Genomic DNA, 220,963 nt, shown 5'->3' with positions numbered 1-220,963 from the left:
CATCAACGACCTCGCATCGCTCCCCGACGGCCCCGTGAAGGTGGCGGGATGGGTGGAGACGGTGCGCGATCAGAAGCGCGTGCAGTTCGTGATCCTGCGCGACGAGTCGGGCTCTGCCCAGCTCGTGAACCCTGTCAACGACGAGACGGCCGAGACGGCGGGGAAGATCTCCGCGCTCATGCACGGCTCGTTCATCAGCGTCGAGGGCGACCTCAAGGCCGACGAGCGCGTCAAGCTCGGCGGGCTCGAGGTGAAGGTGCGCTCGCTCACGGTCGAGTCCGTCGCGAAGGATTCGCCCATCGCCGACGACTCGTCGATCGACAAGCGCCTCGACTGGCGCTTCCTCGACCTGCGCCGTCCCGAGGCGCAGCTCATCTTCCGGGTGCAGACCACCATCGAGCACGCGCTGCGCCAGCACTGGGTCGACGAGGGGTTCATCGAGCTCCACACCCCGAAGCTCATGGCGACCGCCTCCGAGTCGCGCGCCGAGCTGTTCGAGGTGCCCTACTTCGACACCACCGCCTACCTCGCGCAGTCGCCGCAGCTGTTCAAGCAGATGGCGCAGTCGGCGGGCTTCGGCAAGATCTTCGAGATCGCCCCCGCGTTCCGCGCCGACCCCTCCTTCACGAGCCGCCACTCCACCGAGTTCACCTCGGTCGACAGCGAGATCTCGTGGATCGACTCGCACGAGCAGGTCATGCAGTTGCACGAGACGCTGCTGACCAAGGCGGTCGCGGCGGTTGTGGAGAAGCACGGCGCTGCCATCAAGGAGCACTTCGACATCGACCTGCAGGTGCCGACGATGCCGTTCCCGCGCATCACGCACGCCGAGGTGAAGTCCATCGTCGAGGCCCGCGGCCACACGATCGAGCGCACCGACGGCGACCTCGACCCTGAGGCGGAGCGGCAGATCTCGCAGCACGTGAAGGAGGAGATGGGTCACGACTTCGTGTTCGTGACCGAGTACCCCTCGAGCGTGCGCCCCTTCTACCATCTGCGCCCTGAGGGTGACGGTTCGGTCACGAACTCCTATGACCTGATCTACAACGGCGTCGAGATCTCCACCGGCGCGCAGCGCGAGCACCGCGTCGACGTGCTCGAGGCGCAGATCCTCGAGAAGGGCATGGACCCGTCGGAGCTCGAGGAGTACCTCGACTTCTTCCGCTACGGCGTGCCGCCGCACGGCGGCTTCGGCATGGGCCTGGCCCGCGTGGTGATGCTCATGCTGGGCCTCGGCTCGATCCGTGAGTCGACGTTCCTCTTCCGCGGTCCGACGCGTCTCACGCCCTGACGGCTCTCGCCCTCTGGCGCGCGGTGCTCAGCCGGCGGGGGCGTCCAGGCGCGCGCGGATGCGGTCGGTCAGCTTCTCGGGGTCGACGCGCCACGAGGAGTGCGGCCGTCCGTCGATGAGCACGACGGGGATGTCGTCGGCCCAGCGCTCCTCGAGCGCCGCATCGTCGAGGATCGAGACCTCGGCCATGGTCACACCGTCGAACTCGGCGACGACGCGCTCGACGATCGGTCGCGCCTCGTCGCAGAGGTGGCATCCGGGCTTGCCGATCAGCGTGATCTCGACCATCCCCTCAGCCTAGACATGCGAAAGCCGGGAGCCTGCAGCTGCAGGTCCCGGCTGACGATGCGAAGCCAGGGGCCCTAGGCGGGCCCCTGCGCTGGGGTCGCGGTGAAGGCCTGCACAGGCCTCCACCCCCAGCTCCACCGCGCTACTTGCGGTTGCGTCGCTGGTGGCGCGTCTTGCGAAGCAGCTTGCGGTGCTTCTTCTTCGACATGCGCTTGCGGCGCTTCTTGACCACAGAACCCATTGAGGTTCCTCACTTCCGTTAGAGATTGCTCGTCGACGCTGCACGATCGCCAACGCCAGGAGGCGAATCGACATCAGCGCAGGGAAAACGCTCCCGACAGCGTACCGGAATCCGGCTGACCGCCGCATATCGGTGCGAAAGGCCTCAATCGAGCTTGGCGTCGTCACCGGTTCGCGCGGGTGGGCCGTCGTCTCCGAGCTCATCGCCGTCGACGTCGTCCTGGCCGCGCGCCCGGCCGCGTACGCCGTCGATCCGCTGCGCGGCGCGCGACTGCATCTCGTGCAGGCGGTCCTGCACCTCGGTGATGCGGTCGCGAGCCTCCTGCACACGATCCTGCAGATCGTGCACGCCCTCCGCCGCCCTGCGGCCGAGGGAGTTGCCCACGGGTGCGGGGTGCTCGACGCGGTCGCTCATCCGCGCGAGCGCAGCCTCGGTGGCGACCCTCGCCTGCTCGGCCGCCTGGCGTGCCTGATCCGCAGCAGCCCGCAGCGGGGCCTGCACGTTGACCCCTGCCCAGGCGGCGAAGGCCGCAGCCCCGAGGTTCGCCTCCTCCTGGTCGCTGTCGGCGAAGATGAACGGCATCAGCCAGTCGTCGAGCGCGTCGAACGGCGCGAGCTCGATGGCGTAGAAGCGGTGCTGGCCATCCTCACGCACGGTGACGAGACCTGCATCGCGGAGCGTGCGCAGATGCTTCGAGACCGTCGGCTGCGGCACGCCCAGCGTGTCGACGATCTGACTCACGCTGGCTTCCCCGGTGGAGCCACGGCGATCGAGCAGCACACTGAGGATGTCCCGTCGCGTGCTGTCCGCGATCACGCTGAAGATGTCGGCCATGCGGAAAGCATGCCAGCGCCGCGCGGGTGCGACAAACCACCGTGGCGCGGCGAGGCGACCGCAACGGGTTACGCTGGGCGCGTTCTGCGCCGAGATGCGGCGCTCGGATCTGCGGAAGGCGCGGCACGTGGCAGAGCGAGGAGCCCTCGAAGTGGGGTCGATCCTCGCGCGCTTCCGCGAACGCCTCGAGTCGTTCACCACGTCCTACCCCGCACGCTTCGCGATCTTCGTGTTCGCGACGCTGAACATCGTCTTCATGCTGCTGTTCATGACCCCGCTCGCCTCCGCGGATGGTCAGCCCACGCCGGCGGTCGACGCGTTCTTCCAGGCTGTGAGCGTCGTCTGCGTCACGGGCCTGTCGGTCGTCGACATGGCCACGCACTGGAGCCCGTTCGGCAACGCGGTCGTGCTGGTCGGCGTCGAGGTCGGCGGCATCGGCGTGCTGACGCTCGCCTCGCTGCTCGGCATGACCGTCGCCAGGCGGCTGGGCCTGCGCCAGCGACTCATGGCCGCGAGCGACTCCAACCCCTCCCGGGTGCGCAAGGGCGTCGTCAAGGAGGGCCAGGCGATCCGTCTGGGCGAGGTCGGCGGGCTGCTGCGCACCGTCGCGCTCTCCGTGCTCGTGTTCGAGGCGATGCTGATCATCCTGCTGTTCCCGCGACTGCTGCTGGCTGGCAAGGAGCCGCTGGCTGCGCTCTACGAGGCGACCTACTGGGCGTTCATGGCGTTCACGAACTCGGGCTTCGTGGGAACGGTCGAGGGCCTGGAGCCCTACGCCACCGACCCCTGGTTCCTCATCGTGCTGATGCTCGGGGTGTTCATCGGCTCGCTCGGCTTCCCCGTCTACTTCGTGCTGCTGCGACACCTCGGCACGCCGCGGCACTGGTCGCTGCACGTGAAGATGACGATCTCGGTCTCGATCATGCTGTTCCTCGCCGGCGGCCTGGTCTACCTGGTGCTCGAGTGGGGCAATCCCGACTCGTGGGGCACCAGGGAGTTCGGGCAGCAGATCCTGCACGCGTTCTTCCTCTCGTCGATGGCGCGCTCCGGTGGCTTCGCTGTCGACGACCTCGGCCTGCTGCACAATTCGAGCCTGCTCGTGACCGACATGCTGATGTTCGTCGGCGGCGGCTCGGCGTCGACCGCGGGCGGCATCAAGGTCACGACGCTCGCGATCCTCTTCCTGGCCGCTGTGGCCGAGGCTCGCGGCCGCAAGTCCATGGAGGCGTTCCAGCGCCGCGTCCCGTCCGATGTGCTGCGCCTGGCCGTCTCGGTCACGCTCTGGAGCGCGACGATCATCGCCTCGGTGACGGTCGTGCTGCTCGAGATCACGGGCGCGCCCTTATCGTTCGTGCTGTTCGACGTCATCAGCGCGTTCGGCACGGTCGGGCTGTCGACGGGCTTCACCCACTCCGGCCTCGAGGACAGCGCGAAGGTGATCCTGGCGCTGACGATGTTCGCCGGGCGCATCGGCAGCGTCACGCTCGCCGCCGCCCTGGCAGCGAGCCAGAGCACGCGGCTGTTCACGCGCCCCGAGGAGCGGCCGATCGTCGGCTGACCGCGCGAATCTTCGGGTTGGTCCGATGGGACGTACCCTGTAGCCCATGGTTGACAGGATTCCGCACGACGCCCCCGTGCTCGTGATCGGGCTGGGGCGCTTCGGCGCCGCCACCGCCGGCCAGCTGGCGCGCCTCGACCGCGAGGTGCTCGCGATCGACGACGACATCAATCTGGTGCAGAAGTGGTCGGAGCGCCTGACCCACACCGTGCAGGCGGATGCCCGCTCGATCGACGCGCTGAAGCAGCTGGGCGCGCGAGATTTCTCGATCGCCGTCTGCGCCGTCGGCTCCTCCATCGAGGCCTCCGTGCTGATCGTGGCGAACCTTGTCGACCTCGGCATCCCGCAGATCTGGGCCAAGGCGATCAGCCAGTCGCACGGCAAGATCCTCAGCCGCATCGGCGCGAACCACGTCATCTACCCCGAGGCGGAGGCCGGCGAGCGCGTCGCGCACCTGGTCTCGGGTCGGATGCTCGACTACATCCAGTTCGACGATCACTTCGCGATCGTGAAGATGTACCCGCCGAAGCACATCCGCGGCGTCACGCTCGCGGAGTCGAAGATCCGCTCGAAGTACCACCTGACCGTGGTCGGCGTGAAGAGCCCCGGTGGCGAGTTCACCTACGCGACGCCCGAGACGATCGTCTCGAACCACGACCTGATCATCATCTCCGGCAATCAGCGGGACATCGAGCGCTTCGCCGGCCTCGGCTCGTGATCGACGACGCCCGCCGCTGCCCCTGCGGCACCGGCCTCCCCTTCGGCGAGTGCTGCGGGCCGATCCTGCTCGGCGAGCGCGAGGCCGCGACAGCGGAGGCGCTCATGCGCTCGCGCTTCACCGCGTTCGCGGTCGGGGATGTCGCCTGGCTGCTCCGCTCGTGGCACACGTCCACCAGGCCGCGCTCGCTCGAGCTCGACCCCGGCATCCGCTGGTTGCGGCTCGACGTGCTGGGCACGACCGGCGGCGGTCCGTTCGACCGCGACGGCACCGTGTCGTTCGAGTCGCACTGGGTCGCCGACGGCACGCGCGGCTCGATGCGGGAGCTCAGCCGGTTCCGCCGCGACAGCGGCTGGCAGTACGTCGACGGCGACCGGATCTAGCACGTGGCGGTCACCGCAGACGGGGCGATCGAGGAGCTCGAGCGCACCGGGCGGGTCGTGGTCCGTGCGGCGGTCGGCGGTATCGCAGCAGCGATCCTGGGCGCTCTGGGCTTCGCGGCGATCGGGGCGCTCCTGATCTGGCCGTGGCTGAGCGAGCCCAACTGGGAAGCAACACCGGCCGCGGTGATCGGCAGTGCCGCGCTGATCTTCTTCGGTGTGATCGGCGTGCCCACGCTCGTCTGGCGGTGGGCGACCGCGTCACGCTCGATCGTCCTGACCTCGGAGGGTGCTGTGCTCGCCGGCGGATCGCGAGTGCGGTGGTCGCACGTGCGATTCGCACGACTGATGACGATCCTGGGGCAGCGCTTCACGGTGCTGCTGCCGCGGGCGGAGCGAGCGGCAGACCAGCTTCGCGGGCTGCCACCGATCGCGAGGCTCGGCGCGGTGCTCAACGGGTGGCTGGTGCGCGAGCGGGCCCCGGTCGCGCTGCCGACGCAGCTGGAGCTGCCAGCAGCCGAGCTGCTGCGCCTCGTGCAGCATGCGCGACGGCTCGGCGGCCATCTGCGCTGACCGTCGCGCTCAGCCTGCAGCGAGCTCCCGAGCCCGCGCCAGCGCCGCTGCGGTCGCGCGGTCGAAGATCTCGCCGAGGTCGGCATCCTGCAGCACGCCGATCGCCTGTTCGGTGGTGCCCTTCGGGCTCGTCACGCGCCGACGCAGCTCTGCCGGCGCGGCCGCGGTGCCGGCTGCGTCGTCCGCGGCGAGCAGCTCGCTCGCGCCGCGGAACGTGCCCTGCGCCATCGTGGCTGCCTGCTCGGGTGTGAAGCCCATCCGCTCAGCCGCCTTCGTCAACTCCTCGATGAGGAGGAACACGTAGGCGGGACCGGAGCCGGAGATGGTGGAGAGCGCGTCGATCTGCGACTCGTCGAGCACGATCACCTCGCCGACCGCCTCGAACATGCGCGCCACCAGTGCGACGTCGTCGTCGCTCGCCCGGCTGCCACCCGCGACGCCGGTCACGCCCAGCCCGACGGTCGAGGGGGTGTTCGGCATCGCTCGAACAACCGCGACGGACTCGGGCACCGCGGCCTCGATGGCTGCGGTCGTCGTGCCGGCTGCGATCGAGACGACGACCGATCCCGGGGCCAGGTGCGGCGCGATCTCACCGGCCAGGTCGACGATGCCGACCGGCTTGACGCCGAGCACCACGAGCTTTGCGCCATCGACCGCACGGGCGTTGCCATCCGGCTCGTCGGCGAGCGCGATCGACTCCACGCCGTCGAGCTGGATCGCGGCCGCCTTCTCCGGCGTCCTGTTGGTGACGGTGATGCGCTCTGCGCCGTGCCGCACGAGCCCATGCAGGATCGCGCCGCCCATGGATCCGACACCGAGCATGGCAATGGGTGGGAGGAGATCGCTCATGGCGGCAAGGCTACCGGCGCCCCCAGAGAGCCCGACGCTCGCTCGCGTAGACTCCCGGGCGTGAGCGCATCCCACGGAACGAAGGCAGTGGTCGCGGCATTCTTCGCCAACACGGGCATTGCCGTGACCAAGTTCGTCGCATGGTTCTTCTCCGGCTCGGCATCCATGCTGGCAGAGGCCATCCACTCGGTCGCCGACGCCGGCAACCAGTTGCTGCTGCTGCTCGGCGGCAGGCTGGCGAAGCGGAACGCCGATCGCGAGCACCCCTTCGGCTACGGCCGCGAGCGCTACGTCTGGGCCTTCGTCGTGGCGCTCGTGCTCTTCTCAGTGGGCGGGCTGTTCTCGATCTCGGAGGGCATCAGCAAGATCCAGGACCCGCACGAGCTGACGATGTGGTGGCTGCCGCTGCTCGTGCTGGCGATCGCCATCGGGCTCGAGACCTTGTCGTTCCGCACCGCGATCAAGGAGGCCAACCAGGTTCGCGGCAAGGCGGGATGGTGGGAGTTCATCCGCAAGGCGAAGAGCCCCGAGCTGCCGGTCATCCTGCTGGAGGACCTCGCTGCCCTGGTCGGCCTCGTGTTCGCGTTCGCGGCGGTCGGCCTCACGGTGCTCACCGACAACCCGCTCTTCGACGCGATCGGCACGCTCGCCATCGGCGCGCTGCTCATCGCCGTGGCCGCGATCCTCGCCGTGGAGATGAAGTCGCTGCTCATCGGCGAGGGTGCGACGAAGGAGGATCACGCGAAGATCGCGCGGGTGCTGAACGGCAACCCCGGTGTCGAGTCCGTCATCCACATGAAGACGCTGTACCTCGGGCCCGAAGAGCTCATGGTCGCGGCGAAGATCGCCTTCCCGCCGCAGACCGATATCGAGCACATCGCCACGACCATCGATGATCTGGAGAAGACGCTGCGAGCCGAGGTGCCGCACGCCCGCGTCATCTATATCGAGCCGGACCTGTACATCGAGCAGCCCGAGATCGCACCCTCCACCGACCACATCGTCATCCAGTCCGGCAACTGACGCCCAGCGGATGCTTGTGTAGGCTGGCTACATGGAATTCCTGCATTCTCTCCTGGTGGCGACCCACCTCATCGGTGCCTCGCTGCTGGTCGGCACGTTCTTCCTGCAGATGCGCGCGAAGGGCGGCTTCAACTTCACGATCCTGCTCGCGGGCGCATCGCTGCAGCTCGTCTCGGGGATCGCGCTCTACGGCCTGGCGATGGCCGGCGACGGCGATGTCAACCACATGAAGCTCGGCATCAAGGGGCTCGTGGCGGTGATCGTGTTCATCACCGCGCTCATCGGCTTCCTGCGCCAGAAGGCGATCCGCAAGGAGAAGGCCGGCCTGACCGCTGGCGGGGCAGTCTCGGTCGGCAACCTCGAGCTCGAGCGCAAGCTGCTGCCCTTCTTCCACGCCACCGGTGGCCTGGCGCTCGTCAACCTGCTCATCGCGGTGTTCTGGAACTGAGCAGCGACGCCGGTCGCCGCTGCGCGTCAGCGGCGACCGGCGAAGAAGTCGCGCAGCTGCGCCTTTGCCTCGGCGGCGAGCACACCGGCGACCACCTCGACGCGGTGGGGCAGCCGCCGCTCGCGCAGCACGTCCACGACGCTGCCAGCGGCACCGGCCTTCTCGTCCCATGCGCCGAAGACCACGCGCTCGACGCGGCTCGCGAGGATTGCACCCGCGCACATGACGCACGGCTCCAGCGTCACGACCAGCGCGCAGCCATCGAGGCGCCACGAGCCGACGCGCGTGGCGGCCTCGCGCAGCGCCACGATCTCCGCGTGCCCCGTCGGGTCGTGCCGAGCTTCTCGCTCGTTCCGCCCCGTGCCGATCACGACGCCGGACGCGTCCACGACGAGCGCGCCCACCGGCACGTCTTCCGTGCCCGCAGCCGCGGCAGCCTCCGCGAGCGCCGCTCGCATGAGCGTCTCGTCGCGGGCACCCGACCGCATCCGCACTCCTCGCGCCGCTGTTCTCGCGCGGACGCACTGCCGCGCCCACTACCCTGAACCCTATGCGAGTCCACGTCGCCGACCACCCGCTCGTCACGCACAAGCTGACGGTGCTGCGGGATGCGGCCACCCCCTCCCCCACCTTCCGCGCCCTCGTGGGCGAGCTGATGACGCTGCTCGCCTACGAGGCGACCCGCAACGTGCGCGTCGCGCCCAAGGAGATCCAGACCCCGGTCACCACGACCACCGGAGTCTCGATCGCAGAGCCGCGCCCGCTGGTCGTGCCGATCCTGCGCGCCGGACTGGGCATGCTCGAGGGCATGACGGCGCTCGTGCCCACGGCCGAGGTCGGCTTCCTGGGGATGGCGCGCAATGAGGAGACGCTCGAGCCGTACACCTACGCGGAGCGGCTGCCGGACGACCTCTCCGACCGCCAGTGCTTCGTGCTCGACCCCATGCTCGCCACCGGCGGCTCGCTCTCGGCCGCGATGCAGTTCCTGTTCGACCGCGGCGCCGTCGACGTCACCGCGATCTGCCTGCTCGGCACGCCGGAGGGGCTCGAGCGCGTGGAACGCGACATGGACGGCCAGGATGTGACGATCGTGCTCGGCGCGCTCGACGAGGGGCTGGATGAGCGAGGCTTCATCGTGCCGGGACTGGGCGACGCCGGCGATCGCCTCTACGGCACGGTCGGCGACTGACCGGTCCTCAGCCCGCGGGCACGACCGCCGCATCGTGACCGCAGCGTCGTGACCGCGACGTCATGACCGCGACCTGCGCTCCACTCGGCGCCGGGCTCGTCGACGCGGACGCAAGACTTCGTCACAGTTCGTCATATTGTTGCGACGTTTGACAACGCGCGCGGGAAACGACGATACTTGCCAGCATGACGACCACCATCCGCCCACTGTCCGTCCTTGCGACGAACGGGCTGAACGGCATGATGATGCCGATGGTCGCCATGCGTCGAATGTGTGCTTGAGCGCAGCTCGCACGCCTGATCGCTCCTGAGGAGACGCTGACTCGCGTCGTCCTCCCGGGCCCGCACAGCCCACGAGCGATCCCCGAACCGTCCTCGGTTCGCGCACCAGACATCGACACCTCGCGTCGACGGCACGAGCGTCCGCCCGTTTCCGGGCTCGCACGCCGCCGCCGATCGCATGCCGGAAGGCCCGCCATGACCATTCTCACCGCTCCGCAGCCCACCCGCCCCCGCCGCTCGACCTCCCCGTTCGCGACCGTGCACGGCTCGGTTGCGGTCACCCCGCGCTCCACCGCCACCCGGGCGCCGTCGCCTCGCCCGGCAGCGCCGAGCCCGATCCGTGCCGTGCCCGACGGCGCCGAGGTGCGCGGCTTCGCGCTCTACGTCGGACTGGGCGATGGTGCCACGACCGCAGATCAGGCTGCGCTGACTCGGCTCGTCGGCGAGCTGCGCGCGCTCACCTCTCGACTCGCGCCCAGCGCGCAGACGCACGCAGCTGTCGCGCTCGCGCCAGCCGGCTCCGGCGGGCGCGACGTCGACGTCGTGCGGCGCGCGCTCGGCGACCCCGCCGTGCAGCAGCCGGCACCAGCGGCGGACGACGGGATCGTCATCGATCTGACGCGCAAGCGCGTCGCGATCGGGGACGAGATCGCACCGCTCACCTATCGGGAGTTCGAGCTGCTGCAGCACATCGTGCTGCGCGAGGGCTCGACGGTCGGCCGCTGCGCCATCATCGACGCGCTCTGGCACGCTGACGCCGACGATCGTCCCAACGAGCGCACGATCGACGTGCACGTGCGCCGGCTGCGCTCGAAGCTCGGTGCCTTTGCTGCGGTCATCCGCACGGTGCGCGGCGAGGGCTACCGCTTTGACCGTCACGCCGACGTGACCGTGCTCGCGGGCGGCCCGAGCCCCGACCGCTTCTGAAGCACAGGGAAATCACAGCGAGATCTAGGCCCACGCGTGCCCGGTGCGTACTACGTTCGAATCACGTTGATCGTTGTGCTGTGGCGGTCGGCGGAAGCGACGGCCAACCGCCTCGCTTGGTGCAAGGGACTGGGGCCGACTGAGAGAACTCAGTCGGCCCTGCACCTTGTCGGCGTCCTTTCGGTCGGCGCAGGCGGCGGACGCGGATCGCCTGCGCGCGCTGCTATCGCGCCTGTTCTGCCAGGAATGCGGAGGCCGCCCGACGGAAGTGCCCAGAGGTGGGCGCATTGACGTGGTTACGGCCCGGGATCGTCTCGAACCGGCCGCGCGGCAGCAGCGGCAGCAGCGTCTCGGTGTCGCGAGCTCGGCGATCCTGCTCGCCGGTCATCAGCAGCGTCGGCACCTGCGGCGGTGTCTCCCGCGGGTCGAAGAGCGTGCGGGAGACCTCGCCTGCCAGCGTCACCAGCGTCGCCGGATCGTGCTCGGGAAAGACCTGCGCCAGCTCGACGATGAACGACTCCATCGGCCCTGGCTCCTCGTGGCCCGCGAGCGCACGGAGCGCGACATCCACGTCGAACTGCTGGAACGGGTCGCCCGCCGGCAGCCCACCGAGCACGAGCGAGCGGAACGCGAACGGGCGCGTGCCCGCGTGCCGCCACAGGAGGCGTGCGCCCATCGAGTAGCCGATCGCGCCGGGCGCCTCACCGAGCGCCAGCTGCAGCAGCACAGCATCGACGTCATCGACGAAGCGCTGCACGCCGTACCCGGTGCTGGGCCTGTCGCTGTCACCGTGCCCGCGCAGGTCCATGGCGATGCCGCGCAGTCCCGCGGCTGCCAGCGGCTCGCCCCAGCCACTGTCGATCCAGTTGCGTCGTGCATTCGAGGAGAAGCCGTGGATCAGCAGCACCGGTCGCCCATCCGGGTCGCCCAGCTCGTGCAGCGCAATCCGCACGCCGTCGGGCGCCATCGCGAAGACGGTCACGTTGCATCTCTCAGCGGCAGGACTCGGGCAGATCGCACACGCCATAGGCTAGCTCGCAGAGAGAGAGGTCGCCGTTGCCGCGTTCCGTCCTGTTCATCAAGCACATCGAGTACGAGACGGGCGGGCACGCCACGACGCTGCTGTCGCATCTGCCCACTCGCGAGGCCGTCTTCCCCACCGCCCTGCCGTCGCTCGACGAGCTCGCGGGCGTCGTCATCCTCGGCGGCCAGATGAGCGCGGCAGAGGTCGACCGGTATCCCTCGCTCGAGCTCACCGCCGGCCTGGCGCTGCGAGCCATCGATGCCGAGATCCCGGTGCTGGGCATCTGCCTCGGGCACCAGATCGTCGGGCGCGCGCTCGGCGGCGTGCACCGGGAGGGCGCGGTCGACGCCGTCGGGATCCTCGACATCGACCTCATCGAGCCCGACCCTTGGCTCGGCGATTACGTCGGCACCGTCGGCGCCATGCGCTGGAACAGCGACGTCGTCTCGCTGCCCCCTGGTGCGACCCTGCTGGCTCGCAGCGCGACGGTCGACAACGATGCGTTCCGCTATGGCTCGGCGCTGGGCATGCAGTTCCACCTCGAGGCGGACGACCGCGTGATGCGGCTGTGGGATTCGGTGACCAGCCCCACGCTGTCGGAGCTCAGGAACGCGGGCGCGGTCGCCGACTGGCGTGAGCACCTCGCGACCGATCCGACGCTGCTGCGCGTCGTGGAGCGCGGCTTCGGCGCCTTCGCGGAGGCGTGCGCCACGAGGCTTTGAGCCGGGCGTCAGATCGTGACGCGGAGGCGGCCGACAGGCTCGTCCGCACTCATCTGCAGCAGGCCCAGTGCTTCCGCGAGCCCTTCGAGGGTGCCGGCAGGGATTGCGCCCGCGCGCTCGAGCATCGCCAGCGCAACGGGCGAGCCGGCGCGACGGGCACCATCGGCCGACTTGACCACCGCGGTGGTGCCGTCAGGGGCGACCATCGCCTGCGTGCCCTCGGCCCCGAACTTGGTGGCGCATCCGGTCGCCGCGATGACGACCGCATCGGGACGGCCCGTGCCATCGACCAGGGTCGGATGCGAGCGCATCGCCTCGCCGATCATCCGGTGGGCTCCCGTGCCGTCCGGCGCCAGCCGCCGGAACGCCCGGGCGAGGCCCACCGCCGTGGTGGGGAACACCAGGGCTCCGCAGCCGTCGTGCGCGAACTGCCGGATGGGCTCATCCGCCGCAGCGGCGAGTCCATCACGCAGCACGCCGGCGAGCGGATGGTCATCGGCCCAGTAGTCGGCGCTCGCGCCCATCGTGCGAGCAGCTGCCGCGAGCGCGATGTGCTTGCCGACGCACATGTGCGCGAAGCGGCGCTTCGAGCCGTCGGGCGCGGTCATCGGCAGGCATCGCAGCGCCTCCTCGTCAACGCGGTGCAGCGCCGCCATGGCAGCGGCCGTGTCGACGTGCTGCTGCTCGGCGAAGTGGCTGGCGCTGGCGAGCGCCGCGTGATCAGGCTCGAGCGCGATCAGCCCCGCGTCGATGAGTGCGGCGGCGTAGAGCGGCTTCAGGCTGCTGCGCGAGAGGAACGCCTTGGTGCTGTCGCCGTGCGATTCGATGACGGCTCCATCGGGATCGATGACGACGGCAACGCCGCGGTGCTCGGACTCGACGAACCCGTCGCGCTCGATGACGGCCAGGAGCTCAGTGGAAGGCATGCCCTCCACGCTAGTCGCGAGCGGGGCGGGCGGTTGCCGTCACGCAGCCACTCCCTACGACACGGCCGCCTCCATGTCGAGCAGCACACGCTTCGCGTCGACGCCGCCCGCGTACTGCCCCAGCTGGCCGTCGCTGCGCACCACCCGGTGGCAGGGGATGACGATCGGGAGCGGATTCCTGCGGCACGCGGTGCCGACGGCACGCACCGCCCGAGGCGAACCCACGGCCTGCGCGACATCGGCGTAACTGCGCGTCTGGCCGAACGGGATCCGCCGCAGCTCCTCGACCACCTGGCGACCGAACCCGCGCGCGAGCGTCAGATCGAGCACCCCGGCGAAGCTGCGGCTGCGGCCGGTGATGAGCTGGTCGAGCCCGCGAGCGGCGTCGTCGAGCTGGGCAGGTGCCTCCAGCACGCGCGGGCTGAGCGCGACCGCCAGCCGCTCGAGCGTGGCAGCGGGGTGATCGCCATCGAACGTCACGGAGACCAGACCGGTGGGCGTAGCAGCGAGGAGCAGTGCCCCCAGTTCGGTGTCGAGTCGGCGGTAGGCCACGTCGAGCAGCCCGCTCGCCGCGGCTCGCTCGGCCAGCCGCGCGCGCAGGTTCGCGAGCGGCACCTCCGGCATGCCCTGCAGCAGCTCAGCCACCGGCGCCCCCCATCAGTTCGCGCAGTCGGCGCACGCCGTCGGCAGAGGCGCGCCTGGCGGCGGCCGACGAACTGCCCACCGCGGCCGCGACCTCGTTGAACGGCAGACCGCCGAGGTGATGCAGCACGACCGTCTCGCGCTGTCGCTGCGGCAGCTGCGCCAGTGCGCGAGCCAGATCGAGGTCGCGACCGCGCTCGGGCGCCAGGCGGTCCGGCACGTCGCCCACGACGAGCTTCGTGCGCCTCCGGAGCACGTCGATGGACTTGCGGTGCGCGATGGTCACGAGCCAGCCCTTGATGCTGGCGTCATGCGCGAGCCGCGGGTAGGCCTCGAGCGCGGCGAGGAACGTCTCGCTCCAGGCATCGTCGGCGTCGGGCTCGTCGAGGAGCGCTCGGCACACTCGCCAGACCCGCGCGCCGTGCTGCGCCACGATCGAGTCGAAGGGCGCACGGGTCACGCGACCGAATCTAGACCGCTGGCACCGTCGAGCGCCGCGCCTGCCTCGTGGTCGAGCAGGAAGCGCTTGCGCTCGACCCCGCCCGCGTAGCCGGTCAGCGCACCGGATCGCCCGACCACCCGATGGCACGGCACCACGATCGAGAGCGGATTGCGGCCGTTCGCGAGGCCGACCGCGCGCACCGCGGTCGGCTGTCCGATCTGTTCGGCGATCCAGCCATACGTGCGGGTCTCGCCATACGGGATCGTCTGCAGCGCCTGCCACACCCGCAGCTGGAAGGCCGTGCCCGTCGGCGAGAGCGGCAGGTCGAACGCCGTGCGCTCCCCCGCCCAGTACTCGCCCAGCTGCTGCACCGCATCCCCGAACGCCTCGTCGTCCCGCGCCCCGAACGTCGCCGGCTTCGGCGCCGGCTGATGGTCTGGCATGAACAGACCCGTGATTCCCCGGGCATCGCGAACCAGCGTGAGCGAGCCGATGGGGCTGTCGATGATCGTGTACGTCATGGTCGTATTCCTCTCATACTCTGCCAACGCGCGACGGCAGTCGAATGTGAGCCTGTGGACGAGCGGATGCTGCCCGGCCATAGGCTCGACCCATGGAGATCGCCCTCGTCCGCCACGGCCAGACCGACTACAACCGTGACAGTCGCCTGCAGGGCAGCAGCGACATCGCCCTGAACGCGACCGGCCTGGAGCAGGCACGCACCGCCGCCAGGCTGCTCGCGGACGACCGGTGGAACGCGGTGGTCTCCTCGCCGCTGCAGCGCGCGGCGGTCACCGCCGACATCATCGCCGAGGCGCTCGGCGTGGAGGTCGTCGGCCGCTACGCAGGGCTCGTGGAGCGTGCCTACGGCGCTGCCGAGGGCCTGACGAAGGAGCAGGCGATCGAGCGATTCGGACAGACCTGGCCCGGTCAGGAGACGTTCGAGGATCTGCAGCGTCGCGCCGTCGCCGCGATCGAGGACATCACGGACGCGCACCCGGTCGCCGGGCTCGTGATCGTCGCGCACGGCACCCTCATCCGCGCGTTCACCGATCACGTCACCGGCATCGCGACCGACACCCCGGACAACGCGCACTCGGTCCGCCTGACGGGCGGGCGCGGCGCCTGGGAGGTCGTCGACGGGCTGCTGCTGCGATGAGCCTCGACACGCTGCGCGCCGCGCTCCCCGCGCACGTCGTGGTCATCGACGCCGCGGCGCTCGATGCGACGCGGGCCGACAAGTCGGGGCATCGCTCCGGCGCCGCCCCGCTCGCGATCGTCGAGGCGGAGTCGGTGGAGCACGTGCAGGCCGCCATGCGCTGGGCGCACGAGCACGACGTCCCGGTGGTGCCGCGGGCGGCGGGCACCGGTCTCGCGGGCGGCGCGATTGCCGGAGAGGGCGAACTGGTGCTGTCGGTGGATTCCATGCGCCGAGTGCTCGACATCTCGGTCATCGACCAGTCGTGCGTGGTCGAGCCCGGCATCCGCAACGCAGCGCTCAACGAGATCCTTGCGACGCACGGCCTGTGGTGGCCGCCGGACCCCGCCAGCCGCGCGATCTCGACCGTCGGCGGCAACATCGCCACGAACGCGGGTGGCCTGCTGTGCGCGAAGTACGGCGTGACCCGGGAGTGGGTGCTGGCGCTCGACGTCGTGCTCGCCGACGGCAGCCTCATCTCGACCGGTCACCGCACCGTGAAGGGCGTGACGGGGCTCGACCTCACGGCGCTCCTGATCGGCTCCGAGGGCACGCTCGGGGTCATCGTCGGCGCGACGCTCAAGCTTCGGCCGCTCGTCGAGGGGGCCGTCTGGACGGTGGGCGCGTTCTTCGACGATGAGGCCGCCGCAGCAGCCGCCTGCACCGCCGTGACTGCCGCGCGCATCCGGCCGGCGATCATGGAGCTCGTCGGCCGCGACGCCGTCACGATGCTCGCCGCCTACACGGGTCGCGCGATGTCGGGCGCGTTCGTGCTCGTGCAGACCGACGATCTCGGGGCCGACGCCACCTCGGAGACGGTCGCGCAGATCCTCGCCGCCCACGGCGGCCGTGTCGAGCGCACAGACGACCTCACGGAGTCGGATGCCCTCGTGCAGGTGCGCCGGCAGGTGCACTTCGCGCTCGAGTCCTTCGGCACGGTGCTGGTCGAGGATGTCGCGGTGCCCCGCTCGCGGCTGGCGGAGATGTTCCGCGCCTGCCATGACGCCGCCGCGCGGCACGGGGTGCGGCTGGCCACGACGGCACACGCGGGCGACGGCAACCTGCATCCGACCTTCATCTTCGACGGCCCGGAGCCGAGCGCGGCGATCTGGGCCTGCGCGAACGACGTCTTCGCCGCCGGCATCGCGCTCGGGGGCACGCTCACGGGAGAGCACGGTGTGGGCATCCTCAAGCGCCGCTGGCTGGTCGACGAGCTGGGCGAGCGGCAGCTCGCGCTGCAGCACGCCGTGAAGGCCGCGTTCGACCCCACGGGCATCCTGAACCCCGGCAAGGCGCTGTAGCGCCTCCCCTCCCTCACCGTCCTCTACCGCCGAACCGACCCTGTGGTCTGGCCGCACGATTATCGTGCCGCCAGACCACAGGGTCGGTTGAAAAACGGCTGTTGCTACTTGACGGCGACCAGGTCGCAGACGAAGATCAGCGTCTCGTTCGGCCCGATCACGCCGCCCGCGCCGCGCTCACCGTAGGCCAGGTGCGGCGGGATCACGAGCTTGCGGCGTCCACCCACGCGCATGCCCTCGATGCCCTGCTCCCAGCCCTTGATGACCATGCCGACGCCGAGCGGGAACTCGAGCGGTGCCCCGCGGCCGTAGGAGGCATCGAACTCCTCGCCGCCGGAATGGGTCACGCCGACGTAGTGCACGCTGACCTGCTTGCCGGTCACCGCCTCCTCGCCGTCGCCGACCGTGATGTCGGTGATCTCCAGGTCGGTGGGTGCGGGACCCTCGGGTGCGTCGATCTCAGGCTTCTCAGTCATGCGTCAATCCTCGCACGGCGCACATCGTGGCCGTTTCCCTGTCCTTTCAGATTCGACCGCTCTAGCCTGAGAAGGTCGAGCCGATCCGGGCCTCGACGCGACTCAAGGAGGAACCATGGCCATCACGTCGAACGGCAGCGCAACCTGGAGCGGCGACCTTGCCACGGGCAGCGGAACCGCCACGCTTGGCGGCGGTTCCAGCTTCGACATGTCGTGGAAGGCGCGTGCGGAATCCCAGGGCGGCACCACGCCGGAGGAGCTCATCGCGGCCGCACACGCATCGTGCTTCTCGATGGCGCTCTCGAACATCCTGGGTGAGGCGGGCCACGCGCCCGAGTCGCTCTCGACGAGCGCCAAGGTGACATTTGTCGCGGGAACCGGCATCACGACGAGCGCGCTCAGCGTGTCGGGGCGAGTGCCCGGCATCGACCAGGCGCAGTTCAGCGAGTTCGCTGGACAGGCAGAGCAGGGATGCCCCGTGTCGCAGGCCCTGGCAGGGGTGGAGATCTCGCTGGAATCGGCGACCCTGGAAGACTAACTGCGCATCTCGCAAAGTTTCTCCTAGACGTACCCGTCTGAACCGACTATAAACAGATATGACGGGGTCACCTGGAAAGCGACTGGAGAGCAATGAAGCGATACGAGCAACTTCCCACCCACCTGCTGGTCACGCTCGGCGGCGACGACGACATCATCATGTCGATCATCACCGGCGATGACGACATCATCATGTAACGACCAGCACGAACCCGCAGCCGCGGTGTCGACTCTCGAGTCGGCATCGCGGCTTCGGCTTTCTCCGACGATGCGCGCACCGTCGAATGTCACGCGGAAGTGCGAGAAGATCGTAGAAGGAGGGAGCTCTCGATGAATGACGACGACAGCCCAGACAGCGATAGCGCGATCGCGGTCCTCGAGCGGTACGTGCAGCGCGCCGAGCGCATCGGCCGACTCGCGGCCAGCGAGCAGACGTCGCACGACGACGCGCACCGCATCGCGGCCGCCACCGCGGTGCTCGCCTCGACCGACTTCGGTCGAGCAGCAGCGAGAGCGCGGCTGCGCCGGTCGCCGCTCATCCACCTGATGCTCGCACTGGTCATCCTGCTCCAGCTCACCGCCGTGCTGAACCCCGAGGGGCAGGGCTTCACCCTCTTCTCGCTCCTCACGCTGCTCTACGTCGGCGTGCACGCGGCCGAGCTCACCGTCGGCAATCCGCTGCATCGCCTCGCCGCTCGACTGCCCGGGCCCGTGCAGCGCGTGATCTCCCCGCACTTCTTCGTGTTCGAGCACGCGATGCTGAGCGCCTACTCCGAGGAGTGCAGGAGCATCGGGCACCCCGGCTGCGAGTGCGTCGCATCCACCGAAGGCGCCTGAGCCCGATCGGCGCTGCCCGCTGACGCCGTGCGATCAGCGTCGTTGATCCGGAACGTACCGCCAGATGCTGTCGATCGCGAACGTCACCGTCTCACCGGAGATCGGATGCGTCACGACGTCACCGTCGTAGACCTGCGCTGCCGTCGACCATTCGTCGCTGCGCAGCAACACGACGCAAGCCTGGCACGCCCGCGAGATTCGAGCCAGCGCGCCAAGGCGGAAACCAAGAAGGCCACCTGCTCTCGCAAGTGGCCTTCTTCACTGTCTCAACACAGTGCGCGCCCGGAGGGATTCGAACCCCCAACCTTCTGATCTCGAATAGGCCATTACTGAGCATCGGCTTCCGCCAAACGCAGCGGGTTTTCGGCGACGGTGAGCCCATCACGACCCTGCGCGTCCCCCTGTGCCACCGCGTTCTTGGACGCATTCCTGGACGTCGTATCAGCGGCATGCGCTGCGAAGCGCAACGCCGCAGCATACGCGGGGTCGGACGCTCTACCATCGGGGCATCCGGTCGGTCTGCATCGCGAGTCCCACGATCTCCGCGTCGACGTGACTCAATCGTCGAGGACATGGTGACGATGATCGCGGGCCCCCGGGTCGGCAAGTCGACGTCGCTCGTCATCCCGGCGCTGCTCGAGGCGCCGGGCTTCGCACTGGTGACGTCCAACAAGCGCGACGTGCTAGACGCGACGCGCGGCATCCGCGGAGAGCGCGGCCGCGCCTGGGTGTTCGACCCGCAGGGCGTCGCTGGCGAGGCACCCACCTGGTACTGGAACCCGCTGAGCTACGTGACCGACGACGAGAAGGCAGCGGAGCTCGCCGAGCACTTCGCCTCAGGCTCGAGGAAGGCGGGAGCGAAGACGGATGCGTACTTCGACCCGGCCGGCCAGGATCTCCTCGCCGGCATGCTCCTGGCAGCCTCGATCGACGGCCGCGACATCACAGACGTCTACCGGTGGCTCGCCGACGACGGCAATCGGGAGGCCTCGACGATCCTGCGCGAGAGCAGCTACCCGCTCGTTGCTGACGCCGTGCTCGGCGTCATGGGCCTGGAAGCGAAGCAGCGCGGCGGCATCTACGGCACGGCGGTGCAGATGGCGTCATCGCTGAAAAGCTCGCGGATTGCCGCCTGGGTCACGCCCGGCCTGGGTCGCGAGGAGTTCCGCCCCGACTTCGCTGTGCGGTCCACAGACACGCTCTACAGCCTCTCCAAGGAGGGCGCCGGCTCGGCCGGTCCTCTCGTGCTCGCACTGACGGCCGCGGTCGTCGAGGCGGCCGAGGAGTACGCCGTCACGCAGCCGGGCAGCCGGCTGCAGGTGCCTATCCTGGGCGTCCTTGACGAGGCGGCCAACGTGTGCCGGTGGGCTTCGCTGCCAGATCTCTACTCGCACTACGGCTCGCGCGGCATCAACCTCATCACCATCCTGCAGTCGTGGTCGCAGAGTGTCGACGTGTGGTCGCAATCCGGCATGCGCAAGCTGTGGAGCGCATCGAACGTGAAGATCTACGCTGGCGGCGTCGACGAGGTCGACTTCCTCAGGCAGCTCTCCGACAATGTCGGCGACTACCGCTACGAGCAGCGGACCGTTTCGCGCGGCCGCGGCGGCGGCGCCAACGTCTCGCGTTCGATCACCAAGGAGCGCAAGCTCGAGGTCTCGGACCTGGCCGCGCTGCCCCGCGGCCGCGCCGTCGTCTTCGGCTCCGGTTCGGTGCCCACGATGATGCGCACCGTGCCCTGGATGGAGGGCAAGCACGCCGAGCAGGTGCGGGCCTCGATCGCGCAGGCTGGGGCCCGCGCGTGAGCGCCGTCGACGCACTCGAGTACGACGCCGGCGGCGCCGTCGACGCTCCTGCATCAGTGCTCGACCAGGAGGCGACCGAACCGACCCTGTTCTACGGCTCGGTGGATGAGTTCGTGCGGCTCAAGCTCTGCTTCCAGTACCGCCGATCGACCGGCAAGCGCAGCGGCGAGCGTCACTGGGTACGCAACTGGTGGGACTACCCCGAGGCGGTCAGCCGCCTCGAGGCCGTGTGGCGCGCCTGGGAGGCTCTCAGGCACGATCCCGCGTTCGGCATGAGCACTTGGTGGCGCGACCACTGCGACTACCACATGCGCATCATCCAGGACGCGGACGGTCCCTTCGCCGGCGCCCACAACGACCTGGTCACCGTCGCGCCGGGCGAACCACTGCCCGTCGACGAGGCGCCCGCCGGCTGGTTCCCGGACATGCGCCACCAGTAGCGCACGACAAGCGGTGCCCCGGCCGGCTGGTCGGGGCACCGCTTGCTCTGGTGTGGGTGGATCGCTTGCGCTACAGTCGATCTCGGATCAGCCTATAAGCTCCGCCGATAACCAACCTTATGTCTGAAAGAACACGTGATACCACACTAGTTCGGCTCCCCGACCCTCTCCTGTGTGCCAGCGCGCCGAGCGGCGTGAGCGTAATCTTGCACCCATGATCGACCAGCCCTCTTCTCCGGCGGTTGCCTGCTCGCTCGGTGCCGGCATGCAAGGCCAGGTGGATCGCTGGCGCTCGCTGCTCGAGGGCGCCGAGCCCGAAGTGGTCGACGGCGGCCTGCAGTATCTGCTCCCGATCGCGGTCATCGAGTCGGCGGCACGTGTGGCCGCGGATGAGCAGGCGTGCTGTCCGTTCTTCGCGTTCGATCTCGCGCTGCGCGGCGAGATGTTTGTGCTCGCGATGCGCACGCCTCCCGAAGGTGCGTCGATGCTCGCGGAGATCACCGGACAGCTCCCCCACACCAGATGACGCCGCGTCTGGTGCAGGCCTGGGACCAACACCAGGTTCCGATCTACCTCGCCGCGATCGCCGTCGGCGCAGCGGTCGGACTCATCTCCCCCTCGGTCGCACCCACGCTGGAGCACGCGATCGAGCCAGTGCTGATGCTGCTGCTCTTCGCGACCTTCCTCGGCGTACCGCTCGTCGAGGTGGGGCGATCGTTCCGCGACGCCCGATTCCTCGTGACGATTCTCGGCGCGAACTTCGTCGTGGTTCCTGTGCTCGCGTGGAGTTTATCGAGATTTGTCGCCGACGACCGCGGCCTACTGCTCGGCGTGCTGCTGGTGCTGCTGACGCCGTGCATCGACTACGTGATCGTCTTCACCGGCCTCGCCGGCGGCGCACGCGCACGCCTGCTCGCGGCCGCTCCCCTGCTGATGCTGGTGCAGATCCTCCTCCTGCCGCTCTACCTGCTGCTGTTCGTCGGAACCGAAGTGCTCGATGTCATCGACGTCGGCCCCTTCGCAGAGGCCTTCCTGCTGCTCATCGTCATCCCGCTCGCCGCGGCCGCGATCGTCCAGGCCTTCGCGAAGCGACACCGCTTCGGCCGAGTCGTCGAGACGGTCATGGCCGCCGCCATGGTGCCGCTCATGATGCTCACGCTCGCGACCGTCGTCGGGTCGCAGATCGGCGCCGTTGGCTCGCAGATCGGCGCCCTCATCCGCGTCGTGCCGCTCTACGTGGCGTTCGTCGTCGTCGCGGTGATGCTCGGCCTGCTCGCGGGCCGCATGGCCCGGCTCGACGTCCCTGGAACGCGGGCGGTCGCCTTCTCGCTTGCGACCAGGAACTCGCTCGTCGTCCTCCCGCTCGCACTGGCATTGCCCGCGACACTCGGCATCGCCCCGCTCGCCGTCGTCACCCAAACCCTCGTCGAGCTGGTGGCCATGATGGTGCTCGTGCGGCTGGTGCCACGCTTCATCCCAGAGCGTGTCAATCGTGGGCGCGGCTCATCGTCGCGTGGAGCTCACGACGTACGTTGATATCCCCGGTATCCAGTCAAAGTGGGTACGAAGCCCTCCCGCCCGTCTGGTATCCCCTGCACGCTCCGGCGATCCTCGCTCCAATATGGTCGCTGACCGGTGCTTTCCCAGCGCGAACCGGCTCGTGACGGCCGAGAGCCGCTCCGATTGGTGCAAATTCTGCATCACCATGGATGCAAGTCTTCCAGCGCCTCGGGCCTCGCAGGTCAGCATCTGCTGTATAGTCAGTGCGTGCTGACTATTGCGAATCGATTGGACGTGATGCATCGGCTGGGCAGGGCGATGGCAGACCCGACACGCTCACGCATCTTGCTGAACCTGCTACAGGGGCCGAACTACCCCGCTGTGCTTGCTCGCGAGCTCGAGCTGACACGCTCGAACGTGTCGAACCATCTCGCCTGCCTGCGTGATTGCGGCATCGCCGTGGCCGAGCCTGAGGGCCGCCAGACGCGGTACGAGATCGCCGACCCGCACCTCGCGCGGGCGCTCACTGCACTGGTCGAGGTGACGTTGGCCGTCGACGAGCAAGCGCCATGCCTCGATCCGGAGTGCCCGGTCCCCGGCTGCTGCGAGTCGGCCCGATGAGCGCGGCGGCACTGACCGAGGCACGACGAACCACCCTGCATCGCCGAGTGCGGTTCATCGTCGGCTTCACGATCACCTACAACGTCATTGAGGCGATCGTCGCGATCTGGGCGGGCTCGATGGCCTCCTCGGCCGCACTGATCGGGTTCGGGCTCGATTCGATCGTCGAGGTGCTCTCCGCGGCCGCAGTCGCATGGCAGTTCACGCGCAAGGATCCGGAACGGTGGGAGAAGGCGACGGTCCGCGCGATCGGCATTGCGTTCTTCGCTCTCGCCGCGTACGTCATCATCGACGCGGTGCTCACGCTGACCGGGGTGGAAGAGGTCGATCACAGCCCGCTCGGCATCGGCATCGCCACCCTCAGCCTGCTCGTCATGCCGGCTCTGGCCTGGTTCGAGTTCCGCACCGGTCGCCAGCTCGGTTCGCGCAGCGTGCAGGCGGACGCCAAGCAATTGCTTCTGTGCATCTACCTGTCCGGCACGGTGCTCATCGGCCTCTTGCTCAACCTGCTCTTCGGCTGGATGTGGGCAGATTCCGTGGCTGCACTCATCGTCGCCGGGCTCGCGATCCGCGAAGGCATTGAGGCGTGGCGCGGCGACGTCGAATCGCCCTTCGAAGTCCTGGGCGAGCTCGAGACGAAGGACATCTAGATGCTCGCGACCATTGCCTCCGCGATCGGCATGTTCGCGGCAACCAACATCGACGACATCGTCATACTCACCGTGCTCTTCCTCGCATCGTCCCGCGGCGGGCCTCGGCCCTGGCAGATCGTCCTCGGCCAGTACCTGGGATTCGCGACGCTCGTTGCGATCAGCGTTGTCGCGGCACTCGGGCTCACGATCATCCCGGACGAGTGGGTCGGCTTCCTCGGCCTCATCCCCCTGCTGATCGGTGTCATCGGACTCATCCGGGGACTGCGCGAGCGCGACGACGCAGATCCAGACGAGTCGGCGATGAAGAACCTCGGCCTGCTCGGCATCGCCGGAATCACCATCGCGAACGGGGCGGACAACATCAGCCTCTACACGCCCGTGTTCCGAACCATCTCGCCCGCGGACACCGCGATCACCATCGTCGTGTTCCTCGCTCTGGTGAGCGTCTGGTGCCTCTTCGGCAAGCTCATCGGCACGCACAAGGCCGTCACCGAGACGCTCGAGCGGATCGAGCACTGGCTGGTCCCCGCCGTGTTCATCGGCCTCGGCCTGTTCATCCTGATCGAATCCGGCGTCATCCCCCGCCTATTCGAGGCACTGGCCTGATGTCGACGACTGACAACAGCTCGCCACGTCCCGCGGCAGCACAGGCAGTCGACGCGGGGGGCGCTATCTCGCCACACACGAGACCTCGACTGTGGAAAGTGACCCTGCTCGGCTACCTCGCCGCGCTCGCCGCCGTCGCGATCGATCAACTCAGCAAGGTCTGGGCAGAGGCGAACCTCGCTGTCGGCGAGCGTCACCCGCTGCTGGGCGACATGCTCGCGCTGCAGCTCACCTACAACCCGGGCGCAGCATTCTCGCTCGGCGCCAGCGCAACGCCGCTCATCACCGTCCTCGCCGCTGCGGGCACGATGTTCGCGGCTTGGCTCGCCTGGAGAACCACATCGCTGCCGTGGGCGCTGAGCCTTGGCCTCATCCTCGGAGGCGCCCTCGGGAACGTCATCGACCGCCTGGCACGACACCCCGGCCCTGGCCGTGGCCACGTCGTGGACTTCATCGCCTACGCCGACTGGTTCATCGGAAATCTCGCAGACGTGTTCGTGTTCGGCGGTCTGGCGCTCTGCATCGCCTTCGCCTTCATGGGTAAACCCATGCGGCCCTAGGGCTCACCAGGTGGCTGTGGTGCGCTCGGGTCCGAATCCAGTCATGAGGAGAGACTGCGGCGATCACGACGGTGCCCAGTCCCGCCCGATCGGGCTGCGGTGAACACATCGATCACCGAACAGCGCGCGATCGTTGACATCAGTCCAGCGAATCGACGCGCGGCACGACCCTCGCGCACGGCCCCGAACCCTACCGCCTCGCCCACGACCGCCAGCTGACGTTCCGGAGCCGCTCACACGTAGCGGCAGACTTCTTCGTCGCTGCACTCTCCGGGGGCGGGATCGGTGGCGCGATCGCGGAGGAGAGAGATGGTGTCGCGGAGCGCCGTCAGCCGGGCGATCTGCTGCTGGATGTCCCCGAGCCGTGCGTCGAGGAGGTCGCGCACGTGCTCGCAGGGCGCGGTGCCGCCGTCGCGGATGTCGAGGATCAGGCGGATCTGGGCGAGTGTGAGGCCCGCGGCCTGGCCGCGGTGGACGAAGTCGATCCGGGCGAAGGCGTCGGGCGTGTAGTCGCGGTACCCGGACGGCGTGCGGTCGGCCGGCAGGAGGAGGCCGCGCTCCTCATAGAAGCGGAGCGTCTTCGCTGTGGTGCCTGCCTTTTCGGCGAGTTCTCCGATACGCATGTGGCCTCTCGATCAGCAGCGGCGCGCTTGACCTTCCCCTGCACTGGAAGGTCCAGTATGGCTGAACCAGAGCAGAAATCCAAGCGTTGACAGGAGCAGCGATGCCTACGAAGCACGACCTCGCCATCATCGGATCGGGCGGCGGCGCGTTCGCCGCGGCAATCCGCGCCGCCACGCTCGGCAAGTCGGTGTTGATGATCGAGCGCGGCACGCTCGGCGGCACCTGCGTGAACACCGGCTGCGTGCCGTCGAAGGCGCTCATCGCCGCCGCCGATGCGCGGCACGTCGCCGCCGATGCTTCGGACCGGTTCCCGGGGATCGCGACGACGGCGGACCTCGTCGACATGCCCGCGCTGATCGGCGGGAAGCAAGCGCTGGTCGAGTCGCTGCGCGGCGAGAAGTACGCCGACGTCGCCGAGTCCTACGGGTGGCAGGTCCGCCGCGGAGACGCGGCGTTCGCGGGCACCTCCGACGCACCGACCCTCGAGGTCACGGGGGCCGATGGGAGCGTCGCGACCATCGAAGCGGTGCACTACCTGGTGGCGACCGGGGCCAGCCCGTGGGCACCTCCGATCGACGGCCTCGAGGAGGCCGGCTTCCTGACCTCGACCACCGCGATGGAGCTGCGCGAGGTCCCCGCGTCGCTGCTGGTGCTCGGCGGCGGCTACGTCGCCCTGGAACAGGCGCAGTTATTCGCCCGGCTCGGTTCGCAGGTCACCGTGCTGGTGCGGTCGCGGCTGGCCTCCAACGAAGAGCCGGAGGTCTCCAAGGCGCTCCAGGAGGTCTTCGCCGACGAGGGCATCCGCGTCGTCCGTCGCGCGGTGCCCATCCGGGTGGCCCGGGACAGGGAGACCCGTCAGAGGGTCGTGACCGCGGACGTGTCCGGCGAAGCGAAGGAGTTCCGCGCCGACCAGATCCTCGTCGCCCTCGGACGCCGACCGGTCACCGACGGACTGAACCTCAACGCCGTCGGAGTCAGGACCGACGACGACGGGGCGATCGCCGTCACAGAACAACTGCGGACATCCAACCCGCGGATCTGGGCCGCGGGCGACGTGACCAGGCACCCCGAGTTCGTCTACGTGGCCGCCCACCACGGCACCCTGGTCGCAGAGAACGCCTTCGCCGACGCCGAGAGGTCGGTGGACTACGCGCGGCTGCCGCGGGTAACGTTCACCAGCCCCGCCATCGGCGCGGTCGGGATGACCGAGAAGCAGGTCATCGCCGCCGGGATCCGCTGCGACTGCCGAGTGCTGCCGCTGCATTACGTGCCCCGCGCATTGGTGAACCGAGACACCCGCGGGTTCATCAAGATCGTCGTGAACGCCGACACTGGCGAGATCCTAGGCCTGACCGCCGTCGCGAAGGACGCCGGGGAGCTCGCCGCCGCCGGAGTCCACCTGCTCGGCAAGACCATCGCAGAGGTCGCCGACACGTGGGCCCCCTACCTGACCATGGCCGAGGGTATCCGGATCGCAGCCAAGGCATTCACCACCGACATCGACAGATTGTCCTGCTGTGCCTAACAGCCTCACACCCGTTTGGAGCGACAAGGCCCCCGATTCAATTTCCCGGAGAAGTCCTCGAGAACCATTTGCAATTCATCGAGCCCCACATCAGCGGGCCGCTCCAGCTCCCCGCCATTCGGCTGCGCGATCAGGTGATGTCGATGAACACCGGCGCCGAGCCGCCGATGTCGACGCCGGCAATCACGGTGTTGAAGCCGGACCAGCCACCGTGCACCGCACGGCCACCCCCGATGTAGATGCCGATGTGCGCGCGCCCGACGCCACCGTCCGCGTAGTAGATGACATCACCGGGCGAGGCGGCCGACATCGGAATCGTCGGGCCGAGGTTGAACAGCGAGTTCATCCCGGAGTACGGCAGTCCCGCTGCGGCGATCGCGCGGCGCACCATGGCCACGCAATCCTGCGAGATGCCGACCTGTGCGAGCGCAGCCTCCGCGATAGCGCTGCCGGAAGCTCCGGCAACTGCCTCAGGCTGCGCGGGCTGGGACTGCGCCCCGCTCGACGCTGCAGCGTCGCTACCCGCGGTACCCGTAGTAGCGGTGGCCGCTGCCTGCCGGGCCTGCTCCTCCCGTTCCATCTCCGCTTCGAGTTCCGCGCGGATCTGGGAGAGCTCTTCGGCCGTGGTGGCCCGCACTGCAAGACGTTCGTCGCTGAGGCCGTTGCCTCCGGCAGTGACAACGCCCGCAACCGTCTGCGCGTTCGCACTGAGGTTCGACAGCGGCTGTGCCGCGCCGGTGTCAGCGGCGAAAGCGGGCAACGCGAGGGGTGTTGCAAAGGCGGCGGCGATGGCGATGACACCAACGCGCCGAGCCCCGCGAACGACGGCGGCGCGGGTCATGCGCGCATCTTCGCGCGGGCTGGTGGTGTTCGTAGAGGTCGTCACAGGCAGCTTCTCCATAGGTTTGAGTGCTGGCGGCACAGAAGTCGACGTTACCAATCCGTTACCTGCTTGTCACCTGACACGCAGATTCGGATGGATAGACCGCGATGACGCCTGATCACGACATCCATAGGAACGATGGATAGGCTCCTCAGTGATGCCCATCCGGCGCTGCCGGGTTTCCCTGTGCCGCGCGGGCATCATGTCACGCCCAGCACTCGGCCGAACCTCGCTCCCGGGTTCTCGCGACGCCTCAGACGGCCGACGACGGAACCCTACGGCGGGGTTCGATTGTCGGAACGGATTCCTGGAGGATTAATGAGAGACACCGTCCGTCGTCTCTTGACCGTGTCGGCGGCGGTGAGCGCGCTCGTGCTGACCGCCTGCGCCAGCACAGCCGGTGTCGCCGGGCAGGTCGGTGATGCGGGCTACCTCGCCGGCGACGGCATCGTGACGGAGATCGCGCCGGAGGACCGGACCGCGCCCGGCGCGTTCACGGGCCCCCTGGCCAGCGGTGGCGAGTTCGACTCCGCGACGCTCGACGGCGTCGCGCTCGTGAACTTCTGGTACGCCGCGTGCCCGCCCTGCCGGGTCGAGGCGCCCGTGCTGGCAGAGCTGCATGGCGAGTTCGGTGATCGGGTGGACTTCATCGGCGTGAACGTGCGTGACGGGGCCGCGCAGGCCATGGCCTTCGAGGAGGAGTTCGGCATCGAGTACCCCTCGGTCCTCGACGACCAATCCGCGCAGGGTCAACTCGCCTTCACCGGCATCATCGCCCCCAACGCGGTGCCCTCGACAATCATCCTCGACGCTGATGGCCGGGTGGCTGCTCGCGTCTCCGGCGCCGTCACCGACACCAGCATCCTCTCGACCCTGCTGCAGGAGGAACTGGAGCGATGAGCCTGACGGTATTCCAGAGCGTCGCCCTGGATCCCGGAGGGGCCGTGCTCAGCGGGCAGCTGCTGATCTCCGTGCCGATCGCGCTGCTGGCCGGCATCGTGTCTTTTGCGAGCCCCTGCATCCTTCCCCTGGTCCCGGGCTACCTGGGCCTGATGGGCTCGCTCGTCGGCGAGGAGGGCGGCCGAGCGAGGCTCATCACCGGCGTCGCGCTCTTCGTCGGCGGTTTCACCGCCGTGTTCGTGCTCGGCACCGCGCTTGTCGGCGTCGTCAGCTCGTTCCTGCTCGCATGGTCGGCGTTGCTCGTGCGCATCCTCGGTGTACTGCTGATCCTGCTGGGGCTGGTGTTCATCGGACAGCTCCGGATCCTCCAGCGCGTCTGGAAGCCACAACAGCTCAAATCCGGCGGCATGTGGGCGGCACCGGTCGTGGGCGTCATCTTCGCCCTCGGCTGGACCCCCTGCTCGGGCCCAACGCTCGCCGCGATTAGCGCCCTCACCGTCACCACCGGCAGCGCCTGGCAAGGCGCTCTCCTCGGCTTCGCCTACGCCCTGGGCCTGGGCATCCCGTTCCTGCTGCTCGCGGTGGGGCTCGGATGGATGGGAACGGCGATGGCATGGATGCGCCGACATGTCCGCGCCATCAACATCGGCGGAGGGGTCACGCTGATGATCATCGGCCTGCTCATGGTCACCGGCGCGTGGGACGCCATCATGAACGAGATGCAGGGGTGGATCGCCTCCTATGTCACGATCATCTAGCTCCGACCCGCTGCGCCCGGGCGACCACGTCGACTCGCCCGAGCCCGCAGAGAGCGCGCCCGGCAGCGGGCCGAAGCTCGGCGTCGTCGGCTGGCTGCGCTTCCTGTGGCGGCAGCTCACGTCGATGCGCACGGCGATCGTGCTGCTGCTGCTGCTCGCGGTCGGCGCGATCCCCGGCAGCCTCGTGCCGCAGCGCTCGAGCGACCCGAACGGCGTCATCCAGGTGCGCGCCGACAACCCCGATCTGGTGTGGTTCTACGACGCGCTCTCGCTCCACGACGTCTACTCGAGCCCGTGGTTCTCGGCCATCTACATCCTGCTGTTCACCTCCCTGGTCGGCTGCGTCATCCCGCGGCTCATGCACCACTGGAAGGCCATGCGCGCGCTGCCCCCGCGCACCCCCGCCCGCCTGTCTCGCCTCGTGGGCTTCCAGACCGTGGCGGGCGACGCATCCGACCTCGACCGTGCGGATGGGGTGCTCAAGAAGCTCGGGTACCGCACGACGCGCTACGGCGACTCGGTCTCTGCCGAGCGCGGCTACCTGCGCGAGACGGGCAACCTGCTGTTCCACATCTCGCTGCTGGCGATGATCCTGGTGGTGGGGCTCGGCTCGGGCTTCGGCTACAACGGGCAGCGGCTCGTGGTCGAGGGGCGCGGCTTCGCGAACACGCTGTCGAGCTACGACACGTTCACGGCGGGGCAGTGGTTCGACGACGCGACGCTCGAGCCGTTCTCGGTGCAGCTCGATGATCTCGACGTGGTCTACGAGACCGAGAACCCGAACGCCGTCGGCGCGCCGCTCGACTTCACCGCGCACGTGTCGGTCACCGAGGACGGCGCGGAGCACGACGCGCAGATCAAGGTGAACGAGCCGCTCAACGTCGCGGGCGCCGACCTCTACCTGATCTCAAACGGCTACGCGCCGCGCATCTCGGTGCGCGACGCCGAGGGCGAGCTCGTCTACGACGAGTACACGCCGTTCCTCGCCCAGGACGACCAGATGACGAGCCTGGGCGTGATGAAGCTGCCAGATGGGCTCGAGCAGCAGCTGGGCCTGCGCGGCTTCTTCTACCCGACGGCCGTGCCGCTCGACACCGGCGCCCTCGCATCCGCCTACCCCGACCTCGCGAACCCCGTGCTGTCGCTGCAGGCATTCACGGGCGACCTGGGGCTCGACGCCGGGGTGCCGCGCTCGGTGTACGCGCTCGAGACCGACGAGATGACGCAGATCGCCGGCGGGGAATCGGGCACCGATGCGCTGACGATCACGCCGGGGCAGACAGTCGACATCCCGGGCGGGCTCGGCACCATCACGTTCGAGGACGTCGTGCGCTACGGGGTCATCGAAGTGCACGTCGACCACACCCAGACGCCCGTGTTCTGGATCGCGATGCTGCTCGTGGCATCGCTGCTCGGCTCGCTCCTCATCCCACGCCGCCGACTGTGGGTCAAGGCAGCACCAAGCGGACTCGAACTCGCGGGGCTCGCCCGTGGTGAAGACCCCACGCTCGAACGAGCAGTCGACGACCTCGCACGACGACTCCGACCACGAGAAGCGCAAGCCGACGACTCGCTCCCCCGAGGGACGAGCCAAGACTGATCACCGATTTGTGGGATGCCGCCGCGCTCCTTGCCGGCTACGCCGCGTCGAGTCGACATCGCGCGACGCTCGGCCGGCAAGACCGTTCGAACTGCCCTGGAAGGCGGTGCGGGTTCGGGATGACCGAGACCGGCTTCCATGCCACGGTGTTGACCGCATCAGCTGCAGCGAGTGTCGTGCAGCGCGGCACAGTGCACGCGTCGCGTCACTCACGACGTAGGTCGAGATCCCCGATACCCAGCCCCTTGATCACGTACCGGGATCTCTACCCTGCCAGTGCCGCCTGAATCGCCGTCTCGATGTCGCTCTCCTGCGACAGCTCGAGCCGCTCCCCGTCGACGAAGATCGTCGGCGTTCGGTCGACGCCGAGTGCGACGCCGGCCTGGAAGTCCTGCTCGACGCGAGCCAACGTGGCGGGGTCGGCGATACCGGCGTCATAAACGGCCATATCGAGGCCGAGCTCCTGCGCGTAGCCGCGGAAACGGTCGGCCTCGGACTCCCGCCCCTCTCCCCACTCCGATTGCGTCTCGAACATACGCTGATACATCGCCTCGAACGCTCCCTGCTGAGCGGCCGCCTCCACGGCGACCGCGGCGTTGCCGGAGTTAAAATGACCCGGCAGCGGGAAGTACCGGACAGCGAACGTTACCTCGCCGTCGTACTCCTCACGCAGCTCTTCCATGATGGGGTACACGGCGCCGCACGCTTCACACTCAAAGTCGAGGAATTCGACCACCACCGGGGCGTCTGGGCCGGCGTCGTTCAGGACGTGCGTCGATTCGTCTACGAGAGGCGGCGCCGCAGTCGGGGACACGAGGGAGTCGGTCGATTCGTCACTCGTGAGTGGCGGATTGCTGCTCTCCCAGGGCCGGACGACGAGCAGCAGTGCAGCGATGAGGATCGCTGCGGCTACGGCGATGATCGAGATCGTGACGAGGGGGCGGGTACGCACTCTGCCTACTTTAGCGGCGACTCGTGCTTGCAGGACGCGCAGCACGCCTCCGTGTCCTCTTCGCCGTCGTCGACGCCAAGGGTCGGCGCGCAGCAAAGCTTCCCCCGCCACGCCTCGATGCCCTCCCGCACGGCCAGGCCGGCGACGACGAGGGCCGCGATCGAATCGGCCCACCACCAGCCGAACAGCGAGTTCGCCAACAGGCCCACCAGCACAGCGGCCGAGAGATAGGTGCACACAAGCAGCTGCTTCGCGTCAGCCTGCACACTGCGTGAGCCGAGCTCCTTCCCGGTGCGCAGCTCGAACCAGGCCAGCGCCGGCATGACGACCACGCTGAGCGCGGCGATCGCGATACCGACCGGGCTGTGCTCCACCTCGCCGACACCCGCGAGTGAGAGCAAGGCGTCGATGGACACGTAGGCGGCGAGCGCGAAGAAGGCGATCGCGACGATCTTCACCGTCACCGCCTCCCACCGTTCCGGGTCCTTGCGCGTGAACTGCCATGCGACCGCGGCCGCCGACATCACCTCGACCACCGAGTCGAGACCGAAGCCGATGAGCGCTGCGGACGAGGCCACCGACCCCGCCCAGATCGCGATGATCGCCTCGATGAGGTTGTAAGTGATCGTGAAACCGACGATCCAGCGCACGCGCCGGCGCAAGCGCGAACGGCGCTCGTCGGTCAGCGTGGCGGTCATGCCGACACCTCGCAGCAGCCCTCGACCGGGCATGCAGTGTTCAGGCACGGTGCACCCTCGTCGACCGCGAGGGTGACCGCCAGCAGCGATTCGAAAGCCACTTTCAGGTGGAGGTCGGAAATCTCGTAGCGTGTCTGCCGTCCTTCAGGTTCGGCGACGACGATGCCGCAGTCGCGCAGGCACGCCAGGTGGTTCGAGACGTTCGTGCGCGAAAGCTCGAGCTCGCGGGCGAGGGCGGCCGGATATCCGGGCCGTTCGAGCAGTTGCAACAGGATGCGGGCGCGGTTCGAATCCGCCATCGCTCGACCGAGCCGATGCATCACGTCGAGACGACTGGAAATAGTCAGCATCTGATGACTATACATCCTAGACTGACCCTTGACAGGTTGGCATAGCCGCCCCGGCGGGGTCGGCAGCACCCGCGGGGTTTTGGGGTGCTTAGAGCCCGCTGTAGGCGTGGAGGCCGGTGAAGAACTGATTGACGATCGTGAAGTTGAAGATGATCGCGGCGAAGCCGATGATCTGCAGCCAAGCAGACCGTGAGCCACGCCAGCCGCGGGTCGCGCGGGCATGGATGTAGCCGGCGTAGATGACCCAGATCACGAAGGTCCAGACCTCCTTCGTGTCCCAGCCCCAGTAGCGGCCCCAGGCGTGCTCGGCCCAGATGGCGCCGGCGATGAGCGTGAAGGTCCAGAAGATGAAGCCGATGACGCCCACACGGTACGCAAGATCCTCGAGCTGCACCGCCGAGGGCAGCGACCGCAGGAAGCCGTTGTCGCGCTTCTCCTTGATCAGCTGCAGGATGCTCAGCCCCGTGCCGAGCCCCATGAATCCGGTTGCGAGCGCCGCCACGAACACGTGGATCACGAGCCAGTACGTTTGCAGTGCTGGTGGCAGCGGCGTCACCGCCACGTAGTAGTTGACGGTGGCGATGCCGAGGAACACGGTTGCGAGCCCCGTGAAGAACACGCCGAGGAAGTTCAGGTCCTTCCACAGCCGCGACAGCACGAACACGCCCACGATCACGGCAATGCCGGTGAGAGCGAACTCGTACATGTTCGCCCACGGCACTCGGCCGGCAGCCAGGCCGCGCAGCAGCGCGCCGCCGAGGTGCAGGGCCCACGCAAACACCGTCAGAGTGAAGCCGATGCGAGCGGCGCGCCCCGCTGCCGCAACGGACGGCGTGGCGGCGGCGCTCGATGCAGCCGGCAGTGATCGATACGAGCCGGCACCGACAGGCTCGCGCACATCCGCGGGCACGGGCTTCGTCGCTGATCTGCGGGCGACGTCGACCGCATAGGCGATGAACGCCAGCGTGTACACCGCCATCGCCGAATAGACGAGCAACAATGAGTAGGCGTCAAGATCAGCCGTGGGCATGGGGCAATCGTATCGTTCAGCGTCAACCGGCTGGAGTGTGCTGACTAGGCTCAGGAGCGCCCACATCGGTCGGCCACGAGTACATCGGCGGTGGCGGAGAGATCGCGGGCGATTGGTGCGTGCATGAGCGCGTACAGAGGCGCCTCGGGGCCAACGTGTACCCCTCGGACCAGGAGCAGAACTATTGCCACAGCCATGGCGGGTGTCGTGAGTCGACCACGATCACCCCTGCACCAGCATCCGATCGCCTGCGATCGTCCGGTCGATCGTTCTCAGCAGCGCGAGCTCAGGCGATGAGCGCCGCCGGGATCATCGGTCGATTGCTGCCCCCGAGTTTCGACCAGTTTCTGCTCCCTGTGTCTCCGACCGTGCCCGTGCTGCCGGCGGCCGCGGCGATCCTCGCCATCGCGTATCTGACGGGTGTTGTGCGATTGCGACGGCACGGGCACCGTTGGCCGTGGCTGCGCACCGCTTGCTTCCTGCTCGGCTGTGTGCTGCTGGCCATCGTCGCCGGCGCAGGAATCGACGCCTACGGCCAGCTGATGTTCTCCATCTTCATGTTCCAGCAGCTCGCGCTGATGATGGTGATCGCCCCGCTGCTTGTTCTGGGATCTCCGGGAAGCCTGCTCCTGCGCGCCACGCCGCATCGTGGCGTTGGCAACACGGTGCTTCGAGTCGCTCTTTGTGGGTTGCGCTCGAGAGCGGCCAGGTTCGCGTTGCATCCGGCGCTGGTTATTCCCTTGATGCTGCTGTCCTTCTTCGGGTTGTACGTCGGTGGGGTCGCGGACGTGGTGCTGCGGTCTTGGATAGGACACGTCGTCCTTGAAGTGGGATTCCTCATCGTGGGCGTCCTGATCACTGCACCGCTGGTGTCGTCGGACCCGCTGCCTCGCCGAACCTCGTACCCGGGCCGGATGTTCGACATCTTCGTCGAGATGCAGGTCCATGCCGCTTTCGGCCTCGTGATGCTGTTCTCCAGTACACCGTTCGTCCCCTACTTCGCCACCGCCACTCCAGAGTCGTGGGATATCGATCCCGTTCGTGACCAGGGCATAGCCGGAATTCTGGCGTGGACGTTCGGGGAACTGCCACTGCTCGCGATGCTGATCGTGACGCTCGCGCGCTGGCAGCGCGGCGACAGGCGACGAGCACAGCGGGCCCAGGGGCGCGCCGATGAAGAGGCGGATGCTTACAACGAGTACCTGCAGCGGCTGCAGCAGCGCGAACATGACAACGACCGCGACGAGCGCAAATGAACGTGCCGTGCGCCGCGGGAGCGCCGCGGCAGCTCCTGAAGAGTGGTCCTCGATGGGGTCGATGCTCACCTTGAACGGCGTACGCGACGCGTCCGCCGTTCCGGGCGGGCCGCGGGTGGCTGACGGAAGAATGCGGCTGTCATCGATGCTTACCGGCGCGACGCCGCAGCGGACAACTGCCGGTGCCACCCTCGGCGCCGTGGCCTCATCGAGCCTCCGCTCGGTGTCCTCGTTCACGACCGCCGTGGCCGCCAGTGTGCTCGGCGGTCTCTGCCTGGCCGCAGCCGCTGCGCCCTGGGATGCATGGCCTCTCGCGATTGTCGGGGTCGCGCTCTGCCTGCTTGCACTGCGCGGCCGCTCACCGCTCTTGGCCGCCGCAGTCGGGAGTGCTGGCGGTGCGGCGTTGTACGCAGTACAGATCTCTTGGATTGCGGTCTATCTCGGTCCCGTTCCTCTCGTCGGCCTCACGGCACTGATGGCATCGTGGTACGGACTGGGCGGCATCGCCGCGGCGTGGACCTGGCGCCTGATGATTCGGCTGCCCCGGACCGTGGCGGCGCCCGCTACGAGCACGGCGCTCGCCGCCGTCTGGAGTGCGCGAGAGTCGCTCTCTTCGGCCTTCCCATGGGGTGGCTTCCCGTGGGGCAGGCTCGCCCATACCCAAGCGGGCAGCCCGCTGGGCGAACCGATCGCCTGGGTCGGCATGCCCGGGCTGACCTTTCTGATCGCCGCGATAGGCGCTGCCTCTGCTGTCGCGTTGGCCCACCGGAACGTGGCGCTGCTGCGGGCATCGACCTGGCCGGTAGCGGCGGCTGTGATCGCATTGCTCGTTCCAAGCGTGCCCATTGCGCCGCTCGGCGAGCTGCGCGTCGGGGCGGTGCAAGGAGCCTCGGAGGCCGGTTTGCTCGCCCCGTACGTCCCAGGTCAGATCCTCGCGCAGCACGCCGAAGCCTCGGAGCGGCTCGCGGGCGAAGAGATGGATGTCCTCGTCTGGCCCGAGAACGCCGGCGAGACCGACCCTCAACGCGACGCCGATGCGGTCGCGGCGATCGATCGCGTGCAAGAGATGGTCGACGCGCCCATCGTCCTGGGCGCCATCCAGACGACATCGGGGGCGACGTACAACTCATTGCTGCTGTGGGACGACGGGGTGCGTGCGGAGTACCGCAAGCGTCGGCCAGTTCCCTTCGCCGAGTACCTGCCGGCTCGGCCGATCCTGGCTCCGGTACTCGACTGGCTGGGTTTTCTGGACTTCATTCCCGGCGATTACAGCATCGACCCGACGAGCGTCAACGCGTTCGATGTCGCGGGCACGACCGCCGGACTCTTCATCTGCTTCGACATCGTCGACGATGGACTTTTTCGGGAATCGATCCTCGAGGCAGGCGCCACGATCCTCTTCTCGCCATCGAACAATGCCGATTTCGGTGAGGGTAGCCCGCAAAGTTTGCAGCAACTCGCCATCGCTCGGCTCCGAGCCATGGAGTCAGGCCGCGCACTCGTTCTCGCGTCGACCGTCGGCACCAGCGCCGTCATCCTCCCCGACGGAAGCATCATCGATCGACTTACGGCCTACGAGCCTGGCGTCATGCTCGAAACGCTACCGCTCAGCGACACCGTGACACCGGGCATTGCCCTCGGTGGCGCCATCGAGATCGCGGTAATCAGCCTCGCGGTGTTCTCGACCGCAACTGCGCTCCTGTTACCCCCGAGGGGTTCAGCGACGGCGCTGCGGTTCGGGAGGACGCGCGTGGACTCAGCTGGGCGCATCGCTGAAGGCGGCTAGGTGAGTATTCGTCTTTCTGGGGGCCACTGCTCGCGCGCGTGAGCGCCACTTCGGTCATGCACGATTCGCGTGCTTGAGCGCCGGTGTCGGGCTGGGTGAGCGCCACCTGGTTGGCTCCTTCCACCAAGCCAACGACATCCAGCCCAACCGCAGCTACTGGCGGAACACGCAGAAAGCCCCCGGCCGATGGCCAGGGGCTCCCAACTCGTGACCTATGTCGCGACTCAGGTGAGACCTATGTCGCGACTCATCACAGTGCGCGCCCGGAGGGATTCGAACCCCCAACCTTCTGATCCGTAGTCAGATGCTCTATCCGTTGAGCTACGGGCGCCCGGCCAAACGGCCAGCGATCAGATTACATGAACGCTGGCCGTGAGGCGAATCGAGTCACGCCGCATGCGGCGCGACGAGACTCACAGGGGGCGGATGTCCGCTGCCTGCGGGCCCTTGGTGCCCTCGACGATCTCGAACTCGACTGCCTGAGCCTCTTCGAGGGTCTTGAAGCCGTTGGACTGGATCTGGCTGTAGTGAGCGAACAGATCCTTGCCGCCGTCGTCCGGAGCGATGAAGCCGAAGCCCTTGCCGGAGTCGAACCACTTGACGGTGCCGGTTGCCATATTTCCTTCAATCAATGCAATGCAGCCGAAGCTGCGTTCAAAAGCGCAGAACAAGATCCGTCCTGCACACCGATAACCCTAGCGGTAGTTGGGTGCACTCCGCTGGGAAACTTCTGCCGGGTTGGTCGCGACGACCGCGCGAAGCGCCGGAGAGCGCTCAGGCACGAGGTGGTTCGGCGGTCGATCCACGGACGATGAGCTCCGGCACGAGCACGGCGCTGGGTACCGGCGTGCGCTGCTCGATCAGGTCGATCACGCGCGTCGCGGTGGCGCGTCCGACCTGCTCGAAGGGCTGGCGAACGGTGGTCAGGGCGGGTGAGGCATAGGCGGCGAGCGCGATGTCGTCGACGCTCACGACCGAGACGTCGCCGGGCACGGCGCGCCCTGCTTCGTGCAGCGCGCGGATCACGCCGAACGCCATCTCGTCGCTGGAGACGAACACCGCCGTGCAGTCGGGGATCGCCGCGATCGTGCGGCCAGCGCGATAACCGGACTCCGGCGACCAATCCCCGGGGATCACCGGCGGCGGCTCGATGCCGCGCTCACGGAGCACCGCTTCCCACTCCTCGCGCCGGGCCCTGGACTCCTGCCAGTACTCGTCGCCGGAGACGTGCCAGACCGTGCGGTGGCCCAGGTCGAGCAGGTGCTCGGTCGCCGTCCTCGCGACCGCCCGCTGGTCGATGAGCCCGTGTGCGCCGGCGCCGGACTCGAGCCGGTGGCCGACCGTCGGCGTACGCTCGGCATGCGAGCCGAGCGTCTCAGCGAGGAAGCCCACCGGCGCGAGGATCACGATGCCCTCGGCACCCTGCCCCTCGAGGCGGACGAACGCGTCGAGGAACGCCGCTGGTGCCGCATGCTGCGCCACGCTCGCCGTCGTCACCGCGTATCCCGTCTCCGCGGCAACGGATTCGATGCCCAGCAGCGTGGCGCTCGCCGAGTACCTGGCGGTCGACACCAGGATGACGCCGATCATGCGCGTCCGCCCGGATGCCAGCGACGCGGCTGCCGCGTGCAGCCGGTACCCGGTCGCCTCTACCGCCGCCAGCACGCGCTCGGCGGTCTCCGGGCGCACATTCCGGTGACCCAGCATGACGCGCGACACCGTCTGCGTGGAGACCCCGGCCAGGCGTGCGACATCGACCTGCTTCGGCGCACGCTCCTGCGGGGATCTGGTGGACATGGAGTCAGCATAGTGAGCGCTTCACGCGCGAGTCATCCGGCATCCACCAGAGCAGGATCTGCGTCATCATGATAGCGCTAACATGCTTCCTCGTCTCGAGGATTCATACGGAGATCAAGGGGGAAAACCCGGTGACGAGCACGAACGCGCAGGTCGCAGGAGCGAAGACGTCCGCGCTCACCTACGACGACAGTCGCCTGCATCGGAACGGCGTTCCGCACCGCATGCTTGCCGGCGCTGTGCACTACTTCCGGGTGCACCCGCAGCAGTGGGAGGATCGGCTGCGCCGACTCGCGGCGATGGGCGCGAACACGGTCGACACCTACGTCGCTTGGAACTTCCACGAGGAGGTCGAAGGCGCGCCGCGCTTCGACGGGTGGCGCGATCTCGAGCGCTTCATCCGCCTCGCGGGTGAGGTCGGGCTCGACGTCTACCTGCGACCCAGCCCGTACATCTGTGCGGAGTGGTCGAACGGCGGGCTGCCGAGCTGGCTCACCGCTCGCACCCGGAGCGTCCGCAGCAGCGACCCGGTCTACCGCGAGGCTGTGGAGCGCTGGTACGGCGAACTGCTGCCGCGCATCGCTCCTCTGCAGGCTGCCCATGGCGGCCCCATCGTGGCGGTGCAGGTCGAGAACGAGTACGGATCCTTCGGCTCGGATCGGGAGCACCTGCATCACCAGCGTGATCTGCTGCGGCAGCACGGCATCGTCGAGTTGCTGACGACCGCAGACGGCATCACGGCGGGGATGCTCGCGCACGGCTCCGTCGAGGGCGCGCTGCCGAGCTTCACGTTCGGTACCGGCGTGCAGACGGCCGTCGACCTGCTGCCCGCCGCGACCCCGCTCCTGTGCAGCGAGCTCTGGGGTGGCTGGTTCGACCATTGGGGCGAGCAGCACCACGTGCGCAGTCCCGAGAGCGTGATGCAGACCGTCGACGAGCTGCTCGCGGCCGACGGGTCGCTGAGCCTCTACATGGCGCACGGCGGCACGAATTTCGGGCTCTGGAACGGCGCGAACTGGGATGGCGTCATCCAGCCGACGATCACCAGCTACGACTCGGATGCGCCGATCGCCGAAGACGGACGAGTGGGCGCGAAGTTCGAGGCGCTGCGCGCCGCCTTCGCTCCGTTCCACGACGGACCGCTGCCCGCGCTGCCCGCGCCCCTGCGGTTCCAGCCGACGAGGACCGCGCGGCTCGAGCCGGAGTCGTCGCTCCTCGAGACGCTCCGGGCGCTGCCCGAGGGCAAGCAGCTCGCCCGCCCAGCGACGTTCGAGGAGCTGGGGCTCGCCGATGGCATCGTCGTCTACGAGACCACCGCGGTCGTGCAGGCCGGCGACGATGTGCTGTCGCTGCCGGTGCTCCACGACCGCGCCACCGTGTTCGTCGACGGCCACAGGATCGGCACGCTCGATCGCGATGGTGAGACACGTCTGCCGCTGCCCGTCTCGGACGCACCCGCGGTGATCACCCTGGTCGTCGAGAGCGTCGGGCGGATCAACTACGGACCGCTCATCGGCGAGCACAAGGGCATCCTGGCCGGTGTGCTCATCGGTCGGCGCTTCGCGCACGGGTGGACGCACCGCATCGTGCCGATGGCCGACCCGCAGCCGATGGGTGCCGTCGGCGACGACGGCTTCGCGAGCGCTGAGCTGCAGGTGGATGAGCTCGCCGACGCGTGGCTCGCGTTCCCCGGAGGCGGCAAGGGCTTCGTCTGGCTGAACGGTTTCCTGCTCGGCCGCTACTGGAGCGTGGGGCCGCAGGTGACGCTGTACGCGCCCGCGCCGCTCTGGCGCGTCGGCAGCAACACGGTGCGGGTGCTGGACCTCGAGCGCCTCGGCGGCACGGTGGAGGTGCGCGACGAGCCCGAGTTCGGAGACGTCGAGGAGTTCATCGGCTCCTGATCGACGCCCGCGATGCTCCCGCCCGACACCGTTGAGCGGGAGCATCGTCGTCTCAGCCCTTGACCGCTCCGGCCGAGAGGCCCGAGCGCCAGAAGCGCTGCAGCCCGAAGAAGAGCACGATGAGGGGCAGCACCCCGAGGAGCGCACCGAGCATCACGGCACCCTTCGCGGGCGCGAAGTAGGTCATCATGCCGTACAGGCCCAGCGTCACGGGCTTCAGCTCGGCGGAGGAGAGCATCATCAGCGGCAGCAGGAAGTTGTTCCAGGTCGCCACGAAGACGAACAGGAAGATCGTCACCATCGCTGGCGCCAGCAGCCGCACGACGATGGTGAAGAAGATGCGCATCTCACCCGCGCCATCGATCCGCGCCGCCTCCAGGAGCTCGGTCGGCACGGCATCCCGGGCGTAGACGATGCCGAGGAAGACGCCGAACGGCGAGACCGCCGACGGGATGATGATCGCCCAGGGGGTGTCGACCAGGCCGAATGCCTGGAACTCGATGTACAGGGGCACCGTCAGCAGCGCGACGGGGAGGAGCAGCCTTCCCATGATTGCTCCGACCGCCAGTCGCTTGCCGGGGAAGTCGAACTTGGCGATGGCGTAGCCCGCCATGACCGCGAACAGCGTGCCGATCACGCCGGCCGAGACGGAGTAGAAGATCGAGTTGCCGACCCACTGCCAGAACAGCCCCTGCGTCCAGACCAGCAGGCTCTCGTAGTTCGCGGCCAGGTTCCATTCCGAGAACCAGAAGCCGAACGAGGTGGTGAGATCGCGGTTGCTCTTCGTCGAGGCGATCATCACCCACACGACGGGCGCGAGGAAGTAGATGGTCGCGACGGCGAGCACCGCGACGCCTGCGAACTTGGCGATCGGGCCGGGTCGCTCCGCGAGCGGCGGCAGTGCTGCTGCCTTCGCGAGCGTCCGACGCTGCCGGAGGCTGATCGCGGTCATGCGTCTCCCTTCCTGCGCTGCAGGAACGCGTAGACGATCGCGAGCACGCCCGCGATCACCGCCATCAGCACGGAGTAGGCGGATGCTGGGCCCGTGCCGGACGGCGAGACCGCACCCAGCAGCGAGTTGTAGGTGAGCATCATGGGCGTGAACGACTTGCCCATCCAGGGGTTCGCGCTCTCCATGACCATCGGCTCGTTGAACAGCTGCACGGTGCCGATGATGGATAGGAGCACCGCGAGCAGCGCCGCTCCTCGCACCATCGGGACCTTGATCCGCGCGGCGATCTGCCAGCCGGTCGCACCGTCGAGCCGGGCTGCCTCGTACAGGTCCCGCGGGATCGATTGCAGCGCCGCGAGGAAGATCAGCATGTTGTAGCCGGTGTACGTCCAGGTCGTCATGTTCGCCATCGATGCCAGGATCGTGCCGGGCGCCATGAAGCTCGTGCCCTCCGGCAGGTACGGCAGCAGCGGCGAGACCCCGGGTGTGTAGAGGTACAGCCAGATCATCGCGGCGATGACGCCCGGGATGGCGAACGGCAGGAAGAACGCCAGCCGGAACAGGCCCGGCCGACGCACGATGAACGCATCCAGCAGCAGCGCGAGGCCGAGCGCGGCAGCGATCATGATCGGAATCTGGAAGAGCGCGTACACGAGCACGCGCCCCATCCCCACCCAGAACGGACCGCTGCTGATCGCGAGCGCGAAGTTGTCGAACCCGATGAACGTGTCGACGATGCCGCCGCCGCCATAGAGGTCGTCGCCGGCCGGCATCTGCGCGAACATCGCCGATCGCACCGACACCGCGATCGGCACGAGGAACACGATCAGGAAGAGCACGGAGAACGGTGCCATGAACATCCACCCGGTCAGCGCCTGGTGCCGACTGCCGCTGCTGCGGCGCGCTCGGGTCACGCTCGGGGCACTGACCGGGGGGGATTGCACTCATCGTCCGATTCCTCTGCTCTCTACGGATGCTCCGGACCTCAGGTCGCGGACGACCCGGTCACTCGGCGACGGGCAGCCCGAGATCCTGCAGCGTGCTCACGGCCGAGGTCTGCGCGTTGCCGAAGACATCCGCAACCGTGGCGCTGCCGTCGGCCACGCCGGCCGCAGTCTCGCTCATGACGGTGAGCGACGCGAAGCCCGGCGCGTAGACGAAGTCGGGGTTCATGTTGCCGGACGCCGTGGCGAGCTCTTCGAGCACGTCCTGACCGCCGAACTGGCGCAGCATCTTGTCACTGGTGGCCGGGGTGCCGTTCGCCGCGACGACCAGGCCCTGCGACGCGAGATCATCGATCTGCGTGTTGAACCAGGCGTTGAACTCCATTGCCTCGACGGGGTGCTCGCACCCTGCCATCACCGCGACACCGGAGCCTCCATCGGCACCCGTCGTGGCACCGGCACCGAAGTCGGGGAGCTGCGCAACGCGCCACTGGCCCTCGGCGTCCGTGCCGTCGAGCGAGTCGAGCATGAAGCCGGCCTCCCACGCTGCGCCGACGTGGCCGATGAGGCTGCCGTCGTTGAGCGCCTGCGTGAAGCCCTCGCCCCAGCGCTCGGTGACGAGCGTCTCGTCGTTGTCGATCCGGTCCTGCCAGAACGCCGCAACACGCTCGCTGCCCTCGCCCTCGATGTCGACACTCCAGCCGCCCTCACCGGCGCCGAACCACTCGTCGCCCGCGGCCGCGGACTGCGCCGACAGCCAGTTGAGCGCCTCGTCCGGCGTGAAGGACGTCACGAACGCGCCGTCCGCGGCAGCGGTCTCGGATGCGGCCGCCAGATCCTCGAGGGTCTCCGGCACGGCGATCCCGAGGCGCTCGAACTCCGCCTCGTTGTAGAAGTAGACCAGGGGGCCCGTGTCCTGCGGCAGCCCGACGGTCGCGTCGCCCACGGTCACCAGCGAGTAGGCACCGGCCGAGAACTCGCTCTCGTAGGCGGCGGCCTCCTCGGCGACATCCTCCAGCAGGCCCTTGACGAACAGCTGGGGGATCTCGGCGTATCCAAGCTGCGCGAGGCAGGGGGCGTTGCCGGCGCCGACATCGGTCTCGAGCTTGAGGATCATGTCGGGGGCGGCGCCGTCGAACTTGGTGGCGGTGACCTGGATGTTGGGGTGCTCGGCGTTCCAGCGGTCGACGATCTCGGCGACCGGGGTCATGCCCTCACCGTCGGGAAGCCGGTGGAGGTAGCTGAGCTCGATCGGCTCGCCACCGCCCGCGGGAGCCGCACTGGGGTCGGCCTCGCCGGCGGTGCTGCTGCGCGCCGCAACGAGCAGTGCGGTGGCGGCCGCTGCAGCGACGGCGCGCGGGACACGAGTCCTGGATGTCATGGAATTCTCCTCGTTGAGCGTCGTTCCGCCCGTTCGGCCGTGAGCGCTCCCTCGCGGTTTCGAGGAGGCAATGCGGCGTTCCCTGAGTGGAATGTTTGCGCTCACAATACTACGGACAGCGGTCTGCGCCAACCTTTTCGGTCAGCTTTCGCCGCGCTTGAGCAACGCGAACATTCGGTGCTGCTTGCGGCGCAGCCGGGCGATCCCGCGGGCGAACGTGCGGCACGCACGACGAAGGCCCCGCATCCGTGGATGGCGGGGCCTCGGGCCTGGTGGAGACGGAGGGATTTGAACCCTCGGTCCCCTATTGGGGACTCCACCTTAGCAGGGTGGTGCACTAGGCCGGACTATGCGACGTCTCCTCGGCCCACCTGACGGCAGGCCAGCGGCCACTCTACCAAAGAGATGGAGGGTGGATGCGCGGCGGGGCGATGGGTGCCGTTCCGGTCTCGTGACGCGTGCGGCTGCGCCGCCCGCTCCTCGACCTACGGGACACCACCCGTGCGGCTGCGCCGCCCGCTCCTCGACCTACGGGACACCACCCGGGCGGCTGCGCCGCCCGCTCCTCGACCTACGGGACACCACCCGTGCGGCTGCGCCGCGCGCTCCTCGAGCTGCGAGGCGGCGATGGATCGTCAGCCGCCGAAGGGGACGACGCAGGACTCCTGCGCGGCGTCCTGGCCGACCACGCCCTCGAGGTCGCCGGTCGGCGTCGGCGTCGGATCGGCGCCCGGCGTCTCGACCGGCTCCGGGGGCTCGGTCGCCGCCGGTGTCTCCGCTCCCGGAGCGCCCGGCGTCGGGGTCGGCGTCGGCGTCTCGGAGGTCGATCCGATGCCGAGCGAGTCCTCGCCGAGCTCTATCGGCAGATCGAGGCGGATGCGTCGCATCAGCTCGTTCGCCGCCTGCTCGTCGGGATAGACCCGATTGCCCTCGAGCACGTTCGGGTAGAGCACGAACTGCATCGTCTCCAGCGGGATGTCCGCGAGCACGCGCGCCATCGACACCATGGTGCCCACGTTTGCCAGGCCGGAGGAGAGCGTCATGTTGTCGAGCGCGACCTGCGAGATCGCGTACAGGCGCGTGAGGTCGGTGAGCACCGCATCCGACTGCAGGGTGCGCACGAGCGACGAGAGGAACACCTGCTGCGAGGAGATGCGCGCGAGGTCGGATCCGTCGCCGACGCCGTGGCGCGAGCGCAGGAACTGCAGCGCCTGCTCGCCCTCCAGCTCGTACGTTCCCGCCTCCGGGATCTGCAGTCCCGTGTAGCTGTCGTCGATCGGGCCGGCGAAGCACACGGGCACACCGCCGACCGCCGTCGACATGCTGATGACCCCCTGGAACGTGATCATCGCCGCGTATGGCACGTCGATGCCGGTCAGGTCGGTGACCATCTCGGCCACGCACGACAGGCCGCCGCGCTCGAGCCCCTGGTTGAACTGGACATTGGAGGCCGCGGGCGTGGTCTCGCCGGTCTCCGGATCCTCACAAGCCGGGTAGTCGACGACCAGGTCCCGCGGGAAGGAGACGACGCGGGCCCGTTCGTGGTCGTCGCTGACATGCAGGAGCATCGTCACGTCGTTGAGACGGCCCTCGCCGTAGGCGTCCTCGCCGAAGTCGGAGCCCTGGCCCATCCGCTGATCCGAGCCCACGAGCAAGATGGTGAACCCACCCGCGTACGGGGCGAAGCCGGCCTGGGCCGGCGGCACGTCGCTGCCCAGGTCGACCGTGGCGATGCCGGTCGAGAGGCGCAGCACCGAAACACCCACGACGCCGACCGCCGCCACGAGCACCACGGAGAGCCCGAGCGCAAGCCAGCGGAAGAAGTGCCCAGCACCGGAGAGGCGGTGCAGTCGACCGTGACGAGGCACCATCGACGAGGTGTCCACGACGCTCGACGCGCGCTCAGCGCTCATCCGCGGCCCTCCCCTGCTGCTCGGCTGTGCTGCGGAGGGCGTGGGATTCGAACCCACGAGGCATCGCTGCCCACCGGTTTTCAAGACCGGCTCCATCGGCCGCTCGGACAGCCCTCCAGTGGCCGCCCGCGCGTGGCACGAAGCGACCTCCGCAAGATCCTACGGTGCGCGCGGGCGTCCCGCGCACGGCCATTGCGATCGAGGCGCCGCAGCGGGACCTCAGCGCGCTCAGCTGCGGACGAGCAGACCCTCCAGCAGCACGGCGAGGCCGTCGTCCTCGACCGTGGCGGTCACCTCGTTCGCGGCCGCCTTCACCTCGGGCGGCGCCTGACCCATCGCAACCGCGCGGCCGTTGCCCGCCACCACCCACTGGAACATGTCGATGTCGTTGCGGCCATCCCCGACCACGATCATGCGATCGCGTGTGAACCCCAGCAGCTTCGCCACCCGCTCGAGCCCTGTGGCCTTGTTGACACCGTCGGGCGCGATGTCGAGCCAGGACGAGTAGCCGATCGCGTAGGAGACCTTGTGCAGGCCCATCGACTCGACGATCTGGAGGAAATCGTCGACGTGGTGGTCGGGGCTCATGACGACGACGCGCATGGCTGGGATGCCCAGCAACTCCTCGAACTCGACCTGCTCCGCGTTGTCGAGGTCCCAGTCGAGCATGCCGTTCGTGAAGCGGCGGTGGCCGGCCGCATCCTCGACCATGAAGGACCCTGTCGGCAGCCCCTGGGCGATCGTGCGCAGCGCGGGCCCGGGGTCGAAGGTCTCCACGTGGATGGTCGCGTAGTGCTCGCCGCGCAGCTCGAGCACCTGCGCGCCGTTGGCGGCCACCAGGTGGGTGGGCTCGATCTGGAGGCGCTCGGCGGTCGACACGGTCGAGGGCTTCGAGCGGCCCGTGGCCAGCACGACCGAGTGGCCGGCGTCGACGACCGCTCGCACAGCATCCGCGACCCGCTGGGAGAGGGAGTCGTCCTCGAGCACGATCGTGCCGTCGATGTCGAGGCCGATCAGCAGGCGCTCCATCAGGCCACCGGCTCGATCGTCTGCATGCCGCCCAGGTAGGGCCGCAGCGCCTCCGGCACCCGCACCGAGCCGTCAGCCTGCTGATGCGTCTCGAGCAGCGCGACGATCCACCGGGTGGTCGCGGCGGTGCCGTTCAGCGTCGCGGCGGGGGCGGTCTTCCCGCTCTCGGTGCGGTAGCGCGTGGCGAGGCGACGCGCCTGGAAGGTCGTGCAGTTCGAGGTGGAGGTGAGCTCGCGGTACGTCTGCTGCGAGGGGATCCACGCCTCGATGTCGAACTTGCGCGCGGCGCTCGAGCCCAGGTCGCCTGCCGCGACGTCGATCACGCGATAGTCGAGCTCGCAGGCCTGCAGCATCCGCTCCTGCAGAGCCCGCATGCGGTCGTGCTCCTCCTCCGCAGCCTCCGGCTGCACGTACGAGAACATCTCGAGCTTGTTGAACTGGTGCACGCGCAGGATGCCGCGGGTGTCGCGGCCCGCAGAGCCCGCCTCGCGTCGGTAGCAGGTCGACCAGCCGGCATAGCGCTTGGGCTCGGCGAGGTCGACGATCTCATCGGCGTGGAAGCCCGCGAGCGCCACCTCGCTGGTGCCGGTGAGGTACAGATCGTCGGCCGGCAGGTGGTAGACCTCGGCCGCGTGCTCGCCCAGGAAGCCGGTGCCCTGCATGATCTCGGGGCGCACGAGGGTCGGGGTCATGAGCGGGGTGAAGCCGTCGGCCATCACCTGGTCGAGGCCCATGAGCATGAGCGCCAGCTCGAGCCGCATGCCGATGCCGGTGAGGTAGTAGAAGCGGGTGCCCGCGACCTTCGCGCCACGAGCGATGTCGAACGCATGCAGGCGCTCGCCGAGCTCCACGTGATCGCGCGCGTCGAAGTCGAGCGTGCGCTCGGAGCCGTGCGTCGAGAGTGTGACGAAGTTCTCCTCGGCCCCCGCCGGCACATCCGGGTGCACGATGTTGCCGATCCTCGAGACCGCTGTCTGGAAGGCGGCCTCCGCCTCGCTGACGCGCCCCTGCGCATCCTTCACGCCGGCCGCGAGCGACTTGCCCTGCTCGATGAGCGCCGGGCGCTCCTCCTTGCTGGCCGTGCCGACGAGCTTGGCGTGCGCGTTCTGCTCGGCCCGCAGGCCCTCGTACTCGGTGATCGCAGCCCGGCGAGCACTCTCTGCGAGCAGCGCTGCATCGACGTGCGCCACGGGGTCGCCGCGGCGCTCCTGGCTTTCCCTGACGAGGTCTGGCTGGTCGCGCAGCAGCTGAAGATCGATCACCCCTCCAGTCTAGGAGCGGCCCGGTGTGCGGTCGCCGCATCCCGCAGGAGGCGCGACGGGGCCCGAGGTACGCTTCGACCATGCGCGCAGGAATCGTGTACAACCCGGTGAAGATGGGCCGCGATCGGCTCGCCGCTGCGGTCGAGTCGGCGCAGCCGATCGAGTGGTCGGAGCCCGTGTGGTTCGAGACGGATGCCGATGACGCCGGCAGGGCCGCCGTGGACTCGGCGCTCGAGTCCGACATCGATCTGCTGCTCGTCGCCGGGGGCGACGGCACCGTGCGGGTGGCGGCCGATGCGATCACCGGCACGGATGTCGTCCTGGCGATCATCCCCGCCGGCACCGGCAACCTGCTCGCCCGGAACCTCGGCATCGACGTCACGAACCTGCGCAACGCCGTGCGCACGGCGTTCCAGGGTGAGGAGCGCGAGATCGATCTGGGCGAGCTCGAGGTCGAGGCTCCGGACGGCACGCGCTCCCGGCACGCCTTCGCCGTGATGGTCGGCTTCGGGCTCGACGCCGAGATGATCGACAAGACCGATGAGGAGCTGAAGAAGCGTGTCGGCTGGCTCGCGTACGTCGACGCCGCCGGCCGCGTGATCTCGGGCCTCGACAAGGTGCGCGTGCAGGTGCGCATGGACGGTGGTCGCACGGTGCGCTCGACCGTGAACACGATGCTGATCGGCAACTGCGGCACGGTCACGAACGGCATCGTGGTGCTGCCGGACGCCGTGATCGACGACGGCAAGCTCGACATCGCCCTCATCCGTCCTCAGGGGGTTCGCGGCTGGATGCAGGTGGTCGGCTACCTCACGCGCAACAACCTGCTCGTGACCAAGCTGCTGCGGCGCAGCGGTCGCCTGGGCCGCCAGCGCACCGGAGCCGCGCTCGGCTACGGCCAGGCGAAGGAGACGACAGCTCGACTCGAGGAGCCGCGTGCCGTGCAGGTCGACGGGGATGTCGTGGGCGAGGCGATCGCCCTGCGCGCCGTCGTCCGAGACGAATCGCTCGTCGTGCGCGTGCCGCACCGCCGCGCGCAGCAGGGCGTCGCGGTCTGACGCGTGCGCTGTGGCCGAGGCGCGACGCGCTCGGCTGTGACGGAGCGGCCGATCAGGCGTCGGGCTCCCCCGCGAGCAGGCCCCGCAGCCAATCGCGCGCGTCCTCGAACGAGCGGTCCGTGAAGCGGCGCTCGACGTGCGTCCGATCGCCGTCCGCTCGCGCGTAGGAGCCCAGGAACGTCACGTGCGGTGAGAAGCGCTTGAGGCCGAGCAGCGCGTCCGCGACCCGCTCGTCGCGGATGTGCCCATCGGCGTCCATGACGAAGCGGTAGCGGCCGAGGCGATCGCCGATGGGGCGCGACTGGATGAGCGACAGGTTCACCCCGCGGGTCGCGAACTGCTCGAGCATGTCGAGCAGCACGCCCGGCTCGTCGCTCGGCAGCTCGACCACGAGGCTCGTCTTGTCCGCGCCGGTCGGCTCCCCCGGAACCGCCGCGCGCCCGACGAACAGGAACCGCGTCACGGCATCCGGGTTGTCACCGATGCGATCGGCGAGCACCTCCAGCCCGTCGACCCAGCGGCCGACGGTCGGGGTCGACAGCGCCGCCTGCGCGGGACCCGATCCGAGCTCTGCAGCTGCGGTGACGTTCGACGCGGCCGGCAGGTGCGCGCGGCCGGGCAGCTCTCGCTGCAGCCACGCGGTGCACTGCGCCCAGGCGACCGGGTGCGCGGCGATCACGCGGATCTCGTCCAGGCTCGTGCCGGCGGGCGCGACCAGCGAGAAGTTCACGCTCACGACGTGCTCCGAGATGATGCGCAGGCCCAGGGTCGCCGCGAGCGCATCCTGCGCAGCCGTGACACCGCCCTCGATGGAGTTCTCGATCGCGATCATCGCGGCATCCGAGCGCCCGTCCGCCACCGCCGCGAGCGCCTCGCCGACGTTCGCGACCGGCATCCGCTCGGCACCCTCGAGCCCTTTCACCTGCTCGAGTGCGGCTTCGGTGAAGGTGCCGCGGGGGCCGAGGAACGTGACGACGCGCGGCTGGCTCATGCTCGCCAGCCTACGACCGCCGCACCGCCCCGACCGCGCCGCCGCTCACGACCCCAACCGCGCCGCCCAATCACCGCCCGCGCCGCCCCGCTCGCCGCCCGGGCCGCTGCACGACGCAAGCCCCGCCCGGGCCTCCCCCAACCACGCCCACCAATCCACGGTCCCCGTGGAAGCCCTCCACGCCAAGCTCGTGAACAGGCTCACAAGCACTAAGACCGACCGGCGTCGACCGCAGCACACCCAGCATGGCCCGCCACCAGACCCAGCCATAGCCCACTTTCGCCCATCCAAAGCGGCGCCCGCAGGGCGCCCCGCCAAGCTCGTGACGCGCGCGGCTGCGCCGCCCGCTCCTCGACCTGCGGGGGCGCCTCGACCCGCGGGCGTGCCTCGACCTGCGGGGGTGCTGCTCGTCGGTCGAGGAGCGCTGCGGCGCAGCCGAAGCACGTCACGAGACCAGAGCCAGCGAAGGGCCCCCGCCGATCGGCGAGGGCCCTGCACACATGGTCGGGGTGACAGGATTTGAACCTGCGACCTCGTCGTCCCGAACGACGCGCGCTACCAAGCTGCGCCACACCCCGGTGCTGCTTCGCCGAATGTGAGAACCGGCAGAGCAACCGCACCAGTCTACCCGATGTCGCGAGGCTGCAGCGACACGACGACAGCCTCCGGGGGAGTCCCGAGTCGGAACGGCGCGTAGATCGATGCGCCGATGCCCTGCGAGACGTTCAGCGGCACCGAGCGGCCCTCGTGGCGCCACCTGCTGAGCCCCGAGGCCTGGTCGCGCGGGATGTCGCAGTTGGTGACGAGCGCGTGCCCGCCCGGGATGCGGACCTGGCCGCCGTGCGTGTGCCCCGCGAGGATCGCGTCGGCACCGAGGTCGACGAACGCGTTCAGGATCCGCTGGTACGGCGCGTGCGTGACGCCGAGCGTGACGCGCGGGCCGTCGCCGACGGCCTTGCGCATCCGGGAGATGGCTGTCTCGGTCTGGTCGAGCCGATCCCAGTGCCGGTGCGCGTCCGCGACGCCGAACGCGGCGACGGTCGTGCCGCGCACCTCGATGGCTCGCGCCGTGTTGTTGAGGTTCAGCCATCCGAGGTCTTCGAAGGCCCGCTCGAGACCCGCTGTGTCGAGGCGCTTGGGAGGACTGCCGCTGGGCTTCGACGGCCCGCCGAAGTACCGCAGCGGATTCTTGTACTCCGGCCCGTACACGTCGTTCGAGCCATGCACGAAGAACCCCGGCACACCCTGGAACACTCGCAGAGCGTCGGCCAGTGCGGGCAGCGCAGCCGCGTGACCCAGGCTGTCGCCAGTGTTGACGATCAGATCCGGTTCGGTCGTCGTCAGCCCGGCGAGCCAATCGAGCTTGTCGGTCTGCCACGGCGCCAGGTGGATGTCGGCCAGATGCAGCACCGTGATCGGTCGCGCGCCGCGGGGCAGCACATGCAGCGTCTCCGTGCGCACGCGGAAGGCCCGCGGCTCGACGGCGGTCGCGTAGGCCGCAGCGGCGGCGCCAGCGGCGAGCACGCCACCGATCGCCGCGCCGAGCGCTCTCGGGCTAGCAGCCAGGGTTGCCTCCTGCGGCATTCGTGCCGACGACCACCGAGATCGGATCGCCCGGTGCGCCCGGCGATTCGGCTTCGGGGTTCTGCGCGAGCACCGTGCAGACGTTCGCCTCGCCGTGGTCCTGCCAGGTGATCTGCATCAGATCGGCGTTGAACCCGGCGCCAGACACGGTCGACCTGGCGTCGGCCAGCGTCTGGCCGACGAGGTTCGGCCAGGTGGCGGCCCCCGGCGCCTCGGTCGCCTCCGGCTCTGCGTCGGGCGAGAGCCCGCCGTTGGACGGGTAGATGATGATCGGCGTCTGCGTGGTCACGAGCGAGCCGGCGCCCGGCGCGGTGTACTCCACGATCCCCTCAGCCTGCAGACCCTCGATCGGGTCCGCCACCTGCACCGTGAAGCCAGCGGCCGTCAGGGTCGCCTCCGCGTCCGCGACGCTCTGGCCGGCCACGTTCGGCAGCTCGCTGGCGTTGCCCCGCAGCGTGTCCTGGTCGGGGGAGAGGAACTCGCCGCCGGGGTAACGGTTGATCGCCTCACCCATCGCCGCGGTGAAGATCGACGATCGCACGTTCCAGCGAGCCTCCAGCGAGTACTGGTTCTTGATGTTGCCGACCCACACCGAGGTGGCGACCGTCGGGCTCGCGCCGTTCACCCAGGTCTGGATCACGTTGTTCGTGGTGCCCGTCTTCGAGATGACCGGCGTCTCTCCCGGCGGGTTGTTGATCGGGTTGCGCTGCGTGACCTCTTCGAGCACCAGCTGCATGACCGACGCGACCTCCGGCGTGATGGCCTGGTTGCAGTCCTGGCCGGGAGGGGCCACCTCGGTGCCGTCGCGGGCGACGATGCGGTCGATGGCGATCGGCTTGCACGCGACACCGCCGTTGGCGACGGTCGCGAATGCGCTGGCCATGCCCATGGGCGTCACGGTGGAGCCGGAGCCGATCACGGCGGGAGCGAAGATGTCCCACTCGCCATTGGCCGGGTAGGTGCCCATCCGCTCCGCCGTGTCGTGGATGTCGCATAGGTCGAGCTCGCTCGCCATGCGCGCGATCCCGGTGTTCACCGAGTTCACCATGATCTCGGTCGGCGTCATCCGGGCATATTCATTGCCCTCGTTGTTCTGCGGGTCCCACGGTTCCGAGACCAGGCCGGTGCACTCGGCCTTGAACGCGCCCTGCGGCCATTCTTGTCGGGTGGCGTCGAGCTGCTCGTTGACCGAGTGGCCGTCGATGATCCACTGCGCGAGCGTGAAGATCTTGAACCCTGAGCCCGGCTGGAAGCCGGTCGACGTGCCATGCGCAGCATCGGCGTTGAAGTTCACGCTCGTTGCGGTCGGCGGCGCATCAGTCGTGGGGTAGAAGTCCTTGTTCTGCACCATTGCGAGGATGCGGCCCGTGCCCACCTCGAGCTGCGTCACCGCAGCACCGGAATCCCAGCGGGTCTCGTCGTTGGGCACCAGCTGGTCGACGGTGCTCTGGACGGAGTCGTTGAGTCCGAGGTCGATCGACGTGTAGATGCGGTACCCGCCCTGGAAGAGCGCTGCCGCGTTGTCCTCCTGCGAGGCACCGAGGATGTAGTGGCCGTCGACCTGGTCGCGCTGCAGCACACGGGTGACGTAGTCGCAGAAGAAGCGCGCAGACTCGTAGCCGGTGATGCAGCCGTTGTCGGCCGGCTGGATGTCGACGAAGTTCTCATCCACCGGGATGGCGAGCGCCTCGTCGCGCTGCTCTGCGGTGATGAGGCCCTCGCTAGCCATGTTGCGGATGATGAAGTCGCGTCGCTCCTGGTTGCGCGGCCAGTTCTCGGCGTTGAACAGGTTGCGGATCGACGGGTTCTGCACCGTGGCGATGAGCGCGGCCGACTCGGCGATCGTCAGCTGCGAGGCGGGCTTGTTGAAGATGCGCTGCGAGCCCGACTCGATACCGTAGATGTTGCCGCCGAAGTTGGCGATGTTCAGGTAGGCGAGGACGATCTCGTTCTTCGTGTACTCCTGCTCGAGGCCGATTGCGAGACGCATCTCGGCGAGCTTGCGCTGGTAGCTCTCCTGATACTGCTGCGCGTAGGTCTCCTCGTCACCGCGGACGAAGGCGTCCATGGCGATCTGCTGGCGCACGAGCTGCATGGTGAGGGTCGAGGCACCGGAGTCGCCGCCGAAGCCGAGCTGCGACATCCCCGCTCGGATCACCGACGGGGCGTCGACGCCGCCGTGCTGGTAGTAGCGGCGATCCTCGCCGGCCACGAGCGCGTTGACCGCGGTCGACGGCACATCGCTCCACTGCAGCACCTGGCGATCCTGGGCGTAGAACTGCGCGATCTCGACCGGCTGGCCGTCGCGCACGCCGTAGATGCGGTTGCGCGCCGCCTGCTGGTTGATCTGGGCGTAGGAGGGCAGGCTCTCGAAGAGGTCGAGGCCGCTGTTCGCCGCGCTCGAAGCGACCGCGAGAGCAGGGGTCAGCGTCGCCGAGATGAGGATTCCGGCGATTGCGGAGAACCCGATGAGCCCGAGCAGGGAGCCCAGCAGGCTTCCTGGCTTGTGTCGTGATGCAGCCATAGCATGTCAGGGTACGGGAACAACCTATGAGGGCAGGGGACGACAGACCATGTCGAAGACCATCTGGGAGTATGCGACCACGCCGCTCCTCATCCACCGCGAGACCGCCATCCTGAACACCTGGGGCGGCGACGGATGGGAGCTCGTGCACGTCGCGAACGGGCCAGAGGGCGGCATGGTCGCGTTCCTCAAGCGCCCCGTGGAGTCGGGTGGCGAGGCGTGAGCGTTGCGCAGCGACTCGCGGAGCTCGGACTGACGCTGCCCGCGGTGGTGCCGCCGGTCGCCTCCTACGTGCCCGCGGTCTCGGCAAACGGCTTCGCCTACACGTCGGGGCAGCTGCCGATGGTGGACGGCGCGATGGCGCATGTCGGCAAGGTCGGCGCAGAGGTGTCGCCGGAGGATGCGCAGCGGGACGCGCGCCAGTGCGCACTGAATGCGCTCGCGGCGATCGAGGCCGAGATCGGCTCGCTCGATCGCGTGACCCGCATCGTCAAGGTGGTCGGATTCGTCGCGTCGGCTGAGGGCTTCCGAGGCCAGCCCGGAGTCGTCAACGGTGCCAGCGATGTGCTGGGTGAGATCTTCGGTGACGACGGGCGTCACGCGCGCAGCGCCGTCGGCGTGGCCGAGCTGCCGCTCGGCGCACCCGTTGAGGTCGAGCTGATCGTCGCCTACGCCTGAGCGACGCTTCGTAGGTCGAGGAGCGGAGCGCGCCGCGTGACGAGACCTTTGGCCGTTCGGTCTCGTGACGCGCAGGGCCTGCGGCCCGGCGCTCCTCGACCTACGGGGGCGTGCTCGGTCTCGTGACGCGCAGGGCCTGCGGCCCCGCGCTCCTCGACCTGCGAGGGGGATGGCTGCGGGAGGGCCGACGCCCCCCGTAGGTCGAGGAGCGGCGCGCGCAGCGCGCCGCGTCACGAGACCGGGTGCACGCGGTGGCTCAGCGCATCTGCGACTGGATCGCGTCGACGACCGACTGATCGGCGAGCGTGGTGGTGTCGCCCAGCGTGCGACCCTCCGCAAGGTCGCGCAGCAGTCGCCGCATGATCTTGCCGGAGCGCGTCTTCGGCAGGTCGGGCACGATGAACACCTGGCGCGGCCGGGCGATCGCTCCGATGTCCTTCGACACGTGCTGCCGCAGGATCTGCTCGGCCTCCTCGACGGAGTGCTCGCGCGACGCCGACTCCTTCAGGATCACGAAGGCCACGACCGCCTGGCCCGTGGTCGCATCCGTCGCGCCGACGACCGCCGCCTCCGCGACGCCGTCGTGCCCGACCAGCGATGACTCGATCTCTGCCGTCGACAGGCGGTGGCCCGACACGTTCATGACGTCGTCGACGCGCCCGAGCAGCCAGACCTCGCCGTCGTCGTCCTTGCGCGCACCGTCGCCGGCGAAGTACTTGTCGCCGAACTTCTCCCAGTAGGTCTCGCGGAATCGCTCGTCGTCGCCCCAGATGGTGCGGAGCATCGCCGGCCACGGCTCGGTCGCGACCAGCAGCCCGCCGTCGCCGTTGCCGACCGAGTTGCCGCTCTCGTCGAGCACGTCGACCGCGATGCCGGGGATCGGCACCTGCGCGCTGCCGGGCTTCAGCGTCGTCACCGAGGCGAGCGCCGAGATCATGATCGCGCCGGTCTCGGTCTGCCACCACGTGTCGACCACGGGCGTGTGCCCGCCGCCGACGACGTCGCGGTACCACATCCACGCCTCCGGGTTGATGGGTTCGCCGACCGTGCCGAGCACGCGCAGGCTCGACAGGTCGCTCGTCTGCGTGTGCTGGCGCCCCAGCTTCATGAACGTGCGGATGGCCGTCGGCGCCGTGTAGAAGATGGTCACGCCGTAGCGCTCGATGATCTGCCACGGGCGCTCCGGCGTCGGGGTGTCGAAGGTGCCCTCGTGCATCACCTGCATGGTGCCGTTGGCCATCGGTCCGTAGACGACGTAGCTGTGGCCGGTGACCCAGCCGATGTCGGCGGTGCACCAGAAGACATCCGACTCGGGCTTCAGGTCGAACACGTGCCGGTGCGTGAACGAGGTCTGGGTCAGGTAGCCGGCGCTGGTGTGCAGGATGCCCTTCGGCCGCCCCGTCGTGCCGGAGGTGTAGAGGATGAAGAGCGGATGCTCGGCGGGGAACGCCTGGGCGACGTGCTCGGCCTCGGCATCCGCCATCGCCTCGTGGTACCAGACGTCGCGGCCGGGGGTCCAGTCGATCTCGTTCTCGCCGCGCTTGACGACGAGCACGTTCGTGACGCCGTGGCCGGGCTCGCGCAGCGCCTCGTCGACCGTGGGCTTGAGCGCGAAGACCTTGCCCTTTCGCCAGGCACCATCGGTGGTGATGACGAGCGTCGCGCCGGCGTCGTCGATGCGACCGCGCAGGTTCGAGGGGCTGAAGCCGCCGAAGACAGCGGTGTGGATGGCGCCGATGCGGGCGCATGCGAGCATCGCGGCGACCGCCTCCGGCAGCATCGGCAGGTAGATCGCGACGCGGTCGCCTGCCTTGACGCCCAGCGACGTGAGCACGTTCGCGAGCCGTTTCACCTCAGCGGTCATATCGGCGTAGGTGATCGTGCGGCGGTCGCCGGGCTCGCCCTCCCAGTGCAGTGCGACGCGGTCGCCGTTGCCCGCCTCGACGTGCCGATCGAGGCAGTTGACCGCCACGTTGAGCGTGCCGTCGGCGAACCACTTCGCGTGCGGCGGCTGCCAGTCGAGCACCTCGGTGAACGGCGTCTCCCACTGCAGCTCGCGCGCCTGCTCGGCCCAGAACGCCAGTCGGTCCTCGTCGGCGCGCTCGTACAGCGCGGCGGACGTGGCCGAGTCGCCCGCGAGCGCCTCGGGGGGCGCGAAGCGGCGGGTCTCGTTCATGAGATGGTCGATGCGGTCAGACACAGGGGCTCCTCCAGACGTCGTCGTCGGGGCGAGCCTACCCGGGGGCTCGTGGCTCATTGCGCCGTGGTGCGCACGACCCGGGTCGCAGCGTCACGCGCGCCGACGTCGGGCGAGCCGTCGCTGCAGCGCCGCGCGTGCGCCTTCTGCCACGGCCCGCGCGATCGCGGTGACATCGTCGACCGAGAATCGAGCCGCCGTGAGTGCGCGAGGAGCGCCGGCGTAGTAGTGCGCGCGCGTCAGGTACGGCCTGCCGAACATCCGCGACACCGCGATCTGGTGCACGGAGGCGGCGTGCACCAGGTGCAGCCGGTCGCCGACGTAGAGCGTGGTGAGGGCCACCATGTGCTGCGCGGACTCGAAGGTCATGCGCGAGCAGAGCACGCGACCGATCGAGAACGAGAGCAGCAGCGCGAGCGCGACGCCCACGATGCCGAGCCAGAGCGGCAGGTCCTGGTCGGCCACCAGCCATGCCAGTCCGGCTGCTGGCGCGATGCTGACCAGCAGGAGCGCGGCTCCGCGGAGCGCCCCGGCCCGCCCGGTGAGCGGTGAGGCCGGCGCTCGCTCGTGCAGCAGCTCCTCCACGACCCTGTCGACGACCCGCGAGGGGAGAGACGGCAGGAGCAGATTCGTGCCGAGCTGCGCTGCGCTGTCGGTGGTGAGCAGACCGAGCCGGACGCGGCCGAGGATCATCTCGATCAGATTGCGCTTGAGCGTCGCCCCGGCGATCGCGGACGCATCGATGGTGCGGTGGCGGCGCTCGATCGCGCCGTAGGCGATGGCGACGTCGCCGCCCTCGGTGACGCGCACCTCGAACCCCCAGAAGCGGAGCGCGGTCATCGCCGCGCCCGCGAGCACGATGACCAGTGCGACAACCGCGGCGGCGACCACGGCCCCGTCGCCCGCGAGCCGCAGGGCCGCCTGGTCGAGACCGAAGGTCTCGAGCATCTCCCAGAGCGCATACGCGGCTGCTGCGCCTGCGATCGCGAACTGGCCGAACACCAGGCTCGCGATCAGCAGGTCGGCGATCGTGGCGTGGTAGAGCGATCTGCCGCGGTCGGGGCGTGCGTGCCCCCCGGCCGCCGCGGCGGCCAACCCCGCGGATGGCTCGACCGTGGCGGTGCGCGCGTCCGGCGCGTCCGCGTGCCTCGCCGTCGCCTCCTCGCCGCTGCGATGGGAGTCCGCGAGCTGCCGGATCCGTGCGAGCGTTGGCTGGTCGACGGCCGGGATGACGACGCGCGCCGCCTCGCCGCCCGCCTGGGCGATGGTGACGTGCGCCAGGCCGAGCAGTCGGTGACCCCATGGCTCGGCGACATCGACCGCTCGCACGTCTCGCCAGGCGACAGTCTGGGTGCGGCGCTCGAGAAGACCGCTCACGTGCACGATCGCGCTGTCGCGCACGGCGACGCGCGTGGTCCACCACACGTACCAGGGATCGGTCAGCCGGATCGCGAGGAACGGGCCGATGAGCAGCCAGGCGATCGGACCCGGCCAGAGGTCTTCCTGCACGGTGTACAAGACGCCCGCGACGGTGAGCCCGATGATGCTGGTCAGATGCCCGAGGTAGGAGGCGCGCACCGAGCCTCGAGGCAGCCGCTGACCGTCAGGCGTCGGCATCATCACGCTGCGCACCGAGCACGACGCTCTGCAGCTCGCTGGCGGCCGCCGGTGTGAGCGGCGAGATCGCCTCTTCGTCGGCGATGCGGGTGAGGGTGACCTTGACCAGTCCGAGGCTGCGCAGGAGCGGACCCTGGGCGATCTCGACATTGAGGATCTGCGTCGTCGCGACGACGGTGGTGCGTCGGAACCAGCGGCCCCGCGCGACGTAGACGAAGTCGGGCGTCGCCGTGTAAGAGGTGGAGCGCACCTCGATGCGATTGAGCACCAGCAGATCGGTGACGGCGGAGAGCACGACGAAGACGGCCACCGCGATCAGGACCCCGAGCCTCCATCCGGGCTCATGGACGAGCAGCAGCGTCAGCGCGGTCGCGATCGCACCGACGGCAAGGATCGCGACGGCGCCGAGGATGGTGCGATAGCGCAGGGCCCCCGGTGCAAGCGAGTGCTCGCCAGGCGCGCCGTCGCGCGGCGGCTCGGTCGAAGCGCTGATGCGAACCGCCTCTCTCCTGGACACACCGTCGTCCGGGGCCAGAGCATTCACTGCTGGCGGAGTCATTGTAGGCATGGTGCCTCCACAGATGAGGTCGGAGCGCGGCCGGCGCCGATCGGTGCCGGCCGCGCTCGCTCGACTCAGAACAGGATGTTGAAGATCAGCCCCGCGATGGTGGCGTACGACAGGCCGGCAGCGAGCCAGCGCGACACCCGCGCGCGGTTCGCCCACATCCATCGGAGCATCGCGGGCAGACGGCGCCCGTACTTGAAGACCTGCCGGGCGAGCCAGCGAGCGAAGGGGCCGATGTCGATCATCAGGTGACGGCCCGGTAGATGAGCTCAGCGATCGTCGCGAAGGTCAGACCGCGCTCCAGCCAACGGATGACCGTGGGGCGTCGCGAGTAGGCGTACTTGATCATGCTGGCGAGCTTCTTGCCGTACTTCCAGCCCTGCTTGCCCAGCCAGGCCACGAACTTCAAGAACTTCCATGCTGCACCCATCGTCGGGTCCTTTCTCGGTGGGCTCCGCGCCAGTGCGGAACCTCGGGATCGACGCTATGGAGCGGGCTGCTGGAGCGGGTCCACCGACCGTCCACGAGCCGCCCCACCTTTTGCTCACTCCTGCGGCGACCTTCGGCCAGGCTCGGTGCAACAGACGTCTGCACCCGGGCGATGCGCCATTCCCGGCACTGCCGCAGCGCCCGTGCCGGACGCAGTCGAGCCCGTCCACCGCCGGCGGCGACCGGCAGGAGACGGGCTCGAGCAGCGCGGTGCCGCGCGCTAGCCGAAGATGGCGCGGTAGATGAGCTCGGCGATCGTGTAGAACGTGAGGCCCCGCTCGAGCCAGCGCATCACCGTGCTGCGGTGGCTCCACGCCCAGCGCACCATCGCCGGCACCTTCTTGCCGTACTTCCAAGCCTGCTTGCCCAGCCAGGCTACGAACTTCGCGAACTTCCAAGCAGCACCCATCGTCGGGTCCTCTCTCTCGACGGATCCCGCGCCAGTGCGGAACCTCGTCGTCACGGTAGAAAGCCCGACGCGGTCGGCGGATCCACCGGCTGTCGCTGCGTCGTTCCCCCATCCGGTGCGGTGGTTCGCGACGATTGGGCACGCGGTCTGCGACGAAGGTCAGGTGCGGCGCGGAATGCCGGGCATTACGTTCGGGGCATGACAGAACGAACGATGCGAACCGACCCCCGCTCGACGATCGCGATGCTCGTGGTGATCGTCGTGGTCACCGTGGCGCTGGGAGCGTTCGCGCAGCTCCCGTTCCTGATGAGTGGCCTCATCGCGGTCCCTGCTGGCCTCGTGGCGGCCGGGATCACGCATCTGATCCTCAACCGCAATCGTGGTGGCAGCAGCCGTTAGTGGAAGCTGACGATGTCCGCTCGTGCGGCACGGATGAGCGTCTGCACCCTGTCGCGCACGCCCCACTTCGCCATGACGCGACCCAGGTGCGTCTTGACCGTCGCCTCCGAGATGTGCAGCTCGCCGGCGATCTCGGAATTGGATCGTCCCTTCGCGAGCAGGCGCACGATGGCGAGCTCGCGCTCCGAGAGTGCCTCCGCAGAGGTCAGAGGCACCGGCTGAGCAGGCAGCGGGCTCCGCGAGATGGATTCGACGAGCTCTCTGGTCACCTGGGGCGAGACCACGTACGAACCGCTCAGCACATCCCGGATGGCCGCGACGAGCGCATCCGGTTCCGTGTCCTTCACCAAGTAGGCGGTGGCGCCCGCGCGCAGGGCCGGCACCAGGAAGCGCTCTGACGTGAAGGTCGTCAGCGCGATGACCCTGGTCATCGGCTGGGCGGCCAGCACGGCTCGCGTCGCCTCGACCCCGTTCATGACCGGCATCTGCATGTCCATGAGCACGACGTCGGGGCGCAGCGCCCGCGTCATCTGCACGGCAGCCGCACCGTCCGCGGCTTCGCCGACGACCGTCATGTCCTGAGCGCCTCGCACGAAGACGCTGAGCGCGTGACGCATGAGCGCTTCATCATCGACGATGAGGACGCGGATCGGTGACATGACCTTCAGTGTATGGACGTCACGCTCCGAACGTCGCGGATATTCGCGACCATTGGGTGGTGCGGCCGGTCAGCGGGGCCGCAAGACTCATGGCATTGCCCAAGGAGAGGTGCTTCAATGTCGAAGAGTCGTATGAGTGGCGCAGCCGCCGCATTCGTGTTCGTGATCGTGGTCTCGACCGGTGGCGCCCTGCCGTCGTCAGCGACGCCGGTGCACGAGGTGAGCAGCATCACCCAGGTCGTCGGCGCCGCTCCCATCACGCAGGCGCAGCCCGTGCAGGAGATCTTCTGGGAGCGTCTCTGCCGGATGCTGAAGCTCTGTGGCTGAAGCCTCGCCGGCCTAGCGGCAGAGTGGACCCATGCGGACTGGAGCAGCCGAGCGGCGACCGACACGACGTCATGCGCGAAGTGCGGGCGAGATCCGGTTGCTGAGCCGCCGAGCCCGCATCGCGCTGCTGGCGCTGGTCGGTGCCATCGCGGCCTTTGAGACCGCATGGCTGCTCACCGGTGCTTCCACCGCCCCGCTCATCAGCGACGTCGCCCAGGTTGTGCTGACGCTGAGCTTCGCGGTCTTCGCCTGGCGTCCCGCGGCGGCAGCGATGCTCTTGGTCGCCGGAGCCAGCGCGGCGCTGCTGCTCGACGTCGGCATCGTCTCGGTGCTGGTGCTGTCCGTGGCTGCAGGACTGGTGGTGGCAACCTGCAGCCGCGGGGTCGCGGTGGGCTACACGATCGCGCTCGCTGTGCTCGCGCTCATCGCGCCGGCGCGAGTCGAGGGCAGCGAGCCCGCTGACGTCGTGACTCTGCTCATCGTGGGCGCGCTGTCCTCGGCCGCAGGGCTCTACCTGCGACTGATGCGCGGCCGCGAGCGGAGGCTCTCTCGGGCGCTCGTCGAGCAGGACGCAGCGCGCGATGCCGCGACGCAGATCGAGCGGGACCGCATCGCCGACGAGCTGCACGACCTCATCGCGCACGAGCTCACCATCATCGCCATGCACGCGCAGGTGCTTCGACGCACCGACGAGCGCGAGCCTCGAGCGGTCGCCGAGCAGGCGATATCGGACGCTGCGCGCAAGGCGCTCGCCGATATCCGGCGCGTGCTCCACGTCGCGCAGGTGTCGCGCGATGAGCCGTACTTCGATGTGGACAGCGTGCGCAATCAGCTCCGGATCAGCCTGGACGACATCCGCGCGCAGATCGAGGCCACGGGAGGTTCGGTGGTGCTGCCGGCCGACGCAGCCGCGACCGTGGATGGGCTGTCTCCCAGCCTCGACACGACGCTCGGTCGGATCGCGAGAGAGGCGGCGACCAACGTGCTCAAGCACGCGGGTGCAGGGGCGACGGTGTCGATCGGCCTTGAGCGCACGGAGCACGAGGTTCGGCTGACCGTGCACGATCGCCCGGGTGTCGAGGCGAGCGAGCTGGACATCCCCAGCGGCGGCTACGGTCTCGCCAGGATGCGAGCGCGAGCCGAGGCGCTCGGCGGCTCGTTCGCGGCGGGCCAGTCCAATGGCGGTTGGCTCGTCGACGTGCGACTGCCGCTGGGCTGAGCGCGTCTCCGGCACGGCGTGGGCCGAGCGCCTACGATGGCTTCGTCGGCTTGTCCGACGTGAGCAGGTGCACGGCGGATCCCCCATTCGCCCTTCCTCTTCCTGCGGCGGCGCCCCCTCCCCCCAGGTGGGCGCCGCCTTCTCGCGCGGTCGTGCGCTTCTCCACAGGCGGCCCTCGCGCCGCCATCGGTGCGCGCTCGCCGCAGTACCGTCCGAGCCATGACTGCACTGACCGGGCCGGCGCTCGGGCGGGGGACGGGCATCCCGTTCGTCGCCGGGGGTGCGCGGCCGGCTGTGCTCGCGGTTGAGGCCGCGCGAACGGGGCTGGACGGAGGTGCCCTGCACGAGTTCGGGGAGCTCGCGCCGCTCGTCGCCGAGCCCGAGGTCACCGACGTGTTCGTCGCGGCGGGGACGGTCTGGGTGGACCGCGGCGTCGGACCCGAGCGCGTGCCGCTCGTGCTGGATGCGGCACGGGCCCGATCGCTCGCTGTCGCGCTGGTCGCTGCTGGCGGCCGTCACGTCGACGAGGCAACGCCGTGCGTGGATGTGCGGCTGCACGACGGCATCCGCGTGCACGCCGTGCTGCCGCCGGTGGCGGTGGCCGGCACGCAGCTCTCGATCCGGCTGCCGCGAGTCGCGGCGCTGTCGCTCGACGAGCTCGAACGAGGCGGGACGTTCTCGCTCGTATCGCTGGATCGCGTGCGCGCGCTCGTCGCGGGACGGGCCAACGTGCTGGTCGCGGGCGGCGGCGGCACCGGCAAGACGACGCTGCTGAGCGCGATGCTCTCCGAAGCTGCCTCGACCGAGCGCATCGTGACGATCGAGGATGTCGCCGAGCTGCGCATCCGCCACCCGCACGTGGTAGCGCTCGAGGCGCGGCAGGCGAACGCAGAGGGTGCGGGCGCGATCGGGCTGGAGCAGCTCGTGCGCGAGGCCCTGCGGATGCGACCGGATCGGCTGGTGCTGGGCGAGTGCCGCGGCTCGGAGGTGCGCGAGCTGCTCTCGGCGCTGAACACCGGACACGACGGCGGCGCCGGCACGCTGCATGCGAACTCGCTCGACGATGTGCCCGCGAGGCTCGAAGCGCTCGGGGCGCTCGCGAAGCTGACTCCTGCAGCCCTCGCACGTCAGGCGGTCAGCGCGATCGACGCGGTGCTGCACCTCGAGCGGAGCGCCGAGGGGCGCCGCGTCGCGGCGATCGGCGAGCTCGCCCTCGACGAGGAGCGGCTGGTGGTGCGAGCCACGTGAGCGGCAGGCAGGACGACACCGCGGCCGTCGTGCATCGCCTCGCCGCGCTGGTCGCGGGCGGTCTGCCGATCGAGCGAGCCTGGTCTGTGCTGGGCACGGATGCGGCGACGCTCGGCGCGCAGGAGGGCGGCAGTCTGGTCACGGCGGTGCTGGCGGTCGCTCAGGAGACGGGTGCACCGATGGCCCCGACGCTCGAGCGGCTCGCGGCGCTGCTGCGCGAGCAGGGAGCGCAGCAGCGATCGCTCGATGCGGCGCTCGCCGGGCCGCGCGCGACGGCGAAGCTCGTCATGGTGCTGCCGATCGTCGGCCTGGTGTTCGGGCTGGCGCTGGGGCTCGACGTGCTCGGCGCCGCTGTCAGCGGCGGGCTCGCGACCTGGTCGATGCTCGCGGGAGCGGGGCTGCTGGTCGCGGCGACGGCGTGGTCGCGCGCGATCGTGCGACGGGCGGCGTGCGGAGACCCCGCCCCGGGCCTCGCGCTCGACCTGGTCGCGGTGGCGCTCGCGGGCGGGGGAGCGGCGACTCGGGCTCGAGAGGTGACGGTCGCCGCGCTGGGGGCGGCAGGCGTGGAAGCGGGCGGATGGCGCGATGTCGACGCCGCGCTGGAGCTCGCGCGCCGGGCCGGGGTGCCGGTCCGCGGACTGCTGGTCGCCGAGGCCACCGCGACGCGCACCCGTGCTCGTCTCGACGGCGAGGCGCGAGCCGAGCGGGCAGCGGTGCAGCTCGCGCTGCCGCTCGGCGCGTGCGTGCTGCCCGCCTTCTCGCTGCTCGTGATCGTGCCGCTGGTGCTCTCGATGCTCGAGGGCGCGCTCGCCCCGCTCGCGTAGCGCCGCGGCGCTGCGCCGCCGGCATCCTCGCCGCCCGCGCCCGCGCCCGCCCCCGCGCCGCCCGCATCCGCCCAGACGCGTGTCAGCTTGTTGCACTCCGAGCGCCGAGAAACAGCAGCAACCTGACACGCGTCACCGGCGATGAGCACGGGGGCGGCGCGATTGCGGGGGAGGGGCGGGCGCGCGTGCGCGGCGCGGCGCCGCTGTCTGGGCGTCTCATCCACAGGTCGCACCGAGCGCCGCACCCGCGGGCGTCTCGCTCCTCCACCCTTGGGGCTCCAACAGAGAGGAGGCGAGCATGAGGATGCTCGAGAGACTGGTGCACGAGGAAGACGGCGCAGCGACGGCCGAGTACGTCATCGCGACGATGGCGGCCGTCGGGTTCGCGGGACTGCTGGTGGTGATCCTGCGCAGCGATGAGGTGCGCGGGATGCTCACCGACATGGTTCAGCGTGCGCTCACCGTGCAGTAGCAGCCACAACGGCGAGCTCGGCGCTGTGGCGGCCGAACTCGCCGCGGCGCTGCCGGCCGTGGTGCTGGCGCTCGGCGTCGCGGTCGGGGCAGTCGCCGCCGCCGCGACACAGGTGAGCCTGGAGCAGTCAGCAGGCGCCGCCGCACGAGCGGCAGGACGCGGCGACGCCCCGGGCGACTACGGCGAGGGAGCGGCGGTGCGCATCGAGCAGCAGGGTGAGCTCGTCTGCGCGGTGCTCAGCCGGCAGGTGCTCGCAGGAGCGCTGGAGCTGACGGCGCGCAGCTGCGCCCATGGCGGCGGCCGGTAGCGGTGGCGTCTCGTGACGGGAGCGGCCTTGCCGGCCGCTTCCTCCTCGACGAGCGGCGCGAGGACGGGCGGTGGGCGATGGCGTCTCGTGACGGCTGCGACCCTGCGGGTCGCGGCCCCAGCGACCGGCGTGCGCGGGGACGGGTGCAGCGCAAGCCGTGGGACTCGGGCGGAGATCGGGGCGCTGGCGTCGCCCTCGCGCTCGCGATCATCACGGCCGCGCTGCTGCTGGCGATGCTGATCGTCGGCACCGGCACGGCGGCGATCGCCCAGGCGCGTGCGGCGTCGGCGGCCGACGCCGCAGCCCTCGCGGCCGCGGATGCCCTCTCGGGATTTGCCGACGGCAGCCCGTGCGGCCTCGCACAGGCCGTCGCGACCGGCAGCGGAGCGCAGCTCAACGGATGCCGGATCGACGGCCTCGACGCGACCGTGACGGCGAGCGTGCCGGTGGGACCGTGGCGCGCATCGGTCATCGCACGAGCGGGGCCGCCTCGGTGACGCGGCCGACGGGCCGTGCGTCTGCGCCGCGAGCGAACGGCGGCGACTCGGCGGTGAGCGCAGGATGACACCGTGTGTATTGTGGCGACTCGTGACCCAGTCGGGTCCGTGACCCCAAGAAGCAGTGAGCGTGAGCATGGGCAAGAAGCTCGTCATCGTCGAGTCCCCGGCGAAGGGCAAGACGATCGAGCGGTACCTGGGCGATGGCTACCAGGTGCTGGCATCGGTCGGGCACATCCGCGACCTCGTGAGCCCGCGCGATCTCCCTGCCGAACTCAAGAAGGGACCGTACGGCAAGTTCGCGGTCGACGTCGAGAACGGATTCGCACCGTATTACGTCGTCAGCGACGAGAAGAAGAAGACCGTCGCCGAGCTGAAGAAGGCCCTCAAGGATGCCGACGAGCTCATCCTCGCAACGGATGAGGACCGCGAAGGCGAGGCCATCGCGTGGCACCTGCTCGAGGTGCTGAAGCCCAAGGTGCCGGTCAAGCGCATGGTGTTCCACGAGATCACCGAAGAGGCGATCCAGCAGGCCAAGGACGAGATGCGCGAGCTGAACATGCCCCTCGTCGATGCGCAGGAGACCCGCCGCATCCTCGACCGGCTGTACGGCTACGAAGTGAGCCCGGTGCTGTGGCGCAAGGTGCGGCAGGGGCTGTCAGCCGGCCGCGTGCAGTCGCCGACGGCCCGTCTGATCGTCGACCGCGAGCGCGAGCGCATGGCGTTCATCCATGCCGACTACTCGAGCCTGACCGCGCAGTTCGAGGCGGACGGCAGCAGGTTCGGCGCCCGGCTCGTGCGCCTGGACGGCGCGAAGGTCGCGACCGGCAGCGACTTCGACGACCGCGGTCAGATCAAGGGCGTCCGTACGATCCTCGACCCCTCCGCGGCCGAATCGCTCGCGACCGAGCTCGAGCAGAGTGCCTTCACCGTGGCCAGCGTCGAGTCGAAGCCCTACCGCCGCCGCCCGTCCGCGCCGTTCACCACCTCGACGCTGCAGCAGGAGGCCGGCCGCAAGCTGAAGCTGTCGGCGAAGCAGGCGATGTCGGTCGCGCAGTCGCTCTATGAGCAGGGCTACATCACCTATATGCGCACCGACTCGCCGTCGCTGTCGAAGCAGGCGATCCAGGCGGCGCGCTCGCAGGCCACAGCGCTCTACGGAGCCGGCTCGATCCCGCAGACCCCGCGCCACTACGCCGGCAAGTCGAAGTCGGCGCAGGAGGCGCACGAGGCGATCCGTCCGTCGGGCGAGCAGTTCCGCACTCCCGCAGAGGTGCGCAGCGCGCTCACGCCGAACGAGCAGCGCCTGTACGAGCTGATCTGGAAGCGCACGGTCGCGAGCCAGATGATCGACGCCACCGGTCAGACGGCGACCATCACGATCGCGAGCGACAAGACGAGCCGCGGCACGGCCGAGTTCACCGCATCCGGCACCGTCATCACCGAGCCAGGCTTCCTGCAGGCGTACGAGGAGTCGAAGGATGTCGCGCGCTACGCCGATGAGGCGGATGCATCCTCCGGCGAGTCCCGGCTGCCCGACGTCAAGGAGGGCAACCGGGTCGATCTCGCGGAGCTCGAGCAGAAGGCGCACGCCACGACGCCGCCCCCGCGATACACGGAGGCGAGCCTGGTGAAGGCGCTGGAGGAGCTGGAGATCGGGCGGCCCTCGACCTACGCCTCCATCATCGACACGATCGTTCGGCGCGGCTTCGTCACGCAGCGCGGCGGCGCGCTGGTGCCGAACTGGATCGCGTTCTCGACCATCAAGCTGCTCGAGGACAACCTGGGCGACTACGTCGACTACGACTTCACTGCCGAGGTGCTTGCTGACCTCGACCGCATCGCCGACGGCGAGCTCGACCGCAACGAGTGGCTGCAGCGCTTCTACTTCGGCGGCGACGCGCGCCCCGGGCTGAAGTCGACGGTCGAGAATCTCGGCGACATCGATGCGCGCGCGGTGAACTCGATCCCGGTCGCGGAGGGCGTGACGCTGCGCGTCGGCCAGTACGGGCCGTACCTCGAGGGCACGGGCCCCGACGGTGAGGTGAAGCGGGCGAACATCCCCGAGGACCTCACCCCCGATCAGCTCACGCCCGAGAAAGCGCAGGAGCTCTTCGCGGCCGAGCCGGTGCAGGATCGCGTGCTCGGCCAGCATCCCGAGTCCGGGCTCGACGTGGTCGTGAAGAACGGCCGGTTCGGTCCGTACATCGAGGAGGCGCTGCCGGTCGAGCTCGACGACGAGGGCAAGCCGGTCAAGCCCGCGAAGGGCAAGGCCGCGCCGAAGCCGCGCCGTGCATCGCTGTTCAAGTCGATGGAGCCAGACACGGTCGACTTCGAGACCGCACTCAAGCTGCTCGCGCTGCCGCGCGTGGTCGGCATCGACCCCGAGTCCGGCACCGAGATCAGCGCGCGGCCCGGCCGCTATGGGCCGTTCCTGTCGAAGGGCGACGACACCCGCTCGCTCGACGACGAGGAGCAGATCTTCTCGATCACGCTCGAGGGTGCGCTCGAGAAGTTCGCGCAGCCGAAGTACGGAGCGCGCAAGGCCGCGAGCGCGCTGAAGGAGTTCGACGCAGATCCCACCAGCGGCAAGCCCATCAAGCTGCGCGACGGGCGCTTCGGCCCGTACATCACCGACGGTGAGACGAACGCCACGATCCCGCGCGGCGAGGATGTCGAGGCCGTCACGTTCGAGCGGGCGGTCGAGCTGCTGCAGATCAAGCGCGAGAAGGGCCCGGCGAAGAAGCCTGCGAAAAAGCCCGCCGCGAAGAAGCCGGCTGCCAAGACGGCCGCGGCCAAGAAGCCGGCTGCGAAGACGGCCGCGGCCAAGAAGCCGGCTGCGAAGACGGCCGCGGCCAAAAAGCCGGCTGCCAAGACGACCGCTGCGAAGAAGCCGGCTGCGAAGACGGCGGCTGCGAAAAAGCCGGCTGCGAAGAAGACGCCGCCAGCCGACGCATGACCGGCGCGTTCATCACCCTCGAAGGCGGCGACGGCTCCGGCAAGTCGACGCAGGCGGCTCTGCTCCAGACCTGGCTCGAGGAGCAGGGCCGCTCGGTCGTGCGCACGCGCGAGCCCGGCGGCACCGAGTTGGGCGTCGAGATCCGGCGGCTCGTGCAGCACACCGAGGGCCACATCGCGCCGCGCGCGGAAGCACTGCTCTACGCCGCGGATCGCGCACAGCACGTGGCGACACTGGTGCGTCCTGCGCTCGAGCGCGGCGAGGTGGTGCTGCAGGATCGCTATCTCGACTCCTCGGTCGCATACCAGGGGGCCGGGCGCGAGCTCGATGGCCGGCAGATCCGTGACCTGTCGCTGTGGGCAACGGACGGCCTGCTGCCGCAGCTGACGATCCTGCTCGACATCGATCCGGCCCAGGGTCGCGAGCGGATGGCGGGGCGCGCGAACGCCCCCTACGACCGGCTCGAGGACATCGGGCTCGACTTCGCCCAGCGCGTTCGCGCCGCCTACCTGGAACTCGCCGACGCCGAGCCGACCCGGTTCGCGGTCGTGGACGCATCCGGCACGCCTGCGGCAGTGCACGCGGCGGTCGTGTCGCACGTGCGTGCCATGCTCGACGCGCGGCGCTGATCCGCGGAACCGAGGGAGTGCGCATGTCGGGCGGGTGGAGCGAGATCGTCGGCCAGGCCGAGGCGGTCGCGACGCTGCAGCGTGCCGCCGCCGACCAGAGCGGCCCTGACTCCTCGGGCGCGATGACGCATGCCTGGCTGCTCACCGGCCCGCCGGGATCCGGTCGCTCCAACCTCGCCTACGCGTTCGCAGCAGCGCTGCTGTCACGACCCGGCGGTATCGAGCCCGAGGTGGAGACGCTGGTCACCGCGCGCACGCATCCCGATCTCGTCACGCTCGCGACCGAGGGCGTGCTGATCACGATCGCGCAGGCACGTCAGGTGGTCCAGCGAGCATCGCTCGCGCCCTCGTCGTCGCGCTACCGCGTGGTCGTGGTCGAGGACGCCGACCGCATGGCCGAGCGCACCTCGAATGCGCTGCTCAAGGCGCTGGAGGAGCCGCCGCCGGAGACCGTCTGGATCCTCTGCGCGCCGAGCGAGGCCGATCTGCTGCCCACGATCCGCTCCCGCGTGCGGACGCTGACGCTGCAGGTGCCCGACCCCGTCGAGGTCGCGCGACTGCTGGTCGAGCGCGACGGCGTGGAACCCGCCATTGCGGAGCGCGCCGCGCGGGAGGCGCAGAGCCACATCGGTATGGCGCGCCGGCTGGCGACGAGCGAGGAGGCGCGCGCGCGGCGTGCGGAGACGCTGGAGATCGCGATGCGCGTCTCGACCGCCGCCTCCGCCGTGCTCGCCGCCGCCCGGTTCGTCGAGATCGCCACGGCCGACGCGGTCGCGCTGTCCGCCGAGCGCGACGACGCGGAGCGAGCGCAGGCGATGCACCAGCTGGGCATCGAGCCGGGCGGCACGGTGCCGCCGCAGCTCCGTCGGCAGCTGAAGGAGCTGGAGGAGGCGCAGAAGCAGCGCGCGAAGCGCGGCATGCGGGACGGCGTCGATCGGATCCTGGTGGATCTGCTCTCGCTCTACCGCGACATCCTCATGAGCCAGCTGGGTGTTGGGCGCGAGCTCGTGAACCACGCTATGCGGCCGACCGTGGAGGCCGCCGCCGGCTACCTCGCGCGGGCCGCCGTCATCGATGTGCTCGACGCGATCCGTCTCGCCCGCGAGCGCATCGGCGCGAACGTGCCGCCGCTGCTCGCACTCGAGGCGATGCTCGTCGTGGCGGCTCGCGCGGCGCAGCGCCGCTGAGCGCAGCCGACCGCAGCACGCGCTGCGCCCGACCCGTTCGCCGCGAAGCGAGAGGTTCCGAGACCTGCGGCGCGCGCTCCAGCCATAGCGGCGACCCCTAGCCTGGAAGCATGCATCGCATCCGCCGCGGCCTCGCCGCGCTCGCCGTCGTCGCCGCGTCCGCACTCGGGCTCACAGCGTGCATCCTTCCGCCCTCGCTCCCCGAGGGGCTCGGAGCTCCGCAGTGGGCGCCGACGGGGGAGCAGGTCGCGCCCGAACTGCAGCGCTTCTACGGTCAGGATGTCGCGTGGGACGACTGCGGTGGTGTGTGGTGCGGCACGGTGAGCGCACCCATGGACTGGAACAACCCATCCGCTGACGCCATCGAGCTCGCCGTGACGGTCGCGCCCGCGACCGGAGAGCGTCGGGGTGCGATCCTGTACAACCCCGGTGGCCCCGGCGCATCCGGCGCCGACTACGTCCGCAGCTACGGCGACCAGCTCCTGCACCCGGATGTGCGAGAGCACTACGACCTGGTCGGGTTCGACCCCCGCGGCGTCGGCAGCTCGACGCCCATCTCCTGCTATGACGACCCGCAGGAGTTCTACGACTGGCTCTGGGAGATCCCCGAGGGCCCCGCACCGGAGCCGCTCAGCGACGAGGACCTCGAGGAGCAGCTCGAATCGGCGCAGTGGTTCGCCGACGCGTGCCTCGAGCACACCGGGCCGTTCCTCGAGTTCGTCGGCACCGAGCAGGTGGCGAGCGACATGGATCTCCTGCGGGCGCTGTTCGGCGAGGAGCAGCTCAACTACCTCGGCGTCTCCTACGGCACCCTGATCGGGTCGACGTACGCCGACCTCTTCTCCGAGCGGGTCGGCCGCATGGTGCTGGACGCGGCCGTCGCGCCCGACACGAGCGACTTCGAGGGCACGCTCTTCCAAGCAGCAGGGTTCGAGCTCGCGTACGGCAACTTCGTCGAGGACTGCCTCACGACCGAGGAATGCCCGTTCTCTGGTTCGAAGGCGGATGCGCTGGCGCAGACCCGCGCGCTCCTGGACCAGTTGGCAGACGATCCGATCGCGGTGGCCGACGGGCGCCAGCTAGGATCGAGTGCGCTCTTCATCGCCATCGCTGCCAACCTCTACGCCGAGTGGCAGTGGGGCGGGCTGCAGGAGATCCTGGCAGACGTGCAGGCCGGCAGGGGCGAGACCGCATTCGCCGCCGCAGACGAGTACTACGGCATCAACCCCGACGGCTCGTTCGCGGACAACTCGCTCGAGGCGCTCATCTCGGTGAACTGCCTCGACGCCCCGGCCGTCACCGACTTCGATGAGGTCCGCGCGAACGCCGAGGCGATCATGGCTGCGGCTCCGACCCTCGGGCCGGACTTCGTCGGCGTCGGCAGCTGCGCTGTATGGCCGTTCGAGCCCACGCGCGTGCCGCACGAAATTACCGCGCCCGGCGCCGAGCCGATCATCGTCATCGGGGGGTTGAACGACCCGGCGACCTCCTACCAGCAGTCCGTCGAGCTCGCGGCGATGCTCGAGTCCGGCGTGCTCATCACGGTGGACGCCGAGGGCCACAGCCAGTACAACAACGGCAACCGCTGCGTCGATGCGCCCGTGAACGAGTACTTCCTGACGGGTTCGGCTCCTCCTGCCGATCTGACCTGCTGAGCGATCCGTCGACGCGGCGCACCGGACCGCACCGATCCGCGGTGGGCTACCGGAGTGACGGCGAGAAGTCAACGCTTCCGCACGCACTGCACCGCGCCTAGGCTGACGACTACCTCGCCGTCGCGTGACAGGCAGGGCGCCTCCGCATTCGAAGGACGGCGCACGGCCAGCCGGTGGGGCTGTTCTCTCGTTGCACCCGAGGTCGTGACTTCACGACCTCTGAACTGACTGGGAAGTGAGCAAGCAGTATGTCCGGAAACAAGGCAGTTGCCTACAAGAGCCCCGGCGTCGTGGAAGTCATCGACATCGACTATCCAACGTTCGAGCTGAAGGACGGGCCGGGGGTGAACCCTGACAACGTCGGTCGCAAGGTTCCCCACGGCGTCATCCTCAAGACCGTGGCGACCAACATCTGCGGATCCGACCAGCACATGGTGCGGGGCCGCACCACAGCGCCGGCAGATCTGGTCCTTGGCCATGAGATCACCGGCGAGGTGGTCGAGGTCGGTTCGGATGTCGAGTTCATCAAGGTGGGGGACATCTGCTCCGTGCCGTTCAACATCGCCTGCGGGCGCTGTCGCAACTGCAAGGAGCGCAAGACCGGCATCTGCTTGAACGTGAACCCGGATCGCCCGGGGAGCGCGTACGGCTATGTCGACATGGGCGGCTGGGTCGGGGGCCAGGCAGAGTACGTGCTGGTCCCGTACGCCGACTGGAACCTGCTGAAGTTCCCGGACCGCGATCAGGCCCTGGAGAAGATCATGGATCTGACCATGCTCTCCGACATCTTCCCCACCGGCTTCCACGGAGTCGCGACCGCTGGGGTCACCGTGGGGTCGACGGTCTACATCGCGGGAGCGGGGCCCGTGGGGCTGGCAGCCGCCACCTCTGCGCATCTGCTGGGTGCAGCCGTGGTGATCGTCGGCGACATGAACGCTGATCGGCTGGCAGCGGCGCGAGCATTCGGCTGCGAGACGGTCGATCTCTCCGAGGGCGACCCGGGTGCGCAGATCGAGCAGCTGCTCGGTGTGCCGGAGGTGGACTGCGCCGTCGACGCCGTGGGATTCGAGGCGAAGGGCCACGGCCAGGGCGCCGGGGAAGCCCCGGCGACCGTGCTCAACTCGCTGATGGACATCACCGCCGCCGGCGGCTCCCTGGGCATTCCGGGGCTGTACGTCACGGGTGACCCGGGCGGCACCGATGAGGCGGCGAAGAAGGGATCGCTGTCGCTCAGCCTCGGAACGGGCTGGGCGAAGTCGCTGGCCTTCACCACCGGTCAGTGCCCGGTGATGAAGTACAACCGCGGCTTGATGATGGCGATCCTGCACGACAAGGTCTCCATCGCCAAGAACGTGAACGCGAAGGCGATCTCGCTCGAGGATGCGCCGCGCGGATACGCCGAGTTCGATGCCGGTGCCGCCACGAAGTACGTGCTGAACCCCAACGGCTACCTGGACTGAGCGCTGCGATCGCCGTGTCGCTGTGCTCTGATGTGGCAGCGACACGGCGGCCGGCATCCCGGGTGATCGGCCTGTGGCACCTGCCGCGAGCGGGGCGCGCCTCTCGAGGGTTCGGTTCGGGTCGCACGGTGCGCATGCGCTATGCTCGTTGATCGTGCCTCGGCACGCCGCCTTAGCTCAGTCGGCAGAGCGATTCACTCGTAATGAATAGGTCCGGAGTTCGATTCTCCGAGGCGGCACCACGCAGAACGGCCCCTGATCGGGACTTCCAAGAGGAAGCCGATCCGGGGCCGTTGCGCGTCACTGGCCGCTGCCTCGTCGAGGTTTGCCGGCAATCGGACCGCCGGGGCCTCAGCCGAGCGTCGCGAGCAGACGCTCGCACGCCTGCTCGCAGCGGCGACAGGCCTCCGCGCAGATGCGGCAGTGCTCGTGCATGTCGGCGTGCTGCTCGCATTCCTCGGCGCATGCGCGGCACGCCGCGAGGCACGCCTCGAGCACGGCCCGCATGACCGTCGCGCTGTCGCCGGTGCGTCGCGACAGGATCCGGCCGGTCGCGTCGCAGATGTCGGCGCAGTCGAGGTTCGTGCTGATGCACGCGCGCAGGTCGGGGACCATGTCCTTGGCGAGGCAGGCGTCCGCGCACGCCGTGCACGTCTGTGCGCACGCGAAGCACGCCGCGATGCACTCGGCGAGCGCATTGCGGTCGATGCCTCCCAGGTCCTTCGGATAGGTGTCGAGCATGGCGCTGATGTTGTGGCTCATCGCGTTCTCCTTCCGCTGGACGGCGACGGTGCCGTCGGCGGCCATGGAACCCCCGTGACCTGGGCAGCCCCTGAACGCTGAGCGCGGTACTCGGCGACGGTGAAGGCGGCTGCGGTACCGAATGGTCGTCCTACGGCGGTGTTCGCGACAGCTTGGTACCAGTGCGGAGATGTAGCGGTGGAAGCGCCCGGCACGGCGCCAGTTGCGGTACGAGAAGGGCGCGTCGCCCCAGTGGTCGCGACGACTTGGTGCCGGAGGCTCGGATGGCGCGCTCGGCCGTACGCTGGGGGCATGACTCGCGGCATCCTGATCGTTGACGTGCAGAACGACTTCACCGAGGGCGGCGCGCTCGGCACCGACGGCGGCGCCGCGGTGGCCGCCGCCATCACCGAGCATCTGCGCTCCCACGACTACGCCGTGGTGGCTGCGAGTCGCGACTGGCACGACCCGGACAACGACAACGGGGGGCACTTCGCCGCGGGCGAGCCCGACTTCATCGACACCTGGCCGGTGCACTGCGTCGCCGGCACGGATGGCGCGGAGTACCACCCGGCGCTCGACGTGCTCGCGATCGATGTGCACGTGAAGAAGGGGCAGGGCGAACCGGCGTACTCGGCGTTCGAGGGCACGACCGACGAGGGGGAGACGCTCGCGGAGGTGCTGGAGGAGCAGGACATCGACGAGCTCGATGTGGTCGGCATCGCGACCGACCACTGCGTGAAGGCCTCCGCTCTCGATGCGGCGCTCGCGGGCCTGCGCGTCCGCGTCATCGATCCCCTCACCTCGGCGGTGTCGCCGGCGACGCGCGCGAGCGCGCTCGACGCGATGCGGGATGCGGGCGTCGAGGTCGTGCCGGAGCGCTGACCCCGGTCGCCGGCCCGCCGCCGTCTTTCCACAGGACAGGACGAGGCGAGATGGCGCGATCGAGCGCGGCCCGGCGACGCCTCGTGTTGTTCGGATAGCCATCGACAAGTAGTTTGTCTACATGACGTCGACTCCGACAGCTCCCGCCCGCGATCGTCGGAGCGTGCCCACGTGGCTGCGCGTGCTGATCCCCGTGGTGCTCATCCTGGGCTGGCTCGCCGCGGCTGGCTTCGGCGGCCCGACCTTCGGCAAGCTCTCGACGGTCGTCTCGAACGACCAGACGAGCTTCCTGCCCACCACCGCGGACTCCACCGAGGTGCAGGCGCTGCTGCCTGCGTTCCTGGGCGCCGACGAGGTGCCGGCCATCGTGGTGATCGCGGGCGAGGAAGACCTGGATGCACGCGCGCTCGACAGCATCGCCGCGCTGCAGGAGACGATCACCGGGCTCGACGACGTGGTCGAGACCTCGCCGGTGGTGCCGAGCGACGACGGCGAAGCCGCGCAGATCGTCGCGTTGCTCGACGGCTCGGGGTCGTCGGAGGAGCTCTCCAGTGCGACGGAGGCGCTGCGGGCCGAGGTCGCGGCTGCTGACTTGGGTGAGGGCGTGCAGGCAGCGGTCACGGGCCCTGCCGGGTTCAGCGCCGACATCGGTGCGGCCTTCGCGGGGATCGACGGGATCCTGCTGCTCGTGGCGCTCGGCGCCGTGTTCGTGATCCTCGTGCTCGTCTACCGCTCGCCGCTCCTGCCGGTGCTCGTGCTGTTCACATCGGTGGCCGCGCTCAGCCTCGCGATCCTGATCATCTTCACGCTCGCGCAGGCCGACATCCTGACGCTCAGCGGGCAGACGCAGGGCATCCTCTTCATCCTGGTGGTCGGCGCGGCGACCGACTACGCGCTGCTGTACACCGCGCGCTTCCGCGAGGCGCTCGGCCAGACGCAGTCACGCTGGCAGGCGACGCTCATCGCACTGCGCGGCTCCACCGAGCCCATCGTCGCCTCCGGCGGCACCGTGATCGCGGGCCTGCTCTGCCTGCTGCTGAGCGACCTGGTCTCCAACCAGCAGCTCGGCCCGGTGGCCGCGATCGGCATCGCCACCTCGATCCTTGCGGGGCTGACCCTGCTGCCCGCGCTGCTGCTCGCATTCGGCCGCGTCGCCTTCTGGCCGCTCGCCCCGACGCCCGCGAAGCCGCGCGTCAAGTCCGACGACAAGGGACTCTGGGGCGCCGTCGCGAAGCTCGTGGACCGCCGCAGCCGCACCGTCTGGATCGTCACGGCGCTGGTGCTCGGCGCCGGCGCGCTCGGGCTCACGCAGCTGCAGGCGAACGGCGTGCCCGCGAGCGACTTCGTGGTCGGGGAGTCGGAGGCCCGCGACGGCCAGGAGCTGCTGTCTGCGCACTTCCCGGGCGGCTCCGGCAGCCCCACGCAGATCGTCGTGCCAGAGGCCGAGCAGGACGCGGTCGCCGATGCTGTCGCCGGGGTCGACGGCGTCGAGGGCGTGGCGGTGGCAAGCGAGGACTCGCCGTCCGGCTCCATCCCGCTGCCGGTCGATCCGAGGTCGCCCTTCGCCGCCGCCACGCCCACCGTGGTCGACGGGCAGGTGCTGCTGCAGGCGACGCTCGCGGATGCGCCGGATTCGGATGCCGCGCAAGCGGTCGTGCGCGAGATGCGCGACGCGGTGCGGGGCGAGTCCGCGGCCGCCGTGGTGGGTGGCCCGACGGCCACCGCGATCGACACGAACGACGCGTCGCAGCGCGACCGTGCGCTCATCATCCCGATCGTGCTCGTGGTGATCTCGCTCATCCTCATGCTGCTGCTGCGCTCCGTGATCGCCGCGGTGCTGCTGCTGGCGACGACGGTGCTGTCGTACGGCACCGCGCTCGGCGTTGGCGCGCTCATCCTCACCGCCCTCGGCATCCCGGCGATGGACCCGTCCGTGCCGCTGTTCGCGTTCGTGTTCCTGGTCGCGCTCGGCGTCGACTACAACATCTTCCTCATGACGCGCGTGCGCGAGGAGGTGCTCTCGCTCGGCCACCGGCACGGTGTGCTGCGTGGGCTCCGGGTGACGGGCGGCGTCATCACCTCCGCGGGCGTGGTGCTGGCCGCCACCTTCGCCGCGCTCGGCGTGATCCCGGTGCTCTTCCTGCTGCAGCTCGCGATCATCGTGGCGCTCGGCGTGCTCATCGACACGACGCTCGTGCGCTCCCTGCTCGTGCCGGCGCTCGCCCTCGAGATCGGCCCGAAGACATGGTGGCCGTCGAAGCTCGCCCGTGAGCGGAGCGGGCCGAAGCACGCCGCGGACCGCGAGCCGGATCGCGACCCCGAGGCCGCGAAGGCGTAGCGCCGCCCCCACGCGACCGGCCGAGGGATTCGGCCGCTGGCGAACGACCGGGATGCGCGCCGATCCTTCGTGCTTCCGGCATCCGTCGGCGGATACCCTGGAGCGTGCGATCTGGCGGATCTGCTCGCGATCGGGCCGGATGGACGCACGCAGTGCCCACTTCACCATGCAAGGAGTCCTCATGAGCGCCACCACCGAGACGCAGGTCCTCGACGCGGTCCACGGTCAGCTGTTCGTCGGCGGCGAGTGGATCGACGGCGAGCAGGGCACGATCGACGTGCGCGACCCGGCGACCGGCGACGTGATCAAGCAGATCGCGGATGGCTCGGTCGAGGACGGCGTGCGCGCGCTGGACGCCGCGGTCGAGGCGCAGGAGTCGTGGGGCCGCACGCCCGCCCGCGTCCGCGGCGAGATCCTGCGCAAGGCCTTCGACCTGCTGCAGGAGCGCAAGGAGGAGTTCGCGCTGCTGATGACGCTGGAGATGGGCAAGCCGCTCGCCGAGGCGCGCGGCGAGGTCGCCTACGGCGGCGAGTTCCTGCGCTGGTTCTCCGAGGAGGCGGTCCGCATCGACGGCCGCTACACGATGACGCCAGAGGGCACCGGCCAGATGATCGTCACGCACCGACCGGTCGGCCCGTGCTTCCTCATCACCCCCTGGAACTTCCCGCTCGCGATGGCAACCCGGAAGCTCGCTCCCGCGCTCGCCGCGGGCTGCACCGCCGTCGTCAAGCCCGCAACGCTCACGCCGCTCACCACGCTCGCGCTCGTCGCGCTACTCGAGGAGGCGGGCCTGCCCAAGGGTGTCGTCAACGTCATCACCACGAAGTCGACCGGCGCGCTCTCCGAGCGGCTGCTCGCCGACCATCGCCTGCGGAAGGTCTCGTTCACCGGCTCCACGCCCGTGGGTGTGCAGCTGCTCAAGCAGGCGGCCGACAACGTGCTGAAGTCGTCGATGGAGCTGGGCGGCAACGCACCCTTCGTGGTCTTCGACGACGCCGACCTGGACAAGGCCGTTGAGGGCGCGCTGCTGGCGAAGTTCCGCAACATCGGGCAGGCCTGCACGGCGGCCAACCGCTTCATCGTGCACGAGTCGGTCGCCGACGAGTTCGCGCAGCGGATCGCGGATGCCGTGAAGGCGATGAAGGTCGGCCGCGGCACCGAGGAGGGTGTCACGATCGGACCGCTCGTCGAGGACAAGGCGGTCAAGAACGCCGTGCGGCTCGTCGACGCGGCAGTCAGCGACGGCGCCACGCTCGTCACCGGCGGCAAGGCGATCGAGGGTCCCGGCTCGTTCTTCGAGCCGACGGTGCTCGACGGCGTCGACGCCAGCATGGCCGTTTCGATCGAGGAGATCTTCGGCCCGGTCGTTGCGATCCAGCGCTTCGCCACCGAGGACGACGCCGTGCGCCTGGCCAACGCCACCGAGTACGGCCTGGTCGGTTACGTCTTCACCGAGGACACCAAGCGCGGCCAGCGCATGATCGAGCGCATCGACACCGGCATGATGGGCCTCAACGTGGGCGTCGTCTCGAACGCGGCCGGTCCGTTCGGCGGCGTGAAGCAGTCGGGCCTGGGCCGCGAGGGCGGCGCCGAGGGCATCCACGAGTACCTCGAGACGAAGTACACGCTGATGCCGAACCCCTTCGCCTGAGGGCGGTCCACGCTACGGGGCGGCGCGCCCGCCCCGTAGCGTGATGGCATGTGGTTCGACACCTGGTCAGACATCGCCCGCACGCTGCTGGTCGGGGGTGCTGCGTACGCCGCGCTCATCCTCGTGCTGCGCGTTTCCGGCAAGCGCACGCTCAGCCAGCTGAATGCGTTCGACTTCGTCGTGACGGTCGCGCTCGGCTCGACGCTCGCGACCGTGCTGCTCAGCAGCGAGGTGTCGTGGGCTGAGGGCGTGGTCGCGCTCGCGCTGCTCGCCGGCCTGCAGTTCGTGATCGCCTGGCTGACGACGCGATGGCAGCCGCTGCGCAGGGCCATCACGTCGTCGCCGCAGGTGCTGCTGCGAGACGGGGCGATCGACGGCGATGCGCTCCGAGCTGCGCGGCTGACCGAGGCGGAGGTGCGTCAGGCCGTGCGCTCGAGCGGTGTCGGCGACCTCTCCGACGTCGGGCTCGTGGTGCTCGAGACGAACGGGTCGATCTCGGTCATCGCGGCATCGCGGATGGGGAACGGGTCAGCGCTGCACGATCTGGAGCGCTGAGCTCGCTGGCGCAGGCGTGTCACGCCGCGGGTGCGAGCAGCTGGTGCGCCGCGAGCTCTCGGTAGAGCGGCGACGCGTCGAGCAGCTCTGCGTGCGTGCCGGTGGCGAGCACGCGGCCGCCGTCGAGCACCACGATCTGATCGGCGTCGACGACGGTCGCGAGGCGATGCGCGATGACGAGCGTCGTGCGTCCCTCGCTCGCGACCTCGAGCGCCGTCTTGAGCGATGCCTCGTTGCGCGCATCCAGATTGGCTGTCGACTCGTCGAGCAGCAGGATCGGCGTCGACGCCAGCAGCGCACGGGCGATCGCCAGCCGCTGGCGTTCGCCGCCGGAGAGCAGCACGCCGCCGTCGCCGACCTCCGCGCCGAGCCCCTTCGCCGCCCGCGACACGAGATCGCCGAGGTTCACCGAGTCGAGCGCAGCGAGCAGCTGCTCGTCGGTCGCGTCCGGCGCCCCGAGCAGCAGGTTGTCGCGCAGCGTGCCGGCCAGCACGGGTGCATCCTGCTCGACGTAGCCGATGCGCGCGCGCAGGCTGTCGCGGTCGACGTCCCTGACGTCGACGCCGCCGATGAGCACGCGGCCGTCGGTCGCGTCGTAGAACCGCTCGATGAGGGCGAATGTCGTCGACTTCCCTGCGCCGGATGGGCCCACGAGCGCCGTCCGCGATCCGGCGGGCACCGAGAAGGAGACGTCGGCGAGCACCACTCGCTCATCGTCGGCCGCGGGGTAGGCGAACGTGACGCGGTCGAACGCGACCATGGCCGCACCCTCCTGCGGCACGAGCGCGAGCTCTGCATCCGTCTCCGACTCGGCGGGCAGACGAACGATCTCCTGGATGCGCCCGAGCGCGCCGAGCGCCACGCTCACGGCCGCGATGGCACCCGCGAGCTGCCCGAGCGGCATCACCATGAGGAACAGGAAGAGCAGGAAGCCGACCAGCTGCGAGATCTCGATCTCGCCGGTCGCGACGCGCAGGCCGCCGACACCCAGCACGACGAGGAAGGCGAGCTGCACGGCGACCCCGAGGATGGGGACCACGAACGCCGAGATGCGCGCAACGCGCACACCGGCGTGGAAGGCGTCGCCGGAGCGCGCGCCGACCTCGCGCACCTCGCGCTCGGTGGCACCGGCCGCGCGCACGGTGCGCACTGCGCTGATCGCACGCTCGAGCGCACTGGTGAGATGCCCCACCTGCTCCTGCGCCTTGCCGGAGGCGCGGCTCAGCAGCGGCATGACCACGAGCATCGCAACGATCGCGACCGCCAGCACCAGCACCGACAGCCCGAGCAGCAGCGGATCGATGATGAGCATCGCGATGATCGCGCCGACGAGCGTGAGCACGCCGCCGACCGACTCGACGAGGCCCTGCGTGAGCACCGCACGCAACAGGGTGGTGTCGCTGCCGACGCGGCTCACGAGGTCGCCGACGCGCCGCTGGTCGAACTCGGCGATCGGCAGGTGCAGCATGCGCGCGACGAGCGTGCGCCGGGTGCGCAGCACCACGTGCTCGCCGAGCACCTGCAGCAGGAAGTGCTGGAAGCCGTCGGTGACGGCGCCGACGATCACCACCGCGACGAGCACCCACGGCAGCCACGCCAGCGGCTCTGATTGCTCCACTCGGGCGATCAGCGCCTGTGCCAGCGCCGGCTGCGCGAGCGCGAACGCCGCACCGACCACCGACAGCGCGATCGCACCGGCCAGCAGCCCCTTCTTCGGGAACAGATAGGGGAGCAGCTCGCGCACGCTCGCGCGCGGGCCATCATCCTGTCGCCGCCTGCCGAACATCCCTCGTCGCTCGCTCATCGCATCCATTCTCTCGCGTCTGGGCGGGTGCCGGTGACGACGGCAGTAGCATCGATGATCGTGCCAGCACCTGTCATCGAGGCCAAGGGCCTCACCAAGCGCTACGGCGACTTCACCGCGGTCGACGGCATCGACTTCGCGATCCAGCCGGGCGAGGCCTTCGGCTTTCTGGGGCCGAACGGCGCAGGCAAGTCGACGACCATGCGCATGATCGCGGCCACCTCGACGCGCACGGCGGGCGAGCTCAGCGTGCTGGGCTTCGACCCGGCCGACCACGGCCCCGAGATCCGAGCGCAGCTCGGCATCGTGCCGCAGGCCGACCAGCTCGACGAAGAGCTGCGCGTGATCGACAACCTCATCATCTACGGCCGCTACTTCGGCCTGCCGCTGCCGTACGTGAAGCGTCGCGCCGAGGAGCTGCTGGAGTTCGCGCAGCTCACCGAGAAGCGCAAGGCGCGCGTCGACGGCCTCTCCGGCGGCATGAAGCGGCGCCTGACCATCGCGCGCGGCCTCATCAACAGCCCGAAGGCCATGCTGCTCGACGAGCCCACCACGGGCCTCGACCCGCAGGCCAGGCACGTGCTGTGGGATCGCCTCTTCCGGCTGAAGGAGGAGGGGACGACGCTCGTGCTCACCACCCACTACATGGATGAGGCCGAGCAGCTGTGCGACCGGCTGGTGGTCGTCGACAAGGGCACGATCGTCGCCGAGGGCAGCCCCGCGTCGCTGATCCGTCAGTACTCGACGCGAGAGGTGCTGGAAGTGCGCTTCGGCTCCGCGCACAATGAGGCGGCGGCAGAGACGATCCGGGGGATCGGGAGTCGCATCGAGGTGCTGCCCGACCGGGTGCTGGTCTACGACGACGACGGGGAGGCGGCGATGGGCGCCGTGCACGAGCGCGGTCTCAATCCCATCACCTCGCTCGTGCGCCGCTCGAGCCTCGAGGATGTCTTCCTCAGGCTCACGGGAAGGTCGCTGATCGAATGAGCGGCAGCACGACCGGGCGCGCGACCGCGGCGACCGGCACGATGGACGCGGAGGGCGTCGACCACGCGCTCGTCGCCCGTCGCTCGCGCACCTGGGGCTGGTGGTTCGTCGCCGAGCACCGGATTCGGGCGATGCGCTCCTACGTGGCGTCGTGGATCGCGATCAGCGTCGGCTCCCCGTTCCTGTTCCTGCTGGGGCTGGGCCTCGGCCTCGGCCTCCTGGTCGACGCGAACCAGGGCGACCAGGGTGTCGACGGCGTGCCCTACCTCGTCTTCATCGCTCCGGCGCTGTCGATGGCGACGGCCATGCAGACGGCCGCGCAGGAGAACACCTACGGCGTCTTCGGCGGCTTCAAGTGGTTCCCGATGTTCTTCGCCATGAACGGCACGCCCATCGGCGCCGCGCAGATCGTGCTCGGGTTCCAGGTCTCGGTGCTCGTGCGGGTGCTGCTGCCGCTCGCGGCGTTCTCGACCGTGATGGTGATCTTCGGGATCGGTGACGCGCTCGGTGCGCTGCTGCTCATGCCCATCGGCCTGCTGCTGGGCGCCGCCGTCGGCTTCGCGGTGATGGCGTGGGTGTCGACGCAGACGGAGGACCGCGGGCAGCTCTCGTTCGTCGAGCGCTTCGTCGTCGTGCCGCTGACGCTCTTCTCCGGCACCTACTTCCCGCTCGAGACGCTGCCGTGGTTCCTGCACTGGATCGGCTGGATCTCGCCGCTCTGGCATGCAGCAGAGCTCGGCAGGGCCGCGCTCTACGGCGCACAGCTGGCGCCCGCGATGGCGCTCGTGCACGTCGGCTACCTCGCGCTGCTGGCGGCGCTCACGTGCTGGCTCTCCATCCGCACCTTCCGCAGGAGGCTCGACAAGTGACCGAGCTGCTGCAGGCCCCCGCGCCCACGATCCGCGGCCCGTTGCGCGGCATCTACGCCGGCAACACCCGCTCGGTCGTCATGCGCGGACTCCAGGTGATGGCGCGCACCAACTGGGTGGTCGTGCTCACCGGCTTCTTCGAGCCGGTGTTCTACCTGCTCTCCATGGGCGTGGGGCTCGGCGCGCTCATCGGCAGCGTCGAGTTCTACGGGGTGGATGTCGAGTACGCCGCCTACATCGCACCGGCGCTGATGGCCGTGAGCGCCATGAACGGTGCCGTCTACGACTCGACGATGAACGTCTTCTTCAAGATGAACTTCGCCAAGCTCTACCAGCAGATGCTCTCGACGTCGCTCGGCCCGCTCGATGTGGCGCTCGGGGAGATCCTGCTGGCGCTGTTCCGCGGCCTGCTCTATGCCAGCGGCTTCATGGTCGTCACGACGCTCATGGGGCTGAACCTGTCGTGGACCGCAGTGCTGGCGATCCCGGCGGCGCTCATCATCGCGTTCGGCTTCGCCTCGTTCGGCATGGCCATCACGAGCTACATGAAGACCTTCCAGCACCTGGACTACGTCTACTTCCTGATGATGCCGATGTTCCTGCTCTCGGCGACCTTCTTCCCGATCGAGGTGTACCCGCAGGGACTGCAGTGGGTGATCCAGGCGATGCCGCTGTGGCACGGCGTCGACATGATCCGGCAGCTGACGACGGGCCTCATCCAGCCGTCGATCTGGCTCCACCTGCTCTACTTCGCGGTGATGATCGTCGCGGGCCTGTGGTTCACGACGGTGCGGCTGCGAGCGCTCTTCCTGCGCTGACGGGGGCTGGCTCAGATCGCTCGGACGCTGTTGTTCCGGGCCTCATGCGTCAGCTCGACGAGGCCGAGCGCTTCCAGCAGCGGGGGCAGGTAGACGCCGAATCGGCCGCGGTAGCCGTTCCGCAGGCCGTACCAGCCGCCGCGAGGGTTGGTCTCTGCGCGGCCCCATGCCTCGACGGAGCCCTCGGGCGGCGCCTTCTTCTCGTCGGTGCCGCCGAGCGGCATCCAGTCGCCGTGCGCCTGCAGCGTCGCGTGCAGCTCGTCGATGGCGCGCGCGTCGTAGGTCAGTCGCGTCGAGCCGACCTGGCAGACGAGCTGCGGGGGATCCGACGTCTCGTCGCGGTACATCGTGTACTCCGATGTGCCCGGAGCCGTGCGGAGCGGCCACGGATCATCCTTCGTTCCGCTTCCAGCGGCCATGACCCACCTCCTCATCGAGTCGTCGGATCGTCACCGTAGCCGATCGTGCGACGCCTCGCCATGCGGCATCTGCACCACCGCAGTGTCCGCCTCAGCGCGCGTGCGAGCGCAGGCTCCTGAGTGCCAGCGCGGCCTCCACGACGGCCTCGGCCGCCTCGCGGCCCTTGTCCTCCTTCGACCCGGGCAGGCCCGCTCGGTCGAGTCCCTGCTGCTCGTCATCGAGCGTGAGCACGCCGAAGCCGACCGGCTTGCCGGTGCGCACCGCGACCTCCGTGAGGCCCATCGTGGCCGCCTCCGACACGTACTCGAAGTGCGGCGTTCCCCCGCGGATGATGACGCCGAGCGCGACCGCGCCATCGAAGTCTGCCTCGAGCGCCGCCTGCACGACGACCGGCAGCTCGAACGAGCCGGGCACGGGCAGCTCGGTCACCTCCGCCCCCATCTCGGCGAGCGCGCGGCGGGCGCCCCCGAGCAGCCCGGTCGCGATCCGCTCGTGCCAGCGGCCGTGGACGATCGCGATCCGCATGCCGGTCGCGTCGAGCGACGAGCCCTCCGGACGTCCTGCTCCAGCCATGGTTCAGCCCTCTCCCTGTTCGTCGTACGTGGCGATGCGCTCCGGCAGGCGATGGCCCATCCGGTCTCGCTTGGCCTCGAGGTAGCGCTCGTTGTGCGAGCCGACGCCGACGAGCAGCGGCACAAGCTCCGCGACCTCGACACCGTGCCGCTCCAGTGCATCGCGCTTGAGCGGGTTGTTCGAGAGCAGGCGGATCGAGCGCACGCCCTGCTGCCGGATGATGGCAGCGGCGGCCCCGTACTCGCGGGCGTCGGCGGGCAGTCCCAGTGCCAGGTTCGCATCCAGCGTGTCGAGGCCGTCCTCCTGCAGCTTGTAGGCACGCAGCTTGTTGATGAGGCCGATGCCGCGCCCCTCCTGGCCGCGCAGGTAGACCACCATGCCGCCTCCGCTCTGCTGGATCTGCTGCAGCGCATCATCGAGCTGGGGTCCGCACTCGCACTTGAGCGAGTGCAGCGTCTCGCCCGTCAGGCACTCGGAGTGCACGCGCACGAGCGCGCCATCGCCGAGAGCATCGCCCGCGATGATGGCGACGTGGTCGGCGCCGGTCTGGCGGTCGCGGTAGGCGGCGATGCGGAAGACGCCGAACCGTGTCGGCACCGTGGTCTCGACCTCGAACGAGACGCGCGCCGACTCCTCGTTCGCGCCGCTGCACGCGGTCGGCAGGCCACCCGCGTCGAGGTAGTCGATCAGGTCGGCGATCGTGACGACCGGCAGGTCGTGCTCCTCGCCGAAGGCCAGCAGCGACGGCAGCCGGCGCATCTCGCCGGCATCCTCGACGAGCTCGCCGATGACGCCCACGGCCGAGAGGCCCGCGAGCTGCATGAGCTCGACCGCGGCCTCGGTGTGGCCGGGCCGGGTGCGCACGCCCCCCGCGACCGCCCGCAGCGGCACGATGTGGCCGGGCCGGCGCAGGCTGGATGTGTCGGAGCCCGGATCGGCGAGCACACGCAGCGTGTGCGCGCGGTCGTCTGCAGAGATGCCGGTGGTCGAGCGGTCGGCGGCGTCGACGGTGATCGTGTACGCGGTCTGCCGCTCGTCCTCGTTGTCGAGCACCATGAGCGGCAGGCCGAGGTCATCGGCGCGCTCCGCCGTGAGCGGCGCGCAGAGGTAGCCGGAGGTGTGGCGCACCATGAACGCGATCCACTCGGAGGTCGCGAGCTGCGCCGACATGATGAGGTCGCCCTCGTTCTCGCGCCCTTCGTCGTCGACGACGATGACGGGCTTGCCCTCCCGGAGGGCGGTGAGGGCGACGTCGATGGTGGTGATGCTCACGGCTTGGCCTCCAGCTGCAGCATGCGCTCGACGTGCCGAGCGACGATGTCGGTCTCGATGTTGACCCTGTCGCCCGCCGCCCGGAAGCCGAGCGTCGTGGCGGCGAGGGTCTCGGGGATGAGCGAGACCTCGAACCACTGCGCCGTCTCGTCGGCCGGGCTCACGGCTGAGACGGTGAGCGAGATGCCGTCGATCGCGATCGAGCCCTTCGTCGCGACCAGTCGCGCGAGTGAGGGGTCCAGCGAGCATCGCACCGTGCGCTGCCCGTCGCCGTCCGTGACCGAGAGCACCGTCGCGGTGCCGTCGATGTGCCCCTGCACGATGTGGCCGCCCAGCCGGTCGCCGACTGCGGCGGCACGTTCGAGGTTGACGAGATCGCCGACCGTGCGGTCGCCGAGCGTGGACATGTCGACCGAGATCTGCATGACGTCGGCGGTGAACGCATCCGCCGTCTGCTCCACGACCGTCAGGCACAGTCCGTTGACGGCGATGGAGTCGCCGTGCGCGGCGTCGCTCACGGCGAGCGGTCCGCGGACCGTGAGGCGCCACGCCTGGCCATTGCGCTCGAGCGAGATGATCTCGCCGAGCTCTTCGATGATGCCGGTGAACACTACTGCTCGCTCTCTGTCGAGGCCTCGACCAGGAGGTCGCTGCCGAGCTGCTCGAGCCGCGTCACCGTGAGGCGGCGCTGCTCGTCGATCGTCCCGACGCCCAGGTCGTCGAGGGCGGTGCGCGGTCCTCCCAGGAGGGTGGGCGCGACATAGACGGTGAGGCGGTCGGCGAGCCCGGCGCGGATGAACGCGCTCGCAAGCGTCGGGCCGCCCTCCACGTACAGGGTCTGGATGCCGTCGGCGGCCAGGCTGCGCAGCTCGCGCTCCAGGTCGTGGCCGGCCGTGCGGATGCCGCGCGGGTGGTGCCGCAGCGCGGCGTCCGCAGGAATCGCGCGATCACCGAAGACGACCGGCACAGGCTGCGGGGCGTCGTCGACACCCGGTACGCGGGCGGTGAGCCGGGGGTCATCGGCGAGCACCGTGCCGGTGCCGACGGCGATGGCGTCATGTGCGCTGCGCTCGCGGTGCACGTGCGCGCGGGCGTCGGCACCGGTGATCCAGCGGCTGCTGCCGTCGGCCGCCGCGGCACGGCCGTCGAGCGACTGCGCCCACTTCACGGTCACGCGCGGGCGACCGGTGCGCTGCACGAAGAGCCAATCGCGGATGAGCGCTTCGCCCTCGGCCTCGTCCAGGCGAGCCACATCGACGCCGGCGCTCCTGAGGCGGTCGCTGCCGCCGCACGAGCGCTCGCCCGGATCATCGACGGCGTAGACGACCCTGGCGACCCCGGCTTCGAGCAGCGCGACCGCGCACGGACCGGTGCGGCCGGTGTGGTTGCAGGGCTCCAGGGTCACGATCGCGGTGGCACCCCTCGCTTCGCCCGGGAGGAGGTGCGACAGGGCGTCGGTCTCGGCGTGCGCGGTGCCCGCGCCTCGGTGGTGGCCCTCGGCGAGCGTGCGGCCGTCGGGCGCGAGAATGACGGCGCCCACCTGCGGATTGAGACCGCGGGGCCCGAACAGCGCGAGCGTTCGAGCGCGCGCCATCGCTGCGCGCTCTGCTGCGGTGATCCCCGACATCCGTTCCTCTCCGAACGCGCGCGGGGATGTGCGGGGTCGCTCGCGACCCCACGTGCGCCTCTCCTCCGGACTCTCACCGTCGGTGCTGGAATTCCACCAGCTCAACCGATCATCGCTGCTCGTCGAGACGCAGGATGCTCGGGTCGCGGACTCTCACCGCCGGTTCAGACTTGCACTGACCCCGGGCACGTTGCTCTGCCAGCCTACAACTCGCGCGACCACCCGCCCATTCCCGCTGCCGCCGCCGCTTCTGGCAGCGGCTCGCACAACGCAAGCTCGCGAGCCGATCCACCAGGCCCGCCCGAGAGCGAACGCCCCGACGCCGCTGTTCCGGGGCGCAGGGCTTGCGTTGTGCGCGAGCGATCAGCGACGGCGTTGTCCACAGCCACGCCGACACGTGCCCCGGGCGAGCGAGGGAGCGCGCATCCTGCTGCGTGTGTCGACGCTACGACCGCTGCGCCAAGGCTCAACCCGGATCGATGAGTACCGGGAGCTGCGCGCGCAGGGCATCAACCGAGCCGAGATCCAGGATGCGCTCGCGCTCGGGCGCGTCGAGCGTGCTCGCCGGGATGTGTACGTCCACCAACCGGCGTCCGAGCCCCTCATGCGGGCGCTGCGAGTCGGTGGGCGTCTGGCTTGTTCGTCTGCTGCCGAGGAGCTCGGCCTCTGGGTGCCTCGAGACGGTCGCTTGCACGTGCACGTGTGGGATGGCTCCACGCGACTTCGAGACCCGGGCGATCCTGCTCGACGCTTGACGAGTCGCGGCGGCTTGGTGCTGCACTGGTGGGATCTCGACACGTCGGACGGCACCCGATGCTCGACCTCGGCGGCGTCGGCAGTGCGATGCATCGCGCAGTGCTTCGGCATCGAGGATGCCATCCGCGTCGGCGACTCCGCGCTGCAGCGACGACTCGCGACGCGGGCAGACCTGCGCGCCGCCCTTGCGGGGATGACCTGGCTGGAGGCGCCCGCCATCGACGCACTCAACGCTCTCTGCGGCTCGGGCTACGAGACCGACGCGAAGCTCCTGCTGCTCGAAGCGGGCCTGCAGTTCGAGCAGCAAGTGGCGATCCCGGGCGTCGGCCGCGTCGACTTCGTCGTCGGCGGCTGCGTGATCATCGAGATCGACGGGCGTGAGACGCACGAGCGCACCTTCGAGGACGACCGGGCTCGGGATGCCGCCGCGCTGCTGCAGGGATACCTCACGGTGCGACTGTCGGCGCACTGGCTGTCCCGCAACCCCCGAGCGTTCATCCCGGCCGTGCATGCTGCGCTGAGGCTGCACCCGCACGGCTGAGCCTCGGCACCGGCGTCCGGCCCGAACGGTCGCCCCGAGCGTCCGCAGCCGCCAGCCGACAGCCGGCACGCCATCCGGAGCGCCGGCACCGCCACCCAACACATCGCGCCGGCACCGCCACCCAACCCATCGCGTCGGCACCGCCACCCAACCCATCGCGTCGGCACCGCCACCCCACCCATCGCGCCGGCACGCCACCCCAACTACCGCGCCGGCACAACGCAAGCTCTGGTGAGACATGTCGCGGCGGAAGCGGCATGAGCCACGCGCTGCCCCGTTGGCGGCAGGTGCGGGCTTGCGTTGTGCGATCGGGAGCCGGGCGCGACAGCTCGTGGGGCGGCCGGGCAGCGCAACCTCCGGCGCGCGATTCGCCGCACCCGCACAACGCAAGCTCTCGAGCGACAACCTGCGGCAGCAGACGTGTAGGACGGGGAGCGGCCCGGGTTCGGATGCGTGGGCTTGCGTTGTGTTCGAGGGGTCGGGCGAGGGGCGAGGGCGCCAGGGGGCGGGTCGGTTCGTCGAGCTTGCGTTGCGGTCGAGCGCGGCGGTCAGGCCGCGACGAGCGAGCGCAGTGCGGCGAGCGTCCGCTCGATGTCCTGCGGGGTCGTCGCCCACGATGACATCGCACACCGCAGCACCGCGCGCCCGCGCCACTCGGCGCCGGTGACCACCGCCGTGCCCTCGGACAGCACGGCAGCGCCGAGCGCTCGCGTCGCCTCGTCGGTCGCAAGCCGGAACATCACCTGCGTGAACACGACATCGTTCACGATCTCCACCCCGTCGATCGCGGCGAGACCCTCGGCCATCGCGAGCGCGTTCGCGTGCATCCGATCGATGAGTGCCGCGACGCCGGAGCTGCCGAGGCTGCGGACCGCTGCCCACGCCGGCACGCCCCTCGCGCGCCGGGAGAGCTCAGGGGTCACGTCCCAGGGGTCGAGGCCGGTGTAGACGAGGTAGTCGCCGCCGGTGCGGAACGCTGCGATCGAGTCGGCCGGGTCGCGCACGATCGCCATGCCGCAGTCGTAGGGCACGTTGAGGGTCTTGTGCGCATCCGTCGCCCACGAGTCGGCCGCGGCTGCGCCAGAGGTGAGATGCGCGAGCGCCGGGCTGGCGGCCGCCCAGAGCCCGAACGCACCGTCGACATGCGCCCATCCGCCATTGCGGTGCGCGATCGGGATGAGCGCGGCAAGATCGTCAAAGGCACCCGTGTGGACTTCACCTGCCTGCAGGCACACGATCAGCGGCCCCTCGCCGTGCTCCAAGCTGCGCTCCAGCGCGGCCGGGTCCACCCGGCCCTGATCGTCCGTGTCGACGACCGTGATCTCCGCGCGCCCGATGCCGAGGAACCGCGCTGCTCGATCGATCGTGCCGTGCCGGTCGGCCCCGACGACGAAGCGCATCGGCGGCGAGCCGCGCATGCCTCGATCGGCGAGGTCCCAGCCGGCGCGCGAGAGCACCGCGTGTCGCGCGGCGGCCAGGCAGGTGAAGTTCGCGAGCTGGCCGCCCGTGACGAAGCCGACGCTCGCAGTTTCGGGCAGCCCGAGCAGCTCGAGCATCCACTTCCCGGCGACGCGCTCGAGCGCCACCGTGGCCGGCGTGAGCATCGCCGAGCCGGAGTTCTGATCCCAGGCCGAGACGAGCCAGTCGGCAGCCAGCGCCGCCGGCAGCGTGCCACCGATCACAAAGCCGAAGAAGCGGCCACCCGGGATGCCGACCAGGCCCGGGCCCGCATCGTTCGCGAGCTGCTCGACCACTGCCGACGCCTCGACTCCCTCCTGCGGCAGCGGACCGCCGAAGGTCGCGAGCATGTCGTCGAGCGATGCTCGCGACCAGACGGGCCGCTCATCCAGCGTGGCGAGGAAGGCCGTCGCTGCGCGGTGCGCGGCGTTCAGCGCCCTGCCGCGCTCGTCCATGCCTCGCATGCTGACACGCACGGGAGCGCGCGGCAATGGGGCACTTCTGGCTCGCGGCGCTCCGCTGCGAGCTCGCCGTCGCTGTCCCAGGGCCGCGGTGCTTGGATGGGGGCATGAGCAGAGCAGGTACCGTAGCCCAGCCCCAGGACCTCATCGATGTGCGCGCCCTCGAGCGCGCCTACTTCGAGCTCGTCCCCGACGTGACGAATCCCGACCAGGCGGTCGCGTTCGGCACCAGCGGACATCGCGGCAGCGCGTTCGACACGGCATTCAACGAGACGCACATCCTCGCGATCACGCAGGCGATCGTCGAGTACCGCGCCGCGCAGGGCGTGACAGGGCCACTCTTCATCGGCCGTGACACCCATGCGCTCTCGCTGCCCGCGGAGCGCACCGCGCTCGAGGTGCTGGTCGCCAACGGCGTGCGCGTGATGGCGGATGCCCGGGGTTCGGTCACGCCGACCCCGGCGGTCTCGCGCGCCATCCTCGACTACAACCAGCACGCATCCGATGATGACCGGGCGGACGGCATCGTCGTCACGCCCTCGCACAACCCGCCCCGCGACGGCGGCTTCAAGTACAACCCGCCGCACGGTGGCCCTGCGGACTCCGACGCGACGGGATGGATCGCGAAGCGAGCGAACGAGATCATCGCTGGCGGGCTCGCCGGGGTCGAGCGCGAATCCGTCGAGGGGTCGAGCGACAGCCGCATCGAGCTCTACGACTTCCGCGACGAGTACGTCAAGGCGCTCGGCCGCGTGATCGACTTCGAGGCGATCAAGGCCTCCGGCATCAGGATCGGCGCCGACCCGCTCGGCGGCGCCTCGGTCGAGTACTACGGGGCGATCGCCGAGCGCTACGGCATCGATCTGACGGTCACGAACCCGACGGTGGATGCCACCTGGTCGTTCATGACGCTGGACTGGGACGAGAAGATCCGCATGGACTGCTCAAGCCCCAACGCCATGGCCTCGGTGCTGGCGCGCAAGGACGAGTTCGACATCCTCACCGGCAACGACGCCGACGCGGACCGGCACGGCATCGTCACGCCCGACGGCGGGCTGATGAACCCCAACCACTTCCTCGCCGTCGCGATCGAGTACCTCTTCGCGCACCGTCCGAACTGGCGCACGGACGCGGCGATCGGCAAGACCCTCGTGTCGTCGTCGATGATCGACCGGGTCGCGGAGCGACTGGGCCGGCGGCTCTGGGAGGTGCCGGTGGGCTTCAAGTGGTTCGTGCCGGGACTGCTCGACGGCTCCGTCGGATTCGGCGGCGAGGAGAGCGCGGGAGCGTCGTTCCTGCAGCACGACAGCACCGTCTGGACGACCGACAAGGACGGCATCCTGCTGTGCCTGCTGGCTTCGGAGATCCGCGCGGTGACGGGCAAGTCGCCGTCGCAGCTCTACGGCGAGCTGACCGAGCGCTTCGGCGCGCCCGTGTACGAGCGGGTGGATGCGCCCGCGACGCGCGAGCAGAAGGCTCGGCTGGGCAAGCTCACCGGCGACGCCGTCGAGGCGACCGAGCTGGCGGGCGACCCGATCGTCGCGAAGCTCACCGAAGCACCGGGCAACGGCGCAGCGATCGGCGGGCTCAAGGTCGTGACGGAGCGCGCCTGGTTCGCTGCCCGCCCCTCCGGCACGGAGGACGTCTACAAGATCTACGCCGAGTCGTTCGCGGGCGCCGACCACCTGCGTCAGGTGCAGGCGGAGGCCAAGGCGATCGTCGACGCCGCGCTCGGCGGCTGACGGGCGGCTCTGCGCTCGGCAGCTGACGGGCCGCACTGCGCGCGGCCCAGCCAGCTCTCCGCGCTCCCTGCTCCGCGTTCCCCCGCCTCAGGCCGTCGGTCAACCGAGCCCTTGGTCCGGCAACCGGATTATCGCGTTGCCAGACCAGGCGCTCGGTCAACGGACGGGGTCAGGGAGCGAACGAGTCCGTGATGATGCGCACGTCGGGGCCCAGGGCATCGGCGACGAGCTGCATGCCTGACTCGACGGTCAGCTCATTGCGCCACGCGGAACGCGTGATCGGCTCGGCAGCATCGACCAGCGGATGCAGCTGCAGGTTGCGGCGGTTCACCCACTGCCTGTTGGTGAACTGCGCCGGTGTCAGGTCGAAGTGCATGTAGATCGGCACGGCCGCCGGGTCGACGACCTCGACCTCGCCGCCCGGCTCCCCCGAGAGATCGAACTGCGCGACCGCGCTCACGACCCGTGGGATCGCCATCTGCGTCGACACGGCGTTGCCGAGCGAGTAGTAGACGAACGCACGCGACCCGTCGGCGCGCTCCAGCCACTCGGCCGACTGCAGCACGTGCGGGTGCGTGCCGAGGATCACGTCGGCGCCCAGGTCGGCCAGCCGCTGCGCCTGCTCGCGCTGCCGTGCGTTGACGGTGCTCGAGTACTCGTCGCCCCAGTGCACCGCGACGATCGTGGCGTCAGCGGTCTCGACCGCTTCCGCCATCTGCTGCTCCACGAGCGGGTCGTCGAGCCAGGTCACCGCGTAGTCGTTCGTGGGGGTGTTCGAGAGATCGATGAAGTTCAGGAACGCGACCGTCAGCGCCTCGCCGCCCTCGCCAGCGACCTCGGTGGTCGGCACCTCGGCCTGCTCGTTCTCGGAGCGGAACGCGCCGTGGATGAGCAGCGGGTCGAGCTCGTCCCACACGGCGCGCGTGCGGTCGATGCCCTCCTGCCCGCGATCGAAGGTGTGGTTGTTGCCGAGCCCGATGGTGTTGCAGCCCGCGTCGGCGATGCCCTCGGCGAACTCGACCGGCGCATTGAACGCCGGGAAGTACGTGAGCCCAAGCTCGACGCCGGCGCTCGGGGCCTCCTGGTTGCAGTAGACGAGGTCGCTCTCCGCCCAGATCGGCCGAGCTGCGTCGAAGAACTGCCCGTAGTCGTACGAGCCGTCGGGCTGCAGCGCATCCGCCGTCACGGAGTCGTGCGGCAGGATGTCGCCCATGGCGCTCACCGAGACCGTCACCGGCTGCGGTTCGGCCGCGGGCGTCGCGGTGGCGGATGCGGCGGGCTCTGTGGCAGCCGGGGTTGCGGACGGCGCCGGGTCGAGCGTGCCCTGCTGGCATCCGGTCAGCAGCAGCGCGCCCACCGCCGCGGCGACGAAGAGCCGGCGACGCCTCACGATCCGCTCGCCATCAGGGCGTAGATGAGCACGAGGATGACGATGGCGCCGACCGTGACCGCCCAGTCGCTCCCGGAGCGCGGCGAGCCGCTGCTGCTCGACGAGCGGCGCGAGCCGGAGCTTCCCCAGCTCCAGCTGCGCGAACCACGCGAACCGCTGCGTCCTGCACTGCCGAAGGATCCTCCGCCGCCGGAGCGCGAACCGCCGCCGAAGAAGCTGCGCGAACCGCCGCCGCTCCGGAATCCGCCGCCACCGCCGCGGAACTCGCCGCTGCTCTTGAACCCGCCGCCGCTCGCCTTTGCCATGCTCGCAGGGTACCGACGTCTGGCCGAGACGCGCGCTGCGGCCACGCTGCGATCAGCGGTCGATCAGCGGTCGATCAGCGGTCGATCACCCTGACCTCCGGACCGAGCGTCTCAGCGATCACCGCACGCTGCGCCTCGGCAGTCGTCTCCCATGCCGAGCGGGTGAGCGGTTCGGCGGCGTCCTCCAGCAGGTAGAGCCGAGGGTTCGACCGGGTCGACAGGGTGCCGGCGCGTCGATCGGCGACCGTCCAGTCGAAGTGCATGTAGATCGGGATCGCGCGCGGATCGCGGATCTCGATCCCGTCCGCATCCCGCACGATGTCGAAGCGACCGATCGCGCTGAACACCCGCGGCACGTCGATCTGCGACGACAGGCCGTTGCCGAGCGAGTACCAGACCAGCGTGCGCCCCGCGGCGCTCTCCACCCACTCAACGGGCTCGAGCACATGCGGGTGGGCGCCGAGGATGACGTCGGCGCCCAGCGAGGACAGCCACTCCGCCGCCGACCGCTGCGACGGGTGCACCGTCGGCGAGTACTCGACCCCCCAGTGCGCCGCGACGATCACCACGTCGGCCTGCGCGGTCGCGGTGGCCATCAGCTGCTCGACCGTCGCGCGATCGGAGAGCATCGTCAGGCTCGCGGCGGGACCGGCGATGTTCGTCAGCGCCGTGGCCGAGACGAACGCGATGCGGATGCCGTCGACCTCCGTGATCGCGGGCTGCAGCTGCTCCTGGGCGGAGCGCGCCGTGCCGTGCCAGGTGACCGGCAGCGCATCGAGCACGTCCGCGGTGATCTCGAGCCCGCGCACGCCGGCGTCGAGCGCGTGGTTGTTCGCGGTGCTGAAAGTGGTGCACCCCGAGGCCGCCAGGTCGGCGGCGAACGCTGCTGGCGCGTTGAACGCCGGGTACGCACTCACACCCAGCTCGTCGCCGGCGACCGGCGCCTCGAGGTTGCACGCGACCATCCCCGAGGTCTCGAGCACGGGCGTGATGTCCTCGAAGTAGCGCGTGAAGTCCCAGCCGTCGGCGGTCTGCGCCCCATCCAGGATCGTCTGGTGCGGCAGCATGTCGCCGAGCGCCGACACCTCGACGACGGTCTCGTCGTTCGACGCGGTCGGCTGGGGTTCGGGCGTCATCGTCTCGGCCGAGGCGGAGGTATCGGGCTCGGCCGACGGGGTCGGCTCTGCCGCCGTGCCCGTGCCCGTGCATCCGGCGATCGCGACGAGCGCCGCCGCGGCCAGCCCTGTCGCGCGCAGCCGCCAGGTGCCGTCGCGGCTCACGAGGCGTACCCCGGTGCGGGCTCGAGGCCGAAGAACTCCTCCAGCGTGCCGATGCCCTGCTCGTGCATCGCGGTCGTCACCTCGGTGCCCACGAAGCGCAGGTGCCACGGCTCCCAGGCGTAGCCGGTCACGGCATCCGCGCCCTGCGGGTACCGCACGACGAAGCCGAACTCCCACGCGTGCTCGGCGATCCAGATCCCCGCATCGGTCGCGCCGAAGCAGTGGTCGAGGCGGCACTCCCGCGCGGTCGACTGCAGGTCGATCGCGAGCCCCGTCTGATGCTCCGAGTAGCCCGGCCGTGCGCTCGTGGTGTCGGCCGCCTGCTGCCCGTAGCTGCTGATCGCGTTCTGGTAGTACTGCGCCTGCAGCTCGTAGGAGCGGTACGACGAGGTGACGAAGGTGCCCTCGCCGATCGCGGCCCGCATCGCCGCGTCCATGCGGGTCAGTGCGGCGTCGAGCTCGGGCCGCACCACCTCGGCGCCCTCCTCGTTCTCGGTCGACACCGGCACGAGCTCCGGCGCGAACGCAGCCGGGTCCATGGGCCGCAGCTTGTTCACGATCACCTGCAGGCTGGCTGCCGAGTCGACGTCCCACAGCGTGCTCGGCGAGGGCGAAGGCGAAGGCGAGGGCTCCGCGGCGGGGCTGGGCACGGCTGACGGCGCATCGGCGGCTGCCGAGGCGGATGGCGACGGCTGCTCGCTGGCCGTCGGGTCGGGCGTCGCGGCTTGCGCGCATCCGCTCACCAGGAGCGCCGCGAGCATGATCGTCAGCACCTTCCGCACGGAGCCATCGTCGCACGATGCGCACGGATGGCCGAAGCATGGCATACTGGCTGAGCCCTAAACCGTTCGTCGGGCTAACGACTTCGAAGAAACAGGACCATTCATGCCTCAGCGCGACCAGCGCTCGAGCGACGCCGATGCGGCGCCCGCCCCCTTGATGACCAAACGCCAGATCACGCTCGTGCTCGTCGGCCTCATGATCGCGATGTTCCTGTCGTCGATCTCGCAGACCGTCGTCGGCACCTCGATGCGCACCATCGCCGACGACCTCAAGGGCCTCGAGCTGCAGGTCTGGGTGGTGACGGCGTTCCTGATCGTCTCGACCATCGTGACGCCCATCTACGGCAAGCTCAGCGACATCTTCGGTCGCAGACCGCTGTTCCTGATCGCGATCGTCCTGTTCCTGGTCGGCTCGATTGCCTGCTCGTTCTCGCAGGACATGGTGCAGCTCGCGGCGTTCCGGGCGCTGCAGGGCCTGGGAGCCGGCGGCCTCATGTCGCTGCCGATGACGATTATCGCCGACGTGCTCAATCCGCGTGAGCGCGCGAAGTACCAGGGGTACTTCCTCGCCGTCTTCGGCGTCTCCTCGATCCTCGGCCCGCTCATCGGCGGCGTGCTCGCTGGCACCGACGAGATCCTCTTCCTCGAGGGGTGGCGCTGGGTCTTCCTGTTCAACCTGCCCATCGGCATCGCCGCCGTGTGGATGGTCTTCCACTACCTGCACCTGCCCGCGCATCACGAGCGCGTGAAGATCGACTGGTGGGGCGCCGCCCTGCTCGTCATGGGTGTCGTGCCGCTGCTGCTCGTCGCCGAGCAGGGCCGAGAGTGGGGATGGGGCTCCACCGCCGCCATCGCCTGCTACGCGGTCGGCGCACTCGGCATCGCGCTGTTCATCATCGTCGAGTCGCGCATGGGCGACGCCGCGCTGATCCCGCTGCACCTGTTCCGCAGCAGCACCTTCTCGATGGCCACGCTGCTGGGCGTCCTCACGGGCTTCGGCATGTTCGCCGCGATGATGATGATCCCGTTCGTGCTGCAGATCGTCCACGGCATGAACCCCACAGAGGCGGGCTTCGCGACCCTGCCCATGATCCTCGGCCTCATGATCGCGTCGATCGGCTCCGGCCAGATCATCGGCCGCACCGGCCGCTACCGCCTCTTCCCGGTCATCGGTTTCGGCGTCATGGCGGTCGGGTACGGCGTGCTCGTGACGCTGCAGTTCGACAGCCCGCTGTGGACGCTGCTGCTCGCACAGCTCTTCATCGGGCTCGGCCTCGGCCAGCTCATGCAGACGCTGACCATCGCCTCGCAGAACGCGGTGCGCGCGAAGGACCTGGGTGTCGCGACCAGCGCGGCCACCTTCTTCCGGCAGCTGGGAGGCACCACAGGCGTCGCCGTCGCCTTCTCGCTGCTCTACGCCCGCCTGCCGCAGACGCTGGAGGATGCGTTCGGGCGCCGCGACCTGCGGGCGCAGCTCGAGGCTGCCGCGCAGGATCCGCAGGTGGTCGCCGATCCCGACAACGCGCGGATCCTCGACGTGCTGCAGCAGCCGCAGCAGATCGGCAGCGCCCTCAACAACGACTCCTCCTTCCTCAACACCGCGGACCCGCGGCTCGCCGCGCCGTTCCTCGATGGGTTCAACACGGCTGCCACAGGGCCGTTCTGGGTCGGCCTCGCCGCCGTCGCGGTGGCCTTCGTGCTCGCGATCTTCTTCAAGGCTCCCCCGCTGCGCCAGAAGTCGGCGATGGAGGAGGCGCTCGACGATCGAGCTCGCGTTGCGCAGCTGAAGGCGGATGCGTCCACGCCGGGCACCTACGGGCCCCCGGTGACGACAGCGCCGATTCCCGTCGTCGACGCGCGGGGGCCGCGTCGGCGGTGATGGAGCGTCCTCCCAGGCTGCGCTCCTAGGTTGTACCCCGGAGCAATCGCTCCCAACGATCAAGGAGGTTCACATGGGTCTCGATGACAAGATCTCGAACGCAGCCAAGGATGCCGTCGGCAAGGCCAAGGAAGGCCTCGGCGACGCCACCGACAACGAGAGCATGGAGGCGGAGGGTCACAAGGACCAGACCGTCGCCAACGCGAACCAGGCGGGCGAGCACGTCAAGGACGCCGGCAACGACGTCAAGGACACGTTCAACCACTGACGCGTCACGACGATGGCGGGGCGCTCCGGCGCCCCGCCATCGTCATGCCGTCAGTAGTTGAGGCTGTCGAGCGTTGCTTCGTCGACCTCGATGCCGAAGTCACGCGCCTGCGTCTGGATCTTCTGCGCGCGAGCGAGGCGGGGCAGGTCGCTGCCGTCGGTGATCTTGCCGCCCGATTCCTCGAAGGCACGCACGAAGGCGTGCGCCCACGCCACGTCCTCCTCGCTGGGTGCAAGCCCGGCGTTGATGGTCGCAGCCTGCGTGTGCGTGAGGCACAGCTTGCCCGACATGCCCATCTCCTTCGACAGTCGCGTGCCCTCGACGAGCGCATCGGCCGACAGCGTCGGTCCGTCGATGGGCGCCGGCAGCCGCGCGGCCCGCGACGCGATCACAAGCTGCGAGCGGGCGTAGGCGAGCGCGATCGGGTCATCGCCCGTCGCGGTGTCGCGCTTGAAGTCGCCCGTGCCGAACGCGAGGCGGAACGTCGAGGGCGCCGATGCGATCCGCTCGACGTGGAGCACGCCTCGCGCGGTCTCGACGAGCGCGAGGATCGGCATGCCCTCCGGCAGCCGGTCGGCGGTGTCGTCGACGTGGCTGGCCGACTCGGTCTTCGCGAGCATCACGCCCTCGAGGCCGGGAGCGTCCTTGAGGTCTGCGAGATCCGTGCTCCAGAACTCGCTCGCCGCATCGTTGATGCGCACCCACGCCCGGTGGCCGCTGGAGAGCCACGCGACGGTGTCGGCACGCGCCTGCACCTTGTCCTTCGCCGCCACAGCATCCTCGATGTCGATGATGATCGCGTCGGCTTCGCTCTCCTGGGCGATCTCGAACAGCTCAGGTCTCGAGGCGGGCACGAGCAGCCATGAGCGGGCGATCAGGGGCGAGACGGCGGTTCGAGACACGCCCACCAGCCTAACCGGCGGCTCGGGCTACCATCGCGCCATGGCCTCCGGCATGCTCTCGATCCTGTTCATCGCAATGCTCGCGCTCGCGCTCGCGCTGATCGCCGGCGGCATCGTCATGCTCGTGGTGGGCCTGCGCAGGCGCGATGACTCCACATCGCGCCCCTTCCTGGCGCTGGGCGTCGGGCTGCTCGTGGTCGGCACGGTCATCCTCATGCCCTCGCTGCTGATGCTCGGCCGCATGTTCGTCGAGATGGGCTGAGCGGCACAGCCCATACGCAGTCTCGGCTGGTTCACTGCGCGCATGAGCACCGAGGTTGTGACGATCACGATGCTTCTCCTGCTGCTGGCAGCATCGACCGCGGCGCTCATCGGCGGCGTCGTGCTCGCCAGGAGCGCCAGCGGCACCCTCAGCACCGTCGGCTGGTGGATCGCGATCGTCGCGAGCCTGTTCGTGCTCGCGTTCGGGACCGTCGTGGTGATGGGCCTCGTCACCAGTGCCAGCCTCGGTCAGTGGCCCCTCGGCTAGCGATCCCTCGACGCGTCACTCCGACCGGCCGCGAAGCCGATCGATCTCGCGTCGCTCGCGGCTCGACGGGCGGCCCGCACCGCGCGGCCTGTGCGGCACCTGGGCTGCCTCGATCGCCGTCGGTCGGGGCGGCGAACGATCCTCGATCGCCTCCGCCGCCGCCGGCGCTGCCACCCGCTTCTTCAGCAGCTGCTTGACGATCACGATCCGATCGAACCCGTGGATGCGCACGCGCACCTCGTCGCCGAGGCGCACCTGCTGCGAGGCCTTCGCCGGCTGGCCGCCGACCTTCACATGCCCGCCCCTGCACGCCTCGGTCGCGCCGGCGCGCGTCTTCACGAGTCGCACCGCCCAGATCCAGACGTCGAGACGCACGCGGTCGCTCATGTCGTTGCCAGCACCTCCAGCACCGATTCGCCGTAGCGCTCGAGCTTCGCTTCACCCACGCCGGAGATGGTCGACAGCTCGACCATGGTCGCGGGCTTCCGCTCGGCGATCGCGGCGAGCGTCCTGTCGTTGAAGACGACGTACGCCGGCACCGCCTGCTCCTTCGCGGTGCTCGCACGCCAGGAGCGCAGCGCCTGGAAGATGCCCTGCTGCGCATCGTCGAGCTGCAGCGTCGACGCGGAGCGCTTCGCGACCTTCGCGGGCGCCTTCGTCTCGTGGCGCAGCCGCACCTCGCGCTCGCCGGCGAGCACCGATGCAGATGCCTCCGTCATCGCGAGCACGCCGTACTCGCCCTGCACCTGCAGCATTCCCTGCGCGAGCAGCTGCCGCACGATCCCCCGCCACTGCGTGGCCGGCAGGTCGGTGCCGATGCCGTAGGTGGCGAGCTGGTCATGTCCGAAGCGGCGGATGCGCTCCGTGTCGGCGCCCGTGAGGATGTCGACCAGGTGGCCTGCGCCGTAGGCCTGCCGCCGCTCGCGCTGCAGCCGCACGATCGTGGAGAGCATCTTCTGCGCCGGCACGGTGCCGTCGTAGGAGTCGGGCGGCGTGAGGCACGTGTCGCAGTTGCCGCAGGGCGAGCTCGGCTCGCCGAAGTAGGCGAGCAGCTGCACGCGGCGGCATTCGACCGTCTCGCAGAGCGCGAGCATCGCATCGAGGTGCATCGTCTGGTTGCGCTTGCGCTGCGCATCGCCGACGCCCTCGGAGATCATCCGGCGCTGCTGCACCACATCCTGCAGGCCGTACGCGAGCCAGGCGGTGGATGCCTCTCCGTCGCGGCCGGCGCGGCCGGTCTCCTGGTAGTAGCCCTCGACCGATTTCGGCAAATCGAGGTGCGCGACGAAGCGCACGTCGGGCTTGTCGATGCCCATGCCGAAGGCGATCGTCGCAACCATGACGACGCCGTCCTCGCGCAGGAAGCGCTGCTGGTTCGCGCCGCGGACGCCGGCGTCGAGGCCCGCGTGGTACGGCAGCGCATCGATGCCCTGGGTGCGCAGCCACTCGGCGGTCGACTCGACCGACTTGCGCGAGAGGCAGTAGACGATGCCCGTCGCGCCCGGGTGCTCGTCGCGGATGATGCGCAGCAGCTGCGCCTTCGCATCCTGCTTCGGCGCGATGCGGTACTGGATGTTGGGGCGGTCGAAGCTCGACACGTACACCTGCGCATCCTGCAGGCCCAGGCGCTCGACGATCTCGGCGCGCGTCTCGACGGTGGCGGTGGCGGTGAGCGCGACGCGCGGCACCTCCGGCCAGCGCTCCCCCAGCACCGACAGCTGCAGGTAGTCGGGGCGGAAGTCGTGGCCCCACTGGCTCACGCAGTGCGCCTCATCGATCGCGAACAGCGCGATCGGGGCCGCGTCGAGCAGGCTCTGCGCGACCGGCAGCCGCTCGGGCGCCAGGTAGAGCATGTCGAGCTCGCCCGCGAGCAGTCGTCGCTCCACATCGCGGCGCTCGTCGATCGACTGGGTGGAGTTCAGGTAGGCCGCACGGACACCGAGCTGCTCGAGCGCATCGACCTGGTCGTGCATGAGGGCGATGAGCGGGCTGATGACCACGCCGGTGCCCTCGCGCACGAGCGACGGGATCTGGTAGCAGAGGCTCTTGCCGCCGCCAGTGGGCATGAGCACGACAGCATCGCGCCCGGCGACCACGTCGTCGATGATCGCGGCCTGCTGGTCGCGGAACGCGTCGTAGCCCCACACGCGGGTGAGCGCCTCGAGCGGGCTCGCAGCCTTGGCGGATGCGGCAACCCCCGGCGATCGCGCGGGCGCCGAGCGCTGGCCGGTGCGGACGCCGGAGGACCCGGCCGAGGGGGACGCCGTCGGCGCGTCGATGTCGGCCGGCGGCATCCACCCGTCGTCCGGTGCATCCCACGAGTCCCACGGCTCGGGTGCGTCGTCGTCGCTGGGCGGAGCCCACTCATCGTGCTTCGCGTCCGTCACGAATCCCCCTTCGCGGCCGTCAACCATCCAGCCTAGGTGGCACCGGTGACGCGCCGCGCCGCACGAGCCCGAGCTGTGGGGTGCCGTGGATCAGCGTCGGCGCGAGAGCCATTCCTCGAACGTGATCGTGCCCTTGTGCTGCTCTGTGAAGTTCGCACCGGAGCGCATGTAGTCGAGCACGGACGGCGGGAACGGACCATTGACGATGATCCCGCGGGCGCCGGTCGCCGCCTGCCAGGCCTTCGCCAGATCGCGCGAGAGCCGCACGTGCGGACCGGCGATCTCGACGAAGCGCTTGCCGCTCGGGTCGAGCGCCTCGTCGGCGCACAGCTCGGCGACCTCGCTGACCGCCACCGGCTGCATCCGGCCGCCGAGCACGACCGGGATGGCGCCGAGTGCCGATCCCGCCTCGAACTGGTCGACCGACCATTCGTGGAACTGCGCGGCGCGCACGATCGAGGTGTCGATCGCGGAGTTCAGGTAGGTGAGCTCCTGCTCGTGCTTGCGACGGTGGTACGAGAGCTTCGATCGCTCGACGCCGAGGATCGAGAGCACCACCGCGCGCTGCACACCGGCACGCTCGGCTGCGTGCACGATGTTGCGAGCCCCGATCGTGAAGGGCTTCGGATCGATGGGGTTGCGCGAATTGCACGCGTCGACGATCACCTCGGCGCCCTCGAGCGCGGCGTCGAGCCCCTCCCCCGAGACGATGTCGGCCTTCACACCGGAGGCGCCTGCGATGGCCTTCCCGGAGCGCGACAGGGGATGCACGTCGGCATTGCGTCTCGCGAGCGCTCGCACGATGGCTGAGCCCGAGTTCCCTGTTCCGCCGATCACGACGATGCGCATGGCTCCAACGCTACGCCAGCCTCAGCACAACGCAAGCCCGCCCAGGCGACCGCGCCGGAGCCGGCCCGGATCGTTCGGATCCGGGCCGGTTCCGGGTGCGCGGGCTTGCGTTGTGCAGGGGCCTCGCCGGCGGGCGGCGGGCTTGCGTTGTGCAGGGGTCGCGCGGGCGGGCGGCGTCAGCGGGCGTCGACGGCGCCGGCCGATTCCAGCTCGGGTGCTACGGATGCTGCCGGCGGTGCCGTGAGCGTGTCGAGCAGGTCGTCACCGGGGCGCACGGGGATCATCGGCGCCTCGATCTCGGCGCGGTCCAGCAGCTGCTGGGTTCGCTTGCGGCGCGCCGGGGCGATCACGGTGACGACGCGACCATCGTGGCCCGCGCGGCCCGTGCGGCCGGCCCGGTGCATGTACGTCTTGTACTCGTCCGGCGGATCGGCCTGCACGACGAGCGCGATGTCGTCGATGTGGATGCCGCGGGCTGCGACATCCGTCGCGACCAGCACGTCGACCTTGCCCCGCTTGAACTTCTCGAGCGAGCGGGTGCGCTTGGCCTGCGTGAGGTCGCCGTGCAGGCTGACCGCCGCAATGCCTGCGTCGCTGAACTGCTCGGCGAGCCGCTCGGCGTAGGCGCGCGTGCGGGTGAAGACGAGGACGCGCCCCGGGTTCTGCACCATCTGCTCGAGCACCGCATCCTTGTCGTAGCGGTCGGTGACGAGGATCTGGTGGTCGATCGTCGAGGTCGACTGCTCCTCGCCCGCCACCTCGTGCACGGCCGGCTCCGGCAGGAACTCCTTGACGATGGTCTGCACCTCTGCGTCGAGCGTCGCCGAGAAGAGCAGCTTCTGGCTGCCCGGCTTGGTGCGACGGAGGATGCGCTGCACGGGCTCGAGGAATCCGAGCTCGCACATGTGGTCGGCCTCGTCGACCACCGCGATCTCGACGGCGCCCAGGTTGAGCCTGCGCTGCTCGACGAGATCCTCGATGCGGCCTGGGGTGCCGATCACGATGTCGACGCCGCGACGCAGCGCCTCGACCTGGCGATCCTGCTTGACGCCGCCCACGATGACGGTCGTGAACACGCCCACCTCGCGGCCGAGCGTCATGATCGTGTGGTTGAGCTGCTGGGCGAGCTCGCGCGTGGGAGCCAGCACGAGCGCGCGCGGCGCCCGTCCGAGCTCGCGACGCTCGGAGCGGCCGCGCAGCAGCATCTCGACGATCGGCGCGCCGAAGGCGATGCTCTTGCCGGATCCGGTGCGGCCGCGGCCGAGCACGTCGCGGCCCGCCATCACATCCGGGATCGTGGCTGCCTGGATCGGGAACGGGGAGGTCGCGCCCATCCCGGTCAGCGCACGGGAGATGCTGTCGCCGATGCCGAGGTCGGCGAACGAGACGCCCTCGACGTCCTCGGCGCGGATCGAGGTCGCCTCGAGGCGCTCGAGCACGACGTCGTCCTTCGGCTGGAAGGGGTTCGATTCCTTCGACGGGTAGTAGGTGCTGTCGCGGCGCGGCTGCTCGTCGAAGCGGTCGCGGCGCGGGGCGCGGTCGTCGCGGCGCGGGGCGCGGTCGTCGCGGCGGGGGCGGTCATCGAAGCGACGCTCGCCGCGGTCCTCGCGGCGGGGGCGATCGTCGAAGCGACGCTCACCGCGGTCGTCACGGCGGGGCGCGCGGTCGTCGCGCTTCGGGCCGCGGTCGTCGAAGCGACGCTGACCCTGCTCGCGGCGATCGCCGAAGCTGCGGTCGCGGTCATCGCGGCGGGGGCGGTCGTCGAAGCGACGCTCGCCGCGGTCATCGCGGCGCGGTGCGCGGTCGTCGCGCTTCGGGCGGTCGTCGAAGCGGCGCCCGCCGCGGTCATCACCGCGGGGGCGGTCGTCGAAGCGCCGCTCACCGCGATCGTCACGGCGGGGCGCGCGGTCATCGCGGCGCGGACGGTCGTCGAAGCGCCACTCGCCCTGCTCGCGACGGTCGCCGAAGCCGCGGTCATCGCGGCGCGGTGCGCGATCGTCGAAGCGACGATCGCCGCGCCGCGATGCTGCGGCGCCTGCGCCGCGTCCCCGCTGCTCGTCACGGGCACGATCGAAGCCACGGGGGCGCTCGCCGCGATGCAGGCGGTCGTCACCCTGCTGATCGCGGCCGCCCTGGGCGCCGCCGCGAGTGCGGAACGAGGGGCCACCGCGGTGGGAGTTGCGCTCCTCGGGCGGCGTCCAGTTCGGGCGACCGGCGCTGGGGCGGCCGCCCGTGCGGGCGCCGCCATCGCGGCGATCGCGATCGTCGCGGTTCCAGCGGCCCTTCGACGGCTGCTCCTCGCGGAAGCCGCGGTGCCCCTTGCTGCGGGAGCCGGGTCGATCGGCGTCTCGGTCGTTCGGTCGTCGGGCGCCCGTGGGGCGCGAGTCGTTCCGTGCCATTGCTCGTCTTCTCTGTGCGCGCGGGAGTGAACATCGCGCAGGTCGTGCCGCAGTCATCGCGGGCATCGTGGTCAACCGCGAGGATGCTCGCGGGAATCCGGCCGCGGAGACACTCCATTGCAACGCACACGCGTTCGTCCCGAGCCGACCTCCCCACTGTACGGCACGACCGTCGCTCGCGACAGGGGCAACCCTCGTCAGCCCGGCTGGTCGGTGCCTCGCACTCCGCCGCGCATGATCGATGCGGTCCACTGCCGGCCGTCGAACCAGCGCACATCCGCCCGCCGGAAGGGATCCGGGTACCAGTTCGCCTGCGGCTGCCCCGGGCTCGCCGGCAGCCCGACCGGGAGCGGCGCGTCGCTCGGCTGCAGGGCACCTGGCGGTCGCTGCTGGGCCTGCCAGGCATCGTAGACACGTCGCTGCGCCTCGGCTGCCTGCTGCTCGAGTCGATGGAACTCCGCTGGCGTGGGGATCGACGGAGGCTGATCGCCGCCCGCCCGCTCGCGGATTCGGCCGTCGTGCTCGGCCCGCTCCGATCGCTGTCCGAAGGACGGCGCCGGCGGTGGCTGCCCTCCGGAACGCGACGTCGGCGCCGATGCACGGATCGGGTCGACGCGGGCGCCCTGCTCGTGCCCGAAGGATGACGGCTGCAGCGGCACCGCACCGGTGGATCCCGGCGTGGGCCCGATGGGTGGGGTCGGCGAATCCAGGCGTCCGAGCACGGGGCTGACGACGCGCACGCCTTCCGCTGGCTGCGACTCGCGCTGCCCCTGCGGCTGCTCTGGCGCCTGCGACTGCTGCGGGTGCCGCGGCTGCGAGGACTGCCCTGGGCCCTTCCACGGCATCGGCTGCGTCGGCTGCTGCAGCGCGCGAGCGTCGCGTGCCGCGTAGTAGTGCATGGTCGCATCCGCCGGCCACTGCCCGTCGATGCGCAGCAGCGAGCGCCCGCCCGGCTGCACCGGCGGCACGAAGGTGAGGCGCGTGCCCGTGCCTGCCGGGGCCCGCACGGTGATGGTGGCCCCCTCGACCTGGCCGTTCGAGCGCGTCACGTAGACGGTGATGGGAAGGTCTCCCGCAGGCACGTGGAGCGTGATGTCGCCCCAGTCGAGCGAAGCCCTCATGCCCGAGATGTCGAGGGTCGGCGGTTGCCGATAGGCGCTCAGGTCACCATCGTGCAGCGCGGAGTGGATGATCAGGAAGCTCGGCACCGGCGGGCTCCTCCCTCTCCTTGGCGAACGGGGCGAACCGGCACTCGGTCGATGAGCTGCCGTGAACGGGGATCATTCAACCAACGCCAGCCAGGGATCGGCTGGGAACGCCGTCAGCGTCCGCCCGCCGCTGCGAGCTCGCCCCGACGCTCTGCACGAGTGCCCGTGCCGCGCTGCACGCGGCGCCGCTCGATCGCGCCCTCCACGAGCAGGTAGAGCACGGGCAGCACGATGAGCGTCAGCAGCGTCGACGAGATGAGCCCGCCGATCACAACGATCGCGAGCGGCTGCGAGATGAACCCGCCCTGGCCCGTGATGCCGGCCGCCATCGGGATCAGCGCGAAGATCGTCGCCGCCGCCGTCATGAGGATGGGTCGCAGGCGCCGCTCGGCACCCTCGAGGAGCGCGTCGCGCACGGAGCGTCCGCGGTCGCGGTACTGGTTGACGAGATCGATGAGGACGATCGCGTTGGTCACCACGATGCCGATCAGCATCAGCACGCCGACCATGGAGGCGACGCCGAGCGGCACCCCGGTGATGAGCTGCATCGCGATCGCGCCGGTCGCGGCGAACGGCACGGAGACCAGCAGCAGGAACGGCTGCAGCAGGCTCTTGAACGTCGCGACCATGACCACGTAGACGAGCAGGATCGCGACGAGTGCGGCGATGCCGAGCTGCGTGAAGGCCTCCGTGATCTGGGTGGCGGCGCCGCCGATCTGGGCGGTCGCACCATCGTCGAGCGCGAGCGCGTCGAGCTCGCTCTGCACGCGGGCGGAGAGGCCGCCGACGTCCGCGGCATCCGGGGTCACGGTGACCGTCGCCGTGCGGCTGCCGTCGCTCGTCGAGATCGAGACGGGGCCGGTGACTTCGGTGACCTCAGCAACATCCGACAGCGGCAGCGGACCGGTCGGCGTGGGCAGCTCGAGGTCGCGCAGCTCCTGCAGCGTGCCCGCGGGGGCGATCGCATCCAGGTAGATGCGCACGAGCGAACCATCGAGCTGGATGTCGCCGATGGGGGTCGGCTGCATGGCCTGCGCGACGAGCCCCGAGACTGCCGCCTCGCTCAGGCCCAGGCTCGCGGTGAGCTCGCGGTCGACCGCGACCTGCACGAGCGGCTGGGCGCCGGCGAGCGAGTCGGTGACCTGCGCGACGCCCTCGATCCCCTGCACGGCGTCGGCGACGGATGCGGTGGCCGCCTCGACGACGTCGGGCGTCGGACCCTGGACCTCGATGGTGATGTCGCTGCCGCCGAGGCCGCCCGACCCGCCGATCGTGACCTCGCCGGGCGCCGCCTCGCCGAGCTCGAGGATGCGGGCCCGCAGCGCCTCCATGTCGGTGCCGTCGACCGCGATGACGCCGTAGCGGATCGAGCTGCCGCCCCCTCCGCCGCCGGTGAAGGCTGCGAACGGGCTGCCGCCCGAGACGGTCGCGGAGACCGTCTCGATGCCGTCGACCCGCTCGAGCTGCGCGGAGAGCTCCTCTGCGGCCTCGAGCTGCGTGTCGAGCGATGCGCCCGGCTCGAGCTCCTGCGAGAGCTGCACGGTGGTCTGGCCGTCGTCGCCCAGGAAGTTCGTGGCCATGAGCGGCACGGCGGCGGCGCTCGCGCCGAGCACCACGACGGCGCCGACGAGCACGAGCCACGGCTTGCGCAGTGTCGCGAGCAGCACCGGCCGGTACGCGCGGCGCAGGCGATCCGGTCGCTCCTCGAGCGCGGCGTCGCGAGGCGCGGGCACCGCCGAGCCACGATCTCGTCGCTCGTCCGAGCGCACCGTCGACGCGAGCGCTGGCACCGAGTCGCGGGACTCGGGAGCTCGGGCGAGGCGGCGGCCGAAGAGGCCGCGGCGCACACGGGTCGGTGCAGCGAGCCGCTCGGGCTCTGCTGCAGCGGCGGCAGTCGCCTCGACCAGCTCCTTCGGCTGCTTCAGCAGCCAGGAGGCCAGCACGGGCACGATCGTGAGCGAGATCACGAGCGACGAGAGCAGCGCGATCGTGACGGTGAGCGCGAACGGGCGGAAGAGCTCGCCGGTGATGTCGCTGACGAACGCGAGCGGCAGGAAGACGATGACGGTCGAGATGGTCGACGCGGTGATGGCGCCCGCGACCTCCCGCACGGCATCCACGATCGCCTTCGCCTTCGAAGGCTCGAAGGACAGATGCCGCTTGATGTTCTCGATCACGACGATCGAATCGTCGACGACGCGGCCGATCGAGATGGTCAGGGCACCCAGCGTGAGCACGTTGAGCGAGAAGCCCGACCCCCACATGCCGATGAACGTCATGAGCACCGACATCGGGATCGAGATCGCCGTGACGATCGTCGAGCGCAGCGACCACAGGAAGACGAGGATCACGAGGACGGCGAACACGAGGCCCAGCACGCCCTCGACGGCGAGCGCCTCGATCGACTGCTCGATGTAGGGGGCCTGATCGAGGATCGTCGTGATCGTGACGTCGTCGCCCAGGTCGGCCTGGATCGCGGGCAGCAGCTCCTGCACGGCATGCGAGACGTCGACGGTGTTGGACGCCTGCGTCTTCGTGATCGAGAGGATGATCGCGGGCTCCCCGTCGACGAGTGCGATCGACGACACCGGATCCTCGGCGAGGGCCACGTCCGCGACCTCGCCAATGGTGGTCGCCGCATCGGTGCTGCCGCCGGTGAGGGGCAGCGAGGCGACATCCGCGACCGAGGCAAGCCGCGCGCCGATCTGCACGCTGAGCGTCTGCCCGTCGTCGTCGACCGTGCCGCCCGGCAGCAGCTGGCCGTGCTGGTCGATCGCATCGGAGATGCTCGCGCGCGAGAGCCCCAGTGCGGTGAGGGCGGCATCGTCCGGGCTGATCGTGATGCGCTGCCCGGGGGCGCCCTGCACCTGCACCGCGCGCACACCGTCGGTGCGCTCCAGCTGCGGCACGGCCACCGTCTCGATGCGATCGACGAGCGCTGCCGCATCGCCGCCACCCGTGATGGCGATCTGCAGCACCGGGAAGTCAGCGATCGAGCCCGTGAGCACCGTGGGCTCGGCGCCGTCGGGCAGCTGCGCGCCGATGCGGTTGACGGCCTGCTGCACGCGCTGCTCGGTGGTCGCCATGTTCACGCCGTAGGCGAATTCCGCGACCACGAGGCTCACGCCGGTCGACGATGTGCCCGTCGTGCCCTCGAGGCCGGGCACCGATTGCACGGCCGCCTCGATCGGGGCGGTGATATCGGCGCTCACGATCTCGGGGCTCGCGCCCGGCATCGTCGTCGAGACGACCACGGCGGGCAGTTCGAGCTCGGGCGTGAGCTCTGTCTTCAGGCTCGCGAGCGCGACCCCTCCGAAGATGGCGATGCAGATCGTGACAAGCGCGACCAGCGCCTTGTTCTTCATACTGGCGAGCGAGAGCAGATGCACCCGCACATCCAAGCATCACCGGATATGGGTGCGCTCTGCATCCGCCCCGGGCGGAGCGACTACTGCTGGCGCTCCGCGACGAACGCTCGGATGGCGTCGCGCACGAACGCCGCACCCTCGGTGCCGCCGTAGTTGGCGGCGAAGCGCGCATCGGCCACGTACATCTCGCCCAGCCCCGCGAACGCGTCGAGCTCGGGCGCTCGCTGCCAGCCATGCCCCACCCAGCGGTAGTGCCGCTCGACGAGCTCCTGCACCCGTGCGCCGTCGGGGCGCTCTCCCGCCGCCTGCGCCGCCGCATACCCGGCCGCGAGGTCGAGGTGCTCCTGCTGGAAGGCGCGCTTGTCGCCGTCGGAGATGCCTCCCCACCACTGCTGGCTCCGCTGCCACGCGTCAGCGCCCCAGCGCTCGGTCACTTCCTGCTCGTACCGACCCTGGTCGAATCCGTCGAGCGCTTCCTCTGCCGTCATGGCGGTTCCTCCCTCTCGTGCCCGCAGCGTCTGCTCGACGGCGCGGATCTGGCGCTGGATGCGGGTCGCCTCGCGCTCGAGGTCGACGAGGTGCGCCGTGAGCGCCTCCTCATCGGTCGCGCGCTCGAGGCTCTCGGCGATCGTGCCAATGCCGACGCCGAGCCCGCGCAGCAGCAGGATCCGCTGCAGGCGGACGAGGCTCGCCTCGTCGTACCAGCGCATCCCGCTCGCATCCGTGCGCGCGGGTCGAAGGATGCCGACGGCGTCGTAGTGCCGCAGCGTGCGGCTCGAGACTCCTGCCAGCTTCGCAATGCGCTGGATCGACCATTCCATGGGCACGACGCTAGGGGTTGACGCACCGTCAATGTCAAGGCCGATCGGCGTCTGGCGCCCGCCGCTCGGGCAGCGGCCTACGCTGGTCGGATGCTGCTGCGATCCGTGCTCGCCGTGCTCGTCGGTGGCGCGCTCGGCACTGCAGCACGGGCGCTGCTCCAGGAGGCCATCCCCGAGTGGTGGCTGCTGTTCGCGGTCAACGCGGTGGGCTCAGCACTGCTGGGCGTCTCGGTCGCGGCCCTCGCCGACGCGCCCGCATGGCTGCGGCATGGCATCGGAGCCGGCGTGCTGGGCGGATTCACGACCTTCAGCGCGGTGGCGCTCGCGAGCGTCTCGGCCTCGGCGAGCTCGGGCGGGTTCGCCACGATCATCCCGGCGCTGCCGGGCATGGCGCTCGCGGCCGGCATGCTCGCGCTGTGCATGCTGTCCGCGTGGCTCGGCCTCGCCCTCGGTCGCATGCTGACGAAGCGCAGGGCGGCATGACCGCCATCGAGCTGCTGGGCATCGCGATCGCGGGCGGGCTGGGCGCCGCGGCGCGCTTCCTCACCGGCGTGCTCGCGGGTGGATGGCCCGTGCGGGCCACGATCGCCGTGAACCTCGTCGCGAGCCTCCTCGCAGGGTTCTGCGTCAGCCTGCTGCCGCTCGACGCCACCTGGCGCGCCATCCTCGTCACCGGCTTCTGCGGCGGGCTCTCGACGTACTCGGCGTTCGCCACACAGGCGGTCGAGCAGCTCGAGCGGCGCCGGCGGGGCCACGGCCTCGCGACGATCGTCGTGACCGTGGTCGGTGGCGCGGCAGCCGCCGGCCTGGGCCTGCTGCTCGGCGCGGCGCTGGTGCCGGCGACCGCGATCTGAGCCATTCCGAGCGCTGTCCACATCCCAGGCCCCGACACAGCCGATCGACAGGCTCGATGGTATGATCGCAGTTGGACTTGTTAGAGGAAGTTCTCCCATCGTTCGTCAGTCATTGCACCGACGCCAGTAGCAAGGGGGTCCAGCATGGGTCGTGGTCGCCAGAAGGCAAAGCACACGAAGATCGCGCGTGAGCTGAAGTCGTACAGCCCGAACATCAACTACAACGCGCTGCAGTCGGAGCTCGGTGGAACCGCAGACGCTGCGGAGCTCGAGAAGTGGGCCGACTACGCAGAGGTCGAGTCCGACGACGACGACTACGCTGACGAGTACCAGACGGGCCGCAGCGCCTGAGCTGACACCATCGGCTCCGGGCGCTCTCCAGCGAAGGAGCTGATCGTGACCTCGCACGCCATCACCAACGGCAGGGCACAGGAGCCGACAGAGGTCGGCACCCACGCCACCGCAACCGCACCGGTCTTCGAGTCCCTCTCGGTGCTCGATCTGTTCAAGATCGGCATCGGTCCATCGTCCTCCCACACGGTCGGACCGATGCGGGCCGCGCTCGACTTCGTCGAGCAGCTGGAGGCGAGTGGCAGGTTCGACGCGACCGCGCGCCTGCGGGTCGACCTGCTCGGATCGTTGGGCGCGACAGGATCCGGGCACGGCACCGACACGGCCATCATGCTGGGCCTCTCGGGCCTTGCTCCCGACACCGTCGAGACGCCGCAGATCACGTCGACGCTCGAGGCGATCCGGGCAGCCGGGGAGCTCTCGCTCGGCGGACGCCTGACGGTGCCGTTCGACGAGGCGAAGGTGTTCGTGTTCCGGCCGCTCACGGTGCGTCGCGAGCACCCCAATGCGCTGCGCATCACCGCGTACGACGCGGCGGACGACACGATCGCGACGGCGGGCTACTACTCGATCGGCGGTGGCTTCGTGATGCGGCACGACGAGGGCGACGTGCTGTCGCCGGTGCCCGCGCCAGCGGCGCAGCTGCACGCGGTGCCGCATCCGTTCACGATGGGCGACGAGCTGGTGGCGCTCTGTCGCGAGACGGGGCTCTCGGTGCCGGAGCTGATGCTCGAGAACGAGTCGGCCTGGCGCTCCCGCGAGGAGACCATCGCACAGCTCGAGCGCATCTGGACCGTCATGCAGGAGTGCGTCACCAGCGGCATCCGGACACCCGGCATCCTGCCGGGAGGCCTCGACGTGAAACGGCGCTCGCTGGAATGGCACGAGAAGCTCGTCGAGCGCGATGCGACGCCCAAGCAGGGGCGCCCGGATCTGCTGGAGGGCATGGAGTGGGTCAACCTCTATGCGCTCGCCGTCAACGAGGAGAACGCGGCCGGCGCACGCGTCGTCACCGCGCCCACCAACGGCGCAGCCGGCATCATCCCCGCTGTCATGCACTACGCCGACCGGTTCGCCAACTGCGTCGAGGACGAGCTGTCTTGGCAGGTGCGGTTCCTGCTGGTGGCCGGCGCGATCGGGATCATCATCAAGTCGAACGCCTCGATCTCCGGCGCCGAGGTCGGATGCCAGGGCGAGGTGGGCTCCGCGTGCGCGATGGCGGCGGCCGGCTTCGCCTCGGTGCTCGGGGCGACGCCCGAGCAGATCGAGAATGCCGCCGAGATCGGCATCGAGCACAACCTCGGGCTCACGTGCGATCCGATCAAGGGCCTCGTGCAGATCCCGTGCATCGAGCGCAATGCGATGGCGAGCGTGAAGGCGATCAACGCCGCGCGCATGGCCCAGCAGGGCGACGGCACGCACTACGTCTCGCTCGACACCGCCGTCGAGACGATGCGCCGCACGGGCGCCGACATGAGCGACAAGTACAAGGAGACAGCGCTCGGCGGCCTCGCCGTGACCTACATCGAGTGCTGACCGCGGGTCATCCGCGCCGGAGACGACGAAGGGCCTGCCTCGCGGCAGGCCCTTCGCTCGTGAGTCTTCGCTCAGTAGCCGTACTCCGCCGAGACGGCGGCGGCGAAGATCACGGTGATGATGAGCGGCCAGAAGATGAAGGCCCAGATGAATCCCAGCACCGAGGTCACCAGGCCCCAGATAGCCATCGTCTTGCCCTGAGGCTCCTTGGCGAGGCCGATGCCCGAGAGCACGGCGCCCGCGATGGCGTTGATCCAGATCGGGATGATGATGCTGGAGATGCCCAGGATGAGGCCCCACATCGACAGCTTCTTCGACGTGGAGGCGGCTGCGGCGTAGTTGCCGTAGCCCTGATCTGCGCCCTGCGCGGACTGGTAGCCGGCGGACTGGTAGCCGGCGGGCTGGTACCCGGCGGGCTGGTAGCCGGCAGGCTGGCCGGGCTGCTGAGCGGGCTGCTCGGGGGGCGTGTAGGTCATGGGATTCCTCGGATGATCGATGCCGGTGCTTGCGGGCGCGTGCCGCGTACCCCGAGCCTACGCGTCAGCGAGCGGGAACGCGCCCACCACTGCGGCACCGGTCAGAACAGGCCGCTCAGCAGCAGCGCGGAGAAGAACGCCCCGAACGGCACCAGGTAGAACAGCAGCACCCACAGCAGGCCAACACCCGAACCCACCAGGCCGATGGTGGCCATGGTCTTGCCCGCAGGCTCGCGGCGCAGCGCGATCAGTCCGAACACCATCCCCATGATGGGCACCACGATGAGCGTCCACGCGAACACGAACGAGCAGATTCCGAGCACCAGCGCGGTGATCGAGAGACCGCGCGCCTGCTGCGGAGGCGGGCCGTAGACCGGTGCCCGGTAGACGGGGACACCGTAGGCGACCACGTCGGACGCCTGTGCTGCCGCGGGGTGGATCAGCGGCGCATCCTGGTCGCCGAACGGCCCCGGCTGCGGTGGGAAGCCTGGAGATGGAGCTGCGTACGGAGGCGAGCCGTCGGGCACGGAACTGCTCTGCGCGGGCGCCCGCCATCCCGACGGTCGGTGCCGCGCAGCGGATGGCTGCGGGTGCACGGGTGACGACTGCTGCGCGATCGACTGCTGCGCTCGCAGCCGCTCGGCGTCCGATGTCATCAGGCACCTCCTCAGGCCTCGCATGCCCGGCATGCTCGGAACCACCGAGCGCCGATCACGGTACGCGCCTTGCATCCGAGGAACCTGGACGCTTGCCCACGTCGCGACGGGACGCGATGCGCGGCAGGGTCTGGCGGTCCTTGGCGGCGGCCGGCATCCGCCAGCTGGACCGCGTCAGCGGCAGGTGCCCGTCGGCTGGTCCGCGTCAGCGGTAGCTGCCCGTCAGCTGGTCCGCGTCAGCGGTAGCTGCCCGTCAGGCGCACGGCACCTCCGGCGACGCCCTTCGCTCCCTGAACCCACCCGGCGGTGTCATCCGGCACCGGCTGCACGCTCCCGACCGTCCATGCGGGAATGCCGGCGCGCTCACTCCTCGCGATGACGTCGGCCGCGTCGTCGGCCGGGGCGACCACGAGCATGCCGAGGCCGAGGTTCCAGGTGCCCTCCGCCTCCGTGAGCGGGAAGCCGCCCAGCTGCGCGAGCGCGCCGAATACCTGCGGCACCTGCCAGAGCGCGCGATCGATCTCGACGGCGGTATGCGGCGGCAGGACGCGCGCGAGGTTGACGGCGATCCCGCCGCCCGTCACGTGCGAGATCGAGCGGATGCCGAGGCCGGCCCCCAGCATCTCGAGCAGCGGGAGCGTGTAGAGCCGGGTGGGTTCGAGCAGCACCTCGGCCGCGACGCCGCCGAGGTCGTCGACGCGATCGGTGAGCGCGAGTCCCCTCTCGGCGAGGATGTGCCGAACGAGCGAGAATCCGTTGGAGTGCAGCCCGGAGGAGGCCATGGCGACCACCACGTCACCCGTGCGCACGCGCTCGGCGCCAAGCACCGCATCCGCCTCGACGACCCCGACTGCGGCGCCCGCCACGTCGTAGTCGTCCGGATCCATGACGCCGGGGTGCTCCGCCGTCTCGCCGCCCACCAGCGCCGTGCCGGTTGCCTCGCAGGCCTCGGCAATGCCGCGCACGATGTCGGCGATGCGCTCGGGCACGAGCCTGCCGGTAGCGATGTAATCGGTCATGAACAGCGGCTTCGCGCCCACCACGACGATGTCGTCGACGACCATGCCCACGAGGTCCTGACCGATCGTGTCGTGCTTGTCGATCGCCTGCGCGAGGGCGATCTTCGTGCCGACACCGTCGGTCGACGTCGCCAGCAGCGGGTGCGCGTAGGAGCCGACCGCCGAGAGGTCGAACAGGCCCGCGAAGCCGCCGACCCCGCCGAGCACACCCGGGCCGTGCGTCCGCGAGACTGCGGCCTTCATGAGCTCGACCGCGCGGTCGCCCGCCTCGGTGTCGACGCCGGCGGAGGCATACGGATCGGTCATGCTTCCAGGGTACCGAGCCGCCAGCGACTGCCGTGCCCGCCGCGGCCCCACGGCCCCGCCGGCGGCAGCCGCGCCGCCCCACGGACGCGGCCAAGCAGCGAGTGCGCGCCGACACAACGCAAGCTCCCGCGGAGGAAACAGCCCCGCAGCCGGCGGTGGCCGCCGGAGCGCCGCCGGCCGGGCCGCCCGGGCTTGCGTTGTGCGAGAGGGCGCGCGGTGCCGGAGGTGGAGGGCGGCGCGGGGGCTCCTACGCAGCGCGAGCTCCTGCGCGCAGGCCCCGACACAACGCAAGCTCCGGCCCTGCGATCTGCCGCGTTCTCGGCGGTGGCCGTCGGAACGCCGCCGGCCGGGCCGCCCGGGCTTGCGTTGTGCGAGAAGGCGCGCGGTGCCGGAGGTGGAGGGCGGCGCGGGGGTTCCTACGCAGCGCGAGCTCCTGCGCGCGGGCCCCGACACAACGCAAGCTCCGGCCCTGCGATCTGCCACGTTGTCGGCGGTGGCCGCCGGAGCGCCCCGGCCGGACAGCCCGGGCTTGCGTTGTGCGAGAGGGCGCGCGGCGCCGCGGGGGCTGCACGGCGAGGACGCTGCACGGCGAGCGGGCTGCACGGCGAGGAGGCTGCACGGCGACGGGGTGCCGTGCAGCGGCGGCCGAACAGCGAAGGGGTGCGGCGCCGCTGGTGGTTGGATGGAGGCGGCACACCCGCCCCTGTCGATGGAGACCTTCATGCATGCACTCGTGACCCGAGGCACGCCAGGACTCGAGCTGGTTGAGATCCCCGAGCCCGAGACGCCGCCCGGCCACGTCAAGGTGCGCGTGCTGCGCGCCGGGATCTGCGGCACTGACCTGCACATCGACGCGTGGGATGCGTGGGCGCAGTCGGCTGTGCAGCCGGGGGTGACGGTCGGGCACGAATTCTGCGGCGAGATCGTGGAGGTCGGCAATGGTGTCACCGAGTACGCCGTCGGGCAGCTCATGAGCGGCGAGGGCCACGTCGTGTGCGGCCACTGCCGCAACTGCCGCGCGGGTCGTCGCCACCTCTGCATCCGCACCTCGAACCTGGGCGTGCAGCGCGACGGATGCTTCGCCGAGTACGTGGTGATCCCGTCGTCGAACGTGTGGGTGCACCCGGGCGTCACGGCCGACAGCGCCACCGAGCTGCAGCTCGACGTGTTCGGGGTCTACGACCCGTTCGGCAACGCGGTGCACACGGCGCTGAAGTTCCCCGTCATCGGCGAGGATGTGCTGGTGACCGGTGCCGGCCCCATCGGGCTGATGGCCGCGATGGTCGCCCGGCACGCGGGTGCCCGCCACATCGTGGTCACCGATCTCTCGGAGGCCAGGCTGCAGCTGGCGGCATCCCTCGGCTTCCGTGCGCTCGATCCCCGCGAGCGAGCGATCAAGGACATGCAGCGCGAGCTCGGCATGACCGAGGGGTTCGACGTCGCGCTCGAGATGTCAGGGGCGCCCGCTGCGCTCGTGGGCATCATCGAGAACCTGAACTTCGGCGGCCGCATCGCCATGCTCGGCCTGCCGTCAGCGCCGATCGAGCTCGACTTCGGCAAGGTCGTCTCGCACATGCTGACGATCCAGGGCATCTATGGCCGCGAGATGTTCGAGACCTGGTACGCCATGAGCGCCATGGCCCAGACCGGCCTCGACGTCTCCCCCGTCATCACCGACCGCTTCGCCTTCGCCGACTGGGAGGGCGCGTTCGAACGCGCTCGGTCCGGTGCCGCCGGCAAGGTCATCCTCGACTTCACACAAGGAGCCTGACCGTGTACTCCATCCGTGCATCCATCGCCGACGAGCTCGCCGAGATCGAGGCCGCCGGCCTCACGAAGCGCGAGCGCGCCATCGAATCGCCGCAGGCGGCCACCGTGGTCGCCAACGGGCAGGAGGTGCTGAACTTCTGCGCCAACAACTACCTCGGCCTCGCCGACCACCCGGCGATCGTCGATGCCGCGAAGGCCGCGCTCGACGACTGGGGCTTCGGCATGGCATCGGTGCGCTTCATCTGCGGCACCCAGACCCAGCACCTCGAGCTCGAGCAGCGGCTGGCGTCGTTCCTGAGCCAGGAGGCCTGCATCCTCTACTCCTCCTGCTACGACGCCAACGGCGGACTCTTCGAGACGCTGCTGAACGCCGACGACGCGGTGATCTCGGATGCGCTCAACCACGCCTCGATCATCGACGGCATCCGCCTGTCGAAGGCCGCTCGCTACCGCTACGCGAACCGGGACATGGCAGAGCTCGAGGCGCGTCTGCAGGAAGCCGCGGGCGCTCGGCGCCGGCTCATCGTCACCGACGGCGTGTTCTCGATGGACGGCTACCTCGCGCCGCTGGAGGCGATCTGCGACCTGGCCGAGCGCTACGACGCCATGGTCATGGTGGACGACTCGCACGCAGCCGGCTTCACCGGGGCGACGGGCGCTGGCACGCCGGAGCACGCGGGCGTGCAGGATCGCGTCGACATCATCTCCGGCACGCTCGGCAAGGCGCTCGGCGGCGCATCCGGCGGCTACATCGCCGCGCGTGCAGAGATCGTCGACCTGCTGCGGCAGCGCTCGCGCCCCTACCTCTTCTCGAACGCACTCGCCCCCTCGGTCGTGGCCGGCTCGATCGCGGCGCTCGACCTGGTCGAGGGTGCCGGCGAGCTGCGGGAGCAGCTGCAGCGCAACACCGCGCGGTTCCGCGAGGGCATGGAGGCTGCCGGCTTCGAGCTGCTGCCCGGCGAGCATCCGATCACGGCGGTGATGTTCCACGACGCCCGTCTCGCGGCCGACATGGCGAATGCCATGCTCGCCGAGGGCGTCTACGTCACCGCATTCTCGTTCCCCGTCGTGCCTCGCGGCGAGGCACGCATCCGCGTGCAGCTCTCAGCGGCGCACACCGACGAGGAGGTCGACCGCGCGATCGCCGCGTTCATCGCGGCGCGCGAGCGCGTCGCGGCCTGACGCTGCTGCGCTGTCGGCGGCCCGGCCTCTGCACAACGCAAGCCCGAGTGCCGCGAGCAGCGGGCGGCAGGGACGCAGCAAGCCCGCGACCGCGCAGGGCGGCTCGCGGGCTTGCGTTGTGCACAGGGGCCTGGAAGAGGTGGCCCCCGCTGGAAGAGGTGGCCTGCGCTGGAAGAGGTGGCCCGCGCTGGACGAGCGTGCCCGCGCTAGAAGACGGGCTTGCCGCCCGTGACGCCGAGGACCGTACCAGAGACGTAGCTGGCCTCGTCGCTCGCCAAGTAGACGAACGCGGTCGCCACCTCGACGGGCTGCCCGGGGCGTCCGAGCGGCGCATCCATCCCGAAGTCCTTCACCGACGGCTTCGTGGCCGGCTGCAACGGGGTCCAGATGGGGCCGGGCGCGACGGCGTTCACACGGATGCCGCGCGGTCCCATCTGTGCTGCGAGATTCACAGTGAAGTTGTTGATCGCTGCCTTTGTCGACGCGTAGTCGAGCAGCGTCTCCGACGGCTCGAATGCCTGGATGGACGAGCAGTTGATGATGCTCCCGCCGTTCTCGAGGTGCGGCAGCAGCGCACGCGTCAAGTTGAACATCGCAAAGATGTTCGTCTCGTAGGTCTGCCGCAGTTGCTCGTCAGAGATATCATCGAGCGACTCCTGCACCATCTGGTAACCGGCGTTGTTGACGAGGATGTCGAGCCCGCCAAGCTCGCGGATGACGGTCTCGGCGAGATCGCGGTTGGCCTGGTCGGTGCGCTGGTCGCACGGCACCAGCACGCAGCGCCGGCCCGCGGCCTCGACCTGGCGACCGGTCTCCTCGGCATCGTCCTGCTCCTGCGGCAGGTACGCGATGGCGACATCCGCACCTTCCTTTGCGAACGCGATGGCGGTGGCCCTGCCGATGCCGGAGTCGCCGCCGGTCACGAGCGCGCGCTTGCCCTCCAGCCGGGCGCGGCCGGTGTAGCTGGTCTCACCGTGGTCGGGCACAGGCTGCAGATCGTCGGTGCGTCCCGGCCACTCCTGAGACTGCTCGGGAAGGTGCTTGATGGATTCGGTGTCGGGTTCCATGTACCCCACTGTGCCGAGGCCGCCTGAACGCGGGGTGGATGCGCGCCGACCGGCAGGTTGGAGCTCGCAGACGCATCCGTCAGCACGCGCCGCTCGGTAGGCTTGAGCGTCATCCCCGCAACAGAAGGAGCTCGCCTGTGTGCGGCATCGTCGGCATCGTCTCCGACTCGAGCGTCAACCAGCAGGTCTACGACGCACTGGCCCTCCTGCAGCACCGCGGTCAGGACTCCACCGGCATCGCGACCGCCGAGGGGCGCTCGATCCACGTCAAGAAGGCCAAGGGCCAGGTGCGCGAGGCCTTCCGCACGCGCGACATGCGCGCGCTGCTGGGTGAGATCGGCCTCGGGCACGTGCGCTACGCGACTCGCGGCGAGGCCGAGAACGAGCTCGAGGCGCAGCCGTTCTACGTCAACGCGCCCTATGGCATCGTGCTCGTGCACAACGGCAATCTCACCAACTCCCGTGAGCTCGAGCGCGAGCTCGCAACGGTCGACCACCGGCATGTAAACACCGGCAGCGACACCGAGATGCTCGTCAACGTGCTCGGCTCCGAGCTGCAAACGCTCGTGCGCTCCGGCTCGCTCGACGCTGACCGAATCTTCACCGCGGTGCGCCGCGTCCACGAGCGGATCCGGGGCTCCTACGGCGTGATCGCGCTCATTGCGGGCCACGGCCTGCTCGCCTTCCGCGACCCCTTCGGCATCCGTCCGCTCGTGCTCGGGTCGCGCACGAGCGCCGCTGGTCGCACCGAGTGGATGGTCGCGAGCGAGTCCGTGGCGCTGACGGGCTCCGGCTTCCAGCTCGAGCGCGACGTGCGGCCCGGTGAGGCGATCTTCATCACGCCCGACGGCGAACTCGCGAGCCAGATGACGCACGACAGCCCGGTGCTCATCCCGTGCTCGTTCGAGTACGTCTATCTCGCGCGCCCGGACTCCGTCATGAACGGGATCAACGTCTACGAGTCGCGGCTGCGGATGGGCGAGCGCCTCGCCGACACGATCGAGCGGTACACGCCGTCCGGCGCGATCGACGTGGTCATGCCCATCCCCGACTCGTCGCGCCCCGCCGCGATGGAGGTCGCGCGCCGACTCGGCATCGAATACCGCGAGGGGTTCTACAAGAACCGCTATGTCGGTCGCACCTTCATCATGCCCGGGCAGGCGACGCGCAAGAAGTCAGTGCGGCAGAAGCTGAACGCGCTCGAGAGCGAGTTCCGCGGCAAGAACGTGCTCGTGGTCGACGACTCGATCGTGCGCGGCACGACCAGTCGCGAGATCGTGGAGATGATGCACTCGGTGGGCACCAAGACGGTGACGTTCACATCGGCGGCACCGCCAGTGCGCTACCCGCACGTGTACGGCATCAACATGCCCTCGCGTGACGAGCTGATCGCCGCCGGTCGCACGATCCCGGAGGTCAGGGAGCAGCTCGACAGCGACTTCCTCGTCTATCAGGAGGTCGACGACCTCCAGCGCGCGATCGTCGGCGACTCAGGCATCGAGCAGCTCGACATGTCCTGCTTCACCGGCGAGTACGTCACCGGCGACGTGAGCCCTGAGTACCTCGAGTGGGTCGAGCGCACGCAGCTCAGCTGAGCCGCCGCCTCGCCGCGGGCCGCCCGCCGCGGTCGCGCAGCCTGCCGCACGAGGCGGCGGAGGCGGATGCGGCCGCCGGCCGCACGCCGATCATCCGGCGATCCGCCTGGCCCCGATGCCCGGTGCCCACATGCTGACGCCCGCCACGAGGCAGGCGAGCGCCGCACCCAGCACCACGTCGGGCAGCGGCACGGCGGCCAGCAGCAGGCCCGCGAGCGCCGCGCCCGCTCCGCCTGCGAGCACCACAAGGGCGCTGGCGCCGGTCGCGAGCCGCTGCCCGGCACGACGCGCGAGCTCGGCAAGAGCGACGACCGTCGCGAGCGCGACACCGAGGATGACGGCCGCGATCGCATCCAGCACGCCGGGCCGCGCAACAGGTGCGATGAGGGCAGCTCCCCCGCCGACGACGGCGAGCGATGCAGCCGGCGCCCCGACCCGGCTGGCCAGCACCGAGAGCGGCGGGCCGAGCAGCGCACCGATTGCGAGGGTGATGGCGATGGGGCCGGCGGGCACCGGATCCGTTGCGCCGATCGCCGAGAGTCCGGGCCGCAGCGCCGCAATCGCTCCCGCGGCCGCCGCGGCGACCGCGAGCAGCGCCAGGAGTGCCGGCGGCGCGATCGGTGCGCGGCGCCCGGCGGCGAGCTGCGCGGTGTCGGCACCGCTGAGTGACCTCGGGCGCACGTGCTCCCCGACCGCACGTCGATCGTCGGCCACGGATGCGGAACCCGGCTCGGCACCCGGAGCCGCAGCGATCAGCGCGAGCACGACCAGCTGCAGGCCGGCCGCCACAAGCAGGGCAGTGCCCGTGGCATGCGAGGGCAGCAGCCCGGCGGCCGCTGTCAGCCCAGCACCGACCGCGGCCGCCAGCAGCGCGGGTGCCGGTCGGACTCGTGGCGCGAGCGAGACGTCAACGGCTGCTCCCGCCCGGACGGCGGAGGTGTGCACACCGGCCGCGATGCCGAGCGCCACTGCGACCGCGAGCTGCGGCGGCTGCTGCAGCAGTGCCAGCGCGCCGGCCGCGATGCACGCGAGCAGCGCGAGCGAGCCCGCGATGAGCAGCCGCGTGCGCATCGCGATCGTCGCGGGCGCCAGCAGGCCGAGCGCCGCCCCGGCGAGCGCGCCCACCGTGCCGAGCGCGAGGGCGAGCGGGCCGACGTCGCCGGTGAGCGCATCCGTCGCCAGCGCCGTGGCGGCAGCGCCGGAGGCGACCCAGGCGAGCGCGTTCGTCGAGCCGAGCCGCGCGCGCCGAGCCACCACGTTCAAAGCCCGCCTGGACCGCGCTCGTCCTGCACGTCGACATCGGTCTGCTCCGCGACCAGCGTGGAGGCACGCTTCGACAGCCTGCGGTCGATGAGGACGGCCACGAGCCCGCCGATCCCCGCACCGACCGCGAAGCCCAGCACGATCCCCAGGCCGACGACGGGCAGCGTGTCGACCCGCTGACCGGCTTCGTTCACCGCGGCGGGCATGAGCAGACCCGCGACCCACATGGCGACCGCCCCGAGGATCGCGCCGATCGCCATGAACGGGCCGTACTTCGGCGAGCGGCGCACACGCACCTCGACCTCTTGGCGGCGCGGGTCGCTCGTCGGCGTGCTGGGTGGGGTCGAGCTCGCGTCGTCGGGCTGCGATCCGGGGGTCGGCTCCATGCCCCCATGATCCCACGCGCGCATCCGACGCCGCACCCGGACGGCCCGAGCCGGAGGGGGCCGCCGCCCGCAGGGCCGCGGGCGGTACCCAAGGGTCGCGTCCTCCCCGTTCAGGCGACCGTTTCGTACGGGTGCCGAGGACAGCGAGCGCGCGGTGAGCGGATGCGTGCGGCACCGACGGGCGAGGGAGGGCGCGGCCGCTCGACCGTCAACCGTGGCGCAACACCTCGGCGGTCAGCGGTGGCGCGATCTCTCGACGATCAGCGGTGGCGCAGCAGCGAGTTCGTGCGCAGCGAGGTCTTCGAGAGCGCGCCCGTCGTCAACGACGAGCGCACCAGCGTCGAGCCGCGCCGCCGGATGCGCTCGGAATCGGCGATGTCGAGCGCTCCGACGAGCGCGGCAGTCGCGGCATCGAGGCGTTGCGGCAGCACCTGCGCCGCACGGTCGGCGGCCATGTTCGCAGCACGACGCGTCTGGTCGGCTGCTTGCCTCGCCACCTGCTGCTCAGCGTGCATCGCCTGCTGCTGCCGGACGTCGACGCGCTGGCGCAGCTCGTCGATGCGCTGCAGCCGCTGACCCCCTGGCGCCTGCTGCTGGCGCTGTGAACTGGCTGGCTGCGTGCGCTGGCCCTGGCCCTGCTGCTGGCCCTGGCCCTGCTGACGCCCCTGGCCCTGCTGTCCCCCTTGGCCCCGCTGCTGGCCCTGGCCCTGCTGACGCCCCTGGCCGAGGTACGGCTCGCCCGCCTGCTGCGCCTGGCCCTGGCGTGGATCCTGTCCGCTTCCGGCTCGCTGCGCTTGGTCGCCACCCGGCTGCCCGGTCGCGGTGCCGGCACGGTGCGCACGCTCGCGCTCGACGGCAGACGCGGCCGCCTCGATGCGCTCACGCCACGACTGCGGCACCCGGTTGACGAGGTGCTCGGCCTGCGAGGAGAGCTCGCCGGAGCGCTGCGTCATCCCGCGTCGCACCTGCTGCACGCCAGAGCGGGCCTGCTCTGAGGCGCGCGCGGAGGCGCCACGGGCGAGCTGGCGCAGCGCACCGAAGCCACCGCGCATCATCAGGAAGCCGATGAACGTCGCGGCGCCCGCGAGCAGCAGCGGCACGAGCGCGGTCTCGAGCGCCTGGTCGATGCCGACCAGCACAGCCGACTGCGCGATCCACGGCAGCCATTGGATGAGCGCCGGCACACCGTTGAACAGCAGGATGATGCCGATCACGAACGTGACCAGCGGGCCGATCCAACCCTGGGGTCTCACCACCTGCGCCATGTGCTCAGTATGGCCCGCGCCGCTGGGCGCGCCTAGGGCGACAGGCGAACCAGCGGCAGCCAGGCCGAGACATCCGCCCGCACCCCCGAGGCGTGCACGACACCGCGCTCCCGCGCCTCAGGCCAGGTCTCGGCACCGGTCGCGAGCGCGAGCCAGGTCGCGGCATCGATCTCGATCACGTTCGGTGGCGTGCCGCGCGTGTGCCCGGGGCCTTCGACCGCCTGCACCGCGCCGAACGGCGGCACCCGCACTTCCACGCTCTTGCCGGGTGCGCGCTCGGCGAGGCACTGCAGCGTGTAGCGCACCGCGAGCGCGCGCTCGGCGCGCTCGGCGTCGGGCGCGACCGCGGCTCGCACGGCATCCATGCCTGCATGATCGGGGATGCGCTTCGCCACGGTTCGAGGCTAGCCGCGCGCGCTGACAGCTGCGCCGGAGGTGCGCGCACCCGTCGCCCGACGGGGCCCGATCCACCCGCCGCTCGCGAAGCTCGCGTTCGTTCGTAGAATGGTCGGGTGCGGATCCTGGTTCTCGGCAGCGGCGCGCGCGAGCACGCCATCATTGCGGCGCTCGTGGCGGAGGGTGGTCACGAGATCACCGCAGCTCCCGGCAACGCCGGCATCAAGCACGAGGTGGAGACCGTGCGCATCGACATCAAGTCGCCGGAGCTCGTGACCGAGTTCGCGAGCGACGGTGGGTTCGACCTCGTCGTGATCGGCCCGGAAGCGCCCCTCGTGGCAGGCGTGGCGGATGCGCTGCAGCAGGCCGGCGTGCCGGTCTTCGGCCCGACCAAGGCGGCCGCGCGGATCGAGGGCTCGAAGTCGTTCGCGAAGGACGTGATGGCGCGCGCCGGCGTTCCCACCGGTATCGACACCACCGCGACGACCATGGACGAGGTGCGGGCCGCGCTCGACGCATCCCGCCCGCCGTACGTGCTGAAGGCCGACGGCCTCGCCGCGGGCAAGGGCGTCATCGTCACCGACGATCGGGCGGCCGCCGAGACGCATGCCGAGCACTTCCTGCCCGAGGGCCCGGTCCTGGTCGAGGAGTTCCTCGCGGGGCCAGAGGTCAGTCTGTTCGTGCTCACCGACGGCGTCTCCGTCGTGCCGCTGGCTCCAGCCCAGGACTACAAGCGGCTCGGCGACGGCGACCAGGGGCCGAACACGGGCGGCATGGGCGCCTACTCGCCGCTCCCCTGGCTGGCCGAGCGCTTCGGCAGCGAGCAAGCCTTCGTCGATGACGTCGTCGAGCGCGTTGCGCTGCCGACGATCCGCGCGATGGCCGACGCCGGCACGCCGTTCTCTGGGCTGCTCTACTGCGGCCTGATCGTGACGCAGTCGGGCGTCAAGGTCATCGAATTCAATGCGCGCTTCGGCGACCCCGAGACGCAGGTCGTGCTGCCGCGCATCGAATCGGGGCTGGCGGATGCGCTGCTGGCGGCCGCGACCGGGACCCTCGGATCGGCGGCACCGCTGATCTGGCGCGACTCGGCGGCCGTGGCCGTCGTGCTGGCGAGCGAGGGCTACCCCGGCAACCCGACGACGGGTCGGGTCATCACAGGTGTTGACGAGGCTGCGGCGCTCGAGGGCGTGCACGTGCTGCACGCCGCGACCGGCGAGGGCGAGCTGGGACTGACGGCGACGGGTGGCCGCGTGCTGAACGTGGTCGGCACCGGCGCGACGCTCACCGAGGCCCGCGATCGCGCCTACGCCGCCCTCGCACGCATCGAGCTGCAGGGCGGGCAGTCGCGCGGCGACATCGCTGCCGACGCATGACCGAGCACGCGGGCGAGCAGCTGGCTGGCTGGAGCCTCGCCTACAGCGGGAAGGTGCGCGACCTCTACGTGGCCGACGGCGAGACGCTGGAGACGGCATCCGAGATGCTCATGGTCGCCACCGACCGGGTATCGGCCTTCGACCAGGTGCTGGGGCCCGCGATCCCCGGCAAGGGCGAGCTGCTGACGGCGCTGACGCTGTGGTGGACCGAGCGGCTGGGGCTGCCCACGCAGCTCGCGCCCGATGCCGAGGCGCGCACACCCGCGGCGCTGCGTGGCCGGGCGATGCTCGTGCGCACACTCGACATGCTGCCGGTCGAGTGCGTGGTGCGCGGTCGCGTCACCGGCTCCGGCCTCAAGGAGTATCAGCAGACCGGCTCGATCTCCGGGGTCGAGCTGCCCGCTGGGCTCGCCGACGGCGACGCACTGCCCGAGCCGATCTACACGCCCGCGTGGAAGGCGCCGCAGGGCGAGCACGACGAGAATGTCTCCTTCGAGCGCACCGCTGAGTTGGTCGGTCGTGATGATGCGGAGACGATCCGGGCGCTGAGCCTGTCGGTCTACGCTCGGGCCGCCGCGGTGGCGGCCGACGCCGGGCTCGTGCTCGCAGACACGAAGTTCGAGTTCGGGCGGGACCGGGTGACGGGTGAGCTGCTGCTGGCGGACGAGGTGCTCACGTCGGACTCGTCGCGGTACTGGGATGCGGCCGCGCTTGCGGACGGTCGGGTCGAGTCGTTCGACAAGCAGATCGTGCGCGACTGGCTCGCGGCCAACTGGGATGGCACGGGTGAGGCACCTGAGCTGCCGCAGGAGATCGTGGCGCGCACGGCGGCGCGATACCGCGAGCTGCTCAAGCGGCTGGCGGGGCGCGGCGCGTAGGCGCCGCCCTCTGGTCTCGTGACGCACGCCGGCTGCGCCGGCGCGCTCCTCGACCGACGGGCGGGGGCGCTCGAACCGTAGGTCGAGGAGCGGGCAACCGAACCGCAGGTCCGGAGCGGGCGGTCGAACCGCAGGTCGAGGAGCGGGCGATCGACAGATCGGCCGCGTCACGAGACCGGATGCCGCGCCGGCCCTCTGGTCTCGTGACGCACGCCGGCTGCGCCGGCGCGCTCCTCGACCGACGGGCGGACGGGCGCTCCTCGACCGACGGGCGGGCGAGGGCTCCTCGACCGCGGGCAGGGGCCCCTCGACGGGCGGCGGGCTCGGGTCAGACCTCGGGGGCGTTCCAGGTGTCGCAGGCGCCGACGCCACCGTTGTAGCCGTTCAGCAACCAGGTCTGGCGCTGCTCGCTCGAGCCGTGCGTCCATCCCTCCGGGTTGACGCCACCACCGCTCATCTCCTGCAGGCTGTCGTCACCGATGGTCTTCGCAGCGTCAAGGGCCTGCCCCAGCTGCTCCTCGGTCGGCGGCTCCAGCACCGGTGCGCTGCCGTCGTTGTCGTCGGTCTGCGACGCGCCCGCCATCCAAGCACCCGCATAGCAGTCGGCCTGCAGCTCGCTGCGAACCGCCGTGGACTGCGGGCCCGTGTCGCCCTGCTGCACGCGGCCGAGCTGGCCCGTGACGTTCTGGATGTGGTGGCCCCACTCGTGCCCCAGCACGTAGAGCTCCGCGAGGTTGCCCCCATCCGCCCCGAACTGGTCGCGCATCTGCGCGAAGAACGTCTCATCCAGGTAGATGCGCTGATCCGGCGGGCAGTAGAACGGGCCGACGGCGCTCGACGCGTCGCCGCATCCGGTCGACACCTGGCGGTCGAACAGCTGCACCGAGGGATCCGCATACTCGATGTTGTTGGCCGCCATCGTCGTCGTCCAGAACTGCGACATCGAGTCGGCGCCGCCCTCCATCCGGCACGTCACGTTGGCGGGATCGTTGGCCTCCTCGCCCGTGCACCCGGTGACCTCCTCGCTGTCCTGGGACTGCGACTGAGACTGCGGGCTGATCGGGTCGCTCGGCGACAGGCCAGTGAGGTCGACGCCGAAGATCATCGACAGCACCACGAGGATCACGGTCACGATGCCACCGCCGCCGACCGCGATCGCGCCGCCGCTCGGGCCGCGGCCACCACCGCCCTTGCTCACGGCCGTGGTGTCGAAGTTCGCATCGCCCCTGAAGGTCATGCGTGAACCCTAGCCCGACGCGGCACAGAACCCGCCGCGAGCGTCGCCGCGACTGCGCCCGTCGCGCATCCCGGCGGCACGCAGGCCCGGCTCGCGCCATCCGTAGACTGGAGGCACACCCCCCGTTCCACAACCGCAGGGAGCAGCCCATGGCCCTCATCGTCGTCGACGTCATGCCGAAGGCAGAGATCCTCGACCCGCAGGGCAAGGCGGTCACCCGCGCCCTCGCCCGCCTCGGCCACGAAGCCGTCGGCGATGTGCGGGTCGGCAAGCGCTTCGAGCTGCGCGTGGAGGGCGACGTGACGGATGCCCTGCTCGAGCAGGTGCGCGAGGTTGCCGGCCAGGTGCTCGCGAACACGGTGATCGAGGATGTCGTGGGCGTCCGCGTCGTCGAGGAGGCAGCCCAGTGAGGGTCGGTGTCATCACCTTCCCGGGCACGCTCGACGACCGGGACGCGCAGCGCGCCGTGCGGCTCGCCGGGCACGAGCCGGTCGCGCTCTGGCACGGCGAACACGACCTGCACGGCGTCGACGCGCTCGTGCTGCCGGGCGGCTTCTCGTACGGCGACTACCTGCGCTGCGGTGCGATCGCGGCCCTCTCGCCGATCATGACCGAGGTCATCGAGGCCGCGCACAAGGGGATGCCCGTGCTCGGCATCTGCAACGGCTTCCAGATGCTCGCCGAGGCACGCCTGCTGCCCGGCGGCCTGGCGCGCAACGAGACGGGCCTGTTCGTGCGGCGCGATCAGCGGCTGCGCGTCGAGCGCACCTCGACGGCGTGGACGAACCGCTTCGAGACGGGGCAGGAGATCGTCATTCCGCTGAAGAACGGCGAGGGCCGCTTCGTCGCCACGCCCGAGGAGGTCGCGCGCATCGAGGGCGAGGGCCTCGTCGCCTTCCGCTACCTGGGCGACAACCCGAACGGCTCGATCGACGAGATCGCGGGCCTGTCCAACGCCGCCGGCAACGTCGTCGGCCTGATGCCGCACCCCGAGCACGCCGTCGAGCTGGGCTTCGGCCCCACGACCACGCGCATGAAGGCGGGCCTCGACGGGCTGGAGATCTTCAAGTCGGCATTGGAGTCCGTCGCAGCCTGAGCCAGCCCCCGGGTTCTATGCTCCTCACCAACGGCCATCCGCCGACGAAGGAGTCAGCATGTTCGAGAGCCCGCACGCACCCGTGGCGATCCCGGAGGTCAGCGTCTTCGACCTCCTGTTCGACGACCTGACCGACGCGGAGAGAGACCACACCGCACTGATCGACGGCGCATCCGGCGCCCTGACCAGCTACGGCGAGCTCGTCGACCGCAGCCTCGCGCTCGCCGGTGCGCTCGCGGCGCGCGGACTCGGACCGGGGGATGTCGTCGCGCTGCACAGCCCGAACGTGCCGGCGTTCGCCATCGCGTTCCACGGCATCCTGCGCTCCGGTGCCACGGCGACGACGATCAACGCGATGATGAACGCGGCCGAGATCGGCAAGCAGCTGCAGGACTCGAAGGCGAGCATGCTGCTGACCGTCTCGCCGCTCGCGCCGCAGGCGATCGAGGCCGCCGCCGCACGCGGCATCCCGGCCGACCGGATCGTCGTGATGGACGGGTTCGAGGGGCACCCGAGCCTCGCCGACCTGCTCGCCGAGGGTCATGCCGCGCCATCGGTCGCCATCGACCCCGCAACGCACGTCGCCGTCATGCCCTACTCCTCCGGCACGACCGGCAACCCGAAGGGCGTGCTGCTCTCGCACCGCAACCTGGTCGCGAACGTCGTGCAGTGCGTGCCGCTCATCGACGTGCGGGCGGAGGATCGCGTGATCGCCGTGCTGCCGTTCTTCCACATCTACGGCATGACGGTGCTGCTCAACATCGCGCTGCGGCAGCGCGCGACCCTCGTGACCATGCCGCGCTTCGATCTCGCCCAGTTCCTGGGGCTGATCCAGGATCAGCGCATCACGTTCGCGTTCATCGCCCCGCCCATCGCGGTCGCGCTCGCGAAGCATCCGCTCGTCGACGACTACGACCTGTCGTCGCTCACGACGGTGCTGTCGGGTGCCGCGCCGCTGGACGAGGCACTGGGCCAGGCGGTCGCCGAGCGGCTCGGCGTCGAGGTGCTGCAGGGCTACGGCATGAGCGAGCTGAGCCCGGTCTCGCATGTGATGCCGCGCGGCAGCGGTGCGCCGCTGAGCACTTCCGGCGCGACGATCCCGAACATGCAGTCGAAGATCGTCGACATCGAGACGGGCGCGGAGATCCCGGTGCCGGCGGAGGGCATCTCGGCGCGCGGCGAGCTGTGGGTGCGCGGGCCCAACGTGATGCTCGGCTACCTCGGCAACGCCGAGGCCACAGCCGAGACGCTCGACGCGGAGGGCTTCCTGCACACGGGCGACATCGCGCACGTCGACGCCGACGGCAACGTCGCGATCGTCGACCGCTTGAAGGAGCTCATCAAGTACAAGGGCTACCAGGTGGCGCCCGCAGAGCTCGAGGCACTGCTCCTGACGAGCCCGCAGGTGGCGGATGCTGCGGTGGTCGCCGTGCCGGATGAGACGGCGGGCGAGATCCCGAAGGCCTTCGTCGTGCGAGCCGATGAGGCGGCGACGGAGCAGTCGGTGATGGACTTCGTGGCCGAGCGCGTCTCCCGCTACAAGCGGGTGCGTGCGGTGGAGTTCATCGATGCGATCCCGAAGTCCGCCTCCGGCAAGATCCTGCGGAAGGACCTGCGGGGCTGACCGAGGGGTCATGCACTCAACATGTAGACTGACTACATGACGAGTGCCACGACCGACCGCGCCTTCACTCCCAAGCGTCTCTACCGCTTCCTCGCGGTGGCGGAGACGATCACGTGGACGCTGCTGATCATCGGCATGATCGGCAAGTACGCCTTCGACTTCGACGGCCTGCTGTTCCCGTTCGGCCTCACGCACGGCACCGCCTTCGTCGCCTACGGCGCGACGCAGATCCTGGTCGGACTGAACCAGCGCTGGTCGGTGCGGCGCATCCTGCTCGGCATTGTCACGGCGATCGTGCCCTACGCGACCATCCCGTGGGAGCGCTCGCTCGAGCGCAAGCAGGCGCTCGACGGCCCCTGGCGCACCGAGGCGAGCGACGACCCGCGCGACGCGAAGGGCATCGACCCGCTCTTCCGCTGGGCGATCAGCCACCCGATCCTGCTCGGGCTCATCGTCGTTATCGCCGTCGGCGCCGTCGTGACCGTGCTGCTGCAGCTCGGCCCGCCCACCGAGTGGTTCGCCTGAGCCGTCTGGCTCCACTGCGCCGCACGGCGCTGAGATTGCCGCACTAGGCTCGCCCGCATGCAACTGGCCGCCGCCCTCGCCCACCGGGCAGACCTCACCACCCGCCGCGACGTGCTGCTCGATCGCGCCGTGCGGAGCGCGCTCGTGCAGGAGGGCTCGCCGCCCGCGGACGACGCCGCCGCGCTGCTCGACGAGCATGCCGGAGTGAGCGCACAGCTGGAGCAGCTGGTGGTGCGCATCAATCTGACGAACACGGCGACGCGGATCGGCGAGCGCTCGATGACGGCGGCGCTCGCCCATCGGGAGATGCTGCGCTCGCGGCACCAGGCGCTGCTGCGCGTCGCCACGGCGGCGACACCGGCAGGCGACCGGATGCGCGCGCAGGAGCTGCGGCTGCTGCCGACGATCGAGCCGCGCGAGCTGCACGAGCAGGCCGAGGCGGTGGCGAAGGAGCTGCGCGAGCTCGACCTCGCGATCCAGGAGGTGAACTGGACGGCCCAGCTGGCAGAGGCATGAGGAGCAGGTAGCCCGAGCAGGAGCGAGCACGAAACCCACGCCGCGGGGTCAAGCGCGGCTCAGCAGGCCGATGGGCCGGCCAGGCAGCAGCAGCTGCTCACCGATCCGCCCGGCACGCACGACACGCGCAACGCGCACGTCACACCTCTCATCACCGTGTGCTGGCCTCTCGGGCGAGGGCGGGAACGGGGCATCCTCGTGCCGACGGGGAGGAGCATCGCGCTCCTCCCCGTCGCTGACTCCCGCTGCGCGCCCGGGCCGCCTGACGCATCCGTCACGCCGATAGGATTGTGAGACCGCCGAGCAGACCCCGCCAAGGGATCGACGCCGAGGAGAGCCGTGACCGCACCCCGCACCACCCCCCGTGACACCGTCGAGGCGGCCGCATCGACCCCGGAGCGGGAGCAGCCGTACGCCGCACTCGGCCTCAAGGCCGACGAGTACGAGCAGATCCGCGCCATCCTCGGCCGCCGGCCCACGAGCGCCGAGCTCGCGATGTACTCGGTGATGTGGAGCGAGCACTGCTCCTACAAATCGTCGAAGACCCACCTGCGTCGCTTCGGCGAGAAGGTCACGCCCGAGATGACCGAGCGCCTCATGGTCGGGATGGGCCAGAACGCGGGCGTGATCGACGTCGGCGAGGGCTGGGCGGTCACCTTCAAGATCGAGTCGCACAACCACCCCTCGTTCGTCGAGCCCTTCCAGGGCGCTGCCACCGGCGTCGGCGGCATCGTGCGCGACATCATCTCGATGGGCGCGCGACCCGTCGCGGTCATGGATGCGCTGCGCTTCGGTGCGATCGACCACCCCGACACCGCACGCGTCGTGCATGGCGTCGTCGGCGGCATCTCCTTCTACGGCAACTGCCTCGGCCTGCCGAACATCGGCGGCGAGACCGTGTTCGACGCCGTCTACCAGGGCAACCCGCTCGTGAACGCGCTCGCCGTCGGTGTGCTGCGCCACGAGGATCTGCACCTCGCGAACGCCACTGGCGCCGGCAACAAGGTCGTGCTCTTCGGCGCCCGCACGGGCGGCGACGGCATCGGCGGGGCATCCATCCTCGCCTCCGAGTCGTTCGACGACGAGGGCCCCGCGAAGCGCCCCGCCGTGCAGGTCGGCGACCCGTTCGCCGAGAAGGTGCTCATCGAGTGCTGCCTCGAGCTGTACGCTGCGGGCGTGGTCGAGGGCATCCAGGATCTCGGCGCCGCCGGCATCTCCTGCGCCACGAGCGAGCTGGCCGCGAACGGCGATTCCGGCATGCGCGTCGAGCTCGACCACGTGCTGCTGCGCGACCCGACGCTCACGGCCGAGGAGATCCTCATGTCGGAGTCGCAGGAGCGCATGATGGCGATCGTCGCGCCCGCGAAGCTCGACGAGTTCCTCGCCATTACCGGCAAGTGGGATGTCGAGACGAGCGTGCTCGGCGAGGTCACCGGCGACGGCCGCCTCACCATCACGCACTCGGGCGAGACCATCGTCGATGTCGACCCGAAGACGGTCGCGATCGACTCCCCCGTCTACGAGCGCCCGATGGAGCGCCCGATCTGGCAGGACGCGCTGCAGGCCGACTCGGCCGCCGCGCTACCGCGCGTCACCGGCACAGCGCTCGGCGACCAGCTGCGCGCGCTCACCGGCAGCCCCAACCTGGCCGACGCATCCTGGATCACGGACCAGTACGACGACTATGTGCTCGGGAACACGGCGCTGTCCACCCCTGACGACGCGGGCATGGTGCGGATCGACGAGGAGTCGGGCCTCGGCTTCGCCGTCTCGGTCGATGCCAACGGTCGCTACTGCCAGCTCGACCCGCGCGAGGGCGCGAAGGCCGCGCTCGCCGAGTCCTACCGCAACGTGGCCGTCTCCGGCGCGACGCCGGTGGGCGTGAGCGATTGCTTGAACTTCGGCAACCCCGAGATCCCGGCGGTCATGTGGCAGTTCTCCGAGGCCGTCGACGGCATCGCGGACGGCTGCGCGGAGCTCGGCATCCCCGTCACGGGCGGCAACGTCTCCTTCTACAACCAGACCGGCGAGACGCAGATCCACCCGACCCCCGTCGTCGGCGTGCTCGGCATCATCGACGACGTCGACCGCCGACTGCCCTCCGGGTGGCAGGACGACGGCCAGGCGCTGTTCCTGCTCGGCACGACGCGCGACGAGCTCGATGGCTCGGCGTGGGCAGGCGTCATCCACGATCACCTCGGCGGCTTGCCCCCGAAGGTCGATCTGGCTGCCGAAAAGCAGCTCGGCGGCCTGATGCAGGGCATCGCGTTCGAGGGTCTCGCGACCGCTGCGCACGACCTCTCCGAGGGCGGGCTCGCGTTGGCCGTCGTCGAGGGCGCGCTGCGCTTCGGCATCGGCGCGCGCATCTGGCTCTCCGGGCTCACGGAGCGCGACGGCATCGACGACACCGCCGCGCTGTTCTCCGAGTCGGGCGCCCGCGCGCTCGTCGCCGTCGCCCGCGAGGACGAGGTGAAGTTCACCGGCATGTGTGAGGCGCGCGGCGTGCCCGCGCTGCGCATCGGGGTCACCGATGCGACGAGCGGCACGATCGAGATCCAGGACGTCGCGACGCTCTCGCTCGATGAGCTGCGGGCCGCGAACCAGGCACCGCTGCGCCGCTTCGCCTGAAGGCCGGCCGCGCCCCGTCGCCTGCCGAAGCCGGGCCGCGGGGCGCGTCTGTGCGGGGCGGGCTCAACGCTCGCTTCTCAACCGAGCCCTTGGTCTGGCAAGTCGATTGTTCGGGCGCCACGCCATGGAGTCGGTTCAAGCGCAGCGTCGACCGGCAACGCAGCCGCGCCTATGCTTCGACTATGGAACTCACCGTGCCGGCCATCAACATCTGGGCCGTCCTACTCGCGACCGTCGCAGCGATGCTGGTCGGCTTCGTCTACTACCACCCGAAGGTGCTCGGCACCTCGTGGATGCGCGCCATCGGCCACACCCCGGAGTCGGTCGCCAAGGGCCCGAAGCCGTGGGTCTATCCGCTGCTGATCGTCTGCGCCTTCGCGACCGCGTGGGTGCTCGCGGGCGCCGTCTGGATCTCCTTCGAGTTCTACGGCGGCAGCTTCCTGCTCAACGCGCTCGTCACGGGCTGGATTCTGTTCATCGGCTTCACCTTCTCGCGCGTGATCGTGCATGATGCCTTTGACCCGCGTGGATTCCGCGTCACGCCGCACACGGCATTCAACGAGCTCCTCATCATCACGGCGATGGCGCTCATCATCGGCGTCTGGCCGCCGGCATGACCGACATGGCGTTGACGCTCGAGCGCTCGATCAACGCGGCACCGGATGCGGTGTGGCGCGTGCTCACCGACCTTGAGGGCTCCGAGGCGGTGCTGTCGGGCGTGACGCGCATCGAGCGGCTCGCGGGCATCGGCTACTCGATCGGCACGCGCTGGCGGGAGACCCGCACGATGCTCGGGCGCGAGGCGACCGAGGAGATGGAGGTCGTCGGGATCGATGAGGGCCGCTCCACGATGATCGCCGCCGAGACCGGCGGCATGGCCTATCGCACCGAGTTCACCCTCGAGTCGGCCGCGCAGAGCGACGGCGACGCGCAGACGCTGCTGCGGATGCGCTTCAGCGGCTCCTACCTGTCGCCCTCGTGGTTGCAGCGCACGATGGCGAAGCTGACGGCAAGGCTCGGCCTGGCCGCCATGCGCAAGGTCATGCAGCAGGATCTCGACGACATCGCCGCGGCGGCAGAGCGAGGCTGACGCCCAGACGCGGTCAGCCCCGGAGTCGACCGCTCAGCGAATCCTGAAGATCTCGCACTTCTCCCGCTTGTCGGCCAGTGGGCTACCTATGATGCAGCCATGACACCGATCCCGTCCGCGCCTGGCTGGTACGACGCCCCCGACGGAGTTCGCCGCTGGTGGGACGGTCAGCGCTGGGGCATTGCTGCGGAACATCAGTCCGGCACGCACGCCCTCGCACAGCGCGCACCGATGCACGTGCAGCAGGCCCGACCGGCGCCGCCCGACCAGCAGTGGCAGATGCCGCCGCAGGTGCCGGTCGTGCAGGCGCAGGTGAAGTTGAAGGACGTCGGACTTGCGTACGTCTTCGCGATCTTCCTGGGCGGATTCGGAGCACACCGCTTCTATCTGGGCAGGGTCGGCAGCGCCATCGCGATGCTCCTGATGTGGCAGATCGGGGTCGCCACCGCCTGGCTAGGAGTCGGACTGCTGCTCGTCGTGGCGACAGTGATCTGGTTCATCGTCGACCTGTTCGCACTGCGAGGAATGGTGCGCGAGAGAAACCATCAACTGGTCCAAGAGGCCCAGCAGATGCATGCCCTGCATGGGCCCGCACAGCAGTGGCCCCCGCTGCCGTACCGCTGAACGGGGCTCCGCGCACGACCTACACTGGAGCGCGTGAACGCAGAGCAGCCCGCTGAGCCTGGCTGGTACGACGACGACAGCGGCAGGCGCCGCTGGTGGAACGGCACGCACTGGGGCGCATACGCACCCTGGGGCGAGAGCGCGTCGACACCTCGCCCTTCGCCACCCGCTCCGCGGCCGACGCTCGACCCATCGCTCACGTTCGATCCCACCGCCGCGGGACGTGCAGCGAGGGCGCTGCAGGGTGCGGAGCAGGGCACCAGCGAGCCTCACTCCGACCGCGGTCCGATCAGGCACGGTCCCCAGCGTTCCCGGCCAGGAGGCCCGGATGCTGCACCTCGATCGCGCGACAGCAGACGGATGAGGATCGCCTACGCGCTGTTCGCCGCCCTCGGGCTGCTCGGCGCGCACCGCTTCTACCTCGGTCGAGTCCGCTCGGCGACCGTCCAGATGATGCTCTCGTTCGCCGCCGCTGCTGCGGCAGTGGTGCTCGCCGGTGACCCGTCGACGCTGCTGCTCGCCGCTGTGCCGGTGGTTGCTGGCGGGTGGTGGCTCATGGACCTGTTCCGCACCGCAGGGATGGTGCGAGAACGCAACGGCCTGGAGGCCACGCGATCGGATGCACCGGGCTACGATCGCGGCTGGCCGCACGCCTGAGCGGCGGCTATTCGGCGCCGGCGATCCGCTCGTGGTGGTGGATCACCTCTGCGATCACGAAGGTGATGAACTTCTCCGCGAACTCGGGGTCGAGCTCCGCGTCCTCCGCGAGCCGGCGCAAGCGCGCGATCTGCTCCCGCTCACGGCTCGGATCGCTCGGCGGCATCCCATACGCCGCCTTCAACTCGCCGACGGCCTGCGTCAGCTTGAAGCGCTCGGCGAGCGTATGGAGGAGGATGGCGTCCACGTTGTCGATGGAGCGCCGGCAGCGCTGCAGCTGCTCCTCTGGGGTCGTCATGCCTCCACCCTATTGATCGCGCGCGCCGAGCCCCGCCTCAGCTCTCGTGGGGCAACGTGCTCGTTGACCGGTTCTGCCGCGGCGGATCCGGTACGCCAGGGCGGCAGCAGCAGAGGGGGTCCGCGAAAGGACGCTCGCGCCGCAGGCCGACCTGGCGGCGCGAGCGGGCCTGGCGGGGCGCGCGACGGGGTGCGACGATGCTGGCGTGACGGTCAACTTCGGCACGGCGGCGAGCGAGTTCGGCACGCTGGTCGAGCGCGTTCCGCGCGGGGCGTTGGATGGCCCGGGTCTCGGCGAGTGGAGCCTGCGAGAGCTCATCGGCCACACCTCACGAGCCATCAGCACGGTCAGCGACTACCTGTCTGCTCCTGAGCCCGCGACGAGCACCGTGCACTCGGCGAGCGAGTACCTCGAGGTGGTGCTGCGGCAGCAGGGCGACGACGAGGCGATCGCGCTGCGTGGTCGGGCAGCCGCCCAGCAGCTGGGCGACGACCCAGCAACGGCGATCTCCGAACTCTTCGGTGACGCCGTTCGAGCGCTCGCGCTGGCTGACCCCGCCAGGCTCGTGGCAGTCGGCTCCGATGGCCGCGTCGCCATGCCGTTGCGCGAATACCTGCGCACGCGCGTCTTCGAATTGACCGTGCACGGCGTCGACATCGCCGATGCCGCCGGTCTGGACTGGACGCCGCCGTCTGCGCACCTCATTGACGCCCTGCACCTGGCGGCCACCAACGCGACCGCCCGCGATGTCGGCGTCGAAGCCCTGCGGATGCTCACCGGCAGGCGGCCGGATGCCGGGCTCGACGGCGTGCTCGCAGCCGGTCGGTGAGTCAGCCCGAAGCGGGCGGGGACCAGCGACAGCGAGCTCGGCGGTAGGCTCGCAGGGTTGTCTGACACCGACGAGGAGCCCTCCTTTGACGCAACTGCACCCCCAGCTCGTGCCCGTCTTCGACGATGTGCTGCACCGCAACCCGGGTGAGGCCGAGTTCCATCAGGCGGTCTTCGAGGTGCTCGAGAGCCTTGGTCCGGTGGTCTCGAAGCGCCCCGACTACGTCGACGCGCAGATCCTCAATCGCATCGTCGAGCCGGAGCGCCAGATCATCTTCCGCGTGCCGTGGATCGACGATCGGGGCACGGTGCAGATCAACCGCGGCTTCCGCGTGCAGTTCAACTCGGCGCTGGGCCCGTTCAAGGGCGGCTTGCGCTTCCACCCGAGCGTCTACCTCGGCATCGTGAAGTTCCTCGGCTTCGAGCAGGTCTTCAAGAACTCGCTCACGGGGCTGCCGATCGGCGGCGGCAAGGGCGGCAGCGACTTCGACCCGAAGGGCAAGTCCGACGGCGAGATCATGCGCTTCTGCCAGTCGTTCATGACCGAGCTGTCGAGGCACATCGGGCAGTACACGGATGTGCCCGCCGGCGACATGGGCGTCGGCGGACGCGAGCTCGGCTACATGTTCGGTCAGTGGAAGCGATTGACGAACAACTACGAGTCGGGTGTGCTGACGGGCAAGGGCCTGACGTGGGGCGGCTCGCAGGTGCGCAAGGAGGCGACCGGCTACGGCGCGGTCTACTTCCTCGACGAGGTGCTGAAGTCGCGCGGCGAGTCCTTCGACGGCAAGCGCGTCGTGGTGTCGGGGTCGGGCAACGTCGCGATCTACGCGATCGAGAAGGTGCATCAGCTGGGCGGCACCGTCATCGCCACCAGCGACTCCTCCGGTTTCATCGTCGATGAGCAGGGCATCGACCTCGAGCTGCTGAAGGACATCAAGGAGGTGCGGCGCGGCCGCATCGCTGAGTACGTGGATGCGCGCCCGCAGGCCTCCTTCTCGTCGAACGGCCACACCATCTGGACAGTGCCGTGCGATATCGCCATCCCGTGCGCGACGCAGAACGAGCTCGACGAGGACGACGCGGCGACACTGGCCGCGAACGGCTGCACGCTGGTCGGCGAGGGCGCCAACATGCCGACAACGCAGGGCGCGGCTCGCGTCTTCGCAGACGCCGGTGTCACCTTCGCGCCCGGCAAGGCGGTCAACGCCGGCGGTGTCGCAACCAGCGCGCTCGAGATGCAGCAGAACGCATCCCGCGACTCCTGGACGTTCGAGCACACCGACGAGCGGCTCGCCGAGATCATGCGCGGTGTGCATGACCTGTGCGCGGAGACGGCCGAGGAGTACGGCCGTCCCGGAGACTACGTGAAGGGCGCGAACATCGCCGCCTTCAACCGCGTCGCTGACGCCATGCTCGCACTCGGCGTGATCTAGCACGCCGCGGCACCGTGCGGCCGGCGTCGTCCGGCGTCGTCCAGCGTCGTTCAGCGTTTGACTGCATCGACCGATGGTTCGCTTGCACATCGATGTGAACGGCGTTAACACCGTCGTTTGCTGGGCATCGTCGAGACCGCCGCTGCGCCGCAGCACTGACGAACCCCCGTGAAAGGCTCCACGATGACGGCGATGTCGCTCTACATCTGGCTCCGGGCACCGCTCGCGACGCCCTCCGCTTCTACCAGGGGGTCTTCGGTGGAGAGCTGCAGATGCACACGCTCGCCGACATGGGACGCACCGACGGCCCGCCGGATGCGATCGGGCACGGCATGCTCTCCGGCGCCGTCACCCTCTTCGTCACAGACGCGGTCGGTGACGACGAGCCGCTCGAGATGCACGGTGCGGCCCTGGCGCTGCTGGGGACCGCCGACGGGCCAACGCTCACGACCTGGTTCGACGCGCTCGCCGCCGGCGGCACCGTGCTCGACGCGCTGCAGGAGCGCCCGTGGAACGCCACTGACGGTCAGGTGCGCGACCGCTACGGCGTCCGCTGGCTGATCGGCTTCGAGCACGCCGCGGCCTGAGCAAGCCCCAGTGCGGCCACTCGCCCGGCATCGCTGGCTCCCACCCCGTCCGCCAACCGAGCCTGCGGTGCGGCAAGCCGAAAATCGTCACGCCAGACCAGGTGCTCGGTTGGCCGACGAGGGTGCACCGCGAGCGAGACCGGGCCAGGCCGGGCCGGGCCGGGCGGGCTGCTCAGTCGATGAGGTCGTGCACCTGCACGATCGCCTCGCGGTCGGCCCCGACGCCGATCGCCGAGATGCGTGAGCCGGAGCGCTCCTCGAGGAAGCGCACGTAGGCCTGCGCGTTGGCCGGCAAGTCCGAGAACGCGCGAACGCCCGTGATGTCCTCGCTCCAGCCCGGCAGCATCTCGTAGATGGGCTTCGCGTGGTGGAAGTCGGACTGCGAGACGGGCATCTCGTCGAAGCGCCGCCCGTCGACGTCGTAGGCGACGCAGACCGGGATCTGCTCGATGCCCGTGAGCACGTCGAGCTTCGTCAGCACGATGTCGGTCAGGCCGTTGATGCGGGAGGCGTAGCGCGTGATGACGGTGTCGTTCCAGCCGCAGCGGCGCGGTCGGCCCGTGGTGGTGCCGAACTCGAAGCCGTTCTTGCGCAGCAGCTCGCCCCACTCGTCGAACAGCTCGGTCGGGAACGGCCCCGCGCCGACGCGGGTCGTGTAGGCCTTGACGATGCCGATCGCACGGTCGAGTCGGTTCGGGGCGACTCCCGAGCCCGCCGCAGCACCCGCGGTGGTCGCGGTCGACGAGGTCACGAACGGGTAGGTGCCGTGGTCGATGTCGAGCATGGTCGCCTGACCGGCCTCGAACACGACCGTCTGGCCAGCGTCGAGGGCGCGCGAGAGCTCGAGTCCGGTGTCGGCGACCATGGGTCGCAGCCGCTCGACGTAGGAGGTCAGATCGTCGAAGATCTCGTCGCACGTCACGGAGCGACGGTTGTACACCTTCGAGAGCATGTGGTTCTTGACGTCGAGCGCGCCCTCGATCTTCTGCCGCAGGATCGACTCGTCGAACAGATCCTGCACGCGGATGCCGACACGGTTGATCTTGTCGGCGTAGGCCGGGCCGATGCCGCGGCCCGTGGTGCCGATCGAGCGCTTCCCGAGGAAGCGCTCCGTCACCTTGTCGAGGGTGCGGTGGTAGTCGGTGATGATGTGCGCATTCGCGGAGACGCGCAGCTTCGACACGTCGACGCCGCGCGCCGACAGCGCCTCGAGCTCATCGAAGAGCACCTCGAGATCGATCACGACGCCGTTCCCGATGACCGGGGTCACGCCCTCAGTGAGGATGCCGGAGGGCAGCAGGTGCAGCGCATACTTCTCGTCGCCGACGACGACGGTGTGGCCTGCGTTGTTGCCGCCGTTGAACTTGACGACGTAGTCGGTGCGGCTGCCGAGCAGGTCGGTGGCCTTGCCCTTGCCCTCGTCGCCCCACTGGGCGCCGACGATGACGATTCCTGGCATGGGAGCTTCCCTTCGACGGGTTCGCGTACACCCAAGCCTATCGAGCCTCAGGCGTCGTCCCGCACGAGGGCGCCTCGCCGTTTCGGCTTACCCGTAGACCAGATTTCGGCAGCCCGAAAACTCGCGCTAGCATCGTCGCGTGGCTGTCTTCTCTCGCTTGCCGCGCGCACCGCGCACACGGCATGCACGGCGCCCACGAGGCAACCTCGGCCTGCTGCTGCTCGGGCCAGCGCTCGTCGCGGGCGTCGCCTACCTCGATCCCGGCAATGTGGCCGCGAACGTCACGGCAGGGGCGCGCTACGGCTACCTGCTCATCTGGGTCGTGGTGTGCGCCAACCTGGTCGCCTGGCTCATCCAGTACCTCTCGGCGAAGCTCGGCGTCGTGACCGGCAAGAGCCTGCCGGAGCTGCTCGGCGAGCGCTTCGGCTCGCGCGCCGGCCGCATCGCCTACTGGATGCAGGCCGAGGGAGTGGCGATCGCCACCGACCTGGCAGAGGTGATCGGTGGGGCAGTAGCGCTCTGGCTGCTGTTCGACGTGCCGCTGCTGGTGGGCGGCCTCATCACCGGCGCCGTCTCGATGGTGCTGCTCACCGTGCAGTCACGCCGCGGCCCGCGCGCATTCGAGTTCGTGATCATCGGCCTGCTCGCGGTCATCGTGCTCGGCTTCATCTGGGGCGTCGTGGTCGCGCCGCCGGATCCGGCGGGGGTCGTCGGCGGCCTGGTGCCACGCTTCGAGGGCACCGACTCGGTGCTGCTGGCAGTCAGCGTGCTCGGCGCGACCATCATGCCGCACGCCATCTACGCCCACTCGAGCCTCGCGCGCGACCGCTTCCGCGATCGCGGGGGCCTCACCACCGTGCGGCTGCTGCGCGCGACCCGGCTGGATGTCTCGGTGGCGATGCTGATCGCTGGCGGTGTCAACCTGGCGATGATGCTGCTCGCCGCCGCGAACCTTGCGGGGGTGGAGGGCACCGACACGCTCGAGGGCGCCCACGCCGCGCTCGGGGAGGCACTCGGCCCAGTGGTGGCGACGATGTTCGCCATCGGGCTGCTCGCCTCCGGCCTCGCGTCCACCTCGGTGGGCGCCTACGCGGGCGCCGAGATCATGCAGGGGCTGCTGCACATGCGCATCCCCCTGCTCACGCGGCGCCTCGTGACCCTCGTGCCGGCGCTCATCATCCTGGGCTTCGGCATCGATCCGACGCTCGCGCTCGTGCTCAGCCAGGTGGTCCTGTCGTTCGGCATCCCGTTCGCGCTCATCCCGCTCGTGCGCCTCACCGCCGACCGCTCTGTGATGGGCGAGCATGTGAACGGCCGCTGGACGACCGTGGCCGGGGTCGCCGCGGCAGTCGCGCTGAGCGCGCTCAACGCCGTGCTGCTGTGGCTCGTGATCACGGGCGCGTAGGCGCCGCGCGTCCGGACTAGCGGCCGGCTTCGCGCTGCCGGCCCAGCTGGTGCCGGAGCGCGTCCTCGAGCCGTGGCCGGCGGAACCGGTGGTCGAGCGCGGCGAGCGCCTCCGGCACGACGTGCTGGTTCGCGAGCGCCACCTCCTGCATGCCCTGCTGGCCGAGCAGCAGCCGCGGCCCGATCGACGGCGTCGGCAGCACGGCGGGGCGGTGGAGCACGCCGGCGAGCTCCGCCGCGAACTCCTCCTGGCGAACGGCCTGCGGGCTCACCGCGTTGACTGGCCCCTCGACACGATCGTCGAAGATCGCCCGCGCGTACACATCGACCAGGTCGTCGAAGTCGATCCACGACTGCCAGTGCTGCCCTCCCGCGAGCGGCCCCCCGAGCCCTGCCTGGTAGATCGGCCGCAGCACGTGCAGCATGCCTCCCCGGCCGCTCAGCACCAGGCCCGTGCGCACCTGCACGCCGCGCACGCCCTGCGCGTCGCCCGCCTTCGCCTCGGTCTCCCAGTCGGCGACGACGTCAGCGAGGAACCCCTCGCCCGCGCCGCTCGTCTCGGCGAGCGAGCTCTCGCCGCGGTCGCTGCCGTACCAGCCGATGGCGGATGCACTCACGAACGTCCCCACGCCGCTCGCGGCCGCCCGCTCAGCCAGCAGCCTGGTCGGACCGATGCGGCTGCTCCGGATGCGGTGGCGATGCGCGTCGTCGAAGCGCCCGAAGATCGATGCCCCCGCCAGGTGCACCACCGCGTCCACGCCCTCGAGGAGGTCGGCAGCGGGCGCTTGGGGATCCCAGCGCCGCTCCCCATCACCTGCCTCGCGGCGCACGAGCCGGATCACCCGGTGGCCCCCGCTGGTGAGGAATGCGGTCAGCGCGGTGCCGATGAGCCCGCTGCTGCCGGTGACGGCGATGGTCTTCGACGGCGCCGCCAGCTCGCGGTGCCGCTCGAGGTCATCGGCGAGCTGCCGGTGGCGGTAGACGAACATCGGGCGCAGCAGGTGCGAACCGACGAGCGTGTCGACACGGTCGTGCACGCGCGTGGCCGCGCCCGCGGCCGACTCGACCGGCTCGAAGCGATGCTCGTGGTGCCAGCGCACGGCGGCGAGCGCTGCTGATCGCAGCCCGTCGTCCACGCGGTCATCGACGAACGCACGCCCCTCGATGTAGCCCTCGGGGTCGTGCTGGCTCACCCAGATCTGTCCGCCCGGCAGTGCGAGCTCTGCGCGCCCGTCTGCGAGCGAGCCGGCCTCCTGCCGCACCCGGCCAGGCATCCACGGGGGCAGCATCCGCTGGAACGCTCCGGGGCGCGTGTGCCACGCCCAGACCTCGTCGATGCCGGCGTCGATCGTGCTCCAGTGCTGGATACCCATGCAGCGACGCTACGCCCCGACCCTGGGCGTCCTCGATGAGGACAGGGTCGGGGCGCAGCGTCGTGGGTGCGGCGTCGTGGGTGCGGCGCTCCGCGGGGAGCGCCGAGTCGGGTCAGTTCCCGGTGCTGTCCTTCGAGCGGTCGATGTCGCCGTCCCAGCCGGACTCCGCGGCGCTGGTCGAGGGCTCCGCCTCGGCGAGCTCCTTGAAGCGCTTGAGGTCCTTGCCGATCTGCAGGTCATCGATCTGCAGCAGCGCACCGATCGCCTCAACGGCGCCCTGCGGCTTCCAGTCGATCTGCACGTTCACGCGCGTCATCGCGTCGTCGATGCGGTGGAAGGTGACGACGCCGGCGTGCGTCTCGCCATCGATGCTGCGCCATGCGACGCGCTCGTCCTTGTGCTGCTCGGTGATCTCGGCGTCGAACTCGCGGTCGACACCGGCGATGGAGACCTCCCAGTGGAGGCGCTCATCGGTCTGCTGCGTGATGCGCTCGACGCCGCCCATGAACTTCGGGAAGTCCTCGAAGCGAGTCCAGAGCGCGTAGACGGCGCTGATCGGGGCCTTGACGTCGATGCTGTCGGTCATCTGGGGCATGGTGCTCCTCGTTCTGGTCATGGTCGGATCGTGCTGCGCCAAACGGCGCTCGGTTGGCGCGACACTACGCCGCGCGGCTGAGCGATTGCTCGGCGCGCATCCTGAAGCGCTGCAGGTCGCAGCGGATGGTGCGCTCGTCGAGCTCGTGCATGCCGGGGCCTCGCGGGCCGTCGCCTCGCGGCGACCAGATCACGCGCAGCGTCACGCGCGTGCGCGCGCTGTCGATCTCGTCGAGGTCGATCCACCACCCCATCGTCGTCTGGTCGACGCTCACCCACGCGATGCGCTCATCCGCTCGGAACTCGGTGACGACCGCGTAGAAGGAACGCGGCACATCAGCGATCGACACGCGCCAGCGCAGGCGCTCCCTGGTCTCGACGTACACCGAGTCCACTCCCGTCATGAACTCCGGGAAGCGCTCGAACTCGGTCCACGCACGAAACACCTCGCTGCGAGGTGCCGCGACTTCGAACTGATCATCGACCTGCAGCATGGTCACCCTCCTGCCCGAGGCACCGACTTCGTGTGTCTGTACCCCGTTACCCGATCGTGACATCGAAACCTGCATGCATCAAGGGACGTGTCTGGGAGTTCGCTCACACGGGCGCGGCGCGCGGTGCGGCGGGCTGAACGTAGACTTGCGGCATGTCCAAGGTCCTCTCCTCCCTGCCCGTCGGCGAGCGCGTCGGCATCGCCTTCTCCGGCGGTCTCGACACGTCGTGCGCCGTCGCGTGGATGCGCCACAACGGTGCCGTGCCGTTCACCTACACCGCAGACATCGGCCAGTACGACGAGCCCGACATCGATGCCGTCCCTGGGCGTGCCACGGAGTACGGCGCTGAGGACTCGCGCCTGGTGGATGCGAAGTCGGCCCTGGTCGAGGAGGGCCTCGTCGCGCTCGCGACCGGTGCCTTCCACATCCGCTCCGGCGGACGCACCTACTTCAACACCACGCCGCTGGGCCGCGCCGTCACCGGCATGCTGCTCGTGCGCGCCATGAAGGAGGACGACGTCGAGATCTGGGGCGACGGCTCGACCTACAAGGGCAACGACATCGAGCGGTTCTACCGCTACGGCCTGATGGCGAATCCCGGCCTGCGCATCTACAAGCCCTGGCTCGACGCCCGCTTCGTCGCCGAGCTCGGCGGCCGCAAGGAGATGTCGGAGTGGCTGGTGGAGCACGGCTACCCCTACCGCGACGCCACCGAGAAGGCCTACTCGACGGACGCGAACATCTGGGGCGCGACGCACGAGGCGAAGACCCTCGAGCACCTGGACGAGTCGATGGAGGTCGTCGAGCCCATCATGGGCGTGAAGTTCTGGGACGACTCGGTCTCGATCGCCACCGAGGAGGTCGCGATCCGCTTCGAGGCGGGGCGCCCGGTGGCGATCAACGGCAGGGAGTTCCCGGATGCGGTGGCGCTCGTGATGGAGGCCAACACCATCGGCGGCCGGCACGGCCTCGGCATGAGCGACCAGATCGAGAACCGCATCATCGAGGCGAAGAGCCGCGGCATCTACGAGGCGCCGGGCATGGCGCTGCTGCACATCGCCTACGAGCGGCTGCTGAACGCGATCCACAACGAGGACACCATCGCGACCTACCACGAGCAGGGCCGCAGGCTCGGGCGCCTCATGTACGAGGGCCGCTGGCTGGACCCGCAGTCGCTCATGCTGCGCGAGTCGATCCACCGCTGGGTGGGCTCGTCGGTGACCGGTGAGGTCGTGCTGCGCCTGCGTCGCGGCGAGGACTACTCGGTCGTCGACACCCGCGGCGAGGGCTTCTCGTACCACCCCGACAAGCTCTCGATGGAGCGCGTCGGCGACGCCGCGTTCGGCCCCGAGGACCGCATCGGGCAGCTGACCATGCGCAACCTCGACATCGCGGACTCCCGCTCGCGACTCGAGGGCTACGCGGCCGCCGGGCTCGTCGAGGGCGAGACGGCGAAGCTGCTGGGCGCGCTCGAGGCCGGCAGGGCCGCCGAGATCATGGTCTCGCCCGACGACGACCCCGAAGCGCTCGAGCAGTGGAACGATCGCGCCGCGATGGACCTCGGCACCGACTGATCCCACCGCGTGCGGTACCGAATGGTCGCTCGCCTGCGCGGTGAGCGACCACTTCGTACCGCACGCTTGTTGCGGTACCGAATGGTCGTCCGGTCGCCCGCCCGCCCGACGAGCGACCAGTTCGTACCGGATGCCCGGTGCGGCTCGGGATGCCGCACGAATCTGCGCGACCGATGGGTCGCCGACGTGCGCATGCCGCCCGGTTCGCGCGGTCCTGCCGAGGAGTCCCTGCACAGGGACATCCCCGTCGACCGCGGCGACGCTCGCCGCCATCCTCGGGCGTGATCCGCTGACGGTGCTCGGATCTTCTCGACGAGTTCCCAGGAATGGGGGACATGTTTGGGGGACAGCAAGCACTCGACGCGGAGGCGCACGTCTCCGCCCGCACGATTGGACGGACCATGACAGTGCACCACCCCCAAGAGCCGCAGTCGCGGCAGCCGCACGACCCGACGGGCGTCACGCCGACAGACCCGACGGGCGTCACTCCGACAGACCCGACGGGCGTCACGCCGACAGACCCGACGGGCGTCACGCCGACAGACCCGACCGCCTCAACAGGAAGCACGGACGACCGCGTCGCAAGAGCCCCACTCGGCACTGACAGCTTCGCTGCCCCTGCAGCAGCTTCGACGAGCGACCGTGCAGCGCACGACGCGCCGCTCGGTGCGCCGCACGACGCGTCGCAGGGCACGTCGCAGGTGGCGAAGGACGAAGCCGCGCACGTCTCGGGCACCGCGAAGGAGCAGGCGGGGAACGTGGCCGACACGGCCAAGGACGCCGCCCGCGGTGTCGCTGACACGGCGAAGGGCGAGGCGAACCAGGTCGTCGGCGAGGCGAAGCGACAGGCCAGCCAACTGCTGGACGAGACCATGCACGAGGTGCGCGACCAGGCGAAGACGCAGCAGCGCCGTGCGGCAGAGGGCATGCGCACCTTCGGCGACGACCTGCACGAGATGACCGGGAGCGCAGACGATTCCCTGGCGTCGCAGCTCGTCGGCGAGGTCGCGCAGCGCGTGAGCGCCGCGGCTGGCTGGCTCGAGCAGCGTGAGCCGGCCGACCTGCTCGACGAGGTGAAGTCGTTCGCTCGTCGCCGGCCGGGCACCTTCATCGCGATCGCGGGCATCGCCGGCCTGCTGGTCGGTCGTCTGGCTCGCGGAATGGTCGGCGACGCGCAGGAGCAGCGGGAGCCGGAGGGTCGCACCGATGCGACCGCCGGCAGCTCGCGATCGATCGACGCGGCCTCGACCCATCGGTCGGACACCGCCGCGGTGCCGGTCGACAACGAGCCGTGGCACGGTGAGCGGCCTGCGGCAGACGTCCCCGGTGCCGCCAGCCCGCTGCGATCCACCGACCAGATCGTCAACGGCTACCCGGGCGCACGCCGAGAGGGCGGACAGTGACGGGCATCAACGATCAGACCGGACGCCACTCGCCCGCCGATCCCGCGGTCCTCGCCGCAGACACCCCGGCGGAGGAGCGCGCAGCGACCCAGTCGCTCGGCGACATCGTGGGAGACCTGACGCAGGACTTCTCGACGCTGATGCGGCAGGAGATCGCGCTCGCCAAGGCGGAGGCAACCCAGCAGGCCAAGCACGCCGGCAAGGGTGCGGGGATGCTCGGAGGCGCAGGCTATGCGGCCGGCCTCGTCATCCTCTTCCTGTCGTTCGCGCTGATGTGGGCGCTGGGCGACCTGCTCGACCACATCGGATGGGGAGCGCTCATCGTCGCGCTCCTCTGGGCCGTGGTCGCCCTGGTGCTCTTCCTGCTGGGCCGCAAGGCCCTCAAGCAGGTCGAGCCCATGCCGGAGACGGTCGATTCCGTCAAGCACATCCCCGAGGCACTGAACACCACTGAGGAGCAGCGATGAATGAGACACCAGAAGAGATCCGCGCCCGTATCGACAGGACGCGGCAGAGCGTGAGCGGCGACGTCGACGCGCTGGCCGAGAAGGTCTCGCCGAGCAGCATCGTCGGCCGCGAGACCGAGCGAGCGAAGGGCAAGCTGCACGACGTCAAGGATCGCCTCTTCGGCGCCGATGATCACGACTCCGGCGTGATCGGTGGGGCGCGCGACGACGTGCGCCACGCCGTCGGCGACATGGGTGACAGCGTGCGCGGCACTGCGGAGCGCGCGACGCAGAAGGCGAAGGGCAATCCGCTCGCGGTGGGCCTCATCGCGTTCGGCGTCGGCGCACTCATCGCATCCCTCATCCCGGCGAGCAGTGCCGAGAAGGATGCGGCGGGGAAGGTGAAGGAGGCCGCACAGCCGCTCATGGACGAGGCGAAGGATGTCGCCAAGGAGGCGGCCGAGCACCTGAAGGAGCCGGCGCAGGACGCCGCGCAGTCCGTCAAGGATTCGGCGCAGCGTGCCGGCGAGCACGTCAGGGACGACGCGCAGTCGGCCGCAGCCGACGTGTCATCTGAGGCTCAGTCAGCCAGCGACGAGGTGCGCGCCACCGCGCAGGATGCGACGCAGCGCGTGCAGGACGAGCGTCAGCACTGACGATCGCGCACGGAGCATGACCGTGGGGCCCTGGTGGAGTACCGCCGGGGCCCCACCGCCCTCTGCCGGCGGCGCAGCATCGTCGGATCGCTAGTCGATCGAGGGCTGCCCCTCCAGCGCCGCGAGGTAGCTCGCGAATCCGCCCTCGACGCGGCTGCGCGTGCGCGCGGAGGTGCGCACCGCGGGTCGACGCTGATCGTCGACGGCAACGCCTGCGGCAGTGAGGCGTGCGACCAGATCGGCATCCTCGTGCAGCCGCATGGGCGCGACACCGCCGATCCGCTCGAGCGCGGACGCCCGCACGCCGAGGTTCGCGCCGTGCACGGCGACGCCGGGCGCAAGCCCATCGTGGGACTCGTGCCAGGCGGCGAGCGCACCCGCCGACAGCTGCGACGCCTCTGGCTCAACCCGGCCGACATGCAGGTCGGCGCCGCTCCGGGCCGCCCGCAGGTGATCGAGCAGCCACGAGCGCGGCACGGTGCTGTCGGCATCCGTCATCGCCACCCACGCTCGATCCAGCCTGCCCTGCACTCGCCACGGGGCAAGGCCGTGCTCGATTCCCGCTCGTCGGGCGACACCGACCGACGCCGCCTCGATCTCGATGACCTCGGCACCCGCCGCCCGCGCGATCGTCGCCGACTCGTCGACGCAGGCGTCGGCGACGACCACGAGCCGCGTCGCGACGTCGGGCATGCGTTTGCCGAGCGCCGCCCGGGCGCCCGAGATGCTCTCGATGCAGGCCTCGAGCGTCGCGGCTTCATCGCGCGCCGGCACGACGACCAGCACCCGTTCGATCGGCGTGCTCATCGGGGCACCAGCACGTCGATCAGGAACGCCTCGTCGCGGTGCTCGACGATGCGCCGCATCCCCTCGATGCTGGCAGCGAGCGCATGCACCTCCTCGGCCGATGCGAGCATGTCGTCGCTGTCGCCTCGCCAGTGGCAGAGCACGACGTGAGCGCCGGCATCCCGTGCCTCGTGCAGCAGCGTCCGCAGCGCATCCGCCTCGATGTAGGAGCCCAGCTCGCTCAGCACGACGAGGTCGAGGTCGGCGACCGGCAGACCGTCGTGCGCGGTGCGGTGCTCGACCCAGGCGTTGGGGATCCCGTCGAAGGTGCGCCGCGCCTCGGCGAGCGCGGGCAGTGATGCGTCGATGCCGAGCGCCGACTCGCAGCGGGCGGCGAGCTCTGCGGTGAGCGTCGCGGTGCCGCATCCGACCTCGACCGCCAACCGGTAGTGCTCCTCGGGCAGCGCCGCGAGCACCAGTGCGCGCTTGCGCCGCTCGTACCAGGACGATCGGGTCGCCCAGGGGTCGGCCTCCTGCGCGTAGCGCTCGTCGAACGCGGTGCGGGCCGCGGGCGGTGCAAGCAGCAGCCACTCGTCTCCGGCGAACCTGGCGAGCATCTCGGGCGTCAGCACGGCCCGGTCGTCGTCGTGCGGCGACAGCGGCGCAACCTGGGAGCGGTGCGCGGCGATGGCACGCGCCTTGGCCTCGCGAGCCTCGGCGTCCAGCGGCACACGGCGCAGCGGCAGCCCGTCGAACAGGCCGGGCTCGCCCCACAGCCACGCCCAGATCGGCGCCCACGCGCACGAGCGGCTGGCCTCGCGCGCGACCGCGGCCACCGCGTCGCCCACGACCTCGTGATCCGGATGCCCGTCGCGCGACCACGGGGCCAGCACGAGGCCATCGGCGGGCAGCGCCGCGATCAGCGGCGCGATGGCTCCCACGAGCTCGCGCCGGTGCGCGCGCACGGCACCGTCGGGCAGCCCCAGCCGGATGATGTGCGCGCCGATCTCGGCGAGCGCCGCCTGCTGCTCCTCCCGACGCCGAGCCGCGAGCGCGACCGGCGTCAGGGTCGGTGAGCCCGGGTGCGAGCCCTCGCCGTCGGTCGCCACGACGACGGTCACGGGGATCCCGCGGCGTGACGCATCGCGCATGGATCCGAAGGCGCCGAGCACCTCGTCGTCGGGGTGTGCGGCCACGACCAGCAGCTCGCTGGGCGCTGTCTGCAGCACCGGCGCGTCGCGCAGTGCGCGGCTCTGCAGCCATGCCTCGAGCGGCGTGCCGGCGTCGTCGCCGCGGAAGCGCGGCCCGGTCGGCGTCACCACGGTGCCGTCCCCGCTGCCGTGCGGGTCTGGATGTCGGCGCCGAGCGTCGCCTGGTCGCGCTCGGCATGGTGCTGCCGAACGTACAGCTGCAGATCGGCGACCCGGCGCGCGTGCTCGGCCTCGAGCGCGAGCGGCGCGGGCCCGAGCGCGTGGGCGACGCGCGTGAGGGTCTCCTCGGCCGCGCGCGCGACGATCCCGCGCGTGCGGAGCGCCAACAGGCCCGGATCGACCGCGGTGTCGTTGGCGTCGATGCGCCGGGCCGCATCCGCGAGCGCCAATCGTGACGCGGTGAGGGCCTCGTCGATCGCGCCCAGGTGCGCGAGCCGCAGCGGCGCCTCGCCCGCGGCGCCCAGGAGCCTCCGCGCAATCGCGACGGCTCCGCCGTGCCAGCACGCGGCGACGCCGATGCCGCCCCAGGCGAAACCGGGGCGCCGCAGGTACCAGCCGGGCACGCCCACCGGCTCGGCGGACACACCGTCGAACCGCACGGGTCCTGAGGGGATGCCCGCGAGGCCGCGCGCGTGCCATGCGCCGGGCACGGCCTCGACGCCCGGCTGCCGCAGGGCGACGTCGACCAGCACGCGCTCCTCCCCCTGCCACGCGGAGACCAGCGCGCGGTCGAGGCGGTCGGCGAGCGAGCACCACGGCTTCTCGCCGTGCAGGCGACCGTTGCGCAGCTCGAGCCGCGCGCCAGGTCCCTCGGCCGCGAAGACGCCGTAGGCACCCGCCGCGGGCGCACGATCCGCTTCCGCGAGGATGGCGATCGCATCCAGGTGCGGCTCGATCGCGCGCGCGACCTCCAGATCCTGCGCACCGAGCGTCGCGAGCGCCTCGAGCCGCTCGATGGTGCGACCGCTGCCAGGCAGCGGGATGGCGGCTGCGAGTTCGGGTGCGGCGGCGAGCGCGTCGGCGACAGTCGCGGGCAGCGAGCCGAGCGCCGCCAGATCGTCGGCGCCGGCCCCGCGGTCGAGTGTGACGCCAGCGTCGATCGGCGCGGTCACCGTCGCACCCCTCGGACGACGCCGCGCACGGGTGCGGGACGGAGGCTGAACGACGGATCCATGGGCCGGAGCATGACCCGATTGTCCCCCAGCATTCCCCCGAGACTGCTGTGCTGTACTGAGCGAGTGAAGGACGCGGAACGGGTGCCGGACGCCGGGCCGATCCGCCACGCGCTCGAGCTCTTCTCCCCCGCCACCCGCGCCTGGTTCGCGGGTGCGTTCCCGGCGCCCACCCCCGCGCAGGCTGACGCGTGGGCCGCGATCGCGCGCGGCGAGCACACGCTCGTCGTCGCGCCGACCGGTTCCGGCAAGACGCTCGCGGCCTTCCTGTGGGCGATCGATCGACTCCAGCGCGAGGACGCCGAGCCGCATGAGGAGCGCGAGCCCGGCGTGCGCGTGCTCTACATCTCCCCGCTGAAGGCGCTCGCGGTCGACGTGGACCGCAACCTCCGTGCGCCGCTCGCGGGCATCGCAGCGCGCGGCCGCACGGACGGCACCGAGCCGCCCGGCATCCGCATCGGGCTGCGCACCGGCGATACCCCGCAGGAGGAGCGGCGGGCGCAGGCGAAGCATCCGCCCGACATCCTCATCACCACGCCGGAGTCGCTGTTCCTGCTGCTCACGAGCAAGGCGCGCGAGAGCCTGCGCACGGTCGAGACGATCATCGTCGACGAGGTGCACGCGGTCGTGCCGACGAAGCGCGGCTCGCACCTGGCGCTGAGCCTCGAGCGGCTCGACGCGCAGCTCGCGAAGCCGGCCCAGCGCATCGGCCTGTCGGCGACCGTGCGCCCGATCGATGAGGTCGCGGGCTTCCTCGGGGGGCAGGCGCCCGTCACGGTCGTGGCGCCGCCCAGCGAGAAGAAGATCGAGCTCACCATCACGGTGCCGGTGGACGACATGACCGACCTGCGGGCCCCGCAGCAGCGCGAGCAGGCCGATGCGGGCGCGACCGGCAGCGCCTTCGGGGCGACCGAGCCGAAGCAGCCGTCGATCTGGCCGCACATCGAGCGCGAGATCCTCGAGCTCGTCGATCGGCATCGCTCGACGATCGTGTTCGTGAACGCGCGCCGGGCGGCCGAGCGGCTGACGGCGAGCCTCAACGAGCTCGACGCGGAGCGGCTCGATGCAGCCGAAGCGGCGGGTGCTGCGGGGTCTCGTGACGCGAGCGCCTCCGGCGCTCGCTCCTCGACCGACGGGGGTGCGACCGACGGACGGGCCGGCGACGGGGTGGTGCTGCGCGACGTGAGCGAGCACATCCGCCTGCGCCTCGCCGAGCGCGCCGCGGCGCGCGACGCGGCCGGCGATGAGGCGGAGGCGCCGCCGCTCGCCCGCGCGCACCACGGCTCGGTGTCGAAGGAGCAGCGCGCCGAGATCGAGGACCAGCTGAAGTCGGGGCGGCTGCGCTGCGTCGTCGCCACCTCGAGCCTCGAGCTCGGCATCGACATGGGCGACGTCGACCTGGTCGTGCAGGTGGAGGCGCCGCCCAGCACCGCGAGCGGGCTGCAGCGTGTCGGCCGCGCCGGCCACTCCGTCGGCGACGCATCGCGCGGCGTCATCATCCCCAAGCACCGCGCAGACCTGCTGCACGCGACCGTGGTCGCAGACCGGATGGCGCGCGGCGAGCTCGAGCCCATCCGCATGCCGAGGCATCCGCTCGACGTGCTCGCGCAGCAGACCGTCGCCGCGGCCGCCATGGACGAGCTGGGTGTGGACGAGTGGTTCCAGACCGTGCGACGCGCGGCGGGCTTCGCCGAGCTGCCGCGCGCGGCCTTCGACGCCACCCTCGACCTGATCTCCGGCGTCTACCCGAGCGACGAGTTCGCCGAGCTGCGCCCGCGCGTGCTGTGGGATCGGGAGGCCAACACCATCGCCGGCCGTCCCAGCGCGCAGCGCATCGCCGTCTCCAGCGGCGGCACGATCCCCGACCGCGGTCTGTTCGGCGTGTTCCTCGCGGGGCAGGAGGGGAAGCCCGGCGCGCGTGTCGGCGAGCTCGACGAGGAGATGGTCTACGAGTCGCGCACCGGCGACGTCTTCGCGCTCGGCGCCACGAGCTGGCGGGTGGTCGACATCACGCATGACCGCGTGCTGGTCGTGCCCGCGTTCGGCGAGCCGGGCAAGCTGCCGTTCTGGCACGGGGACAACGAGGGCCGGCCCGCCGACCTCGGCGGCTCGATCGGGCGCGCCACCGCCGCGCTGGCCGCCGGCACCGGCATCGACCTGCCGCACTCCGACGAGCGTGCCATCCGCAACCTCGACGCCTACGTGCGTGACCAGGTGGCCGCGACCGGCGCCGTGCCGACGGATGCGCAGATCGTCGTCGAGCGCTCCCGCGACGAGCTCGGTGACTGGCGCCTCATCGTCCACTCGCCGTGGGGGCGCCGCGTGCACGCACCTTGGGCGCTCGCCATCAGCCAGCGGCTGCGAGAGGACCGCGACATGGGCGCGGCCGCGATGGCCTCCGACGACGGCATCGTGATCCGCATCCCGGACTCCGATGCCGAGCCGCCCGGCGCCGACCTGATCCGCTTCGAGCCCGAGGAGCTCGAACGCATCGTCGAGGTTGAGGCCGGCGGCACCGCGCTGTTCGCCAGTCGCTTCCGCGAGTGCGCTGCGCGCGCCCTGCTGCTGCCCAAGCGCGACCCCGCCCGTCGAGCACCGCTGTGGCAGCAGCGCCAGCGCGCTGCGCAGCTGCTCGACGTCGCCAAGCGCTACCCCGACTTCCCGATCGTGCTCGAGGCGCTGCGCGAGGTGCTGCAGGATGCCTACGACCTCCCGGCGCTGCGCTCCATCACCGAGCGGCTGCAGCACGGCGACATCCGCGTCGTCGAGGTCGAGACGCCCAGCCCCTCCCCCTTCGCACACCACCTGCTGTTCGGCTACGTCGGCGCGTTCCTCTACGAGGGCGATGCGCCGCTGGCCGAGCGGCGCGCGGCCGCGCTCACGCTCGACCCGGCGCTGCTCGCGCAGGTGCTCGGCACCACAGCGCTGCGCGAGCTGCTCGACCCGGAGGTGGTGGAGCGCACCGAGCTCGAGCTGCAGTGGCTCGCGCCAGACCGGCGCGCCCGCGGCGTCGAGGGCGCGGCCGACCTGCTGCGGCTGCTCGGGCCCCTGCGTGTCGACGAGCTCGCGGCCCGACTCTCGGGCGAGGGCGATGCGGCCTTGGATGCCGATGCGGCCGCCGCCATCGCAACCGAGCTCGTGGATGCGCGGCGCGCGGTGCGCGTGCGGGTGGGCGATGAGGAGCGGGTGGCGGCGATCGAGGATGTCGCGCGACTGCGCGATGCGCTCGGCGTGCCGCCGCCTCCCGGTGTGCCGTCTGCGCTGCTGGAGACGGTCGCCGACCCGATCGGCGACGTGGTCGGGCGGCACGCGCGCACGCACGGCCCCTTCACCGTCGAGGAGATCGGGCAGCGGCTCACGCTCGCCCCCGCGGTCGTGCGATCGGCGCTGCGCGCGCTGGAGGCGCAGGGCCGCGTAGCCTCCGGTGCCTACCGCCCCGGCGGCAGCGGCGAGGAGTGGATCGACACGCAGGTGCTGTCGCGGCTGAAGCGCCGCAGCCTGCAGGCGCTGCGCAGCGACGTCGAGCCCGTCGACCACGCCGTGTTCGCCGACCACCTGCTCTCGCACCAGCGCATCACCCGCCCGCTGTCCGGCACCGACGGCGTGCTCGAGGCGATCGACCGGCTCGACGGCGTGCCGCTGCCGCTCTCGGCGCTCGAGACGCTCATCCTGCCCTCGCGGGTGCGCGACTACCGGCCGTCGATGCTCGACGAGCTCACCGCATCCGGGCTCATCACCTGGACGGGCGCGGGCGCGCTCACCGGCAAGGACGGCCGCGTCGTGCTGCGCCCCTCCGACACGGTCGAGCAGCGCACCGGTGCCGAGCACGAGGATCCGGATGCGGCCGCCCTGCTCGAGGCGCTCTCGGGCGGCGGCGCGCTGTTCGCGAAGCAGCTCAGCGACATCCTCGCCTTCGATCTCGCGAAGCTCGCCGACGTGCTCTGGCCGCTCGTGTGGGCCGGCCGCATCACCAACGACACCATCGCGCCGCTGCGAGCGCACCTGCTGGGCGCTCGCGCCCGCACCGCTGCCGCGCCGAGCCGGCGTGCTGCGCCGGTCAGCAGGCGCCGGCTCGCGACGGCGAGGCCCATCCGCTCCGACGCGCTGCCGACGCTCGCGGGCCGCTGGCTGATGGCCTCCGCGCCCGCGGGGTCGCAGACCGAGCGGGCGGCGCAGGTGGCGGATGCGCTGCTGGCGCGCTACGGCGTCGTCACGCGCGGCAGTGTGGTCGCCGAGGATGTGCCGGGGGGCTTCCACGGCGTCTACCAGGTGCTGAAGGCGTTCGAGGAGGCCGGCCACACGCGCCGCGGCTACTTCGTCGACGGGCTGGGCGCGGCGCAGTTCGCCGACACCCCGGTCGTCGACGGGCTGCGGGCGCGGCAGTCGAGCGGGCCGAGCGACAAGGTCGCGACCGTGCCGACCGTCGACCCGGCGAACCCGTTCGGCGCCTCGCTGCCGTGGCCCGAGGCACGCGGCGACCACCGCCCCACCCGGCGCGTGGGCTCGCTCACGACCATCGCGGCGGGCCGCTGCATTCTGCACCTGGAGCGCGGCGGCCGGTCGCTGCTGACCTTCACCGACGACGAGGAGCTGCTCGTGCGGGGCGTCGAGAGCCTCGCGGATGCCGTGGTGCGGCAGGCAGGGCGGCGGCGCGTGCTCGAGGAGGTCGATGGGCGCTCGTCGCTCGACAGCGAGGTCGCCGCGCTGCTGGAGCGCGGCGGGCTGCGCCGCACGCCGCGCGGCTTCCGGATCGGTCACTGATGCCAGAGGGCGACACGATCCACCGGGCCGCCGTGCGGCTCGGCCGTGTGCTGGAGGGGCAGGTGCTCGAGCGCAGCGACTTCCGCGTGCCGGCGCTCGCGACCGCCGACCTCGCCGGTGAGCGCATCGACGAGGTGCGCAGCGTCGGCAAGCACCTGCTCATGCGGGGCGAGCACTGGACGATCCACTCGCACGCCGGCATGGACGGCCTCTGGCACGTGCTCGAGCCCGGTGGGCGCGCGCCTGTGGCGACCCACACCATCCGCGTCGTGCTGCAGACCGCCGAGCACGAGATCGTCGGCTCGAGCCTGCCGGTCTTGGAGCTGCTGCCGCGCGAACTCGACCTGGAGGCGGTCGCGCACCTGGGGCCCGACCTGCTCGACCCCGCATGGGATGCCGCGATGGCCGCCGAGGCCGTGCGGCGGCTGCGCGCGACCGGCGACCCGGTCGGAGTGGCGCTGCTCGACCAGCGCGCCGTCGCCGGGCTCGGCAACGTCTTCCGGGGCGAGCTGTGCTTCCTGCGCGGCCTGCACCCCGTGACGCCGGTGGCGGATGTCGAGCTGGAGCCGCTCGTGGCGCTCGCGCGCCGCCTCATGGTCGCGAACCGCGATCGCACCGAGCGCACCTTCACGGGCGACACCCGCAACGGCCGCCGCACCTGGGTCTATGGGCGGGGCGGGCGCCCGTGCCTGCGCTGCGGCACGAAGATCCGCGATGCGATGCTCGGCAAGGAGGATGGCATGCTGCGGCAGGTGCAGTGGTGCCCCCGCTGCCAGCCGGAGCCGCGCTCGTAGGTCGAGGAGCGCGCGGCCGCGGGCCGCTCGCGTCACGAGACCGGTCCGCGCGCACCCGCCTCAGCCGTAGGTCGAGGAGCGCGCGGCCGCAGGCCGCTCGCGTCACGAGACCGGTCCGCGCGCAACCGCCTCACCCGTAGGTCGAGGAGCGCGCGGCCGCAGGCCGCTCGCGTCACGAGACCGGTCCGCGCGCACCCGCATTAGCCAGTCGCCGCGTGCTCCCGCACCCACTCGTGCATCACGATCGCGGCAGCGGCCGCGGCGTTGATGGAGCGGGTGGAGCCGAACTGCCGAATCGCCACGTGCGCGTCGGCGGCGGCGATCGCCTCATCGCTGAGGCCCGGGCCCTCCTGGCCGAACAGCAGCACGCAGCGCTCGGGCAGCGCCGCTGCATCCACCGGCACGCTGCCGTCGGTGTTGTCGACGGCGATCACCGTGAGGCCCGAGTCGCGCGCCCACGCGGCGAACGCATCCGTCGTCTCGTGGTGGCGGATGTGCTGGTAGCGGTCGGTGACCATGGCGCCGCGGCGGTTCCATCGCCGCTTGCCGATGATGTGCACCTCCGCGGCCGCGAAGGCGTTGGCCGTGCGCACGATCGAGCCGATGTTGAGGTCGTGCTGCCAGTTCTCGATCGCGACGTGGAAGGCGTGTCGGTGCGCGTCGAGATCGGCGACGATGGCCCCGAGCCGCCAGTAGCGGTAGCGATCGAGGACGTTCCGTCGGTCGCCGTGCTCGAGCAGCTCCGGGTCGAAGTGCGCCTGGTCGGGCCAGGAGCCCTCCCAGGGCCCGACACCCACGGGCAGCTGGGGCTCGTCAGCGTCAGCAGGCATGACTCCAGGCTAGGCGTCAGACGATGATGCTGGGCGCCGTGCCGAGCGTCAGCCCGGGCTGGCGACCCGTGGCCGGGATCGGGCGCGCCGTCGAAGTCGCCGTGCGGTAGGCGGCAGCGAATGCGAAGCCTGCGGCGAGGCCCACCGCCCACCACGGCGGCCCAGGGATGTCGGGCATCGCCACTGCGTCGCTCTCGGCCGCCGGCGTGGGGATGCGCTCGCCGGTGACGATGATCCGGTGGCTGTTGATGCCGAGCGGGGTGCATGTGACGAGGCTCACGAGATCGCGGCCGGATGCTGGGGTGAGGATGTCGGTGTCACCCGGCTCGATCACCTGCACGTCGCGCACCTCGTAGGTGAGCACGTCGCCATAGACGTCGAGCTCGAAGACATCGCCGACGACCACCTGGTCGAGGTCGCTGAAGAGCACCGACTCGGGCAGGCCGCGGTGACCGGTGAGCACGCTGTGAGCGCCGGCGCCGCCCACCGGCATGGCCGAGCCGAGCAGATGCCCGATGCCCTTGCGCAGCGTCTGCTCGTCGGTGCCGTGGTAGATCGGCAGGTCGACGGCGATGGAGGGGATGCGGATGCGCGCCATCACGTCGGCGGGGCCGAGGTCGAGCTGCTCCTGGTAGGCGGCCACGATGGCGCGCTGGTCGCTCAGCGGGGTGCGGCCGAACTGGTCGATGAGGGCACCGCCGGAGAGGGTCTGGTTGTAGCGGCGCGCGTCGGCGAGCTCCTGCTCTCGGCCCTCGGGGCCGAGCTCGGTCATCACCTCGGCGTAGTCGTCGACGCGCTGCGACTGCTCGAGCTGGCTGAACCAGCCCGCGGCGGAGGGATAGAGGAGCACGCCCACGCCGAGCATCACCATCGTGGCGATGATGAGCGAGGAGACCGTCCCGCGGCGCCTGCCGATGCGCGCGTTGCGCGCGGCAGCAGGGCGATCCGGGGCGATCGCGACCAGTGCGCTCACGGTGGCTCCTCGTTGGTCTGGGAAGGAGAAGCCCCGCGGCAGAGGAGGGATGAGCCTCTGCCGCGGGGCGGTCACTATGGCTTAGGCGTCTGCCTGAGCCTTGCGGCGGCGGACGAGCATGAAGCCCAGCGCGCCGAGGAGGAGGCCCGCGCCACCGATCATGAACGCTGCCTGGCCGCTGCCACCCGTGACGGGGAGGGCGTAGGCGGGCACCTGCGCGTTGACGACGGTCAGCTCGACCGCAGCGTTCGTGCCGACCGGCACAGCGATCGTCCACTCAGTCGTGCTGCCGAGCTGGTAACCCGCCGGAGCCGACTTCTCACGCACCGTGTAGGTCGCGTTGCCATCGGCGTTGGTGCGGAGGCCGGCGATCGTGACGACGCCGTCCTCGTCGCTCGTGAACTCGCCGACACCGTTGATGGTCACGACGTTGCCGTCGGCGTCGACCACCTCGAAGGCTGCGCCCTCGAGCGCTGCGCCCTGGTCGTCGTTCTTCTGCAGCTCGATGCCGCCGAAGTAGGCGGATGCCGTGTTCGAGGGGATCTCCGTGCCGTTGATCGAGACGCTGGCCGTGTTCTGGATCGTGCCGGTGCCGAGGGCCGTGATCGTGGTGTCGATCTCGATCGCGACGCGCTGGTCGGCGTTCGCCTCGAGCGCCTCGATGCCCGTCTCGGTGAAGTCGATCGAGAGCCGCTGGCCATCGAGGGCGACCGTGAAGTCGGTACCGCGCTCGAGCGTCGTCGTGCCGACGGTCACGCGCACAGCGCCGGCCGTGGCGAGGTTGTGCGACAGGCGTGCGTCGAGCACGTCGACTACACCGAACGAGGTGAGCGAGCGGCCCTCAGAGGCAACGGGCACCGCGATGTCGAGGTCCCACGTGAGGTTGGAGCCGAGGCCCTCCTGCTGGAAGTCCTCGAGGCTCTTCAAAGCATCCGACACCGTGTTCTTCGGGAAGACGTGCACGTCGTAGTTCCACGTGCTGGTCGCCTCGACCGGCTGCGGCACGACGACGAGGAACGGCTGCGCGGGGATCACGACGCCTGCCGCGGCCGGCGCCCTGAGCTCTTCGACGAGGAACACGCCCTGGGGGACCGTGCGCCTGATCGTGCCGTCGTCGCCCGTCGTGACGGTGAAGGAATCGGTGCCGGTGGTGGAGCCGAGCGTGTAGGTCGAGCCGGTCGCGGTCACGTCCGCCGCCTCCAGTCCGTTGGACAGCGCAGCCCACGTGGTGTTGTCGTCGACGTCGAGGTTGGTGACCTGGCGGATGGAGAACTGCACGCCGGCGATCGGGGCGCCCGCGACCGGGTCCGTTGCCGAGCCGGTGCCGACGATGCCTGCGGCACCGGTCTGCTCGTGCTTGTGGATCGTGATCGCGGCCGGGACGTCAGGGTCGATGTTGGCTGCGGCGAAGGCGGGGGTGGCTCCGCCGAGGGCGATGAGCGACGCGATCGCGGCGGCTCCGAAGCCGGCGGCGACACGCGCCGTCAGGCTCTTCTTGTTGGTTGCCATGGCGGCAGTTCCTTCCTGGATGGATGATGCAGAGGGTTGTCGTGACTGGGATTCGGTGGAGCTCATGTCAGCCGCGCTTCGCGGCTGGAGCGGATCCTCGTGCGAACGAGGAGGGCTGCGGCGGTGAGAAGACCGAGCAGGAGCACGCCTGCACCGCCGAAGAGATAGGTGTCGGCGCCGATGCCGCCGGTGAGGGGCAGCGCGAGCGCGGGCGCGTCGTCGTTGACGAAGCGGTAGATCGCGTGCTGCCCGGCCGGCACGCTCACGGCAGCGGCTTGTGCAGCGGTGAGGGTCTGCCAGTTGGCGGCGTTCGCGAGCTGTGCGGCGGCCGGGTTCGCGGGGCCGGTGTAGCGCTGGATCGACTGGCCGAGGTAGGCGTACTGCCCCATGTCCTCGGTGAGCGCGTAGGCGTGTCCGGGCCGCACCTCGCGGGTGTTGCCGCTCACGACGGTGCCCGCTCCGGTGACGGTGAAGCCGCCCAGGCCCGAGATGACGGGACTGGATGCCGGCGTCGCCGTGAGCGGGAACTGCGCAGCGGTGATGCTGCCGCCATTGTCGTTCACGACCGACTTCAGCAGCGTGAGGCGTGCCGTCTGGTTGGTGACGGTGCAGGTCACCTGTGCCCCCGAGCGGGCGACGGTGACATCGCCTGCTGGCGTCACTGCGACGGTCGCGGCGAGCTCGTCGAGGCACCGCCAGGCACCGGCCTGCACGTAGGTGGCGGGTCCACCGCTCTCGCTGAGGCGGTATGCCGCGCCGGGCGTGATCGCCGCGGTCGCCTGCGCCGATCCCGTCACACCGCTGGGGCCGGTGCGCGCGCTCTGGGGACCGGTTGCGCGGAGCGTCCAGCTGGTCGCGGCCTCGGCGCCGAAGGACACCGACTTCACGAGCGTCAGCGTCGTCGGCAGAACGCGGTTGACGATGGTGCACACGATGGACGACCCCGGCGCGACGCCGGTGAGGGTCGCTCCCTGAGCGTCGGGCAGCGCGACGGTCGAGGTCGAGCCCTCGATCGTCGTGATGAGGCAGGCACCCTCGACGAAGGCGTAGCCCTGCTGCTGCGTCTCGGAGACCGCGATGCTCGCGCGCGCGGTCGCTGCGCCGAACTGCAGGTTCCAGCGGGCCTCGCCCGCGGCGTTCGCCGTCTGTGTGCCGGCGGTCGGCGTCGATGCAACGGTGCCGGTCGTGGCCTGGGCGCGCGCCGTCAGGCTCCACCCGGCGCCCGGGGTCTCCTCGGTGCCAGCGATGTTCTCGACGAGCTTGCGCACGACGACCGCCGTGACGAGCGGCGCGTTGCGGAAGGTGCAGACGACGCTCGCACCGCTGCGGTTCGGGATCGTCACGGTGCCGGAACGCGCGCTGCCGGACGCGACCGTCGTGCCCGTCTCGTCGACGCAGGTGTAGCTCGAGGTGTAGCTGCCGGCGTTGGCCGAGATCGTCTCCTGGATCGTGTATGCCTGACCGGAGAGCGCGGTGAGCGGGCCGACCTGGGCGGTCTGGATGCCGGTGGCCGGGCCGTTGGCGAGCGCGGAGCCGAGCGTGGTGCCGCCGCGGATCACCGAGAGCGTGAAGGCATCGCCGCTCGCGACGCGGCCGACGACGTTCTTGCGGATCGTGAGCGTCGCGGGCGAGAGGCAGCTGGCCAGGTCGCCGCTGGCCGAGAGCGAGGTGGTGACGGTGCCCGCGCGGAGCGCGCCCGTCGAGGGGTCGTAGATGCGCGCGGTCGTGCCGGTGCCGAGGTAGACGGTGCCGTCGCCCTCGAAAGCCATGCCGTTCGTGCCGCTGAGGCCGGCGAAGGCGGGCGACGAGCTGACGGGCATGGTGCCGCCCGCCGCCACCGCAGCGGCGGTGACCGTGTAGATGCGGGTGTTGCCATCGGTCAGGCTCTGCACGACATAGAGGTTGCCGAACAGGTCGAAGGCGAGGTCGCCGTTGCTCGTGCCGCTCATGTTCGTCGCGAAGGTGCCGCGCGGCGTGACCGCCGCGGTCGCCGGGTCGTAGACGTAGAGCTGGAAGCTCGTGGTTCCGTTGATCACTCGGTAGCCGCCGAAGTAGTAGCGGCCGTCCGCGAGGTTCACGCCACCGAGCACGATGCTCGTGTCGGTCGCGACGTTGGAGAGCGCCGTCCGCTGCCAGCCGCTCGCGACGGAGTAGCGGTGGATCGCCGCGAGGCCGCTGCTGGTGCCGCTCGCACGCTCGGCGGCGTACATCACGGTGCCGCCGAGGCCGATGCCGAGGGAGTTCATCTGCGCGCCGGCGGCAACGCCCGGGAACTCCCCGACCTGCGTGATCGTCGCGCCCGAGCCCGAGCGAGTTACCTGGTTCACCACACCGGTGGTCGCGAGCGAGTAGAAGGTCCCGGAAGTGCACGAGAGCGCCGAGTTGGTGCCGAGCTCGAACGTACCGAGGTCTCCGACGCCGTCGATGCGATCGTTCGCGCTCGAGACGCGCCACTCGGTGTCGGTCCACTGGTAGCCGGAGGGAGCCCCTGCCGGGCGCACGCGGTACTCGTAGCGCGTGGTCGTCGTGTCGTTCGGGATGCGGTGCGAGGAGCCGGCGTGAGTCACCTGGAACTCACCTCGGTCGGGATCGAGGTCACCGGTCGTCGCGCACTGTGCCACTGCGGTGCAGTCGGCGACCGTCGCCGCTCCGGTCCAGTTCGACTCCTCCCAGTAGTAGCCGAAGAACCAACGGCGTGTCAGCGTGCGCCGCTCGATCTCGAAGGTCGCTCCCGACTGGGCGGGTGAGGTGCGCCAGTGGAGGAACGGTGCCTCGACCGCGGGCTCGGGCGCGTTCAGCGCCATCGTGCCGATGCTCGCTGACGGCGCCGCGGCCGCGACGCGCGCCTGCGCGACAGGCGACGGGGCGGCCGTCTGCACCGGCGACGCGGGGGCCTCGGCGTCGCTCGGCGCGGCGGGCTCGGTGGGCTCTGCGGGATCGGACGCCGTCGTCTCCGTGGGCTCCGGCACGGCGCTCGGCATCGGCTCGGCGGTGGGGGCCGGATCGGCTGGCACCTCTGGCTCGACCGGTGCGGGTGTCGGCTCCGGTGCCGCGGTGGGTTCCACGGCGGTGGACTGATCGGCAGCGACCGCGTGAGCGGCACTCGCGTCGAGGGGCGTCAGGGGCAGGACGATGGCAGTCGCGAGCGCAAGCACGGCGACCGACGCTCGGAGCGAGCGGCGGCGTGCAGAAGTGCGCGTGAACATGGCGAATCCATCCCTGGAGAGTCGTGACCTCTGCAATCACCCTGGGCGCTTCGACGGCTGACCGTCGGCGACATCAAGTGCGGATTGCTTCTGCAGCAAATGTATTGAGCAAACCTCAGGATGGCAGGCCATAGCGCCCAGTGCCCGCTGAGGAGCCCGCAAGTAATTTAAAACTGAAACGAACGAAACACAGTTCGCGTAGAGGCTTCCTCAGTTTCGCTTGAGATTTGCTCAAGACGCAATGATCTGGGCGGGCCACCCGGCCGCGGCGCGCCCCGCGTACCCTGGCCCCATGACCACTCCACGCACACGCGCCGACATCGAGAGCTGGCTCACCGACATGGACGGGGTGCTCGTCCACGAGGAGCATCCGCTGCCGGGCGCCCGCGAGCTGCTGCAGCAGTGGCAGGACGAGGGCACCGAGTTCCTCGTTCTCACCAACAACTCGATCTTCACGCCGCGCGATCTCGCGGCGCGACTGCGCGCATCCGGTCTCGTCGTGCCGGAGGAGCGCATCTGGACGAGCGCGCTCGCCACCGCCGACTTCTTGAAGGACCAGATCCCGGGCGGCTCGGCCTACGTGATCGGCGAGGCGGGCATCATCACCGCCCTGCACGAGATCGGCTTCACGATGACCGACACGAATCCCGACTTCGTGGTGATCGGCGAGACCCGCTCCTACTCCTTCGAGGCGATCACGAAGGCCATTCGGCTCATCGCGGCGGGCGCCCGCTTCATCTCCACCAACCCGGATGCGACCGGCCCGAGCGCCGACGGCATCCTGCCGGCGACCGGCGCCATCAATGCGCTCATCACCGAGGCCACGGGGCGCGTGCCCTACGTCGTCGGCAAGCCGAACCCGATGATGTTCCGCTCGGCGCTCAACAAGATCGGCGCGCACAGCGAGAACACCGGCATGATCGGCGACCGCATGGACACCGACATCATCGCCGGCATGGAAGCCGGGCTGCACACGGTGCTCGTCATGACAGGCATCTCCGATCCGGCGATCGTCGAGACCTACCCGTTCCGCCCCGACGAGATGCTCGATGGCGTGCACCAGCTGGTGCGCGAGAAGCCGGTCGAGTCCGAGCTCGACGAGCCGCACACCGACGTGTAGTCGGCGGATGCGCGGGCGTGCGCGACCGTCACGCCTCCGACAGCATCCGGATGGCGTGGGCGCCGAACGTGCCGCCCGCGATCGCGGCGATCACGGCAGCCAGCGGGATGACGACCCGATCGACCGGCCGCTGCGCGACCTCCCGGGCATCGAGTCCGTCGAGCCGGATCCAGCCGACGCGTGCCGCCTTGCCGCGGCCCGCGGCCAGCACCGCGAGCGTGGTCGCGAGCACCCCGGCGGCCAGCGCCAGCACCAGCCAGCCGAACCCGATCGTGACCCCGGCTGCGGCGCTGAACGGAGCGAAGGCGAGCGCGGCGAGCGCGATCGGCAGCACCGACCACGTGGCCGGTGGCCCGAAGCCGCGCGCCATCAGGATCCACAGGGCCGTGCCGCCGGCGAGTGCGACGAGCCCCATCATCAGCCCGCCCCAGCCCGCGATCTGGCACACCGTCGCCGAGTTGGCCCCGCACGCGCCGTCGTCGAACGAGATGAGCAGACCCGCGGCTCGAGATGCGGCGACGGCACCGAAGCCGACCGCAACCCAGCCGGTAAGGAGGCCCAGCCAGGCCGTGAAGCGATCGCCGCTGACGATGAGCGGCGGGCGCCTGAAGAGGCGCGAAGTCCAGCGCATGCCTCCCACGCTACGCCGCCGTAGCTCTCGGGCGCGGCGCGAGCTCGGTGCCTGTCAGAGCACGGCGTGGAGGGTCGTCTGCGCGAGGACCGCCACGAGACCGACGAGGTTGACCGCTGCGGCTCCGATGGCCGCGCCGGCGAGCGCCCGGGCAGACTCGCGGCGCGCGAGCGAAGCAATGCCGAAGCCGGCCGCGCCGAGCGCGAGCAACCCACCCGCCACCGATGCGACGAGCCCGACGGCGCCCATCAGTTCGAACGCCCCGGTGCGACCCATCACCGCGATGACGATGCCCTGAACGACTCCGGCAAGCACCATCACGACGGCGAACACGAGCGCGATGGTCGCGAGCTTGCGACTCGGACGCTCTCCGCCAGCATCCGGGGGCACTTGCGCCCAGGCGTGGTGCTGCTGCGACTGGGGCGTCTGCGGCTCGGTCTGCGTCATGCCGTCACGGTAGGGGCGGTTGCTGGGGGTGCCCTGACACATTGGCCGTAGGGTCGACGCATGATCCCCACCGATTGGATGCCGCATCGCCGTGCAGACGGCGAGGTGGTCGGCTTCGTGCGCATGGTCGACGAAGCGTTCCAGCCGATGGATCTCTTCGGGCGCCCGATCACGGAGCCCGTTGATTGGCTGGCGGCAGAGGAGACGCTCGACGCGCAGACCATCAGCTGGATCGACCAGCCGTGGCTGCTCGACGTCGACGGGGCGCATGTGCGGGTGCGGGTCGTGGAGCTGACGCCGACGCGCATCCGGGTCAAGCTCGACGACTTCGGAGACGTCACCGCCTCCGGGCGCTTCTGGGAGGTGCCGGTGCCCGAGACCGGCAGGCTGCGACCGGCACCGCCGATCACCGAATGGCCGGCGGGTTAGGTCGGCTGCAGCACCCACGCGATGACGAGCATCACCGGCAGCGAGAGCACGGTGGTCAGCAGCACGATGTCGCGCGTGATGACCGTCGCCCGGTCGTAGCGCAGCGCGTACTGGTACATGTTCTGCGCGCTCGGCAGCGCCGCCATCACGGTGCACGCGTAGACGAGCTCCTGGTCGAGGCCGAGGGCGAAGGTGGCCAGCAGGTAGGCCGTGATCGGCATGACGGCGTTCTTCAGCGCCACCGCCAGCCAGACCTCACGGCGGCCGCTGCCCGGCTGCAGCGGCTTCTCGCCGGCGAGCGAGATGCCGAAGGCGAGCAGCATGAGCGGCACTGCTGCACCGCCGAGGATCTCGAGCGGTGCGAGCACGGGCGCCGGCAGCTGGATGTCAAGCCCCGCCACCACCGCGCCCAGGATGGCGCCGATCAGCATCGGGTTGCGCAACGGCTGCGTGACGATGCCGACGAACGATGCCCGACCGGCCGTGAGGATGTCGAGGGTCGCGAGCAGCAGCGGCGCGAGGAGCAGCAGCTGCAGCAGCAGCATGGGGCCGACGAAGCTGGCATCCCCGATGACGTAGATCGCCACGGGCAGCCCGATGTTGTTGACGTTGCTGTAGCCGGATGCGGTGGCCGCGAGCGCGATCCGGCTCGGGTCCTTCGTCAGCCAGATGCGCGAGACGACGGCGTACAGCAGCGCCACGACGAGGAAGGAGATGAGCGCGACCGCCAGGACACCGGAGAACAGCAGGCCGACGTCGGCCTGCGCGAGCACCGTGAACAGCAGGGCGGGGCTGGCGGCGAAGAACGAGGTGCGGTTGAGCACCAGGCGGCCCTCCTGCGACACGATGTGGAAGCGTGCGAGCAGCCAGCCGACCAGGATGACGAAGCCGATGATGGCGAAGCCGATCAGCACTCCGCCCATCGCGCCTCCTGCATCCGCTGCTTGTCAGATAGCAGTGTGGCAGTTGCGGCGGGGGTCTCGTGACGCGTGCGGCTGCGCCGGACGCTCCTCGACCGACGGCGCGGGCCGGGTCTCGTGACGCGTGCGGCTGCGCCGGACGCTCCTCGACCGACGGCGCGGGCCGGGTCTCGTGACGCGTGCGGCTGCGCCGGACGCTCCTCGACCGACGGGGGCGCGGGGTCTCGTGACGCGTGCGGCTGCGCCGCGCGCTCCTCGACCGACGGGGAGGGTGCCAGACGGTCCTCGACCGACGGGGGCCGCTACTGGGGGGTGAGGCCCAGGTCGTCGAGGGTGATCGCTGCTCGGTACTCGACGCCCGCAGCCTCGATCGCTGCCTGCGCGCCGGTGGCGCGGTCCACGATCACCGCGACCGCGACGACCTCTGCGCCGACCTTGCGCAGCGCCTCGATCGCGGCGATGGGGCTGCCACCGGTCGTCGAGGTGTCCTCGAGCACGACGACGCGCTTGCCCTCGAGCTCCGGCCCCTCGACCTGGCGCCCGCGGCCATGATCCTTCGGCTCTTTACGCACCACGAACGCGTCCACCGCCTGGCCGCGCGCCAGGCCGCGGTGCAGCACGGCGTTCGCGAGCGGATCGGCGCCCATGGTGAGGCCGCCGACGGCGGCGACATCCGGGATGTCACCGATCAGGTCGAGCAGCACGTCGCCGATCAGCGGCGCGGCGCGATGGTCGAGCGAGAGCTTGCGCAGGTCGACGTAGTAGGTCGCGCGCTTGCCGCTGGTGAGGACGAAGTCGCCGTGGAAGACGGCTTCGTCACGGATGAGCTGGATCAGCTGGTCGCGCGCGGTCACCCCTCCAGCGTACTTCGCGCTGAGGCCAGCACCGCGTGCTCAGGCGCTGGAGGCCGACGGCATCGCGCTCGCAGCGTCCGCGGACGACGGCGTCGCAGCGTGATCGCGCATCGGCACGTAGGCGACCCGCGGCTGCCGACCCGTCCAGGCGGCGAAGCGCTCGGAGCGGGTCGCGTCGGCGGGTGGCTCGATCGCGGGCTCGAAGATGCCCGGCCCGCGGATCGCCGACTCGTCGGCCCGCTCGCGGTACTCCTCCATCCACTCCAGGAGCTCTGCGGGGAACTCGAGGTTCGCGGCGAGGCCGACTCGCACGGCGCCCCAGCGGATGTCCCACGCGTGCAGCGCCATGTCGAGCGTCGGGAGCGGGAGGGATGCGAACGCTTCCTCCGCGGCATCGTGCGCCGCGGTGCGCAGCTGCACGGCGAGCGTCTCCCACGCCTCGACGGATTCCCAGTCGGAGGATGCCGTCGTCACCGACCGGTGCTCGGCCAGCGCGTCCTGCTCGGTGCGCTCACGGCCGAGCAGCGCTGCGCCCGCGTGATCGGCCTGCACGCCCGTCACGTGGCGCACGACATCTGCGATCGACCACTCGCTGCAGGAGGTCGGCAGACCCAGCCGGTCTGCCGAAGCTCGAGCCTCTGCCGAGAAGAGGTCGAGAGCCTGGAGGTAGCGTTCGCGCGCGATGCCCATCGCTCTATCTTGCACCCGACCGCACAAGTGCGCAGTGGGCACGCTGCAGCAGCTGCATCCGATGCTGGTGCCCCGGTGGGCCACGTAGGCTCGATCCATGCGCATCGCCACCTGGAACGTCAACTCCGTTCGCGCCCGCGCGGCTCGCATCGTCGACTGGCTGGAGCGCCGCGACGTCGATGTGCTCGCGATGCAGGAGATCAAGTGCAAGACCGAGCAGTTCCCCTACGACGCGTTCGAGGCCGCCGGGTATGAGGTGCAGGCGCACGGCCTGAACCAGTGGAACGGTGTCGCCATCGCATCCCGGCTGCCGATGAGCGAGGTCGAGCGCGATTTCCCGGGGCAACCCGGCTACGCGAACTCGGGCGACCCGGTCGTAGAGGCGCGCGCGATGGCAGCGACGGTTGAAGGGGTCCGGGTGTGGAGCCTGTACGTGCCGAACGGGCGCGAACTCGGGCACGCGCACTACGACTACAAGCTCGAGTGGCTGCGGGCGCTGACCGATCTCTCGGACACCTGGCGCGCGCGACCCTTCGCGCTGATGGGCGACTTCAACATCGCGCCGCTCGACACGGACGTGTGGGACATCCGGGTCTTCGACGGCGCGACGCACGTGTCGCAGCCCGAGCGGGATGCGTTCCAGGCGATGCTCGACGCCGGCCTCGTCGACGTCGTGCGTGACCGCGCTCCCGGCTACACCTACTGGGACTACAAGGCCGGCCGCTGGAACAAGAACGAGGGCATGCGAATCGATTTCGTGCTGGGCAACCCTGCGTTCGCCGGGTTGGTCGGCCGCGCGAGCATCGACCGGGACGAGCGCACCGGCGATGCGCCGAGCGATCACGTGCCCGTGGTCGTCGACCTCGACCTCGAGACCGAGCTCGACGACGACCGCCCGATGATCTTCTGATGGCGACGTCATGACGAGCCAGGAGTGGGAAGAGCTCGAACCGCAGCGGGAGTGGACGCGCGCAGATCGCTGGCGGCTCGCCGCGTGGGTGCTGATCTTCGGCAACATCGTTGCGCTGCTGCTGGTCTCGCCGATCGGAGACGCCGGGTTGGCGCAGACCGCAGAGGCTGCTGGCACGAGCGACGGTCCGGCACGGCTGACCTACTGGGTCTCGCTGCTCGCGAGCACGATCGTCGGCAACGCGATCGGCGCCGCCGCCGCGGCGACGAAGCAGCGCTGGGCGATCGTGCCCCCGCTGCTCGCCGCAGCCGGATGCTGGATCGGCTTCTTCGTCGCGCAGACGCTGGTCTGAGTCAGCTGTCGCGCGACCGCGGCGATTCGTGAGGGTCGCGCGAGCCTGGCGTTGACGCTGATGCCGGCGCTGCGTCGCGCTCGAGCCCTTGCTCGTCGGGAGGCACCGGCTCGGCGCCGCGCACTCGCTCCGCGTGCGGGCCGACGTCCGTAGCATCATCCGGCGCATCGAGCGGCAGATCGACATGCCTTCCGAGCGCGCGCAGCAGAATCGCCATCGCCGACGCGCACGCGAGCAGCAGCCAGGCGGAGTAGACGAGCGCGAGCGGCACGCCCCGCAGATAGGCGGGTGTCACGATGAGGAAGAACGAGACCATGAACGCGAGCACGACGACAACACCCGCCGACGCACCGAGCCAGAACGCGGAGGGCCGCCGCCAGACGGTGACGCGGCCGAGGACGAGCAGTGCCCAGGTGCCGGAGGGTCCGAGCACCGACACGATCCAGTAGGGCACGAGGTCCGGCACGTCGGGCTTCACGACAGCGATGAGCGCGGTTGCGATGGCGGCATGCAACACCACGGTGGACGCGACCGGCACCGCGGTGGCGAGCACCGCGTTCGTCTGGCTGGGTTCAGAGTCCTGCACGTTTGCTCCAATATCTGAGCGTATGCGTCGCACTGCGGCCACGCCAGCCCCGGTTTCGTCTCGCAGCCCCCGCGTGCGCGATCCGGGACGGAGAGCCGGATCGGGCACCCGCGCAATTCCCTTGCGGACGACGGCACCCTCGGCCGCCACGCGCGGAATCGGCAGGAAAGGCGGGCCTGAGCGCACGATATGTGCGCGAGCGGCGCTTTACGCTGGTTACACGCACTGATCGAGCGCGCAGCGCTGCGATCACCTTGGCCCTCGAACTCCACCAGGAGGCTCCCGTGACGATGACCCAGACCACCGCAGCAGACCTGCGCCAGCACGCCGCCTGGCTCCAGATCAAGGCGGCCGCCACCGCGCTGCAGCCGATGCAGTCGAAGAACGGTGCGATCGAGGAGCCTGGCGACCACGACGCGGCTCGCACCCACGTGGCCGAGCTAGTGCAGGGCATCCGCGACATGGCCCCCGAGTTCCCGCACGACGCCGAGTACCTCGAGCAGGCCGCGATCGACTTCGAGCGCTGGGCCGCCTCGGGCTTCGGCGAGCCCGACTTCTTCGACTCGCTCATGCAGTTCCAGCCGCAGCAGCACCGCATCGACGGGCTCAAGCACCTCGTGATCTTTCCGATGTACACGCAGAACGGCTCCACGAAGCGTCTGGTCGAGGCGGTGCTCGTCGAGGTGATCTGGCCCGAGTTCATCGCCGACCTCGAGGCGGGCGATTACTCGAACAAGCTGTTCGTGCCGCTGCGCTTCATCGACTTCACGGCCGGCTACGACACCAACTCGGCGGTGCTCTTCCCCGAGACGGTCGCGATGCGCGAGATCCCCTCGTTCACCTGGGGCGCGATCTTCCAGGACCGCGAGGCGGCACGATTCCGCCGCGTGGTCGAGGCGGCGTGCGACGTCACGAAGCTGCAGCTGCCGGCCGACGCGGCAGAGCTGCTGCACGACCAGCGCCTGACGGAGGAGACCTTCGTCATGTGGGACCTCATCCACGACCGCACGCACATGCGGGGCGACCTGCCGTTCGACCCGTTCATGATCAAGCAGCGCATGCCGTTCTTCCTCTACTCGCTTGAGGAGCTGCGCTGCGACCTCACCGCCTTCCGCGAGTCGGTCGCGATCGAACGCCGGATCGCCGCCGACGAGCACGCGACCGATGCCGACCGCGAGCTCGCGAGGCACGCCAAGCACGTGCAGTACGCCGTCATCTTCGATCGCATCTTCCGCTTCGCGATCACCGGCTCGCGCACCCGCAACTACGACGGCCTCGGCGGGCAGCTGCTCTTCGCGTGGCTGCACCAGCACCGCGTGCTGCACTGGACCGACACGCAGCTCGCCTTCGACTGGGATGAGGTGCCGGATGTCGTGAACAAGCTCGGCGAGGCGATCGAGCAGCTCTACTGGAAGTCGATCGACCGCCCGAAGGTCGCGCACTGGCTGGCCGCCTACGAGCTCGTCTCGTCGGTCGTCGAGCCGCACCCGGCATCCAAGTGGGCCGCGCGCGAGCTGCCGCTCGACGGCGCGCCGCGCCAGCTGACCGACCTCGTGATGGACGACGAGTTCCCGCTGTCGATGTTCTACGAGGCGTTCGAGAAGAAGATGCGCGACGTCATCGCATCGACGGAGGGCATCACGGCCGAGAGCGTGTAGCCGACGCGCGGCGCGCAGCTGCCCGCCGCCGAGTCGTGCACCTGCGCCCGACTGGGGGCGGCACGCCAGCCCCAGTCGGGCGCAAGTGCACCAGTGGCCGAACGCCCCGCGCCGGGGTACAGTCAGCCGCGAGCGCGACCGGGCGTCACGACCGGCGGGGAGTCCAGTACATGGCGACGATTGCGGCATACACGAGCCCGTCGCTCGGGCACGTGCTGCCGTTCGCGGGCGTGCTGCTCGAGCTGCAGCGCCGCGGCCACCGCATCCGTCTCCGCACGCTCTCGACCGAGGTGGGTCGGATGCGCGACCTCGGCTTCGATGCCGATGCGATCGCGCCGAGCGTCGAAGCGGTCGAGCTGGACGATTGGCGCGACCGCACGGTGCTCGACAGCTTCCGCGCCAACTGCGCCACCTTCTGCGAGCGCGGCCGACGGGAGGCGCCCGACATGCGCGCGCTGATCGCGCACTCGCAGCCCGATCTGCTGCTGACGGATGTGAACACGTGGGGTGCCGCTGCGGTCGCTGAGCGCTCCGCGCTGCCGTGGGTGTCGCTGGCGACATACACGCCAGCGCTCCGCTCGCGCGGCTGGCCGCCCTATGGACCAGGGCTGCTTCCCGACCAGCGTCCGCTCGGACGCGTCAGGGATGCCCTGGTCACCCGCGCGATCTTCGATCCGGCAATGCGCTCGGCCACACCGATGCTCAACGCAATGCGCGCCGAAGTCGCGGGCCTGCCGCCCGTCGACTCGTACGACGCGATGGTGCGCCGGGCACCGCTCACCCTCGTCACCACCGCGCCCCCGTTCGAGTACGCGCACGACGACTGGGCACCGCGCGTGCAGCTCGTCGGCCCGACGTCATGGGAGCCACCTGCGGCGGCACCCGCGTGGCTCGCCCGGGACGAGCGTCCCCTCGTGCTCGTGACGACCTCCGCCGACTATCAGGGCGACACGGGGATCGTGCGCGCAGCGCTCGTCGCGATGGCCGACCAGCCCGTGAGTGTGGTGGCGACCATGCCGCATGCGGTGCGGATCGGCATCCCCGTGCCGCGCAATGCCCGCGTCGAGCGCTTCGTGCCGCACAGCCTGCTGCTCGAGCGCGCCATCGTGGCCATCACGCACGGCGGGCTCGGGGTGACGCAGAAGGCCATAGCGCACGGGGTGCCGGTGGTCGCGATCCCGTACGGCCGCGACCAGATGGAGGTCGCAGCGCGGGTCGAGCACGCGGGCGTCGGCGTGCGGCTGCAGCCATCGCGCCTGACTCCGGAGCGCCTCCGCGCCGCAGTGCGCAAGGCACGCGGGATGCGTGCTCGGGCCGCGGCAGTCGGGGCAGACCTTGCGGCTCTGCGCGGTGCCGCTCGGGCCGCGACGCTCATCGAGCAGCAGCTGCACGGCCAGGTGTCGACCCGGTGATCCAGGCAGCGCGCGGTCACCGGATCGGACGCGGGCACGCCCACGACAGCGCGTCCACGGCGACGTCAGCCGCTACTCCATGTGCAGCTTGTCCTGCACCGCGCCAGCGATCTTCTCCTTCGTGTTGGACGTGGCCGTGGTGCCGTACCAGCGCGCATCCGGCACCGTGGGCGGCGGCATCGGCACGCCGGGCTGGGGCTCTGGCACGTAGGAGAACTCGCCATGCCCATCCGGTGACGGTCCGCTTGCCCAGCGGCCGTCGCCAGCCTGGGCACCGTCGCTGAAGTTGATGTACTGGTACGACACCTCCGTCGCCTCCTTCTGCTGCGGGAAGTTGCTCGGTACCGGCAGTTCCTCGTAGCCCTCCTCGCGCAGCTCCTGCGCCGCGGCGATCCACTGGTTCTGATGCATGGTGTCGCGCGCCAGCAGGAACGAGAGCAGATCGCGCACGCCGTGGTCATCGGTCATGTGATACAGCCGGGCGACCTGAGTGCGACCCTGCATCTCCGCATTCGCGTTCGACGTGAAGTCCGCGAGCAGGTTGCCGCTCGCGGTGATGAAGCTGCCCGACCAGGGGTTGCCCATCGAATCGACGGGCCGCGCCCCCGCCCCGGCGACGATGCCCTGCTGGATGTCGGTGCCGCCCACGACCGCAGCCACCGTGGGATCTGCCTGCACCGCCTCGTCCGTGATGCCCAACGGGGCTTTCTCCAGCAGCTGCGCGATCATTGTCGCGAGCATCTCGACATGGCCCATCTCCTCGGCGCCGATGCCGAAGACGAGGTCTCGGTACTTGCCCGGGATGTGCATGTTCCACGCCTGGAACTGGTACTGCATCGCGACCGTGATCTCTCCGTACTGACCGCCCAGCACCTCCTGCAGCTTGCGCGCGTAGACAGCATCAGGCTTGTCGGGGGTAGCAGCATGCTGCAGCTCCTGCTTGTGGAAGTACATGGTTGCGTCCTTCGATCGATGTGGGACGTGCCCCTCCGGCACGGTGAGGTGCGGCACGCTACGCCTGAGGTCGGGGTACAGCAATGGGGGACGCTCGCGCTTTTCGTGAGAGTTCCCTGTGAGGCGGCCGCGTCGGCTACGGCACGGGCGGTCGGTCATGGGCGAGGCGGGCGAACGAGCCCGCCCGTCACGCACCGCGGGCAGATGCGCCCGTGACGCACCGCGACGGGTCGGCCGCTCTGGTGGCTCTCAGGCGCGACTGGCACGGTGGGGCAATGGCTATCGAATGGACCCCCGACTACGGCGAACTCCTCAAGCGCGGGCTCACAATCCCGCTGGACGGCAGTGAGGACGACGCGGTCAAGGCCGTGCAGGATCAGCTCGACGCGGGCGGCGCCGTGCCGGCCGAGCCCGAGGTGCGCCAGCTCGTGCAGGATGCCCGCAAGGGTGCGAAGCAGCAGGACTGACGCGGCGCGCCTGAGGATTCGGCGCCTGCTGCGACGATGGGTGGCGCCGGTGACCCGCACGCGCGCCTTCCGTCGCGTCGCACCGCGCGCAATGCCGGTTGCGGAACGCGTCGCGAAGCGGCTGACGGGTGGCCGCCTGGTGGTCTCCGGCATTCTCGTTCCCTCACTCGTGCTCCACACGACGGGCGCCAAGACCGGTGCATCGCGCTCGAGCGAGCTGATGTTCACGCCTGACGGGCACGGTGGTGCCATCATCGCCGGCACGAGCTTCGCCCGCGCTGCGCACCCCGGCTGGACGGTGAACCTCGTCGCACACCCCGATGCCGAGGTCGTCATCCGCGGTGTGCGCTACCCGGTGCGAGCGGCCCGCATTCCGGACGGCGAGCGCGACGCAGCCTGGGCGCTCATCGAGGCGCAGTGGCCGGGCTACCGTGCCTACGAGCGCGACTCGGGGCGCACCGTGCGGCTGTTCCGCCTGACGACGGATGCCGTGCCGACGCCGTTCCGCGCCCTCCGGTAACCCGCGCCGCGCCCTCCCCGACGCTCCGGCGGCGCACGCCTCACCACCTCGCACGCAGGCTCGCCAAGCGTGCGGTCACCACGGCAGACTGGCTGCATGCGCATTCTCATCGCGGGCGCCACGAGCGCGCTCGGCCACGCCACCGCCTCCGCCCTGCTCGAAGCAGGTCATCATGTGATCGCCATCGGCTCAAATGCCGACCGGTTGGGGCTCGTCGACGCGACCGAGCACTTCGAGTGCGACCTGACCGACGCCGACGCTGTGCTGGCCCTCGCCGAGCAGGTGGGTGAGATCGACGGGCTCGTGCACCTGGTCGGCGGCTGGCGCGGCGGCGGCGGGCTCGCCGGCCAGACCGACGACGACTGGGCATGGCTGGAGGCCCGCGTGGTCACGACGCTGCGCAACACCACGCGCGCATTCGCCAGTGCGATCGGGCGGTCGGAAGCCGGGGTCATCGCCATCATCTCGTCGACCGGCGTCGAGCGTCCGACGGCGGGCAACGCGAACTACGTTGCGCTGAAAGCGTCCGCCGAGGCATGGCTCGCGGCCGTCGGGCACGCACTGCGCGCGACGCCCGCGCGCATGGTGGTCAAGCGCGTGAAGGCGCTCGTGTCGGATGCTGATCGCGCCGCGCAGCCGGAGAAGGACTTCAGCGGCTCGACCGACGTGGCGGAGCTCGCCGCCGAGCTCGCCGGCGAGTTCATCGCAACGCCGACCGCGGCCTGACCCGCGCCCCGCGCGGGCTGCGCCCGCCGGCCAGTCCGCCGGCCGCGAGCGCCCGTCGGTGAACCGAGCCAGTGGTGCGGCGACTCGATTTTTCCGCTCGCCAGGCCAGGCGCTCGGTTGACGAACGGCTGCTGCGCGCGGCGGCCAGCGCGGCCGACGCCGCGCGCCCGCCGACGGCGTGCCGCCTCAGTCGGTCTTGCGCTCCAGCACGAAGACCGGGATCAGCCGATCGGTCTTCTCCTGGTAGTCGGCGTAGTCGGGGAACGCTGCGACGGCGCGCTCCCACCATGCGTCGCGCTCCGCGCCCGAGATCTCGCGCGCGATGTAGTCGTGCTTCTCGGCGCCGTCCTGCAGCTCGACGTGCGGCTCGGCCTTCAGGTTGAAGTACCAGACCGGGTGCTTCGGCGCGCCACCCAGCGACGCCACGACCGCATAGTCGCCCTCGTGCTCGACCCGCATGAGCGCCGTCTTGCGCAGGTTGCCGCTCTTCGCGCCGACGCTCGTCAAGAGGATGATCGGCATCCCGCGCATCGTGTTGGCCTCCGCGCCGTTCGATGCCTCGAAAGTCTCGGCCTGCTTGCGTGCCCAGTCGGAGGTGCTGGGTGCGTACTCGCCCTGCAGAGGCATGGATGCTCCTTCGTCTCGCGGATGCGTGTGGCGGATGCAACGACGAGGACCGCCGCTCCATTCCGTGCTATCCAACCGTCCATGTGGTCCGGCCGGCGGAAATTCGGCCCGCCAGACCACAGGGTCGGTTGAACGAAAGGCTAGAGGTGGCCGACGCGGGTGACCTGCACGACGGCGACGCCCGCCTCCGCCGATGCGGCCAGGTCGATCGTCGCCCAGATGCGCCAGTCGTGGTCGCCTGCGGGGTCGGCGAGGATCTGCTGCGCCTCCCAGACGGCGTGCCCCTCGTCGATCACGAGCATGCGCGAGCTGCGCGCATCCGCCCCGGTGCCGATGGTCTCGTGCTCGTCGTAGTAGGCGTCGAGCGCGTCACCCCACGCGGCAGAGCCGAAGCCCGGGTCGAGCTCGCCGAGCGCCTCGTGCTTGTCGAGCGCCGCGAGCTGCACGCGCCGGAAGAGCTCGTTGCGCACGAGCGTGCGGAACGCCCGCGGGTTCGCGACGACGCTCGGCGGCGGCGGGGGCGCGATGGGCGTCTCGCCGGGCGCGGTGGGGTGCATGAGCTCCTCCCACTCGTCCAGCAGGCTCGAGTCGACCTGCCGCACGACCTCCCCGAGCCACTCGATGATGTCGAGCAGATCCTCGCTCTTGGCCTCGTCGGGCACCGTCTGCCGCACCGCCCGGAACGCATCCGACAGATAGCGCAGCACCAGCCCCTCGCTGCGCGCCAGCGAGTAGTGCTGCGTGTAGTCGGCGAACGTCATCGCCCGCTCCCACATGTCGCGCACCACCGACTTCGGCGACAGCGCGAAGTCGTTCACCCAGGGCTGGGAGGACGCGAAGACCGCCAGCGCCTCGGTCAGCAGCTCCTCGAGCGGCTTCGGGTGCGTGATGTGCTCGAGCAGCTCCATGCGCTCCTCGTACTCGATGCCCTCGGCCTTCATCGCCGCGACCGCCTCTCCACGGGCGAGGAACTGCTGCTGCGACAGGATCGGCCGCGGGTCGTCGAGCGTCGACTCGATCACCGAGATGACGTCGAGCGGATGCATCGGGTCGGCCGGGTCGAGCACGTCGATGACCTCGAGGGCGAAGGGTGAGAGCGGCTGGTTCAGCGCGAAGTTGGGCTGCAGGTCGACGGTGAGGCGGATGAGCGGCGGACCGTCGGGGTGCGCAGGGTCGACGTGCTGCTCGACCACGCCGGCGGTGCGGAGCGTGCGGTAGATCGCGAGCGCACGCCGCTTGAGCGCCAGCTTCGAGCGCCACGGCTCGTGCGACGACTCGATCAGGTCGCGCACCTCGGCGAACGCGTCGCCCCCTCGGCCGATCACGTTCAGCAGCATCGAGTGGCTGATCTGCATGCTCGAGGTGAGGGGCTCCGGCTCGGCCTCGACGAGTTTCTCGAACGAGGGCTTGCCCCACGAGACGAAGCCCTCCGGCGCCTTCTTCCGCACGAGCTTGCGGCGCTGCTTCGCATCGTCGCCGGCCTTCGCGAGCATCTTGGCGTTCTCCGCCTCGTGCTCCGGTGCCTGCACGACGACGGTCCCGGCGGTGTCGTAGCCGGCGCGGCCGGCGCGGCCGGCGACCTGGTGGAACTCGCGGGCGGTGAGCTGCCGCATCCGCTGCCCGTCGAACTTCGTCAGGCCGGTCATGAGCACGGTGCGGATGGGCACGTTGATGCCGACGCCGAGGGTGTCGGTGCCGCAGATGACGCGGAGCAGGCCCTGCTGGGCGAGCTGCTCGACCAGCCTCCGGTACTTCGGCAGCATGCCCGCGTGGTGCACGCCGATGCCGGAGCGCACGAGCCGCGAGAGCGTCTTGCCGAAGGTGGTGGTGAAGCGGAACTCGCCGATCGACGCCGCGATCTCATCGCGCTGCTCGCGCGTGATGATCTTCGTCGACGAGAGCGCCTGTGCGCGCTCGAGCGCGGCCGCCTGCGCGAAGTGCACGATGTAGACGGGCGCCTGGTTGGTGGCGAGCAGCTCCTCGATGGTCTCGTGCACGGGCGTCATCGCGTAGGAGTACGACAGCGGCACCGGCCGCTCGACCCCCGTGACGGTCGCGGTCTCGCGGCCCGTGCGGCGACTCAGGTCGTCGGCGATCGCGGTGGTGTCGCCGAGCGTCGCCGACATGAGGATGAACTGCACGTGCGGCAGCGTCAGCAGCGGCACCTGCCAGGCCCAGCCGCGCTGCGGATCGGCGTAGTAGTGGAACTCATCCATCACCACCTGCCCCACCTCGGTCTGCTCGCCGTTGCGGAGCGCGAGGTTCGCGAGGATCTCGGCGGTGCAGCAGATGATCGGGGCATCACCGTTGACGGAGGAGTCGCCCGTCACCATGCCGACGTTCTCGGCCCCGAAGACCTCGACCAGGGCGAAGAACTTCTCACTCACGAGCGCCTTGATGGGGGCGGTGTAGAAGGAGCGCTGCCCCTGCGAGATCGCGGCGAAGTGCGCGCCCATCGCCACGAGCGACTTGCCGGTGCCGGTGGGCGTGGAGAGGATCACGTTCGAGCCCGTGACGATCTCGAGCAGGGCCTCCTCCTGCGCGGGGTAGAGCGTCAGCCCGCGCTCGGCTGCCCAGGCTTCGAAGGCGTCGAAGGCGGCATCCGGATCCCAGTGCGCTGGGGTGTGCTCGAGGAGTGTCATCGTCATGAGTCTGTCGCACCGTTTCCCCGTGGTGCGAACATCGCCGTCCCCGGCTCCCTCGCTCGTCGCTCGCCACACCCGTGGACACCGCTGTTTCGTCGGGAAACACTGAGCCCTGGCTCAGATGCCGCTTACCGTAACCGCGTTACCGTCGAGCATGCTCACCGCTGAGAAGCCCCACGCAGCCTTCGTCCCCGCGAGCGTCGCGGCAGGTGCCGCCGCCGGTGCCACCGTGCTCCTGCAGCTCTCCGCCCTGGCATCGGCCGGGCCCGACGGCATCGCCGAGGCACTCTGGGTGCTCGGCTGGGCGATCGCCGTCTGGGCCGTGCTCTCGATGGTCTCGGCCATCGTGCTGCTCGCCCGACGCCGCGAGCGACCTGCGAGCTCCACCGGCTCCAGTGCAGCGCTCGTCGGCGCGGCCGCCCTGCTACTCGTGGTCTCCGCCTGGCTGCATCCCTTCGTCGGTGCGGGCTGGGGCATCGCCTGACGCCTCAATGACGAGGGGCGAGCGCTAGAATCTCCTGTGCTCCCCTCCCATTCGGATCCATCCGGCGTGCCCGCTGACGCGACAGCGAACTCTCGCGCCACGAGCGACCGCACCCCGGCGACGCTCGACGCGGCCGAGGTCGAGACGACCCTCCGCGTGCTCGCCGCGCTGCACGAGATGGACCGCGACGACCCCCACTACGTCGCCGTGCGCCAGGCCACCGCGAACATGTTCAAGGAGGTCAAGCTCGCGAGCCGGAAGGCGAAGCACGCGCGCATCCAGGCCGCCGACCGCGCGGTGATCGCCGCGACCGCGACCGGCGCACCCGACCGCATCGACGACGAGACTCGCGGGATCCCGCTCGCGACCAGGGCCGCAGCACCAACCGCCGGCGAGCTGCTGCGCTCGCGCGGCTGCTACATCTGCAAGCAGCAGTACACGCTCGTCAACGCGTTCTACCACCAACTCTGCCCCGACTGCGCCGCGCTCAGCCACGCCAAGCGCGACGCCCGCACCGACCTCACGGGCAAGCGCGCGCTGCTCACGGGCGGACGCGCCAAGATCGGCATGCACATCGCGCTGCGGCTGCTGCGCGACGGCGCCCACACGACCATCACCACGCGGTTCCCACGGGATGCGGTGCGCCGGTTCGCGTCCCTCGAGGACTCTGCGGACTGGCTCGACCGGCTGAAGGTCGTGGGCATCGACCTGCGCGACCCGGCGCAGGTGGTCGCGCTCGCCGAGGATGTCGCGGCGGCGGGCCCGCTCGACATCCTCATCAACAACGCGGCGCAGACCGTGCGCCGCTCCCCCGGCGCCTACGCACCACTCGTGGAGGCGGAGTCGTCGCCGCTGCCGGAGCTCTCGCCGCACGGCGGTCCCATGCCGGAGCTCGTGACCTTCGGGCACACGAACGACGCGCATCCGCTCGCCCTCGCGGCCTCGGTCGCGAGCCATCCGATCCTCGCGAGCGCCGCGTCGACCGCCGACGAGCTGACTGCGCAGGCGATGGCTGCGGGCTCGAGCTCGCTCGAGCGGCTGGCGGCCGGCACCGCGATCGACGCCGGCGGTCTGCTGCCCGACGAGGAGCACGTGAACTCCTGGACCCAGCACGTCGACCAGGTCGAGCCGCTCGAGATGCTCGAGGTGCAGCTGGCGAACATGACCGCGCCGTTCCTGCTGGTCTCGAAGCTGCGGCCCGCGATGGCCGCGTCGACCGCGCACCGCAAGTACATCGTGAACGTCTCGGCGATGGAGGGCGTCTTCGGCCGCGGCTACAAGGGGCCCGGCCACCCGCACACGAACATGGCGAAGGCGGCGCTCAACATGCTCACGCGCACGAGCGCTCGCGAGATGTTCGAGAGCGACCGCATACTCATGACGGCCGTCGACACCGGCTGGATCACCGATGAGCGCCCTCACTTCACGAAGGTGCGCCTGGCCGAGGAGGGCTTCCATGCCCCGCTCGACCTCGTCGACGGCGCGGCCCGCGTCTACGACCCGATCGTGCGCGGCGAAGCGGGCGAGGACCTCTTCGGCATCTTCCTGAAGGACTACGACAAGGGCTCGTGGTGACGAGCCCCGCCCCCGCCGGTCGCTCCACCCCCGCCGATCGCTCGACCTCCGCTCGTCGAGGAGCGGCCGCAGGCCGCGTCACCCCCGTTGGTCGAGGAGCGGCCGCAGGCCGCGTCACGAGACCATGACCCCCGCCGAACTGCGCGCCCTCCCCCTCGGCACCCGCCTGGTCGTGCGCTACCGCCTGCACGACGAACAGCACGGGGCGACGGATGCGCTCGGCGACCTCATCGCGGTCGACGCGGTCTCCTGCACCATCGCCACGCGCCGAGGCGAGGTGGCGATCGCCATGGGCGACATCGTCGCGGCGAAGACGGTGCCGCCGCCCCCGGCACCGCGCCCGCGAGCGCAGCGCTCCTGACCGCATCCGGCTGACGTTCGGACTCGCGGACTACGCTCGGCGACACGGACAGTCCTCAGCAGGCAGCACCGAGCAAGGAGAGCATCGCCATGAACACGGATCCCACCTCGGACGACCGACCGCTGCGCGCCCGCCACGACGACTCCGCAACGGATCCCTCGACCGCAGCGCCGACGCGCGCAGATGCGTCGAGCCTCGAGCGCTCGTCCTCCGCGCCGGCCGCCGGGCAGCGGGACGAGCGCCCTCGCGTGGTCGTGACGGACCCCTCGCTCGACGAGCACCAGGGCCAGGGCATCACAGGCGGCACGTGGATCGCGCTGATCCTCGGCACGCTCATCCTCATCCTGCTGCTGATCTTCATCCTGCAGAACAACGTCGAGGCCTCGTTCGCCTACTTCGGCTGGCAGTTCACGCTGCCGCTCGGCGTCGCCATGCTCTTCGCGGCGATCGCCGGCGTGCTCGTGGCGGGCCTCCTCGGCTCGGTGCGGCTGTTCAAGCTGAGCCGCCGGGTGCGGAAGCTCGAGGCGGAGCGGTCGAACATCAAGCGCGCGCTGCGCTGAGTTCGGCTCAGCCTCCGCTCACGGATTCGCCAGGGAAGGGCGAAGTTCACAGGAATGCCCCTACGATCCTGGCTATCCGGCCAGGGGGTAGAGCATGCGCGCTCGACGAACGCTCGCGACGGCGATCGCCCTCGGTCTTGCCCTCGGCGCGAACGTGGCGGCCTTCGCAGCGACGCCGGCATGGGCAAGCGCTGCGGCACCGCTCCCCGGCAGCGCCGTCTCCTCCATGACCTGCGACCAGATCCTCTGGGAGCCGGTCACGATCGCGCTTGCCGACGCGGCATCGGTCTTCGACGAATCCCGCATGACCGACGTCGGCGGCTTGTCCTGCACGTGGATCGACATCGGCCAGGAGTTCACCCTCGCCTACGCCCCCGTCGATGACGAGCAGCGGGCGGCCGCGGTCGCAGAGCTCGAGGCAGCCGGACTCGAGCGCGCTGACTCCCCCGAGGGCATCCGCTTCCACTCCGCCGAGACCGAGCAGGCCGGCCCGCTCGACGGCGACCACCTCTTCGCCGACGGCCATTGGTATGCCGTGCAGGTGCTCAGCGTCGGCAGCGGTGGATTCTTCCTCGTGCCCGGCACCGACCAGGCGACCGACGGTGTCCGCACGCGGGTGCTGCAGGCGGTCGGCGCCAACACCCCGGCGCCGACGCCCACGCCCGCTTCCACCGCGACCGGGGCGCCCGCAGCGGCGACGCCACCACCACCACCACCGCCCACCGAAGCACAGGAGCCGACGCTGGCGGCCGACCAGCCGAGTGTGCTCAGCGGCCTCGCGCCAGCGGGCGCAGCACCCGTCACCGTCGCGAGCGTTGCGTCGACGGCCGGCACCGCGATGGTGCTCGCGGCCCTGGTCGCCATCCCCAATCGACTCGTCGACATGACCGCAGGAGCGCTCGCCGACCGGCGTCGCCGCCGCGCGATCGCAGGTGTCACCGATGCACTCACGGTTGCCGAGCGCATCCGTCGCCTGGTGCGCCGCGTCGAGCGGGCACTGCACCCGGTCGCCGGCATCACGATCGGCCTGATCGTGGCCGGTGCCCTGACCGCGCTCATCGACCCGCGTGCCGGCGCGACGCTCGGCACACTGCGGCTCGCCGCATCCGCGACCCTCGGCTATGCCATCGAGGGGCTGCTCGGCCTGCTGCTGGTGGCCTGGCTGCTGCGGCGCGGTGGCGCGAGCGTTGGGGTGCGGTTCCGGCCGGTGTCGCTGGTGATCGTGCTCGGCGCGATCGTCGTCTCACGCCTCATCGGCTTCGAGCCCGGCTTCGTCTTCGGCATCGTGCTGGCGCTGATCTTCCTGCGGCCCTCTCCCGAGCATGAGCGGCGCGCCGCCCTGCTCGAGCTCGGCTACCTCGCGGCGCTGGGCGTCGCCGCCTGGCTCGTCTACAGCGTGATCCAGGTGAACGTGCCCCCGACAGGTCCGCTCGGGCTGCTCGGGCTCGAGACGCTCGCGGGCCTCACGATCGGCTGCCTGATGGCGCTGCCGCTGCTGCTCAGCCCTGTGGGCGAGCTGCCCGGCACGGCCATCTGGCGACGCGGGCGGATGCTGTGGGCTGGCACCTTCATCGCCGCGATGGCGCTGGTGGTGTGGGTGGTGATGCCGTTCCCCGCCGCGTGGGATGCCGTGCACACTCCGGTGGTCGCGTGGGTGGTGCTGCTCGTCGCGTACTCCGTCGTCGCCGCGGCGCTCTGGGCGGCGGTCACGCGGCCGTGGTCGCGCGCGGATGCTTCGGCGCGGGCGGGCACTTCGTCCGGCGCCGCCTCCGATGTCCTGCGCGACAGCGGAACCGCCTCCGACGAGCCGGTCGTCGGCGACCCGGCCTCGGACGCCGCTGCCTCAGCCGACCCCGCCCATGGCGGCGCAGCCGCCGACGGCCTCGCCTCTGACGGCCTCGCCTCTGGCGCCCCGGCCCCGGTACGTCCCGGCACGAACGGCTGACCCGCCGACGAGACGGCCCTCGACGAGAGCGTCGCTCCCTGCTTGTCTTGGCCGCATGGAACACGTCCTCTCAGCCGACGGCACGCAGATCGCGGTGCACCGCGTTGGCGCGGGCCGACCCGTTGTGATCGTCGGAGGGGCCTTCTCGACGGCCGCCGCCGCGTCCGCGCTCGCCGATGCTGTCGCGGAGCAGGGCTTCGAGGGCGTCACCTTCGACCGCAGGGCACGCGGCGACAGCGGCGACGCGACCGAGGGGCAGCGCCTCGCCCCCTTCTCACCCGAGCGCGAGGCGGAGGACATGACCGCCGTGATCGAGGCGGTCGGCGACAGCGCGATCGTGCTCGGGCACTCATCGGGCGCGCTCGTCGCGCTCTTCGCGGCGGCGAACGGCGCGCCCATCGACCACCTGTTCCTGTCGGAGCCGCCGCTGCGGTTCGGCACGGACGAGCCGCGCGCTGACCTCCCGCAGCGGCTGCAGGCGCTCGTCGACGAGGGCCGCGGCGGTGATGCGGTCGTGCTGTTCCAGCGCGAGGGCATCGGCCTGCCCGAGACGATGATCGAGCAGATCCGGTCGTCGCCCCTGTCCGAGCACCTCACATCGCTCGCGCAGTCGACGGTCTACGACGCGATGGTGGCGGCCGCGACATCCGACCCCGGTGAGGCGCTGCTTTCGATCACGATCCCGACGACGGTGCTCGTCGGCGTCGAGACGATGCCGCTGCTCGCGCGCGCCGCACCGATGCTGGTCGAGCGGATGCCGTCGGCCGAGCTCGTGCAGGTGCCGCAGTCGAAGCACCACGCGATCGACCCGCCGGCGACGGCGGCGATCATCGCTGCCCGAGTCGCGCGCTGACGAGGGCGCCGCAGACGTGGCCGCCGGGGCCGGCCTGCACGCTCACCCTCACCCTCACCGTCACCCTCACCGCGCCGCGCCGCGCCGCGCCGCGCCGCGCTGCGCCATCGTGCCGCCGTTCCCTCGCGACCCCGCCCATCGCCGCGCCGCGCCGAACCGGTACCGTTCTGTCGGCTGATCGCCCCCGGCGCGACCACTGCGTACCGGTGCCGCCGGCGCCCCCGGACCACCGGTACGTTCTCGTCGCCTAGCCGCTCCTCGCACGACGACTTGGTACCGGTCACGGAAGTCGTGGCAGCCGCGCGCTCCGGGTAGCGGGCAGCCGCCACCTCAGTGGGCGCCCATCGGCTGCGGCTGCGCGGCCAGCTCCTCGACGGTTGGCCGCTCGACCCCGGCCCACGGAGCCTGGCCGATCCACTGCGGCACGCGACGCACCGCATCCGCATCGCCATCGACCATCGCTTCGCCCGAGCGCAGCGCTGCTGCCCACGATCGATCGCCGCGCCACACGCGCGTCATCGCGCTCAGCGAGCTCGACACCGTCGCCGCCACCTCGAAGCCCGGATCGAAGTCGCAGAGCTCGACCTCCCCCTCATGGCACATCAGCCACCAGCGCGCCGCACCCGCATGCGCATCGGTGAAGCGCACCGCGACCACCGTGCGGCGGCGCGGCCAGGCATCGACGTCGATGTTGCGGCGCATGTCCCACAGCAGCAGGTGCGGGTCGAGGTCTGCCTGGCCGAGCTCGCCGATCCATCGAACGCCCCAGGCCGCGAGCCCTTCCACGACGGGACGCAACTCGTGGCCCGACTGCGTCAGTGCGTAGGACGTGTGGGCGCCGTCCGACCGCTTCACCACCAGGCCCGCCTGCTCGAGCCGCTGCAGCCGCTTCGACAGCAGCGCCGGCGACATGTGCGGCACGCCACGCCTGAGGTCGTTGAACCGCGTCGACCCCGCGAGCAGCTCGCGCACCACCAGGATCGTCCACCGCTCGTCGAGCAGCTCCATCGCCTTGGCGACGGGGCAGAACTGACCGTATCCAGACATCGTCGTGCCTCCCCCGCCAGGTGTACGCCGCTGACGCGCGCTGCGGAAGTACAGATCTTGTACTGCGGTCGGTGCAGATCGGTGACTGGATGCACGATCCGGCCAGGAGCACAGTCGCCTCAGCGGTCGCCGATCGCATCGAACCTCGAAGGAACACCATGAACACGATTGCTCCCGCGGCCACCACGGCCGCACCCGAGATCAAGGCCAAGCATGCCGCCATGTGGGCGCTCGGCGACTATCCCGCGGTCGCGCGCGAGGTCATCCCGAGCCTTGGCGCGCGGCTCGTCGATGCCGTCGGCATCCAGCCCGGCGAGCGCGTGCTCGACATCGCCGCCGGCGACGGCAACGCATCACTGCCCGCCGCGAGGCGCGGTGCGCGCGTGGTCGCGAGCGACCTCACGCCCGAGCTGCTCGAGGCCGGCCGAGCGGCGACCGCCGACCTCGCGCTCGACATCGCGTGGCAAGCGGCGGATGCCGAGGCGCTCCCGTTCGACGACGACGCGTTCGATGTGGCGATCTCCAGCGTCGGCATCATGTTCGCGCCCTTCCACGAGCCAGCTGCGGCCGAGCTCGTGCGGGTCGTCCGCCCGGGCGGGCGCATCGGCATCGCCGCCTGGACGCCGGAGGGCTTCATCGGCGAGATGTTCCGCATCATGCGTCCCTTCGCGCCCGCGCCGCCGGCCGGCGCGCAGCCGCCCGTGCTGTGGGGATCGGAGGAGCACGTGCGAGCGCTGCTGGGCGACGGCGTGGAGCTCTCCTTCCGGCGCGAGCTGCTCGACGTGCGCCGATTCGGGTCGGGCGCCGAGTTCCGCGACTTCTTCAAGCGCACCTACGGCCCGACGATCGTCGCCTACCGCGGCATCGCCGACCAGCCCGAGCGCGCCGCCGAGCTCGACCGGCTGCTCGCCGACCTCGGCGACCGCCACCGCGATGGCGATCTCGTGCAGTTCGAGTACCTGCTGACGACCGGCACGGTGCGGTAGCGCCGGAGCACCCGACGCCCGCCCCCCTCAAGTGGGTGCACGTTCAACCCCCTCCTTGGTCCGGCGAGCCGAACATCCGCTTCTCAGGCCAAGGGACCGGTTGAATCGAGAGTTGCTGCGCTGCGGGAGAGCTGGCGAGCCGCCCGGATAGGCTCGAAGCCCGTCCTCAGGAGGTCTCCGCCGTGCCCACCGCCCCGCTCGCCCACGCCGACGATCTCGCCGCGTTCATCGAGGCGTCCCCTTCGAGCTATCACGCCGCCGCCGAGGTCGCCCGACGCCTCATCGACGCGGGCTTCACCGCGCTCGACGAGACGGATGCGTGGCCCGACACCCCGGGCAGGCACCTGGTGGTGCGCGAGGGCGCGGTCATCGCGTGGGTCGTGCCTCCGTCGGCGACCGCGACGACGCCCGTGCGGGCGTTCGGTGCGCACAGCGACTCCCCCGGCTTCAAGCTCAAGCCGCAGCCGACCACCGGCAGGCTCGGCTGGCTGCAGGCGGGCGTCGAGATCTACGGCGGCCCGCTGCTGAACTCCTGGCTCGACCGCGAGCTGCGCCTCGCTGGCCGGCTCGTGCTCGACGACGGCACCCGGGTGCTCGCCGACTCGGGCCCGCTGCTGCGGCTGCCGCAGCTGGCGATCCACCTCGACCGCGAGGCGAACGACGGCCTGACGCTCGACAAGCAGGCGCACACACAGCCCGTGTGGGGCCTCGGTGCCGCGGAGTCGGCCGACCTGCTCGCCGAGGTCGCGGCATCCGCCACCATCGACGGCGTCCGCGTCGACCCGAGCCGAATCCGCGGCTACGACCTGGTCACGGCGGATGCCGCCCGCGGCGCCGTCTTCGGCCGCGACGACGTCTTCTTCGCGGCCGGTCGCCTCGACGACCTCGCGAGCGTGCACGCGGGCACGGTCGCCCTCGCGGCCGCAGCCGACGGCTTCGACGCCGACCACATTCCCGTGCTGGCCGTCTTCGACCACGAGGAGATCGGATCCGCAACCCGCTCGGGCGCCGCCGGCCCGTTCCTCGCCGACGTGCTGGAGCGCATCGGGCTCGGCCTCGGCGCCGACCGGGAGGAGCGGATGCGCGCGCTCGCGTCATCCTGGTGCGTCTCGAGCGACGTCGGGCACTCGGTGCACCCGAACTTCGCCGACAAGCACGACCCGCTCGTGCGCCCGGTGCTCGGCTCGGGGCCGATCCTGAAGATCAACGCCAACCAGCGCTACGCGACCGACGGCGCGGGCGCTGCAGCATGGCACGAGTGGTGCGCCCGCGCAGGCGTCACCAGCCAGGACTTCGTCTCGAACAACACGGTGCCGTGCGGCTCGACGATCGGTCCGATCACCGCGACGCGCCTCGGCATCCGCACGGTGGATGTCGGCATCCCCATCCTCTCGATGCACTCGGCGCGCGAGCTCGCTGGCGTCAGCGACCTGTTCGACCTTTCGCGCGTCGCGGAAGCGTTCTTCCGAGCCTGAGCGCCGCCGGGGCCGGCGCCGCGCGACCGGTACCGAACGGTCGCCACGCGCGCGCGGCCGCGACCGGTACCGAACGGTCGCCACGCGCGCGCGGCCGCGACCGTTTCGTACTGGTCGCGGGCCGGTCGCGGGCCGCCACCGCGCGAGCGGTACCGAACGGTCGCCACGCGCGCGCGGCCGCGACCGTTCGGTACAGGTTGCGGCGCGTCCCAGGCGGGTCGGAGAGAATCGGGGGATGCGCGCCTTCGAAGATCGCCCGTGGCTGGCCTCCTATGCGGAGGGCGTGCCGGCCGACATCCCCGAGGTCACCGAGACGCTCGTCGACATGATCGCCGCCTCCGCCGAGGAGCACCGGCGAGCCGTCGCGCTCGACTTCTTCGGCGAGACGATGACCTATGCGGAGCTCGCGGAAGCAATCGACCGCGCGGCCGGCGGCCTGTCGAAGCTCGGCGTCGGCGCCGGAGACCGCGTGGCAATCGTGCTGCCGAACTGCCCGCAGAACGTCATCGCCTTCTACGCAGTGCTTCGCCTCGGCGCGATCGTCGTCGAGCACAATCCGCTCTACACCGAGCGCGAGCTGCGCCACCAGTTCGAGGATCATGGCGCCACCGTGGCGATCGTGTGGGACAAGGTGGCCCCCACCGTCCTCGACATGCCCGGCGACCTCGGCGTCGCGCGCGTCGTGTCGGTCGACGTGACGCGCGCCATGCCCTGGCGCACCCGCACCGCGCTGCGCCTGCCGATCGCCAAGGCGCGCAGCTCCAGAGCGGCACTGACGTCTGGCGAGCTCGCGCGTGGCGCGATCGACTGGGCAGACGTCGCGGGGGCCAAGCGGATCTCGCCGACGCATCCGCGGCCACTGGTCGACGACATCGCGGTGCTGCAGTACACCAGCGGCACCACGGGCACCCCGAAGGGCGCGATCCTCACGCACGGCAACCTGCGCGCGAACGCGGCGCAGGGGCGCGCCTGGGTGCCGGGCCTCGAGCCCGGCCGCGAGGTCATCTACGCCGTGCTGCCCATGTTCCACGCCTACGGCCTCACGCTGTGCACCACCTTCGCCCTGAGCATCGGCGCGCGCCTCGTGCTCTTCCCCAAGTTCGATCCATCGCTCGTGCTGAAGGCCATGCGCACGGCGCCGGCGACCTTCCTGCCTGCCGTGCCGCCCATCTACGAGCGGCTGGCGAAGGCCGCAGCCGAGCAGAAGGTGAGCCTCCGCAGCATCCGCTTCGCGATCTCGGGCGCGATGAGCCTGCCCGTCTCGACCGTCGAGCTGTGGGAGCGCGCGACCGGCGGGCTGCTCATCGAGGGCTACGGCATGACCGAGACCTCCCCGGTCGCGATCGGCAACCCCATGGGGCCGACGCGACGGCCGGGCGCCGTCGGTGTACCGTTCCCGAGCACTGAGATCCGGGTGATCGATCCCGACGACCCGACCATCGAGCGTGGCCCCGGCGAGCAGGGCGAGCTGCTGCTGCGCGGGCCGCAGGTGTTCTCGGGCTACTGGAACCGACCCGACGAGACGCGAGACACCCTGCTCGCCGACGGCTGGCTGCGCACGGGCGACCTGGTGGAGGTCGACGACGAGGGCTTCGTCACGATCGTCGATCGTCGCAAGGAGCTCATCATCACGGGCGGGTTCAACGTGGCACCGTCGGAGGTCGAGGAGGCGCTCGTGTCGCATCCCTCGGTCGCGGATGCCGCGGTGGTGGGCCTGCCGAGCCCCAGCGGCGGCGAGACGGTCACCGCGGCCGTGGTGCTGGAATCCGGAGCGGACGCGGACACGGAGGAGATCCGCGAGCACGCCCGGCAGCGACTGACCGCGTACAAGGTGCCGCGGCGCATCGTGGTCGTCGACGACCTGCCCCGCTCGCTCATCGGCAAGGTGCTGCGCCGCGAGGTGCGCGAGCGCCTGCTGGCGGAGGAGTAGCGCTCGCACGGCCGATCGGAGGCCGCGGGCTCTCGGTGACGCGCGGTCAGGTTCGGAGGTAGGAGGCGCCATTGATGTCGAGCACGGCGCCGGACGACCAATGGGCCTCTGCCGAGGCGAGATGCACGATGGCGGCGGCGACATCCTCGGGCGTTCCGACGCGACCGAAGGGGCTCTGGTCGCGCAGCGCTTGCCCGCCTGCGCCGGCGAGCTTGCCCTGCTGGCGGTCCGTGGAGATGAATCCCGGGGCCACCGAGGTGACGGCGACGCCATGCGGGGCGAGCGCGATGGCCAGCGACTGACCCATCGCATGCACGGCCGCCTTCGTCGCACCGTACGCCGGATGGTCCGGCTCACCGCGGAATGCGCCGCGCGAGCCGACGTTGACGATCGCCCCGGGCGCGCCTCGCGCGATCAGGTGCTGCGCGAACGCCCAGCTGGTGTTCGCGGCACCGAGCAGGTTCACCTGCACCATCCGCTGCCACGCGGCCGACCACTCCTCGAACGTCGCCGCGTCGGGACGATGCATGTTGCCGTCATCGGGCCCGACAGCGGCGTTGTTCACCAGGACGTCGATGTCACCCACGGCGCTGATGGCCTCGTCGACGAGCGAACGGGCTGCATCCGGATCGGCGAGGTCGGCCTGCACGACCGCGTGCCCCGCGCCCGGAAGGAGGGCGAGGGTCGCCTCGGCACTGCGTCGATCATGCGCGAAGTGCACCGCGATCCGGTCTCCGCGGGCAGCGAACCGGAGTGCCGTGGCACGACCGATGCCGCGTGACGCCCCGGTCACGAGGACTCCGCGCCGTGGAGCAGTCATGGCACCACCCTGTCCTGCGCACGCGTCGCGTGTCCACCTCGATCATCCAATGGGCCGTCGTGCCGCGCCTCCGAGGCGAGGCCGCGCGCATCTGCGACAGCCAGGAGCGCGTCGACAGGGCTATTCTCGGCGCATGCCCTGGAGCACGCGCGAGCTTGCCGAACTGGCTGGCACAACGGTCAACACCGTGCGCCACTACCACCGGCTCGGCCTCCTGCCGGTGCCCGAGCGCAGGTTCAACGGCTACAAGCAGTACGGCGTGGCAGAGCTGGTCTGCCTGCTGCGGATCCGGCGACTGGCCGACCTCGGCATGCCGCTGTCGCGGATCGCCGAGGTCACCGCGGATGACAGCCGCAGCCCCCAGGTGCTGCGCGCGGTCGACGACGACCTCGCGGTGCGGATCGCGCAGCTGCAGCAGGCTCGCGCCGACATCGCGGCGATCCTGCGCGACAGTGCGCCGGCCGACGCCCCGCGCGGCTTCGAGTCGGTGGCCTCGCGGCTCTCCGAGGCGGACAGCTCGATCATCCACATCTATTCGCGGCTCTACGAGCCAGACGTGCTCGCAGACCTCGTGCGCATGGTGGAGAGCGACGGGGCAGTCGAGCAGGAGTTCGACGTGCTCGGGCCGGACGCCGATGAACCGACGGTGCAGCGCGTCGCTGAAGGCATGGCGCCCGGGCTCGCACAGCACCTCATCGACTACCCGTGGCTGCGCCAACCGGCGAAGCACCTGAAGACGAGCGGGAACGTCGCGCAGGATACCTTCGTCCAAGCCGTGCTCGAGCTGTACAACCCCGCACAGCTCGAGGTGCTGCAGCGGGCGAGCATGCTCGCGCAGCAGCTGCTCACCGATGAAACGACCCCGGCGAATAGCGAAACATCGGCCCCCGCACGAGGCGGTGACGACGACGTTCCTTGAGTCGCCACAACGGCTCGAGACGGGGCTTGACCCTGTCGTGAGGACACGGTGTCTGCTCATGGTGTGAGCAACGCACCCAGTCGACCAGCCCGGATGCATCCGGATCCGATGACGCACAGGAGCACGAGCCGACCAATCCGGGTCGTCGTGCTCGGCATCCGCCATGTGTCGAGTGCGGCGGATGCCTCATCGGCACCCACGTTCGTGGCGACGTCGGCGTTCCTCGTCGACGGTCCGCCGAGCGAGCGCGCCGTCGGCGCCGCTGGGCGAGCGAACCAGAGCCCGAGCGCGTTCGCTGACGGCGAGCGACGCGGCACTTGACCGTGTGGCGAGAACACAGTGCTCACTGGGTATCGCGCCGGGAGCACTCGACGCACCACCCGATTCAAGGAGAACCCTCGTGAACCCGATAGAAGAACTCGTCCAAGGCTTCCAGAGCCTCGTGGCCCAGGTGCCCGAGTTCTTGCAGCCCGTCATCGTGACGCTGGCCGGCGCGGTGCCGTTCATCGAGGGCGAGGGCGCAGCCGCGATCGGCATCGTGGGCGGGATCAATCCCATCCTCGCCGGCGTCGCAGGTGCCATCGGCAACTTCCTGGCCGTGACGGCCGTGGTGATGCTCACGGCGCGCAGCCGCCAGGCGATCGTGGCGCGCCGCGGCAGTGGCACTGCTGGCGGCGTCGCAACGCTCGAGGCCGACGAGTCCGACCTCGTCACCAAGCCCGAGTCGAAGGGCAAGCAGCGCTTGAAGCGCTGGGTCGTGCGCTTCGGGGTGCCCGGCGCCAGCCTGCTGGGCCCTGCGGCGATCCCCACGCACTTCACGGCGGCGATGCTGGTCGGATCCGGCGTCTCGCGCGGCTGGGTGCTGCTGTGGCAGGCGATCGCGATCGTGCTCTGGACCACCGTCATCACCACCGCGATCTGGCTCGGCTACACCGCGCTGCTCGGCTGACCCGCGTCACCGACGAGGAACGCAGAGAGGAACCGTCATGACCATCCGACCCACAGGGCCTGCCCGGGATGCGGAGCCCGCCGCACCCGACGCCGGCGCGGAGCCCGCCGCGTCAGCCTCGGAGGCGTCGGGGCAGAACGCGCCGACGCTCGCCGAGGATCTGCTGCTGCTGCTCTTCCAGCCCGACTCCGGCATGCGAGCGGGCACCGGCACGATCGCCGGTGAAGGCACGCTCTACTACGCGCTCGCCGGGGCCGTCGCGACCGAACTCGTGCTGAGCGGCCACGTGCGCCCGGAGGGCGGCCGCGTCGGCGCCGGCCGGGTCGAGGCGGTCCCCGAGCACCCTCCGGCCGACCTGCTGCTGCGCACGGCCTGGGACTACATCGCCTCGAAACCGCGCGGCATGCAGACCGTGCTCGCCGCCATCGGACCGACGCTGCGCAAGCCTGTGCTCGATCGGGTCGTCGAGCGCGGCGACATCCGCCGCAGCACCCACAAGACACTCGGGCTCTTCGAGACCACCGTGCTGGAGGGTGACGGCGGCGCGCGCCGGGCGAGCCTGCTCGCCGACGTACGGGCGGTGCTGGCCGAGGGCGCAGCGCCGACCGCGCGCGTCGCGGCACTCGCGGCGCTGCTCTCGGCCAGCGGCACGTTGCCGCAGTTCTCTCGCGAGATCCCGTGGAACTCCGCGGTGGCCACGCGCGGCAAGCAGCTCGAGCAGGGCGACTGGGGTGCGAATGCGGCAGCCGAGGCCGTCGCGCGCACCCTGACCGCGATCGTCGTCGGTGGCGTGATCGCAGCGACGGCGTCGCAATCGCGCGCGTCGTAGGAGCGAATCGCCACTGGGTGCCGCGGGGCGTGGCGCAACCAGGGCCAGCCATGCCGCGGCACGAGCGGCCCGCCCCGCGTCGCCGGTGATGCCGCGGCATGAGCGGCCCGCCCCGCGTCACCGGTCATGCCGCGGCACGCGCCGCCACCATCCACCACCACCACCCGAACGGCACGCTGGACGCCTGCTTCGCGCTCTGCGAGCCTGGCGCCGCGGCATTCGTCTGCCAACCTGCAACACGAGAGCGAGAAGGCCCATGCATGAGACGGCTGCAAGTGACTCCGACGGCGAGAAGCGCCGCGGCACAGCGGCACACCAAGCGGTCCAGCGGATCGAGAGCGGGCTCATCGCCGTGTTCGCGATGACCGCGACGATCGTGATCGCGCCCAGCCTCTGGTGGTTCCCGCTGGCGGTCTTCCTCGCGTTCGACCTATCGATGCTCGGCTACACGCGCTCACCCGCCGCCGGAGCCGCGTCCTACAACGCCGTGCACACCTATGCCTGGTCGGCCGCGCTCGGGGTCGCGGCGCTGCTCACGGCCGCCGCTGCGCCGACCCTCTCCACGTGGCTCGCGCTGACGGCCCTCGCTTGGGCCTTCCACGTCGGCGTCGATCGGATGCTCGGCTACGGCCTCAAGCTGCCCGACGCGTTCACGCACACGCACTTGGGAGCGATCGGTCGCACCCGCGATCAGAGCGGCCAGCGCTCGCGCACCCCCGCTCGCTGAGCCGCTGCGCCGCGCGGCACCGCCCCGCGCCACGCCGCCCCGCGCCAAGCCCCACGCTCGGCGGGGCAAGAAATGTCGCTAGCGGTCACTATGGCGAGCGAATGGCGACCGCTGGCGACATTTCTCGTGCGAGCGGCGCGGCCGTCGCGCGAGCGGCGCGGATTCTCGCGAGCCGCGCGAGTTCGCCCGAGCGGCACGGGCTCGCGCGCGGGGTCAGCTCGCGGGAACCTCTCGGCGGCGCACTATCTCGGCGATCCAGGCGGGCGCGAAGGGCGACGTGCAGTTGGGCGGCGTCGGATAGTCCTTCAGCACCTCGAGTCGCTCACCGATCGCGAGCGCGCGCGCACGGTGCTCGGGATGCTCGATGCCGATGTGGGCGAGGCAGTCGTTCATCGCCCACTGCAGGCGCTCGGGCGCATCCCGCATCTCGGCCTCGATCGTGTCGAGCAGGGCGGGCAGGTCGAGGCCGACGGGCGACTTCCGCACCCGCTCGCTCGTCAGGGCCCAGCCGGCGCTCGCGACCGCGGCATCCGCGTCGTCGAACCACGCGAGCCGCAGCTGCTCGGCATGCGAGGACTTCTTCACCACGTAGTTCACCAGCCAGTCGCGCACCTTGTTCGCGCGCGCCTCGCGCAGCATCGTGTCGAGCTCCTCGGCCGCGAACGACTTCGGCCGGCACACGAGCAGGGCCAGCAGTCGCGCGGCGGTGTCGTCGGTCGCCCAGAGCTCGAGCGCCAGCTCATGCTGCGTCTTCAGCCGCTTCGCGATCGCCCGCAGCTTCGACAGGTTCACCCCGTGATCGTCGCCGTGGCGCTCGTTCACCTCGCGCACGCGCGGATCCTCCAGCCCGGCGAGCTCCGCCTGCAGCTCGGTCACGCTCGATGTCATCGCAGCCTCCGCTCTCGTCCTCGCTCAGCCTAGGAGTGGCGCGCCGCGAGCGCGACGCGGCACCTACTCGCACAGCATGCGCGACGCGGCCCCCACTCGCCCGCGCAACCGTGCGACTCAGCGGTTGCGCTCCGACTGACGGTTGCGGTCCGGCCCGCCGACCTCCTCCGGCAGCTCGTCGATGGGCACCAGCACGATGTCCTCCACCTTCCAGTCGAGCTCGATGCAGCCGTCCCGCGCTTCCATCAGCTTCTCCAGGGACGGCACCTTCCCTCGCCGCGGCACCACGAACGCCTCGACGTGGAAGACGTGGCCCTGATCGCGCACGCGAGAGCCCGCTTCCGCAACCCACGGCAGCGTGCGCAGATACTCGTCGATGCGAGCGGCGTCCGGATGCGGATCGTCGTCGCCGACGACCGTCGCGCGACTGTCGACCAGGTCGGTGATCGCCGCCTTCATGTTCTTGAAGCCGTCGGAGACGATGCTGGCGGCGATGAAGAGCGCCGCCGCGGCATCCGCCCACCAGAAGCCCAGCCCGATGCCCCCGACCCCGACGATCGAGCCGACCGCCGTCATCCAGTCGGCCTTGTTCATATCGGCGTCGGCGTACAGCACCTTGTCGTGCAGCTCCTTTGCGAGCCGCATCTTGACCCGGCCGAAGTAGATCGGCAGCGGGATGGTCAGCGCCATCACACCCATCATGAGCCAGCCCAGCCAGATCGTCTGGCCGAAGAGCGCGACCGAGCCGATCGGCGGATGCTCGGCGCTGATCAGCCCGGATGCGGAGTCGACGATGAGGAACGCCCCCATCGCGAACAGCGCGACGCCGGCGACCAGGTGACCGACGCCGACAGAGCGGTGGTAGCCGTAGGGATACCTGCGGTTGGGGCGCTTGTTGACGAGCCGCACCGCCAGCAGGAAGGCCACGGGCGGAGCGAGCGAGAGCAGATCCTCGATCCACGCGGCCTTCATCGCCTGCGAGCTGCCGAGCACGAGGTAGACGAGCGTGATCGCGACGGCCAGGAACGCGAGCGTGTACCACTCGAACCGGATGGCCTTCCGCAGCGCGCTCGCCTGGCGGTCGGGCAGCTCGGTGCGGCCGAAGCTGCGGCGCTTCGGGCGCTTCGCGGCCGGGCTCATTGGGCAGCCTCCGCGTCGAGGAACGTCTCGAGCTCGACCAGGAACGCGTTCTCGCCCATGGGTGTGAGCATCACGTGGCGCTCGGTGCCATTTGCGGTGTTCACCTCGGCGTATGGACGCGTCACCGCGGCGACCTCCGCCCACGGGGTGTCGTCCAGCAGACCGCCGACCACCAGGTCGAGCTCGCCACCCTCGAGCGCGTCGGCGAGGCGCGTCTCACTGCCCTGCGTCCACTCGACCTCGGCGTCGACGCGCTCGGCGAACGCGCGGACGAGCTCTGGCTCGGTGCCGGTCGGATCGTCGCCCTCGCCCAGCACCACCCACGGGGCGTTCTCGGTGACGCCGACCCGCAGCGTGCCACCCTGCACGCGCTCGAGCGTGCCATCCGGATCCGCAGGAATGCTGGCGCAGCCGCCCAGCAGTATCGCCGCGGCGGCGGTCACGACGAGCCCAGGCAGAGACCTTCGCATGCGGCCGACGGTAGCCGAGGCGCCTCACGAACGCTCCCAGCCGATCTCAAGCAGTCCCTCAGCCTCGCGGTGATGCACAGCCCAGCCAGGCGCTCGCCCGCCTCGTCAGCACCGACAACCGTAGACTACGGCCGACCCCGCTTGACCGCGCGGCCGCGTCCAGGCCGGCATCCGCGCTCACGGCGGTCGCAGCAGCAGCCCTTACCGAGCCCGAGGTGCGTCATGTCCCCTATGCCCACGAGCCGCGACGACGTCGCCATCCCGACGATCAAGCGCATGCTGCGCGACGACGACCTCGAGGGCCTCGCCGAGCTGGTCGAGCCGCTGCGGCACCGCCAGGTCATCGACGTGCTCGAGCGCCTGCCGATGCGCGAGCGCGCCGTCGTCTTCCGCGTGCTCCCGAAGCCGCTCGCGATCGACGTCTTCGACGGACTCGACAAGCCGCTGCAGGCCGACCTCGTGCACGCGCTGCATGACGAGGAGGTGACGGATGTCTTCGGGCGCCTCGACCCCGAGGATCGCGTCGGCCTGCTCGACGAGCTGCCCGCGACGGTCGCGAGCAGGCTCGTGCGCGCGCTGCCCGACGACGAGCGCACCCTCACGTCAGCGGTGCTGGGCTACCCGCAGGGGTCGATCGGCCGCTCGATGAGCTCGGAGATCATCGTCGTGCACGTCGACGACACCGCGGCGCACGCGCTCGAGCGCGTGCATGCCAGGCTCGCCAGCGCCGAGACCGTCTACACGGTGATCGTCGTCGGCGAGGAGCGCAGGCTGGTCGGCACGGTCGGCCTGCGCACCCTGCTGGCTGCGGAGGGCGATGCGCCCGTCGGCGGGCTCGTCGAGTCGACGGCATCGGCGGGGGTCACCGAGACCGCCGAGGAGGCCGCGCGCCGCTGCGCCGACCACAAGCTGCTCGCCCTGCCGATCGTGGACGGAGAGCACCTCGCTGTCGGCATCCTCAGCGTCGAGGATGCGCTCGGCATCCTCGAGGACGCGGAGACGGAGGATGCCGCGCGGTCGAGCGGCGTGGAGCCGCTGCGGCGGCCGTATCTCGCCACCCCCGTGCGCCGCCTCGTGACCACGCGCGTGGTGTGGCTGTTCGTGCTCGCGATCGGCGCGACCCTCACGGTGCAGGTGCTCGAGGGCTTCGAGGACACCATCGCCGAGATGGTGGTGCTGTCGGTGTTCATCCCGCTGCTGATCGGCACCGGCGGCAACACCGGCAACCAGGCCGCGACCACCGTGACGCGCGCGCTCGCGCTCGGCGATGTGACGCCGCGCGACCTGCTCGCCGTGCTCGCGCGCGAGGCCCGCACGGGCGTCACGCTCGGCCTCATCATCGGCGGCGCGGGCTTCGCGATCGCGTCGCTCGTCTACGGCATGCCGATCGGCCTGGTTGTCGGGCTGACGCTGCTGTGCATCTGCGCGCTCGCGGCATCCATCGGCGGCATCATGCCGCTGGTCGCCAGGCTCATCCGCGTCGATCCTGCGGTGTTCTCGAACCCGTTCATCACGACGTTCGTGGATGCGACCGGGTTGATCATCTACTTCCTGATCGCGCGCGCGGTGCTGGGGCTCTGACGCCGCCACGCTCGACCGATGCTCCGGCCTCCAGACCGGCTGTCAAGCACGCTTGACTGTCAAGTTCCCTTGACAGTAGGGTCGTGGTGAACACGCTCCATCGACGAAAGGCGCACCATGGACGCCACTCCACGCACCACCGCTCGCTTCGGCCGCCCGCGCTTCGGCGGCGGCAGCGCCGCGCTCATCATCGCCTCGGTGATCGTCGGCGCAGCGATCGCGTCCGGACTGGGCGCGCTGTTCGCGTGGCTCGGCGACGTCGGGTCGGCCGAGCTGCGCTTCGGCGTGGTCGCGATCGCGACCCTGCCCGTCGCGGCGGCGCTCGCCTGGGTCGTGCTCGTCGATCGGGCGAGCCTGCCGGAGACGACCGAGCGACCCGAGGACTCGGTTGAGGCAGCCTGGCTCGACCGCGCAGCGCAGGGGGCCTTCCTCGACGTCTTCGTCACGGTCGGTGTCGGCGCCGCAGCCTTCTCCATCACGGGTCTGCAGGTCGAGTCGGGGATGCTGCTGCTCGCCCTCTCGGTGCTCATGGTCGCCGACTTCGCGGTGCGCTACCTGCTCGCGAAGCACGCCGACAGCTGATGCGCAACAGCCTGCAGGAGCGGCGGCAGGCCCGCGGCTGGTCGCAGCAGCGGCTCGCCGACGAGCTCGGCGTCTCTCGTCAGACCGTCATCTCGATCGAGAAGGGGCGCTTCGACCCGTCGCTTCCTGTGGCCTTCCGGCTCGCGGCGGCATTCGAGTGCAGCATCGAGGACCTGTTCTCGCCGGAATGACGCAGAGCACCGCGTCGCCGGTGCCGATCGTGGCACCGGCGACGCGGTCGAACCTCGTGCAGGGTGCCGCCTACTGCAGCGCCAGCTTCCGCTCGTCGGCGTCCGCGGCCGCGTCGGCGGGCCCCGACGGCAGGTCGCTGAACGCATCCGCGACGCCGGCGTGCACGATGCGCCCGGCCTGCGTGTTGACACCCAGCGCGAGCGCCGGGTCGCCCGCGATCGCCGACTCCACCCCGCGCTGCGCGATGCGGCGGATGTAGGGCAGCGTCGCGTTCGTGAGCGCACGAGTCGCGGTCTGCGGCACCCCACCGGGCATGTTCGCGACGCAGTAGTGACGGATGCCGTCCACCTCGAACGTCGGCGACTCATAGGTGGTGGGGCGCGACGTCTCGAAGGCGCCGCCCTGGTCGATCGCGACATCGATGAGCAGCGCGTGCGGGCGCAGCAGCGCGAGCTGGGCACGCGTGACCACCTTGGGGGCGGCGCGGCCGGGCACGAGCACGGCGCCGATGACGACATCCGCCTGCGCGAGCTCGGCCTCAACGGTCGCGACATCCGACTGCAGCACGCGGGCACGCCCGTCGAGCTGAACGTCGAGCTGGCGCACGCGCGTCGGCGACATGTCGAGCACCGTCACCTCTGCCTGCATGCCGAGGGCAAGCGTCGCCGCCTGCGTGCCGACGGCGCCGCCGCCGATCACGAGCACGCGGCAGGGCGCGACGCCGGGCGATCCGCCCAGCAGCACGCCCGGCCCGCCGCTGTGCAGCATCAGGTGGGATGCAGCGGCGTGCGCCGCGAGCCGGCCCGCGATCTCGCTCATCGGCGCCAGCAGCGGCAGCCCGGTGCTGTCGGCGACCGTCTCGTACGCGATGGCGAGGGTGCCCGCGGCCAACAGCGCCTCGGTGAGCGGCCGGTCGGCCGCGAGGTGCAGGTAGGTGAAGACCGTGAGGTCGGCGCGCAGGAAGCGGTACTCGTCGGCGATCGGCTCCTTCACCTTCACCAGCAGCTCCGCCTGCTCCCACGCCTGCTCGCGCGTGACGAGCTCGGCGCCGGCGGCGAGGTAGAGCTCGTCCGGGAACCCGGCCCGCTCCCCCGCTCCCCGCTCGACCAGCACGGTGCTGCCCGAGCGCACCAGATCCTCCGTGCCGGCAGGGGTGAGGCCCACGCGGGCCTCCTGCGGCTTGATCTCCTTGACGACAGCGATCCGCATGTCTGTTCCCGTTCTCGTTCAGCTCGTCGCGCGACGAGCGATGTTGTAGAAGCGCACCGACTGGTACTCCTCGAGCCCTTCGGCGCTGCCCTCGCGGCCGAGGCCCGACTGCTTGACGCCGCCGAAGGGAGCCGCCACGTTGGACGGTACGCCCTGGTTGATGCCGACCACACCGGTCTCGAGCCGATCGGCGACGTTCATCGCCCGATCGATCGACTCGGTGAAGATGTAGCCCGCGAGGCCGAAGTCGGTCTCGTTGGCGCGCTCGATGGCCTCCTCCTGCGTGGAGAAGCGCTGCACGGCAGCGATGGGGCCGAAGATCTCGGTGCCGGCGATCGTCGCGTCGGCGGGCACGCGGTCGAGCAGCGTGGGCGCGAAGAAGTGCCCGGCGCTGTCGTAGCCGTGCCCACCAAGGCGCAGCTCGGCGCCGCGCTCGAGCGCCTCCTCGGTGAGCGCACGCATGTTCGTGACCGCTCGGTCGTCGATGAGCGGCCCCATCGTGACGCCGTCGCCGAAGCCGTTGCCGACCTTCGCCGCGCCGAGTCGCTCGGCGAGCCCGGCGACGAACTCGTCGGCGATGCCCTCCTGCACGAAGTAGCGGTTGGCCGCGATGCACGACTGGCCGCCGTTGCGCAGCTTCGCCATCACGGCGCCGTCGATCGCGCGCTCCAGGTCGGCGTCGTCGAAGACGATGAGCGGAGCATTGCCACCGAGCTCCATCGAGCTGCGCAGCACCCGGTCGGACGCGATCCCCATGAGCGTCCGTCCCACACCCGTCGAGCCGGTGAACGACACCTTGCGCACGCGCTCGTCGCGCAGCACGGCTTCGCTGAAGCTCGACGCGCTGCCGGTGGTCACGACCCGCACGAGCTCCTCCGGCACGCCCGCCTCGTAGGCGAGCTGCACGGCGTAGATGGTGGTGAGCGGCGTGAGCGTTGCCGGCTTGACGACGGCGCCGCAGCCGGCGGCGAGCGCCGGGGCGATCTTGCGGGTGGCCATCGCGAGCGGGAAGTTCCAGGGCGTGATCAGCACCGCGAGCCCCACGGGAGCCCGACGGGTGAGGATGCTCGCCCCGCCGTCCGGCGCCTCGCGGAAGTTGCCCGCCGGTCGCACGGCCTCCTCGGCGTACCAGCGCACGTAGTCGCTGCCGTACTTGACCTCGCCGCGCGCCTCCGTGAGCGTCTTGCCCATCTCGCGGGTCATCAGGTGGGCGAGCTCCTCGGTGTGCTCGACGAGCAGCTCCCACCAGCGGTGCAGCACATTGGCGCGCTCACGCGGCGTGGTGCGCGCCCAGGCGCGGCCAGCCGCATCCGCCGTGTCCACCGCGCGCAGGGCGTCGCCCACGTCGGCGTCCGCGATGTGCGCGATCTGCTCGCCGGTGGCGGGGTCGGCCACCGCGATGCCGTCGCCGGGCAGGCCGAGGCCCGCGATCACGCGGTCGGCGCGCTCGATGGCGGAGGCGTCGGCAGCGACGAGCGCATCGGCGCTGCGCGTCTCGGTCGAGGTGGTGATGGTCATCGCGCTGCCTCATCGGTGATGGCCTGGTCGATTGCGGCGACGTAGTCGGCGACCTCCCGGTCGCTGACGATGAACGGCGGGCTCAGCTGCAGCGTGTTGCCGCGCAGCGGGCGCGTGATGAAGCCGAGCTCGACGGCGCGGTCGGCGACGCGGGCGTTGTTGACGCGCTCATCGAGCTGCACGCCGCCCAGGAAGCCGGCGACGCGCACGTCGACGACGGACTCGCACCGCTGCTGCAGCGCGTCGAGCTGCGTGCGCAGCACCTGCTCGAGCTCGCGCACGCGCGGCACGAGGTTCTCGCGCTCGACGATCTCGAGGTGCTTGAGCGCGATGGCCGCTGCCGTCGTGTGGCCGGCGTAGGTGGCGCCGTGGCGGAAGATGGGGGTGTCGGGCGCGTCGACGTAGAAGGCCTCCCACACGCGGGGAGCCACGAGCACGCCGCCGAGCGGGGCGTAGCCCGAGGTGACGCCCTTCGCGAAGGTGACCATGTCGGGCTCGATGCCGTAGCGCTGCGCGGCGAACCACTCGCCGGTGCGGCCAAAGCCCGTGATGACCTCGTCGACGATGAGCAGGATGTCGTGCTCGTTGCAGAGCCGCTGCAGGCCTTCGAGGTAGCCAGGCTCTGGCGGGTTGACGCCGCCGGTGCCCTGGATGGGCTCCGTCACGAGGGCGGCGATGTGCTCGCTGCCGATCGTCCGGATGGTCTGCTCGACCTGCGCGAGGTCGTTGAAGGAGATGCGCGCAGTCTCGGGCACGAGCGAATCGCTGCCGTAGCCCTCGCTGTTGAACGGCAGGCCCGCGATCGAGGTGCCGTAGGCGTGCAGCCCGTGGTAGGCGTGCTCGCGGCTGAGGATGATCTTCTTGTCGCCGCGACCCTCGAGCTGCCAGTGGCGCCGGGCGAGCTTGCAGGCGACGTCGATGGCGTCCGAGCCGCCGGAGTTGAGGATCACCTTGGCGCGCTCCATGGGCGCGATCTCGGCGAGCTTCTCGCCCAGCGCGAGCGCCTTGTCGTTCGAGTAGCGGGCGAAGATGTGGTAGGTCTCGAGCCGCATCATCTGGTCGTAGGCGACCTGCGCGAGCTCGGGGTGCGCGTGGCCGACGTTCGCGTGCCAGAGACCGGCGGTGCCGTCGAACAGGCGCTGGCCGTCGGCGGTGAAGACGTAGGAGCCCTCGCCGCGATCGATCACGAGCTGCCGTCCCAGGACGGAGGGCATGTGGGCCTGCGCCGACCAGAGTGCCGGTGCGTCGACCACGGCGGCGCCCCTGGTGTCGGTGCTGAGATCGGTGAGCGTCATCGCTTCTCCTCGGTGCTTGCGGTTCGGCGCACCCGGGGAGGTGCGGCCTACTGCTCACCGTACGATCGAAGACGCGTTAGGTACAGCGACGTTTGCTTACGCGTTCCCGACAGTGCTGCTTACATATTTCGCGAGCGCCGAGGCGACCGCGCTGCGCACCGCATGGAAGGCCGGATGCTCGGCGGCACCCGTGCGGGTCAGCAGCAGGATGCGGCGCTCGGGTTCGGTCGGCAGCATCGCGCTCGGCGCCACGCGGCTGCGCGCCTCGCGCACGACCAGGTCGGGCAGGAACGCGGCAGCGAGCCCCGCCTCGACCATCCGCAGGTGGAAGAGCACGTCGGAGGATTCGTGCACGACGTTCGGCTCGAAGCCGGCCTCGCGGCAGACGCGCATGGCCCACTGCGTCGACGGAGCATCCGCCGGCTCCATCACCCACGGCACCCGGCCAAGCTGCTCGAGCGATCCCACCGCGTGGAACTCGGGCAGGTAGCCGCGCACCGGGTCGCGCCCGATCTCGGCCGCGTCGATGACGCCGGGCGGCGCGAGCTGCGTGCCCGAGAAGGTGTCGACGATCACGGCATCCACCCGCCGACCCACGAGCTGCAGCACCGCATCCTGCGGGTCGAGCCGGCGCAGCCGCACCTCCAGCCCTGGCTGCTCGTGCATGAGCGTGCGCAGCGCCGCCGGCATCAGCAGCCGCGCGATGGATGAGTAGACCGCGACGGTCATGATGCCGCGCGGCTGGTGGTGCGAGGCGGCCAGCTCGGTCTCGGCGTGCTCCATCGCGGCCAGCACGGCCTCGGTGTTGCGCACCAGCTCGAGCCCGACGGGCGTGAGCCTGGCGGTGCGCCCGACCTTCTCGAGCAGCGCGGTGCCGGTCTCGCGCTCGAGCAACGAGAGCTGCTGCGAGATCGCTGAGTGCGTGTAGGCGAGCTCGCGCGCAGCAGCGCTGATGCTGCCGTGCATCGCGACCGCGCGCAGCATTACGAGGCGGTTGAGGTCGAGCACAGCCGTAGCCTACGGCGGGCTGCGCCGCCACAGCACGAAGCCCGGGCCAGTCATGCCGGCCCGGGCTTCGACGCGCTTCAGCTCTCGACGACGTCGACGCCGCGCCCGAAGGCGACGAACCCGGAGAAGTCAGAGCCCACGCGGTCGAACGCGGTCTTGAAGGGCGTGGGGTAGCTCCAGGCGCCGTCGGCGAGCTGCTGCTCGCCTGCGTGCACGTGGAAGTACTGCGCGTCGCCCTTCCACGGGCAGGTGTAGGCCGTGTCGTTCTCAGTCAGCGCGCCCTCGCGGATCGATGCGGGCGGGAAGTACCAGTTGCCCTCGATCCGCACCAGCTCGTCCTTCGTCGCCTCGGCGATGGTCTGTCCGGCGATCTCAGCTCGCATTGTCTGTCTTCCTCTCGAAGTGCTTCTCAACCGCCGGCGAGTGCCATCGCGGTCGTCCTAACGGCACGTCAGCGTGCCTTCCGAGGCTGCGCGGGGGCGCCGGCCTCGACGATCAGACGGCGGTGTAGCCACCGTCGACCAGCACGTAGGCGCCGGTCATGAAGCTGGCCTTGTCGGAGAGCAGGAAGGTGGTCAGGCTGGCAACCTCCTCCGGCTGGCCCAGACGGCCGAGCGGGTGCTTGGCCTCGAGGCCCTCGAGCACCTCCTTGGGTGCAGCGGCGAGCAGCGGCGTCTCGATGTAGCCGGGACCGATCGCATTGATCCGCAGCCCCTGCGCGCCGTACTCGGCTGCGGCGTTCTTCGTCATGCCGACGACGCCGTGCTTAGCGGCCGTGTACGCGGCGTTGCCGGGGGCAGCGACCGAGCCGTGGATGGACGCCATGTTCACGATGGCGCCCTCGGCCGCGCCGGCCTCGAGGATGGCGGGCACCTGGTAGCGCATGCCGTAGAGCACGCCGCTGAGGTTGATGGCGATGACCTTGTCCCAGTCGTCGACGTCGAGTTCGCCGACCGGGGCGGTTGCGCCTGCGATGCCGGCGTTGTTGACGGCGTAGTTGAGCGCACCGTAGGTCTCGACCGTGAACTCGACGGCCTTCTTGCTGTCCTCAGCGACGGCCGTGTCGGCCCGGAACGGTGCTGCGGTGCCGCCCGCGTCCGTGATTTCGTCGGCGACGCGCGTGGCGCTGTCGAGGCTGATGTCGGCGACGACCACCTTCACGCCGTGCTGCGCGAGATCCTTGCTGATCGCTTCACCGAGTCCGGATCCTCCGCCGGTCACCAGTGCGGTCTTGCCTTCGAAGTTGTGCATGCTTCCTCCTCATCGACGGGGTCGGCCCGCTCCATCGTCGGCACGAGCCGGTGTGCCTGCACTGGGTACAGCGACTGCGGGACAGGAGTATTCCCTCGCCTGTCAGTGTCAGCGCGTCGCTTCCGGCCTGCGCTTTGCGAGGATCGCGAGCCCGTCGAGGTCGAGCAGGGTGATGCGGCCGCGCGCCTGTCGGATCAACGAGCGCGCCGCGAGATCGGCCATGGCCTTGCTGGTCGACTCGCGCGTCGCCGCCAGCAGCCCCGCGAGCTGGTCGTGCGTGAAGCGAATCGTGACAGAGCCCGACCTGCTGCGGCGTTCGGCGGCGGCGAGCCGCACGAGCGTGCTCGCCAGGCGAGTCTCGAGCGGGCGCACCGCGAGATCCATGAGGCGCTCCTCGAGCACCGCGACCTGCTCACCAAGGTGGCGGGCGACGCGGATCGCGATGCGCGGATCGGTCAGCAGGTAGTGCTCGACCTCACGCGCTTCGAGTCGACAGATCACGACATCCTCGATCGCCTCGGCGTAGTTGTCGTACATGCGCTGCCCCACAAGCAGCATTTCGCCGAAGACCGCGCCGGGCTCGAGGATCGCCATGGTCAGCGCCTTCCCGTCCTCCGCGAGGCGGAAGATGCGCACGCGACCGGCCTTCAGGATGAACAGCGCGGTCGTCGGCTGGCTCTGGCTGTAGATGAGTTCACCGGCCGCGAAGCTGCGGCTCGGCGCCATCCGGTCGATCTCCGCCACCTCGGCAGCGCTCAGGTCGGCGAAGAGGTCGACCGTGCTCAGGCAGCTGAAGGGCTGCTCAACCGCAGGGCGCACAGCGTCGACCTCCTGCCCATCGGATGACCAAGGCGGCACCCGGAGCAACGAGGTCGAGACTGCGGCGGCGCATGCCTCCATCATCGCCGCTGGCGCAGCACGCGTACAGCGACGACTCCGAGGATGCCGCCATAGATGAGGTGCCCCACCAGCGAGGGAAGGCTGGATGCATCGAACGTGAAGGGCGTCATGCCCGTCATGAGCGGCATCATCAGCAGCGGCCCGAGCACCCACCAGATCGCACCGTAGACGAGCCCGATCACGAGGCCGCGGATGTAGCCGTCGAGCAGCCGCGCGAAGAGCACCGTGAGCCCGAGCCCGATGCCGATGGAGATCACCAGGTGGATGCCGAAGCCGACCTCAGCGCTGGATGAGCCGACCATCGAGGCGATCATCGGCAGCATCCCCATCATCAGCATGAGGAGGCCGAACACGAGGCCTCCAGCGATGCCGCCGAGGGTGCCCGCGAGCACGCGCCTCCCGAATCCGGAGCTCGTGGTGACCTCTGCCTTGCGTGTGGTGGTGGTCATGATGCGTCGTTCCATTGCGGCGGATGCGTTGACCGTAGGCCTGCACGCACGCGCCGGTCTGCGACCCAGGACACACTTCGGGCTGAGCGGGCCTGGATAGGCTCCCCACGACATCAACGCCGAGCACAAGGAGACAGCGATGGCTGACGACTACGACCTGATCGTGATCGGCGCGGGGGTGGCGGGCATGGCCGCGGCCAACAAGTGCGCGTCGGCGGGATGGCGGGTGGCCATCACCGATCCGCTGCCGTTCGGCGGCACCTGCGCCCTGCGCGGCTGCGACCCGAAGAAGATCCTTCGGCGCGGGGCCGAGGTCGTCGATGACGCCTGGCTCATGCGCGACAAGGGCGTCGACGACGCCGACATCGCGATCGACTGGTCGCAGCTCATGGTGCACAAGCGCGGCTTCACCGACGCGATGCCCGCGAAGGTCGAGCAGCACCTCACCGAGAGCGGCGTCGAGCTGTTTCACGCTGCCGCACGCTTCACAGGGCCCGACGAGGTCGAGATCGACGGCACGCGGTACACGTCGAAGCACTTCATGATCGCGACCGGTGCGACGCCGCGCCCGCTGGAGTTCCCCGGTCACGAGCACGTCGTCGACAGCACGGCGTTCCTCGACCTGCGCGAGCTGCCGGAGCGGATCCTCTTCGTCGGCGGCGGCTACATCTCGTTCGAGTTCGCGCACATCGCCTCGCGGGCAGGCGCCGACTGCAGCATCCTCGACCGGCACGATCGACCGCTGCGCGGGTTCGACGGCGAGCTCGTCGAACAACTCGTCGAGCGCTCGGAGGGTGCCGGCATCCGCCTGCACCGCAACACCGACGTGGTCGCGATCGAGACTGCAGACGACGGGGTCATGACCGTCACGATCGAGCAGGACGGCGAGCAGACGACCGTGGAAGCCGACCTGGTGGTGCACGGCGCTGGCCGCGTCGCCAACCTCGCGCCGCTGGATCTCGACGCCGCGGGAGTCGAATGGGGCCCGAAGGGCGTGCATGTCGAGCCGCATCTGCAGAGCACGTCGAATCCGCGAGTGTTCGCCGCCGGCGACTCTGCCGACACCGAGGGCAAGCCGCTGACGCCGGTTGCGACCGCGGAAGGATCGGTCGCGGCCTCCAACATGCTGAAGGGCGGGACGCGAGCGCCCGACTACACCGGCGAGCCCTCCATCGTGTTCACGGTGCCGGAGCTCTGCCGCGTCGGGATGCTCGAGGACGAGGCGCGTGACGCCGGGCACGACGTCGTCGTGCGCTCGCTCGACACGAGCGACTGGTACTCGAACTACCGGATCGGCGAGACCACCGCGGCCGTGAAGGTGCTGATCGATCGCGAGAGCGACACGATCCTCGGTGCTCACCTGCTGGGGCCCGGCTACGCCGAGCTCGTCAACATCTTCGCGCTCGCCATCCAGCTCGGCCTCACCACGCGGCAGCTGCGGTCGGCGCGGATGGGCTACCCAACGGTCGGCTCCGACCTCGCATCGATGCTGTATCCGGCGTAGGCGCGATCTCTCGAACGTTCTCCGCAGCGCATGTGGGACCAGGCTTCCACAGACCACAGATGTGGCATATATTGCCAATCGAGGTGATGATCTTGGCAACGAGGAACGTCGTCCTGAGCCAGCGCCAGCATGAGCTGGTCGACTCGCTGGTGAAGTCTGGGCACTACCAGAACGCGAGCGAGGTGCTGCGCGAGGGGCTGCGGCTGCTGGAGCGCGAACACGAAGAAGATCAGGCCAAGATCGCCGTCCTGCGCCAGGCGGCGGAACACGGCTGGTCGGATCTCGCCTCGGGGCGTTTCGACGACGTCGAGGACGATGACCTCGACAGCTTCGTCCGGCAGCTCGGCATCCGCGCGGCAGAGGCCCAGTCAGCCGGCTGATGGCGAAGTATCGGCTCACCCATGCCGCCCAAGTCGACATCAGCTCGATCCTCGCTTGGTCTCACTCCGCTTTCGGCGAGGAGGCGAGTCGACGCTTCGAGGCCCTGATCACCGCGGCGATCCGAGACGCGGCCGCGTGTCGCGACGCGGTCGGGCGGACGATGCGCCCAGAACTCGGTGAGGGCGTGTTCACCTGGCATCTGATGCAGAGCCGCACGCATTCGTCCGGAGGAGCGGTCCACCGCCCGCGGCACTTCCTGATCTGCCGATACGACGGTGAGACGCTGGTGATCGGCCGAGTACTCCACGACGTGATGGAGCTGCGTCGGCACCTGCATCCGCGCCAGATCTGGGAGTAGTCGCCGGCCGCCAGCGGCAATGGCTCACGCTGGCGCCGCTGTGCGATCGCTGTCGCGGAAGGAGCTACTCCCCGACTTCGCCGTCAAGCGACTCACGGAGCAGGTCGGCGTGGCCGTTGTGCCGCGCATATTCCTCGATCATGTGGGTCATGACCCAGCGAAGACTCGGTGCCCGGCCGTCGGGCCAGGTTCTGCGCGTCGGGGAGTCGAGACCTCCTGTCTCGAACGCACGCTCGGCCGCAGCCCGGGCGCGAGCGACCGACTCCTGCCACAGCGTTCGCACCTCGTCTGGGTCATCGGAGCTCGCGGAGTCCCATTCCCAGTCCGGTTCCGCTTCCCAGTCCACCGAGGCCCATGGCTGTCGCCGTGGCTCATCATAGAGCCATCTCCCGAACCAGTCGTCCTCCACATAGGCGAGGTGCTTCATCAACCCACCCAAGGTCATGCTGCTGGGAGGCAGTCGCTGCGACAGCTGCGCGAGCGTGAGGTTGGCGCTCTTCCATGCGAAGGTCGCTCGCTGGTAGTCGAGGAACCCTGTGAGGGTCTCCCATTCGTTGCCATGCACTGGTGGCTCTTGGCGGCCGTGCTCATCGAGGTCTGGCGTCATGGTCCAGGACTCTAGTGCCGAGCATAGACATGCCCACGGGGCGGAGGGGATGCCGCGCACATGGCAGGGGCCCGCATTGCTGCGCTCTTGCTCTGTGCAGCGTCAGCCGACGGTGCCGGCGACAGCCACGATGTGGCCCCCGCGCAGGGTGCGGCGCACGAGCCGGCTGCCGTCGCGCTCGAGCAGCTGCCAGGGGCGCGACTCGAGGTCGGAGCCGCCAGCGGCAGCGGCCAGATGCGCGACCGGCGACAGGATCCGGGCCGCGCCCGTCGGCGGCTGCATGTCGACGATGCAGGCGCGGCCGCCCGGTCGCAGCACCGAGCGTGCGTTGCGCCAGGCGGCATCCGGATCGGGGAACACGCTCATCGCGTAGGTCGCGAGCACAGCATCCACCGGGCCGTCGGTGAGGTCTCGCGGGCCGAAGTCGGTCGCATCCGCGTGCACAAGCGTCACATTCGCCCAGCCGTGCCGCTCGGCGCGGCGCTCGGCAACCCCGAGCATGTCGGCGCTGCGGTCGAGTCCGACGATGCGACCCGTGGGGCCGACGCGCTGCACGAGCTCCGGCAGGTTGAGTCCCGTGCCGCACCCCAGATCCAGCACGGTGTCGCCCTCGCGCAGCCCCAGCAGCTCGATGCCAGCGATGCGGCCGGCACGGTAGACGAACTCGCCCGAGAGCGCGTCGTACCAGCGCGCTCCGCGCCCGTAGACGTGCCGTGTGCTCATGCCGTGACCCTACGCAGCCGCACTCGACGCATCCGCGGCGGCCGTCTCGAGTCGCCGATCGACGCGGATCATCACCGCGACCGATGCCATGCCGACGACCGCGAACAGGATCGTCAGGATTGCGAGCCCATCGAAGGCCAGCCAGGCCGCGAACACGCCGCCCAGCACGTTTCCGAGCAGGTAGCCGAGGCCGAGCACCACCGAGTAGACGCCCATGATCAGGCCGCGATCGGCCGCATGCTCGCCGGAGATGTCGGCGAGGTGCATGAGCGCGGCGGGCGTGAAGCCGGCCTCGAGGAAGATGCCGACGCCGACGATCACGGCCGCGATGGGCAGCGGCAGGCCGTGGTTGGCGAGGATCAGACCGACGGACGCGAGCACCGCGCCGCCGATGGTGATGAGCAGCGTCGCCTTCGTGGGCGCGCGGCCGGCGATGAAGACCCAGGCGGCGACGCAGGCGCTGAAGAACAGCACGTAGCCGCCCAGGATTGCTGAGAGCCAGCCCTCCTGACCGGCGAGCGATCCGGTGAAGAGCTGCCCTTCGATCTGGCGATCTCCCGCGAGCACGTAGGTGATTTGCGCGGTGACCCAGGTGCCGAGGATGGCGTTGACGGCGATCCAGGCGGGCAGGAACGCGAGCAGGCGGCGGTTGCCGAACACCGCGATCTGGGCGCGGAGGCCGACCGAGTGCGACCGGGCGACGCTCGGGCCGTCGCGCACGAAGAGCAGCACCAGCAGGGCGGCGAGCAGGTAGATACCGGCGAGCACGGCGAAGGCGCCGAGGCCGGTGATGGCGTAGAGGATCGGGCCGAGCGCCGCGCCGACCGCGATGCCGCCCGCGGATGCCAGCTCGTACAGGCTCGCGAGCCGGCCGCGCCGCATCCGATCGCCGTCGGTGGCGTCGGCGAGCAGGCCGAGCGTGGCGGGTGCCGCGAGCGCGCCGCCGGCGCCGCCGATCACCTGCGCGGTGCCGACCGCGGCGACGACCAGGATGAGTGCGGGCGCGGCGTCGCCCAGCGATGCGCCGGGCGTCAGCAGCACGCCCAGCGCGGCGAGCACGGGCGCGATGACGAGGAAGATCCGTCGCCCGCGCCGGTCGCTCGCGGCACCGGCGATGGGGGCGATGATGAGCTCGGCCAGGTAGGCGAGGCCGGAGAGCACGCCCAGCAGCACCGCCCCGACAGGCACGCCCTCCCTCGAGAGATCGACGAAGTAGCTGCCGATCACGAGTGCGGCCGCGGCCGAGGCAATGCGCAGCAGCAGTTGCGAGGTGATGACGGCGCCGAGGCCGCGCGGGCCGGCCACGGGTGCGGAACGGGTGGCGGTCGCCGGCGTCGCGGCCGGCGCTCCTGCTGTGGGGGTGGTCATGCGCTGGTGATCCGTTCGTCGCTCTGCATCGGGGTGGTGCCCTGCTTCGAGGTGGTGCTCGTCATCGGCGGCGCCGCGCGGTGAGGCTCCGCAGCACGCCGATCGCCGCGCCGGTCGCTCCCTGGCTGGCGCGCCAGCGGTAGTCCTTGATCGCGGCGTTCCAGAGCGCGTCGTTGTAGGTGGGGTAGGGATGCGTCGCCCCCGCCACATCCTGCGTCGTCAGCCCCGCGTGCACGGCGAGCGAGAGCTCGCCCATGGTCTCGCCGGCGCGCGGGCCCACGATGGTGCCGCCCACGATGCGCCCGCGGCCGTCCACGACGATCGCCGTGTAGCCGCTCGTGTCGCCGTCGGCGATCGCGCGATCGGCGTGCTCGTGCTGCCACTCGACGATGCGGTGGCGGCGCCGGTCCGCGCGGTCGGGCAGCACGCCGATCGAGGCGACCTCTGGTGCGGTGAAGGTGACGCGCGGCGTGCGATCGCGATCGAAGGTGCGGCGCAGCCCGAGGATCGCGTTGATCGCGACCTGGTTGCCGGCGACGCCGGCGATGTGCGTCAGCTGCGGCAGCCCCGCCGTCTCCCCTGCGGCCCAGATGCGGCTGGCGCTCGTGCGCAGCATCGCGTCGACCTCGATGAGGCCATCGGCGTCGACGCGCACGCCCGCCGCGTCGAAGCCGAGATCGGTGGCGTGCGCCTCGCGGCCCGTGGCTGCCAGCAGCACGTCGAAGGGCAGCACCTGGCCGTCCTCAAGCGTGAGCTCGCCGGATACGCCGTCCTCGGAGCGCACGGACGCGGCTGTGCTGCCGGTGCGCACTTCGACGCCGTCAGCCCGCAGTGCCGCCTCGACGAGGGCGCTCGCAGCGGCATCCTCCTTGGCGAGCAGCCGAGCACCGCGCTGCACGATCGTCACATGCGCCCCGAGCCGCGCCATCGCCTGCCCGATCTCGCAGCCGATCGGCCCGCCGCCGAGGATGACGAGACGCTCGGGCAGCCGCTCGAGCTGCCAGATGTCGCCGCTCGTGCGGATATACCCGGCGTCGGCGCCCTCGATGCGCGGCACGCGCGGCTTGGTGCCGGTCGCGATCACCGCCTGCCGGAAGCCGATGCGGTCACCGTCGACGACGAGCGCGCGCTCGGAGGTGAAGCGGGCCTCGCCGAAGCGCACCGCGACCCCGGCCGCTTCGAGCGATTCCTGCGAGTCGCTCGGCGCGACGGCAGCGATCGCGGCGTGCACGCCGGCCATCGCCGCGGCGAAGGTCTCCTGCTGTGTCTGACCGGTCGCGGGAGCATCCTGCTCGGCGCTGTGCCGCGCGGCCGCGATGAGTGCCTTCGAGGGCACGCAGCCCGTCCAGAGGCAGTCGCCGCCGAGGCGATCGCGCTCGATGAGCAGCACGCGCGCGCCGAAGCCGGCCGCACTCCTGGCCGCGGTCAGCCCCGCGCTGCCCCCGCCGATGACGACGAGATCCCACTCCTCGGGCTCATCCATGCGCACCTCCTCATGCTCGCGCTCACTGGTCTCCCAGTCTCACGCTCGAGGTCGGCGACGCACGGTGCGCCGGCGTACAGACAGCGCGCCGTCTTGGGGACGAGGCACGGTCACACGGACCCGAAGGTCATCCTGCCGCAGTGCGGCCGTGAATCAGCCTTCGCCGCCCAACTGCCCCGTCATCCGCTCGCGCATCCGCACGCTCGAGGCGTTCAGCCCGTGCAGCTCGACGCGCTTGCCGAGCCGCTCGTACTTCGTCTCGATCGCGTCGAGCGCGGCCACCGTGGATGCATCCCAGATGTGCGAGCCCGACAGGTCGATCACGACGTGGTCGGGATCCTCGGTGTACTCGAACAACGTCGTCAGGTCGTTGGAGGAGGCGAAGAACAGCTCGCCCTCGACCGTGTAGTGCGCGGCGACGCCGCCATCCGACTCCTTCACCTCGCGCGAGACGTTGGCGAAGTGCGCCACCCGGCGCGCGAACGCGACCATGGCGGCGATCACACCGACGATCACGCCGATCGCGAGGTTGTGCGTGATGACCACGACCGTGACGGTGACGACCATGACGAGCGTCTCGCTGATCGGCAGCCGCTTCAGGGTCGACGGCTTGATGGAGTGCCAGTCGAAGGTGCCGACCGAGACCATGATCATGACGGCCACGAGCGCGGCCATCGGGATGAGGCCGACGATGCCGCCGAGTGCCACGATGAGCACGAGCAGGAACGCACCGGCGAGGAACGTCGAGATGCGCGAGCGGGCGCCCGACGCCTTCACGTTGATCATCGTCTGGCCGATCATGGCGCAGCCGCCCATGCCGCCGAAGAGGCCGGAGAGCACGTTGGCGACGCCCTGCGCCCACGACTCGCGCGTCTTGTCGGAGTGGGTGTCGGTGATGTCGTCGACGAGCTTCGCCGTCATGAGCGACTCCATCAGGCCCACGAGCGCCATGGCGATCGCGGTCGGGCCGATGATCGAGAGCGTCTCGAGGTTGAACGGCACGTCGGGGAAGAACAGGGCGGGCAGGCTCGTAGGCAGCTCACCCTGATCGCCGACGTTCGGCACGCTCCATCCGAAGGCCAGCACGACGCCGGTGATGAGGATGATCGCGAACAGCGGCGCGGGCACGACCTTGGTGATGCGCGGCATGAGCACGAGGATCACGAGGCCGACGGCCACGAGCGGGTAGACGAGCCACGGCACGCCCACGAGCTGCGGGATCTGCGCCATGAAGATGAGGATCGCGAGCGCGTTGACGAAGCCGACCATGACGCTGCGGGGGATGAAGCGCATGAGCTTCGCCACCCCCAGCAGGCCGAGGACGACCTGCAGGATGCCGCCCAGCAGCACGGTCGCGATGAAGTACTCGAAGCCGTATTCGCGCATGATCGGCGCGATGACGAGCGCGATCGCGCCGGTCGCGGCGGTGATCATGGCGGGGCGGCCGCCGAGGAACGCGATCGACATGGCCATCACGGCCGACGAGAAGAGGCCGACCGCCGGGTCGACGCCGGCGATGATCGAGAACGAGATCGCCTCGGGGATGAGCGCGAGCGCCACGACCAGGCCGGCGAGCGCCTCGCGGGTGAGCAGGCGCGGGTTGCGCAGCACGGTCATGACGGATGGGTTGTCGCGGTACCGCGCGCGGCGGTCGACGGGGGTGCTGGTAGCCAAGGTGCTCCTCGGTTGGCTCGCGCGGGCATGCCGCACGACGGGCGAAGTGTGTGGTGCGCGTCATCACGCGGGGCCGTCCAGCCGAACGGGCGAGCCGCGGAACGGGGCCAGAATGGACAGCGAGGTCGCCTGCGCGACCCGGGACACTCTACCCTAACGTGACGGTAGAGTTGAAGAGGGAATCCGATGACTGAGCAGCCCGCGCCCGCCGCCTCCGCGCCCGAGGATGGCTCCGAAGACTCCGCCACCATGCACATCGGCGAGCTGGCCGAGCGCACGGGCCTCTCGCTGCGCTCGCTGCGCCACTGGGATGAGGTCGGTCTCGTGCAAGCGTCGGGCGGCCGCACCGAGGGAGGCTTCCGCCTCTACACGGCAGCGGATGAGCGCCGCATCCGCCTCATCATGAGCATGAAGGCCTTCGGCTTCACCCTCGAGGAGCTCGCTGAGCTGACCACCGCCATCGAGTCCTCCCCCACCGATCCGCTCGCCGCCCTCCCCGCCGACCGCGCCACCTTCTACGCCACCGAGATGCGCCGTCGCCGCGACAAGCTGGCAGCCCAGCTCCAAGACGCCGACGCCCTCCTCACCCGCGTCTCCCCCGCCCCGCCCTCGTAGGTCGAGGAGCGCACGGCGAAGCCGCGCGCGTCACGAGTCCGGTGGACCCACCCGCGCGCGTCACTTTCGTAGGTCGAGGAGCGGCCAGCCGAAGGCTGCCCGCGTCACGAGCTTGGCGGGGCGCCCTGCGGGCGCCGCTTTGGATGGGCGAAAGTGGGCTATGGCTGGGTCTGGTGGCGGGCCATGCTGGGTGTGCTGCGGTCGACGCCGGTCGGTCTTAGTGCTTGTGAGCCTGTTCACGAGCTTGGCGTGGAGGGCTTCCACGGGGACCGTGGATTGGTGCGTCGACTACTACGACCACCGCAACCCCGACCAGATCAAACGACGCGCGCTCCGCAGCCTGCGCGGCCTCGGCTACGACGTCGACCTCACACCAGCAGCCGCATAGCTCACGTCACTTTCCTAGGAGACCGGTCGACCTACCCCCGCGCCCCGTGCCCATGATCAACCGCGAACGCCTCGAAGACCTCCGCCGCCCCATCCCCGCGCCGCAGGAACTGCGACCGTAGCGTCGCCGCCAGATCATCAAGCGCCACCGTCAGCTGCTGCGCGCTCAACCGCACGTCGGCTTCCGCCCGCTCCATCGCCGCATCGCGCAGCTGCAGCGCGATCGGCAGCTGCCGCGCGAGCGAGAGCTGCGCATCCTTCTCCATGAAGTAGAAGCCCTCGCTGTGCTGCAGGAAGTCCACCCGCACACCCGCGACATCGCTCGCGAGCGTGTCGAGCACGCGCGAGAGCGTCACCGCGTCGAGCGCGTGCACGTGCTTGACCCCATCCGATTGCTCGAACCCGTGCAGCCGCAGCGCGAGCGCTCGCCGGCGCGTGAGGGGCGGATAGATCTGCGTGAACCAGGTCAGCGCCGACGTCAGCAGCGCGAAGCCGGTGAGCGCCTCGAGCGGCGTGGCGTGGCGCAGCCACGGGTCGATGACTGCGACATCGCCGTAGCCGACCGTGGTGAACGTGACGAACGAGAAGTAGAGCGCTTCCGCGAAGTCGGAGTAGGCGGCCGGGTTGACGCCCGGCGAATAGGTGAAGGCTTCGGGCACGCCCGGCAGGTAGGTGAGCGCCCAGCCGACGACCTGCAGCGCGACCCAGATCCCGATCACGACCACCATCCCGGCGGGCCCCACGATGGGCCCGAAGCGGTGGCCGCTCGCCCGCGAGAGCCGCCAGGCGCCCGAGAGCACCACCGAGCTGATGCCGCCGCTGCCGGCGGGATGCAGCAACGTGTGGAACATGTCGCGCAGCGCGACCAGGATGATCGCGATCCCCAGCACGGTCAGCACGACATCCATCAGATGCCGCCCCTGTCTGGTCGGCGCGGCAACCGCAGGTCGAGGAGCATGCGGCCGCAGGCCGCCTCGCAGCGCAGGTCGAGGAGCGCGTGGCCGCGGGCCGCGTGCGTCACGAGACCGGTCGTTCCTTCCGGAAGTGCTTCCGGATCCGCTCCGCCTGCTCCTGCGTCAGGTGCCACTCGGTGCCGATCTCGTGCCCCTCGAACGGTCCGCCGCCGTCGGCGGGGTTGCGCAGGAATCCGCGGATCTGACGCCCCTTGCGATCCATCCCCAGCTCTCGCGAAAGCTCCACCGGTGTGATCGTCGACTCGTCCATGCCCCGACCGTACCGCCGTGCGAGCCCATCAGCCCTATGCCGGAAGCGACTCAGGCGCGCAGCCAAGCGCTGCTGTCTTCGTCCCACAGCATCACCGGCTCAGGTGCGCTCGAGGCGAGAGGTCGGCCGAAGAACGACGCGACCGCTTCCTCGAGCGATCCGAAGGCACGCTGCGCCACAGCCTCATCCGCCGCGACCACGACAGCTGTCGCGGCCCTGTCGCCGTGCGTCACAATGACGTTGACGACGGTCTCCGCGCCCGCGTCCCCGTGCGCAGGCGTGGTCCGCCCGGCGAAGAGCGCATCGATGGCATCCCACAGCGCGCCCGCGC

225 protein-coding genes, 5 tRNA genes and 1 riboswitch (2 of these 231 cut by a window edge) are annotated in these 220,963 nt (G+C 70.5%); of the genes, 118 read left to right on the top strand and 112 right to left on the bottom strand.

The features are described 5' to 3' along the window. A protein-coding gene (gene aspS, locus ACJJVL_RS13820; RefSeq protein WP_405219588.1) for an aspartate--tRNA(Asn) ligase crosses the window boundary here: on the top strand, window positions 1–1,291 show its 3' portion. It extends 17 nt beyond the left edge of the window; only the last 1,291 of its 1,308 coding nucleotides appear in the window; its start codon lies beyond the left edge, outside the window; it ends in the stop codon at window positions 1,289–1,291. Between the two features lie 27 nt (window positions 1,292–1,318). Here aspS and ACJJVL_RS13815 read toward each other — a convergent pair whose 3' ends face one another. The 3 genes from ACJJVL_RS13815 to ACJJVL_RS13805 form a co-directional block, all read right to left on the bottom strand. Next, window positions 1,319–1,579, bottom strand: coding sequence for a glutaredoxin family protein (locus ACJJVL_RS13815; protein ID WP_405219586.1), 261 nt, complete (start codon window positions 1,577–1,579; stop codon window positions 1,319–1,321). Between the two features lie 142 nt (window positions 1,580–1,721). Continuing rightward, entirely contained in the window at window positions 1,722–1,820 is a 99-nt protein-coding gene (locus ACJJVL_RS13810; RefSeq protein WP_092916513.1) for a 30S ribosomal protein bS22, read from the bottom strand. Window positions 1,821–1,964: 144 nt separating this feature from the next. Beyond that, complete coding sequence (locus ACJJVL_RS13805) at window positions 1,965–2,654, bottom strand: ArsR/SmtB family transcription factor (protein ID WP_405219584.1); 690 nt, start codon at window positions 2,652–2,654, stop codon at window positions 1,965–1,967. Between the two features lie 127 nt (window positions 2,655–2,781). On the opposite strand from ACJJVL_RS13805, the gene ACJJVL_RS13800 reads away from it, so the two are divergent. Genes ACJJVL_RS13800 through ACJJVL_RS13785 form a run of 4 tightly spaced genes read left to right on the top strand, consistent with a single transcriptional unit; the run spans window position 2,782 to window position 5,883 of the window. Beyond that, the gene (locus ACJJVL_RS13800) at window positions 2,782–4,212 is read left to right on the top strand and encodes a TrkH family potassium uptake protein (protein ID WP_405219582.1); all 1,431 of its coding nucleotides are present in this window, start codon (window positions 2,782–2,784) and stop codon (window positions 4,210–4,212) included. 46 nt (window positions 4,213–4,258) lie between these two features. Then, window positions 4,259–4,930 carry a TrkA family potassium uptake protein gene (locus tag ACJJVL_RS13795; protein ID WP_347755914.1) on the top strand — a complete coding sequence of 224 codons (672 nt, stop codon included), beginning with the start codon at window positions 4,259–4,261 and terminating at the stop codon, window positions 4,928–4,930. Continuing rightward, complete coding sequence (locus tag ACJJVL_RS13790) at window positions 4,930–5,313, top strand: YchJ family protein (RefSeq protein WP_405219732.1); 384 nt, start codon at window positions 4,930–4,932, stop codon at window positions 5,311–5,313. The genes ACJJVL_RS13795 and ACJJVL_RS13790 overlap by 1 nt, the downstream gene beginning before the upstream one ends. 3 nt (window positions 5,314–5,316) lie before the next feature. Then, window positions 5,317–5,883: a hypothetical protein gene (locus ACJJVL_RS13785; protein ID WP_405219580.1), complete on the top strand. Its 567-nt coding sequence runs from the start codon at window positions 5,317–5,319 to the stop codon at window positions 5,881–5,883. A gap of 9 nt (window positions 5,884–5,892) precedes the next feature. On the opposite strand, the gene proC is transcribed toward ACJJVL_RS13785, so the two are convergent. Next, complete coding sequence (gene proC, locus ACJJVL_RS13780; RefSeq protein ID WP_405219578.1) at window positions 5,893–6,732, bottom strand: pyrroline-5-carboxylate reductase; 840 nt, start codon at window positions 6,730–6,732, stop codon at window positions 5,893–5,895. Window positions 6,733–6,792: 60 nt separating this feature from the next. Between proC and ACJJVL_RS13775 the strand changes: the two genes are divergently transcribed. Both ACJJVL_RS13775 and ACJJVL_RS13770 read left to right on the top strand, forming a co-directional pair. After that, window positions 6,793–7,755, top strand: a complete 963-nt coding sequence (locus ACJJVL_RS13775; RefSeq protein ID WP_405219576.1) for a cation diffusion facilitator family transporter — start codon at window positions 6,793–6,795, stop codon at window positions 7,753–7,755. A 31-nt stretch (window positions 7,756–7,786) separates the two neighbouring features. Beyond that, entirely contained in the window at window positions 7,787–8,203 is a 417-nt protein-coding gene (locus tag ACJJVL_RS13770) for a hypothetical protein (protein WP_405219574.1), read from the top strand. Window positions 8,204–8,229: 26 nt separating this feature from the next. Here the strand turns inward: ACJJVL_RS13770 and tadA are convergent, their stop codons facing one another. After that, on the bottom strand, window positions 8,230–8,691 hold the full coding sequence (tadA, locus tag ACJJVL_RS13765) for a tRNA adenosine(34) deaminase TadA (protein ID WP_405219572.1): 462 nt from the start codon (window positions 8,689–8,691) through the stop codon (window positions 8,230–8,232). A gap of 62 nt (window positions 8,692–8,753) precedes the next feature. Between tadA and upp the strand changes: the two genes are divergently transcribed. Beyond that, a complete protein-coding gene (gene upp, locus ACJJVL_RS13760) occupies window positions 8,754–9,392 on the top strand; it encodes a uracil phosphoribosyltransferase (protein WP_347755903.1) in 639 nt (212 codons plus the stop codon). Window positions 9,393–9,513: 121 nt separating this feature from the next. Here the strand turns inward: upp and ACJJVL_RS13755 are convergent, their stop codons facing one another. Further along, the gene (locus ACJJVL_RS13755) at window positions 9,514–9,654 is read right to left on the bottom strand and encodes a hypothetical protein (protein ID WP_405219570.1); all 141 of its coding nucleotides are present in this window, start codon (window positions 9,652–9,654) and stop codon (window positions 9,514–9,516) included. Window positions 9,655–9,868: 214 nt separating this feature from the next. Here ACJJVL_RS13755 and ACJJVL_RS13750 point away from each other — a divergent pair, with 214 nt between their 5' ends. Continuing rightward, the gene (locus ACJJVL_RS13750) at window positions 9,869–10,600 is read left to right on the top strand and encodes a winged helix-turn-helix domain-containing protein (RefSeq protein ID WP_405219568.1); all 732 of its coding nucleotides are present in this window, start codon (window positions 9,869–9,871) and stop codon (window positions 10,598–10,600) included. A gap of 223 nt (window positions 10,601–10,823) precedes the next feature. On the opposite strand, the gene ACJJVL_RS13745 is transcribed toward ACJJVL_RS13750, so the two are convergent. Continuing rightward, the gene (locus ACJJVL_RS13745; protein WP_405219566.1) at window positions 10,824–11,582 is read right to left on the bottom strand and encodes an alpha/beta fold hydrolase; all 759 of its coding nucleotides are present in this window, start codon (window positions 11,580–11,582) and stop codon (window positions 10,824–10,826) included. 74 nt (window positions 11,583–11,656) lie between these two features. Here ACJJVL_RS13745 and ACJJVL_RS13740 point away from each other — a divergent pair, with 74 nt between their 5' ends. Then, window positions 11,657–12,346 carry a type 1 glutamine amidotransferase gene (locus tag ACJJVL_RS13740; protein ID WP_405219564.1) on the top strand — a complete coding sequence of 230 codons (690 nt, stop codon included), beginning with the start codon at window positions 11,657–11,659 and terminating at the stop codon, window positions 12,344–12,346. 8 nt (window positions 12,347–12,354) lie between these two features. Here the strand turns inward: ACJJVL_RS13740 and ACJJVL_RS13735 are convergent, their stop codons facing one another. From ACJJVL_RS13735 to ACJJVL_RS13720, 4 genes are read right to left on the bottom strand one after another with little or no spacing between them, the layout of a single operon-like run. After that, window positions 12,355–13,272 carry an asparaginase gene (locus ACJJVL_RS13735; protein WP_405219562.1) on the bottom strand — a complete coding sequence of 306 codons (918 nt, stop codon included), beginning with the start codon at window positions 13,270–13,272 and terminating at the stop codon, window positions 12,355–12,357. 54 nt (window positions 13,273–13,326) lie between these two features. After that, the gene (locus ACJJVL_RS13730) at window positions 13,327–13,917 is read right to left on the bottom strand and encodes a methylated-DNA--[protein]-cysteine S-methyltransferase (RefSeq protein ID WP_405219560.1); all 591 of its coding nucleotides are present in this window, start codon (window positions 13,915–13,917) and stop codon (window positions 13,327–13,329) included. Then, a complete protein-coding gene (locus ACJJVL_RS13725) occupies window positions 13,910–14,374 on the bottom strand; it encodes an RNA polymerase sigma factor (protein ID WP_405219558.1) in 465 nt (154 codons plus the stop codon). The genes ACJJVL_RS13730 and ACJJVL_RS13725 overlap by 8 nt, the downstream gene beginning before the upstream one ends. Beyond that, the gene (locus tag ACJJVL_RS13720) at window positions 14,371–14,877 is read right to left on the bottom strand and encodes a methylated-DNA--[protein]-cysteine S-methyltransferase (protein WP_405219556.1); all 507 of its coding nucleotides are present in this window, start codon (window positions 14,875–14,877) and stop codon (window positions 14,371–14,373) included. Before ACJJVL_RS13720 ends, ACJJVL_RS13725 begins: the two co-directional genes overlap by 4 nt. A gap of 92 nt (window positions 14,878–14,969) precedes the next feature. On the opposite strand from ACJJVL_RS13720, the gene ACJJVL_RS13715 reads away from it, so the two are divergent. Together ACJJVL_RS13715 and ACJJVL_RS13710 are read left to right on the top strand one after the other, a co-directional pair. Continuing rightward, window positions 14,970–15,515, top strand: a complete 546-nt coding sequence (locus tag ACJJVL_RS13715; RefSeq protein WP_405219554.1) for a histidine phosphatase family protein — start codon at window positions 14,970–14,972, stop codon at window positions 15,513–15,515. Then, complete coding sequence (locus tag ACJJVL_RS13710; RefSeq protein ID WP_405219552.1) at window positions 15,512–16,855, top strand: FAD-binding oxidoreductase; 1,344 nt, start codon at window positions 15,512–15,514, stop codon at window positions 16,853–16,855. The genes ACJJVL_RS13715 and ACJJVL_RS13710 overlap by 4 nt, the downstream gene beginning before the upstream one ends. A 104-nt stretch (window positions 16,856–16,959) precedes the next feature. Here ACJJVL_RS13710 and ACJJVL_RS13705 read toward each other — a convergent pair whose 3' ends face one another. Beyond that, window positions 16,960–17,331 (bottom strand): FKBP-type peptidyl-prolyl cis-trans isomerase, encoded by a 372-nt coding sequence (locus ACJJVL_RS13705; protein ID WP_347755882.1) that lies wholly within the window; start codon window positions 17,329–17,331, stop codon window positions 16,960–16,962. A 115-nt stretch (window positions 17,332–17,446) separates the two neighbouring features. On the opposite strand from ACJJVL_RS13705, the gene ACJJVL_RS13700 reads away from it, so the two are divergent. Then, window positions 17,447–17,869, top strand: a complete 423-nt coding sequence (locus ACJJVL_RS13700; RefSeq protein ID WP_405219550.1) for an OsmC family peroxiredoxin — start codon at window positions 17,447–17,449, stop codon at window positions 17,867–17,869. Window positions 17,870–18,198: 329 nt separating this feature from the next. Then, entirely contained in the window at window positions 18,199–18,705 is a 507-nt protein-coding gene (locus ACJJVL_RS13695) for a hypothetical protein (protein ID WP_405219548.1), read from the top strand. Between the two features lie 33 nt (window positions 18,706–18,738). Here the strand turns inward: ACJJVL_RS13695 and ACJJVL_RS13690 are convergent, their stop codons facing one another. Then, window positions 18,739–18,876 carry a hypothetical protein gene (locus ACJJVL_RS13690; protein WP_405219546.1) on the bottom strand — a complete coding sequence of 46 codons (138 nt, stop codon included), beginning with the start codon at window positions 18,874–18,876 and terminating at the stop codon, window positions 18,739–18,741. 401 nt (window positions 18,877–19,277) lie between these two features. On the opposite strand from ACJJVL_RS13690, the gene ACJJVL_RS13685 reads away from it, so the two are divergent. The 8 genes from ACJJVL_RS13685 (at window position 19,278) to ACJJVL_RS13650 (ending at window position 24,890) form a co-directional block, all read left to right on the top strand. Beyond that, window positions 19,278–20,510: a type IV secretory system conjugative DNA transfer family protein gene (locus ACJJVL_RS13685; RefSeq protein WP_405219544.1), complete on the top strand. Its 1,233-nt coding sequence runs from the start codon at window positions 19,278–19,280 to the stop codon at window positions 20,508–20,510. After that, the gene (locus tag ACJJVL_RS13680; RefSeq protein ID WP_405219542.1) at window positions 20,507–20,950 is read left to right on the top strand and encodes a DUF4913 domain-containing protein; all 444 of its coding nucleotides are present in this window, start codon (window positions 20,507–20,509) and stop codon (window positions 20,948–20,950) included. Before ACJJVL_RS13685 ends, ACJJVL_RS13680 begins: the two co-directional genes overlap by 4 nt. 214 nt (window positions 20,951–21,164) lie before the next feature. Next, window positions 21,165–21,476, top strand: a complete 312-nt coding sequence (locus ACJJVL_RS13675) for a hypothetical protein (protein ID WP_405219540.1) — start codon at window positions 21,165–21,167, stop codon at window positions 21,474–21,476. Next, window positions 21,473–22,486, top strand: coding sequence for an arsenic resistance protein (locus ACJJVL_RS13670; protein ID WP_405219538.1), 1,014 nt, complete (start codon window positions 21,473–21,475; stop codon window positions 22,484–22,486). The genes ACJJVL_RS13675 and ACJJVL_RS13670 overlap by 4 nt, the downstream gene beginning before the upstream one ends. Before the next feature lie 231 nt (window positions 22,487–22,717). Continuing rightward, window positions 22,718–23,071 (top strand): ArsR/SmtB family transcription factor, encoded by a 354-nt coding sequence (locus tag ACJJVL_RS13665; protein ID WP_405219729.1) that lies wholly within the window; start codon window positions 22,718–22,720, stop codon window positions 23,069–23,071. Continuing rightward, window positions 23,020–23,721 carry a cation transporter gene (locus ACJJVL_RS13660; protein WP_405219536.1) on the top strand — a complete coding sequence of 234 codons (702 nt, stop codon included), beginning with the start codon at window positions 23,020–23,022 and terminating at the stop codon, window positions 23,719–23,721. Before ACJJVL_RS13665 ends, ACJJVL_RS13660 begins: the two co-directional genes overlap by 52 nt. Then, the gene (locus tag ACJJVL_RS13655; RefSeq protein ID WP_128189344.1) at window positions 23,722–24,330 is read left to right on the top strand and encodes a cadmium resistance transporter; all 609 of its coding nucleotides are present in this window, start codon (window positions 23,722–23,724) and stop codon (window positions 24,328–24,330) included. 98 nt (window positions 24,331–24,428) lie between these two features. Continuing rightward, on the top strand, window positions 24,429–24,890 hold the full coding sequence (locus ACJJVL_RS13650) for a signal peptidase II (protein WP_405219534.1): 462 nt from the start codon (window positions 24,429–24,431) through the stop codon (window positions 24,888–24,890). Window positions 24,891–25,123: 233 nt separating this feature from the next. Here the strand turns inward: ACJJVL_RS13650 and ACJJVL_RS13645 are convergent, their stop codons facing one another. After that, on the bottom strand, window positions 25,124–25,513 hold the full coding sequence (locus ACJJVL_RS13645; RefSeq protein WP_405219532.1) for a heavy metal-responsive transcriptional regulator: 390 nt from the start codon (window positions 25,511–25,513) through the stop codon (window positions 25,124–25,126). A 101-nt stretch (window positions 25,514–25,614) separates the two neighbouring features. Here ACJJVL_RS13645 and merA point away from each other — a divergent pair, with 101 nt between their 5' ends. Next, window positions 25,615–27,039 (top strand): mercury(II) reductase, encoded by a 1,425-nt coding sequence (gene merA, locus ACJJVL_RS13640; RefSeq protein ID WP_405219531.1) that lies wholly within the window; start codon window positions 25,615–25,617, stop codon window positions 27,037–27,039. Window positions 27,040–27,169: 130 nt separating this feature from the next. Here the strand turns inward: merA and ACJJVL_RS13635 are convergent, their stop codons facing one another. Then, entirely contained in the window at window positions 27,170–27,940 is a 771-nt protein-coding gene (locus tag ACJJVL_RS13635; protein WP_405219529.1) for an NlpC/P60 family protein, read from the bottom strand. A 300-nt stretch (window positions 27,941–28,240) separates the two neighbouring features. Here ACJJVL_RS13635 and ACJJVL_RS13630 point away from each other — a divergent pair, with 300 nt between their 5' ends. From ACJJVL_RS13630 to ACJJVL_RS13620, 3 genes are all read left to right on the top strand, one after another. Then, window positions 28,241–28,822, top strand: a complete 582-nt coding sequence (locus ACJJVL_RS13630) for a TlpA family protein disulfide reductase (RefSeq protein ID WP_405219528.1) — start codon at window positions 28,241–28,243, stop codon at window positions 28,820–28,822. A gap of 71 nt (window positions 28,823–28,893) precedes the next feature. After that, the gene (locus tag ACJJVL_RS13625) at window positions 28,894–29,580 is read left to right on the top strand and encodes a cytochrome c biogenesis CcdA family protein (protein ID WP_405219526.1); all 687 of its coding nucleotides are present in this window, start codon (window positions 28,894–28,896) and stop codon (window positions 29,578–29,580) included. Then, the gene (locus ACJJVL_RS13620; protein ID WP_405219524.1) at window positions 29,564–31,180 is read left to right on the top strand and encodes a cytochrome c biogenesis protein ResB; all 1,617 of its coding nucleotides are present in this window, start codon (window positions 29,564–29,566) and stop codon (window positions 31,178–31,180) included. The genes ACJJVL_RS13625 and ACJJVL_RS13620 overlap by 17 nt, the downstream gene beginning before the upstream one ends. 265 nt (window positions 31,181–31,445) lie before the next feature. Here the strand turns inward: ACJJVL_RS13620 and ACJJVL_RS13615 are convergent, their stop codons facing one another. The 4 genes from ACJJVL_RS13615 to ccsB all read right to left on the bottom strand — a co-directional run bounded on the left by ACJJVL_RS13615 (window position 31,446) and on the right by ccsB (window position 34,210). After that, the gene (locus ACJJVL_RS13615; RefSeq protein ID WP_405219522.1) at window positions 31,446–32,177 is read right to left on the bottom strand and encodes a DsbA family protein; all 732 of its coding nucleotides are present in this window, start codon (window positions 32,175–32,177) and stop codon (window positions 31,446–31,448) included. Next, the gene (locus ACJJVL_RS13610; protein WP_405219520.1) at window positions 32,138–32,830 is read right to left on the bottom strand and encodes a cation diffusion facilitator family transporter; all 693 of its coding nucleotides are present in this window, start codon (window positions 32,828–32,830) and stop codon (window positions 32,138–32,140) included. Before ACJJVL_RS13610 ends, ACJJVL_RS13615 begins: the two co-directional genes overlap by 40 nt. Continuing rightward, on the bottom strand, window positions 32,827–33,180 hold the full coding sequence (locus tag ACJJVL_RS13605; RefSeq protein WP_405219518.1) for an ArsR/SmtB family transcription factor: 354 nt from the start codon (window positions 33,178–33,180) through the stop codon (window positions 32,827–32,829). Before ACJJVL_RS13605 ends, ACJJVL_RS13610 begins: the two co-directional genes overlap by 4 nt. Before the next feature lie 88 nt (window positions 33,181–33,268). After that, window positions 33,269–34,210, bottom strand: a complete 942-nt coding sequence (gene ccsB, locus ACJJVL_RS13600; RefSeq protein WP_405219516.1) for a c-type cytochrome biogenesis protein CcsB — start codon at window positions 34,208–34,210, stop codon at window positions 33,269–33,271. A 293-nt stretch (window positions 34,211–34,503) separates the two neighbouring features. On the opposite strand from ccsB, the gene ACJJVL_RS13595 reads away from it, so the two are divergent. Both ACJJVL_RS13595 and lnt read left to right on the top strand, forming a co-directional pair. Then, window positions 34,504–35,466: a cytochrome c oxidase assembly protein gene (locus ACJJVL_RS13595; protein ID WP_405219514.1), complete on the top strand. Its 963-nt coding sequence runs from the start codon at window positions 34,504–34,506 to the stop codon at window positions 35,464–35,466. Next, window positions 35,438–37,252, top strand: coding sequence for an apolipoprotein N-acyltransferase (gene lnt / locus ACJJVL_RS13590; RefSeq protein WP_405219512.1), 1,815 nt, complete (start codon window positions 35,438–35,440; stop codon window positions 37,250–37,252). The genes ACJJVL_RS13595 and lnt overlap by 29 nt, the downstream gene beginning before the upstream one ends. Window positions 37,253–37,510: 258 nt before the next feature. Here lnt and ACJJVL_RS13585 read toward each other — a convergent pair. From ACJJVL_RS13585 to ACJJVL_RS13575, 3 genes are all read right to left on the bottom strand, one after another. Then, window positions 37,511–37,583 (bottom strand) — tRNA-Arg (locus tag ACJJVL_RS13585). A gap of 82 nt (window positions 37,584–37,665) precedes the next feature. After that, the gene (locus ACJJVL_RS13580) at window positions 37,666–37,869 is read right to left on the bottom strand and encodes a cold-shock protein (protein ID WP_072314408.1); all 204 of its coding nucleotides are present in this window, start codon (window positions 37,867–37,869) and stop codon (window positions 37,666–37,668) included. 157 nt (window positions 37,870–38,026) lie between these two features. Continuing rightward, a complete protein-coding gene (locus tag ACJJVL_RS13575) occupies window positions 38,027–39,049 on the bottom strand; it encodes a substrate-binding domain-containing protein (protein ID WP_405219510.1) in 1,023 nt (340 codons plus the stop codon). A gap of 131 nt (window positions 39,050–39,180) precedes the next feature. Between ACJJVL_RS13575 and ACJJVL_RS13570 the strand changes: the two genes are divergently transcribed. Then, window positions 39,181–40,950: a glycoside hydrolase family 35 protein gene (locus ACJJVL_RS13570; RefSeq protein WP_405219508.1), complete on the top strand. Its 1,770-nt coding sequence runs from the start codon at window positions 39,181–39,183 to the stop codon at window positions 40,948–40,950. A 52-nt stretch (window positions 40,951–41,002) separates the two neighbouring features. Here ACJJVL_RS13570 and ACJJVL_RS13565 read toward each other — a convergent pair whose 3' ends face one another. From ACJJVL_RS13565 to serS, 8 genes are all read right to left on the bottom strand, one after another. Then, window positions 41,003–41,902 (bottom strand): carbohydrate ABC transporter permease, encoded by a 900-nt coding sequence (locus ACJJVL_RS13565; RefSeq protein ID WP_405219506.1) that lies wholly within the window; start codon window positions 41,900–41,902, stop codon window positions 41,003–41,005. Beyond that, the gene (locus tag ACJJVL_RS13560; protein WP_405219504.1) at window positions 41,899–42,756 is read right to left on the bottom strand and encodes a carbohydrate ABC transporter permease; all 858 of its coding nucleotides are present in this window, start codon (window positions 42,754–42,756) and stop codon (window positions 41,899–41,901) included. The genes ACJJVL_RS13565 and ACJJVL_RS13560 overlap by 4 nt, the downstream gene beginning before the upstream one ends. A gap of 151 nt (window positions 42,757–42,907) precedes the next feature. After that, complete coding sequence (locus ACJJVL_RS13555; protein ID WP_405219502.1) at window positions 42,908–44,227, bottom strand: ABC transporter substrate-binding protein; 1,320 nt, start codon at window positions 44,225–44,227, stop codon at window positions 42,908–42,910. A gap of 270 nt (window positions 44,228–44,497) precedes the next feature. Further along, a tRNA-Ser gene (locus tag ACJJVL_RS13550) sits at window positions 44,498–44,589 on the bottom strand. Window positions 44,590–44,862: 273 nt separating this feature from the next. Further along, entirely contained in the window at window positions 44,863–46,140 is a 1,278-nt protein-coding gene (locus ACJJVL_RS13545; protein WP_405219500.1) for an LCP family protein, read from the bottom strand. A gap of 32 nt (window positions 46,141–46,172) precedes the next feature. Then, window positions 46,173–46,257: transfer RNA gene (locus tag ACJJVL_RS13540), tRNA-Ser, on the bottom strand. Between the two features lie 111 nt (window positions 46,258–46,368). Next, window positions 46,369–47,169, bottom strand: coding sequence for an HAD family hydrolase (locus ACJJVL_RS13535; RefSeq protein WP_405219498.1), 801 nt, complete (start codon window positions 47,167–47,169; stop codon window positions 46,369–46,371). Further along, window positions 47,169–48,431 (bottom strand): serine--tRNA ligase, encoded by a 1,263-nt coding sequence (serS, locus tag ACJJVL_RS13530; RefSeq protein ID WP_405219496.1) that lies wholly within the window; start codon window positions 48,429–48,431, stop codon window positions 47,169–47,171. Before serS ends, ACJJVL_RS13535 begins: the two co-directional genes overlap by 1 nt. Before the next feature lie 80 nt (window positions 48,432–48,511). Between serS and ACJJVL_RS13525 the strand changes: the two genes are divergently transcribed. Beyond that, complete coding sequence (locus ACJJVL_RS13525) at window positions 48,512–49,489, top strand: diacylglycerol/lipid kinase family protein (RefSeq protein WP_405219494.1); 978 nt, start codon at window positions 48,512–48,514, stop codon at window positions 49,487–49,489. Between the two features lie 52 nt (window positions 49,490–49,541). On the opposite strand, the gene pheA is transcribed toward ACJJVL_RS13525, so the two are convergent. The 4 genes from pheA to ACJJVL_RS13505 form a co-directional block, all read right to left on the bottom strand. Beyond that, window positions 49,542–50,480 carry a prephenate dehydratase gene (gene pheA / locus ACJJVL_RS13520; RefSeq protein WP_405219492.1) on the bottom strand — a complete coding sequence of 313 codons (939 nt, stop codon included), beginning with the start codon at window positions 50,478–50,480 and terminating at the stop codon, window positions 49,542–49,544. A gap of 501 nt (window positions 50,481–50,981) precedes the next feature. Then, window positions 50,982–51,058: transfer RNA gene (locus tag ACJJVL_RS13515), tRNA-Pro, on the bottom strand. Between the two features lie 46 nt (window positions 51,059–51,104). Continuing rightward, window positions 51,105–52,064 carry a metallophosphoesterase gene (locus ACJJVL_RS13510; protein WP_405219490.1) on the bottom strand — a complete coding sequence of 320 codons (960 nt, stop codon included), beginning with the start codon at window positions 52,062–52,064 and terminating at the stop codon, window positions 51,105–51,107. Then, window positions 52,036–54,588 carry a transglycosylase domain-containing protein gene (locus ACJJVL_RS13505; protein WP_405219488.1) on the bottom strand — a complete coding sequence of 851 codons (2,553 nt, stop codon included), beginning with the start codon at window positions 54,586–54,588 and terminating at the stop codon, window positions 52,036–52,038. The genes ACJJVL_RS13510 and ACJJVL_RS13505 overlap by 29 nt, the downstream gene beginning before the upstream one ends. A gap of 49 nt (window positions 54,589–54,637) precedes the next feature. On the opposite strand from ACJJVL_RS13505, the gene ACJJVL_RS13500 reads away from it, so the two are divergent. Together ACJJVL_RS13500 and ACJJVL_RS13495 are read left to right on the top strand one after the other, a co-directional pair. Continuing rightward, window positions 54,638–54,811, top strand: coding sequence for a hypothetical protein (locus ACJJVL_RS13500; protein ID WP_405219486.1), 174 nt, complete (start codon window positions 54,638–54,640; stop codon window positions 54,809–54,811). Further along, window positions 54,808–55,266 carry a RidA family protein gene (locus ACJJVL_RS13495; RefSeq protein WP_405219484.1) on the top strand — a complete coding sequence of 153 codons (459 nt, stop codon included), beginning with the start codon at window positions 54,808–54,810 and terminating at the stop codon, window positions 55,264–55,266. Before ACJJVL_RS13500 ends, ACJJVL_RS13495 begins: the two co-directional genes overlap by 4 nt. A 256-nt stretch (window positions 55,267–55,522) precedes the next feature. On the opposite strand, the gene acs is transcribed toward ACJJVL_RS13495, so the two are convergent. The 6 genes from acs to ACJJVL_RS13465 all read right to left on the bottom strand — a co-directional run bounded on the left by acs (window position 55,523) and on the right by ACJJVL_RS13465 (window position 60,543). Next, window positions 55,523–57,466 carry an acetate--CoA ligase gene (acs, locus tag ACJJVL_RS13490; protein ID WP_405219482.1) on the bottom strand — a complete coding sequence of 648 codons (1,944 nt, stop codon included), beginning with the start codon at window positions 57,464–57,466 and terminating at the stop codon, window positions 55,523–55,525. A 90-nt stretch (window positions 57,467–57,556) separates the two neighbouring features. Then, window positions 57,557–59,083: a PH domain-containing protein gene (locus ACJJVL_RS13485; protein ID WP_405219726.1), complete on the bottom strand. Its 1,527-nt coding sequence runs from the start codon at window positions 59,081–59,083 to the stop codon at window positions 57,557–57,559. Further along, the gene (locus tag ACJJVL_RS13480) at window positions 59,067–59,639 is read right to left on the bottom strand and encodes a PH domain-containing protein (protein WP_405219480.1); all 573 of its coding nucleotides are present in this window, start codon (window positions 59,637–59,639) and stop codon (window positions 59,067–59,069) included. Before ACJJVL_RS13480 ends, ACJJVL_RS13485 begins: the two co-directional genes overlap by 17 nt. 74 nt (window positions 59,640–59,713) lie before the next feature. Beyond that, window positions 59,714–59,890: an aureocin A53 family class IId bacteriocin gene (locus ACJJVL_RS13475; RefSeq protein WP_405219478.1), complete on the bottom strand. Its 177-nt coding sequence runs from the start codon at window positions 59,888–59,890 to the stop codon at window positions 59,714–59,716. Beyond that, window positions 59,890–60,075, bottom strand: coding sequence for an aureocin A53 family class IId bacteriocin (locus ACJJVL_RS13470; protein ID WP_405219476.1), 186 nt, complete (start codon window positions 60,073–60,075; stop codon window positions 59,890–59,892). The genes ACJJVL_RS13475 and ACJJVL_RS13470 overlap by 1 nt, the downstream gene beginning before the upstream one ends. 279 nt (window positions 60,076–60,354) lie before the next feature. Further along, on the bottom strand, window positions 60,355–60,543 hold the full coding sequence (locus ACJJVL_RS13465) for an aureocin A53 family class IId bacteriocin (RefSeq protein WP_405219474.1): 189 nt from the start codon (window positions 60,541–60,543) through the stop codon (window positions 60,355–60,357). A gap of 198 nt (window positions 60,544–60,741) precedes the next feature. On the opposite strand from ACJJVL_RS13465, the gene ACJJVL_RS13460 reads away from it, so the two are divergent. Further along, window positions 60,742–60,942 (top strand): hypothetical protein, encoded by a 201-nt coding sequence (locus ACJJVL_RS13460; RefSeq protein ID WP_405219472.1) that lies wholly within the window; start codon window positions 60,742–60,744, stop codon window positions 60,940–60,942. Here ACJJVL_RS13460 and ACJJVL_RS13455 read toward each other — a convergent pair. Beyond that, window positions 60,939–61,601 carry a response regulator gene (locus ACJJVL_RS13455; protein WP_405219470.1) on the bottom strand — a complete coding sequence of 221 codons (663 nt, stop codon included), beginning with the start codon at window positions 61,599–61,601 and terminating at the stop codon, window positions 60,939–60,941. The two genes, ACJJVL_RS13460 and ACJJVL_RS13455, sit on opposite strands and share 4 nt — an antisense overlap. A gap of 117 nt (window positions 61,602–61,718) precedes the next feature. On the opposite strand from ACJJVL_RS13455, the gene ACJJVL_RS13450 reads away from it, so the two are divergent. From ACJJVL_RS13450 to ACJJVL_RS13390, 13 genes are all read left to right on the top strand, one after another. Beyond that, window positions 61,719–61,928, top strand: a complete 210-nt coding sequence (locus ACJJVL_RS13450) for a hypothetical protein (protein WP_405219468.1) — start codon at window positions 61,719–61,721, stop codon at window positions 61,926–61,928. 31 nt (window positions 61,929–61,959) lie between these two features. Then, window positions 61,960–63,147 carry a histidine kinase gene (locus tag ACJJVL_RS13445; RefSeq protein WP_405219466.1) on the top strand — a complete coding sequence of 396 codons (1,188 nt, stop codon included), beginning with the start codon at window positions 61,960–61,962 and terminating at the stop codon, window positions 63,145–63,147. Window positions 63,148–63,366: 219 nt separating this feature from the next. Further along, window positions 63,367–64,395: a TadA family conjugal transfer-associated ATPase gene (locus ACJJVL_RS13440; protein WP_405219464.1), complete on the top strand. Its 1,029-nt coding sequence runs from the start codon at window positions 63,367–63,369 to the stop codon at window positions 64,393–64,395. Then, a complete protein-coding gene (locus ACJJVL_RS13435; RefSeq protein ID WP_405219462.1) occupies window positions 64,392–65,219 on the top strand; it encodes a type II secretion system F family protein in 828 nt (275 codons plus the stop codon). The genes ACJJVL_RS13440 and ACJJVL_RS13435 overlap by 4 nt, the downstream gene beginning before the upstream one ends. Before the next feature lie 298 nt (window positions 65,220–65,517). Continuing rightward, window positions 65,518–65,691, top strand: coding sequence for a DUF4244 domain-containing protein (locus tag ACJJVL_RS13430; protein ID WP_405219460.1), 174 nt, complete (start codon window positions 65,518–65,520; stop codon window positions 65,689–65,691). Window positions 65,692–65,716: 25 nt separating this feature from the next. Beyond that, window positions 65,717–65,998, top strand: coding sequence for a hypothetical protein (locus ACJJVL_RS13425; protein ID WP_405219458.1), 282 nt, complete (start codon window positions 65,717–65,719; stop codon window positions 65,996–65,998). A 143-nt stretch (window positions 65,999–66,141) separates the two neighbouring features. Next, entirely contained in the window at window positions 66,142–66,495 is a 354-nt protein-coding gene (locus ACJJVL_RS13420; protein WP_405219456.1) for an Rv3654c family TadE-like protein, read from the top strand. Window positions 66,496–66,631: 136 nt separating this feature from the next. Next, complete coding sequence (topA, locus tag ACJJVL_RS13415; protein ID WP_405219723.1) at window positions 66,632–69,454, top strand: type I DNA topoisomerase; 2,823 nt, start codon at window positions 66,632–66,634, stop codon at window positions 69,452–69,454. Then, window positions 69,451–70,083, top strand: coding sequence for a dTMP kinase (gene tmk, locus ACJJVL_RS13410; protein ID WP_405219454.1), 633 nt, complete (start codon window positions 69,451–69,453; stop codon window positions 70,081–70,083). The genes topA and tmk overlap by 4 nt, the downstream gene beginning before the upstream one ends. Window positions 70,084–70,106: 23 nt before the next feature. Further along, entirely contained in the window at window positions 70,107–71,270 is a 1,164-nt protein-coding gene (locus ACJJVL_RS13405) for a DNA polymerase III subunit delta' (protein WP_405219452.1), read from the top strand. A gap of 110 nt (window positions 71,271–71,380) precedes the next feature. Then, window positions 71,381–72,925: an alpha/beta hydrolase gene (locus ACJJVL_RS13400; protein ID WP_405219450.1), complete on the top strand. Its 1,545-nt coding sequence runs from the start codon at window positions 71,381–71,383 to the stop codon at window positions 72,923–72,925. 248 nt (window positions 72,926–73,173) lie between these two features. Beyond that, window positions 73,174–74,385 (top strand): formaldehyde dehydrogenase, glutathione-independent, encoded by a 1,212-nt coding sequence (gene fdhA / locus ACJJVL_RS13395; RefSeq protein WP_405219448.1) that lies wholly within the window; start codon window positions 73,174–73,176, stop codon window positions 74,383–74,385. A gap of 166 nt (window positions 74,386–74,551) precedes the next feature. Continuing rightward, a tRNA-Thr gene (locus tag ACJJVL_RS13390) sits at window positions 74,552–74,627 on the top strand. A gap of 109 nt (window positions 74,628–74,736) precedes the next feature. Here the strand turns inward: ACJJVL_RS13390 and ACJJVL_RS13385 are convergent. Next, on the bottom strand, window positions 74,737–75,147 hold the full coding sequence (locus ACJJVL_RS13385) for a four-helix bundle copper-binding protein (RefSeq protein ID WP_405219446.1): 411 nt from the start codon (window positions 75,145–75,147) through the stop codon (window positions 74,737–74,739). Window positions 75,148–75,438: 291 nt separating this feature from the next. On the opposite strand from ACJJVL_RS13385, the gene ACJJVL_RS13380 reads away from it, so the two are divergent. From ACJJVL_RS13380 to ACJJVL_RS13365, 4 genes are all read left to right on the top strand, one after another. Beyond that, complete coding sequence (locus ACJJVL_RS13380; protein WP_405219444.1) at window positions 75,439–76,011, top strand: isochorismatase family protein; 573 nt, start codon at window positions 75,439–75,441, stop codon at window positions 76,009–76,011. 163 nt (window positions 76,012–76,174) lie between these two features. Continuing rightward, on the top strand, window positions 76,175–78,349 hold the full coding sequence (locus ACJJVL_RS13375) for an MMPL family transporter (protein ID WP_405219442.1): 2,175 nt from the start codon (window positions 76,175–76,177) through the stop codon (window positions 78,347–78,349). Window positions 78,350–78,530: 181 nt separating this feature from the next. Beyond that, on the top strand, window positions 78,531–80,000 hold the full coding sequence (locus ACJJVL_RS13370) for an NAD-dependent succinate-semialdehyde dehydrogenase (RefSeq protein ID WP_405219440.1): 1,470 nt from the start codon (window positions 78,531–78,533) through the stop codon (window positions 79,998–80,000). 48 nt (window positions 80,001–80,048) lie between these two features. After that, window positions 80,049–80,555 carry a DUF421 domain-containing protein gene (locus ACJJVL_RS13365; protein ID WP_405219438.1) on the top strand — a complete coding sequence of 169 codons (507 nt, stop codon included), beginning with the start codon at window positions 80,049–80,051 and terminating at the stop codon, window positions 80,553–80,555. 19 nt (window positions 80,556–80,574) lie between these two features. Here the strand turns inward: ACJJVL_RS13365 and ACJJVL_RS13360 are convergent, their stop codons facing one another. Beyond that, window positions 80,575–82,359: an ABC transporter ATP-binding protein gene (locus ACJJVL_RS13360; protein WP_405219436.1), complete on the bottom strand. Its 1,785-nt coding sequence runs from the start codon at window positions 82,357–82,359 to the stop codon at window positions 80,575–80,577. Between the two features lie 54 nt (window positions 82,360–82,413). Between ACJJVL_RS13360 and ACJJVL_RS13355 the strand changes: the two genes are divergently transcribed. Genes ACJJVL_RS13355 through ACJJVL_RS13345 form a run of 3 tightly spaced genes read left to right on the top strand, consistent with a single transcriptional unit; the run spans window position 82,414 to window position 85,033 of the window. Beyond that, window positions 82,414–83,346 (top strand): ABC transporter ATP-binding protein, encoded by a 933-nt coding sequence (locus ACJJVL_RS13355; RefSeq protein WP_405219720.1) that lies wholly within the window; start codon window positions 82,414–82,416, stop codon window positions 83,344–83,346. Next, a complete protein-coding gene (locus ACJJVL_RS13350) occupies window positions 83,343–84,215 on the top strand; it encodes an ABC transporter permease (RefSeq protein WP_405219434.1) in 873 nt (290 codons plus the stop codon). The genes ACJJVL_RS13355 and ACJJVL_RS13350 overlap by 4 nt, the downstream gene beginning before the upstream one ends. Then, a complete protein-coding gene (locus ACJJVL_RS13345) occupies window positions 84,212–85,033 on the top strand; it encodes an ABC transporter permease (protein ID WP_405219432.1) in 822 nt (273 codons plus the stop codon). Before ACJJVL_RS13350 ends, ACJJVL_RS13345 begins: the two co-directional genes overlap by 4 nt. Window positions 85,034–85,044: 11 nt before the next feature. Here ACJJVL_RS13345 and ACJJVL_RS13340 read toward each other — a convergent pair whose 3' ends face one another. From ACJJVL_RS13340 to ribD, 5 genes are all read right to left on the bottom strand, one after another. Then, window positions 85,045–85,452: a DUF6855 family protein gene (locus ACJJVL_RS13340; RefSeq protein ID WP_405219430.1), complete on the bottom strand. Its 408-nt coding sequence runs from the start codon at window positions 85,450–85,452 to the stop codon at window positions 85,045–85,047. Between the two features lie 91 nt (window positions 85,453–85,543). Further along, window positions 85,544–86,026 carry a 6,7-dimethyl-8-ribityllumazine synthase gene (gene ribH / locus ACJJVL_RS13335; RefSeq protein WP_405219428.1) on the bottom strand — a complete coding sequence of 161 codons (483 nt, stop codon included), beginning with the start codon at window positions 86,024–86,026 and terminating at the stop codon, window positions 85,544–85,546. A gap of 3 nt (window positions 86,027–86,029) precedes the next feature. Next, window positions 86,030–87,298: a 3,4-dihydroxy-2-butanone-4-phosphate synthase gene (ribB, locus tag ACJJVL_RS13330; protein ID WP_405219426.1), complete on the bottom strand. Its 1,269-nt coding sequence runs from the start codon at window positions 87,296–87,298 to the stop codon at window positions 86,030–86,032. Continuing rightward, entirely contained in the window at window positions 87,295–87,909 is a 615-nt protein-coding gene (locus ACJJVL_RS13325; protein WP_405219424.1) for a riboflavin synthase, read from the bottom strand. The genes ribB and ACJJVL_RS13325 overlap by 4 nt, the downstream gene beginning before the upstream one ends. Beyond that, window positions 87,909–88,925 carry a bifunctional diaminohydroxyphosphoribosylaminopyrimidine deaminase/5-amino-6-(5-phosphoribosylamino)uracil reductase RibD gene (gene ribD, locus ACJJVL_RS13320; protein WP_405219422.1) on the bottom strand — a complete coding sequence of 339 codons (1,017 nt, stop codon included), beginning with the start codon at window positions 88,923–88,925 and terminating at the stop codon, window positions 87,909–87,911. The genes ACJJVL_RS13325 and ribD overlap by 1 nt, the downstream gene beginning before the upstream one ends. Window positions 88,926–88,973: 48 nt before the next feature. Beyond that, window positions 88,974–89,118: riboswitch (FMN riboswitch) on the bottom strand. 558 nt (window positions 89,119–89,676) lie between these two features. Between ribD and ACJJVL_RS13315 the strand changes: the two genes are divergently transcribed. Next, window positions 89,677–90,222 carry a DUF559 domain-containing protein gene (locus tag ACJJVL_RS13315; RefSeq protein ID WP_405219420.1) on the top strand — a complete coding sequence of 182 codons (546 nt, stop codon included), beginning with the start codon at window positions 89,677–89,679 and terminating at the stop codon, window positions 90,220–90,222. A gap of 548 nt (window positions 90,223–90,770) precedes the next feature. On the opposite strand, the gene ACJJVL_RS13310 is transcribed toward ACJJVL_RS13315, so the two are convergent. Next, window positions 90,771–92,135, bottom strand: coding sequence for a pyridoxal phosphate-dependent decarboxylase family protein (locus ACJJVL_RS13310; protein ID WP_405219418.1), 1,365 nt, complete (start codon window positions 92,133–92,135; stop codon window positions 90,771–90,773). Between the two features lie 113 nt (window positions 92,136–92,248). Here ACJJVL_RS13310 and pgm point away from each other — a divergent pair, with 113 nt between their 5' ends. Then, the gene (gene pgm / locus ACJJVL_RS13305) at window positions 92,249–93,883 is read left to right on the top strand and encodes a phosphoglucomutase (alpha-D-glucose-1,6-bisphosphate-dependent) (protein ID WP_405219416.1); all 1,635 of its coding nucleotides are present in this window, start codon (window positions 92,249–92,251) and stop codon (window positions 93,881–93,883) included. A 169-nt stretch (window positions 93,884–94,052) separates the two neighbouring features. Here pgm and ACJJVL_RS13300 read toward each other — a convergent pair whose 3' ends face one another. The 4 genes from ACJJVL_RS13300 to ACJJVL_RS13285 form a co-directional block, all read right to left on the bottom strand. Further along, a complete protein-coding gene (locus ACJJVL_RS13300) occupies window positions 94,053–95,273 on the bottom strand; it encodes a CapA family protein (RefSeq protein WP_405219414.1) in 1,221 nt (406 codons plus the stop codon). Next, window positions 95,270–95,578, bottom strand: a complete 309-nt coding sequence (locus ACJJVL_RS13295) for a hypothetical protein (protein WP_405219412.1) — start codon at window positions 95,576–95,578, stop codon at window positions 95,270–95,272. The genes ACJJVL_RS13300 and ACJJVL_RS13295 overlap by 4 nt, the downstream gene beginning before the upstream one ends. 74 nt (window positions 95,579–95,652) lie before the next feature. Next, window positions 95,653–96,858, bottom strand: a complete 1,206-nt coding sequence (locus ACJJVL_RS13290; protein ID WP_405219410.1) for a CapA family protein — start codon at window positions 96,856–96,858, stop codon at window positions 95,653–95,655. Further along, complete coding sequence (locus ACJJVL_RS13285) at window positions 96,855–97,640, bottom strand: D-alanyl-D-alanine carboxypeptidase family protein (RefSeq protein ID WP_405219408.1); 786 nt, start codon at window positions 97,638–97,640, stop codon at window positions 96,855–96,857. Before ACJJVL_RS13285 ends, ACJJVL_RS13290 begins: the two co-directional genes overlap by 4 nt. Before the next feature lie 103 nt (window positions 97,641–97,743). Here ACJJVL_RS13285 and ACJJVL_RS13280 point away from each other — a divergent pair, with 103 nt between their 5' ends. Both ACJJVL_RS13280 and ACJJVL_RS13275 read left to right on the top strand, forming a co-directional pair. Beyond that, complete coding sequence (locus ACJJVL_RS13280; RefSeq protein WP_405219406.1) at window positions 97,744–99,519, top strand: MDR family MFS transporter; 1,776 nt, start codon at window positions 97,744–97,746, stop codon at window positions 99,517–99,519. 73 nt (window positions 99,520–99,592) lie between these two features. Beyond that, complete coding sequence (locus ACJJVL_RS13275) at window positions 99,593–99,787, top strand: CsbD family protein (RefSeq protein WP_405219404.1); 195 nt, start codon at window positions 99,593–99,595, stop codon at window positions 99,785–99,787. Window positions 99,788–99,837: 50 nt separating this feature from the next. Here the strand turns inward: ACJJVL_RS13275 and ACJJVL_RS13270 are convergent, their stop codons facing one another. Continuing rightward, window positions 99,838–100,689 carry an HpcH/HpaI aldolase/citrate lyase family protein gene (locus ACJJVL_RS13270; RefSeq protein WP_405219402.1) on the bottom strand — a complete coding sequence of 284 codons (852 nt, stop codon included), beginning with the start codon at window positions 100,687–100,689 and terminating at the stop codon, window positions 99,838–99,840. 40 nt (window positions 100,690–100,729) lie between these two features. Between ACJJVL_RS13270 and ACJJVL_RS13265 the strand changes: the two genes are divergently transcribed. Then, window positions 100,730–100,951, top strand: coding sequence for a hypothetical protein (locus tag ACJJVL_RS13265; protein ID WP_405219400.1), 222 nt, complete (start codon window positions 100,730–100,732; stop codon window positions 100,949–100,951). A gap of 42 nt (window positions 100,952–100,993) precedes the next feature. Continuing rightward, window positions 100,994–101,218, top strand: a complete 225-nt coding sequence (locus tag ACJJVL_RS13260; RefSeq protein WP_405219398.1) for a hypothetical protein — start codon at window positions 100,994–100,996, stop codon at window positions 101,216–101,218. Window positions 101,219–101,233: 15 nt separating this feature from the next. Here the strand turns inward: ACJJVL_RS13260 and ACJJVL_RS13255 are convergent, their stop codons facing one another. The 7 genes from ACJJVL_RS13255 to ACJJVL_RS13225 all read right to left on the bottom strand — a co-directional run bounded on the left by ACJJVL_RS13255 (window position 101,234) and on the right by ACJJVL_RS13225 (window position 112,250). Then, complete coding sequence (locus ACJJVL_RS13255) at window positions 101,234–101,605, bottom strand: RNA-binding S4 domain-containing protein (protein WP_405219396.1); 372 nt, start codon at window positions 101,603–101,605, stop codon at window positions 101,234–101,236. Continuing rightward, window positions 101,602–103,632, bottom strand: a complete 2,031-nt coding sequence (gene recQ / locus ACJJVL_RS13250) for a DNA helicase RecQ (RefSeq protein WP_405219394.1) — start codon at window positions 103,630–103,632, stop codon at window positions 101,602–101,604. Before recQ ends, ACJJVL_RS13255 begins: the two co-directional genes overlap by 4 nt. A 63-nt stretch (window positions 103,633–103,695) precedes the next feature. Then, the gene (locus ACJJVL_RS13245) at window positions 103,696–104,454 is read right to left on the bottom strand and encodes an SDR family oxidoreductase (protein WP_405219392.1); all 759 of its coding nucleotides are present in this window, start codon (window positions 104,452–104,454) and stop codon (window positions 103,696–103,698) included. A 176-nt stretch (window positions 104,455–104,630) separates the two neighbouring features. After that, a complete protein-coding gene (locus tag ACJJVL_RS13240) occupies window positions 104,631–106,853 on the bottom strand; it encodes a DEAD/DEAH box helicase (protein WP_405219390.1) in 2,223 nt (740 codons plus the stop codon). A gap of 197 nt (window positions 106,854–107,050) precedes the next feature. Next, the gene (locus ACJJVL_RS13235) at window positions 107,051–108,061 is read right to left on the bottom strand and encodes a DUF2510 domain-containing protein (protein ID WP_405219388.1); all 1,011 of its coding nucleotides are present in this window, start codon (window positions 108,059–108,061) and stop codon (window positions 107,051–107,053) included. Window positions 108,062–108,174: 113 nt separating this feature from the next. Next, the gene (locus ACJJVL_RS13230; RefSeq protein WP_405219386.1) at window positions 108,175–111,450 is read right to left on the bottom strand and encodes an efflux RND transporter permease subunit; all 3,276 of its coding nucleotides are present in this window, start codon (window positions 111,448–111,450) and stop codon (window positions 108,175–108,177) included. Window positions 111,451–111,509: 59 nt separating this feature from the next. Beyond that, complete coding sequence (locus ACJJVL_RS13225; protein ID WP_405219384.1) at window positions 111,510–112,250, bottom strand: MerR family transcriptional regulator; 741 nt, start codon at window positions 112,248–112,250, stop codon at window positions 111,510–111,512. Between the two features lie 90 nt (window positions 112,251–112,340). Here ACJJVL_RS13225 and ACJJVL_RS13220 point away from each other — a divergent pair, with 90 nt between their 5' ends. From ACJJVL_RS13220 to ACJJVL_RS13205, 4 genes are all read left to right on the top strand, one after another. Next, window positions 112,341–112,733, top strand: coding sequence for a fluoride efflux transporter FluC (locus ACJJVL_RS13220; RefSeq protein ID WP_405219382.1), 393 nt, complete (start codon window positions 112,341–112,343; stop codon window positions 112,731–112,733). After that, the gene (locus tag ACJJVL_RS13215) at window positions 112,730–113,104 is read left to right on the top strand and encodes a fluoride efflux transporter FluC (protein WP_405219380.1); all 375 of its coding nucleotides are present in this window, start codon (window positions 112,730–112,732) and stop codon (window positions 113,102–113,104) included. The genes ACJJVL_RS13220 and ACJJVL_RS13215 overlap by 4 nt, the downstream gene beginning before the upstream one ends. A gap of 144 nt (window positions 113,105–113,248) precedes the next feature. Then, window positions 113,249–113,455, top strand: a complete 207-nt coding sequence (locus ACJJVL_RS13210; RefSeq protein ID WP_405219379.1) for a DUF3073 domain-containing protein — start codon at window positions 113,249–113,251, stop codon at window positions 113,453–113,455. 141 nt (window positions 113,456–113,596) lie between these two features. Next, entirely contained in the window at window positions 113,597–114,991 is a 1,395-nt protein-coding gene (locus ACJJVL_RS13205; RefSeq protein ID WP_405219717.1) for an L-serine ammonia-lyase, read from the top strand. A 71-nt stretch (window positions 114,992–115,062) separates the two neighbouring features. Here the strand turns inward: ACJJVL_RS13205 and ACJJVL_RS13200 are convergent, their stop codons facing one another. The 3 genes from ACJJVL_RS13200 to purM form a co-directional block, all read right to left on the bottom strand. Beyond that, entirely contained in the window at window positions 115,063–115,467 is a 405-nt protein-coding gene (locus ACJJVL_RS13200) for a hypothetical protein (RefSeq protein ID WP_405219377.1), read from the bottom strand. A gap of 101 nt (window positions 115,468–115,568) precedes the next feature. Then, window positions 115,569–116,123, bottom strand: a complete 555-nt coding sequence (locus ACJJVL_RS13195; protein WP_405219375.1) for a DUF4190 domain-containing protein — start codon at window positions 116,121–116,123, stop codon at window positions 115,569–115,571. A 236-nt stretch (window positions 116,124–116,359) separates the two neighbouring features. After that, the gene (gene purM / locus ACJJVL_RS13190; protein ID WP_405219373.1) at window positions 116,360–117,448 is read right to left on the bottom strand and encodes a phosphoribosylformylglycinamidine cyclo-ligase; all 1,089 of its coding nucleotides are present in this window, start codon (window positions 117,446–117,448) and stop codon (window positions 116,360–116,362) included. Between the two features lie 721 nt (window positions 117,449–118,169). On the opposite strand from purM, the gene tdh reads away from it, so the two are divergent. Together tdh and ACJJVL_RS13180 are read left to right on the top strand one after the other, a co-directional pair. Then, the gene (gene tdh / locus ACJJVL_RS13185) at window positions 118,170–119,219 is read left to right on the top strand and encodes an L-threonine 3-dehydrogenase (protein WP_405219371.1); all 1,050 of its coding nucleotides are present in this window, start codon (window positions 118,170–118,172) and stop codon (window positions 119,217–119,219) included. A 2-nt stretch (window positions 119,220–119,221) separates the two neighbouring features. Next, window positions 119,222–120,400 carry a glycine C-acetyltransferase gene (locus ACJJVL_RS13180; protein WP_405219369.1) on the top strand — a complete coding sequence of 393 codons (1,179 nt, stop codon included), beginning with the start codon at window positions 119,222–119,224 and terminating at the stop codon, window positions 120,398–120,400. A 206-nt stretch (window positions 120,401–120,606) separates the two neighbouring features. Here the strand turns inward: ACJJVL_RS13180 and ACJJVL_RS13175 are convergent, their stop codons facing one another. Next, window positions 120,607–121,467 carry an SDR family oxidoreductase gene (locus ACJJVL_RS13175; RefSeq protein WP_405219367.1) on the bottom strand — a complete coding sequence of 287 codons (861 nt, stop codon included), beginning with the start codon at window positions 121,465–121,467 and terminating at the stop codon, window positions 120,607–120,609. 137 nt (window positions 121,468–121,604) lie between these two features. Between ACJJVL_RS13175 and purF the strand changes: the two genes are divergently transcribed. Then, complete coding sequence (gene purF / locus ACJJVL_RS13170; protein WP_405219365.1) at window positions 121,605–123,062, top strand: amidophosphoribosyltransferase; 1,458 nt, start codon at window positions 121,605–121,607, stop codon at window positions 123,060–123,062. A gap of 90 nt (window positions 123,063–123,152) precedes the next feature. Here purF and ACJJVL_RS13165 read toward each other — a convergent pair whose 3' ends face one another. From ACJJVL_RS13165 to ACJJVL_RS13150, 4 genes are all read right to left on the bottom strand, one after another. Further along, a complete protein-coding gene (locus ACJJVL_RS13165) occupies window positions 123,153–124,319 on the bottom strand; it encodes a hypothetical protein (RefSeq protein WP_405219364.1) in 1,167 nt (388 codons plus the stop codon). 2 nt (window positions 124,320–124,321) lie between these two features. Beyond that, a complete protein-coding gene (locus ACJJVL_RS13160; RefSeq protein WP_405219362.1) occupies window positions 124,322–124,711 on the bottom strand; it encodes a hypothetical protein in 390 nt (129 codons plus the stop codon). Between the two features lie 260 nt (window positions 124,712–124,971). Further along, the gene (locus tag ACJJVL_RS13155; RefSeq protein WP_405219360.1) at window positions 124,972–125,976 is read right to left on the bottom strand and encodes a hypothetical protein; all 1,005 of its coding nucleotides are present in this window, start codon (window positions 125,974–125,976) and stop codon (window positions 124,972–124,974) included. A gap of 32 nt (window positions 125,977–126,008) precedes the next feature. Next, a complete protein-coding gene (locus tag ACJJVL_RS13150) occupies window positions 126,009–126,371 on the bottom strand; it encodes a sterol carrier family protein (protein ID WP_405219358.1) in 363 nt (120 codons plus the stop codon). 117 nt (window positions 126,372–126,488) lie between these two features. Here ACJJVL_RS13150 and purD point away from each other — a divergent pair, with 117 nt between their 5' ends. Together purD and ACJJVL_RS13140 are read left to right on the top strand one after the other, a co-directional pair. Continuing rightward, on the top strand, window positions 126,489–127,748 hold the full coding sequence (gene purD / locus ACJJVL_RS13145) for a phosphoribosylamine--glycine ligase (protein ID WP_405219357.1): 1,260 nt from the start codon (window positions 126,489–126,491) through the stop codon (window positions 127,746–127,748). After that, window positions 127,745–128,626, top strand: coding sequence for a phosphoribosylaminoimidazolesuccinocarboxamide synthase (locus tag ACJJVL_RS13140; protein ID WP_405219355.1), 882 nt, complete (start codon window positions 127,745–127,747; stop codon window positions 128,624–128,626). Before purD ends, ACJJVL_RS13140 begins: the two co-directional genes overlap by 4 nt. Before the next feature lie 328 nt (window positions 128,627–128,954). On the opposite strand, the gene ACJJVL_RS13135 is transcribed toward ACJJVL_RS13140, so the two are convergent. Continuing rightward, complete coding sequence (locus tag ACJJVL_RS13135; RefSeq protein ID WP_405219353.1) at window positions 128,955–129,863, bottom strand: neutral zinc metallopeptidase; 909 nt, start codon at window positions 129,861–129,863, stop codon at window positions 128,955–128,957. Between the two features lie 149 nt (window positions 129,864–130,012). Between ACJJVL_RS13135 and purS the strand changes: the two genes are divergently transcribed. The 10 genes from purS (at window position 130,013) to ACJJVL_RS13085 (ending at window position 138,623) form a co-directional block, all read left to right on the top strand. Further along, entirely contained in the window at window positions 130,013–130,273 is a 261-nt protein-coding gene (purS, locus tag ACJJVL_RS13130) for a phosphoribosylformylglycinamidine synthase subunit PurS (protein ID WP_405219351.1), read from the top strand. Then, complete coding sequence (gene purQ / locus ACJJVL_RS13125; protein ID WP_405219349.1) at window positions 130,270–130,959, top strand: phosphoribosylformylglycinamidine synthase subunit PurQ; 690 nt, start codon at window positions 130,270–130,272, stop codon at window positions 130,957–130,959. Before purS ends, purQ begins: the two co-directional genes overlap by 4 nt. Before the next feature lie 58 nt (window positions 130,960–131,017). Then, on the top strand, window positions 131,018–132,583 hold the full coding sequence (locus ACJJVL_RS13120; protein WP_405219347.1) for an AMP-binding protein: 1,566 nt from the start codon (window positions 131,018–131,020) through the stop codon (window positions 132,581–132,583). Window positions 132,584–132,619: 36 nt separating this feature from the next. Next, on the top strand, window positions 132,620–133,108 hold the full coding sequence (locus tag ACJJVL_RS13115) for a DUF3817 domain-containing protein (RefSeq protein WP_405219346.1): 489 nt from the start codon (window positions 132,620–132,622) through the stop codon (window positions 133,106–133,108). 57 nt (window positions 133,109–133,165) lie between these two features. Next, window positions 133,166–133,624: a DIP1984 family protein gene (locus ACJJVL_RS13110; protein ID WP_405219344.1), complete on the top strand. Its 459-nt coding sequence runs from the start codon at window positions 133,166–133,168 to the stop codon at window positions 133,622–133,624. 339 nt (window positions 133,625–133,963) lie between these two features. Next, window positions 133,964–136,252, top strand: a complete 2,289-nt coding sequence (gene purL / locus ACJJVL_RS13105; RefSeq protein WP_405219342.1) for a phosphoribosylformylglycinamidine synthase subunit PurL — start codon at window positions 133,964–133,966, stop codon at window positions 136,250–136,252. Window positions 136,253–136,434: 182 nt separating this feature from the next. Beyond that, complete coding sequence (locus ACJJVL_RS13100; RefSeq protein WP_405219340.1) at window positions 136,435–136,869, top strand: DUF1761 domain-containing protein; 435 nt, start codon at window positions 136,435–136,437, stop codon at window positions 136,867–136,869. Beyond that, a complete protein-coding gene (locus tag ACJJVL_RS13095; RefSeq protein ID WP_405219338.1) occupies window positions 136,866–137,342 on the top strand; it encodes an SRPBCC family protein in 477 nt (158 codons plus the stop codon). The genes ACJJVL_RS13100 and ACJJVL_RS13095 overlap by 4 nt, the downstream gene beginning before the upstream one ends. A 99-nt stretch (window positions 137,343–137,441) precedes the next feature. Next, the gene (locus ACJJVL_RS13090; RefSeq protein WP_405219336.1) at window positions 137,442–137,966 is read left to right on the top strand and encodes an NINE protein; all 525 of its coding nucleotides are present in this window, start codon (window positions 137,442–137,444) and stop codon (window positions 137,964–137,966) included. A gap of 360 nt (window positions 137,967–138,326) precedes the next feature. After that, window positions 138,327–138,623 carry an NINE protein gene (locus ACJJVL_RS13085; protein WP_405219334.1) on the top strand — a complete coding sequence of 99 codons (297 nt, stop codon included), beginning with the start codon at window positions 138,327–138,329 and terminating at the stop codon, window positions 138,621–138,623. 7 nt (window positions 138,624–138,630) lie between these two features. Here the strand turns inward: ACJJVL_RS13085 and ACJJVL_RS13080 are convergent, their stop codons facing one another. Next, window positions 138,631–138,921 (bottom strand): chorismate mutase, encoded by a 291-nt coding sequence (locus ACJJVL_RS13080; protein WP_405219332.1) that lies wholly within the window; start codon window positions 138,919–138,921, stop codon window positions 138,631–138,633. Window positions 138,922–139,126: 205 nt separating this feature from the next. Here ACJJVL_RS13080 and ACJJVL_RS13075 point away from each other — a divergent pair, with 205 nt between their 5' ends. The 3 genes from ACJJVL_RS13075 to ACJJVL_RS13065 all read left to right on the top strand — a co-directional run bounded on the left by ACJJVL_RS13075 (window position 139,127) and on the right by ACJJVL_RS13065 (window position 141,772). Then, complete coding sequence (locus tag ACJJVL_RS13075) at window positions 139,127–139,750, top strand: maleylpyruvate isomerase N-terminal domain-containing protein (protein WP_405219330.1); 624 nt, start codon at window positions 139,127–139,129, stop codon at window positions 139,748–139,750. An 85-nt stretch (window positions 139,751–139,835) separates the two neighbouring features. Then, entirely contained in the window at window positions 139,836–141,185 is a 1,350-nt protein-coding gene (gdhA, locus tag ACJJVL_RS13070) for an NADP-specific glutamate dehydrogenase (protein ID WP_405219328.1), read from the top strand. Between the two features lie 272 nt (window positions 141,186–141,457). Further along, entirely contained in the window at window positions 141,458–141,772 is a 315-nt protein-coding gene (locus tag ACJJVL_RS13065; protein ID WP_405219326.1) for a VOC family protein, read from the top strand. Between the two features lie 172 nt (window positions 141,773–141,944). Here ACJJVL_RS13065 and ACJJVL_RS13060 read toward each other — a convergent pair whose 3' ends face one another. Further along, entirely contained in the window at window positions 141,945–143,231 is a 1,287-nt protein-coding gene (locus ACJJVL_RS13060) for an adenylosuccinate synthase (RefSeq protein WP_405219324.1), read from the bottom strand. 157 nt (window positions 143,232–143,388) lie between these two features. Between ACJJVL_RS13060 and ACJJVL_RS13055 the strand changes: the two genes are divergently transcribed. Continuing rightward, entirely contained in the window at window positions 143,389–144,636 is a 1,248-nt protein-coding gene (locus ACJJVL_RS13055; RefSeq protein ID WP_405219715.1) for an Nramp family divalent metal transporter, read from the top strand. A gap of 16 nt (window positions 144,637–144,652) precedes the next feature. On the opposite strand, the gene ACJJVL_RS13050 is transcribed toward ACJJVL_RS13055, so the two are convergent. The 3 genes from ACJJVL_RS13050 to ACJJVL_RS13040 form a co-directional block, all read right to left on the bottom strand. After that, window positions 144,653–146,008, bottom strand: coding sequence for a TIGR01777 family oxidoreductase (locus ACJJVL_RS13050; protein WP_405219322.1), 1,356 nt, complete (start codon window positions 146,006–146,008; stop codon window positions 144,653–144,655). A 112-nt stretch (window positions 146,009–146,120) separates the two neighbouring features. After that, window positions 146,121–146,594: an SRPBCC family protein gene (locus ACJJVL_RS13045; protein ID WP_405219320.1), complete on the bottom strand. Its 474-nt coding sequence runs from the start codon at window positions 146,592–146,594 to the stop codon at window positions 146,121–146,123. 73 nt (window positions 146,595–146,667) lie between these two features. Beyond that, on the bottom strand, window positions 146,668–147,096 hold the full coding sequence (locus tag ACJJVL_RS13040) for an SRPBCC family protein (RefSeq protein WP_405219318.1): 429 nt from the start codon (window positions 147,094–147,096) through the stop codon (window positions 146,668–146,670). Between the two features lie 152 nt (window positions 147,097–147,248). Here ACJJVL_RS13040 and argG point away from each other — a divergent pair, with 152 nt between their 5' ends. The 4 genes from argG (at window position 147,249) to ACJJVL_RS13020 (ending at window position 151,175) form a co-directional block, all read left to right on the top strand. Beyond that, window positions 147,249–148,670, top strand: coding sequence for an argininosuccinate synthase (gene argG / locus ACJJVL_RS13035; protein WP_405219317.1), 1,422 nt, complete (start codon window positions 147,249–147,251; stop codon window positions 148,668–148,670). A 401-nt stretch (window positions 148,671–149,071) separates the two neighbouring features. Next, complete coding sequence (locus ACJJVL_RS13030; RefSeq protein WP_405219315.1) at window positions 149,072–150,073, top strand: hypothetical protein; 1,002 nt, start codon at window positions 149,072–149,074, stop codon at window positions 150,071–150,073. Beyond that, window positions 150,070–150,540: a phage holin family protein gene (locus ACJJVL_RS13025; protein ID WP_405219313.1), complete on the top strand. Its 471-nt coding sequence runs from the start codon at window positions 150,070–150,072 to the stop codon at window positions 150,538–150,540. Before ACJJVL_RS13030 ends, ACJJVL_RS13025 begins: the two co-directional genes overlap by 4 nt. Then, window positions 150,537–151,175 (top strand): DUF3618 domain-containing protein, encoded by a 639-nt coding sequence (locus tag ACJJVL_RS13020; RefSeq protein ID WP_405219311.1) that lies wholly within the window; start codon window positions 150,537–150,539, stop codon window positions 151,173–151,175. The genes ACJJVL_RS13025 and ACJJVL_RS13020 overlap by 4 nt, the downstream gene beginning before the upstream one ends. Window positions 151,176–151,265: 90 nt before the next feature. Here ACJJVL_RS13020 and ACJJVL_RS13015 read toward each other — a convergent pair whose 3' ends face one another. Genes ACJJVL_RS13015 through ACJJVL_RS13005 form a run of 3 tightly spaced genes read right to left on the bottom strand, consistent with a single transcriptional unit; the run spans window position 151,266 to window position 154,284 of the window. Further along, window positions 151,266–151,982 (bottom strand): glycosyltransferase, encoded by a 717-nt coding sequence (locus ACJJVL_RS13015; protein WP_405219309.1) that lies wholly within the window; start codon window positions 151,980–151,982, stop codon window positions 151,266–151,268. Then, entirely contained in the window at window positions 151,979–153,283 is a 1,305-nt protein-coding gene (locus ACJJVL_RS13010) for a PIG-L family deacetylase (protein WP_405219307.1), read from the bottom strand. Before ACJJVL_RS13010 ends, ACJJVL_RS13015 begins: the two co-directional genes overlap by 4 nt. Further along, window positions 153,277–154,284 (bottom strand): acyl-CoA dehydrogenase, encoded by a 1,008-nt coding sequence (locus ACJJVL_RS13005; protein ID WP_405219305.1) that lies wholly within the window; start codon window positions 154,282–154,284, stop codon window positions 153,277–153,279. The genes ACJJVL_RS13010 and ACJJVL_RS13005 overlap by 7 nt, the downstream gene beginning before the upstream one ends. A 126-nt stretch (window positions 154,285–154,410) precedes the next feature. Here ACJJVL_RS13005 and ACJJVL_RS13000 point away from each other — a divergent pair, with 126 nt between their 5' ends. Both ACJJVL_RS13000 and ACJJVL_RS12995 read left to right on the top strand, forming a co-directional pair. Further along, window positions 154,411–159,105 carry a DEAD/DEAH box helicase gene (locus ACJJVL_RS13000; RefSeq protein ID WP_405219303.1) on the top strand — a complete coding sequence of 1,565 codons (4,695 nt, stop codon included), beginning with the start codon at window positions 154,411–154,413 and terminating at the stop codon, window positions 159,103–159,105. Next, window positions 159,105–159,899 (top strand): DNA-formamidopyrimidine glycosylase family protein, encoded by a 795-nt coding sequence (locus ACJJVL_RS12995; RefSeq protein ID WP_405219301.1) that lies wholly within the window; start codon window positions 159,105–159,107, stop codon window positions 159,897–159,899. Before ACJJVL_RS13000 ends, ACJJVL_RS12995 begins: the two co-directional genes overlap by 1 nt. A 200-nt stretch (window positions 159,900–160,099) precedes the next feature. Here the strand turns inward: ACJJVL_RS12995 and ACJJVL_RS12990 are convergent, their stop codons facing one another. The 4 genes from ACJJVL_RS12990 to ACJJVL_RS12975 form a co-directional block, all read right to left on the bottom strand. Next, window positions 160,100–160,729, bottom strand: coding sequence for a TrmH family RNA methyltransferase (locus tag ACJJVL_RS12990; protein WP_405219299.1), 630 nt, complete (start codon window positions 160,727–160,729; stop codon window positions 160,100–160,102). 16 nt (window positions 160,730–160,745) lie between these two features. Then, complete coding sequence (locus ACJJVL_RS12985) at window positions 160,746–161,702, bottom strand: class C sortase (RefSeq protein WP_405219297.1); 957 nt, start codon at window positions 161,700–161,702, stop codon at window positions 160,746–160,748. Window positions 161,703–161,783: 81 nt separating this feature from the next. Then, complete coding sequence (locus tag ACJJVL_RS12980) at window positions 161,784–163,211, bottom strand: SpaH/EbpB family LPXTG-anchored major pilin (RefSeq protein WP_405219295.1); 1,428 nt, start codon at window positions 163,209–163,211, stop codon at window positions 161,784–161,786. A gap of 62 nt (window positions 163,212–163,273) precedes the next feature. After that, complete coding sequence (locus ACJJVL_RS12975) at window positions 163,274–166,417, bottom strand: hypothetical protein (RefSeq protein ID WP_405219293.1); 3,144 nt, start codon at window positions 166,415–166,417, stop codon at window positions 163,274–163,276. A gap of 292 nt (window positions 166,418–166,709) precedes the next feature. On the opposite strand from ACJJVL_RS12975, the gene ACJJVL_RS12970 reads away from it, so the two are divergent. After that, on the top strand, window positions 166,710–167,537 hold the full coding sequence (locus ACJJVL_RS12970) for an HAD-IIA family hydrolase (protein ID WP_405219291.1): 828 nt from the start codon (window positions 166,710–166,712) through the stop codon (window positions 167,535–167,537). Between the two features lie 28 nt (window positions 167,538–167,565). Here ACJJVL_RS12970 and ACJJVL_RS12965 read toward each other — a convergent pair whose 3' ends face one another. Next, window positions 167,566–168,168: a hypothetical protein gene (locus ACJJVL_RS12965; RefSeq protein ID WP_405219289.1), complete on the bottom strand. Its 603-nt coding sequence runs from the start codon at window positions 168,166–168,168 to the stop codon at window positions 167,566–167,568. A gap of 54 nt (window positions 168,169–168,222) precedes the next feature. Beyond that, window positions 168,223–168,615 carry a hypothetical protein gene (locus ACJJVL_RS12960; protein ID WP_405219287.1) on the bottom strand — a complete coding sequence of 131 codons (393 nt, stop codon included), beginning with the start codon at window positions 168,613–168,615 and terminating at the stop codon, window positions 168,223–168,225. Window positions 168,616–168,675: 60 nt separating this feature from the next. Here ACJJVL_RS12960 and ACJJVL_RS12955 point away from each other — a divergent pair, with 60 nt between their 5' ends. Continuing rightward, window positions 168,676–169,044 carry a hypothetical protein gene (locus ACJJVL_RS12955; protein ID WP_405219285.1) on the top strand — a complete coding sequence of 123 codons (369 nt, stop codon included), beginning with the start codon at window positions 168,676–168,678 and terminating at the stop codon, window positions 169,042–169,044. Here the strand turns inward: ACJJVL_RS12955 and ACJJVL_RS12950 are convergent. The 3 genes from ACJJVL_RS12950 to ACJJVL_RS12940 all read right to left on the bottom strand — a co-directional run bounded on the left by ACJJVL_RS12950 (window position 169,041) and on the right by ACJJVL_RS12940 (window position 171,508). Continuing rightward, complete coding sequence (locus tag ACJJVL_RS12950) at window positions 169,041–169,967, bottom strand: AEC family transporter (RefSeq protein ID WP_405219283.1); 927 nt, start codon at window positions 169,965–169,967, stop codon at window positions 169,041–169,043. The two genes, ACJJVL_RS12955 and ACJJVL_RS12950, sit on opposite strands and share 4 nt — an antisense overlap. A gap of 299 nt (window positions 169,968–170,266) precedes the next feature. Beyond that, window positions 170,267–170,818: an orotate phosphoribosyltransferase gene (pyrE, locus tag ACJJVL_RS12945; protein WP_405219281.1), complete on the bottom strand. Its 552-nt coding sequence runs from the start codon at window positions 170,816–170,818 to the stop codon at window positions 170,267–170,269. Window positions 170,819–170,857: 39 nt separating this feature from the next. Continuing rightward, window positions 170,858–171,508 carry a hypothetical protein gene (locus tag ACJJVL_RS12940; protein WP_405219279.1) on the bottom strand — a complete coding sequence of 217 codons (651 nt, stop codon included), beginning with the start codon at window positions 171,506–171,508 and terminating at the stop codon, window positions 170,858–170,860. A 97-nt stretch (window positions 171,509–171,605) separates the two neighbouring features. Between ACJJVL_RS12940 and ACJJVL_RS12935 the strand changes: the two genes are divergently transcribed. After that, window positions 171,606–172,418 (top strand): exodeoxyribonuclease III, encoded by an 813-nt coding sequence (locus ACJJVL_RS12935; protein WP_405219277.1) that lies wholly within the window; start codon window positions 171,606–171,608, stop codon window positions 172,416–172,418. A gap of 10 nt (window positions 172,419–172,428) precedes the next feature. Next, window positions 172,429–172,770, top strand: coding sequence for a hypothetical protein (locus ACJJVL_RS12930; RefSeq protein ID WP_405219276.1), 342 nt, complete (start codon window positions 172,429–172,431; stop codon window positions 172,768–172,770). Between the two features lies 1 nt (window position 172,771). On the opposite strand, the gene ACJJVL_RS12925 is transcribed toward ACJJVL_RS12930, so the two are convergent. Continuing rightward, window positions 172,772–173,356 (bottom strand): hypothetical protein, encoded by a 585-nt coding sequence (locus ACJJVL_RS12925; protein WP_405219275.1) that lies wholly within the window; start codon window positions 173,354–173,356, stop codon window positions 172,772–172,774. Between the two features lie 290 nt (window positions 173,357–173,646). Between ACJJVL_RS12925 and ACJJVL_RS12920 the strand changes: the two genes are divergently transcribed. Further along, on the top strand, window positions 173,647–175,014 hold the full coding sequence (locus ACJJVL_RS12920; RefSeq protein WP_405219712.1) for a DUF6421 family protein: 1,368 nt from the start codon (window positions 173,647–173,649) through the stop codon (window positions 175,012–175,014). A gap of 170 nt (window positions 175,015–175,184) precedes the next feature. Continuing rightward, window positions 175,185–176,426: a glycosyltransferase gene (locus ACJJVL_RS12915; protein ID WP_405219273.1), complete on the top strand. Its 1,242-nt coding sequence runs from the start codon at window positions 175,185–175,187 to the stop codon at window positions 176,424–176,426. A gap of 72 nt (window positions 176,427–176,498) precedes the next feature. Here the strand turns inward: ACJJVL_RS12915 and ACJJVL_RS12910 are convergent, their stop codons facing one another. Continuing rightward, window positions 176,499–177,380: a manganese catalase family protein gene (locus ACJJVL_RS12910; RefSeq protein ID WP_405219271.1), complete on the bottom strand. Its 882-nt coding sequence runs from the start codon at window positions 177,378–177,380 to the stop codon at window positions 176,499–176,501. 275 nt (window positions 177,381–177,655) lie between these two features. Between ACJJVL_RS12910 and ACJJVL_RS12905 the strand changes: the two genes are divergently transcribed. From ACJJVL_RS12905 to ACJJVL_RS12895, 3 genes are all read left to right on the top strand, one after another. Then, complete coding sequence (locus ACJJVL_RS12905; RefSeq protein ID WP_405219269.1) at window positions 177,656–177,847, top strand: hypothetical protein; 192 nt, start codon at window positions 177,656–177,658, stop codon at window positions 177,845–177,847. A 49-nt stretch (window positions 177,848–177,896) separates the two neighbouring features. Next, window positions 177,897–178,367, top strand: coding sequence for a nitroreductase family deazaflavin-dependent oxidoreductase (locus ACJJVL_RS12900; RefSeq protein WP_405219267.1), 471 nt, complete (start codon window positions 177,897–177,899; stop codon window positions 178,365–178,367). A 96-nt stretch (window positions 178,368–178,463) separates the two neighbouring features. Then, window positions 178,464–179,093 carry an SDR family NAD(P)-dependent oxidoreductase gene (locus ACJJVL_RS12895; RefSeq protein WP_405219265.1) on the top strand — a complete coding sequence of 210 codons (630 nt, stop codon included), beginning with the start codon at window positions 178,464–178,466 and terminating at the stop codon, window positions 179,091–179,093. A 186-nt stretch (window positions 179,094–179,279) separates the two neighbouring features. Here the strand turns inward: ACJJVL_RS12895 and ACJJVL_RS12890 are convergent, their stop codons facing one another. Together ACJJVL_RS12890 and ACJJVL_RS12885 are read right to left on the bottom strand one after the other, a co-directional pair. Further along, window positions 179,280–179,720 (bottom strand): nitroreductase family deazaflavin-dependent oxidoreductase, encoded by a 441-nt coding sequence (locus ACJJVL_RS12890; protein ID WP_405219263.1) that lies wholly within the window; start codon window positions 179,718–179,720, stop codon window positions 179,280–179,282. A gap of 140 nt (window positions 179,721–179,860) precedes the next feature. After that, window positions 179,861–182,368, bottom strand: coding sequence for a DEAD/DEAH box helicase (locus ACJJVL_RS12885; protein ID WP_405219261.1), 2,508 nt, complete (start codon window positions 182,366–182,368; stop codon window positions 179,861–179,863). A gap of 151 nt (window positions 182,369–182,519) precedes the next feature. Here ACJJVL_RS12885 and ACJJVL_RS12880 point away from each other — a divergent pair, with 151 nt between their 5' ends. The 6 genes from ACJJVL_RS12880 to ACJJVL_RS12855 all read left to right on the top strand — a co-directional run bounded on the left by ACJJVL_RS12880 (window position 182,520) and on the right by ACJJVL_RS12855 (window position 188,143). Beyond that, window positions 182,520–182,849 (top strand): hypothetical protein, encoded by a 330-nt coding sequence (locus ACJJVL_RS12880; protein WP_405219259.1) that lies wholly within the window; start codon window positions 182,520–182,522, stop codon window positions 182,847–182,849. Window positions 182,850–182,885: 36 nt separating this feature from the next. Continuing rightward, window positions 182,886–184,424, top strand: coding sequence for an SDR family NAD(P)-dependent oxidoreductase (locus ACJJVL_RS12875; protein WP_405219257.1), 1,539 nt, complete (start codon window positions 182,886–182,888; stop codon window positions 184,422–184,424). Window positions 184,425–184,548: 124 nt separating this feature from the next. After that, entirely contained in the window at window positions 184,549–184,785 is a 237-nt protein-coding gene (locus ACJJVL_RS12870) for a ferrous iron transport protein A (protein WP_405219255.1), read from the top strand. 89 nt (window positions 184,786–184,874) lie between these two features. After that, window positions 184,875–185,345: a lipopolysaccharide assembly LapA domain-containing protein gene (locus ACJJVL_RS12865; protein ID WP_405219254.1), complete on the top strand. Its 471-nt coding sequence runs from the start codon at window positions 184,875–184,877 to the stop codon at window positions 185,343–185,345. Window positions 185,346–185,439: 94 nt separating this feature from the next. After that, the gene (locus tag ACJJVL_RS12860) at window positions 185,440–187,290 is read left to right on the top strand and encodes a hypothetical protein (protein WP_405219252.1); all 1,851 of its coding nucleotides are present in this window, start codon (window positions 185,440–185,442) and stop codon (window positions 187,288–187,290) included. Between the two features lie 55 nt (window positions 187,291–187,345). Next, window positions 187,346–188,143 carry an alpha/beta fold hydrolase gene (locus ACJJVL_RS12855; RefSeq protein ID WP_405219250.1) on the top strand — a complete coding sequence of 266 codons (798 nt, stop codon included), beginning with the start codon at window positions 187,346–187,348 and terminating at the stop codon, window positions 188,141–188,143. A gap of 330 nt (window positions 188,144–188,473) precedes the next feature. On the opposite strand, the gene ACJJVL_RS12850 is transcribed toward ACJJVL_RS12855, so the two are convergent. Further along, window positions 188,474–189,190, bottom strand: a complete 717-nt coding sequence (locus tag ACJJVL_RS12850; protein WP_405219248.1) for a winged helix-turn-helix transcriptional regulator — start codon at window positions 189,188–189,190, stop codon at window positions 188,474–188,476. A gap of 158 nt (window positions 189,191–189,348) precedes the next feature. Here ACJJVL_RS12850 and ACJJVL_RS12845 point away from each other — a divergent pair, with 158 nt between their 5' ends. The 3 genes from ACJJVL_RS12845 (at window position 189,349) to ACJJVL_RS12835 (ending at window position 193,581) form a co-directional block, all read left to right on the top strand. Further along, window positions 189,349–190,176: a class I SAM-dependent methyltransferase gene (locus tag ACJJVL_RS12845; RefSeq protein ID WP_405219246.1), complete on the top strand. Its 828-nt coding sequence runs from the start codon at window positions 189,349–189,351 to the stop codon at window positions 190,174–190,176. A 182-nt stretch (window positions 190,177–190,358) separates the two neighbouring features. Beyond that, the gene (locus ACJJVL_RS12840) at window positions 190,359–191,651 is read left to right on the top strand and encodes a M18 family aminopeptidase (protein WP_405219244.1); all 1,293 of its coding nucleotides are present in this window, start codon (window positions 190,359–190,361) and stop codon (window positions 191,649–191,651) included. 235 nt (window positions 191,652–191,886) lie between these two features. Further along, window positions 191,887–193,581: a long-chain-fatty-acid--CoA ligase gene (locus ACJJVL_RS12835; protein ID WP_405219242.1), complete on the top strand. Its 1,695-nt coding sequence runs from the start codon at window positions 191,887–191,889 to the stop codon at window positions 193,579–193,581. A 46-nt stretch (window positions 193,582–193,627) separates the two neighbouring features. Here ACJJVL_RS12835 and ACJJVL_RS12830 read toward each other — a convergent pair whose 3' ends face one another. Continuing rightward, complete coding sequence (locus tag ACJJVL_RS12830; RefSeq protein WP_405219240.1) at window positions 193,628–194,401, bottom strand: SDR family NAD(P)-dependent oxidoreductase; 774 nt, start codon at window positions 194,399–194,401, stop codon at window positions 193,628–193,630. Between the two features lie 133 nt (window positions 194,402–194,534). Between ACJJVL_RS12830 and ACJJVL_RS12825 the strand changes: the two genes are divergently transcribed. From ACJJVL_RS12825 to ACJJVL_RS12805, 5 genes are all read left to right on the top strand, one after another. Next, window positions 194,535–195,320 (top strand): MerR family transcriptional regulator, encoded by a 786-nt coding sequence (locus ACJJVL_RS12825; RefSeq protein ID WP_405219238.1) that lies wholly within the window; start codon window positions 194,535–194,537, stop codon window positions 195,318–195,320. 108 nt (window positions 195,321–195,428) lie between these two features. Beyond that, on the top strand, window positions 195,429–195,641 hold the full coding sequence (locus ACJJVL_RS12820) for a hypothetical protein (RefSeq protein WP_405219236.1): 213 nt from the start codon (window positions 195,429–195,431) through the stop codon (window positions 195,639–195,641). Window positions 195,642–195,720: 79 nt separating this feature from the next. After that, window positions 195,721–196,269, top strand: a complete 549-nt coding sequence (locus ACJJVL_RS12815; protein WP_405219234.1) for a small multidrug efflux protein — start codon at window positions 195,721–195,723, stop codon at window positions 196,267–196,269. 37 nt (window positions 196,270–196,306) lie between these two features. Beyond that, window positions 196,307–197,098: a GPP34 family phosphoprotein gene (locus ACJJVL_RS12810; protein ID WP_405219233.1), complete on the top strand. Its 792-nt coding sequence runs from the start codon at window positions 196,307–196,309 to the stop codon at window positions 197,096–197,098. A gap of 256 nt (window positions 197,099–197,354) precedes the next feature. Beyond that, window positions 197,355–197,825: a DUF4260 family protein gene (locus ACJJVL_RS12805; RefSeq protein ID WP_405219231.1), complete on the top strand. Its 471-nt coding sequence runs from the start codon at window positions 197,355–197,357 to the stop codon at window positions 197,823–197,825. Between the two features lie 213 nt (window positions 197,826–198,038). Here ACJJVL_RS12805 and ACJJVL_RS12800 read toward each other — a convergent pair whose 3' ends face one another. The 3 genes from ACJJVL_RS12800 to ACJJVL_RS12790 form a co-directional block, all read right to left on the bottom strand. Beyond that, window positions 198,039–198,713 carry a DNA alkylation repair protein gene (locus tag ACJJVL_RS12800; protein WP_405219229.1) on the bottom strand — a complete coding sequence of 225 codons (675 nt, stop codon included), beginning with the start codon at window positions 198,711–198,713 and terminating at the stop codon, window positions 198,039–198,041. A gap of 117 nt (window positions 198,714–198,830) precedes the next feature. Then, entirely contained in the window at window positions 198,831–199,853 is a 1,023-nt protein-coding gene (locus ACJJVL_RS12795) for a cation transporter (RefSeq protein WP_405219227.1), read from the bottom strand. Then, complete coding sequence (locus ACJJVL_RS12790; protein WP_405219225.1) at window positions 199,850–200,323, bottom strand: transporter substrate-binding domain-containing protein; 474 nt, start codon at window positions 200,321–200,323, stop codon at window positions 199,850–199,852. The genes ACJJVL_RS12795 and ACJJVL_RS12790 overlap by 4 nt, the downstream gene beginning before the upstream one ends. Window positions 200,324–200,545: 222 nt before the next feature. Here ACJJVL_RS12790 and mgtE point away from each other — a divergent pair, with 222 nt between their 5' ends. From mgtE to ACJJVL_RS12775, 3 genes are all read left to right on the top strand, one after another. Beyond that, window positions 200,546–201,904, top strand: coding sequence for a magnesium transporter (mgtE, locus tag ACJJVL_RS12785; protein WP_405219223.1), 1,359 nt, complete (start codon window positions 200,546–200,548; stop codon window positions 201,902–201,904). Between the two features lie 117 nt (window positions 201,905–202,021). Further along, window positions 202,022–202,486 carry a hypothetical protein gene (locus ACJJVL_RS12780; protein WP_405219221.1) on the top strand — a complete coding sequence of 155 codons (465 nt, stop codon included), beginning with the start codon at window positions 202,022–202,024 and terminating at the stop codon, window positions 202,484–202,486. Next, complete coding sequence (locus ACJJVL_RS12775) at window positions 202,486–202,677, top strand: helix-turn-helix transcriptional regulator (RefSeq protein ID WP_405219219.1); 192 nt, start codon at window positions 202,486–202,488, stop codon at window positions 202,675–202,677. Before ACJJVL_RS12780 ends, ACJJVL_RS12775 begins: the two co-directional genes overlap by 1 nt. Window positions 202,678–202,747: 70 nt before the next feature. Here ACJJVL_RS12775 and ald read toward each other — a convergent pair whose 3' ends face one another. The 8 genes from ald to ACJJVL_RS12735 form a co-directional block, all read right to left on the bottom strand. Further along, on the bottom strand, window positions 202,748–203,887 hold the full coding sequence (gene ald, locus ACJJVL_RS12770) for an alanine dehydrogenase (protein WP_405219217.1): 1,140 nt from the start codon (window positions 203,885–203,887) through the stop codon (window positions 202,748–202,750). Between the two features lie 18 nt (window positions 203,888–203,905). Next, entirely contained in the window at window positions 203,906–205,405 is a 1,500-nt protein-coding gene (locus tag ACJJVL_RS12765) for an NAD-dependent succinate-semialdehyde dehydrogenase (protein WP_405219215.1), read from the bottom strand. After that, window positions 205,402–206,700: an aspartate aminotransferase family protein gene (locus ACJJVL_RS12760; protein ID WP_405219214.1), complete on the bottom strand. Its 1,299-nt coding sequence runs from the start codon at window positions 206,698–206,700 to the stop codon at window positions 205,402–205,404. Before ACJJVL_RS12760 ends, ACJJVL_RS12765 begins: the two co-directional genes overlap by 4 nt. A 96-nt stretch (window positions 206,701–206,796) precedes the next feature. Continuing rightward, window positions 206,797–207,708 (bottom strand): LysR family transcriptional regulator, encoded by a 912-nt coding sequence (locus ACJJVL_RS12755; protein ID WP_405219212.1) that lies wholly within the window; start codon window positions 207,706–207,708, stop codon window positions 206,797–206,799. A 77-nt stretch (window positions 207,709–207,785) separates the two neighbouring features. Next, window positions 207,786–208,091, bottom strand: a complete 306-nt coding sequence (locus ACJJVL_RS12750) for a DUF427 domain-containing protein (protein ID WP_405219210.1) — start codon at window positions 208,089–208,091, stop codon at window positions 207,786–207,788. A 112-nt stretch (window positions 208,092–208,203) separates the two neighbouring features. Then, window positions 208,204–208,959, bottom strand: a complete 756-nt coding sequence (locus ACJJVL_RS12745; protein WP_405219208.1) for an SDR family NAD(P)-dependent oxidoreductase — start codon at window positions 208,957–208,959, stop codon at window positions 208,204–208,206. Window positions 208,960–209,067: 108 nt separating this feature from the next. After that, window positions 209,068–209,778, bottom strand: coding sequence for a Crp/Fnr family transcriptional regulator (locus tag ACJJVL_RS12740; protein WP_405219206.1), 711 nt, complete (start codon window positions 209,776–209,778; stop codon window positions 209,068–209,070). A gap of 80 nt (window positions 209,779–209,858) precedes the next feature. Next, a complete protein-coding gene (locus ACJJVL_RS12735; protein ID WP_405219204.1) occupies window positions 209,859–210,308 on the bottom strand; it encodes a hypothetical protein in 450 nt (149 codons plus the stop codon). A 139-nt stretch (window positions 210,309–210,447) separates the two neighbouring features. On the opposite strand from ACJJVL_RS12735, the gene ACJJVL_RS12730 reads away from it, so the two are divergent. The 3 genes from ACJJVL_RS12730 (at window position 210,448) to ACJJVL_RS12720 (ending at window position 212,551) form a co-directional block, all read left to right on the top strand. After that, on the top strand, window positions 210,448–211,812 hold the full coding sequence (locus ACJJVL_RS12730) for a dihydrolipoyl dehydrogenase family protein (RefSeq protein ID WP_405219202.1): 1,365 nt from the start codon (window positions 210,448–210,450) through the stop codon (window positions 211,810–211,812). Between the two features lie 86 nt (window positions 211,813–211,898). Beyond that, on the top strand, window positions 211,899–212,192 hold the full coding sequence (locus ACJJVL_RS12725; RefSeq protein ID WP_405219709.1) for a type II toxin-antitoxin system ParD family antitoxin: 294 nt from the start codon (window positions 211,899–211,901) through the stop codon (window positions 212,190–212,192). Next, window positions 212,192–212,551, top strand: coding sequence for a type II toxin-antitoxin system RelE/ParE family toxin (locus ACJJVL_RS12720; RefSeq protein WP_405219200.1), 360 nt, complete (start codon window positions 212,192–212,194; stop codon window positions 212,549–212,551). Before ACJJVL_RS12725 ends, ACJJVL_RS12720 begins: the two co-directional genes overlap by 1 nt. Before the next feature lie 64 nt (window positions 212,552–212,615). Here the strand turns inward: ACJJVL_RS12720 and ACJJVL_RS12715 are convergent, their stop codons facing one another. The 5 genes from ACJJVL_RS12715 to ACJJVL_RS12695 form a co-directional block, all read right to left on the bottom strand. Then, complete coding sequence (locus ACJJVL_RS12715; protein WP_405219199.1) at window positions 212,616–213,158, bottom strand: DinB family protein; 543 nt, start codon at window positions 213,156–213,158, stop codon at window positions 212,616–212,618. A gap of 102 nt (window positions 213,159–213,260) precedes the next feature. Next, window positions 213,261–213,881: a class I SAM-dependent methyltransferase gene (locus ACJJVL_RS12710; protein WP_405219197.1), complete on the bottom strand. Its 621-nt coding sequence runs from the start codon at window positions 213,879–213,881 to the stop codon at window positions 213,261–213,263. A gap of 9 nt (window positions 213,882–213,890) precedes the next feature. Beyond that, entirely contained in the window at window positions 213,891–215,249 is a 1,359-nt protein-coding gene (locus tag ACJJVL_RS12705; RefSeq protein WP_405219195.1) for an MFS transporter, read from the bottom strand. Between the two features lie 61 nt (window positions 215,250–215,310). Continuing rightward, window positions 215,311–216,732, bottom strand: coding sequence for a dihydrolipoyl dehydrogenase family protein (locus ACJJVL_RS12700; protein WP_405219193.1), 1,422 nt, complete (start codon window positions 216,730–216,732; stop codon window positions 215,311–215,313). A gap of 153 nt (window positions 216,733–216,885) precedes the next feature. Next, a complete protein-coding gene (locus ACJJVL_RS12695; protein WP_405219706.1) occupies window positions 216,886–218,349 on the bottom strand; it encodes a SulP family inorganic anion transporter in 1,464 nt (487 codons plus the stop codon). 243 nt (window positions 218,350–218,592) lie between these two features. Between ACJJVL_RS12695 and ACJJVL_RS12690 the strand changes: the two genes are divergently transcribed. Next, the gene (locus ACJJVL_RS12690) at window positions 218,593–219,021 is read left to right on the top strand and encodes a MerR family transcriptional regulator (RefSeq protein WP_405219191.1); all 429 of its coding nucleotides are present in this window, start codon (window positions 218,593–218,595) and stop codon (window positions 219,019–219,021) included. Between the two features lie 419 nt (window positions 219,022–219,440). Here the strand turns inward: ACJJVL_RS12690 and ACJJVL_RS12685 are convergent, their stop codons facing one another. From ACJJVL_RS12685 to ACJJVL_RS12675, 3 genes are all read right to left on the bottom strand, one after another. After that, entirely contained in the window at window positions 219,441–220,316 is an 876-nt protein-coding gene (locus tag ACJJVL_RS12685) for a potassium channel family protein (RefSeq protein WP_405219189.1), read from the bottom strand. 109 nt (window positions 220,317–220,425) lie between these two features. Beyond that, the gene (locus ACJJVL_RS12680; RefSeq protein WP_405219187.1) at window positions 220,426–220,632 is read right to left on the bottom strand and encodes a hypothetical protein; all 207 of its coding nucleotides are present in this window, start codon (window positions 220,630–220,632) and stop codon (window positions 220,426–220,428) included. A 50-nt stretch (window positions 220,633–220,682) separates the two neighbouring features. Next, window positions 220,683–220,963, bottom strand: the end of a protein-coding gene (locus ACJJVL_RS12675) for a hypothetical protein (RefSeq protein ID WP_405219185.1). Its footprint extends 520 nt past the window's final position; only the last 281 of its 801 coding nucleotides appear in the window; its start codon lies beyond the right edge, outside the window; it ends in the stop codon at window positions 220,683–220,685.

Origin of the sequence: Agrococcus sp. Ld7 (genome assembly GCF_045064095.1) — a bacterium.
In the GTDB taxonomy this organism is placed as follows: Bacteria; Actinomycetota; Actinomycetes; order Actinomycetales; family Microbacteriaceae; genus Agrococcus.
Note: the sequence above shows the minus strand (reverse complement) of the source record. Positions and strands in the feature narration are given on the sequence as shown.

Excerpts from the sequence above, each read along its gene's own strand:
- ACJJVL_RS13815 (WP_405219586.1), bottom strand. The coding sequence starts at position 1,579 with ATGGTCGAGATCACGCTGATCGGCAAGCCCGGATGCCACCTCTGCGAC.
- ACJJVL_RS13810 (WP_092916513.1), bottom strand. The coding sequence starts at position 1,820 with ATGGGTTCTGTGGTCAAGAAGCGCCGCAAGCGCATGTCGAAGAAGAAG.
- ACJJVL_RS13805 (WP_405219584.1), bottom strand. The coding sequence starts at position 2,654 with ATGGCCGACATCTTCAGCGTGATCGCGGACAGCACGCGACGGGACATC.
- ACJJVL_RS13795 (WP_347755914.1), top strand. The coding sequence starts at position 4,259 with ATGGTTGACAGGATTCCGCACGACGCCCCCGTGCTCGTGATCGGGCTG.
- proC (WP_405219578.1), bottom strand. The coding sequence starts at position 6,732 with ATGAGCGATCTCCTCCCACCCATTGCCATGCTCGGTGTCGGATCCATG.
- ACJJVL_RS13770 (WP_405219574.1), top strand. The coding sequence starts at position 7,787 with ATGGAATTCCTGCATTCTCTCCTGGTGGCGACCCACCTCATCGGTGCC.
- tadA (WP_405219572.1), bottom strand. The coding sequence starts at position 8,691 with ATGCGGTCGGGTGCCCGCGACGAGACGCTCATGCGAGCGGCGCTCGCG.
- upp (WP_347755903.1), top strand. The coding sequence starts at position 8,754 with ATGCGAGTCCACGTCGCCGACCACCCGCTCGTCACGCACAAGCTGACG.
- ACJJVL_RS13755 (WP_405219570.1), bottom strand. The coding sequence starts at position 9,654 with ATGGCGACCATCGGCATCATCATGCCGTTCAGCCCGTTCGTCGCAAGG.
- ACJJVL_RS13750 (WP_405219568.1), top strand. The coding sequence starts at position 9,869 with ATGACCATTCTCACCGCTCCGCAGCCCACCCGCCCCCGCCGCTCGACC.
- ACJJVL_RS13735 (WP_405219562.1), bottom strand. The coding sequence starts at position 13,272 with ATGCCTTCCACTGAGCTCCTGGCCGTCATCGAGCGCGACGGGTTCGTC.
- ACJJVL_RS13720 (WP_405219556.1), bottom strand. The coding sequence starts at position 14,877 with ATGACGTACACGATCATCGACAGCCCCATCGGCTCGCTCACGCTGGTT.
- ACJJVL_RS13715 (WP_405219554.1), top strand. The coding sequence starts at position 14,970 with ATGGAGATCGCCCTCGTCCGCCACGGCCAGACCGACTACAACCGTGAC.
- ACJJVL_RS13710 (WP_405219552.1), top strand. The coding sequence starts at position 15,512 with ATGAGCCTCGACACGCTGCGCGCCGCGCTCCCCGCGCACGTCGTGGTC.
- ACJJVL_RS13705 (WP_347755882.1), bottom strand. The coding sequence starts at position 17,331 with ATGACTGAGAAGCCTGAGATCGACGCACCCGAGGGTCCCGCACCCACC.
- ACJJVL_RS13700 (WP_405219550.1), top strand. The coding sequence starts at position 17,447 with ATGGCCATCACGTCGAACGGCAGCGCAACCTGGAGCGGCGACCTTGCC.
- ACJJVL_RS13695 (WP_405219548.1), top strand. The coding sequence starts at position 18,199 with ATGAATGACGACGACAGCCCAGACAGCGATAGCGCGATCGCGGTCCTC.
- ACJJVL_RS13685 (WP_405219544.1), top strand. The coding sequence starts at position 19,278 with ATGGTGACGATGATCGCGGGCCCCCGGGTCGGCAAGTCGACGTCGCTC.
- ACJJVL_RS13675 (WP_405219540.1), top strand. The coding sequence starts at position 21,165 with ATGATCGACCAGCCCTCTTCTCCGGCGGTTGCCTGCTCGCTCGGTGCC.
- ACJJVL_RS13670 (WP_405219538.1), top strand. The coding sequence starts at position 21,473 with ATGACGCCGCGTCTGGTGCAGGCCTGGGACCAACACCAGGTTCCGATC.
- ACJJVL_RS13660 (WP_405219536.1), top strand. The coding sequence starts at position 23,020 with ATGCCTCGATCCGGAGTGCCCGGTCCCCGGCTGCTGCGAGTCGGCCCG.
- ACJJVL_RS13655 (WP_128189344.1), top strand. The coding sequence starts at position 23,722 with ATGCTCGCGACCATTGCCTCCGCGATCGGCATGTTCGCGGCAACCAAC.
- ACJJVL_RS13645 (WP_405219532.1), bottom strand. The coding sequence starts at position 25,513 with ATGCGTATCGGAGAACTCGCCGAAAAGGCAGGCACCACAGCGAAGACG.
- merA (WP_405219531.1), top strand. The coding sequence starts at position 25,615 with ATGCCTACGAAGCACGACCTCGCCATCATCGGATCGGGCGGCGGCGCG.
- ACJJVL_RS13635 (WP_405219529.1), bottom strand. The coding sequence starts at position 27,940 with ATGGAGAAGCTGCCTGTGACGACCTCTACGAACACCACCAGCCCGCGC.
- ACJJVL_RS13630 (WP_405219528.1), top strand. The coding sequence starts at position 28,241 with ATGAGAGACACCGTCCGTCGTCTCTTGACCGTGTCGGCGGCGGTGAGC.
- ACJJVL_RS13620 (WP_405219524.1), top strand. The coding sequence starts at position 29,564 with ATGTCACGATCATCTAGCTCCGACCCGCTGCGCCCGGGCGACCACGTC.
- ACJJVL_RS13610 (WP_405219520.1), bottom strand. The coding sequence starts at position 32,830 with ATGACCGCCACGCTGACCGACGAGCGCCGTTCGCGCTTGCGCCGGCGC.
- ACJJVL_RS13605 (WP_405219518.1), bottom strand. The coding sequence starts at position 33,180 with ATGCTGACTATTTCCAGTCGTCTCGACGTGATGCATCGGCTCGGTCGA.
- ccsB (WP_405219516.1), bottom strand. The coding sequence starts at position 34,210 with ATGCCCACGGCTGATCTTGACGCCTACTCATTGTTGCTCGTCTATTCG.
- ACJJVL_RS13595 (WP_405219514.1), top strand. The coding sequence starts at position 34,504 with ATGAGCGCCGCCGGGATCATCGGTCGATTGCTGCCCCCGAGTTTCGAC.
- lnt (WP_405219512.1), top strand. The coding sequence starts at position 35,438 with ATGACAACGACCGCGACGAGCGCAAATGAACGTGCCGTGCGCCGCGGG.
- ACJJVL_RS13580 (WP_072314408.1), bottom strand. The coding sequence starts at position 37,869 with ATGGCAACCGGCACCGTCAAGTGGTTCGACTCCGGCAAGGGCTTCGGC.
- ACJJVL_RS13575 (WP_405219510.1), bottom strand. The coding sequence starts at position 39,049 with ATGTCCACCAGATCCCCGCAGGAGCGTGCGCCGAAGCAGGTCGATGTC.
- ACJJVL_RS13565 (WP_405219506.1), bottom strand. The coding sequence starts at position 41,902 with ATGACCGCGATCAGCCTCCGGCAGCGTCGGACGCTCGCGAAGGCAGCA.
- ACJJVL_RS13560 (WP_405219504.1), bottom strand. The coding sequence starts at position 42,756 with ATGGCACCGTTCTCCGTGCTCTTCCTGATCGTGTTCCTCGTGCCGATC.
- ACJJVL_RS13555 (WP_405219502.1), bottom strand. The coding sequence starts at position 44,227 with ATGACATCCAGGACTCGTGTCCCGCGCGCCGTCGCTGCAGCGGCCGCC.
- ACJJVL_RS13545 (WP_405219500.1), bottom strand. The coding sequence starts at position 46,140 with ATGAGCGCTGAGCGCGCGTCGAGCGTCGTGGACACCTCGTCGATGGTG.
- ACJJVL_RS13535 (WP_405219498.1), bottom strand. The coding sequence starts at position 47,169 with ATGGAGCGCCTGCTGATCGGCCTCGACATCGACGGCACGATCGTGCTC.
- ACJJVL_RS13525 (WP_405219494.1), top strand. The coding sequence starts at position 48,512 with ATGCGCGCAGGAATCGTGTACAACCCGGTGAAGATGGGCCGCGATCGG.
- pheA (WP_405219492.1), bottom strand. The coding sequence starts at position 50,480 with ATGAGCCAGCCGCGCGTCGTCACGTTCCTCGGCCCCCGCGGCACCTTC.
- ACJJVL_RS13510 (WP_405219490.1), bottom strand. The coding sequence starts at position 52,064 with ATGCCGCAGGAGGCAACCCTGGCTGCTAGCCCGAGAGCGCTCGGCGCG.
- ACJJVL_RS13505 (WP_405219488.1), bottom strand. The coding sequence starts at position 54,588 with ATGGCTGCATCACGACACAAGCCAGGAAGCCTGCTGGGCTCCCTGCTC.
- ACJJVL_RS13500 (WP_405219486.1), top strand. The coding sequence starts at position 54,638 with ATGTCGAAGACCATCTGGGAGTATGCGACCACGCCGCTCCTCATCCAC.
- ACJJVL_RS13485 (WP_405219726.1), bottom strand. The coding sequence starts at position 59,083 with ATGATGCCGACGCCTGACGGTCAGCGGCTGCCTCGAGGCTCGGTGCGC.
- ACJJVL_RS13480 (WP_405219480.1), bottom strand. The coding sequence starts at position 59,639 with ATGACTCCGCCAGCAGTGAATGCTCTGGCCCCGGACGACGGTGTGTCC.
- ACJJVL_RS13475 (WP_405219478.1), bottom strand. The coding sequence starts at position 59,890 with ATGATCGACATCGGCCCCTTCGCTCGCTGGCTCGCCCGGCAGGTCTTC.
- ACJJVL_RS13470 (WP_405219476.1), bottom strand. The coding sequence starts at position 60,075 with ATGGGTGCAGCATGGAAGTTCTTGAAGTTCGTGGCCTGGCTGGGCAAG.
- ACJJVL_RS13465 (WP_405219474.1), bottom strand. The coding sequence starts at position 60,543 with ATGGGTGCTGCTTGGAAGTTCGCGAAGTTCGTAGCCTGGCTGGGCAAG.
- ACJJVL_RS13460 (WP_405219472.1), top strand. The coding sequence starts at position 60,742 with ATGACAGAACGAACGATGCGAACCGACCCCCGCTCGACGATCGCGATG.
- ACJJVL_RS13455 (WP_405219470.1), bottom strand. The coding sequence starts at position 61,601 with ATGTCACCGATCCGCGTCCTCATCGTCGATGATGAAGCGCTCATGCGT.
- ACJJVL_RS13450 (WP_405219468.1), top strand. The coding sequence starts at position 61,719 with ATGTCGAAGAGTCGTATGAGTGGCGCAGCCGCCGCATTCGTGTTCGTG.
- ACJJVL_RS13445 (WP_405219466.1), top strand. The coding sequence starts at position 61,960 with ATGCGGACTGGAGCAGCCGAGCGGCGACCGACACGACGTCATGCGCGA.
- ACJJVL_RS13440 (WP_405219464.1), top strand. The coding sequence starts at position 63,367 with ATGACTGCACTGACCGGGCCGGCGCTCGGGCGGGGGACGGGCATCCCG.
- ACJJVL_RS13430 (WP_405219460.1), top strand. The coding sequence starts at position 65,518 with ATGAGGATGCTCGAGAGACTGGTGCACGAGGAAGACGGCGCAGCGACG.
- topA (WP_405219723.1), top strand. The coding sequence starts at position 66,632 with ATGGGCAAGAAGCTCGTCATCGTCGAGTCCCCGGCGAAGGGCAAGACG.
- tmk (WP_405219454.1), top strand. The coding sequence starts at position 69,451 with ATGACCGGCGCGTTCATCACCCTCGAAGGCGGCGACGGCTCCGGCAAG.
- ACJJVL_RS13405 (WP_405219452.1), top strand. The coding sequence starts at position 70,107 with ATGTCGGGCGGGTGGAGCGAGATCGTCGGCCAGGCCGAGGCGGTCGCG.
- ACJJVL_RS13400 (WP_405219450.1), top strand. The coding sequence starts at position 71,381 with ATGCATCGCATCCGCCGCGGCCTCGCCGCGCTCGCCGTCGTCGCCGCG.
- fdhA (WP_405219448.1), top strand. The coding sequence starts at position 73,174 with ATGTCCGGAAACAAGGCAGTTGCCTACAAGAGCCCCGGCGTCGTGGAA.
- ACJJVL_RS13385 (WP_405219446.1), bottom strand. The coding sequence starts at position 75,147 with ATGAGCCACAACATCAGCGCCATGCTCGACACCTATCCGAAGGACCTG.
- ACJJVL_RS13380 (WP_405219444.1), top strand. The coding sequence starts at position 75,439 with ATGACTCGCGGCATCCTGATCGTTGACGTGCAGAACGACTTCACCGAG.
- ACJJVL_RS13370 (WP_405219440.1), top strand. The coding sequence starts at position 78,531 with ATGAGCGCCACCACCGAGACGCAGGTCCTCGACGCGGTCCACGGTCAG.
- ACJJVL_RS13365 (WP_405219438.1), top strand. The coding sequence starts at position 80,049 with ATGTGGTTCGACACCTGGTCAGACATCGCCCGCACGCTGCTGGTCGGG.
- ACJJVL_RS13360 (WP_405219436.1), bottom strand. The coding sequence starts at position 82,359 with ATGAGCGAGCGACGAGGGATGTTCGGCAGGCGGCGACAGGATGATGGC.
- ACJJVL_RS13355 (WP_405219720.1), top strand. The coding sequence starts at position 82,414 with ATGATCGTGCCAGCACCTGTCATCGAGGCCAAGGGCCTCACCAAGCGC.
- ACJJVL_RS13350 (WP_405219434.1), top strand. The coding sequence starts at position 83,343 with ATGAGCGGCAGCACGACCGGGCGCGCGACCGCGGCGACCGGCACGATG.
- ACJJVL_RS13340 (WP_405219430.1), bottom strand. The coding sequence starts at position 85,452 with ATGGCCGCTGGAAGCGGAACGAAGGATGATCCGTGGCCGCTCCGCACG.
- ribH (WP_405219428.1), bottom strand. The coding sequence starts at position 86,026 with ATGGCTGGAGCAGGACGTCCGGAGGGCTCGTCGCTCGACGCGACCGGC.
- ribD (WP_405219422.1), bottom strand. The coding sequence starts at position 88,925 with ATGTCGGGGATCACCGCAGCAGAGCGCGCAGCGATGGCGCGCGCTCGA.
- ACJJVL_RS13310 (WP_405219418.1), bottom strand. The coding sequence starts at position 92,135 with ATGGACGAGCGCGGCAGGGCGCTGAACGCCGCGCACCGCGCAGCGACG.
- pgm (WP_405219416.1), top strand. The coding sequence starts at position 92,249 with ATGAGCAGAGCAGGTACCGTAGCCCAGCCCCAGGACCTCATCGATGTG.
- ACJJVL_RS13295 (WP_405219412.1), bottom strand. The coding sequence starts at position 95,578 with ATGGCAAAGGCGAGCGGCGGCGGGTTCAAGAGCAGCGGCGAGTTCCGC.
- ACJJVL_RS13280 (WP_405219406.1), top strand. The coding sequence starts at position 97,744 with ATGCCTCAGCGCGACCAGCGCTCGAGCGACGCCGATGCGGCGCCCGCC.
- ACJJVL_RS13275 (WP_405219404.1), top strand. The coding sequence starts at position 99,593 with ATGGGTCTCGATGACAAGATCTCGAACGCAGCCAAGGATGCCGTCGGC.
- ACJJVL_RS13265 (WP_405219400.1), top strand. The coding sequence starts at position 100,730 with ATGGCCTCCGGCATGCTCTCGATCCTGTTCATCGCAATGCTCGCGCTC.
- ACJJVL_RS13260 (WP_405219398.1), top strand. The coding sequence starts at position 100,994 with ATGAGCACCGAGGTTGTGACGATCACGATGCTTCTCCTGCTGCTGGCA.
- ACJJVL_RS13255 (WP_405219396.1), bottom strand. The coding sequence starts at position 101,605 with ATGAGCGACCGCGTGCGTCTCGACGTCTGGATCTGGGCGGTGCGACTC.
- recQ (WP_405219394.1), bottom strand. The coding sequence starts at position 103,632 with ATGGTTGACGGCCGCGAAGGGGGATTCGTGACGGACGCGAAGCACGAT.
- ACJJVL_RS13245 (WP_405219392.1), bottom strand. The coding sequence starts at position 104,454 with ATGCGCATCGTCGTGATCGGCGGAACAGGGAACTCGGGCTCAGCCATC.
- ACJJVL_RS13240 (WP_405219390.1), bottom strand. The coding sequence starts at position 106,853 with ATGGCACGGAACGACTCGCGCCCCACGGGCGCCCGACGACCGAACGAC.
- ACJJVL_RS13225 (WP_405219384.1), bottom strand. The coding sequence starts at position 112,250 with ATGGAATGGTCGATCCAGCGCATTGCGAAGCTGGCAGGAGTCTCGAGC.
- ACJJVL_RS13220 (WP_405219382.1), top strand. The coding sequence starts at position 112,341 with ATGCTGCTGCGATCCGTGCTCGCCGTGCTCGTCGGTGGCGCGCTCGGC.
- ACJJVL_RS13215 (WP_405219380.1), top strand. The coding sequence starts at position 112,730 with ATGACCGCCATCGAGCTGCTGGGCATCGCGATCGCGGGCGGGCTGGGC.
- ACJJVL_RS13210 (WP_405219379.1), top strand. The coding sequence starts at position 113,249 with ATGGGTCGTGGTCGCCAGAAGGCAAAGCACACGAAGATCGCGCGTGAG.
- ACJJVL_RS13200 (WP_405219377.1), bottom strand. The coding sequence starts at position 115,467 with ATGACCTACACGCCCCCCGAGCAGCCCGCTCAGCAGCCCGGCCAGCCT.
- ACJJVL_RS13195 (WP_405219375.1), bottom strand. The coding sequence starts at position 116,123 with ATGACATCGGACGCCGAGCGGCTGCGAGCGCAGCAGTCGATCGCGCAG.
- purM (WP_405219373.1), bottom strand. The coding sequence starts at position 117,448 with ATGACCGATCCGTATGCCTCCGCCGGCGTCGACACCGAGGCGGGCGAC.
- tdh (WP_405219371.1), top strand. The coding sequence starts at position 118,170 with ATGCATGCACTCGTGACCCGAGGCACGCCAGGACTCGAGCTGGTTGAG.
- ACJJVL_RS13175 (WP_405219367.1), bottom strand. The coding sequence starts at position 121,467 with ATGGAACCCGACACCGAATCCATCAAGCACCTTCCCGAGCAGTCTCAG.
- ACJJVL_RS13160 (WP_405219362.1), bottom strand. The coding sequence starts at position 124,711 with ATGGAGCCGACCCCCGGATCGCAGCCCGACGACGCGAGCTCGACCCCA.
- ACJJVL_RS13155 (WP_405219360.1), bottom strand. The coding sequence starts at position 125,976 with ATGGCGCAGGTGGTGAGACCCCAGGGTTGGATCGGCCCGCTGGTCACG.
- ACJJVL_RS13140 (WP_405219355.1), top strand. The coding sequence starts at position 127,745 with ATGACCGAGCACGCGGGCGAGCAGCTGGCTGGCTGGAGCCTCGCCTAC.
- ACJJVL_RS13135 (WP_405219353.1), bottom strand. The coding sequence starts at position 129,863 with ATGACCTTCAGGGGCGATGCGAACTTCGACACCACGGCCGTGAGCAAG.
- purS (WP_405219351.1), top strand. The coding sequence starts at position 130,013 with ATGGCCCTCATCGTCGTCGACGTCATGCCGAAGGCAGAGATCCTCGAC.
- ACJJVL_RS13120 (WP_405219347.1), top strand. The coding sequence starts at position 131,018 with ATGTTCGAGAGCCCGCACGCACCCGTGGCGATCCCGGAGGTCAGCGTC.
- ACJJVL_RS13115 (WP_405219346.1), top strand. The coding sequence starts at position 132,620 with ATGACGAGTGCCACGACCGACCGCGCCTTCACTCCCAAGCGTCTCTAC.
- ACJJVL_RS13110 (WP_405219344.1), top strand. The coding sequence starts at position 133,166 with ATGCAACTGGCCGCCGCCCTCGCCCACCGGGCAGACCTCACCACCCGC.
- ACJJVL_RS13100 (WP_405219340.1), top strand. The coding sequence starts at position 136,435 with ATGGAACTCACCGTGCCGGCCATCAACATCTGGGCCGTCCTACTCGCG.
- ACJJVL_RS13095 (WP_405219338.1), top strand. The coding sequence starts at position 136,866 with ATGACCGACATGGCGTTGACGCTCGAGCGCTCGATCAACGCGGCACCG.
- ACJJVL_RS13090 (WP_405219336.1), top strand. The coding sequence starts at position 137,442 with ATGACACCGATCCCGTCCGCGCCTGGCTGGTACGACGCCCCCGACGGA.
- ACJJVL_RS13085 (WP_405219334.1), top strand. The coding sequence starts at position 138,327 with ATGAGGATCGCCTACGCGCTGTTCGCCGCCCTCGGGCTGCTCGGCGCG.
- ACJJVL_RS13080 (WP_405219332.1), bottom strand. The coding sequence starts at position 138,921 with ATGACGACCCCAGAGGAGCAGCTGCAGCGCTGCCGGCGCTCCATCGAC.
- ACJJVL_RS13065 (WP_405219326.1), top strand. The coding sequence starts at position 141,458 with ATGCACACGCTCGCCGACATGGGACGCACCGACGGCCCGCCGGATGCG.
- ACJJVL_RS13060 (WP_405219324.1), bottom strand. The coding sequence starts at position 143,231 with ATGCCAGGAATCGTCATCGTCGGCGCCCAGTGGGGCGACGAGGGCAAG.
- ACJJVL_RS13050 (WP_405219322.1), bottom strand. The coding sequence starts at position 146,008 with ATGGGTATCCAGCACTGGAGCACGATCGACGCCGGCATCGACGAGGTC.
- ACJJVL_RS13045 (WP_405219320.1), bottom strand. The coding sequence starts at position 146,594 with ATGACCGACAGCATCGACGTCAAGGCCCCGATCAGCGCCGTCTACGCG.
- ACJJVL_RS13040 (WP_405219318.1), bottom strand. The coding sequence starts at position 147,096 with ATGCTGCAGGTCGATGATCAGTTCGAAGTCGCGGCACCTCGCAGCGAG.
- argG (WP_405219317.1), top strand. The coding sequence starts at position 147,249 with ATGTCCAAGGTCCTCTCCTCCCTGCCCGTCGGCGAGCGCGTCGGCATC.
- ACJJVL_RS13030 (WP_405219315.1), top strand. The coding sequence starts at position 149,072 with ATGACAGTGCACCACCCCCAAGAGCCGCAGTCGCGGCAGCCGCACGAC.
- ACJJVL_RS13020 (WP_405219311.1), top strand. The coding sequence starts at position 150,537 with ATGAATGAGACACCAGAAGAGATCCGCGCCCGTATCGACAGGACGCGG.
- ACJJVL_RS13015 (WP_405219309.1), bottom strand. The coding sequence starts at position 151,982 with ATGAGCACGCCGATCGAACGGGTGCTGGTCGTCGTGCCGGCGCGCGAT.
- ACJJVL_RS12995 (WP_405219301.1), top strand. The coding sequence starts at position 159,105 with ATGCCAGAGGGCGACACGATCCACCGGGCCGCCGTGCGGCTCGGCCGT.
- ACJJVL_RS12990 (WP_405219299.1), bottom strand. The coding sequence starts at position 160,729 with ATGCCTGCTGACGCTGACGAGCCCCAGCTGCCCGTGGGTGTCGGGCCC.
- ACJJVL_RS12980 (WP_405219295.1), bottom strand. The coding sequence starts at position 163,211 with ATGGCAACCAACAAGAAGAGCCTGACGGCGCGTGTCGCCGCCGGCTTC.
- ACJJVL_RS12975 (WP_405219293.1), bottom strand. The coding sequence starts at position 166,417 with ATGTTCACGCGCACTTCTGCACGCCGCCGCTCGCTCCGAGCGTCGGTC.
- ACJJVL_RS12970 (WP_405219291.1), top strand. The coding sequence starts at position 166,710 with ATGACCACTCCACGCACACGCGCCGACATCGAGAGCTGGCTCACCGAC.
- ACJJVL_RS12965 (WP_405219289.1), bottom strand. The coding sequence starts at position 168,168 with ATGCGCTGGACTTCGCGCCTCTTCAGGCGCCCGCCGCTCATCGTCAGC.
- ACJJVL_RS12960 (WP_405219287.1), bottom strand. The coding sequence starts at position 168,615 with ATGACGCAGACCGAGCCGCAGACGCCCCAGTCGCAGCAGCACCACGCC.
- ACJJVL_RS12955 (WP_405219285.1), top strand. The coding sequence starts at position 168,676 with ATGATCCCCACCGATTGGATGCCGCATCGCCGTGCAGACGGCGAGGTG.
- ACJJVL_RS12950 (WP_405219283.1), bottom strand. The coding sequence starts at position 169,967 with ATGGGCGGAGTGCTGATCGGCTTCGCCATCATCGGCTTCGTCATCCTG.
- ACJJVL_RS12940 (WP_405219279.1), bottom strand. The coding sequence starts at position 171,508 with ATGGGCATCGCGCGCGAACGCTACCTCCAGGCTCTCGACCTCTTCTCG.
- ACJJVL_RS12935 (WP_405219277.1), top strand. The coding sequence starts at position 171,606 with ATGCGCATCGCCACCTGGAACGTCAACTCCGTTCGCGCCCGCGCGGCT.
- ACJJVL_RS12930 (WP_405219276.1), top strand. The coding sequence starts at position 172,429 with ATGACGAGCCAGGAGTGGGAAGAGCTCGAACCGCAGCGGGAGTGGACG.
- ACJJVL_RS12920 (WP_405219712.1), top strand. The coding sequence starts at position 173,647 with ATGACCCAGACCACCGCAGCAGACCTGCGCCAGCACGCCGCCTGGCTC.
- ACJJVL_RS12915 (WP_405219273.1), top strand. The coding sequence starts at position 175,185 with ATGGCGACGATTGCGGCATACACGAGCCCGTCGCTCGGGCACGTGCTG.
- ACJJVL_RS12910 (WP_405219271.1), bottom strand. The coding sequence starts at position 177,380 with ATGTACTTCCACAAGCAGGAGCTGCAGCATGCTGCTACCCCCGACAAG.
- ACJJVL_RS12905 (WP_405219269.1), top strand. The coding sequence starts at position 177,656 with ATGGCTATCGAATGGACCCCCGACTACGGCGAACTCCTCAAGCGCGGG.
- ACJJVL_RS12895 (WP_405219265.1), top strand. The coding sequence starts at position 178,464 with ATGCGCATTCTCATCGCGGGCGCCACGAGCGCGCTCGGCCACGCCACC.
- ACJJVL_RS12890 (WP_405219263.1), bottom strand. The coding sequence starts at position 179,720 with ATGCCTCTGCAGGGCGAGTACGCACCCAGCACCTCCGACTGGGCACGC.
- ACJJVL_RS12885 (WP_405219261.1), bottom strand. The coding sequence starts at position 182,368 with ATGACGATGACACTCCTCGAGCACACCCCAGCGCACTGGGATCCGGAT.
- ACJJVL_RS12880 (WP_405219259.1), top strand. The coding sequence starts at position 182,520 with ATGCTCACCGCTGAGAAGCCCCACGCAGCCTTCGTCCCCGCGAGCGTC.
- ACJJVL_RS12870 (WP_405219255.1), top strand. The coding sequence starts at position 184,549 with ATGACCCCCGCCGAACTGCGCGCCCTCCCCCTCGGCACCCGCCTGGTC.
- ACJJVL_RS12865 (WP_405219254.1), top strand. The coding sequence starts at position 184,875 with ATGAACACGGATCCCACCTCGGACGACCGACCGCTGCGCGCCCGCCAC.
- ACJJVL_RS12860 (WP_405219252.1), top strand. The coding sequence starts at position 185,440 with ATGCGCGCTCGACGAACGCTCGCGACGGCGATCGCCCTCGGTCTTGCC.
- ACJJVL_RS12855 (WP_405219250.1), top strand. The coding sequence starts at position 187,346 with ATGGAACACGTCCTCTCAGCCGACGGCACGCAGATCGCGGTGCACCGC.
- ACJJVL_RS12850 (WP_405219248.1), bottom strand. The coding sequence starts at position 189,190 with ATGTCTGGATACGGTCAGTTCTGCCCCGTCGCCAAGGCGATGGAGCTG.
- ACJJVL_RS12845 (WP_405219246.1), top strand. The coding sequence starts at position 189,349 with ATGAACACGATTGCTCCCGCGGCCACCACGGCCGCACCCGAGATCAAG.
- ACJJVL_RS12835 (WP_405219242.1), top strand. The coding sequence starts at position 191,887 with ATGCGCGCCTTCGAAGATCGCCCGTGGCTGGCCTCCTATGCGGAGGGC.
- ACJJVL_RS12830 (WP_405219240.1), bottom strand. The coding sequence starts at position 194,401 with ATGACTGCTCCACGGCGCGGAGTCCTCGTGACCGGGGCGTCACGCGGC.
- ACJJVL_RS12825 (WP_405219238.1), top strand. The coding sequence starts at position 194,535 with ATGCCCTGGAGCACGCGCGAGCTTGCCGAACTGGCTGGCACAACGGTC.
- ACJJVL_RS12820 (WP_405219236.1), top strand. The coding sequence starts at position 195,429 with ATGACGCACAGGAGCACGAGCCGACCAATCCGGGTCGTCGTGCTCGGC.
- ACJJVL_RS12810 (WP_405219233.1), top strand. The coding sequence starts at position 196,307 with ATGACCATCCGACCCACAGGGCCTGCCCGGGATGCGGAGCCCGCCGCA.
- ACJJVL_RS12805 (WP_405219231.1), top strand. The coding sequence starts at position 197,355 with ATGCATGAGACGGCTGCAAGTGACTCCGACGGCGAGAAGCGCCGCGGC.
- ACJJVL_RS12800 (WP_405219229.1), bottom strand. The coding sequence starts at position 198,713 with ATGACATCGAGCGTGACCGAGCTGCAGGCGGAGCTCGCCGGGCTGGAG.
- ACJJVL_RS12795 (WP_405219227.1), bottom strand. The coding sequence starts at position 199,853 with ATGAGCCCGGCCGCGAAGCGCCCGAAGCGCCGCAGCTTCGGCCGCACC.
- ACJJVL_RS12790 (WP_405219225.1), bottom strand. The coding sequence starts at position 200,323 with ATGCGAAGGTCTCTGCCTGGGCTCGTCGTGACCGCCGCCGCGGCGATA.
- mgtE (WP_405219223.1), top strand. The coding sequence starts at position 200,546 with ATGTCCCCTATGCCCACGAGCCGCGACGACGTCGCCATCCCGACGATC.
- ACJJVL_RS12780 (WP_405219221.1), top strand. The coding sequence starts at position 202,022 with ATGGACGCCACTCCACGCACCACCGCTCGCTTCGGCCGCCCGCGCTTC.
- ACJJVL_RS12775 (WP_405219219.1), top strand. The coding sequence starts at position 202,486 with ATGCGCAACAGCCTGCAGGAGCGGCGGCAGGCCCGCGGCTGGTCGCAG.
- ald (WP_405219217.1), bottom strand. The coding sequence starts at position 203,887 with ATGCGGATCGCTGTCGTCAAGGAGATCAAGCCGCAGGAGGCCCGCGTG.
- ACJJVL_RS12765 (WP_405219215.1), bottom strand. The coding sequence starts at position 205,405 with ATGACCATCACCACCTCGACCGAGACGCGCAGCGCCGATGCGCTCGTC.
- ACJJVL_RS12760 (WP_405219214.1), bottom strand. The coding sequence starts at position 206,700 with ATGACGCTCACCGATCTCAGCACCGACACCAGGGGCGCCGCCGTGGTC.
- ACJJVL_RS12750 (WP_405219210.1), bottom strand. The coding sequence starts at position 208,091 with ATGCGAGCTGAGATCGCCGGACAGACCATCGCCGAGGCGACGAAGGAC.
- ACJJVL_RS12745 (WP_405219208.1), bottom strand. The coding sequence starts at position 208,959 with ATGCACAACTTCGAAGGCAAGACCGCACTGGTGACCGGCGGAGGATCC.
- ACJJVL_RS12735 (WP_405219204.1), bottom strand. The coding sequence starts at position 210,308 with ATGACCACCACCACACGCAAGGCAGAGGTCACCACGAGCTCCGGATTC.
- ACJJVL_RS12730 (WP_405219202.1), top strand. The coding sequence starts at position 210,448 with ATGGCTGACGACTACGACCTGATCGTGATCGGCGCGGGGGTGGCGGGC.
- ACJJVL_RS12725 (WP_405219709.1), top strand. The coding sequence starts at position 211,899 with ATGATCTTGGCAACGAGGAACGTCGTCCTGAGCCAGCGCCAGCATGAG.
- ACJJVL_RS12720 (WP_405219200.1), top strand. The coding sequence starts at position 212,192 with ATGGCGAAGTATCGGCTCACCCATGCCGCCCAAGTCGACATCAGCTCG.
- ACJJVL_RS12715 (WP_405219199.1), bottom strand. The coding sequence starts at position 213,158 with ATGACGCCAGACCTCGATGAGCACGGCCGCCAAGAGCCACCAGTGCAT.
- ACJJVL_RS12710 (WP_405219197.1), bottom strand. The coding sequence starts at position 213,881 with ATGAGCACACGGCACGTCTACGGGCGCGGAGCGCGCTGGTACGACGCG.
- ACJJVL_RS12705 (WP_405219195.1), bottom strand. The coding sequence starts at position 215,249 with ATGACCACCCCCACAGCAGGAGCGCCGGCCGCGACGCCGGCGACCGCC.
- ACJJVL_RS12700 (WP_405219193.1), bottom strand. The coding sequence starts at position 216,732 with ATGGATGAGCCCGAGGAGTGGGATCTCGTCGTCATCGGCGGGGGCAGC.
- ACJJVL_RS12695 (WP_405219706.1), bottom strand. The coding sequence starts at position 218,349 with ATGACCGTGCTGCGCAACCCGCGCCTGCTCACCCGCGAGGCGCTCGCC.
- ACJJVL_RS12690 (WP_405219191.1), top strand. The coding sequence starts at position 218,593 with ATGACTGAGCAGCCCGCGCCCGCCGCCTCCGCGCCCGAGGATGGCTCC.
- ACJJVL_RS12685 (WP_405219189.1), bottom strand. The coding sequence starts at position 220,316 with ATGGATGTCGTGCTGACCGTGCTGGGGATCGCGATCATCCTGGTCGCG.
- ACJJVL_RS12680 (WP_405219187.1), bottom strand. The coding sequence starts at position 220,632 with ATGGACGAGTCGACGATCACACCGGTGGAGCTTTCGCGAGAGCTGGGG.